Annotated in this window: 193 protein-coding genes, 3 tRNA genes, 1 other RNA gene and 1 pseudogene; 98 read left to right on the top strand and 100 right to left on the bottom strand. The window is 37.7% G+C overall.

Annotated features, from left to right (window positions below):
- Nucleotides 1–11 precede the first annotated feature (11 nt).
- Together HMPREF9456_RS03790 and HMPREF9456_RS03795 are read right to left on the bottom strand one after the other, a co-directional pair.
- Nucleotides 12–323: a helix-turn-helix domain-containing protein gene (locus tag HMPREF9456_RS03790; protein ID WP_006842137.1), complete on the bottom strand. Its 312-nt coding sequence runs from the start codon at nt 321–323 to the stop codon at nt 12–14.
- Nucleotides 313–654 carry a helix-turn-helix domain-containing protein gene (locus HMPREF9456_RS03795; protein WP_006842138.1) on the bottom strand — a complete coding sequence of 114 codons (342 nt, stop codon included), beginning with the start codon at nt 652–654 and terminating at the stop codon, nt 313–315. Before HMPREF9456_RS03795 ends, HMPREF9456_RS03790 begins: the two co-directional genes overlap by 11 nt.
- Before the next feature lie 280 nt (nt 655–934).
- Here HMPREF9456_RS03795 and HMPREF9456_RS03800 point away from each other — a divergent pair, with 280 nt between their 5' ends.
- Genes HMPREF9456_RS03800 through HMPREF9456_RS03815 form a run of 4 tightly spaced genes read left to right on the top strand, consistent with a single transcriptional unit; the run spans nt 935 to nt 8,410 of the window.
- Nucleotides 935–1,792: a DUF4007 family protein gene (locus HMPREF9456_RS03800; protein ID WP_006842140.1), complete on the top strand. Its 858-nt coding sequence runs from the start codon at nt 935–937 to the stop codon at nt 1,790–1,792.
- Complete coding sequence (locus HMPREF9456_RS03805; RefSeq protein WP_006842141.1) at nt 1,793–5,002, top strand: DNA/RNA helicase domain-containing protein; 3,210 nt, start codon at nt 1,793–1,795, stop codon at nt 5,000–5,002. It begins immediately after the preceding gene.
- Nucleotides 4,995–6,098 (top strand): phosphoadenosine phosphosulfate reductase domain-containing protein, encoded by a 1,104-nt coding sequence (locus HMPREF9456_RS03810; protein WP_006842142.1) that lies wholly within the window; start codon nt 4,995–4,997, stop codon nt 6,096–6,098. The genes HMPREF9456_RS03805 and HMPREF9456_RS03810 overlap by 8 nt, the downstream gene beginning before the upstream one ends.
- 14 nt (nt 6,099–6,112) lie before the next feature.
- Nucleotides 6,113–8,410 carry a DUF262 domain-containing protein gene (locus HMPREF9456_RS03815; protein WP_006842143.1) on the top strand — a complete coding sequence of 766 codons (2,298 nt, stop codon included), beginning with the start codon at nt 6,113–6,115 and terminating at the stop codon, nt 8,408–8,410.
- A gap of 614 nt (nt 8,411–9,024) precedes the next feature.
- On the opposite strand, the gene HMPREF9456_RS03820 is transcribed toward HMPREF9456_RS03815, so the two are convergent.
- The 8 genes from HMPREF9456_RS03820 to HMPREF9456_RS03855 form a co-directional block, all read right to left on the bottom strand.
- On the bottom strand, nt 9,025–10,989 hold the full coding sequence (locus tag HMPREF9456_RS03820) for a kojibiose hydrolase (RefSeq protein WP_262485342.1): 1,965 nt from the start codon (nt 10,987–10,989) through the stop codon (nt 9,025–9,027).
- A 181-nt stretch (nt 10,990–11,170) separates the two neighbouring features.
- The gene (locus HMPREF9456_RS03825; RefSeq protein ID WP_006842145.1) at nt 11,171–13,315 is read right to left on the bottom strand and encodes a glycoside hydrolase family 97 protein; all 2,145 of its coding nucleotides are present in this window, start codon (nt 13,313–13,315) and stop codon (nt 11,171–11,173) included.
- A 10-nt stretch (nt 13,316–13,325) separates the two neighbouring features.
- Entirely contained in the window at nt 13,326–15,809 is a 2,484-nt protein-coding gene (locus HMPREF9456_RS03830) for a glycoside hydrolase family 31 protein (protein ID WP_006842146.1), read from the bottom strand.
- A 20-nt stretch (nt 15,810–15,829) separates the two neighbouring features.
- Nucleotides 15,830–17,584: an endo-dextranase gene (locus tag HMPREF9456_RS03835; protein ID WP_018074749.1), complete on the bottom strand. Its 1,755-nt coding sequence runs from the start codon at nt 17,582–17,584 to the stop codon at nt 15,830–15,832.
- A 53-nt stretch (nt 17,585–17,637) separates the two neighbouring features.
- Nucleotides 17,638–19,086, bottom strand: coding sequence for a SusF/SusE family carbohydrate-binding protein (locus HMPREF9456_RS03840; RefSeq protein WP_006842148.1), 1,449 nt, complete (start codon nt 19,084–19,086; stop codon nt 17,638–17,640).
- Nucleotides 19,087–19,105: 19 nt separating this feature from the next.
- A complete protein-coding gene (locus HMPREF9456_RS03845) occupies nt 19,106–20,593 on the bottom strand; it encodes a RagB/SusD family nutrient uptake outer membrane protein (RefSeq protein ID WP_006842149.1) in 1,488 nt (495 codons plus the stop codon).
- 21 nt (nt 20,594–20,614) lie between these two features.
- The gene (locus HMPREF9456_RS03850) at nt 20,615–23,620 is read right to left on the bottom strand and encodes a SusC/RagA family TonB-linked outer membrane protein (protein ID WP_026177021.1); all 3,006 of its coding nucleotides are present in this window, start codon (nt 23,618–23,620) and stop codon (nt 20,615–20,617) included.
- A gap of 227 nt (nt 23,621–23,847) precedes the next feature.
- Entirely contained in the window at nt 23,848–25,515 is a 1,668-nt protein-coding gene (locus tag HMPREF9456_RS03855; protein ID WP_006842151.1) for a DUF6377 domain-containing protein, read from the bottom strand.
- A gap of 650 nt (nt 25,516–26,165) precedes the next feature.
- Between HMPREF9456_RS03855 and HMPREF9456_RS03860 the strand changes: the two genes are divergently transcribed.
- From HMPREF9456_RS03860 to HMPREF9456_RS03885, 6 genes are all read left to right on the top strand, one after another.
- On the top strand, nt 26,166–26,720 hold the full coding sequence (locus HMPREF9456_RS03860; RefSeq protein ID WP_006842152.1) for an RNA polymerase sigma-70 factor: 555 nt from the start codon (nt 26,166–26,168) through the stop codon (nt 26,718–26,720).
- 47 nt (nt 26,721–26,767) lie between these two features.
- The gene (locus tag HMPREF9456_RS03865) at nt 26,768–27,778 is read left to right on the top strand and encodes a FecR family protein (protein WP_006842153.1); all 1,011 of its coding nucleotides are present in this window, start codon (nt 26,768–26,770) and stop codon (nt 27,776–27,778) included.
- A gap of 223 nt (nt 27,779–28,001) precedes the next feature.
- Complete coding sequence (locus HMPREF9456_RS03870) at nt 28,002–31,331, top strand: SusC/RagA family TonB-linked outer membrane protein (RefSeq protein WP_006842154.1); 3,330 nt, start codon at nt 28,002–28,004, stop codon at nt 31,329–31,331.
- 11 nt (nt 31,332–31,342) lie between these two features.
- A complete protein-coding gene (locus HMPREF9456_RS03875; RefSeq protein WP_006842155.1) occupies nt 31,343–32,926 on the top strand; it encodes a RagB/SusD family nutrient uptake outer membrane protein in 1,584 nt (527 codons plus the stop codon).
- A 17-nt stretch (nt 32,927–32,943) separates the two neighbouring features.
- On the top strand, nt 32,944–33,927 hold the full coding sequence (locus tag HMPREF9456_RS03880) for a glycoside hydrolase family 18 (RefSeq protein WP_006842156.1): 984 nt from the start codon (nt 32,944–32,946) through the stop codon (nt 33,925–33,927).
- A gap of 24 nt (nt 33,928–33,951) precedes the next feature.
- Nucleotides 33,952–35,142, top strand: coding sequence for a DUF1735 and LamG domain-containing protein (locus HMPREF9456_RS03885; protein WP_006842157.1), 1,191 nt, complete (start codon nt 33,952–33,954; stop codon nt 35,140–35,142).
- 120 nt (nt 35,143–35,262) lie between these two features.
- Here HMPREF9456_RS03885 and HMPREF9456_RS03890 read toward each other — a convergent pair whose 3' ends face one another.
- The 3 genes from HMPREF9456_RS03890 to HMPREF9456_RS03900 are packed head-to-tail and all read right to left on the bottom strand — an operon-like array spanning nt 35,263 to nt 37,307.
- Entirely contained in the window at nt 35,263–35,829 is a 567-nt protein-coding gene (locus HMPREF9456_RS03890) for a bactofilin family protein (protein ID WP_006842158.1), read from the bottom strand.
- A gap of 31 nt (nt 35,830–35,860) precedes the next feature.
- A complete protein-coding gene (locus HMPREF9456_RS03895) occupies nt 35,861–36,883 on the bottom strand; it encodes a ParM/StbA family protein (RefSeq protein WP_006842159.1) in 1,023 nt (340 codons plus the stop codon).
- Between the two features lie 52 nt (nt 36,884–36,935).
- A complete protein-coding gene (locus HMPREF9456_RS03900; RefSeq protein WP_006842160.1) occupies nt 36,936–37,307 on the bottom strand; it encodes a bactofilin family protein in 372 nt (123 codons plus the stop codon).
- Nucleotides 37,308–37,948: 641 nt separating this feature from the next.
- On the opposite strand from HMPREF9456_RS03900, the gene HMPREF9456_RS03905 reads away from it, so the two are divergent.
- The 7 genes from HMPREF9456_RS03905 to HMPREF9456_RS03935 all read left to right on the top strand — a co-directional run bounded on the left by HMPREF9456_RS03905 (nt 37,949) and on the right by HMPREF9456_RS03935 (nt 46,430).
- Nucleotides 37,949–39,736: an L-fucose isomerase gene (locus HMPREF9456_RS03905; RefSeq protein ID WP_006842161.1), complete on the top strand. Its 1,788-nt coding sequence runs from the start codon at nt 37,949–37,951 to the stop codon at nt 39,734–39,736.
- Between the two features lie 30 nt (nt 39,737–39,766).
- Complete coding sequence (locus HMPREF9456_RS03910; protein ID WP_006842162.1) at nt 39,767–40,411, top strand: class II aldolase/adducin family protein; 645 nt, start codon at nt 39,767–39,769, stop codon at nt 40,409–40,411.
- Nucleotides 40,412–40,415: 4 nt separating this feature from the next.
- Nucleotides 40,416–41,876, top strand: coding sequence for a rhamnulokinase (locus HMPREF9456_RS03915; protein WP_006842163.1), 1,461 nt, complete (start codon nt 40,416–40,418; stop codon nt 41,874–41,876).
- 22 nt (nt 41,877–41,898) lie between these two features.
- Nucleotides 41,899–43,152, top strand: a complete 1,254-nt coding sequence (gene fucP, locus HMPREF9456_RS03920) for an L-fucose:H+ symporter permease (RefSeq protein WP_006842164.1) — start codon at nt 41,899–41,901, stop codon at nt 43,150–43,152.
- A 409-nt stretch (nt 43,153–43,561) separates the two neighbouring features.
- On the top strand, nt 43,562–44,437 hold the full coding sequence (locus tag HMPREF9456_RS03925) for an alpha-1,2-fucosyltransferase (protein WP_006842165.1): 876 nt from the start codon (nt 43,562–43,564) through the stop codon (nt 44,435–44,437).
- A 185-nt stretch (nt 44,438–44,622) separates the two neighbouring features.
- Nucleotides 44,623–45,624, top strand: a complete 1,002-nt coding sequence (locus tag HMPREF9456_RS03930) for a glycosyltransferase family 2 protein (protein ID WP_006842167.1) — start codon at nt 44,623–44,625, stop codon at nt 45,622–45,624.
- Complete coding sequence (locus tag HMPREF9456_RS03935) at nt 45,624–46,430, top strand: LicD family protein (protein ID WP_006842168.1); 807 nt, start codon at nt 45,624–45,626, stop codon at nt 46,428–46,430. The genes HMPREF9456_RS03930 and HMPREF9456_RS03935 overlap by 1 nt, the downstream gene beginning before the upstream one ends.
- Here the strand turns inward: HMPREF9456_RS03935 and HMPREF9456_RS03940 are convergent.
- The 7 genes from HMPREF9456_RS03940 to rpmB form a co-directional block, all read right to left on the bottom strand.
- Entirely contained in the window at nt 46,425–47,762 is a 1,338-nt protein-coding gene (locus tag HMPREF9456_RS03940) for an HU family DNA-binding protein (RefSeq protein ID WP_006842169.1), read from the bottom strand. The two genes, HMPREF9456_RS03935 and HMPREF9456_RS03940, sit on opposite strands and share 6 nt — an antisense overlap.
- The gene (locus HMPREF9456_RS03945) at nt 47,755–48,045 is read right to left on the bottom strand and encodes an HU family DNA-binding protein (protein WP_006842170.1); all 291 of its coding nucleotides are present in this window, start codon (nt 48,043–48,045) and stop codon (nt 47,755–47,757) included. Before HMPREF9456_RS03945 ends, HMPREF9456_RS03940 begins: the two co-directional genes overlap by 8 nt.
- An 18-nt stretch (nt 48,046–48,063) precedes the next feature.
- Nucleotides 48,064–49,359 carry a 30S ribosomal protein S12 methylthiotransferase RimO gene (gene rimO / locus HMPREF9456_RS03950; RefSeq protein WP_006842171.1) on the bottom strand — a complete coding sequence of 432 codons (1,296 nt, stop codon included), beginning with the start codon at nt 49,357–49,359 and terminating at the stop codon, nt 48,064–48,066.
- 3 nt (nt 49,360–49,362) lie between these two features.
- The gene (gene ftsY / locus HMPREF9456_RS03955; protein WP_006842172.1) at nt 49,363–50,316 is read right to left on the bottom strand and encodes a signal recognition particle-docking protein FtsY; all 954 of its coding nucleotides are present in this window, start codon (nt 50,314–50,316) and stop codon (nt 49,363–49,365) included.
- Nucleotides 50,317–50,462: 146 nt separating this feature from the next.
- Nucleotides 50,463–50,624, bottom strand: a complete 162-nt coding sequence (locus tag HMPREF9456_RS17005; RefSeq protein WP_006842173.1) for a DUF4295 domain-containing protein — start codon at nt 50,622–50,624, stop codon at nt 50,463–50,465.
- 14 nt (nt 50,625–50,638) lie between these two features.
- Entirely contained in the window at nt 50,639–50,827 is a 189-nt protein-coding gene (rpmG, locus tag HMPREF9456_RS03960; RefSeq protein ID WP_006842174.1) for a 50S ribosomal protein L33, read from the bottom strand.
- A gap of 17 nt (nt 50,828–50,844) precedes the next feature.
- On the bottom strand, nt 50,845–51,084 hold the full coding sequence (gene rpmB / locus HMPREF9456_RS03965) for a 50S ribosomal protein L28 (protein WP_006842175.1): 240 nt from the start codon (nt 51,082–51,084) through the stop codon (nt 50,845–50,847).
- A 183-nt stretch (nt 51,085–51,267) separates the two neighbouring features.
- Between rpmB and HMPREF9456_RS03970 the strand changes: the two genes are divergently transcribed.
- The 4 genes from HMPREF9456_RS03970 (at nt 51,268) to HMPREF9456_RS03985 (ending at nt 55,290) form a co-directional block, all read left to right on the top strand.
- The gene (locus HMPREF9456_RS03970) at nt 51,268–52,281 is read left to right on the top strand and encodes an NAD-dependent epimerase/dehydratase family protein (RefSeq protein WP_006842176.1); all 1,014 of its coding nucleotides are present in this window, start codon (nt 51,268–51,270) and stop codon (nt 52,279–52,281) included.
- A gap of 242 nt (nt 52,282–52,523) precedes the next feature.
- Nucleotides 52,524–53,393 carry a 23S rRNA pseudouridine(2604) synthase RluF gene (gene rluF / locus HMPREF9456_RS03975; protein ID WP_006842177.1) on the top strand — a complete coding sequence of 290 codons (870 nt, stop codon included), beginning with the start codon at nt 52,524–52,526 and terminating at the stop codon, nt 53,391–53,393.
- Between the two features lie 266 nt (nt 53,394–53,659).
- A complete protein-coding gene (gene gap, locus HMPREF9456_RS03980) occupies nt 53,660–54,664 on the top strand; it encodes a type I glyceraldehyde-3-phosphate dehydrogenase (protein WP_006842178.1) in 1,005 nt (334 codons plus the stop codon).
- Between the two features lie 134 nt (nt 54,665–54,798).
- Nucleotides 54,799–55,290 carry a hypothetical protein gene (locus HMPREF9456_RS03985; protein WP_006842179.1) on the top strand — a complete coding sequence of 164 codons (492 nt, stop codon included), beginning with the start codon at nt 54,799–54,801 and terminating at the stop codon, nt 55,288–55,290.
- A gap of 89 nt (nt 55,291–55,379) precedes the next feature.
- Here the strand turns inward: HMPREF9456_RS03985 and HMPREF9456_RS03990 are convergent, their stop codons facing one another.
- The 8 genes from HMPREF9456_RS03990 to HMPREF9456_RS04025 form a co-directional block, all read right to left on the bottom strand.
- Nucleotides 55,380–55,841 (bottom strand): DUF4252 domain-containing protein, encoded by a 462-nt coding sequence (locus HMPREF9456_RS03990; protein ID WP_006842180.1) that lies wholly within the window; start codon nt 55,839–55,841, stop codon nt 55,380–55,382.
- Nucleotides 55,838–56,398, bottom strand: a complete 561-nt coding sequence (locus HMPREF9456_RS03995; protein ID WP_006842181.1) for a hypothetical protein — start codon at nt 56,396–56,398, stop codon at nt 55,838–55,840. Before HMPREF9456_RS03995 ends, HMPREF9456_RS03990 begins: the two co-directional genes overlap by 4 nt.
- Entirely contained in the window at nt 56,395–56,892 is a 498-nt protein-coding gene (locus HMPREF9456_RS04000; protein ID WP_006842182.1) for an RNA polymerase sigma factor, read from the bottom strand. The genes HMPREF9456_RS03995 and HMPREF9456_RS04000 overlap by 4 nt, the downstream gene beginning before the upstream one ends.
- 1 nt (nt 56,893) lies before the next feature.
- Complete coding sequence (locus HMPREF9456_RS04005; protein ID WP_006842183.1) at nt 56,894–57,397, bottom strand: DUF4252 domain-containing protein; 504 nt, start codon at nt 57,395–57,397, stop codon at nt 56,894–56,896.
- Nucleotides 57,398–57,447: 50 nt separating this feature from the next.
- Nucleotides 57,448–57,918: a DUF4252 domain-containing protein gene (locus HMPREF9456_RS04010; RefSeq protein WP_006842184.1), complete on the bottom strand. Its 471-nt coding sequence runs from the start codon at nt 57,916–57,918 to the stop codon at nt 57,448–57,450.
- A gap of 181 nt (nt 57,919–58,099) precedes the next feature.
- On the bottom strand, nt 58,100–58,921 hold the full coding sequence (locus HMPREF9456_RS04015; RefSeq protein WP_006842185.1) for an META domain-containing protein: 822 nt from the start codon (nt 58,919–58,921) through the stop codon (nt 58,100–58,102).
- A 439-nt stretch (nt 58,922–59,360) separates the two neighbouring features.
- Nucleotides 59,361–59,900: a 1-acyl-sn-glycerol-3-phosphate acyltransferase gene (locus HMPREF9456_RS04020; protein ID WP_006842186.1), complete on the bottom strand. Its 540-nt coding sequence runs from the start codon at nt 59,898–59,900 to the stop codon at nt 59,361–59,363.
- Complete coding sequence (locus tag HMPREF9456_RS04025; RefSeq protein WP_006842187.1) at nt 59,900–60,181, bottom strand: hypothetical protein; 282 nt, start codon at nt 60,179–60,181, stop codon at nt 59,900–59,902. Before HMPREF9456_RS04025 ends, HMPREF9456_RS04020 begins: the two co-directional genes overlap by 1 nt.
- A 151-nt stretch (nt 60,182–60,332) precedes the next feature.
- On the opposite strand from HMPREF9456_RS04025, the gene HMPREF9456_RS04030 reads away from it, so the two are divergent.
- Nucleotides 60,333–61,985 (top strand): glycosyltransferase family protein, encoded by a 1,653-nt coding sequence (locus HMPREF9456_RS04030; protein WP_006842188.1) that lies wholly within the window; start codon nt 60,333–60,335, stop codon nt 61,983–61,985.
- Nucleotides 61,986–62,135: 150 nt separating this feature from the next.
- Nucleotides 62,136–64,721 (top strand): alpha-glucan family phosphorylase, encoded by a 2,586-nt coding sequence (glgP, locus tag HMPREF9456_RS04035; RefSeq protein ID WP_006842189.1) that lies wholly within the window; start codon nt 62,136–62,138, stop codon nt 64,719–64,721.
- 84 nt (nt 64,722–64,805) lie between these two features.
- Here the strand turns inward: glgP and mazG are convergent, their stop codons facing one another.
- The 3 genes from mazG to HMPREF9456_RS04050 form a co-directional block, all read right to left on the bottom strand.
- Nucleotides 64,806–65,588 carry a nucleoside triphosphate pyrophosphohydrolase gene (mazG, locus tag HMPREF9456_RS04040; protein WP_026177022.1) on the bottom strand — a complete coding sequence of 261 codons (783 nt, stop codon included), beginning with the start codon at nt 65,586–65,588 and terminating at the stop codon, nt 64,806–64,808.
- Nucleotides 65,589–65,634: 46 nt separating this feature from the next.
- Nucleotides 65,635–67,671, bottom strand: coding sequence for a protein-disulfide reductase DsbD family protein (locus HMPREF9456_RS04045; RefSeq protein ID WP_006842191.1), 2,037 nt, complete (start codon nt 67,669–67,671; stop codon nt 65,635–65,637).
- 152 nt (nt 67,672–67,823) lie between these two features.
- A complete protein-coding gene (locus HMPREF9456_RS04050) occupies nt 67,824–69,470 on the bottom strand; it encodes a phosphoethanolamine transferase family protein (protein ID WP_006842192.1) in 1,647 nt (548 codons plus the stop codon).
- 147 nt (nt 69,471–69,617) lie between these two features.
- Here HMPREF9456_RS04050 and HMPREF9456_RS04055 point away from each other — a divergent pair, with 147 nt between their 5' ends.
- Nucleotides 69,618–70,811 carry an outer membrane beta-barrel protein gene (locus HMPREF9456_RS04055; protein WP_006842193.1) on the top strand — a complete coding sequence of 398 codons (1,194 nt, stop codon included), beginning with the start codon at nt 69,618–69,620 and terminating at the stop codon, nt 70,809–70,811.
- A 62-nt stretch (nt 70,812–70,873) separates the two neighbouring features.
- On the opposite strand, the pseudogene trpA reads toward HMPREF9456_RS04055, so the two are convergent.
- The 10 genes and pseudogenes from trpA to trpB form a co-directional block, all read right to left on the bottom strand.
- A pseudogene (gene trpA, locus HMPREF9456_RS04060) lies at nt 70,874–71,646 on the bottom strand (tryptophan synthase subunit alpha).
- Nucleotides 71,639–72,262 carry a phosphoribosylanthranilate isomerase gene (locus HMPREF9456_RS04065; protein ID WP_018074757.1) on the bottom strand — a complete coding sequence of 208 codons (624 nt, stop codon included), beginning with the start codon at nt 72,260–72,262 and terminating at the stop codon, nt 71,639–71,641. Before HMPREF9456_RS04065 ends, trpA begins: the two are co-directional and overlap by 8 nt.
- Nucleotides 72,259–73,041 (bottom strand): indole-3-glycerol phosphate synthase TrpC, encoded by a 783-nt coding sequence (gene trpC / locus HMPREF9456_RS04070; RefSeq protein WP_006842196.1) that lies wholly within the window; start codon nt 73,039–73,041, stop codon nt 72,259–72,261. Before trpC ends, HMPREF9456_RS04065 begins: the two co-directional genes overlap by 4 nt.
- 8 nt (nt 73,042–73,049) lie before the next feature.
- Nucleotides 73,050–74,228 (bottom strand): MFS transporter, encoded by a 1,179-nt coding sequence (locus HMPREF9456_RS04075; protein ID WP_006842197.1) that lies wholly within the window; start codon nt 74,226–74,228, stop codon nt 73,050–73,052.
- The gene (locus HMPREF9456_RS04080; protein ID WP_006842198.1) at nt 74,228–74,800 is read right to left on the bottom strand and encodes an NAD(P)H-dependent oxidoreductase; all 573 of its coding nucleotides are present in this window, start codon (nt 74,798–74,800) and stop codon (nt 74,228–74,230) included. Before HMPREF9456_RS04080 ends, HMPREF9456_RS04075 begins: the two co-directional genes overlap by 1 nt.
- 20 nt (nt 74,801–74,820) lie before the next feature.
- Nucleotides 74,821–75,819, bottom strand: coding sequence for an anthranilate phosphoribosyltransferase (gene trpD / locus HMPREF9456_RS04085; protein ID WP_006842199.1), 999 nt, complete (start codon nt 75,817–75,819; stop codon nt 74,821–74,823).
- A gap of 71 nt (nt 75,820–75,890) precedes the next feature.
- A complete protein-coding gene (locus tag HMPREF9456_RS04090; RefSeq protein WP_185091199.1) occupies nt 75,891–77,255 on the bottom strand; it encodes a TrpB-like pyridoxal phosphate-dependent enzyme in 1,365 nt (454 codons plus the stop codon).
- A gap of 11 nt (nt 77,256–77,266) precedes the next feature.
- Entirely contained in the window at nt 77,267–77,833 is a 567-nt protein-coding gene (locus tag HMPREF9456_RS04095) for an anthranilate synthase component II (RefSeq protein ID WP_006842201.1), read from the bottom strand.
- A 14-nt stretch (nt 77,834–77,847) separates the two neighbouring features.
- The gene (locus HMPREF9456_RS04100) at nt 77,848–79,254 is read right to left on the bottom strand and encodes an anthranilate synthase component I family protein (protein ID WP_006842202.1); all 1,407 of its coding nucleotides are present in this window, start codon (nt 79,252–79,254) and stop codon (nt 77,848–77,850) included.
- 34 nt (nt 79,255–79,288) lie between these two features.
- Nucleotides 79,289–80,473 (bottom strand): tryptophan synthase subunit beta, encoded by a 1,185-nt coding sequence (gene trpB / locus HMPREF9456_RS04105; RefSeq protein ID WP_006842203.1) that lies wholly within the window; start codon nt 80,471–80,473, stop codon nt 79,289–79,291.
- A gap of 362 nt (nt 80,474–80,835) precedes the next feature.
- On the opposite strand from trpB, the gene HMPREF9456_RS04110 reads away from it, so the two are divergent.
- Nucleotides 80,836–81,840: a metallophosphoesterase family protein gene (locus HMPREF9456_RS04110; protein WP_006842204.1), complete on the top strand. Its 1,005-nt coding sequence runs from the start codon at nt 80,836–80,838 to the stop codon at nt 81,838–81,840.
- Nucleotides 81,841–81,876: 36 nt separating this feature from the next.
- Here HMPREF9456_RS04110 and HMPREF9456_RS04115 read toward each other — a convergent pair whose 3' ends face one another.
- The 7 genes from HMPREF9456_RS04115 to HMPREF9456_RS04145 all read right to left on the bottom strand — a co-directional run bounded on the left by HMPREF9456_RS04115 (nt 81,877) and on the right by HMPREF9456_RS04145 (nt 89,911).
- Nucleotides 81,877–82,308 carry an acyl-CoA thioesterase gene (locus HMPREF9456_RS04115; RefSeq protein WP_006842205.1) on the bottom strand — a complete coding sequence of 144 codons (432 nt, stop codon included), beginning with the start codon at nt 82,306–82,308 and terminating at the stop codon, nt 81,877–81,879.
- A 5-nt stretch (nt 82,309–82,313) separates the two neighbouring features.
- Entirely contained in the window at nt 82,314–82,607 is a 294-nt protein-coding gene (locus HMPREF9456_RS04120; protein ID WP_006842206.1) for a DciA family protein, read from the bottom strand.
- Complete coding sequence (recF, locus tag HMPREF9456_RS04125) at nt 82,604–83,713, bottom strand: DNA replication/repair protein RecF (RefSeq protein ID WP_006842207.1); 1,110 nt, start codon at nt 83,711–83,713, stop codon at nt 82,604–82,606. Before recF ends, HMPREF9456_RS04120 begins: the two co-directional genes overlap by 4 nt.
- A gap of 164 nt (nt 83,714–83,877) precedes the next feature.
- Nucleotides 83,878–84,591, bottom strand: coding sequence for a terminase small subunit-like protein (locus tag HMPREF9456_RS04130; RefSeq protein WP_006842208.1), 714 nt, complete (start codon nt 84,589–84,591; stop codon nt 83,878–83,880).
- A 248-nt stretch (nt 84,592–84,839) separates the two neighbouring features.
- Nucleotides 84,840–85,577, bottom strand: coding sequence for a NigD1/NigD2 family lipoprotein (locus tag HMPREF9456_RS04135; protein WP_006842209.1), 738 nt, complete (start codon nt 85,575–85,577; stop codon nt 84,840–84,842).
- Between the two features lie 191 nt (nt 85,578–85,768).
- On the bottom strand, nt 85,769–86,380 hold the full coding sequence (locus tag HMPREF9456_RS04140) for a polysaccharide deacetylase family protein (protein WP_018074760.1): 612 nt from the start codon (nt 86,378–86,380) through the stop codon (nt 85,769–85,771).
- Between the two features lie 63 nt (nt 86,381–86,443).
- On the bottom strand, nt 86,444–89,911 hold the full coding sequence (locus HMPREF9456_RS04145) for a protein O-mannosyl-transferase family (protein ID WP_006842211.1): 3,468 nt from the start codon (nt 89,909–89,911) through the stop codon (nt 86,444–86,446).
- 280 nt (nt 89,912–90,191) lie between these two features.
- On the opposite strand from HMPREF9456_RS04145, the gene HMPREF9456_RS04150 reads away from it, so the two are divergent.
- The 5 genes from HMPREF9456_RS04150 to HMPREF9456_RS04170 all read left to right on the top strand — a co-directional run bounded on the left by HMPREF9456_RS04150 (nt 90,192) and on the right by HMPREF9456_RS04170 (nt 94,756).
- Nucleotides 90,192–90,749 carry a hypothetical protein gene (locus HMPREF9456_RS04150; protein ID WP_245530985.1) on the top strand — a complete coding sequence of 186 codons (558 nt, stop codon included), beginning with the start codon at nt 90,192–90,194 and terminating at the stop codon, nt 90,747–90,749.
- 143 nt (nt 90,750–90,892) lie between these two features.
- Entirely contained in the window at nt 90,893–91,456 is a 564-nt protein-coding gene (locus HMPREF9456_RS04155; protein WP_006842213.1) for an RNA polymerase sigma factor, read from the top strand.
- Nucleotides 91,431–92,753 (top strand): porin family protein, encoded by a 1,323-nt coding sequence (locus tag HMPREF9456_RS04160; protein ID WP_006842214.1) that lies wholly within the window; start codon nt 91,431–91,433, stop codon nt 92,751–92,753. The genes HMPREF9456_RS04155 and HMPREF9456_RS04160 overlap by 26 nt, the downstream gene beginning before the upstream one ends.
- Before the next feature lie 172 nt (nt 92,754–92,925).
- The gene (locus tag HMPREF9456_RS04165) at nt 92,926–93,513 is read left to right on the top strand and encodes an acyl carrier protein phosphodiesterase (protein WP_006842215.1); all 588 of its coding nucleotides are present in this window, start codon (nt 92,926–92,928) and stop codon (nt 93,511–93,513) included.
- Nucleotides 93,514–93,661: 148 nt separating this feature from the next.
- Nucleotides 93,662–94,756 carry a glycosyltransferase gene (locus HMPREF9456_RS04170; RefSeq protein ID WP_006842216.1) on the top strand — a complete coding sequence of 365 codons (1,095 nt, stop codon included), beginning with the start codon at nt 93,662–93,664 and terminating at the stop codon, nt 94,754–94,756.
- A 126-nt stretch (nt 94,757–94,882) separates the two neighbouring features.
- On the opposite strand, the gene HMPREF9456_RS04175 is transcribed toward HMPREF9456_RS04170, so the two are convergent.
- Nucleotides 94,883–95,659 carry a splicing factor U2AF large subunit gene (locus HMPREF9456_RS04175; RefSeq protein ID WP_006842217.1) on the bottom strand — a complete coding sequence of 259 codons (777 nt, stop codon included), beginning with the start codon at nt 95,657–95,659 and terminating at the stop codon, nt 94,883–94,885.
- Nucleotides 95,660–95,950: 291 nt separating this feature from the next.
- Here HMPREF9456_RS04175 and HMPREF9456_RS04180 point away from each other — a divergent pair, with 291 nt between their 5' ends.
- The 5 genes from HMPREF9456_RS04180 (at nt 95,951) to HMPREF9456_RS04200 (ending at nt 101,228) form a co-directional block, all read left to right on the top strand.
- On the top strand, nt 95,951–96,226 hold the full coding sequence (locus HMPREF9456_RS04180) for a zinc ribbon domain-containing protein (RefSeq protein WP_006842218.1): 276 nt from the start codon (nt 95,951–95,953) through the stop codon (nt 96,224–96,226).
- Nucleotides 96,227–96,235: 9 nt separating this feature from the next.
- Complete coding sequence (locus HMPREF9456_RS04185) at nt 96,236–97,126, top strand: AraC family transcriptional regulator (RefSeq protein ID WP_006842219.1); 891 nt, start codon at nt 96,236–96,238, stop codon at nt 97,124–97,126.
- Between the two features lie 555 nt (nt 97,127–97,681).
- Nucleotides 97,682–98,443, top strand: a complete 762-nt coding sequence (locus tag HMPREF9456_RS04190; protein ID WP_006842220.1) for a GNAT family N-acetyltransferase — start codon at nt 97,682–97,684, stop codon at nt 98,441–98,443.
- 344 nt (nt 98,444–98,787) lie between these two features.
- A complete protein-coding gene (locus HMPREF9456_RS04195) occupies nt 98,788–100,380 on the top strand; it encodes a hypothetical protein (RefSeq protein ID WP_006842221.1) in 1,593 nt (530 codons plus the stop codon).
- A 305-nt stretch (nt 100,381–100,685) separates the two neighbouring features.
- Nucleotides 100,686–101,228 carry a hypothetical protein gene (locus tag HMPREF9456_RS04200; RefSeq protein ID WP_006842222.1) on the top strand — a complete coding sequence of 181 codons (543 nt, stop codon included), beginning with the start codon at nt 100,686–100,688 and terminating at the stop codon, nt 101,226–101,228.
- 72 nt (nt 101,229–101,300) lie between these two features.
- Here the strand turns inward: HMPREF9456_RS04200 and HMPREF9456_RS04205 are convergent, their stop codons facing one another.
- The 8 genes from HMPREF9456_RS04205 to HMPREF9456_RS04240 all read right to left on the bottom strand — a co-directional run bounded on the left by HMPREF9456_RS04205 (nt 101,301) and on the right by HMPREF9456_RS04240 (nt 108,192).
- Nucleotides 101,301–101,879 (bottom strand): DUF4468 domain-containing protein, encoded by a 579-nt coding sequence (locus HMPREF9456_RS04205; RefSeq protein WP_006842223.1) that lies wholly within the window; start codon nt 101,877–101,879, stop codon nt 101,301–101,303.
- Nucleotides 101,880–101,952: 73 nt separating this feature from the next.
- A complete protein-coding gene (locus HMPREF9456_RS04210) occupies nt 101,953–103,101 on the bottom strand; it encodes a hypothetical protein (protein WP_006842224.1) in 1,149 nt (382 codons plus the stop codon).
- 4 nt (nt 103,102–103,105) lie between these two features.
- Nucleotides 103,106–104,086: a D-alanine--D-alanine ligase gene (locus HMPREF9456_RS04215; RefSeq protein ID WP_006842225.1), complete on the bottom strand. Its 981-nt coding sequence runs from the start codon at nt 104,084–104,086 to the stop codon at nt 103,106–103,108.
- 23 nt (nt 104,087–104,109) lie between these two features.
- On the bottom strand, nt 104,110–105,177 hold the full coding sequence (locus HMPREF9456_RS04220) for an RluA family pseudouridine synthase (RefSeq protein WP_006842226.1): 1,068 nt from the start codon (nt 105,175–105,177) through the stop codon (nt 104,110–104,112).
- On the bottom strand, nt 105,177–105,800 hold the full coding sequence (locus tag HMPREF9456_RS04225) for a PASTA domain-containing protein (RefSeq protein WP_006842227.1): 624 nt from the start codon (nt 105,798–105,800) through the stop codon (nt 105,177–105,179). Before HMPREF9456_RS04225 ends, HMPREF9456_RS04220 begins: the two co-directional genes overlap by 1 nt.
- Before the next feature lie 161 nt (nt 105,801–105,961).
- Nucleotides 105,962–106,426, bottom strand: a complete 465-nt coding sequence (locus tag HMPREF9456_RS04230) for an Lrp/AsnC family transcriptional regulator (RefSeq protein WP_006842228.1) — start codon at nt 106,424–106,426, stop codon at nt 105,962–105,964.
- Between the two features lie 142 nt (nt 106,427–106,568).
- Entirely contained in the window at nt 106,569–107,588 is a 1,020-nt protein-coding gene (locus HMPREF9456_RS04235; protein ID WP_006842229.1) for a BamJ family beta-barrel-assembly machinery protein, read from the bottom strand.
- 16 nt (nt 107,589–107,604) lie between these two features.
- A complete protein-coding gene (locus tag HMPREF9456_RS04240) occupies nt 107,605–108,192 on the bottom strand; it encodes a BamJ family beta-barrel-assembly machinery protein (protein ID WP_006842230.1) in 588 nt (195 codons plus the stop codon).
- A gap of 171 nt (nt 108,193–108,363) precedes the next feature.
- Between HMPREF9456_RS04240 and HMPREF9456_RS04245 the strand changes: the two genes are divergently transcribed.
- From HMPREF9456_RS04245 to HMPREF9456_RS04260, 4 genes are all read left to right on the top strand, one after another.
- On the top strand, nt 108,364–109,059 hold the full coding sequence (locus tag HMPREF9456_RS04245; protein ID WP_006842231.1) for an SIR2 family NAD-dependent protein deacylase: 696 nt from the start codon (nt 108,364–108,366) through the stop codon (nt 109,057–109,059).
- 1 nt (nt 109,060) lies between these two features.
- Nucleotides 109,061–110,158 carry a carbohydrate-binding family 9-like protein gene (locus HMPREF9456_RS04250; protein WP_006842232.1) on the top strand — a complete coding sequence of 366 codons (1,098 nt, stop codon included), beginning with the start codon at nt 109,061–109,063 and terminating at the stop codon, nt 110,156–110,158.
- Nucleotides 110,159–110,171: 13 nt separating this feature from the next.
- Nucleotides 110,172–111,251, top strand: coding sequence for a family 10 glycosylhydrolase (locus HMPREF9456_RS04255; RefSeq protein ID WP_006842233.1), 1,080 nt, complete (start codon nt 110,172–110,174; stop codon nt 111,249–111,251).
- Between the two features lie 169 nt (nt 111,252–111,420).
- Nucleotides 111,421–112,344, top strand: a complete 924-nt coding sequence (locus HMPREF9456_RS04260) for a hypothetical protein (protein ID WP_006842234.1) — start codon at nt 111,421–111,423, stop codon at nt 112,342–112,344.
- Between the two features lie 65 nt (nt 112,345–112,409).
- On the opposite strand, the gene HMPREF9456_RS04265 is transcribed toward HMPREF9456_RS04260, so the two are convergent.
- Both HMPREF9456_RS04265 and HMPREF9456_RS04270 read right to left on the bottom strand, forming a co-directional pair.
- Entirely contained in the window at nt 112,410–113,864 is a 1,455-nt protein-coding gene (locus tag HMPREF9456_RS04265) for an aminoacyl-histidine dipeptidase (protein WP_006842235.1), read from the bottom strand.
- A 303-nt stretch (nt 113,865–114,167) separates the two neighbouring features.
- Nucleotides 114,168–115,181 (bottom strand): lysylphosphatidylglycerol synthase transmembrane domain-containing protein, encoded by a 1,014-nt coding sequence (locus HMPREF9456_RS04270; RefSeq protein ID WP_006842236.1) that lies wholly within the window; start codon nt 115,179–115,181, stop codon nt 114,168–114,170.
- A 107-nt stretch (nt 115,182–115,288) separates the two neighbouring features.
- Between HMPREF9456_RS04270 and rsmA the strand changes: the two genes are divergently transcribed.
- Both rsmA and corA read left to right on the top strand, forming a co-directional pair.
- Entirely contained in the window at nt 115,289–116,086 is a 798-nt protein-coding gene (gene rsmA / locus HMPREF9456_RS04275; protein ID WP_006842237.1) for a 16S rRNA (adenine(1518)-N(6)/adenine(1519)-N(6))-dimethyltransferase RsmA, read from the top strand.
- A gap of 30 nt (nt 116,087–116,116) precedes the next feature.
- Nucleotides 116,117–117,061, top strand: coding sequence for a magnesium/cobalt transporter CorA (gene corA / locus HMPREF9456_RS04280; protein ID WP_006842238.1), 945 nt, complete (start codon nt 116,117–116,119; stop codon nt 117,059–117,061).
- A 66-nt stretch (nt 117,062–117,127) separates the two neighbouring features.
- Here corA and HMPREF9456_RS04285 read toward each other — a convergent pair whose 3' ends face one another.
- From HMPREF9456_RS04285 to HMPREF9456_RS04315, 7 genes are all read right to left on the bottom strand, one after another.
- A complete protein-coding gene (locus HMPREF9456_RS04285; RefSeq protein WP_006842239.1) occupies nt 117,128–118,057 on the bottom strand; it encodes a polyphosphate kinase 2 family protein in 930 nt (309 codons plus the stop codon).
- 22 nt (nt 118,058–118,079) lie between these two features.
- The gene (locus HMPREF9456_RS04290) at nt 118,080–118,376 is read right to left on the bottom strand and encodes a hypothetical protein (protein ID WP_026177024.1); all 297 of its coding nucleotides are present in this window, start codon (nt 118,374–118,376) and stop codon (nt 118,080–118,082) included.
- Nucleotides 118,377–118,495: 119 nt separating this feature from the next.
- On the bottom strand, nt 118,496–119,125 hold the full coding sequence (locus HMPREF9456_RS04295; RefSeq protein WP_006842240.1) for a nitroreductase family protein: 630 nt from the start codon (nt 119,123–119,125) through the stop codon (nt 118,496–118,498).
- Nucleotides 119,126–119,357: 232 nt separating this feature from the next.
- A complete protein-coding gene (locus HMPREF9456_RS04300; protein ID WP_006842241.1) occupies nt 119,358–119,876 on the bottom strand; it encodes a gamma carbonic anhydrase family protein in 519 nt (172 codons plus the stop codon).
- 6 nt (nt 119,877–119,882) lie between these two features.
- On the bottom strand, nt 119,883–121,298 hold the full coding sequence (locus tag HMPREF9456_RS04305) for a TlpA disulfide reductase family protein (protein ID WP_006842242.1): 1,416 nt from the start codon (nt 121,296–121,298) through the stop codon (nt 119,883–119,885).
- Nucleotides 121,288–123,060 carry an aminopeptidase P family protein gene (locus tag HMPREF9456_RS04310; protein WP_006842243.1) on the bottom strand — a complete coding sequence of 591 codons (1,773 nt, stop codon included), beginning with the start codon at nt 123,058–123,060 and terminating at the stop codon, nt 121,288–121,290. The genes HMPREF9456_RS04305 and HMPREF9456_RS04310 overlap by 11 nt, the downstream gene beginning before the upstream one ends.
- A 23-nt stretch (nt 123,061–123,083) precedes the next feature.
- Complete coding sequence (locus HMPREF9456_RS04315; protein WP_245530986.1) at nt 123,084–123,464, bottom strand: bactofilin family protein; 381 nt, start codon at nt 123,462–123,464, stop codon at nt 123,084–123,086.
- A 104-nt stretch (nt 123,465–123,568) separates the two neighbouring features.
- Here HMPREF9456_RS04315 and folB point away from each other — a divergent pair, with 104 nt between their 5' ends.
- The 5 genes from folB to HMPREF9456_RS04340 all read left to right on the top strand — a co-directional run bounded on the left by folB (nt 123,569) and on the right by HMPREF9456_RS04340 (nt 129,223).
- A complete protein-coding gene (gene folB, locus HMPREF9456_RS04320; protein WP_006842245.1) occupies nt 123,569–123,922 on the top strand; it encodes a dihydroneopterin aldolase in 354 nt (117 codons plus the stop codon).
- Between the two features lie 4 nt (nt 123,923–123,926).
- Complete coding sequence (locus HMPREF9456_RS04325) at nt 123,927–124,454, top strand: RNA methyltransferase (protein WP_006842246.1); 528 nt, start codon at nt 123,927–123,929, stop codon at nt 124,452–124,454.
- 54 nt (nt 124,455–124,508) lie between these two features.
- Entirely contained in the window at nt 124,509–126,029 is a 1,521-nt protein-coding gene (locus HMPREF9456_RS04330; protein WP_006842247.1) for a DUF4301 family protein, read from the top strand.
- A gap of 228 nt (nt 126,030–126,257) precedes the next feature.
- Nucleotides 126,258–128,780, top strand: a complete 2,523-nt coding sequence (locus tag HMPREF9456_RS04335; RefSeq protein ID WP_006842248.1) for a T9SS type A sorting domain-containing protein — start codon at nt 126,258–126,260, stop codon at nt 128,778–128,780.
- Between the two features lie 35 nt (nt 128,781–128,815).
- A complete protein-coding gene (locus tag HMPREF9456_RS04340; protein ID WP_006842249.1) occupies nt 128,816–129,223 on the top strand; it encodes a hypothetical protein in 408 nt (135 codons plus the stop codon).
- A gap of 117 nt (nt 129,224–129,340) precedes the next feature.
- Here the strand turns inward: HMPREF9456_RS04340 and HMPREF9456_RS04345 are convergent, their stop codons facing one another.
- Nucleotides 129,341–129,877, bottom strand: coding sequence for a glutathione peroxidase (locus tag HMPREF9456_RS04345; protein WP_006842250.1), 537 nt, complete (start codon nt 129,875–129,877; stop codon nt 129,341–129,343).
- A gap of 173 nt (nt 129,878–130,050) precedes the next feature.
- Here HMPREF9456_RS04345 and HMPREF9456_RS04350 point away from each other — a divergent pair, with 173 nt between their 5' ends.
- The 4 genes from HMPREF9456_RS04350 to HMPREF9456_RS04365 are packed head-to-tail and all read left to right on the top strand — an operon-like array spanning nt 130,051 to nt 133,280.
- Nucleotides 130,051–130,899, top strand: coding sequence for a sulfite exporter TauE/SafE family protein (locus HMPREF9456_RS04350; protein ID WP_006842251.1), 849 nt, complete (start codon nt 130,051–130,053; stop codon nt 130,897–130,899).
- Nucleotides 130,900–130,903: 4 nt separating this feature from the next.
- The gene (locus HMPREF9456_RS04355) at nt 130,904–131,320 is read left to right on the top strand and encodes a DUF1634 domain-containing protein (protein ID WP_006842252.1); all 417 of its coding nucleotides are present in this window, start codon (nt 130,904–130,906) and stop codon (nt 131,318–131,320) included.
- 1 nt (nt 131,321) lies between these two features.
- Nucleotides 131,322–132,323 carry a M28 family metallopeptidase gene (locus tag HMPREF9456_RS04360; protein ID WP_006842253.1) on the top strand — a complete coding sequence of 334 codons (1,002 nt, stop codon included), beginning with the start codon at nt 131,322–131,324 and terminating at the stop codon, nt 132,321–132,323.
- A 3-nt stretch (nt 132,324–132,326) separates the two neighbouring features.
- Complete coding sequence (locus HMPREF9456_RS04365) at nt 132,327–133,280, top strand: M28 family metallopeptidase (RefSeq protein WP_006842254.1); 954 nt, start codon at nt 132,327–132,329, stop codon at nt 133,278–133,280.
- On the opposite strand, the gene dprA is transcribed toward HMPREF9456_RS04365, so the two are convergent.
- From dprA to HMPREF9456_RS04385, 4 genes are all read right to left on the bottom strand, one after another.
- Nucleotides 133,281–134,402 carry a DNA-processing protein DprA gene (gene dprA, locus HMPREF9456_RS04370; RefSeq protein ID WP_006842255.1) on the bottom strand — a complete coding sequence of 374 codons (1,122 nt, stop codon included), beginning with the start codon at nt 134,400–134,402 and terminating at the stop codon, nt 133,281–133,283.
- 3 nt (nt 134,403–134,405) lie between these two features.
- Nucleotides 134,406–135,077: an ABC transporter ATP-binding protein gene (locus HMPREF9456_RS04375; RefSeq protein ID WP_006842256.1), complete on the bottom strand. Its 672-nt coding sequence runs from the start codon at nt 135,075–135,077 to the stop codon at nt 134,406–134,408.
- A gap of 5 nt (nt 135,078–135,082) precedes the next feature.
- Nucleotides 135,083–136,402 (bottom strand): UDP-glucose dehydrogenase family protein, encoded by a 1,320-nt coding sequence (locus tag HMPREF9456_RS04380; protein ID WP_006842257.1) that lies wholly within the window; start codon nt 136,400–136,402, stop codon nt 135,083–135,085.
- A gap of 104 nt (nt 136,403–136,506) precedes the next feature.
- Entirely contained in the window at nt 136,507–137,196 is a 690-nt protein-coding gene (locus HMPREF9456_RS04385) for a hypothetical protein (RefSeq protein ID WP_006842258.1), read from the bottom strand.
- Nucleotides 137,197–137,372: 176 nt separating this feature from the next.
- On the opposite strand from HMPREF9456_RS04385, the gene purL reads away from it, so the two are divergent.
- From purL to HMPREF9456_RS04405, 4 genes are all read left to right on the top strand, one after another.
- Entirely contained in the window at nt 137,373–141,068 is a 3,696-nt protein-coding gene (purL, locus tag HMPREF9456_RS04390) for a phosphoribosylformylglycinamidine synthase (RefSeq protein WP_006842259.1), read from the top strand.
- A gap of 125 nt (nt 141,069–141,193) precedes the next feature.
- Nucleotides 141,194–141,610 carry an acyl-CoA thioesterase gene (locus tag HMPREF9456_RS04395; RefSeq protein WP_006842260.1) on the top strand — a complete coding sequence of 139 codons (417 nt, stop codon included), beginning with the start codon at nt 141,194–141,196 and terminating at the stop codon, nt 141,608–141,610.
- Between the two features lie 26 nt (nt 141,611–141,636).
- Nucleotides 141,637–142,044, top strand: a complete 408-nt coding sequence (locus HMPREF9456_RS04400; protein ID WP_006842261.1) for an acyl-CoA thioesterase — start codon at nt 141,637–141,639, stop codon at nt 142,042–142,044.
- A gap of 6 nt (nt 142,045–142,050) precedes the next feature.
- A complete protein-coding gene (locus tag HMPREF9456_RS04405) occupies nt 142,051–142,764 on the top strand; it encodes a histidine phosphatase family protein (RefSeq protein ID WP_006842262.1) in 714 nt (237 codons plus the stop codon).
- 6 nt (nt 142,765–142,770) lie between these two features.
- On the opposite strand, the gene HMPREF9456_RS04410 is transcribed toward HMPREF9456_RS04405, so the two are convergent.
- The 3 genes from HMPREF9456_RS04410 to epsC all read right to left on the bottom strand — a co-directional run bounded on the left by HMPREF9456_RS04410 (nt 142,771) and on the right by epsC (nt 145,632).
- Nucleotides 142,771–143,223 carry a hypothetical protein gene (locus tag HMPREF9456_RS04410; RefSeq protein WP_006842263.1) on the bottom strand — a complete coding sequence of 151 codons (453 nt, stop codon included), beginning with the start codon at nt 143,221–143,223 and terminating at the stop codon, nt 142,771–142,773.
- 84 nt (nt 143,224–143,307) lie between these two features.
- On the bottom strand, nt 143,308–144,789 hold the full coding sequence (locus tag HMPREF9456_RS04415) for a TlpA family protein disulfide reductase (protein ID WP_006842264.1): 1,482 nt from the start codon (nt 144,787–144,789) through the stop codon (nt 143,308–143,310).
- A 24-nt stretch (nt 144,790–144,813) separates the two neighbouring features.
- Nucleotides 144,814–145,632, bottom strand: coding sequence for a serine O-acetyltransferase EpsC (gene epsC / locus HMPREF9456_RS04420; RefSeq protein ID WP_006842265.1), 819 nt, complete (start codon nt 145,630–145,632; stop codon nt 144,814–144,816).
- A 186-nt stretch (nt 145,633–145,818) separates the two neighbouring features.
- On the opposite strand from epsC, the gene gdhA reads away from it, so the two are divergent.
- Complete coding sequence (gene gdhA, locus HMPREF9456_RS04425) at nt 145,819–147,156, top strand: NADP-specific glutamate dehydrogenase (RefSeq protein ID WP_006842266.1); 1,338 nt, start codon at nt 145,819–145,821, stop codon at nt 147,154–147,156.
- A 252-nt stretch (nt 147,157–147,408) separates the two neighbouring features.
- A complete protein-coding gene (mtgA, locus tag HMPREF9456_RS04430; protein ID WP_006842267.1) occupies nt 147,409–148,140 on the top strand; it encodes a monofunctional biosynthetic peptidoglycan transglycosylase in 732 nt (243 codons plus the stop codon).
- A gap of 239 nt (nt 148,141–148,379) precedes the next feature.
- Here the strand turns inward: mtgA and HMPREF9456_RS04435 are convergent, their stop codons facing one another.
- Nucleotides 148,380–149,525 (bottom strand): aldose epimerase family protein, encoded by a 1,146-nt coding sequence (locus tag HMPREF9456_RS04435; protein ID WP_006842269.1) that lies wholly within the window; start codon nt 149,523–149,525, stop codon nt 148,380–148,382.
- 16 nt (nt 149,526–149,541) lie between these two features.
- On the bottom strand, nt 149,542–150,534 hold the full coding sequence (locus tag HMPREF9456_RS04440; protein WP_006842270.1) for a glycoside hydrolase family 43 protein: 993 nt from the start codon (nt 150,532–150,534) through the stop codon (nt 149,542–149,544).
- A gap of 178 nt (nt 150,535–150,712) precedes the next feature.
- On the opposite strand from HMPREF9456_RS04440, the gene HMPREF9456_RS04445 reads away from it, so the two are divergent.
- From HMPREF9456_RS04445 to HMPREF9456_RS04455, 3 genes are read left to right on the top strand one after another with little or no spacing between them, the layout of a single operon-like run.
- Nucleotides 150,713–151,690, top strand: coding sequence for a polyprenyl synthetase family protein (locus HMPREF9456_RS04445; RefSeq protein WP_006842271.1), 978 nt, complete (start codon nt 150,713–150,715; stop codon nt 151,688–151,690).
- Nucleotides 151,691–151,707: 17 nt separating this feature from the next.
- A complete protein-coding gene (locus tag HMPREF9456_RS04450; protein ID WP_006842272.1) occupies nt 151,708–152,415 on the top strand; it encodes a hypothetical protein in 708 nt (235 codons plus the stop codon).
- A 1-nt stretch (nt 152,416) separates the two neighbouring features.
- A complete protein-coding gene (locus HMPREF9456_RS04455) occupies nt 152,417–153,190 on the top strand; it encodes a TatD family hydrolase (RefSeq protein WP_006842273.1) in 774 nt (257 codons plus the stop codon).
- Nucleotides 153,191–153,285: 95 nt separating this feature from the next.
- Here HMPREF9456_RS04455 and HMPREF9456_RS04460 read toward each other — a convergent pair whose 3' ends face one another.
- On the bottom strand, nt 153,286–154,479 hold the full coding sequence (locus tag HMPREF9456_RS04460; protein ID WP_006842274.1) for a saccharopine dehydrogenase family protein: 1,194 nt from the start codon (nt 154,477–154,479) through the stop codon (nt 153,286–153,288).
- 72 nt (nt 154,480–154,551) lie between these two features.
- On the bottom strand, nt 154,552–154,710 hold the full coding sequence (locus HMPREF9456_RS04465; protein ID WP_245530987.1) for a hypothetical protein: 159 nt from the start codon (nt 154,708–154,710) through the stop codon (nt 154,552–154,554).
- Nucleotides 154,711–155,045: 335 nt separating this feature from the next.
- Between HMPREF9456_RS04465 and atpD the strand changes: the two genes are divergently transcribed.
- From atpD to HMPREF9456_RS04510, 9 genes are all read left to right on the top strand, one after another.
- The gene (gene atpD / locus HMPREF9456_RS04470) at nt 155,046–156,560 is read left to right on the top strand and encodes a F0F1 ATP synthase subunit beta (RefSeq protein ID WP_006842276.1); all 1,515 of its coding nucleotides are present in this window, start codon (nt 155,046–155,048) and stop codon (nt 156,558–156,560) included.
- Nucleotides 156,561–156,571: 11 nt separating this feature from the next.
- The gene (gene atpC, locus HMPREF9456_RS04475) at nt 156,572–156,820 is read left to right on the top strand and encodes an ATP synthase F1 subunit epsilon (RefSeq protein WP_006842277.1); all 249 of its coding nucleotides are present in this window, start codon (nt 156,572–156,574) and stop codon (nt 156,818–156,820) included.
- Nucleotides 156,821–156,824: 4 nt separating this feature from the next.
- Nucleotides 156,825–157,223 carry a hypothetical protein gene (locus HMPREF9456_RS04480; RefSeq protein WP_006842278.1) on the top strand — a complete coding sequence of 133 codons (399 nt, stop codon included), beginning with the start codon at nt 156,825–156,827 and terminating at the stop codon, nt 157,221–157,223.
- 52 nt (nt 157,224–157,275) lie between these two features.
- Nucleotides 157,276–158,325: a F0F1 ATP synthase subunit A gene (gene atpB, locus HMPREF9456_RS04485; protein ID WP_018074767.1), complete on the top strand. Its 1,050-nt coding sequence runs from the start codon at nt 157,276–157,278 to the stop codon at nt 158,323–158,325.
- Nucleotides 158,326–158,370: 45 nt separating this feature from the next.
- A complete protein-coding gene (atpE, locus tag HMPREF9456_RS04490; RefSeq protein WP_006842280.1) occupies nt 158,371–158,622 on the top strand; it encodes an ATP synthase F0 subunit C in 252 nt (83 codons plus the stop codon).
- A 14-nt stretch (nt 158,623–158,636) separates the two neighbouring features.
- A complete protein-coding gene (gene atpF, locus HMPREF9456_RS04495) occupies nt 158,637–159,137 on the top strand; it encodes a F0F1 ATP synthase subunit B (RefSeq protein ID WP_006842281.1) in 501 nt (166 codons plus the stop codon).
- Between the two features lie 9 nt (nt 159,138–159,146).
- Complete coding sequence (locus HMPREF9456_RS04500; RefSeq protein WP_006842282.1) at nt 159,147–159,701, top strand: F0F1 ATP synthase subunit delta; 555 nt, start codon at nt 159,147–159,149, stop codon at nt 159,699–159,701.
- Between the two features lie 70 nt (nt 159,702–159,771).
- A complete protein-coding gene (gene atpA / locus HMPREF9456_RS04505; protein WP_006842283.1) occupies nt 159,772–161,358 on the top strand; it encodes a F0F1 ATP synthase subunit alpha in 1,587 nt (528 codons plus the stop codon).
- Between the two features lie 6 nt (nt 161,359–161,364).
- Nucleotides 161,365–162,249, top strand: a complete 885-nt coding sequence (locus HMPREF9456_RS04510) for a F0F1 ATP synthase subunit gamma (protein WP_006842284.1) — start codon at nt 161,365–161,367, stop codon at nt 162,247–162,249.
- Between the two features lie 169 nt (nt 162,250–162,418).
- Here the strand turns inward: HMPREF9456_RS04510 and HMPREF9456_RS17345 are convergent, their stop codons facing one another.
- Nucleotides 162,419–162,688 carry a hypothetical protein gene (locus HMPREF9456_RS17345; protein WP_157382305.1) on the bottom strand — a complete coding sequence of 90 codons (270 nt, stop codon included), beginning with the start codon at nt 162,686–162,688 and terminating at the stop codon, nt 162,419–162,421.
- 59 nt (nt 162,689–162,747) lie between these two features.
- Between HMPREF9456_RS17345 and pyrB the strand changes: the two genes are divergently transcribed.
- From pyrB to HMPREF9456_RS04525, 3 genes are read left to right on the top strand one after another with little or no spacing between them, the layout of a single operon-like run.
- Nucleotides 162,748–163,665, top strand: a complete 918-nt coding sequence (gene pyrB / locus HMPREF9456_RS04515) for an aspartate carbamoyltransferase (RefSeq protein ID WP_006842285.1) — start codon at nt 162,748–162,750, stop codon at nt 163,663–163,665.
- A gap of 15 nt (nt 163,666–163,680) precedes the next feature.
- Complete coding sequence (locus HMPREF9456_RS04520) at nt 163,681–164,142, top strand: aspartate carbamoyltransferase regulatory subunit (RefSeq protein WP_006842286.1); 462 nt, start codon at nt 163,681–163,683, stop codon at nt 164,140–164,142.
- The gene (locus tag HMPREF9456_RS04525; RefSeq protein WP_006842287.1) at nt 164,139–164,714 is read left to right on the top strand and encodes a flavin reductase family protein; all 576 of its coding nucleotides are present in this window, start codon (nt 164,139–164,141) and stop codon (nt 164,712–164,714) included. Before HMPREF9456_RS04520 ends, HMPREF9456_RS04525 begins: the two co-directional genes overlap by 4 nt.
- Before the next feature lie 2 nt (nt 164,715–164,716).
- Here HMPREF9456_RS04525 and HMPREF9456_RS04530 read toward each other — a convergent pair whose 3' ends face one another.
- A complete protein-coding gene (locus HMPREF9456_RS04530) occupies nt 164,717–165,223 on the bottom strand; it encodes a thermonuclease family protein (protein WP_006842288.1) in 507 nt (168 codons plus the stop codon).
- A gap of 272 nt (nt 165,224–165,495) precedes the next feature.
- Here HMPREF9456_RS04530 and HMPREF9456_RS04535 point away from each other — a divergent pair, with 272 nt between their 5' ends.
- Nucleotides 165,496–165,888 carry a hypothetical protein gene (locus tag HMPREF9456_RS04535; protein ID WP_018074768.1) on the top strand — a complete coding sequence of 131 codons (393 nt, stop codon included), beginning with the start codon at nt 165,496–165,498 and terminating at the stop codon, nt 165,886–165,888.
- A gap of 79 nt (nt 165,889–165,967) precedes the next feature.
- Here HMPREF9456_RS04535 and HMPREF9456_RS04540 read toward each other — a convergent pair.
- Nucleotides 165,968–166,055: transfer RNA gene (locus HMPREF9456_RS04540), tRNA-Ser, on the bottom strand.
- Nucleotides 166,056–166,139: 84 nt separating this feature from the next.
- On the opposite strand from HMPREF9456_RS04540, the gene HMPREF9456_RS17350 reads away from it, so the two are divergent.
- The 4 genes from HMPREF9456_RS17350 to HMPREF9456_RS04555 all read left to right on the top strand — a co-directional run bounded on the left by HMPREF9456_RS17350 (nt 166,140) and on the right by HMPREF9456_RS04555 (nt 170,043).
- A complete protein-coding gene (locus HMPREF9456_RS17350) occupies nt 166,140–166,367 on the top strand; it encodes a hypothetical protein (protein WP_018074769.1) in 228 nt (75 codons plus the stop codon).
- Nucleotides 166,350–166,747, top strand: a transfer-messenger RNA (tmRNA) gene (gene ssrA, locus HMPREF9456_RS17010). The genes HMPREF9456_RS17350 and ssrA overlap by 18 nt, the downstream gene beginning before the upstream one ends.
- A gap of 411 nt (nt 166,748–167,158) precedes the next feature.
- Nucleotides 167,159–168,184: a CHAT domain-containing protein gene (locus HMPREF9456_RS04550; RefSeq protein ID WP_006842291.1), complete on the top strand. Its 1,026-nt coding sequence runs from the start codon at nt 167,159–167,161 to the stop codon at nt 168,182–168,184.
- An 86-nt stretch (nt 168,185–168,270) separates the two neighbouring features.
- Nucleotides 168,271–170,043, top strand: a complete 1,773-nt coding sequence (locus HMPREF9456_RS04555) for a HEPN domain-containing protein (RefSeq protein ID WP_006842292.1) — start codon at nt 168,271–168,273, stop codon at nt 170,041–170,043.
- Nucleotides 170,044–170,248: 205 nt separating this feature from the next.
- On the opposite strand, the gene HMPREF9456_RS04560 is transcribed toward HMPREF9456_RS04555, so the two are convergent.
- The 6 genes from HMPREF9456_RS04560 to gap (HMPREF9456_RS04585) form a co-directional block, all read right to left on the bottom strand.
- Nucleotides 170,249–170,755, bottom strand: a complete 507-nt coding sequence (locus HMPREF9456_RS04560) for a flavodoxin (RefSeq protein WP_006842293.1) — start codon at nt 170,753–170,755, stop codon at nt 170,249–170,251.
- Nucleotides 170,756–170,779: 24 nt separating this feature from the next.
- Complete coding sequence (locus HMPREF9456_RS04565) at nt 170,780–172,810, bottom strand: alpha-ketoacid dehydrogenase subunit alpha/beta (RefSeq protein WP_006842294.1); 2,031 nt, start codon at nt 172,808–172,810, stop codon at nt 170,780–170,782.
- A 25-nt stretch (nt 172,811–172,835) separates the two neighbouring features.
- A complete protein-coding gene (locus HMPREF9456_RS04570; RefSeq protein ID WP_006842295.1) occupies nt 172,836–174,167 on the bottom strand; it encodes a dihydrolipoamide acetyltransferase family protein in 1,332 nt (443 codons plus the stop codon).
- 35 nt (nt 174,168–174,202) lie between these two features.
- Nucleotides 174,203–174,973, bottom strand: a complete 771-nt coding sequence (locus tag HMPREF9456_RS04575) for a lipoate--protein ligase family protein (RefSeq protein ID WP_006842296.1) — start codon at nt 174,971–174,973, stop codon at nt 174,203–174,205.
- Nucleotides 174,974–174,977: 4 nt separating this feature from the next.
- On the bottom strand, nt 174,978–176,327 hold the full coding sequence (lpdA, locus tag HMPREF9456_RS04580) for a dihydrolipoyl dehydrogenase (RefSeq protein WP_006842297.1): 1,350 nt from the start codon (nt 176,325–176,327) through the stop codon (nt 174,978–174,980).
- Nucleotides 176,328–176,706: 379 nt separating this feature from the next.
- Nucleotides 176,707–177,717 (bottom strand): type I glyceraldehyde-3-phosphate dehydrogenase, encoded by a 1,011-nt coding sequence (gene gap / locus HMPREF9456_RS04585; protein ID WP_006842298.1) that lies wholly within the window; start codon nt 177,715–177,717, stop codon nt 176,707–176,709.
- A 162-nt stretch (nt 177,718–177,879) separates the two neighbouring features.
- Between gap (HMPREF9456_RS04585) and HMPREF9456_RS04590 the strand changes: the two genes are divergently transcribed.
- From HMPREF9456_RS04590 to HMPREF9456_RS04610, 5 genes are all read left to right on the top strand, one after another.
- Nucleotides 177,880–178,893 carry a GlxA family transcriptional regulator gene (locus HMPREF9456_RS04590; RefSeq protein ID WP_006842299.1) on the top strand — a complete coding sequence of 338 codons (1,014 nt, stop codon included), beginning with the start codon at nt 177,880–177,882 and terminating at the stop codon, nt 178,891–178,893.
- 351 nt (nt 178,894–179,244) lie between these two features.
- The gene (locus tag HMPREF9456_RS04595; protein WP_006842300.1) at nt 179,245–180,501 is read left to right on the top strand and encodes a Gfo/Idh/MocA family oxidoreductase; all 1,257 of its coding nucleotides are present in this window, start codon (nt 179,245–179,247) and stop codon (nt 180,499–180,501) included.
- 38 nt (nt 180,502–180,539) lie between these two features.
- Nucleotides 180,540–183,965, top strand: coding sequence for a DUF1080 domain-containing protein (locus HMPREF9456_RS04600; RefSeq protein WP_006842301.1), 3,426 nt, complete (start codon nt 180,540–180,542; stop codon nt 183,963–183,965).
- A gap of 401 nt (nt 183,966–184,366) precedes the next feature.
- Nucleotides 184,367–185,488 (top strand): lipid II:glycine glycyltransferase FemX, encoded by a 1,122-nt coding sequence (locus HMPREF9456_RS04605; protein ID WP_006842302.1) that lies wholly within the window; start codon nt 184,367–184,369, stop codon nt 185,486–185,488.
- A gap of 129 nt (nt 185,489–185,617) precedes the next feature.
- Complete coding sequence (locus HMPREF9456_RS04610; RefSeq protein WP_006842303.1) at nt 185,618–186,163, top strand: DUF2179 domain-containing protein; 546 nt, start codon at nt 185,618–185,620, stop codon at nt 186,161–186,163.
- A 72-nt stretch (nt 186,164–186,235) separates the two neighbouring features.
- On the opposite strand, the gene HMPREF9456_RS04615 is transcribed toward HMPREF9456_RS04610, so the two are convergent.
- The 12 genes from HMPREF9456_RS04615 to eco all read right to left on the bottom strand — a co-directional run bounded on the left by HMPREF9456_RS04615 (nt 186,236) and on the right by eco (nt 206,499).
- Complete coding sequence (locus HMPREF9456_RS04615) at nt 186,236–188,584, bottom strand: GH92 family glycosyl hydrolase (RefSeq protein WP_006842304.1); 2,349 nt, start codon at nt 188,582–188,584, stop codon at nt 186,236–186,238.
- A gap of 114 nt (nt 188,585–188,698) precedes the next feature.
- Nucleotides 188,699–191,026, bottom strand: a complete 2,328-nt coding sequence (locus HMPREF9456_RS04620; protein WP_006842305.1) for a GH92 family glycosyl hydrolase — start codon at nt 191,024–191,026, stop codon at nt 188,699–188,701.
- 1 nt (nt 191,027) lies between these two features.
- Nucleotides 191,028–192,149, bottom strand: a complete 1,122-nt coding sequence (locus HMPREF9456_RS04625) for a basic secretory protein-like protein (protein WP_006842306.1) — start codon at nt 192,147–192,149, stop codon at nt 191,028–191,030.
- Nucleotides 192,150–192,304: 155 nt separating this feature from the next.
- A complete protein-coding gene (locus HMPREF9456_RS04630; protein ID WP_006842307.1) occupies nt 192,305–193,930 on the bottom strand; it encodes a RagB/SusD family nutrient uptake outer membrane protein in 1,626 nt (541 codons plus the stop codon).
- Between the two features lie 32 nt (nt 193,931–193,962).
- Entirely contained in the window at nt 193,963–197,187 is a 3,225-nt protein-coding gene (locus tag HMPREF9456_RS04635) for a SusC/RagA family TonB-linked outer membrane protein (RefSeq protein ID WP_006842308.1), read from the bottom strand.
- Between the two features lie 449 nt (nt 197,188–197,636).
- Nucleotides 197,637–200,663 carry a hybrid sensor histidine kinase/response regulator transcription factor gene (locus HMPREF9456_RS04640; RefSeq protein WP_338033519.1) on the bottom strand — a complete coding sequence of 1,009 codons (3,027 nt, stop codon included), beginning with the start codon at nt 200,661–200,663 and terminating at the stop codon, nt 197,637–197,639.
- Between the two features lie 74 nt (nt 200,664–200,737).
- A complete protein-coding gene (locus tag HMPREF9456_RS17640; RefSeq protein ID WP_006842310.1) occupies nt 200,738–201,715 on the bottom strand; it encodes a ligand-binding sensor domain-containing protein in 978 nt (325 codons plus the stop codon).
- A 475-nt stretch (nt 201,716–202,190) separates the two neighbouring features.
- Nucleotides 202,191–202,949: an MBL fold metallo-hydrolase gene (locus HMPREF9456_RS04645; protein WP_006842311.1), complete on the bottom strand. Its 759-nt coding sequence runs from the start codon at nt 202,947–202,949 to the stop codon at nt 202,191–202,193.
- Between the two features lie 24 nt (nt 202,950–202,973).
- Nucleotides 202,974–203,774, bottom strand: coding sequence for a hypothetical protein (locus tag HMPREF9456_RS04650; protein WP_006842312.1), 801 nt, complete (start codon nt 203,772–203,774; stop codon nt 202,974–202,976).
- 167 nt (nt 203,775–203,941) lie between these two features.
- Nucleotides 203,942–204,460, bottom strand: coding sequence for an SPOR domain-containing protein (locus HMPREF9456_RS04655; RefSeq protein WP_006842313.1), 519 nt, complete (start codon nt 204,458–204,460; stop codon nt 203,942–203,944).
- Between the two features lie 99 nt (nt 204,461–204,559).
- Nucleotides 204,560–205,831: a serine--tRNA ligase gene (gene serS / locus HMPREF9456_RS04660; RefSeq protein WP_006842314.1), complete on the bottom strand. Its 1,272-nt coding sequence runs from the start codon at nt 205,829–205,831 to the stop codon at nt 204,560–204,562.
- 173 nt (nt 205,832–206,004) lie between these two features.
- Complete coding sequence (gene eco, locus HMPREF9456_RS04665) at nt 206,005–206,499, bottom strand: serine protease inhibitor ecotin (protein WP_245530988.1); 495 nt, start codon at nt 206,497–206,499, stop codon at nt 206,005–206,007.
- Between the two features lie 280 nt (nt 206,500–206,779).
- Between eco and HMPREF9456_RS04670 the strand changes: the two genes are divergently transcribed.
- The 6 genes from HMPREF9456_RS04670 to HMPREF9456_RS04695 all read left to right on the top strand — a co-directional run bounded on the left by HMPREF9456_RS04670 (nt 206,780) and on the right by HMPREF9456_RS04695 (nt 213,475).
- On the top strand, nt 206,780–207,601 hold the full coding sequence (locus tag HMPREF9456_RS04670; RefSeq protein WP_006842316.1) for a LiaF transmembrane domain-containing protein: 822 nt from the start codon (nt 206,780–206,782) through the stop codon (nt 207,599–207,601).
- Nucleotides 207,602–207,641: 40 nt separating this feature from the next.
- A complete protein-coding gene (locus HMPREF9456_RS04675; protein ID WP_245530989.1) occupies nt 207,642–208,445 on the top strand; it encodes a LytR/AlgR family response regulator transcription factor in 804 nt (267 codons plus the stop codon).
- Between the two features lie 213 nt (nt 208,446–208,658).
- Nucleotides 208,659–210,701, top strand: coding sequence for a methionine--tRNA ligase (metG, locus tag HMPREF9456_RS04680; protein WP_006842318.1), 2,043 nt, complete (start codon nt 208,659–208,661; stop codon nt 210,699–210,701).
- 130 nt (nt 210,702–210,831) lie between these two features.
- Nucleotides 210,832–211,335 carry an RNA polymerase sigma factor gene (locus tag HMPREF9456_RS04685; protein ID WP_006842319.1) on the top strand — a complete coding sequence of 168 codons (504 nt, stop codon included), beginning with the start codon at nt 210,832–210,834 and terminating at the stop codon, nt 211,333–211,335.
- Complete coding sequence (locus HMPREF9456_RS04690) at nt 211,322–211,933, top strand: hypothetical protein (protein WP_006842320.1); 612 nt, start codon at nt 211,322–211,324, stop codon at nt 211,931–211,933. Before HMPREF9456_RS04685 ends, HMPREF9456_RS04690 begins: the two co-directional genes overlap by 14 nt.
- 159 nt (nt 211,934–212,092) lie before the next feature.
- The gene (locus HMPREF9456_RS04695) at nt 212,093–213,475 is read left to right on the top strand and encodes a tyrosine phenol-lyase (RefSeq protein WP_006842321.1); all 1,383 of its coding nucleotides are present in this window, start codon (nt 212,093–212,095) and stop codon (nt 213,473–213,475) included.
- A gap of 84 nt (nt 213,476–213,559) precedes the next feature.
- On the opposite strand, the gene HMPREF9456_RS04700 is transcribed toward HMPREF9456_RS04695, so the two are convergent.
- Complete coding sequence (locus tag HMPREF9456_RS04700; protein WP_006842322.1) at nt 213,560–214,162, bottom strand: nitroreductase family protein; 603 nt, start codon at nt 214,160–214,162, stop codon at nt 213,560–213,562.
- 147 nt (nt 214,163–214,309) lie between these two features.
- On the opposite strand from HMPREF9456_RS04700, the gene HMPREF9456_RS04705 reads away from it, so the two are divergent.
- The 11 genes from HMPREF9456_RS04705 (at nt 214,310) to HMPREF9456_RS04755 (ending at nt 223,928) form a co-directional block, all read left to right on the top strand.
- Nucleotides 214,310–214,996, top strand: coding sequence for an HAD family hydrolase (locus HMPREF9456_RS04705; protein WP_245530990.1), 687 nt, complete (start codon nt 214,310–214,312; stop codon nt 214,994–214,996).
- A gap of 5 nt (nt 214,997–215,001) precedes the next feature.
- On the top strand, nt 215,002–215,925 hold the full coding sequence (locus tag HMPREF9456_RS04710) for a class I SAM-dependent methyltransferase (protein WP_006842324.1): 924 nt from the start codon (nt 215,002–215,004) through the stop codon (nt 215,923–215,925).
- Nucleotide 215,926: 1 nt separating this feature from the next.
- Nucleotides 215,927–218,452: a YfhO family protein gene (locus HMPREF9456_RS04715; RefSeq protein WP_006842325.1), complete on the top strand. Its 2,526-nt coding sequence runs from the start codon at nt 215,927–215,929 to the stop codon at nt 218,450–218,452.
- Between the two features lies 1 nt (nt 218,453).
- Complete coding sequence (locus tag HMPREF9456_RS04720; protein ID WP_006842326.1) at nt 218,454–219,359, top strand: glycosyltransferase; 906 nt, start codon at nt 218,454–218,456, stop codon at nt 219,357–219,359.
- Between the two features lie 192 nt (nt 219,360–219,551).
- Entirely contained in the window at nt 219,552–220,142 is a 591-nt protein-coding gene (locus tag HMPREF9456_RS04725; RefSeq protein ID WP_006842327.1) for a hypothetical protein, read from the top strand.
- Nucleotide 220,143: 1 nt separating this feature from the next.
- Entirely contained in the window at nt 220,144–221,079 is a 936-nt protein-coding gene (gene queG, locus HMPREF9456_RS04730) for a tRNA epoxyqueuosine(34) reductase QueG (protein WP_006842328.1), read from the top strand.
- 30 nt (nt 221,080–221,109) lie between these two features.
- On the top strand, nt 221,110–221,595 hold the full coding sequence (locus tag HMPREF9456_RS04735) for a Rieske (2Fe-2S) protein (protein WP_006842329.1): 486 nt from the start codon (nt 221,110–221,112) through the stop codon (nt 221,593–221,595).
- Between the two features lie 105 nt (nt 221,596–221,700).
- Nucleotides 221,701–221,773, top strand: a tRNA-Gly gene (locus HMPREF9456_RS04740).
- Nucleotides 221,774–221,781: 8 nt separating this feature from the next.
- Nucleotides 221,782–221,865: transfer RNA gene (locus HMPREF9456_RS04745), tRNA-Leu, on the top strand.
- A 329-nt stretch (nt 221,866–222,194) separates the two neighbouring features.
- The gene (locus HMPREF9456_RS04750; protein WP_006842331.1) at nt 222,195–223,064 is read left to right on the top strand and encodes a restriction endonuclease; all 870 of its coding nucleotides are present in this window, start codon (nt 222,195–222,197) and stop codon (nt 223,062–223,064) included.
- Nucleotides 223,065–223,406: 342 nt separating this feature from the next.
- Nucleotides 223,407–223,928, top strand: coding sequence for a lipocalin family protein (locus tag HMPREF9456_RS04755; protein ID WP_006842332.1), 522 nt, complete (start codon nt 223,407–223,409; stop codon nt 223,926–223,928).
- The last annotated feature ends 47 nt before the right edge of the window (nt 223,929–223,975 follow it).

Here is a 223,975-nt window from a genome sequence, read left to right on the forward strand (position 1 = left end):
ATAATTAGTGATTATTCTTCTGAGGTGTTTTCTTCCCTGTCTTTATCTATTTCCTGCATATATTTTCGAAGGAATTCTTCGATATCTGACTTATAGTAATAGGTTTTCTGTTCAATCTGTTTGTATTTGAGCTTACCTTCACTACGGTAGCGTTGGAGGCTTCGTTTGCTTACTTTGAGTTGAAAACAGAGGTCTTGGTTATCAAGCAGTATTTCTCCGCTCAAAACATTCTGACGATTGAGCATCTGATCTATCCGCTTTTCCAAACTTTCAATCTTCGCCCACAGCCTGTTCATCCATTGTTCAAACTCTTCATCTGACATATTCCAGATAGGCTTTTCGGAATTCTTGATAGGACTTGATATGTGTAGGGAATATTTTTTCTTTTACAAGTTGTTCTACATCTTCGAATTTGTAGATGCACTTCCCTTTTTCGATGTAATAGAAAAGCCTTCCTTCTTTACGGATGCGCTGGAGGGTGCGGGAACTGACATCCAGAATATCGCAAATTTCTTCTGATTCCAACCGGATAGCGCTCCAATCGGGGTCTTTGTTGTTGGGCGTAGCTTCAATGTTTGTTACAAACCCGGCAATGCGGTCAATCTTCTTTTCCAGTTGTTTAAAGGCATCACTCTCGAATGTTATTACTTCCATATCTGATTTTTTATTGGTTTGGGGACAAATTTCAGATATGTTAATTCGAAGAATATACCAGTCTTATACGGGGTGGATAAAGAAATTCATATTTAAAACAGATTGTTTAGAATGGAATTGTTCATTAAGATTTTATATCTAAAAAATTACGCTCTAGTCTCTCAATTTTTCATTACATTTGTGTTTGTTTATAGAAAAAATAATAATAAAATAATCTCATTTAACAATCTTGCTTACAGTATATTAAGCAAGGATTGCGCAAAAAGACATTAGTAATAAAATGATTAAATACACTTTTTCAGGACACGATAGCTTCCATTGCAAAGATCTATGGCTGAAAAAAGGCTATGATTTCGTAAATGCAGAAAAAAACTTCAATGACGACGATGCTGTGGTTGATTTGGGAGTCGGAAAAAACATGGTAACTGCAATAAGATATTGGATAAAAGCCTTTGACGTAGTTGATGATAGTATGAAAATTACTGAATGGGCTGATAGAATTTTTGCAAATAATGGTTATGATCCTTATATTGAAAACATTGGTACTTTATGGATTTTACACTATAAACTATTAAAAACAAGATTAGCATCAATTTATCATTTGACATTTTTCGATTTTCAAAAAGAATACAGAGAATTCACATCAGAGCAATTGTTAGGCTTTATTAAAAGAAATTGTTCGGAAACAGACTTACTATATCCATTTAATGAAAATACAGTAAAAAGAGATATTAATGTTTTCTTACATAATTATGTAAGACCAATGAATGATGGAAAATCTATCGAAGATTTTTCTTCTCTATTAATTGATTTAAATTTGATATATGCATCTAGTACGGAAAACCGACGATTTAGGTTTGGTTATAATACTAAAAGTTATCTTGCTCCTGAAATCGCATTATTTATTATTTTAGATATGTTTGAAGAAGATAAAATAATTGATTTCCATTCTCTATCAAATTTATTTTTTTCACTCTGCATTACATCTGATGAATTGATGCAAATACTAGAGGATATCAAAGAAAAATATCCAGAAGTTATATTTTCTGATGATTCTGGCATAAAGCAAATTCAACTTCGAGCTGCATTTGATAAATGGGAACTTCTTCATGATTATTACAATTTAACAAATAATTAAATGAAATTCACAACATCTATAAATATTGAGAGAGATAAAGAAAGTGTATTTCACTATATACCAACAAGTAATGGAGAAAATGTTGTTAGGCAAATAGTCAATGACTTTAATTCAGGTATCCATTCTTTTAATATTATTGGTTCTTTTGGAACTGGTAAATCTAGCCTTTTGCTAGCTCTACAACATGACTTAAATGCTAAGACTAACTTTCTTATTAAAAACAATGGGCAGTTTAATGGATACAAATTATTTGAATTTGTTAATATTGTTGGGGAGTATCAACAATTAAAAGAGTGTCTTAATTCAAAATTAGGACTTGAGAAATATAACAAAAAAAACTTCTTTGAGGCTTTTGAATGCTTTTATCAAGATATTCTGAAAGAGGATAAATTTCTTTTTATTCTAATTGATGAATTTGGCAAAATATTAGAACATGCAGCAAAAAATAATCCTGAATCTGAATTATATTTCTTGCAAGAGTTTGCAGAATATATAAATAATCCCAAAAAGAATATCGTTTTATTGACAACATTGCATCAATCATTTAATGCATATTCTAATAGGTTAAGTCAAATACAGAGAAATGAATGGGAAAAAGTGAAAGGGCGATTTAAAGAAGTTGTATTTAATGAACCTATTGAACAATTATTGTTTTTGGCCGCCTCAGATATAAACGGAGCAGATGTTTCAAAATTAAATGAGAATCATATTGGTGCTTTATATGAAGAAGCTCTTAAAGCGAAATTTATTGATGGCAGAATATTTTCAAAAGAACTTGCTACTCAACTTTATCCTCTTGACATTTTTGCCGCAAAGACTCTTACATTAGCGATACAAAAATATGGACAAAATGAGAGGTCCTTATTTTCATTTTTAGTTTCTTCTGATTTTAAAGACTTTAATACTAGGGGGCAACTATATAGTTTACCTAAAACTTATGACTATATTGTTAATAATTTCCATAGTCATATCTACGAAACACATAGTGGGTCTGCAAATTGGACTGCAATACAAGTTGCATTAGAAAGAATTGAAGCTTTCTTTGAGAATGAGATTCAAACTGTAAGCCAACTAATCAAAACAATAGGTCTTTTAAATATTTTTGCTCCAAAAGGAAGCTCTTTCGATATAAATTTTCTATCTCAATATGCAAAATTATCATTAGGTATATCAAATGCAAGGAAATTAATAGAAAGGCTAGAAAAAACGAAGATCATAAGATATGCAAAATATAAATCACAATATATTCTTTTTGAAGGTACTGACATTGATATTGAAGCTGAACTTATCAAAGCAGGGTCTATTATTCCTAAGTCTGAAGACTTTGTTACAAAATTAAATAAGCATTTTGATTTTAATATTATTCCAGCTAAGTCTTACCAATATGAGACTGGAGCTCCTCGATACTTTCAATTTATCATTAGCGATATTCCATATGAAAAAGAGCCAAAAGGAGATATTGATGGTTATATAAATTTAATTTTTTCCAAAGATTTAAATACCAATGATGTTCAAAATAAATCTCAAGATATTAATTCTGCTATAATTTATGCTTATTTCAATAACACAGACGCGATACTAAATCAAATATTTGAAATTGATAAATATCTATATGTTTTAGAGAGAGTACTTATTGATAGAGAGGATAAGGTTGCTTTTAGAGAATTTGAGAAAGGATTACAACATGAAGAATCTTTATTGAATCAAATAGTTCTAAATGATTTATTCTCTAATGATGGAACTGTAGATTGGTATTTTAGTGGAGAGAAACTTGATATTTCAAATAAGACAGTTTTCAATAAGAAAATATCAGAAATATGCAATATTATCTATGATGCCACACCTGTATTTAAAAATGAATTAGTAAATAAACATAAGGTTAGTGGCGCCATTTCTCTAGCAAGAAATAATTTACTAATTGCTTTGTTAGAAAATAGTGGCCTCAAAGATCTAGATTTTCCTGATAATAAATTTCCTCCTGAAAAATCTATTTATCTTTCGTTAATAAAGAATATTGGAATACACCGTAATGAAAACGAATATTTCTATTTAGCAGCTCCTATAGAACCTTCGTTTATCCGATTATGGCAACTATGTGAATCTTTTTTAGAAAGTGCGATAGAAAAAAAACGTAATTTAAAAGATTTGATCAATCTACTTCAGGATAAACCGTTTAAATTAAAACAAGGGTTAATTGATTTTTGGATCCCAATTTTCTTAATAATCAAAAAGGAAGATTATGCTTTATATAGTAACGAGACTTATATTCCTAATCTTAATAAAGAAGTATTGGATCTGCTACAAAGGAATCCATCTGATTTTCAGATTAGGACATTCGCTGTTGAAGGAATTAGACTAGATTTGTTTAATAAATATAGAGAAGCGATTAATTTAAAAAGGGAAGATAAAATAGAAGGTTCTTCTTTTATTGAAACAATCAAGCCATTTCTTACATTCTATAACCGTTCTCTAAATGAATATGCAAGGAATACGCATAAGTTGCAAAAGCAATCTATAGACTTTAGAGATGTTTTAGCTAATGCTACCGATCCCGAAAAAACATTTTTTGAAGATCTTCCAAGAGTACTTGGCTATAAAGACATAGATCTAATAGACAACCCTGATTATTTACATAACTTTGTAGACTCTCTTCAAAATTCTATTAGAGAATTAAGAACATGTTATTCAGAATTATTAAACAGAATAGAATCATACTTGTTGAAATCCTTAGGCATAAAAGAGAAGGATTTTGAGCTATACAAAAAAAATATCGAAAAGAGATATCAAAACGTAAAAGAATATCTTTTACCTACAAGACAAAAAGCATTTTATTCCAGGGTAATGGCTCCTTTAAAGGATCGTTCAGCATGGCTTAATTCTATATCATATGTAATAATAAATAAATCATTAGAAAATTTACTTGATAATGAGGAAGAGTATTTATTAGAAAGGCTTACATATTCTTTTTCAGAATTATCAGACTTTGTCGACTTACATAAAAACGCAAATACTGTAGACAGCTTAGCACTCAAAGTCGATATTACAACCTTAAATAAAGGAAAAAGTACCAAACAAATAATTTTACCTGATAATAAAAAAGAAGAAAGTCAAGAATTAGAAGAATTATTAAAGAAATATTTATCTGATGATGACAATGTAAATATATATACACTTTGTCAGATACTAAACAATAAATTAAAGAATGAGTAAAGTTAGACATGTATTAGGTATATCAGGGGGGAAGGATAGTGCTGCCCTGGCTATATATATGAAGAATAAACACTCTGATATTCCAATTGAATATTATAATTCAGATACTGGTTGTGAACTAGAAGAAACAATCGAATTTGTTAAACAATTAAAAGGTTTTTTAGGGCATATTGAAATGCTTGTTGCAGCAAAAGATAGTCCTGAGCCTACTCCTTTTGATCATTTTCTTAAAGCTAATGGAGGATATCTTCCTTCTCCCCAAGCAAGATGGTGCACTCAGAAAATGAAATTAGCAGAATTTGAGGATTTTGTTAAGGATGATTATGCAATTTCCTATGTTGGTATTCGAGGAGATGAACAAAGAGAGGGATATGTGTCTACAAAGTCTAATATTCAATCAATCTTTCCTTTTAGGAAGAATATTTGGAGTTTAGATGTCATTACAAAGGTTTTAAATGATGATAATATCGACCAATTTAGCAAATACTATAAAGAGATTGCTAATAAGAAAACTTTTGATGAGGTAAGAAATATATTATTGCAGCCTCTAACGAAATCTTTCTTTTATTCCAAAAAACTTAATTATTTACTGGACACAAATATTGTATATTTTAATAAAGCTGTTTTTGAATGGTTAAAAACTACTGATTATCCTGTAGGTAAATTAGATTCTTTTCCTTTGGTAGAAAATACTGATAATTTAAATGTTGATGACATAAAAAAAATATTAATTGATAGTGGTATTGGAATGCCAGCATATTATGATCCTATAATGTTTGAAGTTGACGGAGAGGTTGGCTATTATAATAGAAGCAGATCTGGATGTTATTTTTGTTTTTACCAACAAAAGATAGAATGGATTTGGTTATATGAGCAACATCCAAAACTATTTGAACAAGCAATGGAATATGAGAAAAGTGGTTATACTTGGATACAAGGGGAACGTTTAAGTGATCTTATTCATCCAGAGAGAATAAGGCAAATAAAATTAGACTTTATTAAACGCTCGAAGCAAATTTCTTCAAAGAAAAAGGATTCACGCCTTGTAAATATGTTCGAGGATGACAACATAAATTGTGCTAATTGTTTTATCTAATACTTAAAGTTATTATGTCCGTTATTAATATTGAAAGTGCCTTTAATACAGAAAATAGGAGTGTAGATGACTTCTTTAATCAAACAGGTCAAGGATTATATATTCCATTTTACCAACGAGAATATAGTTGGGATCAAGATAATATAGAACAATTACTAGAAGATATTTCAAAAGGAGTTCTTCGTGTAATTGATGATAAAAGCAGTAATAACAAAGAGATAAGATTTCTTGGTACAATAATAATACTTCAAGAGGCTAATAAAGAGAAAATATATCCCGTTGATAAGCAAGCTGTCCCTTCAAAGATTGACTTATTAATAGATGGGCAGCAAAGATTATCTACAATTTCTGTTATTGGAACTTTATTAACGAAACATTTGGTGGAAATTCTTTCGAAGATGAAAGAATCAAATATATTATATGGAGACCTGAAGGAAATTTGCGAATATTGGATAACTCAAAAACTATTGCATACATTTAGTTTTGATCTAGGAAGAGGCAAACCTAAAATAAAACCTAAGATTATTAGGGGTGCAATGGACTATTGGGTTCGAGAAGGAAATTTAGAAAAAGCATATAAATCGGATTTAGCTAGTTATCTTGGTAATTTCATTGAAGATTATACTAAATTTGAAAGTACTGGAAATATTTTTGGTTCAATAAAAAGAAATCAATTTGGGAAGATCTTAAGCCAAAATATTATACAGATTGATCGTTGGCTAAAAAATGTAGTTAGAACTGCCCATCTTCAAAAATCTGATGATTTTTCTGTTGCATGGGATATCTTAGATTCCTTCAAACAAGATAGTTTATGGAGTTTTGAAAGAGAACATCTCGCAGACAAAATAAAAACAAAAGATTTTTCAAGTAATAAATCTGATTCATATATTTTGTGTGAATTAGTGCAAGTTCTAACTGTGTGCCATTATCTCTTAGACCGTTGTTGTTTTACAATAATACAACCAACTGATGAAGATTGGGCTTTTGACATGTTTCAGTCTTTAAATGCAACAGGAACTCCATTAACAGCAATAGAAACATTTAAGCCTTTAGTTGTAAATGATACTGTTGAAAACGAGAAAGACTTTAAAGACTCCTCTAATGATTTAAGTTTCAGGGAAATTGATAATTTATTCAAGGATAATAATACAGCCCAACAAAAAAATAAACGGACTAATGAATTTTTGACTTCTTTTTTTGTTGCCTATTCAGGCCAATCCATATCTTCTCATTTCTCATACCAAAGGAAAATTTTGATGGATAGTTATAAGAAATGTAACATTTTCGACAAACGAAGCTCGTTTATTCATTTCTTAGGTGATTATGCTAATTTCTATAAAAATATTTGGATAGACTATAGCAATGATTCAACTGTTTCTATAGATTTTTTGAAAAACCATGAAGAAGGAGAACTGGCTTCTGTTTTATTACTGTTTTTAAGAACAACTGGTCACAAAATGTCTATAACTGTTTTAGGGAGTGCCTTCAAAGATGTTATTAGAAATCACTACTCAGTAGATAGTGTAAACAATTTTGTTAACATAATAAAAGCAATCACTGCATACTATTGTATTTGGAGGTCTTCTTATCCTAACTCAGGTCTAGATTCAACATATCGAGAGTTTTTTAAAGAGAAAAATAAGAATTGGGATTATAATGACACATTATACTCTCAAGAATTAAGAAAACATTTCATTAATTCTTTAAAGAATCGAGGAATAGAAGATTTTAGTACATGGAGTAATCGAGCTATTAATTTTTTTAGATATGATGAAGCCGGTAAGGTTTTGTGTCGATTAGCAATACTAATTGCAGCACATGACACTATTGAGGATGAAAATGAACATGGATTGATGAAAATAGCAAGAGCAAATACAAGTGATTTTTTATCTCTCAAAAAATGGAATAGTTTGGACTCCGTTGAACATATAGCTCCACAAAAAAATACAGACAAGGAATGGGATTCTGAATTATATGATGAACCTTCTTTATTATATCAATCCATTGGAAATTTAACATTACTTCCCCAAAGAATAAACTCTTCCGCAGGCAACAAAAATTGGAAAACCAAACGTCTTTATTTTGAAGCCATCGTTCAAAAAGATCAAAATAAATTAGACCAACTTCTAGCCGAAGAAACTGGATTATCTACTAATTCTATTGAGATAATAAGAGATGCAGAATACAATGAGCATTTGAAACCTCTAACTATGGTTAAAGAGGATGTTGGATGGAATGCAACTCTAATTAAAAAAAGAAATCAACGCATTATCGAAATATTCTGGCAAAGAATTTCTAACTGGCTATACTAATTAGAGTTTTTTACAAAAAATTCATTTTGTAAGATGAAGTAAAACTTGAATTTATGAAAAGAATTTATTATTTTTGAACATATAAAGAATATAGCCAACTCCAAGCCAAAAGTGGTATGCTGAGAGACAAATGATAACATTCCTAAATCATTACTAAAGAATAAATGTTATCATATAATTAATTGACAATATACTGTTTAGAGTAAGAAATAAACGACCCCTCCGGAGTCACGAGAACAATAAAGCTCTTGTAAATGCTTCATTTACAAGAGCTTGTTGTTTACATTTCAAGGGACAGAACCTATCAGGGAATATTTGTTAAATAACTGCAATTCAATACTATAAATTATTTTATTCTCTTTAAAGTAGATTGAACTATCTATAATCCGTTACTAAATCATTACTGAAGACTTTACTGTTTGTCTGTAATATTTTTGATTTCGAATGTCAAGTGAAAAACTATTATTTGGAATATTTTGGGTTTTACTTCTATTTCATAATTTTCATTAATTGAGGTTTTACAGAATATATAAATACCATCTTTGGCGATTCTAAGGGTATTATTTTAATGTTCCTATTGAAAATAAATATAGGACTGTGTGTTTGATTAAAATTTACTGAGTTCGGACAAAGGTCTTTTTATCTATACCAACTCCAGTTATTGTCAGTTTTTTCCAATGCTTAGGTAGTACAGATCTTACTTGATTAATGTTTCCTGCTTCGTCAATATCCAAACCTCCAAACCCCATCATCACAGCTTGTAAGACGCCTCCGGCACCTGTCGCAAAATAAGGATTTGTACCACCTTTACATTCAGCAATCACTCTGAAAGGAGGATTGAGATTGGGTTGATAAGCATCTTTGAACCAGTGATAAGCCTGATCACTATCACCCAGACGACTATACAGCAATGAAAATATTGCTTGCGTCATAGCCGGAGTATCAGAATGAGGTACTTTGGTTTGGTAGAAGTTCAAGTCTCGTGTTATTTGTTCTTTATCAGTAATAATCTTCAGCGGATATGCCAAAAGATTCACATCTGCTTGTTTAATATTCTGATCTGTATAGCTATCATGTTCTCTTGTTACTCCATTATTCATTGTTGAAATTGGGATTTTACTCGCAATCAAATTCCACTCCTCAGGTGCGGCAATTCCAAGCACAGATGCACTTTTAGATGCATATTGCAAATTTCGGATAGCAGTACCATTGGTATAAGCATTATTATTAATATTTTCAGCCCATTCATCTGCTGCAACAACATTCTTAATCTCGTATTCCCCTTTATCATTTTTTTCCACACGGCTAACCCAAAATTCAGCTGTTGCTTTTAATATTGGCCAACCTTTCACTTTTAACCATTCTTTGTCTCCTGTAACAAGATAATATTGCCACGCAGCAATAGCGACATCTCCTGTGATATGATGTTCGAATGCTCCTGTCAGGGCATTAACAGGGGTTTCTTCAAATCCCGAATCGGCACTTTCCCAAGGATACATTGCACCATCGTATCCATACAAAGCCGCCTTTTTACATGCGGCATCCAACCTTTGAAAACGGTATTCAATCATGCTTTTTGCTATTTCGGGATGAAGGAGCAACATCGGAGGATACATCCATATTTCTGTATCCCAGAATACATGACCGTTATATCCCAATCCACTCAATCCCATAGGTGATGGAGATAAAGCAGTATTTTTGCGAGTAAATGAATAAAGATGATAAAGCATGCTTCTCACATCTTGTTGTGCCTGAGCATCTCCTTCTATCTGAATATCACTTTCCCACAATTTCTCCCATTCTTTTAGATGTCTGTCTAAAAGCCTTGACTTTCCTTCCAATGCAGCGTAGATAGTCATTCGTTCCGCTTCGTTGTAAGGGTCTTTTGTCTGATCTGATGATATCAAGCTGCCAATTAATGCAAAAGAATATTTCTGGCCTGCTTTTAGGTTTTTCTCGAAAGACATGGCATGCATATCCGTATCGTTCATTCGGTGCATGAGTTGAGGCTGATCGTTTTTGCCTTCTTCGAAAAGAAATGTATTTGAAACAGCGATCTTTGATTTTTTTGTAGGAGTATAGGCTACCGATGTCAACAAAGGTATATTAACATGCGAGTTTGTTATACTTTGGAAATAATGCTGTTGATTATTGAGTGAGGCCGGTGTTTCTAATAGATTTTCTACATTGATGTTCACATCTTTCTGTGTCTCGATTTCTACAACCATCATTACATAATGAGGAAGATGGCGCAACGCATAGTATGAATAGGTTACAAATACAAAATCTTTATATTGAAATGATCCGCTAAATGCTCCATTGCGCATATTCAACTCTTGCCTGAAATTGTTGATGTTATAAGAAGCTACAGACTCACCATTGAAAGCAAGTCTCATATTTAACATATTGTAATTTGGGATAAAATTGCTGACCCTCCCGCGTTTATATACATCGTACACACCCGCTAATACAACCTCCTTTACCCTCAATGGCTCGGGCGATGATATTATCCCGATAACGCCATTAGCGACAGTTTCTCCATAATAATTGCTCGGATCGGGCTGATCTGCCGAAAGTATCCATGGATTCTAGCTATACAAATTATTACTGATAGATAACATCAAAAGAGAGAGGACGAAATAAAATATATGTATTTTCATTTTACTTAGTTTTATATATTTATGAAAAAGATCGTTGCTATTTAAGCAAATAGTAACGATCTTCAATAAAAATTTAGATACTTAAATCTTTCTTAATTCATTAAAGTTTCTTTAATCCTTTTATCTGGGCCCTGTCAGTTACAGGATAGATGCTTATCGCCATACCTCCTCCCGGAGCACAATATTGTGATAATTTAGAATTACTGTTTACTACAACTTTGCGGATATGATATGCTTGTGGATTTGTCTTGTAATGCGCGTCTTTGTCATCAGCGTAAATAGTGGCAATATATGTTTTGCCATTTTCCAGAAAATCAAAGTTGACAATACTATTTCTTCCCGTTTCGCCATTCGTATTTCCTACAAACCATTTGTCTGTACCTTTAGCTTTACGGGCAACGGTCACATAGTCTCCCGGTTCTGCTTCAAGGTATTTCGACTTATCCCAGTCTAGAGCCACATCTTTTATGAATTGAAACGCATCCATATACTTTTCATAGGTTTCAGGGAAATCACAAGCCATTTGAAGCGGACTAGACATAGTTACATATAAAGACAGCTGGTTTACCAATGTTGTGTTTACCCATGATTTGTTATTCGGGTTATATTTACTAATATCATTTTCAAAAGCCCCCGGAGTATAATCCATCGGGCCACCTATTAAACGAGTAAAAGGAAGTACAGTTGTATGGTTTGGTTTACTTCCGCCAAAGGCTTGGTATTCCGTTCCACGAGCCGATTCGTTTCCTATTAAGTTTGGCCATGTACGGCAAACTCCTGTTGGACGTACAGCCTCATGCGCATTTACCATGATCTTGTATTCAGCAGCTTTCTCAATGGCATACTGATAGTGATTGTTGATCCATTGACTATAGTGATTCTCTCCTCGAGGGATGATATCTCCTACATAACCACTTTTTACGGCAGGATAATCATATTTGTTCATCAATTTATATGCATCATCCATAAAACGTTCATAGTTGCGGATAGATGCAGATGTTTCATGATGCATAATCATTTTGACACCTTTATTCTTCGCATAACGGTGTATATCTTCAATATCAAAATCCGGATATGGAGTTTGAAAGTCAAACACAAAATCTTTGGAATGTCCGAACCAATCTTCCCATCCGATATTCCATCCTTCGACCAAGACCCCGTCAAATCCATGTTGTGCAGCAAAATCAATATATTTCTTCACGTTGCTCGTAGTTGCTCCATGACGTCCGTGTGGTTTAGCTTTGCTATAATCTGTTTTGCCAATCTGTATACTAGGAAAATCGTTGGTATACGACCAATCGCTCTTACCAGTAATCATTTCCCACCATACCCCAACGTATTTCATGGGTTTGATCCATGATGTATCTTTTATTTTACATGGTTCATTCAGATTCAATGTGATATTAGAAGCCAGAATATCGCGAGCATCGTCACTAACAATAATTGTACGCCAAGGTGTAGAACAAGGAGCTTGTAAATGCCCTTTTGTTCCATTTGCATCAGGTGTTAACCAAGATTGGAAGACGAAGTTTTTATCATCCAGATTCAGGTGCATACACGCATAATTGATCAATGCCGCTTCATGTAAATTAATATAAATGCCATCAGATGTTTTCAATTGTAAAGAAGTCTGCACTCCTGTATTGGAAAATCCTGTTTGTGAAAGATTATCCGTTCTTGCAGATTCCTGAAGATGACGAATTTCTGATAACTGGGATTTTGTATAATCATATTCTTGGGTATCATAATCGCCCGGAATCCACCATGCTGTATGATCATCAGTCATAGCAAATTGAGTCAATTCCTCTTTCACCGCAAAATAAGTAAGCTTTTTTTGTTCTGGAAATTCATAACGGAATCCTAATCCATCATCAAATAAACGGAAACGAAGAATCATTATTCGCTCTGTATCTTTTTGTGTCAGGCTAACAATCATTTCGTTATAATGGTTACGGATGTCTTTTGATTCACCCCACACCGGTTGCCATGTTTCGTCAAATGAAGCGTTATTCACATTTACAACACTAAAATTATCGTAGAAAGAGGGTTTATCCCCAAAAGATTCTAATCCTAACTTACTAGGGTTTATTACTTTTTTCCCTTTATAGTTCAGTTCATATGTTGGCTCACCTTTTTCTGTGATAGAAAATTTCATCTCAAAATTTCCTGAAGGAGATTTGAATGTCTGAGCTATAGCTGTTACAGCTATTAAGTAAAAACTTAATAGTGAAAGTATTTTTTTCATCCTTTACTTATTAATTTATTGATATTTTAATTTTGTTACGTTTATCCGGAACTTTTACCCAACATTCTTTAGAATCTTCGTTCCACGACCACTCTATTGATGAAAAGTCTTTCTCTAGCTTATTTGTGAGTTGATTTTCTTCTATTATCGTAGCAGTTTTACCATCTATGACTACATTGTTAGGTTTACATTCCAAATGGTATGTGAGAATGATATTCCGCTTGTTCGATTGCACAAATCCATTGTCATTTGGAGTAATTACAGTTTCATAGCTATTGGTTAATGTTGTAGAGGTAAATTGTGTTTTAGAAGATATATCTTTTAAGTAATCCAGATTTTCACCTTCGTCTTCATAAAGTTCGAAAGAAGTACTTTCATCTTCATAATTCGGGAAGATATGAACAAATAACGGGTAATCTTTTTTCTCGTGTATATATTGCATAACAGGCATCATGGGAATAATAGAACCTTTTTTTACGAAAATAGGAATTGTATTCAACGGTGCACGATAGGTAATGGTTTGCCCACCCAGATAGGCTGTTTTTTTATCATTAAAATCTATCCATTCTCCATCAGGAAGGTATATACGTTTTACACGTTCACCCTTTTTCAGCACAGGAGCGACTAATAATTCCTGTCCGAAAATAAATTGGTTATCAATTTTTATTGCTTCCTCGTCATTCGGATACTCCATAAACAAACCTCTTGTTATAGGCAACCCAGTATCGTGTGCTATGCGTGAATAAGTATACAAATAGGGGAATAGTTGATATTTCAACTCTATAGCCGCTTTTGTATTCTTTTCCACTACATCACCGAACATCCAAGGTTCTACAGCATTGTCTCCCTCATGATGTGCACGGCTCAACGGGCAAAATACTCCGAATTGCATCCATCGGGTATATAGCTCTCCCATAGCATTATAATCGGTAATATCACCACAATATCCCGAGATATCTGTTGTCCAGAAAGGAATACCGCCTAATCCGGCAGAAACTCCTACTGCTACCTGATTTTCAAGTTGCCCCCAACCTTCCAATACATCATTGCCGTTACCACTGTCGTTCGTCCATCCGAAAGTATAACGCTGTAATCCTGCATAAGCAGAGCGTGTCATCTGAAAGATTCGCTTGTTAGGATTTCGTTTTTCAAACTGTTCTTTTACTACTTTATCCCAAGTAAGGCCATACACATTATGTATCTCATCATGCATACCTATGTGGTGTTTCATATTCAGGCGGTCAATATCTTCTTCGTTGCTCCAAGCTGGTTCGCCCATATCTGTCCAGAAACCGCTTATCCCATCGTCGATAGGTTTTTGCTGGTAGGTACCCCACCAGTCAGCTACTTCAGGGATTGTAAAATCTACCACACCACAGTTTCCTCCCCAGGGCCAAGGCATATCGTAGGATTTTCCGTTACGGATATCTTTTACAAAATAACCTGATTTATCGGCTTCTTTCCATTGTTTATCATTCGCCTGTGACACTACAGGATCTTGCGACACAATCATCTTAAAGCCCTGCTCTTTCAATGTTTTCAACATTCCTTTCGGGTCGGTATAGTTTCCCTTACGCCACTCGAAATCCTGTAAATATTGAGTCCATCCTATATCCTGATAGATTATATCGCAAGGAATCTGACGCTTACGAAACTCGGCTGCTACTTCCAATGCCTGAGCCTCTTTGGTGTATAAGCCACGGCTCTGTGCAAAACCTAATGCCCATTTAGGAGGCATGATAGGTTTACCAGTCAGGTCGATGTATTGCTCTTGTATGTCTTTATAATCTTTTCCAAATATGAAATAGTAAATAAAAGCCCCATCCGGTGCTTCAAATGAGTAGTACTCATCAGATTCCGTTCCGAACTTAAATTCGGTTTTATATGTATTATCCAGAAATATTCCATAACGGTAACTACTCATAAAAAATGGAATACTTTTAGCCAACGGATCTTCCATTACGCTGTAACAAGGTCGGTCGCTATTCCACATTTTATAAGAACGTCCGCGACGGTTCAATGGTCCTGTCTTTTCTCCAAGGCCAAAAAACTGCTCATCATTGCGCAAAATTTTATAAGCTTTTACTGCTTTTGAATCGGCTATATGTCCTTTCTCTTTAAAATCGCTAAAAAGCAACTTCTGCCATTTATCGAATATTTGCAACTGCATCGGATTCTTATTAATCCGGATGCGTAGCTTAGATGTGAATATCTCGTAGCAGGAGGGCTCGTCATTAACATTCACCTCTCCAATATCTTCCAGATTTTCATTAACAATGGCAAATGATTCATTACTTCTTATAAATTTTCCAGATTGATCGAACCATACTTTGACTACCGAACTGCTATTGATTGTCAATGATAATTTCGAACCGTCTTTACAGTTAAATATGACCTGATTGCCATTCTTCGTATAGGAGATACATTCTCCGGCAATCAATGTTGCCGAAGAAAATATCAATCCCATGATAAATAACCAAACTTTCTTTATCATAATAGTCTATTCTTAAACCTTTAATATTCGAATACTACCATATCCCAATATTTAAGAGATGGTAAAGTCAATGTAACCTCATTGCCCGACTGAGAAAACTCGATATTCTGAGCGACTCCACCATTTATATCCGGTGAAGCTATCCACACTTTTGAGACAGCCTTACTTGCCGTTATTTTTATTGCAGGGTTTGCAACTAACGTTGGTTCTGCTTGTGTACCATTCGTATCGCGCCATTCCATAGAGTTAGCCTGAGAGAAATTTATCAGATGAATGATTTCCCTGTCATTAAACTTTTTTCCAAGTACGGCTACACTCCCTTGCGATGCTGGCCATGTTTCAAAAGTCAAACCTCCATCAACAGATTGAACATTTACCGAAGAAAAGGTTCCTCCATCACGCAATAAATTCTGATATGCTACAAGAAAATCATAGTAATGCGTCATCGACTTTTTCAGTTCTGTCTTCATCTGCAAATTCGAATTCGGGAAATATTCATTCGCTAAATAGTGTTCTCCCAATTCGAGATGAGCTCCGCCAAAAGAGAAAATCACAGCATTAGTCAGCAAAACTCCAGGTATATTCATATAGCCTCTGTTGTTTGACTTTGCATAATTCATATAGGCTGCAAGAACTGTACTTTTGGTACTATTGCTGAAAGAATAGTTGTCGGTAATTACTTTTGCTAAGGCCTCGAATGTTTTACTTTCGTCCCATACTTCCGTATATAGAAAGTCCACATCGGATTTTGCAATGCTAGTTTGCTGTCCGTATTGAGAAACAGCATTCATTACCAACCTTTTTTCGGGAGAAGCTTGTTTCATGGCTGCAATAAAGGAAGAATAACTGTTTTCCAGATTTACTTTATCTCCGTTGTAATCGTATACATCTCCTCTGTTACCTAGCTGGTCGATATGAAATCCGTCAAAATCAAAAACATTATAAACATCTTTATGCCTTCCAGCGATGTAATTCTGCCATTCAATATTAGCGGGATTAGTCAGATAAATGCTGCTGCGAAAAGGTGGATCAAGATGATGATTATCTTTCTCTGAATGATTTTTATCTTTGAAAATATACCATTCTTCTTTTACTCCGTCAGATGCAGCATTGCTTAACGCTCCAAAGGCCAGATTATAAAACATAGCTTTCATCCCTTTGTTGTGTATCGCATTTATATAACCTTTTACAGTGGATAGGTAATTCGTCCTTCCCATCAGATCGGGCCATGTAGTAGCCGGATCAGCTACTGTTCCTGCTAACGGGCGATGGTGGTCATACATCCAGTCGTAAAACTGGACTCCATTTATGTGATACCTACTTAGGTTATTTATGTTATTATCTATAATTGCCTCCGACATTTTACCATAGGATGAAAGAAATCCGTAACGCGGAAATTTCTTCCAGTCAGAAGATACATCGACTGCAATACTTTGATGTATTTTTTCTTTTCCGTCTACAACTTCATAGATATCTACCATATATCCTTTATAATCTTCTGATGGAGCTGTCCAGTTCCATGAAGTAGATGATAAACTTTCTTCTGAAATAACCATACTTAAATGGGAATAACGAATTTTTACGTTACTGGAAGGCTTTTCTTTCAGTGTGAATTGAACTGTTTCTCCCGGCTTATAACATGCCTTATCCGTACTAAGATCAGCATTGAAATATGTCTCACCGTATATAACCGGATCGCTGTCTGTATCGTAGTAATCTTCACAACTACTGAATAATGCCAGGCACAATACTATGGATAAATATATTTTTTTCATGATATTTCTTTCTAAGGTGGCAATGCTTTCCAACATCACCACCTGTTGTTTTATTATTGTTTTTTGATTTTCACAGTTTGTTGCAATTGATCCAGTTCTATGGTATATGTTCCGGCAGTGGTTATTTTCCATTTATTATCGGGATTAGCACCTTTCGCACTAAATAGCATTTGCTCTATATCACCCGAAGGTTCTATACCATTTTGATTAGCCAGAAACCAATCGCCATTCCAATCGCTTTGTTTATCACAAGTAAATTTCAATTCTCCGGCATTCAGTGTTCCTGTCCATGTAAACTTATTAGGATCGGCTGTAGCCGTTAATGGAGTAGCATTATCTATACTCCATCCGCTTGGAGTAGCATCACCTACCATATAAATCATTGCATAAGGAGTAAATGGAATTATATCTATTTTCATATCACGGGTATCAAGTTTTATCTTATAAACTCCTCCTGTTATATTCCATTTATAATCATCAGCATTTTCATTTTTAGACCATTTAACCACATTCAAATCTGTTCCTGCACCTTGTCCATCCGATTCGGGACGAAGAAAGACAACACTATCATCGAAATCTGCTTTTGTTCCAATTTTAAATTCTCCTCCGGCAGAAAGATCAGCATTGAAATAGAAAATGAATGGATCTGACATATCTGACGTCATTGGTTTGAAACTCCAACCTGTAGGATTACCGACAAACCATAATTCACTATATTCAGGTGCATCGAGTGTCTCAATATGAATTGTCAGATTAATAATATTTACCGAAATCTTATAAATGCCTGTCGCAGGAATATTAAATTTATCATCCGGATCATCATCCGATTCTCTTAACAGCAACTTAGTTTCATCACTACCCTTGCCATATGAAGGGAGAAACTCTCCTAATGTGGTTATAAACTTCAATTCTCCGGCATTTAATTTCCCTTGCCATACGAAACCTCCGGCAGCCCCCGACACAGTATTCATTTTAGTTGCATCGTCTGCACTCCAACCATTAGGCGCAGCACCGCCTATCAGATAAAGAGTCGAAGAAACAGGTTTGTATCCTGTAATTTTTAGCTTGACTATTTCAGAAATTTGAGGTTGGATATTTTCACTATGCACTGTAGCTGTTACACGAGCTTCCAAATCCACTTCATCGCCGGGATTTACATCAAAGTTCTCAAGAAGTATTTTGTTTAATTCTTCAGTTCTATAGGAAACTGAATTTTTCCCCTGATTTAATTCAACTTGTACACTTTTTGTAAAACCACTCAGACCCAATTCAAATATATAAGTTATGGCGGCATTTGTATTGAAATTTGACCCTGGAGTCCATTCGAAAGTCACAGCGTTACTTTGGGGTGCTGTTATGTCCAAAACAATAACTTCGTCACTGGCAGTCAGTATAAGTGGCTGATCCTCTAAATTGGTTTCCGCATAATCATCCGAGCAAGATGAAAGCATAAGCGGTAGCACCAGTGATATTAGTAATAAAATATTATATAGTTTTTTCATTTTAATATCTATTTTCAAATTAATAACCCGGATTTTGCTTAAGATTAGGATTCGAATCTATTTCCTTTTGCGGAATAGGCAATAATAAATGTTTTTTCTGAGCATTTACTTTTCCAATAGAATGAAGAAAATCAAGAGCATATTGTCCATTATCCCATCGTATCAGATCAAACCAGCTATGGCCTTCGAATGCCAGTTCTATGCGACGTTCATGACGGATCTTCTCTCTCATTTGTTCTTGCGTCAAATTTTCCACATCATTTCTGTTTGTTAATCCTGCGCGCTTACGTACATTATACAATGGCTCTTCGGCATCAGTTGTGTTGCCTAATTCGTTCAGAGCTTCAGCTTTCATAAGTAGTATATCAGCATAGCGTAATACAATAATACTTGCCGAATTAGTATTGTAGTCAGGTGAAATAGAAAGCGGTACTAAAAATTTACGCACATTGTATCCAGTAGTTGACATTGAACTCTTATACGGCTTACCATCAAATAATGGCCCTCCCTCATAAAGAATTGTTTTGTCTTTGCGCAAATCTCCCGGTTCATATTGGTCTACGAATTCCTGAGTTGGCTGGTTCCATCCATATCCTCCGCCTACCCAACCAGAATTGCGAGGTCCCATATAGGTGCTTAACCAACAAGCCTGATTCTCATCACTCCAAAAACCAGCTTTTGTCAATCCATAATATTGAATTTCAAATAATGATTCTGGTGTATTTTTATGTTTATCTTCTCCACCAAAACAATCGCTATAGTCGGGATTAAGTACATAACCAAAACTCTCAACCATATTGCACATTTCTATACATTTCTGATATTGCCCTAATGTGAGATAAACTTTAGCTAATATACCTGCGGCTGCACCTTTACTTGCACGTCCGAGGTCTTTGCTGCTATAATTTTCACGGCGAGGAAGTAACTCTATTGCTTCAAGTAAATCCGGAATAATAACTTCATTGTAAATCTTATCCTTGCTTACTCGAACGGGGAAAAGATCGTCTCCCGGCTTAGATGGTGTGAGACTTAAAGGCACATCCCCAAATAATTGTACAAGAGTGAAGTAATAACTTGCCCGAAGAAATTTAGCTTCACCCATACATCGGTTCTTAATCTCTTCTTTTATATTCATTTCTGGTACATTCTTCAATACTGTATTGCAGTAGAGTATACCCGGGTTAGGCCCACGCCATAAGTCGATAGCTGCAAAATTATCGGGCCCGGCAACAAAGTTTGCCAATTGTATTGTTTCTATTCCGTCGTCACCCCCTCCGGCTCCAACTTCACTATTTCCTGCAACAATATCGAGTGCCCATATTCTCATATTATACAATTTTGGGCGTTGCATCGGCTGATAAGCCGCATTAGTCATAGCTATTGCAGATGCTTCATCTTTGATTGTTTCTGCACTTGGATCTTCATAAGGCTCTTTTTCGAGAAAGTCTGAACAAGAGCTCATTATGCAAGCTAATAGAAAAAATCCAGTATATATTATTTTTTTCATGATTGTATTATCTTTTTAGATTTAGAATTTAATATCAACACCAAAACTGATTGTGCGTGTAAGTGGATAGCTACTATTATCAACACCTCCTTGTACTTCAGGATCGAACCCCGAATATTTGGTTAGGGTTAATAAGTTTTGAGCCGACATGTATATCCTTAAGCTACTGAGATATGCTTTCTTTGCCAGAGGAGTAGGCAATTTATAACCTAATGTTAGGTTCTTCAAACGCAAATATTTTCCATCTTCAATAAATCGATCTGAATTTCGTGTATTTTTATTAGGGTCACTATAAATAGCACGAGGTATAGAGTTGCTTGTACCTTCACCAGTCCAGCGATCGAGAACTTTTGTAGTCTGATTTCTAATGGTGTACATTCCTTCAAGAGATACCCTGTTCGCATTATAAATTTTATTTCCGGCAACTCCCTGTAAGAATATCTGTAAATCAAAATTGCGATAAGCAAAATTATTATTCATCGAGAAATTCCATGTAGGAGTAGGATTACCAATGTATGTACGGTCATAATCGTTTACCACACCATTGTTGTCTATATCCAAAAACTTAATATCACCAGGTGCTGTTCCATTAGCCGCATCTGCTCCTTGATACTGGTATGCATAGTTGTTAACCTCATCCCAATTCTGGAATAATCCGTTTGTTACCCATCCATAAAACGAACCAACAGGACGTCCTTCAATATGAGATTGGTAGCCGAAATAGATCGGCGTATTATTATTTAGCTTCACCACCTTATTTTTATTGTATGACACATTGAAGTCTGTATTCCATTCGAATGCTCCTTTCATATTTTGCGAGGAGACAGTCAGTTCCCATCCCGTATTTTTTACTTCTCCTGCATTAATCATTGGTGTATATTCATCCGAATATCCGGTAGTAATAGGAACAACCATACCAACCAACATATCAGTTGTTGTTTTTATATAAGTATCGAATGTGAGGTTGATGCGTTGTTTCAGCAATGTTGCATCGAAACCAATATTTGCTTGTTTTACTGTTTCCCACTTAATATTAGGGTTGGGCATTACTAATGGATATAGTGTAGAAACTGGTGTACCGTTGAATACATATTGTGCTGTTTTCAGACGGGTAACGGCAGCATAATTATCTAACACTGCCTGGTTGCCTGTTACTCCGTATCCCAAGCGTAATTTTATATCACTCAATAGATCATTCTTTTTATAGAAAGATTCTTCCGATAAACGCCATGCAGCAGAGAAAGAAGGAAAAGTACCCCATCGGTTGGACTTCGTTATGCGAGATGTCCCATCGTGGCGAACGGTAGCTGTCAATAAATATTTATTATCGAAAGAATAATTTACACGTCCAAAGAAAGAAAGCAAAGCCCACTCGTTTTTACTACCACCCACTGTCGGGTCTAATAACCCGTTATTCAATTGATTGTAATCATCAGATAAAAATTCTTTAATGCTTGCATTCATATAATTGTATACATTGTTTTGTGCACTTGACCCCAACATAACATTCAGGTTATGTTTTTCATTGAAAGTGTCCATGTATGTAATTGTATTATCCCACAGGTAAGTAAGGCTTTTATTTGAACTTTCACCGCGGTAAGAATTCGGTACAGGAATTGGCTTCCAATCATATTTTGGAGAAAAATTCACATTATCCCAGAATTTGAAATCTATTCCTCCCAACATTTTATAAGTTACTTTGTCAAAAAGAGAAACTTCTCCATAAATATTACCTAATATGTTATAACCTTTCGTTGTACTTTTCTCTAAACGTGCTGTCCCTATCGGATTACGAGCATCTCCGTAGAATTCAGCTTCCGTACCCGGCCCCGAATAGGTTCCGTCTTCGTTAAATATGGGCTGAGTTGGTAAAGAAGACATTGTGTTAAGTACGCTATAAGAACCATTCTTTTTTACATCATGACTTAGTGTAACGTTATTCCCGAATTTCAGCCAAGAACGGACTTTTGATTCACCATTGAATTGGAACGTATAACGGCGATAGGATGTGTTAATAACAATGCCTTCCTGATCCAAGACTCCTCCCGATACATAGTAATTACTCTTATCATTACCCCCGGAGTATGAAGCTGAGTAATTTTGCATCATAGCCGTACGTAATAACGCATCTATCCAGTCTGTCCCTTTTCCCCATGATAATGGGTCTGCAAAGTCAGGACGCTGTCCTCTGCCATTATTAGCCATCATCTCGTTGTGTAATGATGCAAACTGCGATGCATTCAACATCTCAGGCACACTGGTTGCATCTTGTATTCCCCAGTTGGCACTTACTGATATAAGGCCGTCTCCAGATTTACCTTTTTTAGTCGTTATTAACACCACACCATTCGCACCGCGTGAACCATAGATGGCTGTAGCCGAAGCATCTTTTAGTATGTCTATTGTTTCAACATCATTCTGATTGAGAGCATTTAAAGGCATATCAGTTGGTACGCCATCAATAACTAATAGAGGATCAGAATTATTGATAGAACCTAATCCGCGAATCCGAATACTTACATTACTACCTGGTACGCCAGAGTTAATAATTTGTACCCCAGCTGCACGACCTTGGAGTGCTTCGCCGATATTGGAAACTGGCTTATCCTGCATTACTTTGGCTTCTACAGACGATAACGAGCCTGTGAGATCCCTTTTACGTACCACTCCATAGCCTACTACAACGACTTCATCGAGCATCTTTGCTTTTTCTTTTAAGATAATACGAAAATCGGTTCTTCCGGCTACCGAGATTTCTTGAGTCAAGAATCCAAGATAAGAGATTGTTAAAGTAGCATTTTCTTCAACATCCAAGGTAAATGCCCCTTCGATGTCGGTGATTGTACCATTAGTAGTCCCTTTTACCGAAACTGATGCACCTATAATACTTTCTCCTTTTTCATCCAAAACTACTCCCGAAATTGTTTTCCGGTTTTGAGCAGATAATGTAAACGTGAAAGTCAAAGACAACATAAGCAGACATATTCTGCCTAAATAAGCCCATTTCTTTTTTTGATTTTTTTTCATGGTCTGCGTGATTAGAATTTTCTTATTCATTTTTATGGTTAACATTATTCAGCTTATTGTATTTGTGAAGCTAAAAAGAGTATAACCTCTCATATGCAAAAATATGAGGAGGAAGTATTTAAAGAAAATTCACATTGATAAAATATAGAGCCAAATATATTATATATTATTAATATATAGCTGATTAACCGATTTTGATATAGCCAAAAATATAGACGCCGTATGTGTTAGTTTTTCTTAATAACACCTATTTTCATAACCATTGATTCAAATTCTTCGCGGGGGACAGCAGCTTTATTTCGTACTCTGGTACGATAGCTATAAATTGTATTTGCTGAATAGTGCAAGAAGTTAGCAATTTTGGAACTATCTGTTATACCTAATCGAATCAATGCAAATATACGAAGTTCCACATTAAGCAATTCATTAGGTTTTAATACGAACTGTTCTTCTTTTATTAAAAGAGAGTTGAATTCCTCAACAAAATTCGGATACAGATGCAGGAAAATATTGTCAAAGTTCTCGTAGAGTTCTTTCAATTCGTCATCGATCATTTTACTTGATTTCAACATTTTATATAATTCATCAAGTTTCCTTTCGACAGCTTTCTTATTGAGAGAGTTTTGAAAATTTTCCAGTTTATTTATATATGTAGAACATAGATCAAGGAAATGCCCAATATATGCTTCTTTTATTTGGTTTGCATCCGATAATTGATTGTTTACATACGAAAGTTCTTTGTTTACATCGTTAAGTTGGTTGATACTAGATTGTAAATCCTTATTAAGATCGTTTAATTTTACATTAGTATGATAAAGTTCTTTACGTATCCGAGAAACTCTTTTCATCTGCCTATACACATATATTACTGCTATAATAAGGAATACAGATAATATACTGACAAGAATAAGAAACAACTGTAATTCTGATTTTTGTTTATTCACATTTTCCTGATACGCAGAGTCTATAATTGGAAATATTTGTGAAACTTCGTATGTTCTTAAGCGCGCATTACAAAACATGGCATCTTCCATAGACGATTTTATGCAATCGTAGGCCTTTTCTACTTCACCTGTTTCATATAGGATTGAGGCCAATGCCTGCATAGATGCATTTTCCTTGATAGCATTCTTTATATCGCAAATCGCAGATATGGCATAATAATGTTTCTGTAAGTTTATATTTCCTTCTTTTTTGTAAATATTGGCTAGTGCATAAGCGAGAACTGCTTTTTCGTGAGTGTCTGATTTCGTTTGGTCTAAAAGCTTTTGCAATATTTGTTTCGCATCATTTAGACGAGATTCGTCATATAGTTTCTCTGCATATACAATCTTATAATGGCTGGATTCTTTATCCAATACATTCAGTAAAGAATCTCTGTATAGATTACTTTTTTCTAAATAGATCTGAGTATATGGATTATTACTTGAATAGTAGTTGTATAGCTGTTTGTAGCAATCATAGTATTTAATCTGTAGCCAATCGGGAAGGTCTTTAGTTTTTATTGATCCTAATATATCAACAGCTTCAATAAACATACCAGATACAATATATAAGGATACTAAATCTAGTTTAGATTCATTTATCCATGTATTATGATTTTGCTTTTTTGCAATAGCTGTATTCTCTCTGGCATAATAAATTGCAGAATCAGACAAATAAACTTTGTATTCGTTATATAGTTTGAGATTTATATCATAACGCTGATCGTCAGTAATATTAGGCGTTTTAAGCAGTTTTTTTATTTCGGATATTCTCTCCTCCTTCTCTGTTACATAGAGGTCTTTATGTTTAATCAATTCATATAGAGAGTTGAATATAGTATCTTGTGATGTTTTTGGGAAAACATTGCAAGTCGGAAATAATATAATAATGAGAAGGAATAACTTTTTCATACATTACGATTACATATAAACAAAGTTAATAAAAATGAAATATAACACTATCTTATTATAAACTCTAAATAATTAAAAGAGAAAGAAATTTTAATAAAGAAGGAGAAGCTTCAATTAGTAGAGTTAACTGAAAATTCTAATATATAAGTTCTATGAAGAATAAAATGATATTACCTCTTTTATCAAAGCAATAGGAGAAAACACACCTTTTTATATCTATAAATGATCCTAAAAAATAAAGTTGGTCTTTGATTTTCAATTCATTTTCGTACCTTTATTCTCAGTAATTTATATGTAAGAATACGGTCAACCCTAAGCCAAAAGTGGTATTTTGAGAGACAAATGATATTGTTCCTAAATCGTTACTAAAGATTGGATATTATCATATAATTAATTGACTATATACTATTTAGAATAAGAAACAGACGACCCCTCCGGGGTCACATTTTATCTGAGTATAAAGCTTGTAAATGAATTATTTGCAAGCTTTTTTTAACGTAAGATTACCAAGGATAATATTTATGTATTTTCAATTATTTTGGAATGCTTATAAATATTATTAATTTTACCCGCAATCTTTGAATAACCGTACCTTGATGAAAAACTCAGTGCAGAAAACCCTTATATCCTAATGCGCAAATTCTCCAATAATGGATTTATCTAAACAGGTTTATGTAGACTTATTTGATAAGTACTATTTGGCATTGGTGAAATATGCATCCTCTTTTGTAGGTACAGATAATGCCGAAGATATTGTACAGGATGCCTTTGTAGAATTGTGGGAACGACGAAAAGAAATTGAAGTAGGAGAGCACATTTCTTCGCTATTGTACCGATTTGTGTATACAAAATCTATCAATAGGCTGAAACATATTGCTGTCATCAATAAATATTCTTCTGCCAAAATTGAGGTATATAATGAAAAACTGAAATATTTTTCACCTGAAAATATCGATGTTTGGAAGAATATAGAAAATGCAGAATTGAAAGAGAAAATAGATAGCGCAATTGATACTCTGCCGCCCCAGTCGAAGAGTGTGTTTAAACTAAGCTATATCTATGGACTGAAAAATAAAGAAATAGCAGAAACTCTAGCTATCTCTTTACGAACAGTTGAGGCCCATTTGTATCAATCCCGAAAGTTGCTAAAACAGAGACTATCATATTTGTTGAGGCTTCTTCTCGTTTTATGCTTCTTTAACTAAGTATATTGTTATATATAACTGTTTTAAGTATATCATAAAATAAATAAATGAGTACAATTGATAAAAAGATTATATTAGGATACCTTAATAAAACGGCTTCAGATGCAGAGTACGAAGCTATCTTAAAATGGATCGGTGAAGATGAAAATAATAAGAAATATCTTTTTGATCTTGAATCGCTTTACAATTCTATAGAATGGGATGAATCTTTATCTGATGGATATTTGGAAAGCGAAAAAGATCGCCTATTAAAAAGGATATCCGATGTTCCACAAATTGATGTGCCTGTAAAGAAGAAATTCAATTTTTCGTTCGTTAAAATTGCTGCATGTATTGTAGTGCTGTTTTCAGCAATCGGATTTGGATATTTGTATCTTCACGACAATAAGAAAATCGGTAGAAGAGATTTGCTGTCAGTACAAAATGACGGAGTTAAAGCGAAGGAGGTTATCTTGGAAGATGGAACAAAGATTTGGCTAAACCAAAACTCAACAATTAGTTATCCGCCTACATTTGAAGGTGAAGAAGAAAGAAGAGTATACCTTACCGGCGAAGCTTATTTTGAGGTAACAAAAAATAAAAAATCTCCATTTTATGTAGAAAGTGAAGCTTTTAATGTGCGAGTTTTAGGAACTTCATTTAATATAAAGAGTTCCAATATGTCTAATATCTCTTCAGTAACTCTTGTAAATGGTGAGATTGAAGTAAAAGGCAATAATAATGAAGGGCATGTAACATTATCTCCCGGGCAAAAAGCTGAAATAAATCATACCGACCATCGGCTAAAAGTATACGAAACCAATGCCGTTCTTGATGTTTTATGGCATAATGATCTGATAACTTTCGAAAATGCGACGCTTCTTGATATCAGAGAAACTTTAGAGTCTCTATATGAAGTTAAAATATATTTGGATCCTAGCTTAAATATCCGATCTAAATATTCAGGTGTTATAAAGAAACGAGATAGTATAGATTCCGTTTTGAATTCTCTCACAAATACAATACCATTCAAATATGAATATACTGGTAGAAGTATTCGAATATTCCCCAATCAATAGCGTTTTATTGTTAATGAATATTAAAAAAGACACTTGGCCCTAAATTGGACTAAGTGTTTTTTGCTTCAAGCATGTTTTACTATTAAATAGAAAAATATTATTGTAGAACTAAAAATCTAATCATTATGAAATAGAATCAATCGGGGCAGGCTTCCCAACCTATTTTACAAATACAAGACGGTAACGTTAACCTTATTTTTATTAACGAAAAAACAACAACTAAATGAAGAAAAGAAGCAATTCCTATTCTCCAAGGAAATATTTTACTCATTCAATGAGTGTCTTCTTCTTTTTGCTATGTTTTTGTATTGTAGCCAATGCACAAATAAACATAAACCAAAAAGGAGGTAAGTTTTCAGATATAATTAATATAATCAAATCACAATCGGACCATCAGTTTTTTTATGAAGACAAAATTGGGGATATAAAAGTAGGTCCATTAGAATTACATAATGCGAGTATTGAAGAGGTTTTGAACAAATCATTAGCAGGAAAAGGTGTGACATATAAGGTTGAAGATAAAGTTATTTATTTGTCTTCTGCCAACACGAATAACTCGGCAAGGTCGCTCCAGCAAAAAACAGTAACCATCAAAGGCAATGTAAAAGATGAAGCTGGAGAACCTTTGATTGGAGTAGCAGTATCGGTAAAAGGAACTACTATAGGAACCTTGACAGATACCAATGGGAATTATTCCATTACAGCAAACGAAGGTGATGAAATCGAATTTTCTTACATCAGCTACCTCTCTATAAAGCTTATTGCTAAAGGAGACATGACATATAACGTGGTCATGAAAGAGGATAATGTTGCTCTCGATGAGGTTGTGGTTACTGCTCTAGGAATCAAAAGAGAAGCGAAAGTGTTGACATACAATGTTCAGGAACTTAAAGGTACAGAATTGACGGTCGTTAAAGATGCGAACTTTATAAATAGTCTGGCCGGTAAAGTTGCCGGTATGCAGATAAATCAAAGTGCATCGGGTATTGGCGGCTCGGCCAGAGTGGTTATGCGTGGGACAAAGTCAATTATGGGTAACAACAATGCATTGTATGTTGTAGATGGAGTACCATTGTATGATATCAGAGGTGAGCAACCCGAAAATATATTCGAATCACCTGATGGTGGAGATCGCGATGCTTTCGCCAATATAAACCCTGAAGATATTGAAAGCCTATCGGTACTTAGTGGTCCTGCCGCTGCAGCTTTATATGGAAACCAAGGGGCAAATGGTGTAATACTAATTACGACCAAAAAGGGACAAAAGGGATTGAGAATTAATTATGCGAATAACTCGATTTTCTTAAAACCATTTGTTATGCCTGAGTTCCAAGATACATACGGTTCAAGAGACCAAAGCTTTCAAAGCTGGGGAGCTAAGAAGACTCCGGACATGTCTTCGTACGATCCTAAAGATTTCTTTCAGACTGGATATGTGGAAACAAACTCACTGACAGCCTCTTTTGGTGGAGAAACGAATACTACATACGTGTCTTTCGCATCCACAAACTCGAGAGGAATCATACCAAATAATAAGTTGAACCGCTATAACCTTACAGTACGTAACACTGCTGATATTATAAAAGATAAGCTCGAGTTTGACTTTTCCGTATCTTATATAAATGAAGATAACAGAAATATGATGACTCAAGGACAATATCATAACCCACTGCTACCTATTTATCTATTTCCGAGAGGCGATGATATCGATAACTATAAAATATATGAGACATTTAATGATGTCCGCAATTTTAAGACTCAAAATTGGCCTTCAAAATATGGTAATCAGGGCTTAGGAATCGAAAACCCATATTGGACTGTGAACAGAAAACTATTCGAGAACAAAAGAGACCGCTACATCTTATATAGCGCACTAAAATATAAGGCTCTGGATTGGCTGAATCTGTCGGGACGTGCGAGAATGGATAATATGGAAAATAAATTCGAAAGAAAAATTCATGCATCCTCTGATTTGCTCTTTGCATCCGAAACAGGAAACTATATGAACCAGAGAATGACAGACAAACAATTATATCTCGACTTCTTGGCTACAGCTGATAAACGATTTGGCAATTTCAGTCTGACCGCTGCTTTAGGTACAAGTTACTTTCAGTACGACCAAAGACTGAATAGCTATGAAGGGCATTTAGGTCTTGTTCCCAATCGGTTCTCTGAAGAGAACATAAATAAGAATGACCCTCAGACAAAAGTAAACCAAAGTGGGTTCAAAGATAATACACACGCTATTTTTGCTACAGCTCAGTTGGGTTGGAAAAGCTTGGTGTTCTTAGATCTTACAGCTAGAAATGACTGGACTTCTACCTTAAAAGGGACGAGTGGCACAGGGGTGTTTTATCCATCGGTTGGAGTTTCCGGAATTTTAAGCGATATGTTTGATATGCATAAAGCTCAAATCTCTTTTTTCAAACTGAGATTTTCATATTCGGAAGTGGGTAATCCGCCTCCACGTTTCATTACTAAAGCTTCATACGAGTTGAATGATGGTAATTTGAAGACAGAGACGGCGATGCCATTCTCCAATCTGAAAGCTGAACGCACAAAGGCGTATGAAGTTGGTACTAATATGAAATTTTGGGGCAATAGAATTAATCTCGATCTCACATATTATAATACAGACACTTACAATCAATTGTTCCATTTTGAAGCTGCTCCAAGCTCAATATACTCCGACTATTATATCAATGCCGGAAAAGTAAATAACTGGGGTATTGAAGCTTCTTTAGGCTTTAACGACAATTTCGGTCCTGTCAGCTATTCTACCAGTGTGAATTTCACTCTGAATAGAAATAAAATAAAAACGCTTATTCCTAAAGGAACTCTCGACCCAACCACCGGAACGCCTATTCTGGCTGAAGATGGTATAGACATGAGCTCTACAGGAACATATCGTATGCGACTTACAGAAGGCGGAACATTGGGTGATATTTATGTTTCGACGCTAGCAAAAGATTCTAAAGGGAATATAAAAGTAGACCCATCTACAGGAGCGATAAACAGTGATCCTAACAATTGGGTGAAAGCCGGGTCTGTCGCACCCCGATACAATTTTGGGTGGAATAATACAATTTCTTACAAAGGGTTTGATCTGAACTTCCTTGTAGATGCCCGAATCGGTGGAATCGGTGTGTCGGCCACACAAGCCTTATTGGATAGGCATGGAGTTTCTAAAGTTTCGGCTATAGCACGCGATAATGGCGGTGTATTGGTGAACGGAAAACGAATGGATGCCGAGGCATATTATGCTGTTGCAGCCGGAGGAACAACAGGCGTCCTGTCCGAGTATGTATATAGTATGACGAATGTAAGGCTTCGCGAAGCATCTCTTACGTATACACTCCCTTCTAAATGGTTCAATCATAAAATAAGCTCTTTGTCTCTCTCTTTGATTGGACGAAACTTATGGATGATACATAATAAGGCACCATTCGATCCTGAATTGACTGCTTCTACGGGAACTTATTTTCAGGGACTGGATTATTTTATGCAACCAAGTCTCAGAAATATAGGATTTGGAGTTAAGGTTCAATTTTAAAGCAATGAATAATGAAAAATAATATATCTAAAATATTTAAGCTACTCTTTGTGTCTTTCTTTGCAGTGATAATATCTTATTCATTTGTCTCTTGCCTTGAAGACAATGTAAATGAATATGCAGCTACAGAAGATGACATGAGCAAAGATGGTCTTTTTGTAGGAGGGCACTTCAATGCCATGCTTAAAGATGTAATACCTACATCGGACGTCGATGCTAACGACTATCAGCGTGCTCAAAATCTGACCGGTGATATTTTCTCCGGCTATATGGCTCATATCGGCACTTGGAACTCATCAAGTCACAACGGTACATATAATCTATATTTTGATAAATGGAACGATGTCGGGTTTGCGAATGGTTATACCAAAGTGATGGGACCTTATGCGAAGATTTTTGGTAAAACAGAAGACAAAGTCTATTTGGCTATGGCTACCATCGTGAAGATAATGGGGATGCACAGGCTGGCAGACAACTATGGGCCTATTCCTTACACAAAATTCGGAATAGGAGGATTGACAACCCCTTACGATAGTCAGGAAGTTGTATATAAAGAATTTCTGAAAGAGCTAAAGGAAGCCACAAAAGAACTATCCGATTTTGCGGATGTAAATACCAAAGGAGATAAACCGTTGGTGAAATACGATATGATATACGGCGGAGATGCTCTGAAATGGTTGAAGTTCGGAAATACACTTCGATTGCGATTGGCTATACGTATTAGTTATGTGGAGCCGGAATTAGCAAAGCTGCATGCCGAAGAGGCTGCAAATCAGAAGTATGGGTTGTTGTCTGATGTTTCAGATATTGCACAACTGAAATCATACGGCGGTCATGCTGTTTATCATCCGTTGGAAACCGTATGGAACTCTTATGCAGATACAAGAATGGGAGCGTCAATGGACTCTTATCTGAATGGCTTAAAAGATCCTCGCTTGCCTTCTCTTTTCCAACCGGCAGCAATTGACGGAGCTTATCATGGCGTTAGAAACGGATTATATATATTCGATAAGGCTCCGTATGAAAAAATGTCTGCACCTAATGTTAGAAAAAATACACCAGTGTTATGGATGACCGCAGCAGAAGCTTATTTTTTGCGGGCAGAGGGCGCTATAAGAGGTTGGAATATGGGCGGTTCGGCAAAAGATTTCTATGAGCAAGGGGTGCGTGCATCTTTCACTCAATATGGAGTAAGCGGAATTGATGCCTATTTGACAAACTCTACTGATAAGCCGATCAGATTTCAGGATATGGTAGGATATTACAGTATAGCAGCCAGATCAACAATTACAGTAGCATGGAACGAAAGCGATTCCTTTGAAACAAAACTGGAAAGAATCATTACTCAAAAATGGATAGCAATGTTTCCCGAAGGGCAAGAAGCTTGGTCCGAATTCAGGCGTACCGGATACCCAAAGATATTTCCTGTTATATATAATCGCAGCGGTGGTCAGATCAATACCACAGTTCAGATCAGAAGAATCGTGTTTCCTCAAGAGGAATACAACAAAAACAGGGAAGAAGTAGATAAGGCTATCGGCTTACTTAATGGCCCTGATACGGGCGGTACTAAATTGTGGTGGGATGCTAAATAATTAAAAATATCAATGATATGAAAACATTATCAAATATACTGTTAATCTGTTTTTTGTTTTTTTCTCTGTCTTCGTGTTTAGACGAAGTAGATCCGGAAAACAAAATCGTAGGGCAGGTCGAGCCCAAAAGTGAAGAATATTATAAACAGTTGAGAGCTTACAAAGAATCCGACCATGCTGTGGCTTTCGGGTGGTTTGGCGGTTGGAATACAGAAACATCGTCTATGGGCACAAGATTAGTCTCGATACCCGACAGCGTGGACATTGTATCCATATGGGGCAAATATTGGGATATTACAGATGCGCAAAAAGCTGATTTGGCATATGTGCAAAATGTATTAGGTACAAAAGTTACATACACAATATTTGCGCACGAAGTGCCGGAACCATTTGAAGCAACAACAGAGGGTGTCGGAAAATATGCGAAAGCTCTTGCTGATACGATGTATAAATACAATTATGACGGACTAGACCTCGACTATGAACCCGGATTTGGTGGTGTAGGACCTCTTGTAGGGCATAACAATGCTTTGATGAAAGATTTTGTGTTGGCTCTGAGCAAGTATTTTGGACCTAAATCCGGAACAGGTAAACTACTGCTCATAGATGGCGTGCCTTATGCTGTACACCCCGAAATAGTGGAGTGTTTTAATTATGGAATTGTGCAAGCTTATGATTCTTCAGGCGAATGGGACTTACAATATCGCTTCAATAATGCCTTAGCCAAAGGGTGGCCTGCCGATAAATATATTTTTACAGAAGACTTTGAGAAGTGGTGGAGTACAGGGGGAAAACCAAACGCAGTAGTCACAACTCCCGATGGGGAAGAATTAGTTGTGCCTTCTCTTGAGGCCATGGCTCGCTTCAATCCGAAGGTAGATGATAAGTATCAACGAAAAGGTGGTGTGGGTACTTATCATATGGAAAACGAATATAAACATACTCCTGATTATAAATATTTGAGGCAAGCTATTCAGATAATGAATCCGGCAAAGAAATGATTGTTAAACATTAATAGAAAATACATGAAACTAAATAATATTATAATTCTAAGTCTTTGCGCTATCATACTAATGGGATGTAAAGACAATGAAGACTATCGGGATGTTATTTATATGTCAGGTGTAGAAAACTCTGTTTCCAGATTGTTTACTGTAGACCCCGAACTCGCTGCATCTGAAATAGCATTTAATGTCTCGTCTTCAGACAAAATGTCCAAGGATATGATTGTCGATTTGAAGGCAGATTTGTCTTTAATTGATTCATATAACAACCGGTTTATGAAAAATTATAAGCCTCTTCCTGAGGGTAGTTATAAACTGTCAAGACCAGAAATTGATACCAATGATACAAATAAAGAAGGTTTAAACCTGAACAGTAATCAGGTATTGATAAAGTCAGGGTCAAGTGTTTCTACTCCGATGAAGTTGTCTATAAGTGACCTCTCTAAGTTTGAAGAAGGTGTTACTTATGTTTTGCCGGTAAGTATAGTTAGTAATAATTTGGGGATGAGTATTCTGCGTCCATCAGCAACAATTTATTTCGTTATTAATCAAACAATAGTAACGAAGGCGGCTGTTTTGACAAGTAATTATTTGCAAGTAGATTTCTCTAAGAACAAAGATGTAAGCCTAACCGCTTTGTCTGCCGTAACCTATGAGACACGGATATATGTCAATAAATTTCAATCATATAATCCATATATCAGCAGTGTAATGGGGCTAGAAGAAAACTTCCTTCTCCGATTTGGTGATACATCTATCAAGCCGAATCAATTGCAGATAGCCAAACCGGGTATTGCAAGTAAAACCGAGTTTTCGACAGAGAAATGGTTCCATATAGCAGCTGTCTTCGAAGGAGGAAATGTACGAATGTATGTGAACGGAGAGTTGGAGTCGAGCGGAAATATCGCAGGCGTTACAGCTTTAGATCTGACACATGTATATGGTGACCCGATGTTTATGATTGGGCGTTCTGCCAAAGGACGAGGAATTGATGGGGCGGTGAGCGAAATGCGTGTTTGGAAAAAAGCATTATCTCCGGCCGATCTAATAAACAATATGTGTTATGTTGATCCTACCACTCCGGGATTAGTTGCATACTGGAGATTTAATGGTGCTGACGATAAAAAAGTAACCGACCTTACAGGGAATGGTTATGATGCAATGGCAGCTTATACGCTGAAGTTTATGGATCATGTGAGGTGTCCTGAGTAAGTAATTTTATTTTATATAAGTACACAAAAAATCCGGCAAATATATTCTTTTGCCGGATTTCTTTTATCTTCGCCCTTAGTGCTGAAGCCTCTATGATATTTTTCTCATAAATTAGTGTTATTACCACCAATTATCACTTTCGTCTTTTGGCTTTGTATCAATTTTTCTATCTTGAATTATCGGGCTTTTGGGCTCATTGCTTGGTATATCGTTGAAAATCCTTGAATCCTTTTTGGGAATTTCTTCTTCTATTTTCGAGAAAGAATCTACAGAGATCTTTGAGTCTTCTTTTTTAAGATATTCTTTTGCCTCTGCAACCTTTATACTTAATATAGGAACTTCCAGTAGAGGATCCAATACAACTTCACCATTAACAACGCAACCCGCATTTATGACAGCAGCCTTGGCTGTGATTGTACCTTCTATAACCGCTGTTGGGCCAAGTTCTAAACTCTCTGCACAAATTATATTACCTGTCACTTTGCCGTCAATTATGCAATGTGTGGCTGTTATATTACCAACAATGTAAGCATTAGTATCAACGGTTAGCGTATCGTCTACATAGAAATTTTTCTCTTGTCCCTCGATTAGGTAAAGTGAGCCTAAGATGATCACGTCTCGTCCCAATTCTACGATTCTAGCAGGTTCAGGCTCAAGTTCATCAATTTTTCGCTTAAAGAGAAACATTTCTGATATTTATAAAGTAATTTCTATATGATTATTCTCCCGAAAAGTTAGCTACTACAGTAGTTGCATTTCCTATATCGATACCTACCGATGATTTAAATTTGCCATGTCCTACACGCAACGAGTTAATTGCATAGCCTCTACTTGCTAATGTTTCAGGATTGTCTAAAACTGTTATTTCTGTGAATTTGCCGAATTCTTCCTTAAAGCAATCGATAAGCTCTTCATAATACATAGCACCTCCGCACATATATATACGGTTGGCCTTAACCAGGTTAGAGTCATTAATAACACTGCGTAAGTTTGGAGATATTACTTCTTGATAATATGTTTGAATAACGCTTTTGCGTATTTCCCTCAAATCGATATTTTGACGATTCAAGAAAATATATCCACGTTTGAATGCCTCATCAATTTGATGTGTATTTCTAAGTTCCAAATAATATTTGCTCTTCAGTTCATTTATCATCAGATTTACAGCGTATCGAATTCCATGCGTACTGATCATTGTTTGCTCGATAATACCCGAATCTGTACTGAGGATAGACTCAAATGTGCCAAATCCACAACTAAATACAAAGAAATTTCCCGAAACCTGAGGCTCACCTTTGCGTATGCCGATTGTACATCCTACAATTTCAGGAATCACTTCAACCTTCTGTACTTCTAATATTACTCTTTTCTTATTCCCTGCATTGTGTGTTGAAATATCATAATCGAGCATATGAGTGCGTTGGAAAAACTCTATGGCTTTGTCCTTATAGATATAATAAGTAGAATAAGGAAAACCTGTCGTGATTGTTATCGGTTGCTCCACTTGATTTTCTACTAACAACATAGCTGCTTTAGCCAATATCTGATAGTCTATATCATCGGGCGATGAGTTTATTAATTTGTGAGGAGATTGACCTTCATTCAGGGCAAGGTCTCCACAGATATACCATTTGTTGTTATGTTGAATTTTCAAGCCGTGAAGCAAATCCTTCGCTGTCTGTGACAGATTAGTATTATTATTTTCAACTAAGCTGGGAAAAGATTGGATTTCATAAACCATAGTAATAAAATATTAGATTCGTTAATAATTATGGGGATAAATAAATTCTCTTTTATGAAAGAACTGGTTTCATGGCAATAAGTCCTTCGTATGTTGCGCCATGCTCTAATGCGAATATTTGTGCATTAAGTTTGCCCACTATTCTACCTGTACTTTTTATTGATATAGAATCGGTTACGCATATATTACCCTCGATACGACCGAATACAACTAGATTTTTGGCATGAATGTTTCCTCGAACTATACCTGTTGTGCCAATTACAACAGTATGAGCCTGTTTTATATCTCCTACTATAGTCCCTTCCACGCGTATATGATGCGTTTCTTCTACAGATCCATAGAGCACAAAACTTTTACAGATTATTGTAGGCGTTTGAGAGGAAAGATCAAACGAATCTTGCTTAAAATCCTCCTTTTTAGCCATAGCTAATTATGTTAACAATGTTTATATAGTCACATTTGTACAGAAATCCGGGCAATTCCTTAAAAATGAATTGTTGTTTACAAATATATATGAAAAGTAATATTAATCATTAAGAATTGCATATAAAATTTATTTTCATTTACAATTAATTCTATTTGGAAAACATAAAAAATATGATCTTGTTGTTGTAAGTGGTCTGATAATTAGTCAGATGTGCTTGCTGTTTTACATCTATTAATATAATAAGGGTTGGATATAGAGGCTGAAAAATAAGATAAAAACTGCCTGATGTCGAAATAGTACTATTTATTCATCGGAAAAATGAAAGTTTGTTGAGTATCTAGAATGTATATTTGAAACTATAAGTTGTTGTAATAGAGTGTATGCTGGCCAACTAGAAAAGAAGGCTATTCTTATTAACTTTTTATCTGATATTTCTTTAATGTTAGATTCAATGTCTTTGGATCTAGTTGCTTAAAAATTTAATTATAGTACCGTAATCACTATTTGTATAGTAGAGATATGAAGTCGGTGGTAAGCTTGTAACAATTAAAAATCTAATTCAATCAAAGAAAACACAATCTTCTATTTATTGAATATAAAATCAAAATATAATAATTAACCATTAAAATCTAAAATATATGGCTGGGAAAAGATTTCAAGGTGAATGGCCTAAAATCGGTATTCGTCCTACTATCGACGGACGCATGGGAGGAGTGCGAGAGTCTCTTGAGAACCAAACAATGAATATGGCAAAAAGTGTGGTAGACCTGTTAACCTCTACGCTACGATACCCCGATGGTTCGCCTGTTCAGTGTGTTGTTGCAGATTCCACAATTGGTCGTGTAGCAGAGAGTGCAGCCTGTGCCGAGAAGTTTCGTAGAGAGGGAGTGGGGATAACGATTTCAGTTACTCCGTGCTGGTGTTACGGTAGCGAAACGATGGATATGGAGCCGCATACAATCAAAGCTGTTTGGGGATTTAATGGTACGGAACGTCCCGGAGCAGTCTATCTGGCTGCAGTTCTTGCCGGGCATGCGCAGAAAGGATTACCTGCCTTTGGTATCTACGGGCATGATGTTCAGGATGGGGGTACTACTGAAATACCAGTGGATGTAAGAGAGAAGTTGTTGCGTTTTGCTAAAGCTGCATTGGCTGTAGCAACTATGCGAGGTAAATCTTATCTTTCCATCGGTTCGGTGTGTATGGGTATTGCCGGCTCGGTAGTTAATACCGATTTTTTTGAAGATTATTTAGGTATGCGTTGCGAGAGTGTGGACGAGGTAGAAATTATTCGCCGCATGACAGAAGGTATATACGATAAAGAAGAATATGAAAGTGCCTTGGCTTGGGCGAAGACCCACTGTAAAGAAGGCAAAGACACGATAAACCGGGACGATTTGAAAAAAGATCGTGCGGCAAATGATAAGGATTGGAAATTCATTGTAAAAATGACATTGATTGTTCGAGATCTGATGATAGGCAATCCCAAACTGAAAGAAATGGGATTCGGAGAAGAGGCTTTAGGGCATAATGCTCTTGTAGCGGGCTTTCAGGGGCAACGCCAATGGACAGATTTCTATCCTAACGGCGATTTTACAGAGGCTATCCTCAATTCCTCTTTCGATTGGACTGGTATTCGCGCACCATATATATTAGCTACAGAAAATGATTCGTTGAACGGTACGGCAATGTTGTTTGGTTATCTTTTGACAAATACCGCTCAGATCTTTGCAGATGTGCGTACTTATTGGAGTCCTGAGGCTGTAGAACGAGTGACAGGGAAAAAGTTAGAGGGTTTAGCTTCGGGTGGAATGATCCATCTAATCAATTCCGGTGCTGCGTCTCTGGACGGAAGCGGTCGCCAAAGCGATGATGCAGGGAAACCGGTAATGAAACCTTTCTGGGATATTGCACAGGCCGAAGCCGAGTCGTGTTTAGATGCTACTACATGGATGCCTGCCAACCGAGAATATTTTCGAGGAGGAGGCTTTTCTTCTAAATTTCTTACTCGTGGAGGTATGCCATGTACGATGGTTCGCTTAAATCTCATAAAAGGACTAGGCCCGGTATTGCAAATAGCCGAAGGGTGGACTGTCGATCTCGATCCGGATGTGCATAAAATCTTGGACGAGCGTACAGATAAAGGATGGCCTACCACTTGGTTTGTTCCACGTCTGACCGATGATCCAAACTTTAAAGATGTATATTCGGTGATGAACAACTGGGGAGCCAATCATGGTTCTATCAGCAGTGGACATATCGGAGCCGATCTGATAACGTTGGCCTCTATGCTTCGTATCCCTGTTTGTATGCATAATGTACCTTCGGATGACATTTATCGCCCCGCTGCATGGTCTGCTTTCGGAATGGATAAAGAAGGAGCCGATTATCGAGCTTGCCAAGTTTATGGTCCTCTTTATAAATAGTTTTTTGTACCTTCGATAATAAAAAACAGTATGATAAACAGTGAATATATAGAACGGTTTATAGAGGCTGCTCATCGTGTAGGACAAGAACGTCTACAACTTTGTAGCAGTGGTAATTTGTCGTGGAGAGTGAATAAAGATTTAGCTCTGGTTTCGGGTACAGGCTCGTGGTTGCCACGTATTACCAAAGAAAATGTTGCTATCTGTAATATCTCCACAGGTATGCGTGTCGATGGTCCTAAGCCATCGATGGAAAGTGTTTTTCATCTCGGGGTTTTACGTCAGCGTAAGGATATGAATGTGGTGCTACACTTTCAGTCAGAGTTTGCGACAATTGTATCATGTATGAAAAATAAGCCGAAAAGCTTTAATGTAGTTGCCGAAGTTCCTTGCTACTGCGGCAAAGAGATTGCGGTTATACCATATTATCGTCCCGGATCGAAGGAACTGGCTGATGCAGTAACACAAGCCCTGACTCATCATGACTGTGTATTGATGAGCAAACACGGGCAGGCTGTGTGTGGGAAAGACTTTGATGATGCTTTTCAGAAAGCTGTTTTCCTCGAACTGGCATGTCGCATTATTGTGCGGGCAGGTGAAGGGAATTATGATATTTTGAGCGATGATGAAATTCGCGATTTGGAAGTTTATATTTTAGGAAAAACACAAAAATAACAACATGGCATATTTGGCTCTGGATTTAGGGTCAGGAAGTGGACGGGCTATTGTAGGAACAATAGTGGACGGACGTATTTGCCTAGATGAGATTTACCGCTTTGGTAATATTCCTGTAAAATTGGGAAATACATTGTACTGGGACTTCTTGTCGTTATTCCAAAATGTAAAACAGAGCATTTATTTGGCAGTAAAGAACGGGTATGATTTACAGGGGCTTGCTGTTGATACATGGGGTGTTGATTTTGGATTAATAGACAGAGCGGGAAGATTATTATCTAACCCCGTATGTTATAGGGATAGCCGTACGCAAGGTGTTTCTCAAAAAGCGGAGGCTATCATTTCAAGAAGAGAGATGTATGCTATCACAGGAATTCAACAAATGGAGATCAATACCGTTTTCCAGTTGCTGAGTATGAAAGAGCAGAACGCTCAGACACTTGCTATTGGCGACGGTTTATTATTTATTCCTGATCTGATAAATTATTATCTTACAGGAAATGTGTATAATGAATATACAATAGCATCTACATCGCAACTGATAAATGCTAAAACAAAAACATGGGAAAAGTCTCTATTCGATAAGTTGAATCTGCCTTTATATCTTTTCAAAAATATTATTGAGCCTTGTTCTCTAGTCGGAAATCTCACCGATGATATCGCACAAGAAACGAATGCTCAAAATATTAAAGTATTTGCCGTAGGGTCGCATGATACGGCGAGTGCTATTGCTGCTATTCCGTTCGATGGAGAAGAATGGGCTTTTCTTAGTTCGGGTACATGGTCTCTGCTGGGGATACAAACGGACAATCCGATTCTGACGCAGGAGGCTATGGATAACGAATTTACGAACGAAGGCGGAGTTGGAAAGATTTTGTTTATGCGTAATATCTCGGGATTGTGGATACTTCAACAACTAATGGCCGAGTGGGAGAAGAATGATGAAGAATGTTCTTATCAATATCTATTGTCGGAATGTGAAAAGAGTAAACCATTCGGAAGCCTTATCAATACCGACGACCCTGATTTTACCTTTCCCGCATCTATGAAAGATGCCATACAGTCGTATTGCAAGCGAACAGATCAATCTGTACCTCAGACTAAAGGAGAGTTGGTTCGCTGTGTTCTTGAATCACTGGCAGTGAAATATCATTTTGTGATGAAGAAATTGGAGCAGTGTTCCGGCAGAAAGATTAAATATCTTTCGGTAGTAGGAGGGGGAAGCCGCAACGAACAGTTAAATCAATTTATTGCTGATGCTCTGAATGTAGAGGTTGTAACCGGGCTGACAGAGGCTACAGCTATAGGAAATGTTATTCAGCAAGCAGTAACAGATAAAAAAATAAAAAATATAAGGGAGGGACATCAAATTGTAAAAAACAGCTTTAACTTTAAAACCTATTACCCTCAGAATTCGAGAGAGTGGGAGTTGTTTGCTACTAGAATGGAGTATTTGATACTGTAAAAACAACAAATTTAAGACCAATATGAAGACCAAATCAGAAAAGCTTTTATTTATCGGAAAAGATGGACAAAACTATTTGTTCCCTTTTATTCTGATAACCACTTTGTTCTTTTTGTGGGGATTTGCCCATAGTCTGCTGGATGTGTTAAATAAGCACTTTCAAGACTCGTTGCATTTATCAAAAGCGCAGTCGGGAGCAGTTCAGGCTTCGGCTTATGGAGCATATTTTCTGATGGCTATTCCTGCGGGATTAATTGCTCGTAAATTTGGTTATAAAAGCGGAATTATTGTCGGGTTGGCTCTTTTTGCATTGGGTGCTTTCTGGTTTGTTCCTGCCGTAGAGATAAATACTTTTTGGGCTTTTCTTTTAGGATTGCTGATCTTGTTTTGCGGGCTTACTTTCCTTGAGACAGTAGCCAATCCGTATACTATTGTTTTAGGTTCGCCCGAAACTTCAGCAAGCCGTATCAACCTGGCTCAAACGTTTAATGCAATCGGTTGGATTTTAGGTCCGCTTGTAGGCTCTGTTCTTATTTTCAAAAATGAGTCGGATCGGTCGACAATCGAATTATTTGTTGATGCTATTAAAAAAGTTTTTCTTGGTGCTAATGAGGTGGTTGCAACTGTTGTAGAAGCGGTTGGAGATCATACGAGCAATTCCGTTTTGATGTTTCCTTATGTAGGATTGGGCTGTGTGGTAATCATGGTGTTGGTGTTTTTCTTGTTTGCAAAGTTGCCTGAAATAAAATCGGATAATCATAAAGAGACGTCACATCTAAGTAATAATACCATAACAGAGGATCTACCATTGATAAAACAAAGGCATTTTGTGCTGGCGGTCGTTGCTCAATTTTTGTATGTAGCGGCGCAGACGGGTATTGGTAGCTTTTTTATAAATTACGCAATAGAAGTAAAAGAGCTGCAACTAACCGAAATACAGGCTGGCTTGTTACTTGGCCTAGGTGGTATGTCTTTATTTGCGGTCGGAAGATTTTCGGGAAGTATGATTATGAAGAAAATGAAGCCGGGATCTTTGCTTGGCTTGTGTGCTGCTATAAATACATTGCTGATGTTTTTTGTTATCATGAATCACAACCGATTTGGGATAATCGCCCTGATCGGCTGTTATTTATTTATGTCTATAATGTTTCCTTCTATATTTGCACTGGGTTTAAGAAATTTGGGAGATAAAACAAAAACCGCATCGTCCATTTTGGTACTAACAGTTGTGGGGGGGAGCCATCGCTCCATCGTTGATGGGAGTATTAGGTGCTGAAAGTATGAATGTCGGATTTATTATACCGCTGATCTGCTTCTTATATATATCGTTTTTTGGATATGCAGGTAGCCGAATAAAAGCTTAATCGAATAAAACACTCTTTCGTTTTTATATATTACTTTAATTAAATAAGGGACTATCTTCTATGGAGTAGTCCCTTTCTTATTCGTTTAAGGTTTTTCTTTTGGGAATTTAATCAATCTTTTGCTTTATTGTTCTGTATATTTCTATCCATCATATTATGAAAAGCAAGTTTCAGCCTCACCCTATATTACTGAGCGAATATGTAAAGCAAAAAGAATTATCAGAAAAGAGCACAAAATGATTTAACAATAATAAGAATGCGGGCATATTGTCGGAGCATTTTAATACCTTTGCAGATACTTGTAAAACGAATGGAAACTGAATGGTTACAGTATTATTATCAGGTGGATTGGGAAATCAGATGTTTCAGTATGCGGCTGCCAAATCGTTGGCTATTCGTTTAAATACGGCACTATCTGTTGATCTGTATACATTTTCTAAAAAAACGCAAGCTACGGTACGTCCCTACGAACTGGGTATATTCAATATAGAAGATGTAGTAGAAACCTCGTCTCTAAAAGCGAAAGCTGTAATAAAGGCCAGACCGTTTATTCAAAGGCACAGATCTTTTTTTCAGAGATTTGGTGTGTTCACCGATACGTATGCAATCTTATATCAACCGACTTTTGAAGCTCTGACAGGAGGCGTGATAATGTCCGGCTATTTTCAGAATGAATCATACTTCAAGAATATCTCTGAGCTTTTACGGAAGGATTTTTCTTTCAAATATCCATTAATAGGAGAAAATAAAGATGTGGCAGGGCAGATCTCAGAAAATCAGTCTGTTGCCGTTCATATACGTAGGGGGGATTATCTGAATAAGAATTCACAATCGAATTTTGCGATACTTGAAAAAGACTATTACGAAAAGGCCATCAATTATATATCTGCGCATGTAAAGAATCCTGAATTCTATGTTTTCTCAGAGGATTTTGATTGGATAAAGGATAATCTTAACTTTAAAGAATTTCCTGTTACTTTTATAGATTGGAATAAAGGAAAAGACAGCTATATAGACATGCAGCTCATGAGCTTGTGTAAACATAATATTATAGCCAATAGTAGCTTTAGTTGGTGGAGTGCGTGGCTTAACAACAGTGAAGAGAGAAAGATAGTTGCTCCCGAGCGATGGTTTGTGGATGAGCAAAAAAATGAATTATTAGATTGTTTTTATCCTCAAGGGTGGATCAAGATCTGATAATATATTTTAGTGTCAAGATTATCTTATTATATACGGTTGAGCCTTTCAGGAGGGAAAAAGGTAACAGTATAAAAACATACAATAAAGTGTCACTTTTGTCACCTTTTAACATAATTGTAAGATTATGCTGTTTAGAATGAGTGTTTTACAAAAAGTGACAGTTTTTATTAAAATAGCCAATTATGCCAAAAGTATCGATATTAATGCCAGTTTATAATGCCGAGCAATATTTGTCTCAGGCATTAGACAGTATTGTATCGCAGAGCTTCGAAGATTGGGAGTTGATACTTATAAATGACGGGTCTAACGATGGCAGCGAGTCTATTATTATGGACTATGATGACGAACGGATTTTTTATATAAAGAATCCTGTCAATCTGAAATTGATAAAAACCCTGAATAAGGGTATTGACTATTGTGGTGGGCAATATATAGCTCGCATGGATGCCGATGATATTTGTCACCCCGATAGATTGAAGCGTCAAGTTGAGTTTCTCAATTCACATCCTCAAGTACTGATGTGTGGCACTGCCGCTGCGGTGATTGATAATAGTGGGAAGAAGACAGGAAATATTCATAATCTGACTAGTGATGATTATCTTCAAATCAATCTGATGTTTTCCCCTTCTTTTATTCATCCGAGCATAATGATTCGCAGCGAAGTGCTGAAACAGAATAAATACGATGAGGCGTATAAGCATGTTGAAGACTATGACTTGTGGTGCAGAATAGCCAAGCTCGGAAAGGTTGCTAATATTGATGAAGAACTGCTCCGATACAGATGGCACGACAGTAACGTATCGGTTTTGAATAGCAAAGTGCAGAGCGAACTGAAAGATGAACTTATAAAAAGAGAGTTGAGCCGGCTCGATTTAATCCCTACCGAATCGGAGCTATACTGTCATAAAGTAACTTTCCAATTATATGCTCTGGGGAATAAATTGGATGTCCCTGTTGACCGATTTAAGGATATAGCCAATTGGTTTACGAAGCTGATTCGACAAAATGAAATAAAGCATATTTATGTACAGCCGGCACTGGTTGCTTTTCTTTGGTCTCGCTGGGCAGTGTTGTGCATTTCGCAAAAGAAGTATGGGAAAGTATTATTTCCTCCATTTGCGAAATACAATCCCAGTATATTGAGTCGACTAATAAAATTGATCTTTTTCTTAAGAAAAAAATAATGACAGATACAGAAGAACTTAGAGAAATATATAATCCTGATGGTTCTGAGTTAAGAACGCTACAGCTGAAGATGTTGGATATATTATCTATTGTAGCCAATATATGTGACAAGCACAATATCCCATATTGGATAAGCGGTGGTACTTTGCTTGGCGCTATCCGTCATGGCGGGTTTATACCTTGGGATGACGATATTGATATCGAATTGCTTTTTCCCGACTATCAGAAGTTACTGAAAATACTACCTAAGGAGTTGCCGGACAATCTGTATCTGCAAACTCCTAAAGAGAAAAGTTATAGGTTGTTGTTCTCTAAGGTGAGAGACAAGCACTCTATTGTTTATTCCGAAGAGGAGGATATGGCGAGTTATAAGGAGAAAGGTATATTCATCGATATCTTTCCTGAAGAAAGAAGCTATCGGTGGATGAAGAATATTGTTGACTTTTTCTATGGAAGGGCCTTTAGGCGTCTAAAGCGAGGGAAGCCATTCTTCTCACTGACATATTTTTATGAATACGCAACATCTTTGTTGTTATACCCTATAGGGGTGCTGTTGAAATATACAGCCAGAGGGATTTGTTCCATTACAAAACCTAATAATATACTACATAGCTATGGAATCGGAAACTCTACGAATCACAATGCAGGGTATATGTTTCCGGTAGGAAAAGTTATCTTCGAAAGGAAAGAGTTTTCAGCACCGAAAGAGCCTGAAACATATTTGAAAAAGCAATATGGAGATTACATTACCATTCCTCCCAAAGAGAAGCGGGCACCCCACTTTCTTAAAGTCGAATATTTATAGTCCCATTGTCTTGAAGAGCTCTCTTTCTTTCGCTTTCGCTTTGTCTAGAGATGCTTGATCCTGAAGGTTTATTCCGTACTTCGAAGGAGAAGGGATAGTTAGTTTAGTTCCTAATGGTATATTGTTGATATTCTTTATCTTATCTTTGTTTTCCTCGTAAATGTATACACAGAACGATTTGTGTCCATAATACTTTAATGAAATATTACGTAAGGTATTACCCGGCTCTATCGTTATGATTGCCAGTGGTGTATTTCCTTTCGAGGCTGTTGGTTGCTCAGTCTTTTGAGTTTGAGGTTTTATCGGGCTTTCGCTCTGCAAGGTTTTCTCCCCTGAAATGGCAATTGAATCTTGTTCTTTCGCTTTAGCTATAGAGTCGGAGGATATAGCAAGAGTATCCGTTTTTTGTCCGTCAACATTTTGGTTGTCAGCAACTATGGCTGTATTGCCGTTTCCTGTGGGGCCTTCGGTCAGGAATCTGGCAATTTCTTGGAAATACAATCCCCCGATCAGGAATGCTGCAATAATAAGGAATATGAAGAATCCTAAGGAAACGAATTTCTTTCTTCTTTTAGCGGCCTGTCTTGTCTCTTTCACAAGCTTTTCGTATTCGATATCTTTCTCTTTAGCAGCTAATTTAGCCTCTTCAATCCTCTGTTTATATTCTAATATTCTTTCTTCCGAAACTTCATCCACTATCGGTTCAGATATATTTTCAGCTTCACTTGGAGCTATTGTTCCATTATCAGATTGTCGTGTATCTTCTTCCCGGTTATTTATTTCCTCGATTTCTTCTTCCTCTGTATAAGGGGCAGTGTTTTCAGTCTCTATTATAGTGGTGTCTTCACTTCCTAATTCAGGCGTGAAGTCTTCATTCTCTACTTGGTGTGAATCTGCTGTTGGGGTAGGAGAGACTTCATTTGTATCTTCATCTACAGAAACATCTTCTACCTCATCAGCCTCTTCTATATTTACTGTTTCGTCTTTTTCTATATTATCAAAAGAGACACCTTCTTCTAAAACGACACTCTCGAAGTGGGCGAAAGGACGGTTTATAGCTTCCTTTAGTAACTTGTCAGGAGTGAAGCTCAATTTGTAATGAGCCGCTATTTCGATAGCTTCGCCGGTATTTACGTCTACGCTTTTACGTGCATTTACTTTTACCAGTTTAAAAGTCCCAAAGTCTTTTATTTTTACTGACTCGTTGCTTTCTATTGTTTCTGATATAACAGCTATTAACTCCCGCAGAAATACTTCGGCTTCTTTCTTTGTTATCTCCTGTTTCTTAGCCAGAAGATCAATCAAATCCTGTAGACTAAGACGTTCATTCATTTATTTCAAGTTTTTTGAGGTTCTCTTTTATGGTTTGTCCGGGGCGGAAAGATAAAGTGATTTTAGGAGGAACCAGAAACCGCTGTTTCGAAACAGGATTAACAGAAATACGCTCAGCCTTTTTCTTTGTTTCAAACAATCCAAACCCTTGAATATTAACAGAGTTGTTTTCTTCTAGGTTCGAGTTGATAATAGATACCGTGGCTTCCAACACTTCTGAAGTCTGACGCTGTGTCCAGCTCAAACGTTTTGCCAGTGCGGCTATTAACTCCTGGTTCGTCATAGATATTCCTTATTAAGGTTAAATAACTTCTCCGTACAGATCAAACGATTGGGTGTCAGTTATCTTAACATTATAAAATTCCCCAATATTAAGCATTTTATTTTTCTTTATCAAGACCTCGGGATCAACTTCCGGCGAATCGTATTCGGTGCGGCCTATGTAATAGTCGCTCTCCTCTTTATCTACAACCACTTTCAGTGTTTTGCCTATTTTCTCTTCATTCGTCTCAAAAGCTATTTTTTCTTGAGCCGACATCAACAAGTCCATTCGTTCTTGCTTTGTGGCGTCTGATATGCTGTCTTTATAATTATCGTATGCGTATGTGCCATCTTCATGCGAATAAGGGAAAGCTCCCATTCGTTCGAAGCGCATATCGTTTACAAACTGCAATAGTTCTTCAAAGTCCTTCTTTGTTTCGCCCGGATGACCTACCATTAATGTTGTACGCAAATGTATACCCGGTACTTCTTCTCGGATACGCTTCATCAGATCGTATGTTGCTTGCTTGGATATGTTGCGTCGCATTTTTGTAAGCATATTATCGCTAACATGTTGTAGAGCTATATCCAGATATTTGCACACATTATCGTTTTCTCGCATCACCCTTAGCAGATCGTAAGGGAAATTAGCCGGATATGCATAGTGGAGGCGTATCCATTTCACTCCTTCTATTTTTGCAATTCGTTCTATTAGTTCGGGAAGCTTAGCTTGCTTGTAATTGTCGTATCCATAGAATGACAGATCTTGCGCTATCACCTGAAACTCTTTTACTCCCACAGCTACCAGATTCCTTACTTCTTCTTCTATTTCTTCTATCGGACGTGATTGGTGCTTGCCCGTCATTATAGGAATTGAGCAGTAAGAGCAAGTTCTGTTGCATCCTTCCGATATTTTTAAATAAGCATAATGTTTTGGAGTAGTTATGCTTCGCTCCAAGGCTATATCTTGCTTGAATGATTTTCCCAAATCGGAGATAAGCATTTTCCAGTTGAACTTACCATAGAAATTGTCTACCTCAGGAATCTCGGCTTTCAGCTCATCCATGTATCTTTCGGTGAGGCATCCCATCACAAAAAGCTTACTAAGCTTTCTTGCTTTTTTTGCTTCTGCAAATTCAAGAATCATATTTATGGATTCTTCTTTTGCATCTCCTATAAATCCGCAAGTATTGATTACAGCAATCTCTCCTTCCGGTTTGTCGGGGTCGTGCTTTACTGTATATCCATTTGCTAAAAGCTGTTTCATCAACAACTCTGAATCCACCAGGTTTTTAGAACAACCCAGTGTTATAACATCGATTCTGTTTTTTTTCATTCTTTATGCTCCAAAAAGACTGTCGACAAATTCTTTACGTGTAAAAACTTGCAAGTCGTCGATACCTTCTCCTAATCCAATATATTTTACCGGGATTTTAAACTGATCGGAAATACCTATAACAACACCTCCTTTTGCCGTGCCATCCAGTTTTGTGATAGCTAAAGCCGTAACATCGGTAGCGGCTGTAAACTGAGTGGCTTGTTCAAAAGCATTTTGTCCTGTTGAGCCGTCAAGCACAAGCAGTACTTCATGGGGAGCCTCAGGTACGATCTTTTCCATTACCTTTTTGATTTTGGTAAGTTCGTTCATCAGGCCAACCTTGTTGTGCAAGCGTCCGGCAGTATCTATGATTACCACATCCGCATTGTTTGCTTTAGCAGAGCTCAGCGTGTCGAAAGCAACTGATGCCGGATCGGAGCCCATTGCCTGTTTTATTACAGGTACACCAACTCTCTCTCCCCAAATAACCAGTTGTTCTACAGCAGCAGCACGGAATGTATCCGCAGCACCTAAATAAACTGATTTGCCTGCTTTTTTGAACTGATTTGCTAATTTTCCGATCGTAGTTGTTTTTCCAACACCATTTACTCCGACAACCATTATTACATAAGGCTTATGATTTTCGGGTGTAGAGAACCCTTCTGTATCTGTCGTGTTGTTTTCTGTCAGCAGATGAGCAATCTCCTCCCGAAGAATTGAATTTAATTCATCTGTGTTGATATATTTATCCTTTGCAACTCTTTTCTCTATTCTTTCTATGATTTTTAATGTAGTGTTTACTCCTACATCCGAAGTGATAAGCACTTCTTCCAAATCATCTAATACGTCATCGTCTACCTTCGATTTGCCGGCAACAACACGTGATAGTTTAGAAAACATAGATTCTTTGGTTTTCTCCAAACCTTTATCTAGAGTTTCTTTTTTTTGCTTCGAAAAGAAATCGAATAGTCCCATAGTTTACTCTTTATTATCAAGTAATTATCGCGTACTTGTTTAATGTTAAAGCAGGCTTGTATCCTGCTATACAAAGCTACGAAATGGATAATAAAAAACCTCCCCACATGAAGATGAAGGAGGTTATTTAAATATTTTTAACAAGATTATTTTGTGAAATAGTCTTTTACTGATTCGTTCGGAACCATTTCTTCTTTAAATGTGTAAGCTCCTGTTTTAGGAGATTTTACCATTTTGATTACTTTTGCATAGTTACGACCGTCTTTCGATGAAGCGTCGCGGTAACCTGCTACTGCTTTCTTTGCCATGGTTTATATTGTTTTTACTTTATTTCTTTATGTACAGTAACTTTCTTAAGAACAGGATTGTATTTCTTCAATTCTAATCTTTCAGTAGTGTTTTTTCTATTCTTTGTAGTGATGTAACGTGATGTGCCTGGCATACCACTTGCTTTGTGCTCTGTGCACTCAAGTATCACTTGGATTCTATTTCCTTTTGCTTTCTTAGCCATTTCTTGATCCTCCTAATTTATGCGTTCAAAAAACCATCTTCAGCCGCTCTTTTAAGCGCAGCATCCAATCCAATTTTATTGATTGTACGAAGACCGGCAGCAGAAACATTCAGGCTGATCCAACAATCTTCTTCTACCCAGTAGAATTTTTTTCTGAAAAGATTGACATTAAATTTTCTCTTTGTCTTTCTGTTTGAGTGAGAAACATTATTGCCAACCATAGCTTTCTTTCCTGTAATTTGACAAATCTTGGACATTGCTATTGTATTTATTATATGTTTATTTTTTAGTTTTATCGTGCAAAATCGGGTTGCAAATTTAGTTATATTTTTCAAACCTACAAATATTTAAAAGGTTAAAGTTACACTAAACGCAATAAATAAATTAATTGATTTTGAAAATGTAAGGAATACGGAGATTGTTGTAAATTTGTTCTCGATATGAATGCTAAACGTATTTTGATTACAGGAGCCAGTGGCTTTATTGGAAGTTTTCTTGTCGAGAAGGCTTTAAGGGAAGGGTATGAGACTTGGGCAGGCGTGCGTAAAAGCAGCAGTCGTGAGTATCTGAAGGATGATCGCATTCAATTTTTAGACCTGAGCTTTGGGGATAAAAATAAATTGAAAGAACAGCTATCTCACTTTAAAAAGAAATATGGCAAGTTTGATTATGTCGTACACAATGCCGGGGTCACTAAATGTTTAGATGCTAAAGATTTTGATAAAATAAATTTTCGATATACAGCTAACCTTATCGATGCATTGCGAGAAGTAGACGCTGTTCCCGATAAATTTATTCTGATGAGTAGTCTCAGTGCTTTTGGTGTAGGAGACGAAGAGAATTATACTCCTATAAAGATAACTGATACGCCGAATCCTAATACGGCATACGGTAAGAGTAAGCTGAAAGCAGAATGTTATTTGCGCTCGATGGATGATTTTCCTTATGTAATATTACGTCCTACAGGTGTATACGGGCCTCGAGAGAAAGATTATTTTCTGATGATAAAGACTGTGAAATCGGGTCTTGATGTTGGTGCGGGTTTTAAGCCTCAGCATTTGACTTTTATTTATGTGAAGGATTTGGTAGATGCTGTATTTCTTGGGCTGAAAAGTGAATTGAAGAATAAGGCTTATTTTGTAGCCGATGGAGATGTGTATACAGATAAGGAATATACGCAGCTGGTAAAGCAGGTTATAGAAAAGAAACACGTGGTGAGTCTTAAAGTTCCGTTGTGGATATTGAAGGCTGTATCTGTATTGGCAGAAAGTATTTCTAGGATAACAAAAAAGCCTTCGACCTTAAATAGGGATAAGTATATAATAATGAAGCAACGTAATTGGGAATGTGATATAACCCCTCTTGTAAATGATCTGGGATTTACTCCTAAATACAACTTGAAGGATGGTCTTGAAGAGTCTGTGAGCTGGTATAAAGAAAATGGATGGTTGTAGAATTAGCTTTTATCGCTAAAAATATGTAACTTTACATAGAGGTTCGTGTTGATAAAAGATAAGTAGGACTGCGAATATTTAATACATAAAGTGAGTTTACCTACTTTTGTACTGGCACATCTTAGTTTATTTATATCCATAAAAATATTAGTCATTATTTTTTTGATTCTTCTATTGAGTGGCTTATAACATCAAGGAAATATCTCAAATTGTTTCTAACAAAAACATCTTAAATAAAGTAAATGCGTATAAATAAATATATCAGCGATAGCGGTTATTGTTCGCGACGAGAGGCTGATAAACTGATAGAGCAAGGAAGTGTTACAATTAATGGAAAAAGAGCTTCTATCGGAAGCCAGGTGCTGGCCGGGCAGGAAGTGAAAGTATATGGCGAGACTGTAACCTGCAATACACAGCCTGTTTTTATAGCTTACAATAAGCCTGTCGGAATCGTAAGTACGACAGATTTGGATGAGCCAAATAATATTATTGATGCCGTTGGTCATGATGAACGAATATTTCCGATTGGGAGACTTGATAAAGATTCGCAAGGTCTTATAATCCTGACCAATGAAGGAGATATGGTGAATAAGATGCTGCGTGCCGACAATAATCATGAAAAAGAATACCATGTAACAGTGGATAAGCTTATAAATGAGGATTTCGTTAAAAAGATGCAAGGCGGAGTGCCAATACTAGGAGTCGTTACTCGTAAATGTGAAGTGGTTAAAACCGGGACTCATTCGTTTAACATTGTATTGAGGCAGGGACTGAACAGGCAAATACGGCGTATGTGCGAATATCTCGGCTATAATGTAGTGAGACTCGAGCGGATACGAATAATGCATATAAAGTTGGGCAATATAAAAGTTGGTCAATGGCGTAATATTACAAAAGAAGAATTGGAAATACTACGTAAGAAAACAGCATCTTCTGTAAAAACTGAGAGTGCGCCGAAAAAGAAAACAAAACCACAAGAGGCAAAGACTCCTCAACCTAAAGGTAAATCTGCTAATTCGTACAAAGAGAAAAAAACGCCGACAGGATACAAAGAAAGTGGGAGTGGTATGAGAAATGGGAAATCAAGTGTGAAGAAGAAAACCCGCAAATAAAAAGAGGTACTAGAGGGTCTTTTTTTTATCAAAAGAAATGTGTGAAAAAGATAACTCTACTTTACAAAAAGGCTAAAAAGGTGATTGTCACCACAACAAACAGCTTTATGGCCTTTAAAAATAATAAACAAAATTATTTGATAAGGAAAAAAATATTAACTTTGTACAGCTTTTCAGAAAGCATGTTTTATAACATAATTTCACATCTTCTCAAAAGCTTTTAAGTTGGATATACTCGATTTTTTAACTATAAAAATTAAAACAAAATGATTAAAGTAGGTATTAACGGTTTTGGACGTATTGGACGTCTTGTTTTCCGTGCTGCACAAAAAAGAAATGACATTCAGATTGTAGGTATCAACGACCTTATCGACGTAGAATATATGTCTTATATGTTGCGTTACGATACTATGCACGGTAGATTTGACGGAACAGTTGAAGTTAAAGACGGTAAATTGGTTGTTAACGGAAACGCTATCCGTGTAACTGCTGAAAAGAATCCTGCAGACTTGAAATGGAACGAAGTAGGTGCTGAATATGTTGTTGAATCTACTGGTCTTTTCCTTGAAAAGTCAAAAGCTCAAGGTCACATCGACGCTGGTGCAAAATATGTAGTAATGTCAGCTCCTTCAAAAGACGATACCCCTATGTTCGTTTGTGGAGTTAACACAGATAAATATGTAAAAGGAACTCAATTCGTTTCTAATGCTTCTTGTACTACAAACTGTCTTGCTCCTATCGCTAAAGTATTGCACGACAAATTTGGTATCGTTGAAGCTTTGATGACTACAGTACACGCTACTACTGCAACTCAAAAAACAGTAGACGGACCTTCAGCTAAAGACTGGAGAGGTGGACGTGCTGCTGCAGGTAACATCATCCCTTCTTCTACCGGTGCTGCTAAAGCTGTAGGTAAAGTTATTCCTGAACTAAACGGAAAACTTACAGGTATGGCATTCCGTGTTCCTACATTGGATGTTTCTGTAGTTGACCTTACTGCTCGTCTTTCTAAAGAAGTATCTTACGATGATATCTGCAAAGCTATGAAAGATGCATCAGAAGGCGAATTGAAAGGTGTTCTTGGATATACAGACGAAGAAGTAGTTTCTTCAGACTTCCTTGGCGATGCTCGCACTTCAATCTTCGATGCAAAAGCTGGTATCCAATTGAGCCCAACTTTCGTTAAAGTAGTTAGCTGGTATGACAATGAGTGGGGATATTCTAACAAATGTCTTGATCTTATCGCAGCTATGGCTAAAGTAAACGGATAATACAAGTTATCAAATATAGAGAAAGCCTCTTACTTTAATTAGTGAGAGGCTTTTTGTTTGCTTTCAATTTTTTTAATGCAACTTTTTTGTTTGTTTTTGCATCTAATAGTATATAAACTAAATATATCTTTAATATGAAAAACATAACTTTATTCCTGTTCTTTGCTACAATAATACTTTTTTTGCCTGTAGCCGGATGTAGTGATGATAACGATGGTGAAATGGTCTTGGTTGAATATACTAATCCAATCGAGAATAATCCTGTTAACACGCTTAGTTGGCTAAAAGAAAAGAAAGAAACTGTTAAAAAAGAAGTAGATGTACGCTATGCTAGCAATGGTGGGTCAGCTAAAAATCTTGGAGGCTTTATTGAACAGCTTGCTTACAAAGGAGAAAATTACTATGAAATCAGATATGGAGAGTTTATTACGGGAAGTTCTTCCAAGTTAAAAGATTCTATGTTTGATTTTAATAGCAATGTCTATGATTCACACGGAAACCTGTGTGTTTCTATTATTGGAGGGGATGCGATAGCTACCCAGCCGGGGTATGAAAGTTTTTCTGATTTTTGGCAAGTAGCTACATTTAAAACTTTATTGTGGGAATATACAATAAAAGAACAGTGATATGTAAATGATTTTGAAGGATTCTTTATAGATGAACAAAGCCCACTCCATTTGGAGTGGGCTTTATATTTAGTAGTAAGACCCATATTCTATTTATCCATTACTTTTTTAATATCCTCCATCGTGAAACTGCCTACGATACGAATAATGGTACATTCGGTGTTTTCATTTATAACCATTACCAAATCTTTGAATTTGTTGTTTCCGTCTTTTTGAGCATAAAAATTGATCATCTGGTCGCCCTCTCTTACAGACATTAGAGATTCGAATGCCTTATTCTTTTTCAAAGACTCAGCTTCAAGCACCATCTGTTTCACAGAGTTCTTGTTGTCGCTGGTGTATATTTCGAGTTGTTCCAGCTTATTTGCCAGACCTTTTACATTTACACCTCCGGTATCCATATTAGGAACCATAGACAGAAGAGCTTTGGAAATGTATACAGTTGTAATATCCTTGTTGTTAGAGAATCTTTCAAACATTTTATCCTGTGCCTGAACAGCTATAAGGCTACACATAAACACAAATGCTGTTAGTAATCCTTTTAATTTCATGATTCTTTATCTTTTTTTCTGTTGAAAGTTTTATTTAATATTTCGTTTGTCTTATCCAGATTTGTTGATACCAAAGCCAGTTGATCCATGCCTTTATTGAACTTCGACGATAACAGTACCAGCGCTTCCTGTGCTTCCTTTATCTTCTGTTCATCTGCCTTGTCGATAGTCTTATCAATAGTCTGAGCTATAGGTGTCATTGTTGTCTTCTCCTGTTTGTTGAAGTATATGCCTGCTGTGATTAATATGGCTATACCGGCAGCAATGCCTCCTGCCCACCTCAGTATATATTTCTTCTTTGATGCAGGTTTTAGTGTCACCTTTACTTTTTCTTTTGCAGCCAATTCATCTATCAGAGTGTCAAGTTTAGCTTCTAAATGAAGAGGAACGTCAATAGATTCGGATTGATATAAGTTAAGAAATAAATCTTTCTCTTTTAGTAATTCCTCCGCAACATCTTCACCTTGAAAATAACTTAGCAATAGTTTTTCTTCTTCTATTGTAGTCTCTCCATTGTAAAAAGCTTCGACTAATTTTTTTATTTCGCTTGTCTTCATCTTTGTTCTATTTTAGCGTATTGCTCTCTTATCGTTTTCCTTGCTCTGGATAGTATGACCCGTATATTTCCGGGGCTTATTCCGGTAATGTTTTCTATTTCTTCATCGGTATATCCATCCCAGTGCTTCATCATTATCACCTGCCGTTGCTGATCGGGTAGCTTATTTATCAGATCTTTTACATATGCCGCGTCATCCTGTATTTCTAATTCCTTAGACAGAGATGTGCTCTCGGGTATTTCGGTATCATATGACGTATGATAGTCATTCTTTGCTTTTCTCAGATAATCGAGACAAGAGTTGCGAACGATGATAATGGCAAAGCCTTCTGTATTTTCGATCTGTTCCAATTCGTCTTTCTTGTTCCAGAGCTTGATGAACGTTTCTTGCACTATGTCTTCTGCATTGGCTGTATCCTGTACTATTCGGTATGCTATTCGGTATAACTTCTGATGATATGGTAGAAACACTTTTTTAAAAGTTTCTGCATCCATCTCATTTGTTTTTATTTTGTTCTTTAAGTATTTCCGTTAGATCCGATTCGGTAAGGTTGCCTGACATTTTTACAATCACAGCATCTTCGTTATCTAATACCAAAATGTATACACCGGTAAATAAGTCCCCTTCTTTGTGCGAGATAATTTTCACATTGTCGTCAGCTTCATTCACCGATAATAGGGTTGCATATCCATTCCCATCTTTGAAACTTTGAATACCTTCCAAGAATTTAGTTTTTACTTCGGGACTATATTTTTCAATAGCAAGAACTTCTATAGAGTCTATCTTTTGCATGAATGCCGGCATTTTGGAAACCATCTGCCCGGTTGAATCAGCAGTCATGGCTGCCTTCATCGACATGTCGAGCATAGAGCGATCTACTAATTGTCGTTGTACACCTTCTTGTTTCGAAAAATCAGACATAAAACTATTCAGATCTTGAGCATAAGAGAATTGTACTGCAACGAAGGTCAATACTAAAGAAAAAATATACTTTTTCATAATGTTCTGTTTTTTTATTTATAATTGTGTTTACGTAATTTTAACAGGTGCTATTTGTCGTATTTTTGAACCAATTGGGTCAGATCTTCTTCTTTTATTTTTCCCGAAAACTTCACTATAGTCGGGTCGTTTGCACTCATACAAAGGATAACCATGTCGCTTATTGTATTGTTTTTCTTTTTCATCATAATGCGTACATTATCATCTTTGTCTTTAGCCATGAGCAGCGTTTCGTAACCGTCCCCATCTTTTAATTTTTCCATTTGGTCGGTTAGCTTTTGCTTTACAGAAGAGTTGCAGCTTGATAGGTCATATACTTCCATCGAATGTATTCCTCTGGCAACCGGTATATCACCCACTCCTCCGAATGCTTTTCCTAAAGTCATCATAAACGGTCCGATTTTAACGGTTTCAATGTTTTCTACTTTAGATAAGTTATCCATCAACTTGTTTAAACTTTGGCCGTATGCTATCTGGCCCAACGCAATAGTTAATACCAGACAAATTAAATACTTTTTCATAAATGTTTTTATATTTGAGTCGTTATAAATTTGTTAGATGTGCGCTTTCATCCACTTTCTATTACTAAGACGAAACAACCCAAAAATTTGTTACAGTGAAAATGTAAAAAAAGTATTGAATTAAAAAAAGAGCTGTATTCTAGTTAAATACAGCTCCATGTTATCTTGTTTTTCTCGTTTTTTATTTATCGCCTGTGTCTTTTGTAAATTCCAGTACAACTTTGCCTTCACTCAAAAATGTCAGTTTATCTCCTGTTAAAGCTGCTTGTAGAGGTGTAGACAATTTAGAAAGAAATAGAGATTCACCTTTTAAGCTAGGACATGCCATTTTGGTCGACATGGCAGGACCGAATTTAATCGTGTTTTCTTCTAAAGTGAAAGTGCTGCGATAGGTATTACATCCCGCATTACCGAAAACTTTTCCATCTGCTGTTATTTCCATAGAGGCTGGTTTGTCGGGGAATAATGCTGCCATGTCTTCTCCTTCGATAGAAGCCAAAGTCCATTTTCCTGATATATTATCAGCATTAACAGTATTTATTACCTCGGATGTGGCTGTTTTTTGAGACTTTTCGAACTCTAGTAATACATTTTTCCCTTCCGAAAAAGTGAGTTGTCCCTCTTTTGACAGAGAAACCACAAGATTAGGAGTTGATAAAGCTGCTAAAAATTCAGATTCCTTATTCGCATGCATACATGCCATCATGGTAGATGCTAGTTGAGGTGCAGAAAATATGTTTTTTTCACTCAATGTAAAACCTCCTGTATAACGGTTGCAACCGCCACTACCGGATAGCAGATTTTTCGAAAAGTCAAAATTAACATTCGGAATTTCTCCCGAAAATGCTGTTTGTGCAGCTTCTCCTTTGAGCGTTTTCAACACCCAAGGACCGCCCTCTAGTTGTGCTTTTTCGATAGGTTTCACAGAATTACAACTTTGAACAACGAAAGCTAAAGTAAGAAGTGTAACAAAAAAGGTTGCTGATTTTAAAAAGTGTTTCATAATGTTTCTCTTTTAATTTTATCAATATTTATGTAGTTTTTATTTATGATTAATATTCTATCTTGAATTATCCTCCCGAATTATACATACGAAATAATGTATATCCTATATCCATTTCGATTGTAAATTATTTTTTAGACGGAAATAGAGTCAGTTCGTTGCATGCACACCTATTTTATAAATAACAAGATTTTGTTTTTATAATATAAATTTAAGGTCATTTATATAAATAAACAGATATTTAGTGTGTTATGTTCAATGTGCTATTCTGATGTGGTTTTTAATTATACTACTCTCCAGTGTACATTTAAAATGAGATTAAGAAACAAGAATATATTATCTTGCTGATAGCTAACTAAGAATATGCAAAAACTCTCACTTTAATATTGAAGCGAGAGTTTTTAAAAACAACAGATATTTTTGTTTTATATCCTTTTTCTTATATCGAGAAGTGTTCGGGACGGCGAGCTACAACATCTTTGTAGAGAGCTTTTATTTTTGCTATATCACCTTCTACGTCACCTGTAGGCATTATTATTTGCTTGAAGTTAGCCTCCTTCTTTCCATAGTCAAGAGCTGCAATTACAATAGGTACATCGGCTTCCATAGCTATGAAATAAAAGCCTTTTTTCCACTCAGAATTGGCTTTTCTTGTCGCTTCAGGTGTTATGGCCAACTGAAAATTTTCTCTTTTAGAATATATTTCTGCCATCTGTTCTGTTAGTGATGACTTTCTGGAACGGTCGACAGGGATCCCTCCCAACAGTTTAAATAGTAGATTCATAGGGAAGAAGAACCATTCTTTTTTGATCAGGAATGATGCTTTTCGTCCCATCGCTTTATAAACAATCAGTCCCAATGGTAGATCCCAATTACTGGTGTGTGGGGCAACACAAATAACACATTTGTCTGGTAAGTTATTCAGACCTGTAATCTTCCAACCTATAAGGCGGAGGATAAAATTACATATACTTTTCATTAACCTAAAGATTCTATTTCTTTGGCAATAGAGTTGATCTGCTCTTTGAAATCAGCTTTAACTTTTTTGTAATAAGCTTTTACTCTGCCTTTAACTTCTTTTCCTTCGTTTACATTCACTCTGTTCAGAAATTCTTCCTGAGTTTCTACTATTCGGGTTATTACTTTATCTGCAGCTGCCTGGTCAGCATCTATTACAAATACTTTGTAAAATACACAGTCAGTATATAATAAATCTATTGATTCGTTTATACTTTTTTTAAGCTTTCTTCTACTACTCACAGTCAAAATATATTTATATGTTTATTATCTTTGTTACCTTTGCGGTTTGTAAAAGCGACGGCAAAGTTACTAAAAAAAGGAACGATAGCCTTTATTTGCTTTTATTTAATTCTATTTATTTATAAACTTAAGACACGAATTAGCATCATTTATGGCAAAGCGACTCAATAATCCTGATTATATTTTTGAAACAAGCTGGGAGGTATGTAACAAGGTTGGAGGCATTTACACTGTGCTGTCGACTAAAGCAAAAACAATGCAGGAAAAGTATAAAGACAGAGCAATCTTCATCGGTCCTGATATTTGGAAAGAGACTACAAGCCCTTGGTTTCAAGAAGACAACAAATTGTTTGCCGAATGGGTAAAGACAATCTCGATATACGATAGGTTGAAGGTAAGAGTCGGAAGGTGGCTCGTTCCGGGTGAACCGATTGTGATACTCGTTGATTTTGAAAGCCTCTTTGCTCATAAAGATGAGATATATAGCTACATGTGGCACAAGTTTGGAGTAGATTCTCTGCATGCGTATGGCGATTACGACGAAGCGTGTATGTTTGCCTATGCTACAGGTGCCATAATAGAAAGTTTCTACAGATATTATAATCTTGAAAATAAGAAAGTCATAGCACACTTCAACGAGTGGATGCTCGGAATAGGTGCACTTTATGTCAAAGATCGTTTGCCAAAAGTGGGCACTGTGTTTACTACCCATGCTACATCCATCGGTCGCTCCATCGCAGGAAATGGCAAACCGTTATACAACTATTTGTTTGCATACGATAGTGATCAGATGGCTCGTGAATTAAATATGCAAGCAAAGCATTCTGTGGAGAAAACGGCGGCTCAGCAAGTGGATTGTTTTACTACAGTGAGTGATATAACAGCCAAAGAATGTAAGCAATTACTTCACCGTGAACCTTTGGTAACTCCAAATGGTTTCGAGAAAGACTTTATACCTGTTGGCGAAGAACACGAAGCCAAGCGTCTTGCAGCAAGAAAAAAACTAATCAATGTTACCGAAAAGTTATTAGGGTATGACATACAAGAGGATGCCCTTCTGGTGGTAACCAGCGGACGTTATGAATACCGAAACAAGGGGCTTGATGTCTTTATCGATGCAATGAATAGATTGGAACACATTAAGCAACTCGAAAAAGATGTGATTGCATTCATTATGGTGCCGGCGTGGATAGATACTCCCCGTACAGACCTGCAAGAACGATTAAGCAAAAACGAGACCCCCGATACATCATTGACCTTTCCTCATATAACTCACTGGTTGAAAAATATGAATAATGACTCTATATTGAACCAAATTTCGTATTTGAAACTACAAAACAGAAAGGAAGATAGAGTGAAAGTTATCTTCGTGCCTTCATACTTGAATGGGAATGATGGTATTTTTAATATTCCTTACTATGACTTGTTGATAGGAATGGACGTGTCTGTTTTCCCTTCATATTATGAGCCTTGGGGATATACGCCTCACGAAAGTATTGCTTTTTCAGTTCCTACTATTACTACATCTTTAGCCGGATTTGGCTTGTGGATGCGTAAAGAAGGAGATGAAAAAGGAATGGATGACGGAGCAGAGGTAGTGACTAGAGACGATTACAACTTTATAGAAGTGTCAGAAGATATTTGTAACAGAGTGTTTGAAATGACAACCAAAAGTGCAGAGCAAGAACGTATCTTGCGTAAGGCTGCACTCGATAGGGCTGCATTGGCAGATTGGGGGCATTTTTTCAAATATTATGAAGAAGCGTATGATATAGCATTAGCTAAAGCTTCTGAAAGAAAGTAAATTAAACTTTGCAAACGTTTGCAGCTTTTATAAAAGTTATAATTAGGTAATATAACGATAAAGGTTGCTAAATATGTTATATTTGTATTTTTACAATTATACATCGCAACATCTTAAGATAATCAATACAAGTTTAAATATATAACATCTATGAGAATTAAAGCAAGTTATTCGAATAATCCTACATGGAGAAGTGCGCATACACAAGTGAACTTACCAAAAGAATTATTGCCGCTTGAAAAAATTTCACGTAATTTATGGTGGGTATGGAACAATGAAGCTACTGATCTTTTCGCCGAATTTGATCCGGAACTTTGGAAAGAATCAGACAATAATCCGGTTCTATTACTTCATAAATTATCTAATGAAAGAATAGAAGAGATTCTTAAAGACGCTACCTTAATGAATAAAGTAGATAACGTTATTAAGAAGTTCGAAAAATATATGTCTCAAAAATTTGATACATCAAAACCGTCTGTTGCATATTTTAGTATGGAATATGGTTTTACTCATGTATTAAAGATATATTCGGGAGGCTTAGGTGTTTTGGCCGGAGACTATCTAAAAGAGGCAAGTGACAGTCATGTAGATCTTACAGGAGTGGGCTTCCTCTATCGTTACGGATACTTCTCCCAATCTATTTCTCCTGACGGGCAGCAGGTAGCAAACTATGAGCCTCAAAGCTTTGGAGATCTTCCTCTCGAGCCGGTGCTGAATGAGGATGGCAATCAAATGATTTTGGCCGTTCCGTATCCGGATAGAGATATATACGCAAATATATGGAAAGTAAATGTAGGGCGTATAAGCCTATACTTACTCGATACCGATATCGACTTGAATAGCGAGTTCGACAAACCTATTACTCACCAATTATATGGTGGAGATTGGGAAAATCGTCTAAAACAAGAGTATTTGCTTGGTATAGGAGGTATCTTATTGCTTAATAAGTTAGGTATTAAAAAAGAAATTTATCATTGCAACGAAGGTCATGCAGCTCTTATTAATGTACAGCGTTTGCTCGATCTGATCGAAGGTGAAGGTCTAACATTTAATCAAGCGCTAGAGGTTGTACGTGCTTCAGGTTTGTATACAGTGCATACTCCAGTTCCTGCAGGACACGACTATTTTGACGAAGGTCTTCTTGGTAAATATTTAGGTAACTATCCTGCACGTCTAGGCATCTCTTGGCAAGACTTTGTTGATATGGGACGTGAGCATCCGGGCAGTGGAGAGAAATTCAGCATGAGTGTATTTGCGCTCAACACCTGCCTTGAAGCTAACGGTGTTAGTTATCTGCATGGTATTGTTTCTCGTCAGATGTTCCAGCCAGTTTGGCCGGCTTATTTCCCTGAAGAGTTGCACGTAGGGCATGTAACAAACGGGGTGCATATGCCGACTTGGACAGCAAAAGAAATGAAGTTGCTGTATGAAAAAACATTTGATAAGAACTTCTATGAAGATCAGTCCAATCATGAGATTTGGGATAATATATATAGTGTAAAAGACGAAGATCTATGGAATGTTCGTTCTATCTTGAAAAAACGTCTTATCAGCTATGTGCAAGAACAAATGAAAGAAGGCTGGATAAAGAGCCAGAAGGCTCCTTCAGCGATTTTCAACATTGTAGATAAAATCAATCCGGACGCATTACTCGTTGGATTTGGTCGTCGTTTTGCTACTTATAAGCGTGCACACCTGTTATTTACAGACCTTGACCGTTTGGCAAAGCTGGTAAATAATGAAAAATATCCAATCCAGTTCTTATATACAGGCAAAGCTCACCCTGCAGATGGTGCAGGACAAGGTTTGATCAAACAGATTGTAGAAATCTCACGCCGTCCAGAATTCCTTGGTAAGATAATCTTCCTTGAGAACTATGACATGCGTTTAGCGAAACGTTTAATTTCGGGAGTAGATATTTGGTTGAATACACCAACTCGTCCACTTGAGGCTTCGGGTACATCAGGCGAAAAGGCCGAAATGAACGGAGTTCTTAACTTCTCTGTACTTGACGGATGGTGGTACGAAGGTTACAAAAAAGAAGCCGGCTGGTGTCTGACAGATAAACGTACTTATTCTAATCAGGCTTATCAGGATGAATTAGATGCAGCAGAAATCTATTCTACTTTCGAGAATGAGATATTACCTCTTTATTATGCACGTAACTCTAAAGGATATTCGCCAGAGTGGATACAGTTTGTAAAGAACTCAATCGCTAATATCGCACCTGAATATACAACTAAGCGAATGATTGATGACTACATCAAGAACTTCTACAAGCCAGAACGAGAACGTGTCAAACTGGTTACAGCGAATAACTATGCTAAGGCAAAAGAATTGGCCGCATGGAAAGAAGATACCGCTGCTAACTGGGACAAACTTGTAGTAGAGAAGGTTACTTTCAATGGTCAGAATATAAAAGATGGAGCTCCGCTTGCTTCAAATAACTTTACTGAAGGTGAAAAGATTAAAGTGGAAGTTGTTATTGACAAGAGAGATATGAAAGGAGATTTGGGCATAGACTGTGTGCTTACCGAATATGATGCGGATAAGAAAACAGACAAGTTTATCTCTTCTGAAGACTTTAAGTTGGTTAAGACAGAGGGTTCGAAACTATATTTTGAGCTGAATGCAATAGCCAAGATTCCGGGACTATGTAACTTTGCTTATCGTGTATATCCTAAGCATGCAGATATGGCACATCGTCAGGACTTTGCTTTTGTTCGTTGGATCTAATATAAATAATATACTATCAAAAAAGACGCATTTCATAAAATGCGTCTTTTTTTATGCCAGAGAGTTAAGTTCTTTTTATAAGAACTATTCCATCGCTTTAGCCTGATTCCATAATGCATCCATCTCGGCTAAGGTCATATCTTTTAAATTCTTATTTTGCTTTTTTGCTTCTTGTTCTATGTAATTGAAACGGCGTATAAACTTCTGATTGGTGCGTTCAAGAGCATTATCCGGATTGACTTTATATAGACGGGCTGCATTAATAAGGCTAAAAAACATATCTCCAAATTCAGCTTCTGTCTTATCTTGATCCATTTTTGATATTTCGTTTTTCAACTCTTGAAGTTCCTCTGAAACTTTATCCCACACGTCTTCTCTGTTCTCCCAATCGAAGCCGGCATTGCGAGCTTTATCTTGTATTCGGTGAGCCTTTGCTATAGATGGCAATGATGCCGGAACGCCTTCAAGAATAGTTTTGTTTCCTCCCTTTTCTTTTAGTTTTAGTTGTTCCCACGATTTTTCAACCTCTCCGGCTGTCTTCGCAGCATCATCTCCGAATACATGAGGATGGCGATATATTAATTTGTCACACAAAGCATGACATACATCAGCTACATCAAATGTTCCTTTTTCTTCCCCGATCTTTGCATAAAATACAACATGTAGCAAAACATCTCCAAGCTCTTTTTTGATGGCTTCATCACTATTCTGAATAATGGCTTCGCATAGTTCATAAACCTCTTCTATCGTATTGGTACGCAAGCTCTCATTTGTCTGTTTTGCATCCCACGGACACTTTACCCGCAACTCATCCATGATGTCGAGCAAACGTCCAAAGGCTTCCATTTTTTGTTCTCTTGTATGCATCATCGTGTATAAATTTAGAGAAAGCAGGCTGCTGCCTGCTTTCATTTTATTTTACTTCTTCTTTTTTCTTTTTGAAATTATCCAATCCTTTTTTCAGGAATTCGATGTATTTATTTACATCTTCATCGTATGCGTATGATGGACCTATTGGTTTTCCGGCATGGTCTAAAAGAACATAATAGGGCTGAGAGTTTGTCGCAAATTTATGTCGTTGCAGATAACTCCATTTGTCACCAATAGTTCTCAATTTTGTAGTCTTACCGTTTTCCTGAACTTCCATCACCTCACTCAATTTGGTTTTGTCGTCTACCATCAGGGTGATAAGTACATACTCTTCGTCAAGCAATTGTTTTACACGCGGGTCTGTCCAAACAGAAGCTTCCATCTTGCGGCAGTTTACACAGCCATAGCCCGAAAAGTCTATAATAACAGGTTTGTTTTTCTCCTGAGCATATTTCATGCCAGCCTCATAGTCTTCAAACTTGGCATGAACAACTCCATTGTATAGGCTAAAGTCTTGAGTATATAATGGTGGTGCAAATGCACTGATTGCTTTAAGAGGAGCACCCCATAACCCCGGAACCATATACACCGCAAAAGCAAATGAAACAATAGCCATAAGCAAACGTGGAATAGAAACATATTTCAGGTCGCTGTCGTGCGGTAGTTTTAATTTACCTAACAAGTAGACACCAAGCAAAACGAATATCACAATCCATAATACTAGAAATACTTCACGGTCTAATATACCCCATTTGTATGCAAGGTCGGCTACTGATAAGAATTTCAGGGCAAGCGCGAGCTCTAAGAACCCTAATACGACTTTTACAGAGTTCAACCATCCTCCTGATTTTGGCATACTTTCGAGCCAAGAAGGGAATATTGCAAATAAAGAAAATGGAATAGCCAAAGCTACAGCAAAGCCCAACATCCCGATTGCGGGGGCTATTATGCTGCCCGATCCGGCTGCCTGTACCAACAATGTGCCTATGATAGGCCCGGTGCAAGAGAATGAAACGAGTGCTAGTGTAAAAGCCATGAAGAAAATACTGATAATACCTGTAGTAGAATCGGCTTTCTGATCCATTTTGTTCGTCCATGAAGATGGTAAAACGATCTCGAATGCACCGAAGAATGATATTGCAAACACCACTAACAAGGCAAAGAATATCAGGTTGAATATGGCACTTGTGGCTAAATCATTCAGAGCGCTGGCTCCAAATATTCCGGTTATTAATAAACCGAGAGTAACATATATAATGATAATTCCCACTCCGTAGGTAATCGCATCTTTTATTGCTTTTTCTTTGTTTTTCTTATTTCGTTTAAGGAAAAAGCTTACGGTCATAGGTAGCATCGGCCATACACAAGGTGTAAGTAGGGCGATAAGTCCACCGCCAAAGCCCCCTAAGAAAATCCAAAGGAGTGACATGTCAGAGGTATCTCCCGCAGCACCATAAGCTTTCAGATCGCCTATTACAGGAGTCCAAAGTTCTTCGCTGCTTACGTTTGCTGTGGTACTTGATACCGATGAAGATAAGCTGTCGGCTTGAACTTGTTCGGCTAATAATCCTTCCGATGCACTATCGGATTCGCCTGCTTTAGCTGCAACAACTGTAGCCGGTAAATCTTTTGATTTGAAGTCCAGATCAATTTTTATCGGAATACACTGCCCGTCAATCTCGCTACATACCTGTCCACGAAAATCACCTTCGAGAGCGAAAGCTGCTTTGTCGGTTATTTTAAGTGTTTGAACAAAAGTAGCCTGATTTTCATAATAGCCATACTCCATCTGAAATATGTCGTCATATTTTTTCTTCAATTTGGAGTTGACCGCTTTCAGGTTACCGACTTTAGTTGCGCCCTTCAACTTATCGATTGAGATCGTTGTGGGCATCGGTCCATTTTCGGGAATAGTTATGTCAAAGATATGCCATGTAGGATCTATTCGAAAAGTTGTCGTTAATTCAACTTCTCCGTTTCCTTTATCAACAAGCTTGGTTGTCCATGACGCAGGTTGCTGAGCATAAAGCGATACTGACAGAACGATTGACAGGAAAAATAAAAATGATATTTTTTTCATAGAAAGTATCTATACGAATTATTTTAAAATAAGAAGTCCAAAGTTAGCAAAAAGACTCTATATAGATAAACAGCCTGATCGCTTTTATGATTAATTTACTTATTTGTATTTATAGATATTTACTTATCGTAATAGTCTTTATTTTTTATTAATTAATACTTAAACTTGATGTATTCGGGTTCTTCTTTTATTTCAGAATATGGAGAATAGCTTTGGTCGCTATGGCGCACATAGCGTCCGTCCTCAATAGATTTGTCTACGTACTTCTGTGGTATAATATATCCCATCATCTCTGCTAGTATATATATCGTGCTCGAATTGTTGATCAGCTTGGTTACTGGATCAACGTATTTAGTCATTACGGAGTTGATCCTGCTTTCATTCTTCTGTATTGTTATGAGTGGAATGTCATATTGGGCAATACCATTTTTCCAAGGGCCGTGTCCTTTACCTAATATCTCTCCATGATCGGAAAAATGAAAGAATACAGCTGTGGTATCTTGTTGCATCACCTTGTATATTTCACGCATCACCCTGTCGGTATGATGTATAGATCTATCATAGTCTGTTTGCAGAGGTGAGCCCGAGCTTGGTATTGCTTTGGCATCTATTGTATCATACCTGTCCGAGTAATTATTATGACTTCCCACCAAATGTATAATAAAGAATTGTTTTTTATCCGGTTTATGTTCTTCTTTTAGTATCGGGATCAGATCGAAATCATCATTGGCCAGATATCCACCTTTGGTAAATACCGCTTTGTCTGTTCCTGCTGCTAAATATCCCAAATAAGAATCCTGAATACCCGATGCACCTTGATTGGATAACCAATAAGTTTCATATCCTGCATCATTGGCGAGGTTTATAAGTGTTTTCTCTTCATAAAATGGCGTCATATTTGTTGGCGATGCAAACGACAAGGCTATACGTAAAGCGTTCCGTGTAAAAGGTGCTGCTGCAATACCATTATAGTAATTTATAGGGGAGGGTACACTTTGTGCCAAGCTATCCAAAAACGGAGTTGTTTTTATCGGATAACCATACAGAGAAAGGTGTTTGCGATAGGCACTCTCTCCGATTACAAGGTATATTTTTTCGGGTTTTTGTACTGTGTCATTGAGTAGTATTCCTTCGGGAAGCTTTTTGTTGCTCTGATCAGCAAACTTCCGTAGTTGCGCCATCTCTTCTTGGTAAGCCAAAATTGTTGCTATATTGCCATAGAGAATCGGCGCATACATATTTACTTTATCTTGTCCTACCCGAATCGGGAATTCCATAAACAGGTCTTCTTGATATTCGTAAGCGATGCGTTTGTAAGAAACAAACGGTAGGAATAAAAAGATATAAATCAACAATCCTACTAAAGACCATTTTATAGAAAGCCTAGCTTCCTTAAGTTCTTTTTCGGATAACCACAGAAGAAGAGTTGTAGTAGTTAATGCTATCAGACCACCGATCAGTACTCCACCTTTCAGCATACTCGCAGCTTCTGTCGTATGCGTTTCGAATATCGAAGCCATCATATCCAGCGAAATATCGCTCCCTAAGACAAATGCGAAATAGGCATTGAACGTAAGTATAAATGCGAGTATAAATGTAATTACAAATGTGTATTTGGTCTTGGCTAATATATTTAGGACGAATAGGAATGAAGCTACATGTATAGCCATTGGAATACTTGGAGCTAAATTGATAGGCAGAAAGGCTATTAGACCAATATATATTAGAGCCAGTATAGTAAATTTATATCTGTATATAAGTTTTCCTATCCACTTTGTATATTCTTTAATCTTAGTCATTAACTGGGTAAAAAGTTGTGCTTAAGTTGATGAGCAAAGATATTATTTTTTACTATGAATTTTATATTAAAAAATGTTCTTTTTTATTTAATTTTTTAATACATTCGCTTCCTATTTTAACATTTTACACTATGAAAAACTGAATTTATGAAAAAGAAATTATTTTTATGCCCATTTATTTCTTTAGTATTGTTAGCCTCTCTTAATGCCCAAAATAATTATAAAAAAGGCTATGTTATAACCAATGATAACGATACAATATTTGGCTTGATCGATTTTAGGACGGATGCCATAAATGCAACACGATGTACATTCAAATCAGAGCAGGCTGAAAAAACATATTATCCCGGTGATATTGCAGGTTATAGATTCTCAGATGAAGGAAAATATTATGTAACACGTGATGTGACAATAGATAGTGTTCCCCAGAAATTCTTTCTTGAATATCTTGTAGAAGGTGTGATGAACCTTTATTACTATGATACGACTGCTAAAAAATACTTCTTCTTCGAGAAAGATGGTAAGATGATAGAAATATCGAAGGCTCCTGATGTTGAAAGGGATCGACGTATTATTCAGGATAATAAATATAAGAATCTTATTAGCTATTACTTTAATGATTATCCATCTATTGTGAATAATTTGAATAAGATGGATTTTAGTCAAAAGACTTTTATTGAAATAGCAAAAACATATCATGATAAAGTATGTACTACGGGAGAAGAATGCGTTATCTTTGAAAATAAGCATCCGGATGAAAATTCTATCAAAACGGCATTCTCTGTTTATGCAGGAGTACAGCTACAAACTTATTCTTTGAATAGTTATTCGGGAAATAGCTACTGTACTCTTAAAGGGACACAACCTGTTATAGGAGGAAAGATGAATTTGTATAATCCTCGCTGGTCTAAATCATTCTCATTGCAATTGGATATGTCTTTCTCGCGTTTTTCTTTTTCGCAAGCTCTTCCATATTTTCTTGAAGGAGAATCAGAATTCAAATTGAAAGCTATAATTATTACTGGAAAGTTAGGTGCAGAATACAAATTCTCATTAAACAAAATACAGCCAATGATAGGTGCGGGAATATCCTATACACATTTATTGGGCGACGACAGTAAGTTTATGGTTAGTGAATGGTCTAATAGTTGGCAAAAATACGAACTTAGAAGCCCTTTTGTCGGTTGTTATCTTAACATAGGAGCATCTTATATACTGAAAAACAAACATTCGATCTTTGTTCTGGCTTCAATGGAACAATACCTGAAAGAAGATACATCAAAAGAAAACTATAATGATCGATTCAAATCCTATAACATAGTCTTGGGATATACCTTCTAATTGGATATTACAAAATAACCGGAATCCTTTACTTATGGGACTATGTATAAGTAAAGGATTTTTTATTTGCTCAACGCTTCTTTTAGAGCTTTTACTGCCTCTTTTATATTGGCACTTTCTTTTAGTAATGTGATAAATTTACTTCCGATAATTGCTCCACTAGCATTCTCTTGTGCTGCTTCTAACGTAGCTTTGTTAGATATACCGAATCCAATCAAACGGGGATTGCGAAGATTCATTTCGTTTATTTTTCGGAAATAAGCTTGCTTTTTATCATCAAAATTACTCTGTGCACCAGTAGTAGACGCAGACGAAACCATGTAGATAAAGCCATCGGTATGTTCATCTATCAGGCGAATACGCTCATCTGATGTTTCAGGGGTGATGAGCATAACTATTTTTATATCGTATTTGTCTGCTATTGGTTTATATTGAGATATATAGTCATTGAACGGAAGATCGGGAATGATAGCTCCGTCTATACCTGTTTCTTTGCATTGTTTGCAAAAGTTCTCAAAACCATATTGCATAATCGGATTGAGATAACCCATCAAGATGAGAGGTATCGTTACCTCGCTACGGATGTCTTTCAACTGTTCGAATAAGACCTTTAATGTCATGCCATTGCGAAGAGCAATTGTTCCACTTTCCTGAATAGTTGGGCCATCAGCCATCGGATCTGAAAATGGAATACCTATTTCTATCAGGTCGATACCATTTGCTTCTAATTCGCGAATAACATTGAAGGTGTCATTCAATTGCGGAAATCCGGCAGTAAAATAGATGGATAATATATTCTTTTCTTTTTTTCAAACAGTTGCTTTATTCTATTCATTTCTTAGTTGTTTTATAAATTGATCAAGTAGTTGTATGTCTTTTAACCCCGGTTCTATTTCAAATTTGCTATTAAGGTCTACTCCGTATAGCCGAGGGTGCTTTATTGCTTCTATTTGCTGAATGTCTTCAGCTGATATCCCTCCACTAAGGAAAAATGGAGTATCTCCATTATAAGTATCTAGTATTGCCCAATCGAATTTTTTCCCTGAACCGCCATATTGTGGGGTTTTGGTATCGAATAAGAAATATCCCCGAAGCCCCTCGTATGCTTTAGTCTGTTCAAAGTCAGAAGACTCGGAAATACAGAAAGCTTTAATTATAGGCATAAACTTGTTTAACTCGCTACAAAAGTTTGGAGATTCGTTTCCGTGCAATTGGATTAAGTCTAACTTATATTTGTCAATCATTTCAACGATGAAATCTATTCCTGAATTCACAAATACGCCTACTCTTTTGATATTACTAGAGTCTATATTCCCTACGTCTTGCCATAGTTGATAATCGATATAGCGGGGTGATTTCTGATAGAATATCATACCCATATAATCAATAGGTAATTTGTTTAACTCCTGTATATTCTCAGGATATTTCATCCCGCAGACTTTTATCTTCATGCCAATTGGTTTATAAAGTCTTCCAATGCTTTCCCCGGATTACTTGTTTTCATAAAGTTCTCTCCCATCAGGAATCCTTTGTATCCTGCCTGTTGCAGATCGATGACTGTTTGAGGTTCAGATATACCACTTTCGGATATCTTAATAAAGTCGCTCGGTATCTTATCTGCCAAGTCAAAAGAGATTTGTATATCTGTAACAAAGGTTCCCAGATTGCGGTTGTTGACCCCTACAACGTCTACTTTATCATTGATATGATGAAGTTCCTGCTCGTTATGAATTTCCAACAAAACATCAAGGTGTAGTTCCTTTGCTTTCTGTGCCAGTTGTTTAGTTTCATCTATCGTCAGAGCTGAGGCAATCAGTAATATGGCACTGGCTCCCGATATTTTAGCCTGATACAATTGGTATCCATCCACTACGAAATCTTTACGTAATAATGGCATTTTTGTAAGACTTCCGGCTAATTCTAGATCAGCTAATTCCCCTCCAAAGAAATCCATGTCGGTAAGTACAGATATTGCACTAGCTCCGTTTTGGGAGTATAGAGGAATTACATCTTCTATTTTTGCATCTTTAAAGATCCAGTCACGAGAAGGTGAGCGACGCTTAAATTCCGCAATAATTCCTGTTCTTGAATTCTTGATAGCTTCTTTAAAAGAGGCAGGAGTAGTGATTGTCGATAATCTTTTTTCTAATTCGTTGATAGAAGTGTCTTTTTTATGTCTTTCTACTTCCAACCGTTTGTTTGCAATTATCTTATCTAAAATATTAGTCATATCTTATATTATTGTTTTTCTTTCTTCAGAACGTTAATAACAGAAGCCAATGCTACAATGCAAATGCCGAACATACCTATCAGTGCATAAGAATATCGCAAGTTGGTTGCACTTGCAATATACCCGATCAGAGGAGGTCCCATCAAAAAGCCGAGGAAACTCACACTGGATACTAATGTCAGTGCTATACTTGTTGATATTTTTGTTTTCTGTCCGGCAATACTATACACTGTGGGTACAATACCCGCCGTACCCAACCCGATAATCATAAAGGCTATGATAGTAGTTATGAAATGCGGAAAAGCTACAGCAGCGAACAGTCCTGTTGCTATAAGGATACCTCCTACTTGAACAACACGTTGCGAACCCCATTTCTGAGTGGCCTTGTCGATAACAAATCGTCCTGATGCCATCGTTATCATATATGCTGCTAGTCCGATAGGGGCCATATGTACCGGAGTGCCTACTACATCTATCAGATAAAGCCCACTCCAGTCGGCCATAGCACCCTCGGCAGCCATACCACAAAATGCCACAATGCCCAGTAAGAACAGAAACTTCTCCGGTTTATTCTTCTTTCTAGCTGCAACATCCGACGGATCTTTTTGCTTTTTAAGATCAGCCTGAAGATAGCGCATATTGAGATAGACAGCTATAAGAACAAGTGTTCCGATGATGCAAAAATGATAGATAGGTTTGAACTTTAGCGATGCCATTAACAGCCCTACGGATGCACCGGCCAATCCTGCCAAGCTCCACCCTCCATGAAAGGAGGCCATGATCGGTTTATTATAAGTAGCTTCAAGCGTTACAGCCTGAGTATTGACTGATATATTGCAGAAATTGCCGCAAAAGCCGAAAAATATAAGACTCATAATCAAGGCATATTCAGAACCTGAAAGCCCTATAAGTAGCAACGCTAAGACATAGCCTGTAAGAGCTAAGGGTAGAATACGTTTACTTCCCACTCTGGATATGAGTAAGCCTGATATGGTCATCCCGCATATCTGTCCGATAGGGATCATTAACAGGATAGTACCCCATGCTGCATCACCCAGTCCCAAAGAATTCTTTATATCGGGAATTCGGCTAGCCCAGCTGGAAAAGCACATACCCGAACAAAAATACAGACAGAAAATAGCTAGTCGTATACGTTCTTTCGATGTTGTATTGGTCGTTATATCCATTATTTACGAGCTAATAGCTCTATTTTGTTTAACCATTTTTCCCGTTGTTCGGGAGTTGATCCTTTTATTGTTGCCAGATAAGTTGTTCTGATATTTTTAATACCGCAAAATGCACCGATATTTTTTCTTATCATTTTTCCTCCGATATCTTTCACTATCCATTTGTAATAAAAAACAGGTGCATCCATCGTGCTGATGATTTCAGATGTTTTTCCCATCAATAGTTTTTTTGGAAACGGAGACTTTTCCTGATATTCAAAAGTGAATCCCGGAAGGAATAGCCTTTCTATAAATCCTTTCAATAGAGCAGGAGGGGATGCCCACCATGTAGGGTAAATCCAAACAATATGTTCTGCCCATTGCAACTTGTCCCAAGCTTCCAACAGATCGGGCTCGAGTTCCGTTCTTTTGCGATAGCCATACATCAGTATGGGATTGAAATTCATTTCAGCGAGGATGATCTCTTTTACTTCATTTCCTTTTGCCAGAGTACCTTTCTTGTATTGCTGATGCAGCCCAAAGCAAAAGCTTTCTTTGTCGGGATGTCCGTTAATTATTAAAACTTTTTTCATATCAGAATATCGTTGATATATTAAGTGTTTAACTCTAAGAATCTCAAAAATGTATCCTTTAGCCTTCCGCTCTCTATTGTTTCCCGCGCTTGTGCAATGCTATCTTCGAAAGACATATTCGGATCAATTGTCTGAATTGCTGTAGCAGCGTTTGCAATCACCGCATTTTTTTGTGCTTTAGTCGCTGTATTGCAGATGATATTATCAAAAATCTTAGCGGCATCTTCCGGCGTTGCGCCACCGTCCAGGTCGGCTTCTTTGCAACGTTCAAAACCAATTAGTTCGGGGCTGTATATTTTTTCTTCAAATTTATTGATTATTTTGAAATCTCCCGTTAATGATATTTCATCATATCCGTCTAAACTATGTACAATCGAATAATCCACATCCGTTTGTTGATACATATAGAAATACAGACGTGCCATTTTCAGATTGAAAACACCTAACACCGTGCGCTTTGGTTTTATTGGGTTAACCACCGGTCCCAGCATATTAAAGAAGGTGCGAACACCAAGTGCCTTACGTACGGGTGCAACCACCTTAAGTGCGTTGTTGAACAGAGGGGCATGCAAGTAAGTTATATTGGTTTTGTCTAAAGATGCTTCCAGCTTGCTCACATCGGATGTGAATTTCACACCGTGCTGTTCCATTACATTGGATGCTCCACTGACTGAGGTTGCCCCGTAATTACCATGTTTGGCAACCTTATATCCTGATGCGGCAACAACGAAGCAAGACAGCGTTGAAATGTTGAATGTATTCTTATTATCTCCGCCTGTACCTACTATGTCGATAGGGTTGTAAGCTGCCAGCGCATCTACATTGGCTCGCAGATCTAAAAGTGCATCTGCAAATCCGAGAAACTCATCAACGCTGATACTGCGCATAAGAAAGACGCTGATGAATGCTGCAATTTGCGAGTCATTATAGTCTCCGGCAGCCATCTTTGTCAATATTTCCTTTGCTTCACATCTGTTGAGATATTGATGCTCAAAGAGTCTGTTTAATATTTGTTTCATGTCTTTAGCTGTTAACTTATAGCTTTTAGCCGTTATTATATTTGCTAACGGCTATCAGCTAAGAGATTATTTTACGGAACCAGATGTTCTAGTGTATTTGTTGTTTTCGCAATCTCTTCGTCGCCTAGCTCATGGTTCGATAGTTCTCCATCGAAATAACGATCATACGCAGCCATATCGATAAGCCCGTGGCCCGATAGATTAAATAGAATTGTTTTTTGCCTTCCTTCCTCTTTTGCTTTCAATGCTTCCTGAATAGCTGTGTGTATAGCGTGTGATGATTCAGGAGCCGGAATTATACCTTCCGCTTTAGCAAACAATATAGCCGCTTCGAATGTATCGAGTTGCTTTACATCTACAGCTTCTATATATCCGTCTTTTTTCAACTGGCTGACAATGGTTCCTGCACCATGGTACCGAAGGCCACCCGCATGGATATTTGCCGGCGCAAAATTGTGCCCAAGTGTGTACATCGGTAGTAGTGGTGTATATCCGGCTTCGTCACCAAAGTCATATTCGAATTTACCTCGGGTCAGTTTAGGACATGATGCTGGCTCTGCCGCAATCAGGCGTACTTCTTTTCCTTCGGTCAGTTTATGGCGCAGAAAAGGGAATGTGATACCGGAAAAATTCGATCCGCCGCCAAAACAGCCTATTACTATATCGGGATATTCTCCGGCTATTTCCATTTGTTTTTCCGCCTCCAACCCAATGATCGTTTGATGCAGAGATACATGATTCAGAACACTGCCTAATGTATATCTACAATTCGGTGTGTTTAATGCCAGCTCTATGGCCTCCGAGATAGCTGTGCCGAGGCTTCCCTGATAAGTCGGGTTTTCTGTAATTATTTTACGTCCGGCTTTCGTACTCATACTCGGCGAAGCTATAACTTCGGCTCCATATGCCTGCATGATAGATCGGCGGTAAGGTTTCTGGTGGTAACTGATCTTAACCATATATACAGCCAGATTCAGATCGAAATGACTTGCTGCATACGATAAGGCGGCACCCCATTGTCCAGCTCCGGTTTCGGTTGTGATGTTTGTTATACCCTGCTCTTTACAGTAATATGCCTGTGCTATTGCCGAGTTTAGTTTGTGTGAACCTACAGGGCTGACACTCTCATTTTTGAAATAAATATGAGCCGGTGTGTCCAACGCTTTTTCTAGACCGTAGGCTCTTACCAACGGTGTAGGACGGTAATTTTTATATAGTTCCCGTATTGGTTCGGGTATTTCTATCCAACGGTCGGTATCGTTTAGTTCCTGTTTAGCTAGCTCTGTCGCAAATATTGGTTCCAGATCACTTACCTCCAATGGCTTTTTTGTTGCCGGATGAAGCGGTGGTAGAGGTTTGTTTTTCATGTCCGCCACAATGTTATACCAGCTTCTAGGAATGTCGTTCTCGCTTAATAAGATTTTCTTTTTCATTATATTAGTATTAATTATTGGTTCAGAAAGTTTTTTACTATTGTTTCTCCGGCAGGAGTTAAAACAGACTCGGGATGGAATTGTACTCCATGCACATCAAACTCCTTATGCTTTAGCGCCATTATCTGCCCGTTATTGTCCGTTGCTGTTATTTCAATAGAGTCTGGAAGTCCGTTATTGTCTACGATCCAAGAATGATAGCGCCCAACTTCTAATTCGCTCCCTAGCGTATCAAATATATAATCGGGTTGTGTGATATTAATCCGGGTTGCTACTCCATGATACACATCTTCTAGGTTTTTCAACTGAGCACCAAAAGCTTCGCCTATTGCCTGATGTCCAAGGCAAACACCTAATATTGGTTTTTTGCCTGCATATTCTTTTATCAGGGGTAATAGTAATCCGGCTTCGGAAGGGATACCGGGACCTGGAGAAAGAATAATTTTATCATATTTAGCAACATCTTCAAGTGCTATTTTGTCATTCCTGAAAACATCCACATCTGTATAACCTAGCTCCTTTACCAAATGAACAAGATTGTATGTAAATGAATCGTAGTTGTCGAATATCAGAATTTTCATATCGAAAGTTACTTTTAGTTTTTTAATTCTTCTGCAAACCGAATAGCTTTGGCTAAAGCTCCCAGTTTGTTTTTTACCTCCATTACCTCTGTCTCGGGATTAGATTTAGATACGATTCCTCCTCCTGCCTGATAGTATAGTGTGTTATTACGACTCAAGAATGTACGTATTGTAATAGCTTGATTAAGGTCTCCGTTAAAACCTATATAGCCAATGCAGCCGCCATATACACCACGCATTTGTTTTTCGATATCACGTATCAGTTGCATCGCTCGCACTTTGGGCGCACCCGAGAGTGTTCCGGCCGGAAATGTATCGGCAAAAACAGATATACTGTTATTGTCTCTATCTACAGTCCCACTTACACGAGAAACGAGGTGGATCACATGCGAATAGAATTGAACATTTTTGTAAAATTCTACTTGCACGTCGTGACAGTTGCGGCTGAGATCATTCCTTGCCAAATCGACAAGCATGACATGCTCTGCATTTTCTTTTTCATCATTCAGTAAGTTCTCTGAAAGGATGCGGTCTTTCTCATCGTCTCCGGTGCGGAAATACGTTCCGGCAATGGGGTCTATATAAGCTTTGTCTTTTGTTACCTTGCAATGAGTTTCGGGTGATGAACCGAAAATGCGGTACGAACCAAAGTCGAAATAGAAGAGGTATGGCGAAGGGTTGATAGATCGTAAAGAACGATATACTTTAAAATCGTCTCCTGCAAATTTTTGGGTGAAGCAGCGAGAAAGAACAATCTGAAATACATCACCACGTTTGCAATGTGCTATTCCTTTCTTTATCATTTCCTGATGCTCTTCATCTGTGATCATCGATTGCTCGTCTCCGATGGCTTCAAAATTGTAGGATGGGATATTGTTGTTCGTTAGGATAGCTTCAAGTTCAGGTGTCTTTTCCTGAGTGCCTTCCACTATATTTTCTACGATGGTAAGTTCATTCTTCAGGTGATTAATAACTAATATGAAACGGTATAATATGTAGTAAAATTCAGGGACATCAGCATTTCTTAGTTTTGTATTCACCGGATCAACAGCCTCGAAATAGCGAATGGCATCGTAAGAAGTATATCCAAAGAACCCGTTTATATTTGTCTTGTTTTCTCCTTGTACATCAAACTGCTTGATAAAAGCATTGAACTTATCAGTAAGCTTTTCGTGTCCTAGCAAGGTTTCCTGATGGGTTGTATTGTCCGGATAAGTCATGGTTATTTCATCATTGTCTACTCTGAATCTAGCAATAGGACTTATACCTATAAAAGAATAGCTGTTTTCTCCACCGTGATAATCGGAACTTTCCAGTAAGGCAGACTCCGGATACACATCTCTTACCTTTAGATAAATTCCGACAGGAGTCTGTAAATCTGCCAGAAGGTTTTTCGTCTTTACCTGTATATTGTATTTCATACTATTTGTCTGATATTGTTAATCTATTGTTTGTTTAGCGGTTGCGATAGTTTATATAGGTTTCCATGTCTTTGTCGCCACGCCCCGATAGGCAAAGCACAACTACATCGTCAGCATTGAACTGCTTTTTGTTCAGTGCACCCAGAGCATGAGCCGATTCTATGGCAGGTATTATCCCTTCCAGTATGGTGAGTTCAAAAGCAGCCTCCATCGCTTCATCGTCCGTCACGGCAAGTACTTCAGAACGACCTATCTGAGCAAGGTGTGCGTGCATCGGTCCAATCCCCGGATAATCCAGTCCGGCTGATATGGAGTAAGGCTCTTCTATCTGTCCGTCCTCCGATTGCATGAGCAGTGTTTTACACCCATGTATAATCCCTAATCTGCCTAAGTGGATTGTTGCAGCCGACTCACCTGAGTCTATTCCTTTTCCGGCAGCTTCGGCAAGTACGATCTTTGTTTGGGGCTCATCTATAAAGTGATATATTGTTCCGGCGGCATTGCTTCCTCCTCCTACACAAGCGATGAGATAATCAGGAGTCTCACGTCCTTCTTTTTCTAAGAGCTGCTTACGGATCTCTTCGCTTATTACAGATTGCAGGCGTGCTACCATGTCGGGATAAGGATGAGGCCCTATGGTAGAACCTATCACATAATAAGTATCGGACGGATGACTGCACCAGTCACGGATAGCTTCATTTGTCGCATCTTTCAATGTCATGTTTCCACTGGTTACAGGAACTACTGTAGCTCCCAACATTTCCATCTTCTGTACATTGAGTTTTTGGCGGGCAACATCCGTGGCTCCCATATATACAATGCACTCCATATTCATCAGAGCACATACAGTGGCAGTGGCTACACCATGTTGTCCTGCTCCTGTTTCGGCAAGTATGCGTGTCTTCCCCATACGGCGGGCTATGAGGATTTGACCTAAAGCATTGTTTATCTTGTGTGAGCCTGTATGATTGAGGTCTTCACGTTTGAGATATATCTTGCATCCGTATTTTTGGGAAAGCCTGTTTGCTAAATAGAGAGGCGATGGGCGTCCTGCATAATCTCTTAGCAAGTCGTTATATTCTTTCTGAAAACTGGGGTCGTTTATGATGTTCAGATATGAGTTCTTTAATGTTTCCACATTGTCATATAAAATCTCAGGGATATATGCACCCCCAAATTCTCCATAAAAGCCATTTGTATCAACTGCGAATTTTTCCATCTTATATAGTGTTTATTTTATTGTCATAAAAAAAGCCTATCGTGAGTTACGATAGGCTTTGTATTTTAAAAATTTTCTATTTGTAAATACACACCGATTTGGCTCACGACTTTTTGAGTTGAGAGTGCCACCACCAATATGTATTTGTTAATAGAAGATTCATTATACTTTCTTTTTGCTCTTGCAAAGATATAAAAAAAATGAAACGAACAAATGTTTGACATATATTTTTTGATTTGATTAAGAATTGTTTAAATTTTAATCCACCCTTTGCTTATCACTATGAAAGCTTATATCTTTGTTAAGACAGTATCAACCACTAAATTCTATTCGTACATAATAATATTTAAACATAAAAAAACATGCGTAATTTCATTCTCACTCTCCTTATCTTATTTTCTATCTCAGTGAATGCCCAACACAAGTCGCTAAGCTTTAATAACAATGGTAAATTTAAGATTATCCAGTTTACCGATATCCACTATAAGAAGAATGTTCCCGAATCGGCAGTTGCCTTAAAGCTAATCAGTGAAGTACTTGATGCCGAAAAGCCCGACTTAGTTGTATTCACAGGTGATGTCATTTATGCGAAGCCTGTGAAAGAAGGACTTGATGATATCTTCAACCTTGTGATAAAAAGGAAGATACCTTGGGCTTACGTATTCGGAAACCATGATGACGAACACGAAACGTCTCGACAGGAACTCATGGATTTCGTAACCCTCAAACCATACTGTCTTGCTCAGGCAGGAGATAAGTCTTTGAATGGAGTAGGCAACTATATCCTCGAGGTGAAGGGAGCTTCAGAAGATAAGGTAAAGTCGGTTCTTTACTTTTTCGATTCGGGAGCTTATACACCTATCAAAGAGGTTGGTACTTATGACTGGCTTGCATTCAATCAGGTAGAGTGGTACAGAGCTCAAAGTGCTGCATACACCAAACAAAATGCCGGAGTGCCTTACCCTGCTCTTGCCTTTTTCCATATCCCGTTGGTTGAATACTCGATGATGAAAGCTGAGAAATACGACCAGCTGATAGGAAGCCGTGATGAGAAAGAATGCCACGGAAAGATGAACACCGGAATGTTTGCAGCCATGCGCGAAGCCGGAGATGTGATGGGTACTTTTGTAGGGCACGACCACGACAACGATTATATAGGAGAATACTATAACATATATCTCGCTTATGGACGTTATTCGGGAGGCAATACCGAGTACAACAACCTGGGTAAGAACGGATGCCGTGTCATAGAGCTCGAAGAAGGCAAACGAACTTTCTCTACTTATATCCGACTGCTGGGTGGTGACAAGTTATACCCTGTAACTTACCCTGATACATTTGCCAAAAAAGCAGAAGTAAAACAATAGAATAAATGTAGAGAGGCTGTCAAAAAAACAGTCTCTTTACAATTCTACTCCTTCATATTTGGAAATGACTGAACGCCATACGTCGGGTATGCGCATCGACGATTGTGTATCTGCATCATAAGTCACGAAAACGGATTCGCAACGGCATTTTACTTCATCGTTTTTTACACTTCGTATTTGCTGAAGAAATACGCCGCTTTTGTCGCCCAGCTTTGTAATCTTGGTATCAACAACAATCTTTTCTTTGTAATAAATCGGTGAAAAGAAGTCCACGTCGATATGCGCGAGTACAATCATTCCCTCAATCCAACTGACGGAAGCAGGCTTAATTACTTCAAAATAATTGGTCTTTCCTAAATCAAAAAAACTGAAGTATACATTGTTGTTTATATGTCCTAGTGCGTCTATATCGTTGAACCGGATTTGAACAGGGAGTGTAGCTTTAAATGTTTCTGGTTTTATTTCCATTTGTCTTATCTGAATACTATATCGTTTACAACAGGCATGCCTGCATGTTCATTCAATTTTGCTATTAATTTATCTTTAGCCATCATGAGCTCGGAACGTAATACCGATGAGCTGAGTGATACATATAGCACCCCATTCCGCAGGTAAATATTTGTTGTATAAGATGAAATCATAGACCCCAGAAGCTTCGACCAGCCTGTAACAGCCCTGCTCTCTGCAAACTTTCTTTTGAAGAATTGATTCTCTTCAAAAAACTGTCTGAGTACTTCACCTATACTTTCAGTGTTTCGTTTTCTCATAAGGCTTTATTCTTCTTTTGTACGACTTCGCCACCGCTTACCTCGTAGAGGTGATAACTGCTGTTTGTATGCGACAGTATTTCGTCGAGATGTTCACGGTTTGTATCGGTAACGAATATCTGCCCAAAGTCTTTATCCAATACAAGTTTTACTATTTGTTCTACACGTGTTGAGTCCAGTTTGTCGAATATATCGTCGAGTAACAGCACAGGTGTTGTTTCGGTTGCCTTTCGTAGAAAATCGAATTGGGCAAGCTTCAACGCAACAACGTATGTCTTGTTCTGACCTTGCGACCCTACTCGTTTTATCGAATATCCATCCATCTGCATATCCAGGTCATCTTTGTGCACACCGATACTCGTGTATCCTAATATGCGGTCTCGCTCTCGCTTTTGTTTCAGCGAACGTGCAAAGTCTGCATCGTCGAAATGTGATTCGTACCGTAGCTCTACTTTCTCATTTGATAAACAGATAAAATCATAGAAACGTTGAAAGATAGGAATGAATTTCTCGATAAAATCTTTACGTTTCGAATAGATAATCTTTCCTTCTTCTATCAATTGCTCGTCCCAAAGGTCGAACAAGGTCTCGTCGATATACGAATCCGTTTTCAGAAGTGCGTTACGCTGTTGCAAGGCTTTATTGTAGCGGATGAGAGAATGCAGGTATTCCTTGTCGAACTGCGAAAGGAACATATCCATAAATTTTCTTCGCTCGTCACTTCCTCCATTTATCAGTTCGGTGTCGGAGGGAGAAACCATGATAAGAGGCAGAAAACCAATATGATCGGATAGGCGTTCGTATTCTTTTTTGTTCCGCTTGAATTGTTTCTTCTGTTTACGCCTGAGACTGCAAAAGAACTCTTCTTGCTTGTCGCCCAAAACATACCATCCCTGTATAACAGCAAAATCGGCATCGTGCCTTATATTTTGGCTGTCGATAGGGTTGTTGTGGCTTTTGCAGAACGAGAGATAATAGATGGCGTCCAACAGGTTTGTTTTACCCATACCGTTACTACCCAAGAAGCAATTGATCTTGGGAGACAGATTGAGTTCTGCCTGCTCTATATTTTTATAGTTGAGGATGGATAACCGCTCTAATATCATGCTCTGTAGAATTAATAGAATACAAAAATACGATTTTTTGTGAGGGTTACTAAAGTTTTTAATCCAATAGTTACATCTAAACATCAAAGGTAATAAATCGGTATAAGTGTAACGTGTTTGTTCTTATTTGTTTACTCTGAAAAAGGTGACAAAAGTGACACTTTTCAGTATGGTCGTATTATGTCACCTTCTTTTACTTCGCTCCTTTTCACTTTTCGGTACAAATGGGGTGGAGGGAGGCAATAGTCCCTGATAAAAACATATTCCGATTCTTCTTTCTCTTGAGTTACTGTTTCGCCCTCATCTTCAATCTGTACATCCTGCAAGTTATCAGAATGCGATATTTGTTCGGTCGGCTCAGAAACAACCTCTTCCTTTTCTATTTTCTTTTCGAACGGTGCATTATTCATCAGTTTCTCTCGCAGCTCATTCAAACTATCTTTCGTTTTGGGGTCTTGTACGATTATCGTTAAGGGTTGACTGTGCTCTTTGTCCTCTTCTTGCTTTGTTTCGTTGTGCGACAATACCAACCTGATAGCATGTGTGTCGGGGGCATACTCTTTTTGTCTGACTACACGGGTTTTTAGTACTAGTTTGTCGGGATTCTCTTTGTCTGGAACATAAGTTGTTCGCACTTCTGTGAGGGTATAACCTTCCAACTTTTTCCTTAACGATCGGCGGGCAGTGATTGCCAACGTCTCATCCCGGCTTTCAATTGCTGCTTCAATTGCTTTTCTAAACTCGGGTTTCTTATCTCGCCATTCATAGAATGATTTGCGGGTTATTTTCAGGTGTTTGCAAATTTCTGTGATAGAATATGTGTCTTCTTCTATCAGCGAGACAATCTTTTCTGCCAGTCTTTCGGTATACTTTGCCATATCTGTTATAATAATGTTGTTTATAATAGATAATTGTTTAGAAAAGTGATGAATAAGCAGGAGAGAGGTAGGGGCAGTGGCTTGTCCCTGCCCGTTTATATTCGGGCGACCACAAGGGATCACCCCTACAGTTGCCAGAACAATTTGTGGATAAAAAAAGATAAGTTATAAACAAAAAACGGTCGGAAAAAAATCCGACCGTTTATGATGATGAACCCGCTTTTTAGAGTTTTATTTATAGCTAGAAGTTATTTTATGTTCGAAACACTTCTCTGAGCTGTAATTGCCGAGCTCTGAGGTGTTGATTTACGTGTAGTGAAATCAAATTCGGTAGACTTGTTGCCGCTGAATGATTTCCATTTCAATTTTAACTTCACTGTTTTACCTTCCGTATCCGGTAAGTTGTTGATATTAAATGCTACTAATCCATCAGCTTCACGTCCATAGGTATCTCCACTTGCATTATGTCTGAATTCCAGTTCGTAAGGGTTTGAAGGATTTGTGTTTACTAACAGATTTACGTAATGCGTCTTAGTTGCATCACCGAACAAAGTTCTGAATCTGAGAGTAAGATAGCCGTCTTCGGCAATAGTTACCCAGTCGTTCACTATTTCGATAGGATCTGTTCCGTATTTTGCATCGTTTTCAGCACCTAAGTTGGGAACGGTTTGTTTTGTAAGGATGCTGTCTATCCAGTTTATATGTATAGCCTTCGTGTATCCTTGGCTAGGTTTGTCTACTTCGTCGTAGTTGACAAGTGCCCTGACTTCTCTGTTGCCGTAAGGCGAAGTTGTCATATTGGTAGGCAGTAATGTTGTCTTTTCGTCCAGCTGTAGGAAAAAAGAATTTCCGCTAGTCGGCTTTACAGTTACAAGTGCATTTGGATACCTCCAACTTGAGTCATCATCATCATCCAAACACGACTGAAAAAAGATAGTCATGCCGATGATCCCAATAGTCATTAAAAAAAGTTTCAACGCTTTCATAGTTCTAACATCATTAATTATTTGATTCTATATATATGATGAGTTAGATGTCAGAAAAGTTGCAGCATGCTATAATTAAAATATATTAATAAATATCTCATCTATTAACAATACGGGAGATTATAGCCTGTAGTTGATTGGTTGACCCTATCTGATAGCCGGGAATATACTATGAAAATAGGATGTTTTTTTTACAGAAGTTTAAACGTGTACCCTTGTTCTTTTAGCCACTCTATACTTTGGGGTAGAGCATGTTTCATGTTCTTCTCGGCTTTTAGCGAGTCGTGAAAAACGATCACAGAACCATCACGGGTATATCTTTTTACGTTTTCGAACACCTTTTCAGGAGTCATTAGTTTACTGTAATCTCTGGTAACAACATCCCACATCACAATTTTATAATAACGTCTCAGGGTAAAGAACTGAGGTACTCGCATGTGGCCATGTGGCGGACGGAATAGTTCCGAATCGATATATTCCGAAGCCAGTCGGGTATTTTCAAGGTATCTTTTTGAGAGTTTTCGTATACCTTGTACATGGTTGAAAGTATGATTTCCTACACGATGCCCTCTTTCCAATACCATTTTATAGATATCGGGATGTTTGCGAACATTGTCTCCTACACAGAAAAATGTCGCTTTAATTTCATATTTGTCCAAAAGATCTAATACCCACGGGGTAATGTCAGGTATCGGTCCATCATCGAATGTGAGATAGACTGTTTTTTGTCCTTCTACAGGTTTACGCCACAATGCTCCCGGAAACAGCATCCGGTATATCTTAGGGGGTTGTTCTATTAGCATAATCGATATAATAAACAAACAGATAATCGTAAGTATTCACGATTATCTGTTTGTTTATTTATTCTAGTTAGATCTGTATTTTTGCAAAAGACGAGGATTATATTTCTGCATCAGACCGGCGATGTGTTCGGCCATTGCATGTTCTTCTTTTTCCGCTATAGTATCTTCACCCGACAGGTAGAAGCCTCTCATTGTTACCCGCATAAGATAATCGAGAGGGTGTCTGCTTTCACTGAAGCTTACCCCATTGCTAAGGTACAGTTCAGATAGGCTCATCAATTTGTTGAGGAGCACTTTATATTTAGCTCTGTCGTAGCGTTGATAGATATCCAAGATCTGAATTTCGGTATTTATATTATCCCGTATATCAGAACTGCATGTGATCATGTCTGTTTGTTTCATACTGGCGTACCATTCCAAAGAGCCGTTTGATCTGTACATGATTTCGTCTATTATTTTTTGAGCCTTGTCTGCATGTCCGAGTTGGTAATATGCTTCAGCAAACATAACAGATTCTCCACCGCGCGGAACAGTGTTGCCCGGTATTTTTGTTATACATGCATCTAGTGCTTGGAGTGCTTTCTCATTGTCGCCTTTTTCTAACAAGGCAGAGATCAGTTCGCCAAACAATACACGGAACGTGCGGCACATTCTGAGGTTGTTTTCATCCAAATATACTTTCGGATTTTCGATGCCTCCCCATTTATATTTGTTGACCATGTTGTCGAACATCACATCGGTATTTACTCCTGTACTGTCTGCTACACCCGGAATGATGCGGCATATAATACCTTCCTTGATGGATTGTTTCTCCAGTTTCAAAGGTGGTTCGCCGATAGTCATCGCATAATAGATGCCACGTTTCCAGTCGTCGTTGTTGATATTGTTCAGCATTTCCAATATCATCATTTCCTGTCTGTAGATACCTCCCTTGTTGTCTCCAAGATTGAATATAAACTGTGATTGAGGGCTTGCACCCATTTTCTTCCAGTCTACTTTCGATTCGTTCACAGACATTTTCAATACACTACTTGGTATTACAACGCCTTTGTCGATACCGAATGGATTGCGAGGAGCATAGTTATCTTTTGTTTTCAGTATATCCAATACCTCGCTCACTTGCATAGTATCTTTATATGCTGATGTATCATAATAGTCGTTGAAGTTGATTCTTCCCAGCCATGCTCCGTCCTGAGAGTTTTTGAGCTCGCGGGTAATAATGCTTTCAATATCTTTTCGAGACAGAACGTAAGCCGATTGTCCTTTAGACCCTTGATAACGGTCTTCTTCCCAGCTGATAGGCAGTGGCGACGAATCGTATGCCTGACGACGCATTTGGTCTACATACCAGTCTGTTTGCAGGTAGCTGAGGTTACATACACGCACATCGGTGCGGAAACCTTCTACTTCCTGTGCATACCATAATGGGAATGTATCGTTGTCTCCCATCGAGAATAAAATACTATTCGGCTCGCATCCTCTGAGGTAGTTCATACCAAAGTCACGCATTGTATATCTGTTAGAGCGGTCGTGGTCGTCCCAGTTTTGTCCTGCCATTTGTATCGGTATAAACAGAGATAAAGCTGTTGAGATTCCGGCTGCTATAGTGCTTGGCACCCATTTGCTTAATGTTTTCCATATAAAGGCGACACCAAACCCGATCCATATACAGAAGGCATAGAACGATCCGGCATAAGCATAGTCACGCTCACGTGGTTCGAATGGTTGCTGGTTCAGGTATATGATAATAGCGATACCTGTCATAAAGAATAACATAAACGTTACAAGGAATTGTTGCTCTCCTTTACGTCCTTTGGTCAATTGGAAAACAATACCGAGTATACCCAGTATGAGCGGCAACATGTAATATTTATTATGTCCTTTGTTTTCTGCAATATCAGGAGGAAGATTCCCCTGTGGTCCACGTCCGAGTAATTCGTCAATAAAGCTGATACCTGTGATCCAGTTACCGTTGCTTATATTTCCTACCGACTGAATATCATTCTGACGGCCGGAGAAATTCCACATAAAGTAGCGGAAGTACATAAAGTCTAGCTGGTAGCTAAAGAAGAATTTCATGTTCTCAAACATTGTCGGAGGCACAGATGGGTCTTTGATGTTTGCCCAGATCTGATAACCCAGAACATGTCTGTCTTCGGTCGAATACATACGAGGCAACAACATATTGTTGGTGGTAGCGTATGTAGGGATCGTACCTGTTACTACGTATTCGTCTTTTTGGTCAGGTGACTTCTTTACTATCTTATCGTATGTTTTCTTTTCGCTTTCAGGTGCTGCCATTCTGCCTGTAGAAGGGTCTTTCTTCTCGGTTGAAGCATACGTCCTGCCATAGAATAGCGGTCTGTCGCCATACTGTTCACGGTTGAGGTAACTTGCCAGCGTAAATACGTTTTCGGGAGAGTTCTGATCCATCGGAGTATTCGCTATCGAACGGATAGGGATTAAAGCAAACGATGAATAACCTACCAGTATAACAAGTAGACACAGAACGGTTGTATTCAGAAAACGAGCGTTGATTCCTTTATAAAAGAACAAGAAACCAGCGAGTGCAGCAATCAAAACGATCCACAGTACTACACTAGAGCCTATAAATACAACGCCGCTTAGAGCTAAAGCAATAAATGTAGCGATCTTGGCTCTTTTGATGCTTCCCTTCGATGAAAGAGTTTCATATATTGCCCAAATAATAGAAATTACTGTCAGCAGAATATATGATAACGCACCTGTATTATATGAGAATCCGAGGCTATTGACAAACAGCATCTCGAACCATGCTCCTACTTTTGTAAATCCCGGGATAATACCATACATAAGAATTACAATAAGCAACAGTGAGCCTGCCAACGCAAGCAATATGCCTTTTACATCAGCGTGTTTCGCTTTTTTGAAGTAATATACCAAAACAATGGCAGGGATACAAAGTAAGTTAAGCAAGTGGACACCTATAGATAATCCCATTGCATAGGCTATAATTACAAGCCACTTGTCTGCTCCGGGCTGATCGGCTCGGTTTTCCCATTTCAGGATTAACCAGAATACAAGGGCGGTAAACATAGACGAGTATGCATACACTTCACCCTCGACAGCCGAAAACCAGAATGTGTCGGTAAATGTATATGTAAGAGCCCCAACCAATCCGCTTCCGATGATGGCTATAAGTTGTCCCATAGTCATTTCTTTGTCAGTATCGGTATATATGAGCTTTTTAGCAAGATGTGTAATAGTCCAAAACAAAAATAGTATGGTGAGTGCACTTAATAGTGCAGACATACTATTTATCATTGCAGCAACTTGGCTGGGATCGGAAGCAAATAACGAAAAGAACTTCCCTGTGAGCATAAAGAATGGCGCACCCGGGGGATGTCCAACTTCCAGTTTATAGGCTGAAGTAATAAACTCGCCACAATCCCAAAAACTGGCTGTAGGTTCAATTGTCATCAGGTAAACAATAGCGGCTACGGCAAAACTAAACCAACCAAAAATATTGTTTATCAGGTTATATTTCTTCATAATGAACAGTTATTGAATGATATGCTGCTTGATTAAACAGTTGTTTTTTATACATTTGGGTGCAAAGATAGTTAAATCACCGAAAGTATTATTTTTTATTGCTTGGTTTTTAGTTGCTAAATTCAAAAACTTCTTAAAATAGAGGGTTTTCCTTTCTCTTTGAAACAAGGAGTTAGATGATGAGCCACATTTCTTTAAATAATATGCGGGTATGTGTTCTTATTTTTTTCTACATTTGCTAAACAAACTAAGACTCAAAAATGAAACAATAAATAAAACTATGATGAGAAAATATTATTTCCTGTTCTTGGCTTTGGTCGCAAGCCTCTTCATGATGTCGTGTTCAGGTAAATACGACGGAGCTATATCAAGCTACATTCAGTCTACAGAAGGACAAATTTCGAAAATAGAGGTCAACGTGAATGAAGTGAAGGAGTTAAAGAAAGTAACGGTAGGTGACAGCATCAACTTCCTTAATATGAAGGCTGAAAAGGAATTGAAGGCCAGGATTGAACAAGCTGAAAAAGAATTGGCAAGCTATCAGCAAGATCTGGTGAGAATAGGTACATCGTCGAAAGTTGTAACTGATGCATATACTGTGCAATTGACAAAGACACAGCAAACAATTGACTCACTAAAAGCTGTAAAACCCGAGCCTACTCGGTTGTATGAAGGACAAAAGACCGATCAGGTTTTGGCTGTTGTCGTGGAATGCAAGTATACAGTAACCAATGAGGCTAAAGAAAAAACAGATGTAGTGAAAAATTTTGTACTGTCGGTAGATGGCAAAACTTGCTATGGTGTGACAGATAATCCTGATATGAGTGCAGAAAAATAAATTAATAATATATGCGTTTGTAAAAGCCTCACTCTTTATATGGTGAGGCTTTTTTGTTAAATAGATAAATAAAAAAGTTTATTTTTATAGTCGATGCAACTTTTTTAATTTAACCTGCATCATACTAATAGAGAGAAAAGCTAATGGACGAACTGCAATTAATCACCGGATGTAAACGTGGTGAGTCATGGGCTCGTAAAGAACTTTATGAGTTACATGCTCCTGCCATGATGTCTGTTTGCATGCGGTATGTTAATGATAGGGAGACAGCCAAAGATTTGATGCAGGATGGGTTTGTAAAGGTATTTACTAAAATACATACCTACTCCGGAACGGGTTCTTTTAATGGTTGGATGCGTCGGGTTTTTGTAACAACTGCTCTTGAGCATTTGCGCCGCAATGATATACTTCGGGTGACTTCAGATATAAATGAGTATGACGAAGCAATGGAAAGCGGTGATGTTTCGGCATTGGAACAACTCTCTGTGAATGAGATATTGGCTTGTGTGGCTAAATTGCCTAATGGGTATCGCACTGTTTTCAACCTGTTTGTGATCGAGGGATATTCGCATAGCGAGATAGCAGATATGCTTGGTATAAACGAAAGTACATCCCGGTCTCAATTTATAAGAGCCAGGAAAATTTTACAAAAAAATGTGGAATCTTTAATTATGCATGAAAATGCAGCAGAACGAAAAAAAATATAAAGACCAACTTGACGATTTCAGTAAATTGATAAAGCAGCGGCTCGAAGATCACCGTATGCCTGTCGATGAAGATAGCTGGAATGCAATAGAGCAGCGCATCAAACCTGTGAGTAACAGGCGTACAATGTGGTGGACTATTGCCGGGGCTGCTGTTGCCGTCATTTTGTTAGTCTTGTTGATGTTACCATTAAAAGAACAAGACTTTATTACTCAAATAGGCACTGGCGCAACACCTGCTAAAATAACAACCTTTGTAGAAAAAGATAATAATGCCGTAAATGGCAAGGATAATGTCGTAAAAGAAGAAAATAAAATAAGAATAACTAAGAAATCTTCAGGAAGCGTCCGGTTGATTTCGCAACAAGTAAGTGAAGCAGTATCGATAGATGACAGTTCGTCCGGCACAACGAAATCTGTTGAAAATTCTCTGTTAATGATAGATACTGTGCAGCTTGCTCAAATTGGCAATTCTCTCGGAGTTGCGGAGCCTGATAGCGAATCCGATTTACCTGAAGTAAAGAAAGATTCTGTTCCTTCTCGTGTTTATAAAGATGTAAAGAAAAGTAATGAACCAACTAGAATCCTTATTGAAAAATCGAAGAGACAAGACAAATGGTTATTAGCCGCTTCTTTCTCTTCGGGAGGAAGCGCTTCATTTGGAGGAGGGGGACCGGATAAGAATGGTTATTATTCTATGATGAATTCCCTTCCTTCGAGTGAGAGCGGTGCACTTTCTGATGGAGGACATAATTCATACGGAAAGGAGTTTTTGGATTACAACGACTTTACAAATGTAAGTCACTCTGTTCCGTTATCATTTGGTGTTACTGTTCGTAAAGATCTGACTGATAGGATAGGTTTCGAGACCGGGTTGGTATATACTTACTTGTCTTCTAAATTTAGGAGGAGTGGAACATCTTATCACACCGCCAAGCAAGAATTGCATTATTTAGGTATTCCTCTCAATGCTGTTGTGTATCTCTGGAATAACCCGAATTGGAATATATACGTATCTGCCGGAGGAATGGTAGAAAAAGGTTTGCGAATGAATTATTCGCAGAGCGTTATACAGCGAGAAGAGTCTAATTCTTTAAATTATTCTACCCATCAGAGTATTCACGGGCTTCAATGGTCTTTAAATGCTTCTGTGGGTGTAACATATAAATTTTATAGTGATTGGGGAATATATTTCGAACCCCGCTATTCTTATTTCTTTGACAATAATCAGCCGTTTAGCATACGTTCAGAAAACTCTCATGTCTTTGGCGTAAGTGGAGGTTTGAGATATTCATTTTAGAATTATCGCTATAGAAAAGTAAATCAAATTTTTAATTTTGTTGGAGCATCAGTTTTTTATAGCTGGTGCTTTTTTATGGATAGGAATATGCCGAACTGTTTAAGCTAAATAGAGGGAATACTTTCATATAACTAAAAAAGCATATCTTTGTGTCCAGAAAACTAGAGACATAATGAATTTCCTTGCACATGCTTACCTTTCTTTCGGAGATCCTGAAATATTAGTGGGGAATATGATTGCCGATATGGTAAAAGGTAAACAGATAGAACAATATCCCGAAGGGATACAACGTGGTATACATATACACAGGCAGATAGATACTTTTACCGACAGGCATCCCATACCCTTGGATACGATGACTATATTCAAGAAATCGGCTGGCAGATATGCCGGTCCTTTTTTAGATGTCTCTTACGATCATTTCTTAGCTCTCGACGATAGTAGCGAGCCCGAGGAAGGCTGGGAGGCATTTGCCCAAAGATGTTATGCCCAGATAGAGCAAAGTGTAAAGCATCTTCCTTCTAAGTTTTGCTCGATGTATATGTATATGAAAAAAGAAGATTGGCTTTATAATTATCGTCACAGATGGCTGATAGAACGAAGCTTCGAAAGACTAAAAAACAGAGCAAACTATCTTGATGATGATGCGCCTGTGTTTGATGACTTCGAAAAGCATTATAAAGAAATACAGGAGAGCTATAAATTATTTTTCCCCCAATTAAAGGCATACGTAGAGGATATATCGGGTGAAGATATATAATCCCGAGAATATGAATGATTATAGTACGAGGAGGATTCATATTACTGATCAATCTAAATTCTATTATCTTTATACACAAAATACAAACTAAACCAAATTAGGGAGTTAAATCAGATATACGCTTAATATTTTGCAAATACTATAATATATGAAGATACTTTTGATAGGAGAATACAGTCGAGTGCATCTTACTCTTGCCGAAGGTCTGAGAAGTATGGGGCACGAAGTGGTCGTTGCGTCAGACGGAGACGGTTTTAAGAACTATCCGAGGGATATTGACTTGTCTCGTAAGAGTTCTGGCGTAATAGATACTTTGACGAGTCTGATGTCGGTTCTTGGGAAATTTAAAAAGTTCAAAGGGTATGATGTTGTTCAGCTGATAAATCCATGCTTTACTACCCAGAATGTAAAGGTAAATAATTACTTGTATAAGAAGCTGAAGAAGAATAATAAGAAAGTTTTCTTAGGGGCTTTTGGTGACGACTCATATTGGGTAAAGGCATGCCTCGGTAACGAAATATTTGATTATTGCGAGTTCTTTGTTGACGGTAAACCTATAAATGTGGACTTCAACCAACGGTTTATCGACAAATGGATAAACACCCCTCTCGAAGATTCTAATGTAATGATGGCAAATACATCCGATGGGATAGTTGCTTGCCTGTATGAGTATTATGTGGCTTACGAGCCTTTTTTTAAAGATAAAGTAAGATATATCCCTCTGCCCTTAAATACCTCCGAAATAGAATTTCAGCCCATAGCAGACGAACCCGAAAAAGTAAACTTCTTTATTGGTATCAATAAAGTACGCGAGAAGTTTAAAGGAACCGATGTTATGGAATGTGCATTGGCCAGAGTAAAAGACAAATATCCGGATAAGGTGATTGTTACTCGGGTAGAATCGGTAAGCTATGATGTATATCAAAAGTTGATGTCAGAGGCACATGTTGTGCTCGATCAGCTGTATTCGCATACCCCTGCCATGAATGCGTTGCTGGCTATGGCGCAAGGTAAAGTACTGATAGGAGGGGGAGAGCCTTATATTTACGACCTATATGGTGAATATGATAATAGGCCAATAATAAATGTACACCCTACCGAAGATGATGTCTTCGAGAAGCTGGAGTGGGTAGTATTGAATAAAAAACAAATACCCGAAATATCAAGAAAGAGTCGTGAGTTTGTAGAAAAAAATCATGACTTCCTTACTGTTTCAAAAAAGTATCTTGATTTTTGGAAGTAAAAGTATTTATAATTGATCTATTAACTGTAGGTATTAGAAATAAAGCGAGGATAATTCGACCCTGAATTACCCTCGCTCTCTTTATTTACTACTCACTATAAAAACCTATATACCTAATTTATCTTTTTATCTGCTTCTGGTTGCTTTTTCTCTGTTCGATGCCAGCCTGTAGTTTCCTCTTTCTTCAGAAGATGAACGTTTTACATTCGACTCTTTCCTGGTCTCTCTGCTAGAAGACGGTCTGCTGCTGATGTTATTATTAATCCTTTCGGTTTGTCTGTTATCGTATCTTTGTTCTTTATTATTGTTTCTTCCGCTGTTTAAGTTTCTGTCGTTGTTGCGACTTTGTTCACGTCCATTGTAATTATAATCTTTGCGGTTATTGTCTTTTTTGTTATAATTATATCTGTCATTATCTCTTCCGTTGTATTTATATTCGTTTCCTCTATAGTTGTTGTGTTTGTTGCCCGAATACCATGCTACTCTATTCTTACGGCTGTCTCTGTAACGATAATCACGGCTATCACGGATGATCACTTGAGAGTGGTGTCCTTTATAACGACCATAGTCTCTACAGTGTATCTGGTTGTACCTCCAAGGGTTTGCTACATTTACCAAAACTACTTTGTGCATTCCGTATAAGTCGTAATTGCGATAAGCATACGGTAAATAACGAGCCGAAATCCATCTTCCTCTGTCAAAATAGAAGAATAGCCCTGAATTGACATTGAAATAACAGTTAATATCAGGCATGTAGTAATAGTCTACATAATCATACCCCACGGGTCCCCAAGCAGGTTGACGCCCTATATTGATACTAATATTTATATTTTGAGCGTCGGATGTATTGTAGAATGATGCTACACCTATCAATAATGCGAATGCTAATAGAAACTTTTTCATGACTATATGTATTAAAAGGTGAATACTTTTTTTATCTCTTTGTATCTTTGATTCGATTAATATCAGAAAGATTAATCGGCAGAGACTTGTTTAACGTTAATTAACGAGGGGTTTCTTTTGTTGTGCTGTGTAAATGTCTTATTTTTAATTTGTTGTTTGCATTTTGTGGATAAGTGAGCTATCTGCGTTTGTATATTAAAAAACTAAATAAGCAAGATTGGATAACCCTTCATTTTATCATATTTCCGTTATTTGTAGTGCCAATTAATTATTAATAAAATAAGAACTATTATGGATCAGAAATTTTGCCAAAGTTGCGGTATGCCTCTTAATGTGAATGAAGATTTCGGAAATAATGCCGACAACAGTAAGAACGAAGATTATTGTCGCTACTGCTTTGCTGATGGTAAGTTTACGCAAGACTTTACAATGGACGAAATGATTGTGCATTGTGCTCAGTTTGTAGATGAATTTAATAAAGATTCGGAGCAAAAGGTGACAAAAGAACAAGCTATAGAACAAATGAAAATCTATTTCCCAAAGCTGAAGCGTTGGGTGCAAGCATAATCATTCTTAATGAAGGAAACTACCCAAAGCGAATACGATAAAGCGGTAAACAATGTAGTTGATTATATCAATAGTCATCTATTTGAAGTACCTGACATAAAAAGGTTGTCTGAGATAGCTAATATCTCCGAATATCATTTTCATCGTATATTTAAAGCTATAATAGGGGAAAATATAGGTGAGTATATCAATCGCCTTCGCTTAGAATATATTGCAGAACACTTGCAGATGACAAAGCATACGTTGAGCGAAATCGCCGTGAAAACCGGCTATGGAACAAAGTATGCTTTGTCTAAAGCATTCAAGAAGCATTTTGGGATTTCTCCTTCAACTTTTCGTATGCAGGAAGAGGATGCGTCCAATTTTTTCAGAAAAGCTGAGAGAGTGACCATCTCGCTTGCTCCTGAAATAAGAAAAATGCCCTCCAAACAGGTTGTGTATATTCGTATAATAGACAGCTACGGTGCTGCGGAGTCATATACAATCGCATGGAAGAAACTGGGACAGTTTGCAAAAGAGAACAATCTGGTGAATGATAAAACTGAGTTTATAGGACTCAGTTTCGATAACCCAACCATAACACATCCTCAAAGTTGCAGATTCTACGCTTGTTTTACCGTAGATAGAGAAGTGAGACCTCAGGGAGCTTTCGGCGTGCAAAAGATAAGTGGGGGGATGTATGCTATTTTTACACTTAGAGGTTCATATAGCGGATTGCTGGATATGTATTATAATATCTACCTCAGGTGGTTACCGCAAAGTGGCTATAAATTGCGAGGGGGATATGCATTTGAGAAATATCTGAATAGTCCCAACAATGTTTCGGAGGATGATATACTGACCGAAATATACATTCCCATTTCTAAGTTGGAAAATTTTGATCAGCCACTATTTTTGTAATTGCTATTTTAGGGAGGTATAAACTAGCCAAATCAAAATTCAAATACACTCTCATCCCGAACCTCCCCAAGGGGGAGGTACTTGCTCTCAGAATGATGAGTTTTGATTCACTTTACAATTTATAGTTCTTCTGTAGAAGAATCAACGGTCAATGACCGAAGAAAGTTAAGGAAGGAAGTCGAATAAATAAAAAAACAAAAAAATCACTGTTAAAATCCATTGGTAACCGGAAGTCCGCAAGAAGCAGGAATTCCTCTCAGAATGTCGGTACGACTAGTGATTAAAAAATCGAATAATCAACGTCATTCAGACTGCGTTCACCCCAATATCCATTGGACGTATAAAAGTATGAAGAATCGAAAAGTATACTGTTTCATATTTACAAAAAGTACTGTTTCATATTTACAAATTCGGCTACATTTATCGCCTCTTTTATAGTACAGATCAAATAATCGACTAGAAAATAAGATTATAGACAGAAGGCTCGATTGCCAGCTATTTTTATAATTATTACTTTTACAACAAGAGGAGTTAGAACCTTTATTTTTGAAAAATATGAATATAATCAAGCTTACAGAAGAAAATCTATTTACAGAACATATTTGCTGTGCAATGAGTAGTAAGTCTACAGCGAAAGGCATTGAAGCCAAGAAAGAGTGGTTGAGCGAACGCTTTAAAGAAGGCTTACGATTTATGAAGTTCGATGTGCAAGGGAAGGTCTTTATAGAGTATATTCCCGCAAAGAATGCATGGGTTCCTGTTGATGCGGAAGGCTATATTTTTATCAATTGTTTTTGGGTATCTGGCTCGTTTAAGGGAAAAGGCTACGGGAAACGTTTGTTGGCAGAATGTGAAGAGGATGCTCGTTCTCAAGGTTACAAAGGTGTGGTATTGATTGTTGGGAATAAAAAGAAACCTTTCTTGTCGGACAAAGCTTTTATGCTACGTAATGGATATGAGGTATGCGATAGTTGTGATCCTTATTTTGAACTTTTGGTAAAAAACTTCGATCGAAAAACAATAATGCCCTCTTTTAAACAATCGGCTAAGACCGGGATGGGAGATGGCGTGAAGGGAATCGATATTTTTTATACAGAACAGTGTCCTTTTACCGTTCCTTACATAAAATTATTAGAGCCAATTATCCAAACATCAAACTACCCTGTAAGATGTCATCGGATCGACACAAAAGAAACTGCCCGGAATCATTTTTCTCCTGTAACAACTTACAGCCTATTTGTGGATGGTAAATTTTATACTAACGAAATATTGACTGCGGATAAGTTAAATAAGTTGATTGAAACGGTAAGAGGTTGAATCAGATGTTATTAATCTTTCTTTACTTTATATAGGCAATTAAGAGTAATGTTCTATAGAGAAATAAAGTTAAAGAATGTTTCCTGCAAGATTAAATCTTACGAATATAAAGATAACGTTAAGTTATCTTTATGTTAAATTATTTATTCTTTCATAGTTGGATAATTTGTGTTAATGTGTTTATTTGTAGTTTGTTGTGTTAGTTGTGGGAGATTTATAAATATTCAAGTGAAATAAAAAGAGGGATATATTGGAGATTAATTAACTACATTTAACAATGTTGTTGATATATTCTTGTTATATTAGCTAAAGTTTTTTTTTGTTAATTTTATAAAACTACAGATATGAAAAATCTTATTAGTATTTTGTTAATTCTTTTTCTAGTTTCATGTTCTGTTGACGAATATGATGCAGGAACTTTTTCAGCTAACAGAATAGATGAAACGGGATATAATAATTTAGTATTCGCACAAGGTATAGCTAAATCGTTAGTTAATCCAGAAATTAGAGCTTTTTTAAAGGAGGAGGCTTTAAAAGAAGTTGACAATGATTTTGATGTTATTTATGCTCTGGTAAAAGATCGAGAACTGAAAAGCGGAAAGTCATTCAGAGAGACTATAAGTGGCTACATGGGTGGAATAAAGAGATTAGACTCAATTGCTAAGCTAGACCCAACTCTTACGATTGCGATTCCTTACCTAAGTAATAAAACGAATGTAGAGACATGGGATACGAGTACAGAGATTCCTAAATTAGTTTATAGAGATCATTTTACAGATAAAAAGCAGAAGGAGCTTTTAGGATTCGATTGTGAAGGAAATTCTTTCAAAATGCTACGTTATACTAAACCGGATAGACTAACTTTAGTTGTGAAATCAAATGAGAGATTGCTGGCTTCTCCTAAAATGAGGAGTTTAAAGTCCAGTGCTTATAAACCTTTGATTGATGATTCAGGAGATGTTGTTGCATATTTTGTTGATGATGAGTTCTCGCATAATACTTTTTCTAATTTAAAAGCCAATCAAGTTGTTGTGGGATGGGAGAAAGTGACAGAATTTGAGAATAATATATATTTGAAGGCTGTAAGAGAATCTCCTGATTCTCCAAGGGACTATATATACTACGGTATTAGTACTAAAAATAATGTTACATTAGGGCGATTAAATACTACTTATAAAGAGTATATAACTAGTATACAATTCAATTCAACTGAATCCTATACGCATGTTGCAGATTTAGACGATAGATCGCAGGCTGCTGATTGGAGTGATGGAAACTTAGAAATAGTGTTTGATTTTCTTTTTTTAACAAAAGAGGAGGTAATATCTAAGGTTACTAAGATGATAAGTGTGAGAATTAAAGATCTATTTTATTCAGGTAAAACACTCACATATAACTTGCCAAATCCTATTGAAGTTTTTAATTGGGACATGTATAAATATGGAAGTACCTTTAAGATTATTGTTTCGGAATATGATCCAGGAACTGCTACTGAAAGAGTAGAAAGTACATCTACAACAATTAGTCATAATTGGCAAGTTGAAACTTCCGGAGGATTTGGGTCAATTTGGAAAGTTGGAGCAAAGTACAATGGAAGCCATACCGATGTTAAAACTCAATCGACAAAAATTAATTTCACAAATAATAGTGATCCATTAGGTGAGATTTTAGTAGATTTTTTTAATCCAATTAGTCTAAATAAAACTGTAAAAGTTTGGGTTAAATTTTCTACTTCACATTCTTCTACTAATTGGGGTACATGCCATGTTATTAAAGATATTAACGATATTGTGGGTATCAGAAGTTTTATAAATGAATGTCTTGATTGTTGGCCCACATATCCAGCTAAAAAAATTGAATTAGAATATGATTTGATATACCATAAATCAAATACAGGTATGGTTTCTTTAGGTATTAGACCTATAAAAATAGGTTGAATATGATAAGTAAACTTAATTCTTTGATTAAATATATTTATGTAATCTTTTAGAGATAATTCAATATTTGGTATATTATAAGAGATAGTTAGGATGGGTTCAGTTTTGTGCTGAATCCATCTTTCTGTTTTTAATTTTAATAATCAATGTTGTTTACTCGCTAGATTATAAATTGCCAATTTTAATTGTAGTATATTTGTTTTATTATTTTGGAAAAAAGCATTATTTTTATGTCACTATTAACAGGAATTTTCTAAATACACAGTGCCTAAACAAACCAATAAAACTAAAACAACAATCAAATTATGAGAAAATTAGCATTTATTTTATTTACAATAACTACAGTTTTTGCCTTAACATCTTGTGGTAGTGATGAGGAAAAAGAACAGATATTCTTTGAAGGAGAATGTAAGCAAACAGTTGAAATTAAGGGTTATTCAGGACAAGTTGCAGAGACTAATCCTGCAGTAATATCTACATTATCAGATATGCTTAAAGATAATCCCAATTATGGTTCACCTATCTCTACAGGAGAGTTTTATCCGGATCGCACATCTATAAAAATTGTAGGGTTGAAAGAAGGTGTTACTCTTGCTGGCTTTACTCTAACTATAAATGGTAGAAGTCAAGTTTTCGGAGATATAAAATTGCCAAATGGATCAACTGAATATATCTTATATACAGGTTCTTATACTGATTTCTTTAAAAATGCATTTAATCTAATGGTGAATAAAAAGCAATTGGAGACAGTTGTAAAATTTACTCCTTCTGTTGATGTTACTGCTGGTGATAATGTCAAATTAGAAATTGTGTATAGAGGGAAATTCTCTTATTGGGCAAAAAAATAAAATACTGATTTAGTGAATTACAAAAGAGGGCTATTCGACAGAATAGCCCTCTTTGTGTATTGTTACAAATCTTTATTGAGACTTGTATATATTTTCAAAATCTTCGTTAAGCTCGTTCAGAAAATACAAAGTGCTTTTGCTTGTATTCACTTTTAGCTCTTGGAAGCCATCACTTGCTTTTATTGCATCGTTCGTAATAAAATCTTCTGCTCTGATTATACGCGTAAGGAGATTACCTTTTCCTGAATTCTCATACAGATAAGAGATATCTGTAATTTCCAGTACACATTTATCTTGAAATAAGAATCCGTTCACACGGTAACGCATGATCATTTTTTCACGTACTCCTTTCGAGTCGGCAGGTAGTAATAACTCTATCCTCGATTTTGCTATAAATTCGTGGTTCTGATAACCATATCGTATACTGGATATAAAAGGGTCCTTTCCGTATTTTACTCCAGCCCAATCTTTTAGTATCTTATAATTATCTTCTATGGATAAGTTCGGTTTTGCCGGAATTTCCTTTATAAACGTCACTTTCCCCTCAAATACAGGGATAGACGTAAATTTCTGACCTTGCTTTGTTACTTGAGCAAAACATGTGGCAGAAATGAGACTACATACGATATAAATCAAAAACTTTTTCATCATTCTATCTTTTTTGATTTATACAAATATATGAATATATTTTTAACTTAAACCCTTGATCGGAATTATCCTGCAATCAAGACTCTATTGTAGTCAGATAGTTCTTTAATGTATTCGAATACATTTCCAGCATTTTATCCCATACAAAGTCGTAGTCGATATAGTCGAGGTCTATTTTCTTTATTTGTTTATCCAGATAGACTTTAAACTCTTCCAGTTGATCGGATGTATATTTGTCCTCAAACCTTGTTTCTTTATAGAAGAGATCATAGGCTATGTAGTTGCACGGAAATATTTCATAATTGCGGTGTATTTCCTTATCTATTATCTGGGCTGCAATTTCGGGTTGCAATCGTTTGTCGGGTTCGGTAATTTTATCCAACTCATCATTTATGCAGTTGCCAAAGCGGAATACTACATTGCCCTTCTTGCCTAAAATGCCGATTTCCATGTTTAGAAGGTCGTCACGCTGAGTTTTTTTGAAATCAGGATTGTCTCTCTTCTGTTGAAACTCTTTCGCTTTCAGATAATCGCAAGGGTCGTATTCGTATGATATGGATAGCGGAATAAGATTCAGTTCCTTAAGACTTTCGATAAAAGATTTGTCTTCGGGATATAGAGCTAGCATTTTTAATAAACTGTCTTGGGTGCGGTCGTCCGAGTTTTTAGCTCGTCCTTCACGTTGAGCAATCCATACCGATTCTTTTTTCTCAGAAATGGCATAGTGTATATATTCAGACATGTGTTTTGACGCTATCAGTCTTTCTTTTATAGATAGCCCACGTCTTACAATAAAGCTCTTGTTGAGGCGCACAAGCTTGTCTATCCAAGGGTGGATAAGCAGATTGTCGCCTATTGCAATTTCTGTCGTCTCAAAGCCTTTCTCGTGGCGCAGAATGTTTAGCAATCCGGCATCGAGCACAATATCTCTGTGGTTTGATAAGAAAAGATGTTCCACCGATCGGTCGATACTCCCCCAGTTGTCGAGCTTCATGCTCGATGATACTCTCATACCCAATGCTTTTATCACAGGGTATATCATACGGCTTTGAAATTCTTTTTTTGTTGCATATTTAGACATTTCGGCAGAAAACTCAGCCCAATCTATTTCGGGCATAATATATTTTACTGCGTGCTGAAAACCGGGGTCAACCAGTATATCTTGAATGGCTTGCTTCACCTCGTGGTCGTAGAGAGGCGCTATATCGTCAAATTTGCTACTCATGGTATCAATTTACATTAAATTCGTTTTCTATAATCTCTGTTAAGACTTCAGTTATATTTAAGCCCGCAGCAGCTACCTGTTGAGGGATAAAGCTGGTCTGAGTCATGCCCGGAACAGTATTTACTTCTAATAGGTAAGGCTTATTATCTGAAATGATAAAATCAACTCTGATAATGCCTTTCGCTCCTACCAAATCATATATTTTACGAGTTAATCGTTGTATCTCTTCTGTTATTTCCTGTGATATCCTTGCCGGTGTTATTTCTTCAACTTGTCCTTCGTATTTAGCATCATAGTCAAAAAAATCATTCGATGTAACTACTTCTGTCAAAGGAAAAACAACCTCTTTATTTTTTATTTTGTAACAGCCGCATGTCACTTCTGTTCCCTTGATAAAGCTTTCGATAATCACATCCGGTGTTTCGCCGAATGCCACGTCAATTGCTTTTTGTAGTTGATCAACGGACTTTACTTTAGTTGTTGCAAAACTTGAACCACCAGTATTCGGCTTTACAAACATGGGTAAGCCCAATTTTTCGGTGATATTATTTATCTCGTACTTAGAATCCTTATTCAAATATAATGAATCGGCAACTCTTATCCCAAAGTTTCGAAGAAAATTGTTGCACACAAACTTATTCATTGTTAGCGACGATGGCATCATGCCGCATGTAGAGTAGGGGATGTCAAGCATATCGAAGTACGCTTGCAGGTGACCGTCTTCTCCGGGCGTTCCGTGTATGATGATAAACGCAAAGTCTATTTTAATCTTTTCTTTTTCCAGTGTATGGAAGGTAAAGTCATTTTTGTCAACAGGGTGTGTTTCTCCGTCGATTTCAACAGTCCACCCCTCTTTTACGATCTTTACTTTATACAGATTGTATTTTTCCTTGTCCAAGAAAGAATAAACACCAGCCATGCTTTTTGCTGAGACGATAACTTCGGAGGAATAGCCTCCCCATACAATGGCTATATTACGTTTCATTTTATACGAATGATTATATTTTATCAAATGTCTCTATATGCTATATATCCACGCCACTTCTCCACCAACTGAGACATGTCGTCGGGCAATGGAGCCTCGAACATTAATTCTTGACCTGTTCGCGGATGTACAAACCCTAATGTCTGAGCGTGAAGCGCCTGTCTTGGGCAGATATTAAAGCAATTTTGTACAAACTGTTTATATTTAGCAAAATTAGTTCCCTTTAATATTTCATTTCCGCCATACCGTTCATCGTTAAATAAGGTATACCCGATGTGCTTCATGTGTACGCGTATCTGATGTGTACGTCCCGTTTCGAGCCTACACTGAATGAGTGTGACGTAGCCCAGTCGTTCCAATACTTTATAGTGCGTAACGGCATGTTTGCCGTAGTCTGCTTCGGGGAATACAGTCATCAGCATACGATTTTTCAGGCTGCGACCAATATTGGCCTCTATGCGCCCTTCGTCATCACTGATATTGCCCCATACTAAGGCTATATATTGTCTTTTTGTTGTCTTATTGAAGAATTGGGCTGACAGATGCGTTTTTGCATAAGCATTTTTAGCCACAAGTATAAGCCCCGATGTGTCTTTGTCGATCCGATGCACAATTCCCAATCTGGGATCTTTCGAATCGTATTCGGGTGTATCTTTCAATCGGTATGCGATAGCATTTACCATTGTACCCTGATAATTCCCAAATCCCGGATGCACAACAAGACCCGGCGGTTTGTTTATTACCATTAGGTCTTCATCTTCATATACTACATCTAAAGGGATGTCTTCGGGTATAATTTCCAACTCCCGTGGAGGGCGATTCATAACCACCGATATAACGTCGAGCGGCTTGATTCTGTAGTTGGATTTTACCGGAGTATTATTTACTAATATGCAGTCTGCTTCAGCTGCTTGTTGTATGCGGTTACGCGAAACTCCAACTATATGCATAGCCAGATATTTATCAACGCGTATCATACCCTGACCTTTATCGGCTACAAAGCGATAGTGTTCAAATAACTCGGAATTCTGATCTTCTACAAGTTCGTCTTCCGAAAGGTCATCTATTTCATCAAATGAATCGTCGATCATTATTCAAAAAAAGATTTTTCGATATCTTGTGAGTCAGATTGTTCAGATATACTGTCTCCCTCACTAATATCACCTCCGGCTCCTACGGTCATTACCAGCGGAGAGCCTTTTGGTATTTTCTGATTTGGTGTTAGTTGTTTTCCTCTATACGAAATAGATATTACTAACCCTTTATAAGCGGCAGGTACTTCCTGTATGGTTACTTTGTTAAAGCCTAAAGAAGCTAATTGAGCTTCGGCTTGCCTTCTCGAATAGTCTTTCAGTTCGGGCACAGATACCAGTTGTACACCTTTAGCTTTTATAACTAAAAATACGGTACGCCCTTTTTTTACTTTCGATTGCTCTTTCGGTATCTGTTCGATAATAGATCCGGGAGCACCTTCCGCTTGGAAGATGGAATCACTGATCTCGTATCTCAAATCCGACGACTCCAGTATTCCCGCTGCATCTTGTACTTGCAGCCCTTTTACGGTAGGAACAGTGATGGACTCATTATGCTTGGTATAAAAATTGAGAAGAAACAATACGATTATAACCAGTCCTACAAAGACCCCGATCATCATCAGCACATTCTTCACATAAATATTCTTTAATAACCTTAATATGATATTCTCTTTCTTCATGTATGGCTATCCTTATCAAACGACGGTACAAAAATATTAAAAAAATACTTCTTTCATTTGTTTTACCTTACTTATTTAAGTTATAATAAGATAAATGAAAAGGATAATTGATTTCGCTTCAATTATCCTTCTCATCTATAATAGTATATAATAAGTTTCGATTATTCGGATTTAGATATCGGAATCTGGCGTTTTACTCCTTGACTCAAAGAAATCATAGTTTCTGTAGCTACAACTCCCGGAATGTCTTGGATTTTGTTGTTCAGCAAGTCCATCAAGTGCTCGTTATCCTTTGCATACAACTTGATCAGAATGGTGTATGGACCGGTTGTAAAATGAGATTCTACAATTTCAGGAATCTTATCCAATTCAGGAATTACCGTTTTGTACATTGAGCCTCTTTCGAGTTTTACTCCTATATATGTACAAGTGTTGTAACCAAGAACTTTAGGATTAACAAAATATCCGGAACCTACGATTACATCCATCTCGATCATGCGTTGTACACGCTGATGGATTGCGGCACGTGAAACACCACATTCGAGAGCTACATCCTTAAATGGAATTCTTGCATTTTGGGATATAATCTCTAGAATTTTTTTATCAAGTTTGTCAATTTTTTGCATAATATGAGCGTTTTATCGTTATTATATCTCAAATATATGATATTTTTTACAATCTGTATGCTTTTTGCTCAATAATTTACTGAACTTGTGCCAAATTATTATTTAAATCCGTTGTTTTAACTTATTTTCTAACAATGTCAGATTATTGTTTCGGATTGATCTCAAGCAATTCAACTTCGAAAATAAGAGTTGAAAAAGGTTTGATTCTGTCTCCGCTACCTTGTGCACCATAAGCAAGATCGTAAGGGATATAAAGAATCCATTTTGATCCTACAGGCATCAACTGTAAAGCTTCAGTCCATCCTTTGATAACGCGGTTAGCGTTGAATGTGATTGGCTCTTTACCTTCGTTGCTGTCAAATACAGTACCGTCTAGAAGTGTACCTTTGTAGTTCACTTTTACCATATCTGCTGCAGCTGGTTTAGCTCCTGTTCCTTCTTTTACAACTTTGTATTGCAATCCGCTAGGTAGAGCAACAACACCTTCTTTTGTTTTGTTTTCGGCAAGGAATTTTTCTCCTTCAGCAATTACTCCTGCATTTGCTTTCTTCAATTCTTCTTCTTCTCTTGCTTGAGCTTTAGCCTGAGCTTCTTGCATTTTTGCATTGAATACTGTAGATGGATCAGCAACTGCAAATTTACCTTGTTTCATAGCTGTGGCCATGGCTGCAAGGAATGCATCGCTGTTTAGTTTTTCTTTCGAATTAGGACCATATATTTGTTGTATGATACCAGGCATCATTTGTTTTGATATCTGACCACCAACTGATACTCCGGCCATATAAGCAGCTTTTGATTCAGGTGCATTTAACGATTCTTTTAGTCCGTTTAAGAACTCAGAGATGTTTCTTGCGTTTGATTTTACTACAGAATCCATTTTAGCTTTCATCTCTTTTTCCAATGCTGTCTTTTTCTGAGCATCAGTTTCTGCGCTTATTTTGCTAAGATATCCGGCTTTAATGCTTGTAGTATCGCCTATTATACCTAGTTGTTGTAGATGCATAGACAATCCTTGCTCGTAAAGGCTAGCACCAAAAGCGTAAGAAATAGTATCGAGATCGGTCTTTAATGGAACGTTTGTAGAAACATTTCCACCACAAGATGTAAATAATGCTCCGAAAGCTACGATAGCCGAAAGAGCCACAACTTGAATTTTTTTCATTTTTTAAACTGAATTATTATTTGACAATATCTAAAATTTCCACTTCGAAAATTAAAGTTGAATTCGGTTCGATCGATTGCCCTGCTCCTGCTTTGCCATAGGCAAGATCAGAAGGGATAAACAATTTCCATTTCGAACCTACAGGCATTAGTTGAAGGGCTTCTACCCATCCCGGTATTACCTGATTAACACCAAATGTGGCAGGCTGTCCGCGTTTTACAGAACTATCGAACACTGTGCCATCGATAAGCGTACCGTGATAATGACACTTAACCTGATCTGTAAGAGCCGGTTTAGGGCCATCGCCTTTTTTAAGTATTTCGTATTGTAGTCCACTCGGAAGTGTTACTACACCTGCTTTGTTTTTGTTGATAGATAGAAATTCTTCACCTGCTTTCAGGTTAATTTCCAATTTCTCGTCTTGTAATTTGGTGAAATAGTCGTTAATCACTTGTTTAGCTTCTTCATAATCCATGTCAGTGTCTCCTCCGTTGATTACATCCTTCATTCCTTTAAGGAAAGAGTCAAAGTCAACTTTGTTGATACCTGAGCTAAGGAAGTTATTTCCGATGCTTAAACCTAGAGCGTAACTAATTTTATCCATATTCTTTTCGTTTTATATCAGTCTTGTATGTCAAAGAAGTATTATTTCATGATATGACTGAATGTTTATTTAAATTTGCCAACAAAAGTAATTCTTTTCATGGGACTTTAATAAAATTTACCCCTGAAAAAACTATATTTGTATATGCTACTTACATTTTTTTAATAGTTTATGAGACATATTGTTGTATTAACCGGCGCAGGGATGAGTGCAGAGAGTGGTATCGCCACTTTTAGAGACTCCGGAGGTCTGTGGGAGCAATACTCTATCGAAGATGTTGCCACTCCTGAAGGATTCAGCCGAAACCCTCAACTGGTGCTTGATTTTTATAATGCCCGCCGCAAGGCAGCTTTTGAGGCTAAGCCCAATAAAGGACATGTAGGATTAGTGGAGATGGAAAAAGAGTATAAAGTTTCCATTATAACACAAAATGTAGATGAACTGCACGAGAGGGCAGGCAGCACAAATGTTTTGCATCTTCATGGGGAATTGAGTAAAGTGCGTTCTACAGTCGATCCATCGTTGATTTATACCTTGGCTCCTGATAATTGTGAGATTCACCTTGGAGATAAGTGTGAAAAAGGTTCACAGCTTCGTCCTCACATTGTTTGGTTTGGAGAGGCTGTGCCCATGATAGAAAAAGCAATGAAAATTGTACAAACGGCCGATATCTTTGTCGTGATAGGTACTTCTATGAACGTATATCCTGCCGCAGGCTTGCTTAATTATGTGCATGCGGGTGTGCCTGTCTATCTGATCGACCCGAAAGAAGTAAATGTGCATCAGCCTGGAATACACTTTATAAAGAAGGGAGCTTCTGAGGGTGTGGCTGAGCTTCGTGATATCCTTAAATTTCAAAATCAGTAAAATGAATTATATAAAATTATTTTGTTCTATTTCTTTTCTTCTTGTTTTTAATTTTTGTTATGCCCAAAAACATTTTAGTGGATATGAAAACTTATTTACTACTCCGGCAAACTACGTAGTCCTTTATGCATCCAAAGCACCGACAATTGATGGCGATACTAATGATCAAGTGTGGCTGAATACTCCTTGGTCTGATCGTTTTCAAGATATAGAGGGCGATGCCAAGCCTAAACCATATTACGATACTCGTGTGAAAATGCTTTGGGACGAATCATATCTTTATATAGCGGCTGAGTTAAAAGATCCGCATGTATGGGCTACCTTGACCAAGCGTGATGAGATTGTGTTTTTTGACAATGATTTTGAAGTGTTTATAGATCCATTAAACACTGCCCACAACTACTTTGAAATAGAGATCAATGCATATAATAATATTTTTGACTTGTTTATGTATAAGCCTTATCGGAGTGGAGGCGCAGCGCTCTTCAGCTGGGATACTCAGGGGATGCAGCATGCCGTAAAAGTGCAGGGTACTATCAATAAGGCAGACGATACAGATACCAGTTGGACGGTAGAGATGGCGATCCCTTTCAGGGCTCTTACCTTGGGGAATGCTGTAAATGTTCCTAAAGATAAGGATGTCTGGCGCATTAATTTCTCAAGAGTGCAATGGGAAACAGATATTGTAAATAGTAAGTATGTAAAACGAAAAGATAATGCAGGGAAGGTGTTACCTGAAAATAACTGGGTGTGGTCTCCCCAAGGTGTTGTTGATATGCATAGGCCTGAAAGATGGGGCTATCTATTCTTTTCGAAAAACAAAGCAGGGGAAAAACAGCCTCAGTTTGTATTGCCATATACTGAAAAGCAAAAACAATATTTATGGCTGGTGTACTATAAGCAGCAAGACTATAGGCGTGCACATCAGCGTTATGCAACTAACTTTGCGGAGCTGAAAATGGATAAGCAGGAGTTCGATATTGATAATAAAAGAAACAAACTCGAACTGTCTTCTACCGGCAGGAGATTCGAAGTTTCTATCAAAGATGCCTCGGGTAAGAAGATTTATCTTAATGAAGAAGGATTGATAACTAAATAAAAAATAAAAAACTATGCGAAACCATTTTAAAATTTACTGGTTGACCTTATTACTATTGCCTTTTTTGTTCTCGAATTGTACAAGCAATGTAGGTAATAAGCAGGCAGAAAACACTTACAAGCATTGGGTGTGGATTAACCCTCAGGATTCTGATACGGAAGAGGAACTATCCGTGAGGTATAAAAAATATCATGATGCGGGTATTGCAGGCATTTTCTTCGAAGCCGATAGTGAGAAGCATTATAGGGCGGCAAAAGCTCAGGGATTGGAAGCTCACCGTTGGATGTGGATAATGAATAGGGGAGATGCATTGAAGACTCATCCTGAATGGGCAGCTGTAAACAGAAAGGGCGAATCGTGTGCCGATCATCCGCCGTATGTAGATTATTACAGATGGATGTGTCCTTCTCGTCCCGAGGTTGCGGAGTTTCTGACCAAAGAAGTAGAGAATGCATTGTCTAAAGATTATGTTGATGGCATCCACATGGATTATGTTCGCTTCAGTGATGTGATATTGGCGGTTAATCTGTGGGACGTTTATGGTATTGTTCAAACACAAGAATTGCCCGAATATGATTTTTGCTATTGCGATGTATGTAAGGCTAAGTTTAAAGAAAAATACCATAAAGATATAGACAGTATTCAGTATCCTCAGGAAAATCTTTCGTGGAAATCTTTCAGATACGATGCTGTAACGGCAATTGTGAATAAGATTGGAGATGTGGCAAAAGCCCATCATAAGCCGCTTACTGCTGCCGTATTTCCAACTCCTGACGTAGCGAAGCGTTTGGTAAGACAGGATTGGACAAACTGGCCTTTGGATGCTGTTTATCCGATGATCTATCATGGTTTCTATAAAGAAGATGTGCCATGGATTGGTGATGCCGTTAAGCAGGGATTGAGAGGTATAGACGGTCGTTTCCCTCTTTATGCCGGATTGTATATCCCCGATTTTAAAAATAATCAAGAAATCGAAGCCGGAATAAAATATGCTTTGGAAAACGGAGCTTCGGGCGTTTCTATTTTCGGAAATGTTTCTGACGAAATACTGGCTATATTATCTAAGTATAAGCAGAAGCCCGAGAAAAAGTGAAAGGCTTCAAATAACGAAAATATAAAATAAAAGAAAAAAGAGCAAGGCGTATTGTCTTGCTCTTTTTCTTTTATAAATTGCCTATAATGAATTATATTGTATATCTTTATGCGTCATTATTATTGTAATTAATAATGGCGGATATAAACTTAACAAAACTATTAACGTAATGAAAAAACTACTATTTTTTCTATGCGCAACTATTCTGTTTGCGTCTTGTAGCAATGATTCGGAAGAAGTGCCCACAACAAGCAAAACGTATAAGGTTACGTTTGATGTATCTAACTTTAGTGTAAATGTTAAATCATTGAAAGCTGACACCTTTAACAATCAACTCTTTTATGTCATTTACGACAAAGAGAGCGGTAAAGGAGTAAAAGGGTGGACGTTTGAAGGAATGGTTGGACAGGTAACTGAGGAACTCCCTGAAGGAAACTACTATATTGCTTTTATTTCTCATCCTAGAGGAGGCATGAGTTCTCCTCCAACAGAAGGAGCGATTGATGTAAAGGATAATAATTTCTATACCGACTATTTTGAAAATCCTCCTACATGGATAATGGGAAATATGGGTAATAGATATGTATATTACCAAAAGGTTGACTTCTCGGTAGCCGCAAATAACTCGGATGTGCCAATAGAGGTGACTTTACAGCCGATGTGGTCTGAGATAACCGTTGAAGTGACCGATGCCAATACATGCTCTTTGCCCGAAGGTACAACTACAATTGGCTGTGTGATCACTCCTTTTTATTCCGGCATATCCATAGCCGAAGGCATTCCTACTCGTGGTTCAGACGCATCTTGGGGATGGGCTGACCTATGTAATACGAATGTTGATAAATTTAGAGAACACAAAATAATTACAGATAGACATGCAACAGCAGGTAAAGATGTTACTGTGAAACTAGTATTTGTAAAACAGATTGCTACCGGTGATACTGTTCTAGGCGAAAGGGAGATATACAAGGGGAATATCGAAGGTGGTAAGCGTATAACTTTCAGAGGAGCATTAGGCAAGGCCGCAACGTCTGCAACATTTAAAGTGTCATTAGCAGACCTAACGGATGGAGGAATAATTTCTTTCGATTGATGTACAAACGATAGACTAGAAAAGTAAAACGGCGGATATTTTTGAATTTTCCGCCGTTTCTTCTTTTATTTTATGTTCTCTAGGGTTTTAACCAGATAATCATAGAATTTGCTTACTGTATCTATTTCTACAAACTCGTCAGGAGAGTGTGCATTTAAGATGGTAGGACCAAATGATACAATGTCTAATCCCGGTGTGCTACCCAGAATGATACCACATTCTAATCCTGCATGTACCACTACTACATGGGCTTCTTCGTTATACATATCTTTGTATAGTTTAGCCATCATGTTTAGCGTATCCGATTGAGCATTTGGCTGCCATCCCGGATAACCATTTTCGATAGATACTTTTGCACCTGCAAGGGCGAATACACTTTCGAGGCTTGAGCAAATTTCATCTTTGCGTGTTTCGGAAGAGCTGCGAGCCAGCATTTTCGCCGAAATACGACCTGCTTCAGACTTAACAGAGGCTAAGTTTGTAGAAGTTTCTACAATGCCTTCAAAGTCAGTTAGCATGCTGATTACTCCATTTTGGCAACCAATAACAGCATTGATAACGCTGTCTTGTATTTCCTCAGGGATAAGCGTTTTAGGTAATTCAGTTTTTGCTGCTTTGAATGAAAGGTTTGCTTCTACAGCTTTATATTCTTCTTTAAATATCTTTTCGTACTCTTTTACCAGTTTTAGGAAGTCTTTCTCATCTTCTTCGGGTAGAGTAACGATAGCTACAGCCTCACGAGGGATCGCATTTCTGAGTGAGCCGCCATCGATGGCAGACAAACGCACCTCATAGTTGCTTACTGCTTCTTTGAGGAAGTAAAACATAAGCTTGTTGGCATTTGCTCTTCCCATGTGTATTTCAGTTCCCGAGTGACCTCCTCTAAGGCCTGTAAGCGATATTTTATAAGCAACATCACCTGCTGGTACTTCTGCATCTTTAAATTCCCAGTCGGCATTAACGTCTGCACCTCCGGCGCAACCTACGCATAGCTCTCCGATCTCTTCGGTATCCAGATTCAGCAATACGTTTCCTGAAAGAAATCCTTTCTTCAATCCGCTTGCACCAACCATGCCTACCTCTTCGTCTACTGTAAACAAGGCTTCTATTTTTCCATGTTTCAGAGTCGTGTCTTCGAGGACAGCCATCATGGCAGCAACTCCGATTCCGTTGTCTGCACCCAATGTGGTAGACTTGGCCTTTACTCTGTTGCCTTCTATTTGGGTTTCTATAGGGTCTTTTGTGAAGTCATGCTTTACATTCGAGTTCTTTTGAGGAACCATATCCAAGTGCGACTGAAGTATCACTACCGGAGCTTTTTCCATTCCTTTGGTAGCAGGCTTGGTAATAACAATGTTTCCTGTTTTGTCTTGTTTTACTTCTAGTCCCAGTGATTTACCGAAATCGATGACAAATTTTGTCACCTCCTTCATCTGTCCTGTAGGGCGAGGAATCTGGGTCAGGTCGTAGAAGTGTTTCCACAACTGTTGCGGTTTTAGTTTAAGTATTTCTTTAGACATAATATGTTATGTTTTAAAATTACGAATAGTAACAAAGATAAGAATTTTCGATGAAGTCTTTTACATATATAATGAAAAGAGTAGGCGGTAAACTCTTTTTTATAACTTTTTGTTATTCTTATTCTTTTCGTGCTTTTTTATTCAAAAGGTGACAAAAGTGACACTTTTTTACATGTGTTTTATTGTAACCTTTTGTTCTTTAAATTACCGAGGATTGCCTCTCTATCGAACGAAAGTACAAAGCTCTTATGTAATTAGATAAATCTAAAATATAAAAGTGTAGATGTGGAAATGATGGAAGAATTATTTCTTTTGCTTTTTCAAAGCCAGCATTGCAATGCCGAACAGTCCGCAAATAATCACCCAAATAGATTGCACAGCAAACACGCCTGTAGCAAACGCTGTAGCATGTAGTTTGTCTACCCCATAGAGGCTTAACGATGCTATTACCGCTATTTGCCAAGGGCCTAACCCTCCGTTAGATGGTACTCCCATGCTGATGCTACTCAAAGCAAAAGCGATAAGTCCGGCTGTGATTCCCAAGTCGGCTGTAAAATCGAAAGCGAAGAATGTAATGTAGAAATAACAAAAATAAGAACCCCAGATGCCTATCGTATATAAGAATACACGCCCTTTGGTATTCATTTTCCAAATTGCTTTCAAGTCACTTGCGATACTTGATAGGAATCCTTTTATCTTACGTACAATAACATTTTCTTTGAAAAACCTAAAGACAATGTATGTGGTTGTTATTGCAGCGCCGATAGCTAAGTACAATAAAGGGGATTTGAATATACTGGATATCGTATTGAATGTTGTTTGGTTTTGTTCCAGCTGCGTCATAAAGAATTGCATATTGAACAAAAAGGCCACCAAAGATATTATAGCAACGGTAATTGTATCAAATATCCGATCGAGAATCATCGTTCCGAATAATTTGGAGAAAGGGATGTTATCTTCCTTGGCTATTACACCGCATCTCCATATCTCGCCCGCACGTGGCAATGCAAAGTTTACGGCGTAACCGCCATAGATTGCATAATTGAGGTTCGATATTTTGGGAGAGTAACCCAATGGAGTAATAAAGAGAGCCCAACGGTATCCTCTGATGGTATTTCCTAGAAGCCCAAAGAATAGAGAGAATAACAGTATCCCCCAATTGGCATCTTTCAATATTACCCAAAGTTGGCTCGGGTCAATTTTACTAATAAGATAATATATGATCGCAATTCCTAATCCTAGGGGTAATACGACTTTTATAAGATTGTTTAATAAAGAGCTTTTCTTTTGTGTTACAACTTCATCTGTTTCTTCCATTCTCCAAATTTAAATGTAGTGGTTTCAGAATAAAGGTCTTTTAATACGAACGATTTTCAGTAATAAATACTACCTTTGCCGCTGCAAATATAATGATAATTATAAGTATGGGGGCAGTTAAGCCGAAGAAATTCTTAGGACAGCACTTTCTCAAAGATCTGGATATTGCACGTCGGATTGCCGATACATTGGATGATTTTACCGATGTGCCGGTAATTGAGGTTGGTCCGGGAATGGGTGTGCTGACTCAATTTCTTATCGAAAAGGAGAAAGGCTTGACCGTTGTTGAGATCGACCGCGATTCTGTGCCATACCTTAACGACCATTATCCTGCTTTGCATGGGCGTATAGTAGAAGGTGATTTTCTTACCCTTGATTTGTCGGCTATTTATTCGGACAAATTCTGTGTGATAGGAAATTACCCTTATAATATTTCGTCCCAGATATTTTTTAAAGTTCTTGAGTATAAAAACAAAGTGCTTTGTTGCTCAGGAATGCTCCAGAAAGAAGTTGCCGAACGTATAGCCGCTAAGCCGGGAGGCAAAACATACGGTATATTAAGCGTTCTGCTACAGGCATGGTACGATATAGAATATCTATTTACGGTGAGCGAAAAGGTATTCGACCCTCCACCGAAAGTGAAATCCGCAGTGGTTAAGCTGGTTCGCAATAAGAGGGGACATCTGGACTGTGATGAGAAATTGTTTAAAACTGTTGTGAAAACAGGATTTAACCAGCGTCGAAAGACCCTTAGAAACTCTATGAAGCCTCTGTTGGGAAAAGATTGCGAAGCGTATGCCGACCCTATCTTTGACGAACGACCCGAGCGCCTCTCGGTTGCAGATTTCGAAAAGTTGACAAATATAGTCTCAGCTTTTCTGCCCGGGAGAAGTAGTGAGAAGTAAAGGAAGTCCTAACACTTAAAAAAATAGCTCATGTCAGAAGTAAAATTATTCTATCACAAAGACAATGTTATACGAATGAGCCGTAGCATTGAATTTTTGAAAGCCACCCCTATTAAGGATTTTCTATGGATCGACCTTAATAATGTAGATGAGGAGATAGAAAGCGAGTTAGAAGATTATCTAAAAATATATATCCAGGAAGAAGAAGAGATGGTAGAGATCGAGATGTCGTCCCGTTATATGGAGACGGCAGACTCATTGGTTGTGAATTCCAACTTCTTACTTGGAACTTTCGAAAGAGAGCCGGTTTCTTTTATTATAAAGAACAATATCCTTATTACTGTCCGTAGTGAGGATTTATCGTCCTTCCACGAGACAATAAAAAAGATCTCGGCTAACCCCAAGATGTATCCTACCGGCTATCATGTGTTCGTCGCTATTTTGGAGACGCGGGTAGAGCTCGATGCCGATATGATCGAGCGCATGACCCAGCAGATTACGTCATTGTCTAATAGCATCAGTATAAAAGAGGCTGACGAAGAGCTTTTGATGGAAATCAAAGACTTGCAGGAAAAGACCATGATGCTCAGAGAGAATATTATCGACAAGCAACGGGCTGTATCAAGTATGCTCAAGAGTGAACTGATGCCGAGAGAGCTGCATGCCAGAATTACGATTCTGATAAAGGACATAAATTCGCTGCTCGAACATATCCGCTTTAGCTTCGATAGGCTCGACTATCTGCAAGATACATTCCTCGGGTTTGTTAATATCGAGCAAAATAAGATCATCAAAATGTTTACCGTGATCTCAGTCATATTTATGCCACCTACACTCATCGCAAGTATTTATGGGATGAACTTTGGAGAGATGCCCGAACTGGAATGGAAATATGGCTACGAATTTTCTATCGGACTGATGATCGCCGCTGTTGCCGTTATTCTCTTTTATTTCAGACGGAAGAAGTGGCTTTAACTATTTGACTGTAAGTTAATTGATAAAATATAGGCAGCGTTAAGATAATCAGCGCTGCCTTCTTTTTTATTTTTTCTTGTCTTTCTTTTCCTTCTTTATCTTAGGCTTTTCCTCCTGAGGTTTTAACATGGATTTCTTGGCGTTCTCTATCTCTATCTTGGCTTCGTCTGTCAGTTCGGGATAATGAAGATCGAGTTCCTCTATTCTGTCGCTGATGATTTGACCAATGATATAGCGCATAAACCATTTGTTGTCTGCCGGAATAACGTGCCAAGGAGCTTCGTCGGTCGATGTATGAGTGAGCATATCTGAGTATGCCTCCATATAGTTGTCCCAGTATGCTCGCTCTTTAAGATCTGCTGCCGAAAATTTCCAATTCTTAGACTCATCATTCAGTCTGGCAAGAAAGCGTTTCTCCTGCTCATCATGCGAAACATTGAGAAAGAACTTCAATACGATTGTTCCATTTTCTGTCAAATACCTTTCAAAGTCGTTTATCTGCCTGTAACGTTTTTCCCAAAACTTATCATCAATATCTTCCGTCTTTGTGATATTGGGTAATTTTCCGTTTAATACAATCGCCGGATGAACTTTTGCTATGAGTACATCTTCGTAATGAGACCTGTTGAATATACCGATTCGTCCGCGCTCGGGTAAGCATTTGTAGATGCGCCACAGATAGTCATGGTCTAGTTCCTCTGCCGAAGGCTGTTTGAAAGCAAAAACCTGACAACCTTGCGGATTGATACCCGACATAACGTGCTTGATTGTACCATCTTTTCCCGCAGCATCCATTGCCTGAAATATGATCAGGATAGAATAGCGGTCTTGTGCATAAAGCTTGTCTTGCAGTTTCGACAGTTTATCGATACTTTCTTCAAGCAGCTTTTCTCCTTTCTGTTTTGATAATCCGGCGGTATAATCTGTTTTGAAGTCGGATACTTTATGCTTTTCTCCGGGTTTTGCAATTATCCTTTTCAGAATTTCTTTTTTCATAACTATTTAATTTATAGTTCTATTATGCTAGCAAACTTTCAATCAAAATGCAGATGCAGAAAAGCCCGAAGTTGGCGGGTATTACTGTCCATGCGCTTATCTTGTCTTTGATTAGTCTGACTGCAAGTAAAATTCCAATCAGCCCGCAAATGGTGTTTAAAATCAGTATCCATTCCGGTATCTTGTAAAGATAAAGGATGTTGCCAAAGTTGTAATTATATAGTAATCTGAGTTGGAAATATATCCAGCATATATTTAGTATTATCAGTAATATTCCTATGATAACATTAACCAGATTACTATATTTCTTTTCTGTCATTTGCAATAATGTAAAAAGTGACAAAGGTGACAGCTTTTACCCTGTTTCTATTTGTAACCTTATTTCATCGCTTTTTGTTTAGTATCTGTATATAAAAAGATAATTATTCCCACAGAAAGTTATTTGATAACTTCAATCAGGTCGCTGAGGTCTTTTCTTACTTTCGGTTGATTGTGCAGCCAATCAAGGTTTTCGTCTTTGTATCCCAAAGGAAGAATAAATGTCGCAGAAAGGTTCTGTGTTGGTAAGTCGAGGATACGGTTCAATGCATCCCTGTCAAAGCCCTCGATAGGAAGTGTCTCAATGCGCTCGTTCGCTGCAATTGTACACGCCACTCCCAGTGCGATATAAGTTTGTTGAGAAATCCAGTTCTTTAGATTGCTGCCATTTTTCTCAATAAAGAATTCTATTTTTTTTCTATATTTATCGCACCACTCTTTGCTCGGATTCCGTTTTTTGTTTATCAAATCGAAATAGTCGTCAAGGTACTTTTCTGTAATTTGTGTATATGAAGCAAATACCAATAGGTGCGAACATCCGGTAATTGGCTGTTGCTCGCAGGCTTCATTGTATATCTTTTCTTTTAGCTCTTTGTTTTCTATTACAAATACTTTGAATGCCTGCATTCCCAAAGAAGTGGGGGTGAGGTTGATTGCTTCAAGTATTCTTTCTACTACATCTTGTGGAACTTTGGCTCCATTCATGCCTTTGCATGCATGTCGCCATTTAAGATCTTCTATTAAGCTCATATTATTGTTTTAGTTTAAATATATCGGGGAGTCGTGTTCGTTTTTCTCTGTGATCTTAAAGCCAATCTTACCGCACGATTCCTTTTATCTATACTTAGTGAATTTTGTTTGTATCTTATTTTAGGCAGAGGAATTTCATTTTCCGGCTGATCGATTGCTTCATGTAACGTATCTCTCAGGGTGTGAAATTCCTCTACCCATATTTAATTATAAGTATTTTCCCTGATCGCTTTTATTCTTCTTTAAACCAGCCCGAGTACATCAGGTAATTTTTTGCTATTTTCTGGTTCATTTCTTTTGCTTGTTCCGAATCTACTTTTTTTACAAACTTGGCAGGTACACCCGCATAGATACTTCCGGGTTCTACTATTGTGTTACTTAGCACTACCGATCCCGCTGCAATAATAGCACCTTCGCCTATCACTGCATGATCGAGAACAATAGCTCCCATACCTATCAGTGCACCATTTTCTATTTTTGCACCATGCACCACCACGTTATGACCGATGGATACATCGTCGCCTATTTCTACTACAGACTTTTGATACAATGTATGCAACACACTGCCATCTTGTATGTTTACCCTGTTTCCGATGCGTATAGAGTTTACGTCGCCACGCAATACGGTGTTAAACCAAATGCTACAATCTTTACCTATTACCACATCGCCGATAATTGTAGCGTTTTCGGCCATGTATGTATTTTCTCCAATCTCAGGTGTAAACCCTCTGACTTCCTTTATTAATGCCATTATCTTTTATTTTGTATAATAATCGAAGAACTGTTCCAGTCCTTTTGAATCTATTTTCTTTGCAACTATTTTTTTGTTTTTATCCAACACAAACACTGACGGAATGTATGACGTATCATAGTTCAACCAGTATTGTGATATATTATTGGGGTCGGCAGCGTTGATCCAGCCGGTCATCTTATTATTCTTTACAAACTTATCCCATTCTTTTTTGTCGCTTCCCTTTATATCGATAGCTACTACCTGCAATCCTTTGTCTTTGTATTTGGTATATACCTCATTGTATATGCGAGGTGTTTCTTCTATACAGTGATTGCAGTCGTGACCATAGAAATATAATATCAGGTATTCGGCTTTTATATCGTTTGTCTCAATTGTCTTGCCGTCTATTGTTGTCAGCTTTATATTGCGGGCTCTCATGCCTATGCGATTGTTTTTGATATGCTCATACATATACTGTAATCCTGTCACCTGAGCGCTGTCTATCCATGCCAGGTTTTTGCCGAAGACGTAATCTTCGCAAAGCTTTGCCCAGATATTTTCATCGCCCATTCTGTCGCTCGAAGTGGTTGTATTTATCAGATAAGACAACATTTCTTTAAAACACACTTCATTCTCTTTTGTTCTGTTCACAAGCTTACTTGCTGCCACTGCCAAAGAATCGGGTGTAGGATTTACCCACTGAGTCATATATGATTCTATATAGCTGGTCAAATAATTTGTTCGCCACAGACGAGGGTCGGTAAGGTTTATATTATCGAAATAATGTACTTTTCCGTACTTGTTATTTTCTGCAAACTCTTTATCATTCTTAGGGTCGGTATACGGCAACGTGATTGGAGTCATGCCCTTTAGGAAAGTTCCAAACCAGTTGGTCTTATTTTCTTTGATAAGATTGTTTACATAGGTCTGTGCTATTTGCTCTTCGGTTGCTATTTCCTTTTCTATACCGGCTCTTTTTTGCGGAGTAAGATTCGATGCCGATAGCTGATCTTCCAGAGTTTCTCTCAAAGCATCATTCTCTGCTACTTTGTTGAGGTAGCTCCACAGTAGGCGTGTATCATCGTTTCCTGTTATAGTGCTTTTTAAGAAATTATCCTTGTTGATTGTTATCTGCATTTTGCTCTGTTCGCTGCCAAAGAGCATGTCTGTTCTGAAGTCAGGTGCTATATAAAGAAAATATTGCCCTTCGGGATACTTCTCTTTTGCTGTAAATACACCTTTACCTGCCGCAGAAAGGACAACGGAGTCTTTTGCGTATGTAGCTCCTCGCCAATACTGTCCCAGATACAGTTTCTTACCACTCTGTCCCGGATAAGTCACTTCTAAGTTGAATTTATTGTCGGGACTTTTAATAGTTTGAGCCTCCATCTCAAACGTGAAAAGGAGGCTCAATAATATAACAGTTATTTTAAATCTCATAAGTTTTTTCTTTTAACCATTGTTTTTCGTCTTCAGTCAATAGTGGAGAAAGGCGGTCGTATACAAATTTGTGATATTCGTTAAGCCAGATAATTTCCTTCTCTGTCAACATTTCTTTCACTATAGGTGTCGTATCTATAGGGCAAAGAGTCAATGTTTCGAAAGAATAGAAATCTCCGAATTCGGTAGTCATTTCATGTTTCGTACGAATGAGGTTTTCTATACGGATACCGTATTGTCCTGCTCTGTACAGTCCCGGTTCATTGGATGTTACCATTCCCGGTTGCAGAGTTGTAGGGTTTTCATTCATTCTGATATTTTGAGGCCCTTCGTGTACATTGAGGAAATGTCCGATACCATGCCCTGTTCCGTGCAGGTAGTTTAGTCCTTCATCCCACAACGCCTTACGAGCCAAGATATCTAACTGGCTTCCTCTTGTACCTTGAGGATATATTGCTGTTGCCAGATTGATATGTCCTTTCAGTACCATGGTGTAGTCCTTTTTCATTTGGTCGGTAAGCGGGCCTACTGCCAGTGTACGGGTTATATCAGTCGTGCCGTCGAAATACTGAGCACCGGAGTCTACAAGCAGCAAACCTTCGGGTTTGACAGGTAGTGAGCTTTCATTGCTTACATGATAGTGAACGATTGCTCCGTTTGGACCATAGCCCGAGATTGTATCAAAGCTTTCTCCTACAAAGTTTTTCTGTTGACTTCTGTATTCCACCAGTTTTTCGGGTATCATAATTTCCGTCACATTACCACCGGGTACTGCTTTTTCGAGCCACATGAAGAAGCGTACCAATGCAACGCCATCGCGCTCCATCGCATTGCGGATACCCTGAACCTCTGTATCGTTTTTGATACTCTTCATCAGGTCTGCCGGAGATGGCATATCGATGATGCGGCATCCGTCGGGTATCGTATTATATAGCTTGAAGGTTACTTTGTTCGCATCCAAACAAACAGGTGTCTTTAGTTTCGATACATAATCAAATACCTTATCGTATTCGGCAATTGTAACCCCTTCTGCTTTCAGGTAATCGGAAATTTCCGATGTTAATTTTTTAGGATTGATAAACAATACTGTTTCTTCTTTCGAAATATAGGCGTAACTAACCGCTACAGGGTTGCACTTTACGTCGTTACCTCTGATGTTGAAAATCCAGGCAATTGTATCCAATGATGCTACAAGCAAAGATTCTGCTCCATTTTTCTCTACAGCATCGCAAATACGTGCTATTTTTTTATGTGCCGCTTCGCCCGCATATTTTTCAGGCAGAACAAAGATTGCATTCGTAGGTATTTCGGGTCTGTCGTTCCATATTTTGCTGAACGGATCGTAATCACTGATAAGGTGCAATCCTTTCATGTTTAATTTGTGGGTAAGGTTCATGGCTTCTTTAGCTGCATACACAGTGCCATCTATACCAACGTATTCTCCTTTTCCCAGTTCGGTGGTTAGCCACTCTTCTATACTTGGGGTTGAAGGAAGTCCTTCTTTGAATAATTCGATATCAGCTCCTTCCAGTTCTTTTGCTCCTTGCAGAAAATAGCGGGAGTCTGTCCACAGCCCGGCTTTTTCGCGAGTGACTACAACTGTTCCGGCCGACCCTGTGAATCCACTGATCCATTCGCGCGAAGCCCAGTGCGAAGCCGGATATTCACTTAGATGGGAGTCGGTGCTGGGGATGATAAAAGCGTGTAAGCTTTTTTCTCCCATAAATTCGCGTAGTGCGGCAAGTCTTTTATTTATATTCATAACTATATTGTTTTGGTATTTTCTTACTCATCCAAAGAACCGGTTGCGCTATTGTTTAGCATCGAACAAGTTCCTTCAAAATTGGCTCCCGGCTCTATCTCAATCGTACGTGTTTTAATCTCGCCGGTAAGAAGGGAACTCGCTTTCAGAACAATATTTTCGGAACATATAATGTTTCCTTTTACTTTGCCGAATAAGTCTATATTCGAACAATTTATATTGCCGATAACGCAGCCGCTCTGACCTACGATAATTTTACCACGACACTGGATATTCCCTTCTATTGCGCCGTCGATACGGAAATCTTCCTCCGAAGATATATCTCCTTTTAGTTGTGTGCCCGACGCTAAAATGTTGTGTGTGCCGGATGTTGTGTAAGGTGTTGTTTCTCTTGATTTACTCATAATTTTCATTCTCTGTTTTCACAAGGTTTTATATCTTTGTAAACTCAATAACGAACAAATATAGATAAAAAACTTAGCTTTGTGCCGTTTTATTTTGACTCTTTATGAAAAGTTTTATTTTGCTTGAGAATGTTATTTTCTATGCTTATCACGGCGTACAACCTCATGAAACGAAGGTTGGAAACGAATTTGTGATCAATCTGAAATTGGAAGTAAATCTAACAGATGCTGCTCAATCCGACTCGTTGGAAGATACGGTCAGTTATGCCGATATATACAATGATGTGAAGGAGCAAATGCAAATTCCATCCAAGTTATTAGAGCATGTCGCATATCGGATCGTTCAATGCCTGAAGCAGAAATATGCAAAAATAGAACATGTGGAAATTAAGCTCTCGAAACGGAATCCACCGATGGGAGCTCAGTTGGATTGTGCCAGTGTTGTTCTAATAGATTGAGGGGATGAGAGTAAAAAAAATAACAGAGTTGAATAGGCTTTCGGTCGAAGAATTTAAGTCTGAACCTAAAACTCCGCTTATCATTGTGTTGGATAACGTGAGAAGTCTTAATAATATCGGATCTGTGTTCCGCACTTCGGATGCATTCCTTGTTGAGGCTGTTTATCTTTGCGGAATTACGGCAACACCACCCAATGTGGAGATTCATAAAACAGCTTTGGGGGCAGAGAATTCAGTTGCATGGGCATATTACTCTGATACAGATCAGGCTGTAGAAGAACTGAAGAAAAATGGCTACACCCTTTGTGCTGTGGAGCAAGCTCAAAATAGTATAATGCTGGATGAATTGCAACTGGATTCTACAAAGAAATATGCGGTTATTTTAGGAAATGAGGTAAAGGGCGTGCAGCAAGATGTTGTGAGCCGATGCGACTGCTGTGTTGAGATTCCTCAATATGGAACAAAGCATTCCCTCAACGTTTCGGTGGCTGCCGGGATGGTTATATGGGAATTTTCTAAACAATTGAAGTGATTTACCAATATTTTTCCTAGTTTTGCATATAAGACGTATATAACACACTATGCTATGATAACTGAATCAGATAAAAACCATCTTGCAGAAAAAGGTATTACCGAAGACCAACTGAACAAACAATTGGATAACTTTAAAAAGGGGTTCCCTTTCTTGGGTATTGCCGTTGCTGCGTCAGTAGAAAAAGGTATTAAGGTGATATCTCCCGAACAGGAAAAAGAATATCTGTCCGACTGGGATGACTACAAAGCATCATCGGGAAAACAAATTGTTAAATTTGTGCCTGCTTCGGGTGCGGCTAGTCGGATGTTTAAAGACTTGTTCGAGTTTTTGGATGCGCCTTATTCCGTACCGACTTCAGGCTTTGAAAAGAAATTCTTTGAAGAGATAGAGAAGTTTGCGTTTTATAACGATCTGGATGCCATGTGTCTGGAGAATGAAGTGCAAACCCTTGCTGCTTTGCTTTCGGAAGGAAAATATAAGTCGGTTGTTGAAAATCTGCTAAAACCAAAGGGGCTTAACTATGGAAATCTGCCAAAGGGACTCCTTAAGTTTCATAAATATAGTGATACATCCCGTACTCCGGTCGAAGAGCATTTGATGGAAGGGTTTCTTTATGCAAAGAATGATAAAGAAGAGGTGAATATTCACTTTACAGTATCGCCTGAGCATAGAACTTTGTTTGATGATTTGATAAAGTCAAGAAAACAAAAGTTTGAAAACGAACTGCATGTGAAATACGATGTTACGTTTAGCGAACAAAAATCGAGTACAGATACAATTGCGGTGGATGCCGATAATGAGCCGTTTAGAGAAAATGGAAAATTATTGTTTCGTCCGGGAGGACACGGCGCCCTGATAGAAAATCTAAACGATTTGGATGCCGATATCGTTTTTATAAAAAATATAGATAATACTGTCCCCGATAAGTATAAACAGACAGAGACTAAATATAAAAAGATACTGGCCGGCGTATTGGTTGATACACAAAGAAAAATATTTGATTATTTGAAACTTCTCGATAGCGGGAAATATACGCATGACCAACTAATAGAAATTCTTTATTTTCTACAAAAAGAATTAAATATAAAAAATCCGGACACAAAATTGCTCGAAGATGCAGAGCTTGTTCTCTACTTGAAACGGAAACTCGATCGCCCTTGTCGCGTATGTGGTATGGTGAAGAATGTAGGAGAACCGGGAGGTGGACCTTTTTTGGCCGTAAATTCAGATGGTACGATCTCTCCTCAAATTTTGGAAAGCTCGCAAATTGATATGTCCGATCCTGTGAAACAGGAGATGTTCAAAAAAGGAACACACTTCAATCCTGTTGACTTGGTTTGTGGAATTAAAGACTATAGAGGTCGCCATTTCAATCTGAAAGACTACGTAGATTATAATACCGGATTTATATCAATCAAATCAAAAAGCGGGAAGGAGCTTAAAGCCTTAGAACTTCCGGGCTTATGGAATGGTGCTATGTCTGATTGGAACACAATATTTGTTGAAGTTCCGGTCGAAACATTCAATCCTGTAAAAACTGTAAATGATTTGTTAAGAAACTGTCATCTGTGATTTTTTTAGTCTTTTATTATGTTTTTCACAAATGTAAAAGATTGTGTATGTAATTCTTAAAAAAATATAGTCAAAGTTTTTATTTAAAGAAAAAAGAATTATCTTTGCTCGGAATAAATTTTCTTTACATTATTACAATGTGGCTTTCCTTAAGCTAAGCACGAACGTAACTGTTTGACCATTATAGACTTTTGTTAGACTATTACTGACTTTATTAAAACTACAATAATGAGATTTCAATTAGGATTAGTTGTACTACTCTTCTTGCCTTTACTTATAAAAGGGCAATCTACTCCCCCAAGTGTAGTGTTTTACTCGAAGGGTAAAATGTACGTTAAGTACGGAAGTGAGACTGATGGAACGCAGTCTAAGGCAACAACTTTGTATATTAAAGGTTCTGCTGAGTTTGCTGATGGTTCAGGCATAATTCAGAACGGTCGTACAGAGTTGACCGGGGATTTTATTAATGGAAAAGATCCCGGAGTTCAAGGAAATGGTGCTGATGTTGGCGGTGAATATGCGCATCTGTTTAAAGATCCCAATACAAGCAGCGGTGTAGTTGCTTTTGTTGGTAAGGATAATAAACAAACGATTCGAAGATCTACAGGTCTTTTAGCTAACAAAGGTTCTCAAAAAAAATACAATTATATAGCTTTCCCGACGTTGCATGTTGATAAAACAGTAACAGATATTAATGCTGCCGATCCTCGATTGGTAGGGTTTGTCGCTGTTGATACATCTGCTGCAGTTCTTGTGAATAAACTATTATCACCACTCAATGCATCAAATGTCTTGGGAGGTAATAGATTTGTTGTAGAGGGATACTATGATGATACGATTACGCAGAAAATAAATCTGGGGCAGGCGCTTATTGTAAGTGATACAGGCTCAGATCTTCCCGGCTATAGTCAGGTGAATCTGACATACTACAAATATAATGGTACCAGCGACGATGATGGAGCTATTAATCCTTCGACCCATGAGGCTGCTACCGGTCCTAATACACTTCGTAAGGAAGTAAATGGAAAGATTTGGAATTACCTGACCGGATTTACTCCTCCATTTGAAGAAATGGGTACAGACTATTTGTTCTACCACGTATTCATGAAACCAAACAAAAATAGTCTGACTTCGAATCAAGGAACTATCCTCGATCCTCTATACAAAATGAAAGCCGGATACGGATACTTTATGAGTATGGATGTGACGAATTATGGAAGTAAAAATATTGATGATAGATGGGCTGCATTGAAGATTGAGTCAGCGAATAGAGCTAAAGGTGGTTTTGAATTCAATCGTCGATTGATGAGATATCACTTCACCAAAATAAATGGTAATACAATTACCGGCGGAGTATTTAATCTTGGCTCTGTTGATTATTTAATGGGTTTTTCCCGCTTTTCGCCGGATATGGCAGGAACAAAACCTGGAGGTTGGAGGGGCTTAGGTGGCTGGCCTGATTTTGGAAGAGATAGGATCGAATTGCTCGAAACAGAGAAGTTTAAAACAGATGCTGTGACGGTAACGCTAGAGCAGGGGCTTAACTTTTTAGGGAATCCATTTATGGCGCCAATCAGTTTGAATCCATTGCTAGGATATGATATTAAAGGCAACTCACTCGGTACGGATTTAACTGCCGGAGTTTTGGATGTGTCGCAATATTTTGGGCAAGATGTAAATACATCGGCTAAAAATGAAACTACAAAAAATGTACTGAGATCTAAATATTGGATTGTAAATAATGGTTTGATCAGATATGATAACAGTGATAAACTATATCATATGCAGGTTAACTACGATTATATAAGTACAGATGGCACTACTGTAACCGGCGGATCGGCAGATCCGGCAGACCCGGGTAGGAATATTATAGATCCTCTACAATTCTTAATTGCCCCTATGCAAATGTTTATAGTACAGGCAAACAAAAGTTTCGATATTTCTTTAAGCCCTACTTTAAGAACATTCGGAACGACACGATACTTAAAGAGCTCTCCTAGTTCAAACCTCTTGTCAGACTTCTTTGTGGTTGAGGTTGCCAGTTCTGCGGATAAGATTGCAGACAGAACTGCAATTGTACTTCGAGACAATGCAAAAATGACAAGCGATGATAATCTGGATACGCCGAAGAATTTCTCTAAGTCGATTACTGTACCAAGTGAAAGTGATAAAATATATCCTGAAGAAGGTTCTACTTTCATCTACACGAAATCGAGTGACGGTGTAAATATGTTAGGGAATGTAGTTCCTCTAAATATTAAAGAGTTAGCATTGTATGTAACTCCTCCGGCTACGCAACAAACAATGTCTTTGAATTTTTACAATTTAGAGAATCTTGTATCTGTTCAGGATGTTTGGCTGATAGACCGTTACCAGAACAATAAGACAGTGAAACTGACTCCGGGTACATCTTACGAGTATTCATCAGGTCCGTCTGATCTGAAAGCTGTGGACGAAAATCGATTTATATTACGCTTTTTTGAAACGAAAGATATTCTAGAAGAAGAAACTACTGAAATAACCTGTTATTATAATGAACCGGTATTGCATATTTCCGGCTTGAATGAGAAAGATGTGAATAGCGATGTGTTGATTTATGATATGCAAGGGCGATTGATGGGAAAAACCAGAGTTGGTAAAAATGACTATCCATCAATGGAATATTCTAAAACATTAAACTTAGGAACATACATAGTAAAAATAGCAGGAAACAGAACTTTTACAACAAAATTTGTGAACTTACACAACTAGCTTTTTAGAACACAGACGTACGAAAAATATAACAAATGAAAACAAAACTAGTGATATTTGTGTTTTTGATAACATGCTTTGGGCTGTCTATACCAACGGTTTCAATAACTGCTGCAGAGACCGATGCGATGGATGCGCAAGTTATATCCAGCAAGTCTCCTTCTGCTGTAACTTTATCAAAGATTGAAAATTTATCAATTGCAAGCAGGACAGATAATTCTTCGATGGCTACAACATTAAATAAAGTTGGTGGCACAAGAGCCCTTACAGACTGGGGTACAGATCCAACCTTGCCCGGACAAGGTGGAGAAGTAACAGACCCGGGTCAAGTAGGAGAAGCAGCTCCCATAGGAGATATTACACTTCCTATAATTCTATTTGCGTTAGTTATTTATTTCGCTTATAGAGGAGTTTCTACTTCAAAAAGAAGAAATAATTTCTAATACAAGTTTATAATGATAAAATAGGAGAGTGTTAATTAACATTCTCCTATGCCAATAATCATAAAAGTCCCATGTGTCACACGGCAAATGGGACTTTTATATTTATATGAGTAAAAATTACTTTTCTATCCAGTTTATGATTTTATCACAAAAAGGATCTTCTCGTGGAGCTGCAAAATCTACAAGTTGACCATTCTCATCAATCATAAATTTCTGAAAATTCCATTGTACCTCTGCATCCATTTTCCCGTTCTGTGATTTTTCTGTCAGCCATCTATAGAGCGGTGCTTTCTTGTCGCCTACTACGTCTATTTTGCTCATCATAGGGAACGATACATTATATTTGAGTGTACAGAATGTTTTTATTTCTTCATTTGTTCCGGGTTCTTGACCGTTAAAATTATTAGCGGGAAAACCTATTACGACAAAATTCTTGTCTTTGTATTTTTCGTAAAGGTCTTGTAATTTGTCATATTGAGGAGTAAGCCCACATTTGGACGCGACATTTACTACCAAAACTTTTTTACCTTTTAGGCTTGAGAGATCAAAATCGTTACCGTCAATGTCTTTTACTTTAAAATCATATAAGGATACTTGCGCTATCATAACTGTAGAAATTATACTGAATAGAGTTGCTAAAATTAAATGTTTCATATTGTATTATTTATTTAGTGACTATACTTAAAACAACTAGTATATGCAGAATGTTTTGTTAATAAATATAGAATAACCGTGTTACATCTTCGTTATATTTTATAGTATTTGATGCTGTGTTTCCTTGTATCTTTTTTAAAAAGATTACCTTTACGGCGTCAAAACAAAATAATATGGATTTTAATTTAGAGATATTTTCCCTGGTTTTATTTATCGGGGCATGTTTTGCCGGATTTATAGGTTCGCTTACAGGTTTAGGAGGAGGAGTAATTGTAATCCCTATTTTAACCCTTGGATTTGGTGTAGATATCAGATATGCAGTAGGAGCTGCATTGGTTACATCTATTGCCACATCTTCAGGAGCTGCCGCGGCATATATAAAAGAAGGGATAACCAACGTGCGCATTGGTATGTTTCTCGAAATAGCAACAACGACGGGAGCTGTTGCGGGTGCAATTGTAGCTATGTATCTTGATAAGATGTATATCGCTATAATTTTAGGTGTTGTTCTTATTTTTTCTGCGATACGTTCTGTGTCAAAGAAAGAAGATGGCATCGATTATTCTGCTCCGGGCGATAAATTGGGAGATAAGTTGAAACTAAATGGTTCTTACCCAACCAAAGATGGAAGAGTAGAGAAATATAATGTTCATAATGTAATTGGAGGGTATTCACTGATGACAGTTGCTGGTGTTTTATCGGGGCTGCTTGGTATTGGCTCGGGATCATTGAAAGTATTGGCTATGGATACGGCAATGAAGATTCCTTTCAAGGTATCTACAACAACCAGTAACTTTATGGTTGGTGTAACAGCCGCCGCCAGTGCTGTAATCTACTTCCAACGAGGATATATCGATCCGGGATTAGCTATGCCTATTGTTGTGGGAGTCCTTTTGGGTGCATTTTTTGGCTCTAAAATACTACCTAAAGCAAATGTAAGAAATTTAAGACTGCTATTTAGTGTCGTAATTTTCTTCTTAGCTGTTTCTATGATTTATAATGCTTTAACCGGTAAAATGTAATAAGATGAAGAAAGTTTTTTCTAAAGAGTTTTGGGAAGAAAGAGACATGGAGCTTCTTATTGGCAAGTTGCTGCGATATGGAGTTATGTTGGCATGTGGTATTACCGTATTTGGAGGTCTGATCTATTTATTCCAGAATCACGGTTTGCCTATCGAGCATTATAAACCTACACCCGATGATCAGCCCTTTCCGGGAGTTTCTCAATATCTACGTGAGTTGTCAACGATTATTCCCCGAGTATTAGAGTTTGATGGTGCGGCCATCATACAATTAGGCGTTTGTGTACTTATAGCCACGCCTATTTTGCGTGTAGCATTTTCTGTGATAGGCTTTCTTATTGAGAAAGATTATATGTACGTGGCGATAACCATCGTCGTATTATTAATTATTGTAGCCAATATGGTTTTAGGATTACACTGATATGAAGAAGACAATATTTCCTTTTTTATTATTTATATCTATTTCTTTATTTTCTCAGTCGGCGAAAGAGAAAGGTTTTGCAACAATTAATAAAGAAAGCGCAAAAGCATATATTGGCTTTCTGGCAAGCGATGCTGTAGAAGGCAGAGAGGCCGGTAGGCATGGTGGACGTGTTGCCGGAGAATATGTGAAGTCTGTATTACAAGATATGGGACTGAAGCCGCTGAATGAGGATTCTTATTTCCAGCCTTTTGAAGCATATAGTCCCGAGAGACAAAAAAGAGTGCGTTTTTCTGTTCATCCCGATTCTATTCAGAAGTATAGTCAACTTCCGGCTCATCGTAAGTTAGAGTTAAGGAATGTATTGGGATATATTGAAGGTAAAAATAAGAATGAATATGTTGTAATGGGTGCTCATTACGATCACTTAGGTATGGATGAAGTCCTCGATGGGGATAAGATATATAATGGAGCCGATGATAATGCTTCGGGAGTTTCTGCTGTATTGCAAATAACGAAAGCTTTTCTTGCGAGTGGAAAAAAGCCAGAGCGTACAATTATTTTTGCTCTATGGGATGGTGAAGAGCTGGGACTGTTAGGCTCGGAGTATTTTATGCAAACATGCCCTTTCGCATCAGATATTAAAGGATATGTTAATTTTGATATGATTGGACGAAATAATGACGAGCAGAAACCAAAATATGTTGTGTATTTCTATACCGAAGCACACCCTCAGTTTGGTGAATGGCTGAAGAGCGATATTAAGACATACGGGCTAGGCTTGGAACCTAATTATCGCGCTTGGGATAAGCCTATTGGAGGTAGTGACAATGCTTCATTCGCAAAAAGAGATATTCCTGTGATTTGGTATCATACAGATGGACATCCCGATTATCATCAACCGAGCGATCATGCCGATAAAATAAATTGGGATAAACTTGTCGAAATAACGAAAGCTGCTTATCTTAACCTCTGGAATTTAGCAAACTTAAAAACATATTAAACTATGAGGCTGAAACTTATCCTTGTCGTACTCTTTTTTACTCCATTTTCTTTATTTGCACAAACATCTAAAGAAAAAGGTCTGGCAGAAATAACTTTGCAAAAGGCAAAGGAGTATATAGGGGTTTTGGCTAGTGATAGTTTAGAGGGGCGTAAAGCCGGCGAATCGGGCGGATTGAAGGCCTCAGAATATATAAAAAGTACACTTCTGAAAGTAGGAGTTAAGCCTTGGAGAGATACTTATTATCAACCTTTCGAAAGTGATCGCTATCCTTCTCTAAAGATGCGTAACGTACTGGGGTATATTCCGGGAAAGTATCAGGATGAGGTTGTGATAGTTGGCGCACACTACGACCATATAGGTGTAAAAGCAAACAAAACGAATGACAGTATATACAACGGAGCCGATGATAATGCTTCGGGGACATCGGCGATTTTGCAGATAGCAAAAGCCTTTGTGGCTTCCGGCGAAAAACCATTGCGCACTGTAATTTTTGCTTTGTGGGATGGGGAGGAATTGGGCTTGTTGGGTTCATCTTATTTTGTTGAAGATTACTCCAAGAACATAACTTTTCCTTTACTCACAGCTCCTAAAATAAGAGGCTATATCAATTGCGATATGATTGGTAGAAATAAGACGGAGGCTGATTATAATTATGTAGCATGTTTTTTCTCTCCTGAGAAACCTGTGTTTAAAGAATGGTTACAGAACGATATTGCCGCATATAATTTAAATTTGGTTCCCGATTTTCGCTCTATGGATGATTCTCCGGGAGGGAGCGATCATATTCCTTTTTCGATGAGAAAGATACCTGTTATATTTTACAATACCGATTTGCATGAAGACTATCATAAGCCGACCGATCATGCCGATAAAATTAATTATGAGAAAGTGGTAAATATCACTAAAGCCACCTATCTTAATTTGTGGAATATGGCGAATCTGAAGGATTTCTAGTTAGGATATCGTATATAAGTTTCCCGGGAGTGTTCTTATCATTCCTTTCATCTCCATCTCCAGTAATGTCGAAAACAGTGAGTATGCCGGAACACCAAGCTCTCTGGCTAACTGATCGATATGTATAGATTCTTTTTCTGATAATTTATTAACGATGGTTTGCTCATCATCGGTCAATATGGTGAAAAGACTTTGTTGAATAGGTGCTTTCTTCTTTTTGGGTGATTCGTTATCCCAACCCATTTGTTGCAGGAAATATTCTGTTGATCGGAACAAATCGGCTTTGTGTGACGAGATAAGCTTGTTACATCCTTGAGAATATTTATCAGTCATTTTTCCCGGAACGGCAAACACATCTTTACAATATGAATTCGCAATTTCCGCCGTAATCAGCGAACCTCCTTTTACGTCAGACTCAACAACAATAACAGCATCGGCAATGCCTGCTACTATTCGGTTCCTTTTTACAAAATTGTATCGATCGGGGTCTGTATTGCTCTGGAATTCAGAAAGCAACCCTCCTTTAGCGACCATTTCTCTGGCTATTTGCTTGTGTACATGCGGGTATATTCTATCTAAGCCATGAGCCAGTATACCTATTGTAGGTAAATTATATTTCAGAGCGGCTCTATGTGCATTGATATCTATTCCGTAAGCAAGTCCGCTTACAATTAGAGTATTAGGTAGCAGGTGTGCAATTTCTTCCAGAAAAGTATCGCAAAAACTATTGCCATAATTTGTGGAGTTTCTTGTCCCTACTATGCTTATTACCTTCTCGGTGTTGAAATTGATATCTCCCTCAAAATAAAATAAGAGAGGAGCGTCTGCGCACTCTTTTAGTCGTTTAGGGTAGTCCGTCTGATTGATGAAGTAAGTTTTAAGCTTGTTCTTCTCTATAAAAGAGAGTTCTTTTTCTGCTTTTATAAGAACCTCCGGATTAAGTATGCCATCAACCAGCTTATGAGAGATTCCTGTTTTTGAGATAAGAGATTTCCTTTCCGTTCTGAATATAGCTTCCTCATCTCCCATAATCTGTAGGAGATTGCGAGCAGTAATATCACCCACTCCCGGAATGAGGGTGAGGGCAATCTGATAAATACGTTTATCAGAGGAAAGATTCATCTCTTAGATAGATTCTTTTAAAGGGTCAAAAATCTGACCATCTTTCATGTGTACGGTTCTGTCTGTTATAGAAGCCAGATTTTCGTCGTGAGTTACTATAATGAATGTTTGTCCTAATGTATCGCGAAGTTTAAAAAATAATTGATGTAGTTCTTCTTTGTTCTCTGTATCGAGGCTACCCGACGGTTCATCAGCCAAGATGATTGCCGGATTGTTAATCAAGGCACGTGCTACAGCAACACGTTGTTTTTCTCCTCCCGATAGTTCATTTGGTTTATGACCAAGTCTGTCAGCTAAACCCAGCATATCGAGTAATTTTTTTGCCTTTTGCTTTGCCTGAGAATCCTTAACCTTTCCTATCAGAGCAGGTATCATTACATTTTCCAGCGCTGTAAACTCGGGTAAAAGCTGATGGAACTGAAATACAAATCCAATGTTTTTGTTTCTGAAATCAGACAGTTGGCTATCTCTTAGTGAGTTCAGTTTTTGTCCATTAATATGTACTGTACCACTGTCAGCCTTATCCAGTGTCCCTATAATTTGTAGAAGGGTCGTTTTTCCGGCTCCACTAGCACCTACAATCGATATTATCTCCTCTTTTTCTACATGAAGATCTATGCCTTTGAGAACTTTAAGCGAGCCAAAACTTTTAGTTATTCCTTCTACAGTAATCATTTGTTTTATTTTATACCAATACCGAAATAGTCAAATCCTATTTCGTTCATCTCTTGTTTGTTATATATATTTCTTCCGTCAAAAACAACAGGTTTCTTCATGGTTTTCTTTATTACTTCCCATGTAGGCAAGCGAAACTCGTTCCATTCGGTAACCATCAATATCGCATCCGCTTCTAACGTAGCATCATAGATATCTTTTGCGTATGTAATGTTGTCGCCTAGAATTCGTTCAGCCTCTTCCATAGCAACAGGATCATAAGCCTTAACTTTTCCTCCTGCTTCTAAAATCTTATCAATGATAACCAGCGATGGAGCTTCACGCATATCATCTGTTTTTGGTTTAAATGCTAGTCCCCATACGGCTATAGTTTTTCCTTTGATATCGTTATCATAGTATTTCATTAGTTTTTCGAAGAGAATTTTCTTCTGCGACTCATTCACTTCTTCAACGGCCTCAAGGATTTTCATCTCATAGCCCAGATTTTCAGCTGTGTGGATAAGTGCTTTTACATCTTTCGGAAAGCAGCTTCCACCATATCCGCATCCGGCATATAAAAATTTAGAACCGATGCGTACATCTGCTCCGATTCCTTTTCGTACCATATTGATGTCAGCTCCTACAATTTCGCACATATTAGCAATATCGTTCATAAAGCTGATTCGGGTAGCTAGCATGGCGTTAGCTGCATATTTTATCATTTCGGCCGAAGGAATATCGGTATATATAATGCGGTAGTTGTTCAAAGTGAAAGGTTTGTACAATCTTTCCATCAATTGCTTGGCTTCTTCAGACTCAACACCAACCACAACACGGTCGGGTTGCATAAAATCTGTAATGGCTGCACCTTCTTTCAAGAATTCGGGATTTGAAGCCACATCAAACTTCAGATCCGTTAAACCTCTTTTGTCTAATTCGTCCTGAATGGTTTTCTTTATTAGCTTGGCTGTACCTACAGGTACGGTACTTTTGGTTACAATAACCATATATTTGTTTAGTTCCTGTCCAATAGTACGTGCCACATCAAGCACATATTTCAGATCTGCACTTCCATCTTCATCGGGAGGTGTGCCCACTGCGGAGAATACAATATCAACCTCGTTGAGGATAGAGCTAAGGTCGGTCGTGAAATTTAGGCGTCCCGCTTTATGATTGCGTTCTACCATTTCGTCAAGTCCCGGTTCGAAAATAGGAATGATACCATTCTTTAGTTTGTCTATCTTATTATGATCGATATCGATACAAAAAACTTCTGTTCCCATTTCAGCAAAGCAGGTTCCCGTAACGAGACCTACATAACCTGTACCAACAATAGCGATTTTCATGCCTGAATTAAATATTATAAATAACTAAATATTTGTAGTGCTTAATTTTGAAATACAAATATAGTATTAATCTTTTATCTTAAATCTATATTTGGCTCTGTCTGTTAAAAGAAATATGTAACACTCAGCTTTAGGGTTCTGTTGTACAAAGGATATTGGTCATATACAATGTTGTATAAACCGTGATGGTAATTGAGAGCAAACTGATAATTGTTGTGTTCTATTCCGAGCAATATACTGCCACCCCAATCAAAGTATTTATAATTGGCATCATCTGTTTTCAGCTCCTCATCATATACACCTGAGCTAGGTTTTTTATCTTTTCCGTACGAGCGATCAGTCCCTGCTATTAATCCCATAATATCCATACCGACGTATGGACCTAAACCAAATATCAAGCGATAATCGTCTTTAATAGCCCATTTTACGCCGAAGTTGAACGCTAAGTTCGTATAGAATCCCGTTATTCTTTTTATTTTCTCAGACTCTCCTATATAAGCATTCTTTAGACCGGTATTGATATAGGTCACAAGATAATCTACTTGTAGTACAAAGTTGTTTTTTCCTTTTTGAACGCTATAGCCTATATCCCATGTTGGTAATACGCCCGATTGATAAGCTCCTGTTGTAGTAAAATAACTTCCCGGTATAATCCCTGCCGATTCATAAGGCTTCATTCCTCTTAATTGGGATATTCCAATAGCACCTCTGATGCCAAAAGATGTATATGATTCTTGAGAGTATAGATTGAAGGCAATGGTGCATAGTACAATGTAAAGTAATAGTTTTTTCATTTGTCTTTGTTTTAAGGTTCAAACATTAAGACTTCGCTTTGTAGCAAAGGTTTAATATATAATATAAAGTTGTAATAAAAGGCGTTTGCTATTTTTCCTTTTTCTTTCTATATATTGTCACTTTTCATTACCTTTGTATGCCTATTATAAGTCAATCATTAACTTGAAATAAAAATATGGTTTCTTTCTTTCAAACCCCTTCCGGGAACATTATTGCTGTTCAAACAAGCTTCACCCTCAACGATGATTTTATCCAACGCCTGACATGGGCATTCAGTGGTGCAACTATGCTTGATTCTGATGAAGTTTCAGGCTTTTTTGTTGGTCCTCGCCGTGAGATGATAACCCCATGGAGTACAAATGCTGTGGAAATTACCCAGAATATGGGGATAGAGGGAATTGTGCGTATCGAAGAATTTTTTCCTGTCGCAAGTACCGATGCAGAGCATGATTCTATGCTCCAACGTATATACAATGGGCTTAATCAGCGTATTTTTACAATAGATAAGACGCCGGAACCTATTATAGAGATCGATGATATCGAAGCATATAACCAGCAGGAAGGCTTGGCCTTAAGCGAAGATGAGGTTGAATATCTGAATAGTGTAAGCCAACGATTGGGACGTAAGCTGACAGATAGCGAGGTGTTTGGATTCTCTCAGGTGAATTCAGAGCATTGCCGTCACAAAATATTTAATGGAACATTTATCATTGATGGTGAAGAAAAAGAAAGTTCTTTATTTAAACTGATAAAAAAGACATCTCAAACTAATCCGAACAAATTAGTTTCAGCATATAAAGATAATGTAGCCTTCAGTATGGGGCCTCAAATAGAACAGTTTGCACCTACAGAGGGTGATAAACCAAGTTATTTTGAGGTTACGCCGATCAAATCGGTTATCTCTCTGAAAGCTGAGACTCATAACTTCCCTACAACTGTAGAGCCGTTCAATGGTGCTGCTACAGGATCGGGAGGTGAAATTCGTGACCGTCTGGGTGGTGGTAAAGCATCCTTGCCTATTGCCGGAACAGCAGTTTATATGACTTCTTACCCAAGAACCAAAAAAGGAAAAGCATGGGAGGAAGCAATTGAAGAAAGACCTTGGCTATATCAGACTCCGGAGGAGATACTGATAAAAGCATCTAACGGTGCTTCTGATTTCGGAAATAAATTTGGTCAACCGCTCATTTGTGGGTCATTACTTACATTCGAGCATGAAGAAAATAGAAAGAAATTTGCTTTCGATAAAGTAATTATGCTAGCCGGAGGGGTAGGGTATGCCAACAAGCGTGATGCGCTCAAAGGTGAACCTAAACCCGGAGAAAAAGTCGTAATATTAGGAGGTGACAATTACCGTATCGGTATGGGCGGTGGAGCTGTCTCGTCTGTTGATACAGGTCAGTATTCAAGCGGAATAGAACTGAATGCCGTACAGCGTGCAAATCCTGAAATGCAAAAGCGTGCAGCCAATGTTATTCGTGCTTTAGCACAGTCGAAAGATAATCCAATCGTGTCTATTCACGATCATGGAGCAGGAGGTCACTTGAATTGTTTGTCGGAACTGATAGAGGCTACGGGAGGAAAGATAGATGTATCTAAACTGCCTGTGGGAGACCCTACTTTATCTTCGAAAGAGATTGTAGGAAATGAAAGTCAGGAACGTATGGGCTTGCTTATCCCGGAAGAAGCTGTAGACAAAATAGAACGAATTGCTCAGCGTGAGCGTTCACCGATGTACGTAGTAGGTGAGACTACTAACGATATGAAGTTGGTGTTTGAACAGGCTGACGGAAAACGTCCGATAGATTTGAAGCTGGAAGACTTCTTTGGCAAAGCGCCTAAGACAATCATGCGCGATGATACGCTTGAAGAAGAATATACCAATCCGGAATATGATCTCTCAAAACTCGAAGACTATATAAAAAATGTACTGCAATTAGAAGCTGTTGCTTGTAAAGACTGGTTAACAAACAAAGTAGATCGTTCGGTGACAGGTAAAGTTGCCCGCCAGCAAACGCAAGGAGAAATTCAGTTACCACTGAGTGACCTTGGAGCTGTGGCTTTAGATTATAAAGGAAAAGCAGGGATAGCAACATCTATAGGGCATGCGCCTCAGGCTGCGATGGTAGATCCAGCTGCAGGTTCGGTGCTTGCTATTGCCGAATCGCTTACAAATATAATATTTGCACCTATCGAAGATGGCTTGAAGGGCATTTCGTTGAGTGCTAACTGGATGTGGCCTTGTAAAAATCCGGGAGAAGATGCACGCTTGTACAAAGCCGTAGAGGCATGTTCTGAGTTTGCTTGCGAACTGGGGGTAAATATCCCTACAGGTAAGGACTCTCTTTCGATGACTCAGAAATACGGAGACGAAAAAGTGTATTCACCGGGTACTGTGATCATTTCAGCAGCAGGTGAAGTAAAAAATATACGCAAGATTGTTTCTCCTGTATTGGCATATATAAAAGGAACATACCTCTATTATATAGATTTCTCTTTCGATACCTTCAAGCTTGGAGGTTCAGCTTTTGCCCAGACTATGAATAAGCTAGGAGAGGAAGTGCCAACTGTTCAGGATACTGAATATTTCAAAAATGCATTTAATGCTGTTCAGGAGTTAATAGACAGGGGATTGATACTTGCAGGACATGATATTTCAGCCGGAGGTCTTGTTACCACAATGCTTGAAATGTGTTTTGCAAATCCTCAGGGAGGTCTTGAATCTCGCTTAGATAAGCTGCATCATGCAGATATAATAAAAGTATTGTTCTCCGAAAATCCGGGTATTCTTATTCAGGTAAAACATCATCATCTGGTAGAAAAAATTCTTGATGATTATGGTATTGGTTTTGCGATTATTGCCAGACCGATTGAGGAGAGAAAACTTGTGATCCAGAAAGATGCGTTTGTTCAAGAATTTGATATAGACGAGCTGCGTGACGTATGGTTCGAGTCTTCATACTTACTCGATAAAAAGCAAAGCGGAGAGAAACTAGCCGCAGAGCGTTTCCAAAACTATAAAAAACAGCCATTACAATTTAACTATAATCCTTCTTTTACAGGCAAATTTGCTCAGTTTGGTATCGATCCGGACAGAGTAAAACCTACCGGACTAAAAGCGGCTATTATCAGGGAGAAAGGAACGAATGGAGAACGTGAGATGGCATATTCCTTGTATCTTGCAGGGTTTGATGTGAAGGACGTACATATGACAGACTTAGCTTCTGGTAGAGAAACACTTGAAGATATCAATCTGATTGTTTTCTGCGGTGGCTTCTCTAATTCAGACGTACTTGGCTCGGCTAAAGGTTGGGCAGGAAGCTTCATGTTCAATGAAAAAGCGAAGGAAACTCTTCGCAAGTATTACCAACGTGAAGATACATTGAGTCTTGGTGTATGCAACGGCTGTCAGTTGATGATGGAGCTTGGGCTGGTATATCCTGATCACGATGTGAAACCTAAGATGGAACATAATGCTTCTCATAAGTTTGAATCTACTTATGTGAGCGTAGAAGTTCCACAAAACGAATCTGTTATGTTTGGTTCTCTATCAGGTAGCAAGCTTGGTATATGGGTAGCGCATGGTGAAGGACGTTTCTCGATGCCAAAGGCAGAATCGGAATACAATGTTATAGCTAAATATATTTACAGCGAATATCCGGGCAACCCGAATGGTTCTGATTATGATATTGCCGGTGTTGTTTCTAAAGATGGACGTCACTTGGCTATTATGCCTCACCTCGAACGTTCTTTATTTCCTTGGCAATGTGCATATCTGCCATTCGAACATCGTAGAGATGATTTTACTCCTTGGATAGAAGCATTTGTAAATGCAAGAGAGTGGGTGAAAAACGTAATTACTAAAAAATAAAATTATCTGCATTTGGATATCGAATGATATTCATAAGTAAAGGGTAGAAAGGTAACAGCTAAAATATTATAAATAGCTGTTGCCTTTATTCCTTTTTTGAAGTTTTGTAGAGCTAAAATATAAAAATGGAAGAGAAGAGAACGCTATTCGAACAGGCAATGAAGGTGCGCGACTATGAATGTGATGCACAAGGTATTGTCAATAATGCGAATTACCAACATTACTATGAAGTTGTGCGCCATGAATTTTTGGAAAAGCATAATCTTAATTTTTATGAACTGCATCAGCAAGGTATAGATGCGGTAGTAGTGAGTGTATATATCCGCTACAAGCATTCTTTGCGTGGTAGTAATGACTTTGTATGCACTGTTGATTCTATCGAAAGAGAAGGAATACGATATATTTTCAATCAGAAAATAGTTCGTTTAAGGGATAATAAAATTTGTTCTACAGCTCGGTTTGAGATTGCCTGTATGATAAATGGTAAAGTAGGGAAGCCTCAAATTTTTGATGAGATTTTGGGTAAATATATTGTACAATAGATAACAGAATATTAGCAGATACGCTTATGGCACTCACGTTTGAAAATAAAATGAAAGTTCGCGACTACGAATGCGATTCACAAGGGGTGGTTAATAATGCTATATATCTGCATTATTTTGAAGCTACACGTCACGAGTTGATGGAGAAGTGCGGATTGCGTTTGCGTGATCTCACCGAAGCGAATATACTACCTGTGGTGCGTAATGTAAATATTAGCTATCGGAATTCTTTACGGGGATCGGAAGAATTTGTGTGTAGTATTAAGATCATGCGCAAAGGTGTTCGGTATCTGTTTCATCAACAAATTGTCCGTGTGCCCGACAACACTTTGTGTGCCGACGCTGTTATAGAGGTAGTTTGTTTGATTAATAGTAAAGTGGCAAAGCCGGATATATTTGATAAGGCCTTTGCCGATTATATAAATTGGGAATAAGAAAAAATGAATTCAAAAATAACATTATATGTTGCCCGTCACGGCAAAACGTTGATGAATACTCTTGATAGAGTTCAAGGGTGGTGTGATTCTCCTCTTACTGATGAGGGGATTGATGTAGCCCGTTATTTGGGACATGGTCTCAATGATGTGGTATTTAGAACCGCATATTGCAGTGATCTTCGCAGGACAAAACAGACCGTAGAGGTTATTCTGGAAGCCAAAGGGCAAAAAGATATACCTGTATATGAGTTTTCCGGACTACGTGAGGCGTGTTTTGGTGGTTTCGAAGCCGACTTCAACCATACGATGTGGAATAGTGCGGCTCTTTATCTGCATTACACATCTGTAGATGCAATGTATAAAGATATATTAGCGAAGAAAATTAACTACAGGGATGTGTTGAATGCCATACAAAAAATTGATAAGCTGGGAATGGCTGAAAATTTTACTCAGGTAGAACAACGTACTCAGGCGAGCCTGAAAGAGATTGCCGAAAAGGAGATCCGAAAAGGAGATGGTAATATCCTTGTTATATCCCACGGAATGAGTATATTGGCAATGCTTCTTAGCTTAGGAGGCGACAAATTATTTACTAAGCCACTGGATAATGCAGCGGTATGCAAAGTCACTTATCAGAATGGTGAATTTACAGTAGAGTCGATGGCTGATATGAGTTATGTAGAAAAGGGTAAACTGATGATAGGAGTAGAGGTGTAAAAACTTCTACTCATTCAATAATTTATTAAGAAAGTCGTCGAATTCACGATCAAACTTTTCCATCAGGTCGTTGTCTAACTTGATTGTCGAATCTTCGTTTATCAGCAACAACTCTTCTATTACCTCAAGATTGTCGTCGGCATAGTTTACAGAAAAAGGCTTGTATAAATCTAAAGATGAAAACATTTCTTCTTTATCCAAGTCTTCTGTAACTTCTCGTAGAATAGAAATAACCTTATCGTCGCTCAACTCTTCAACTTTATCTACCCAGTCGAAAATAACGATTTCAGCGACTTTGTTCTCTTCATCATCATAGAATGCAACTTCACCACTTTCTTTATCTACAGTAATAAATACATCGGTGAGTGAGCTGCCTTGGTAATCTTTTGATAGGATATCTATTGCCTCTACAAAAGTGCTTCTGATCAGTGATGACGGGCTTTTACGAACTTCTTCCATTGGCTTTTTTTCAGCTACAAAGTTATTTTATACGAAAGTACGAAAAATATTCTATTATCCTATTTCTTTGGATTTCAAAATGTATTACAATAATTCATTTATCCATTCCTTCATTTTGTTTGGCTCCATCGAATTACTCTTATATTTCAGTGTTCCTGACTTATCATAAATGAGATAGGTTGGAACTCCTATTAATTGTAAATCATTTTTGAGATAATCCCATGTTTTTTCGTCCAGATAATAATGTTCACCTCCTATTTGTGAAACTTTTTCTTCCCAAGTCTTTCGTACAGAAGTATCGTTTGTTATATATACAAATACAACATCTTTTCCTGTTAATTCTTTTTTTACAGGTTCTATTTGTTTCATGTTTTTCAAACATGGACCACACCACGTTGCCCAAAAGTCAATGAAAACTACTTTGCCTTCATATTTTTGTAATATTGTGCTTATCAACAGTTCTTTTGAAACTTTGGGTGTTTCATTAATCTTAAAATCTTTCGAAGAGCTATCGGATTGAATGAGTTTTATTACTTTACTGTTCTCCGTAAATAACATCTCAGAGAAAGCTTCTTCTTTATAATAAGATTTTATATCTTCTTTTTGCGATCCACTCAGAGGCTTTAACTCATTTAATTGCTTTGTATATGCATTTAGAATTAACATTTTGTCGAAAAAAGAATGATCATTATCAATAATATATTTTACAATCGAGTCTGTTTTATCTTTCCACACTTCAAGAGAGTACATATCAATAGGAGGTATTCCAATGTTGTTGGTATTTAGTAAGTTTTGTATTAATATTTGATAGGAAGGCGAGTATAGATAATATGGGTTGTTCAACTTTAAGTATTTCAATATAGAATAATACGAAATATCAGGCTTGGTTGGCGTGTAATTACTCTCGTCGTCATGTAACTTATATTTATTCTTTATTGTTTGAGAGTAGTTTAAAATATAAAAATTAGAAAAAAGAGCTTTTAACTCACAGCCCATAATAAGCTTCAAGTTTTCAGATAAGTCACTTCTTTCTTCCAGCTTTTCTAGGATGTTAGATAATGCTTTCTTACTAATTTGTGCATATTCGTTAGGGGTAATATTGTAATCATTTACATCTACACCAAAATCTTTACCCATACATATTTCCAGCAGCTTGTCTCCCATGTTCATATAATTAAACGGAGGACTTAGGCTGTTTTCTATACTGACGTGCTTTTCGCCATTATTATCAAAAGAAATATTAAGCTTTGTATTTTCATTTGGTAACAGATATATAAGCCCACTGTAAATAGGAGATTCTATAACGCACAGGCTAACTGCAAATATGGGTATGTTGAAATTAAATGTGCCGTCGTCTTCAATTGGTATTTCAGAGCCAATATTGTCGAAGCCTATTCTATTTATTCGGATATTAAGTGTTTCAGTTTTTTGTTCTTTTGGTATATTTCCGAGTATCTTTCCTGAAAGAGTTCCTACCCCATATTTAAATTCAGGGATGGGTAGCTGTGCATGAATAATACATGTGTATAAAACCCAAAAAGCAACTAAAACAATAAGCTTTTTCATCGTGTTAATATTGGCTACTTGGAACTATATATTAAAATCCAGAATATGTTCACCTGTTTTTAGTGTATTATGTATTCTGATTTCTGCATTTTGCTGTACTAATGAATATGGTACCACACTCTTTGTCAGCCAAGCGTTACCTCCGATGGTAGAGTCGTGTCCTACAACGGTATTACCTCCCAAAATTGTTGCTCCTGCATATATAACCACATTATTTTCGATGGTGGGATGCCTTTTTTCGTTCGCTAATCCTTTAGTTACAAATAAAGCTCCGAGAGTAACGCCTTGATATATTTTTACATTATCGCCGATGATTGTTGTTTCGCCGATAACGATCCCTGTGCCATGGTCTATATAAAAGGCTTTTCCTATCTCTGCACCGGGGTTAATATCTATCCCCACTTTCGAGTGTGCGTATTCAGAAAATAAACGAGGAATAATAGGCGTTTTCATCTTGTAGAACTCATGCGATATACGGTAAACTACCTGCGCAAAAAAACCGGGATAAGTTAAGATTACCTCTTCTATCGATTTTGCAGCCGGATCGTTTTTGTAATATACTTCCGCTTCGTCATATAGTTGGTCTTGTAGTTCCGGCAGATGAGAAATGAATTTTCCGACAGTTTCTTCTGCTTGAGCCCTATCCAGCAAAGCCGAAATATTCTCCACCATAATGGAGTAAAAATAATACAGCTTTTTCTCTCTCGATTTCTCCTGATCGCAAATTGGAAATAGTACACGGTGTATCAATGTGTTCAAAGCATCTTCCAGTTCTATTCTGTTAATTGGTAAATGTTTTGATTCTGCTCTTAATTTATTCGCTATTTCGTAAATATTAGTCATGATTTTCAGTGTTGTGGAAAACAAAAATAAGAATTAAAACAATATCTCTGGAAATTTGATAATGTTAAATTATTATATGTTATAAATCATGCTATTATAGGTGAATTTTTTAAAAGTAAATTGATATAAATAACTTCTTTATTTATATTTTTGTATAGTAAAGTAACCGACCTAATCCTTTATATTATGAATATTAATGACATTTTATCATCTTTAGAGGCAAGACATCCAGGAGAATCCGAATTCTTGCAAGCAGTAAAAGAGGTGCTTGTATCCATCGAAGATGTTTATAATCAACACCCCGAATTTGAAAAGAACCGGATTATAGAACGTCTGGTAGAGCCGGATCGTATATTCACATTTAAGGTACCTTGGGTAGACGACCGTGGCGATATTCAGGTGAATATCGGCTATCGGGTACAATTCAATAATGCAATTGGCCCTTATAAAGGAGGTCTAAGATTTCACGCTTCGGTAAATCTTTCTTCACTCAAATTCTTAGGGTTTGAGCAGACGTTTAAGAATGCACTTACTACTTTGCCGATGGGTGGAGGTAAAGGAGGATCAGACTTTAGTCCGAGAGGAAAGTCAAATGCCGAAATTATGCGTTTCTGTCAGGCTTTTATACTCGAGCTTTGGCGCAATATTGGCCCTGATACAGATGTCCCTGCTGGAGATATAGGTGTGGGTACTCGCGAGATAGGTTATATGTATGGTATGTACAAAAAGCTGGCTCGTGAAAATACCGGTACTTTTACCGGAAAAGGATTGGAATACGGAGGTTCATTGGTACGTCCTGAGGCTACAGGATTTGGAGCTCTTTATTTTGTGAATGAAATGCTTAAAGCAAAAAATATAGACATTAAAGGTAAGACTGTTGCTGTTTCAGGCTTTGGAAATGTAGCGTGGGGTGCAACACTCAAAGCTACCGAGCTGGGAGCAAAAGTGGTAACTATTTCCGGGCCTGACGGTTATATCTATGATGCAGACGGAGTGAGTGGAGAAAAGATAGAATATATGCTTGAGTTGCGCGACTCGGGTAATGACATTGTAGCACCTTATGCAGAGAAATTCCCGAATGCAGTATTCCATGCAGGCAAAAAACCTTGGGGTGAAAAAGTGGATATTGCTTTACCATGTGCTATACAAAATGAATTAAACCTTCAGGATGCTCAGGCCTTGATAGCTAATGGAGTGACTTGTGTAGCCGAAGTGTCTAATATGGGCTGTACGGCAGAGGCTGTAGACTTTTTCATCGAGCAGCATGCGCTCTTTGCTCCGGGTAAGGCTGTGAATGCAGGTGGTGTTGCTACATCAGGTTTAGAAATGAGTCAGAATGCGATGCATATACAATGGGGTGCCGAAGAGGTTGACCAACGTTTGCATGGTATTATGAAAAATATACATGGACAATGTCTCAAATTTGGAAAAGACAACGGTGAATATATTAATTATGTGAAAGGGGCAAACGTTGCCGGATTTATGAAAGTAGCCCGAGCAATGATAGCGCAAGGAGTAATATAATAACTGATTTTGTAAATCAATCGATTGAAAAGCCTTTTAAATTCATGTAATTTAGAAGGCTTTTTTTTATTTGTAGCAGGCAATTGCATTATTATGATATTATCCATAACTAGGTGGACGGAAATTATTTGTTTCTTTCCGTATGGTAAGTGAGATCAGCATTAAAAAAATATATTCTTAATTACTTCCTCAATTATTGAATTTTTACTTACTTTGCGATTCAAAGTGAGGTGTTTATACTAAATTTCATATATGGTAAAGAAACTGTTGAAATGGGCTAAAAGAATTATCATTTTTCTTTTTCTGTTCAGTATATTTCAAGTCGTTTTATTCAAATTTGTTCCTGTATACTATACTCCGTTGATGGTATGGAACAATATGGGACAATTGTTTTCGGGAGAAGCTGTCGTTTGCCATCACAAATGGGTTTCGATAGATAAGATTTCGGGTTACCTACCACTTGCCGTAGTAGCTTCCGAAGATAACTTATTCCTCGACCACTCAGGATTCGATTTCGATCAGATAGAGAAGGCTTTGAATGAGGCTGAAAAAGGAAAGCGACAGAGGGGCGCAAGTACAATCAGTCAGCAAACAGCTAAGAATGTTTTTCTTTGGTCGGGTCATTCATATATTCGCAAAGGGCTGGAAGTATATTACACATTTCTTATAGAACATATCTGGGGTAAAGAACGTATCATGGAGGTCTATCTCAATTCTATAGAGATGGGCAAAAATATATACGGTGCTGAAGCTGTCGCTCAAGTGAATTTCAGGAAATCGGCAAAAGCTCTTACAGCAGGCGAATCGGCGCTGATAGCGGCAACGCTTCCTAACCCTATCCGATTTAATTCGGCTAAACCATCGGCTTATATACAAAGGCGTCAGGCTAAAATATTAGATCTGATGTGGAAAGTAAAGCCTGTAGAATTTGATAAAGAGGATAAAAAGGAAGTAAAGAAGAATGTGAAGAAAACTAAGAAGTAAACAACCTGCCTTATGAAACTAAACGGAGCTATACAAACAGAAGAGAAGAAATTTTTGTGTGTTCCGATTAATACCGCTATACTTCTTGCATGTATATATAAAGAGGCTTGAAAACTCATAGGCTATGTGCCTGCGAAATATTGATGAGAAATTAATTGTATATTAACAGTAATGAGCTGATTAATATAAAAAAGAGAAAGATTCAATCTTTCTCTTTTTTATTGTTTAAGCTCAATCTCTTATTTCTTTACAGAGAATTTATAGATTGTTTCGCTGGTATATTTTTCACCCGGACGTAAAGTTGCCGAAGGCCAATCCTTTTTGTTCGGTGTATCAGGATATTTTTGAGTTTCTAGACAAACGGCAGCACGGTGTTGATTTGCCTTACCTTTTTTACCTTTGTCCTTACCATCCATAAAGTTGCCGGCATAGAATTGCAGACCCGGTTCGGTAGTATATGTTTCCAATACTATTCCTGTTTTAGTCGATTCTAATGTAGCTGCTATTTTATTGATGTCTCCACCTGTATTTAATACCCAGTTGTGGTCATACCCTTTTCCGTTTTTCAACTGAACAAAGTCATAATTGTCTATTCTTGCACCAATAGCAGTTGGTGTGCGGAAATCCATATCTGTTCCTTCTACAGGAAGTATCTCGCCTGTAGTCATAAATGTAGAGTCTACCGGAGTATAATTGTCAGCATTCAGCATGAGTAGCCAATCCGTATTTTTTGAATCCGGATCTCCATCCATATTGAAGTATGTATGGTTTGTCAGATTTACCACCGTTGGCTTATCTGTTTCAGCTTCGTACTTGATGTCAATAGCGTTGTCATCTTTCAATGTATAAGTGATTTTGGTCTTTAAGTTTCCCGGAAAACCTTCCTCGCCATCTTTCGAAAGATAAGTCAGTTCGATTGTTTTATCATCTATTTGATTGGCATCGAATACTACAGTATGAAAGCCTTTGTCGCCACCATGCAGCGTGTGACCAAAGTTGTTTTTAGGCAAGTCATATTTTACACCGTCAAGTTCGAAAGTTCCGTTTCCGATTCTGTTTCCGTAGCGTCCTATTGCCGCTCCGTAATTATTTCCGGGTACATTAATATAATCTTGTATAGAGTCGAACCCGATTACGACATCTTTCTTATTGCCATCCTTGTCCGGTACAAGTACAGAAACAATGCGTCCCCCGTAATTGGTAACGCATACTTCCATTCCATTTGTGTTTTTCAAGACAAACAGGCCTACTTTTTTTCCATTTACTTCTGTTTCAAAATTCTTTTTGTCGAGTCCCGACTCAGTCAATTGGCTTACGGGAGCTTTTTCTGTACAACTAACAGCCAACAGTAATACTGTTAATACAGCTAAACACGTTTTCTTCATAACTTAGATTTAATTATTATTTAAGAGGATTTGCTTTTACTCCTTCGTTGGTGATAACCACAGGTTTTATATATCCATTTTCGTCGAACTGCATTTCATCGATACAGGTAACTCTATGATTGCCGTCTGTCTCCGTAAGAGGGCGACGATGATATACGATATACCATTTGTCCGACTTCGGTTCATGTATCACAGAGTGGTGTCCTGCTCCTGTAGCTACTTTCGGATCTTGCTGTAGAATCTTGCCTATGCGTTTGAATGGGCCGAACGGACTGTCTGCAATGGCGTAAGCTACGCTATAGTTAGGGCCTGTCCATCCGCCTTCCGACCACATAAAGTAGTATTTATTGTTATGTATAAACATAAATGGACCTTCTACATAGTTTTCGGGTGTTACTTCTTTATAGATTGTTCCATCTTCGAATGGAACTAAGCCTGTGAAGTCATTATTCAATTTGGCAACGTTACAATGTTTCCAACCTCCATAATAGATATAGTAGCTACCATCTTTATCCTTAAACACAAACTGATCGATAGGCTGTGCTCCATTATAGAACTTGTCGATCAGGGGTTTGCCAAGGTAGTCTTTGAATGGACCTTCCGGTTTGTCGGCAACAGCTACACCAATGCCGCCATACTCGTTATCACTTTGTATATCATTCCCTCCAAAGAAAAGAAAATACTTGTTGTCTTTTTTGAGAATTGCCGGAGCCCACATGGCTCGTTTAACCCATTTGACAGATGCTGTGTCGATTATCCGTTCGTGTTTAGTCCAGTTTACGAGGTCTGGCGATGAAAAGGCATCCATAAAGACTTGCTCGTCATATGGTGCAGAATAAGTCGGGTATACCCAATATTTGTCATCAAAGATTATGCCTTCAGGGTCGGCATACCATCCTTCAACGATTGGGTTTCCTGCGGTGACTTTTTGTTCAGGGTTGGCTTGCTTGGGCGTACAAGCCTGCATGATAGAGAGACATGCAAAAATAAGTAAATAATTGTTTTTCATTTAATAATACATTTTTTATTACCGAACCATAAAAATAGGACTTTTTTGATTAGAAAGATTGAGTTTTTATAATATTTTGATTTTTGTAGTTAAAAAGTTATCTTTGTTGAGATCAAGATAAGCAAAATTTATCGTACGAAAAATCACAGTGTCCAACCTCTAAAATCCAGACGAAATCATGGCTTCTTTATATACTTTTGATGAGATATTGAGTATAGTAAATACAGAGATAAAAAAGATAGAATACAGTTCTGCACCTAAGTCTCTTTTCGAGCCAATATCTTATATCCTGTCACTTGGAGGGAAACGTGTTCGTCCGGCATTATCCCTTATGTCTTACAACCTGTATAAAGAAGATGTGGAACGTGTGATCCCAATTGCTCTGGGAATAGAGATATTTCATAATTTCACATTGCTTCACGACGATTTGATGGATAGAGCCGATATGCGTAGGGGAAATCCAACGGTGCACATCAAATGGAATGACAATACTGCTGTATTATCCGGCGATGCTATGTTGATAGAGGCATATAAAGAGATCGCAAAGATAGATTCCCAATATTTAAAGCCTGTTTTAGATTTATTTTCTACTACTGCAACCGAAATATGTTGCGGGCAGCAATACGATATGGAGTTTGAGCAACGTATGGATGTAACTATCGCTGAATATTTGGAGATGATACGTTTGAAGACTGCCGTGCTCTTGGCTTGCTCACTAAAGGAAGGCGCTATTGTTGCCGGAGCCTCGGCTGAGGATGCTGAAAATTTATATAATTATGGCATTCATGTAGGACTCGGTTTTCAGCTTATGGACGATCTGCTTGATGTTTACGGAGATAGCTCCAACTTTGGAAAGAAAATAGGAGGAGATATCCTTTGCAATAAGAAAACCTTCTTGTTTATCAATGCTCTATTGAGCGAAGAAGTGAAAGATGATCTGATTAACTGGGTTAATAAAGAGAATTATGATGCTTCGGAGAAAATAAAGGCTGTGACAGCCATATATAATAAACTGAATTTGAAACAGAAGTCAGAAGATCTTATAAATGATTACTATAAGCAGGCAGTGACATGTCTGGATAAAGTAAGTATAGATGCCTCACGGAAAAAAGAGCTTTACAAATTAGCAGAAAGCCTCATGACAAGAATTTCATAACACAAAACATTACAACTATGCCTTACAGACGCTTACCCAATACCGATAATGCTCGGATAAGGGCTTTGAAAACGGCAATAGAAAAGAGCAATACATTTTTTAGTCAGAATGTAATTACTCTGGATATTTACAAACTACAACATTTACTACGCAACTTTGAAACAGCTCAAGTAAGATATCGTGATAGCCTCGAAGTACAGGCCGCCGCTAACCGTAAATTTCAACGATTAGTAAAAAATGCAAGATTGTATATATCTCATTTTATACAAGTTTTCAACTTCAGTGTTATCCGCAATGAGATAAAAAAAGAAGTGAAACAACTATATGGGATTGATCCGAGCGATTTTACTGTACCCGATCTTACCAGCAACGATTCACTACTCTTTTGGGGTGAGAATATAATAAAAGGAGAACAGACCCGCATCTCGCAAGGAGGAACGCCGATCTACAATCCTACAATTGCTCGGGTGAACGTAGCTTTTTCGCTGTTTAAAGATGCATATTTTGCACAAAAAACATATCAAAATACAACATCCCGCCAGCTGGAAACCTTAAGTCAGCAACGCGAAGATATAGACGCTACCTTGACTTTGGTATGGAATCAAATAGAGAAAGCCTTTGCTAGTTTGCCCCCAAAAGAACGGTTGGAGAGGTGCAAAGAGTACGGAGTTGTATATTATTTGAGAAAAGAAGAAAAAGAAAAATTTGAGAACCAGACAGATTGAAATGAGAATTATTGATACGCACTCACATATTTATTCTGAAGAATTTGACAACGATATAGACGATGTTATTAAACGGGCAAAACAAGCTGGAGTTGAAAAAATATTGTTACCTAACATCGATGCTTCTTCTATAGATCGCTTACATAATATATCTGATAGATATGCAGGATACTGTATATCGATGATGGGGTTACACCCTACCAGTGTAGGCGAAAACTGGGAAGAGGAATTGGATATTATCCGAAAAGAGCTTTCTAAACGCACGTATATTGCAATTGGTGAAATCGGGATTGATCTTTATTGGGATAAAACCTTTGAGGAGCAGCAAAAACAAGTGTTTGAAGAACAACTGCGTTGGAGTATCGAATATGATTTGCCTGTAGCGATACATTCAAGGGATGCAATAGCCGAATGTATATCCTGCATTAAGAATGTAGGCGAACAGCACTTAAGAGGAGTATTTCATAGTTTTGGAGGAACGGTAGAAGAGCTTGACGGGATTCTTTCGTTGAAGAATTTTATGTTGGGTATCAACGGTGTTGTTACATTTAAGAATTCTACATTGCCAACCGTTCTTAAAGAAACGGATTTGTCTAATATAATCATCGAAACAGATTCTCCTTATTTGGCTCCCGTTCCTTACAGAGGAAAAAGGAATGAGTCTTCTTATACGTTGAATGTTGTAACTAAGCTAGCCGAAATATATGGTTTACCAGCCGAAGAGGTTGGACAAATTACAACAGAAAATGCTGAAAAGCTTTTTGTTCTTAAATAACAGACTCTTAATATAAGCCAACTTTTTGGTGTAAAATAAAACAGCCCTACCGAGAAATTAATCTTTGTAGGGCTGTAAGTTTAATATCGTTGTTATTACATTTCCAAGTCTATATCAAACAATTCGTGCCAAGGCAAACCTTGTTTGTTTAGTTGTTCCATAAACGGATCCGGATTAAATTCTTCAACATTGAATACGCCCGGTTTGCGCCACAAGCCTTTCATAAACATGATACCGCCTATGGTAGCCGGAACTCCTGTCGTATAGCTTACTCCCTGTGTGCCTGTTTCTTTGTAAGCATCTTCGTGCGAACAGTTGTTGTACACATAGTAGGTGCGTTCTTTTCCATCTTTGATTCCTTTTATGCGGCATCCGATAGAAGTTTGTCCTTTATAGTTTTCTCCAAGTTCGCCCGGATCAGGCAACACGGCTTTCAGGAATTGGATTGGAACAATCTCAACACCATTGTAAATAATAGGGTCGATGCGTGACATACCGATATTTTGAATTACACGAAGATGAGTAAGATACTCTTGTCCGAATGTCATCCAAAAGCGAGCTCTTTTCAGAGTCGGAAAATTTTTCACCAAAGATTCCAGTTCCTCATGATAGATAACATATGATTCTTTTGGCCCAATTTCAGGATAATTCAATGGCTTGTGTATTTCGTGCGGCTCAGTTTCTACCCATTCTCCGTTTTCCCAGTATTTACCTTTTTGGGTTACTTCACGGATATTGATTTCCGGGTTGAAGTTTGTCGCAAAAGCTTTTCCATGATCTCCGGCATTGCAATCTACAATGTCAAGATAATGTATCTCATCGAAATGATGTTTAGCTGCATAAGCAGTAAATACACTTGTTACACCGGGATCAAAACCACAACCTAATATTGCAGTAAGCCCCGCTTTTTTAAATTTATCCTGATATGCCCATTGCCATTTGTATTCGAATTTGGCTTCTTCCTTCGGCTCGTAATTAGCAGTATCAAGGTAGTTTACCCCACATGCCAGACATGCGTCCATAATGGTAAGATCCTGATAAGGTAACGCCACATTGATCACAAGTTCAGGTTTAAAGGAATTGAATAGTTTTTTCAGATCCTCCACGTTGTCAGCATCTACCTGTGCTGTTTGTATCTTGTTGCCGCCTATGGCCGCAGCAATAGCATCACATTTCGATTTTGTACGGCTGGCAAGCATTATTTCGGTAAACACATCCATGTTTTGTGCGACCTTATGTGCAACTACGGTTCCGACTCCTCCGGCTCCGATAATTAATACTTTTCCCATGTCTCTATTTTTATTTATTGATAATTATTTTGTACAAACTGTAATTTGTCTATTTCAAAGTTCAAAGATATTCTAAAAATAATCATTAGGATATTTCTTTTCTTGAAAACGATCATATTCTTCTTTATAAATGTCAATATTTCTGTTAAGAATATCTATAAACTCTTTCTTTGTTCTAAAACCATCCTGAATATCATGGGCTCTTGATTCTATTGTCTCAATGCTCTGCATATATCGCTGGCATTTGTTCCAGACTTTATTATTTATGGTTAAATTAGGTTTAAAAAAAATAAGTTTACTTATAAAATCTGCCAACAAAAATACTATTAAATATTAATATTGCTTATATTTGTCTTCGGCAATTGATAGAGGGGTCTGGTACCATATTGATTTCGCATAGATACCTCAAGCTTTTATTAATTCACACAAAATCCCTGTAGATAAGGAGGTTTTTGAAATATTTATAGGATTATATCATTATAGTTCTTCCTACCTTATTTAGTTAATAAGGCTTTATTTGTTGAAGCAAAAGAAATTAGAAATAAACAATATAAATACAAAAGCTTATGTCACAATTAGTCGGGCACATATCCCAGGTTATCGGGCCGGTGGTGGATGTATTTTTTGATACAGCCAATCCATCCCTAAACCTGCCGCAGATCAATGATGCCCTTGAAGTTAAAAGACCTGATGGTCGCTCTTTGATTCTCGAAGTAAAGCAACACATAGGCGAAGACACAGTGCGTGCCGTAGCTATGGACAGTACAGACGGATTAAGCCGTGGGCTTGAAGCGGTTCCACTGGGATCGCCTATCAGAATGCCGATCGGTGACCATGTAAAAGGACGTCTGATGAACGTTGTAGGTAACTCTATCGATGGAATGAAGCCTTTGAGCAATCAAGGTGGTGCGCCTATCCATAGAGAGCCGCCTAAGTTTGAAGAACTGCAAACAACGCGCGAGGTGTTATTCACCGGAATCAAAGTAGTGGACTTATTAGCTCCATACGCAAAAGGAGGTAAGGTGGGGCTATTTGGCGGAGCCGGTGTGGGTAAGACAGTATTGATTATGGAACTTATCAACAATATTGCAAAGAAACATAATGGATATTCTGTATTTGCCGGAGTAGGAGAGCGTACCCGTGAAGGTAACGACTTGCTAAGGGAAATGATAGAATCAAACGTTATCCGTTATGGAGAAGAGTTCAAGAAAAGCATGGAAGAAGGTAACTGGGATTTGTCGAAGGTTGACTACGACGAACTTCAGAAGTCACAGATCTCGCTTGTTTTCGGTCAGATGAACGAACCGCCGGGAGCCCGTGCCGATGTAGCCCTTTCGGGGTTGACTATAGCCGAGTCTTTCCGTGACTCGAAAGCTGAAGGTCCTAAAGATATCTTATTCTTTATCGATAATATATTCCGTTTTACTCAGGCAGGATCTGAGGTGTCGGCCTTGTTGGGACGTATGCCGTCTGCCGTAGGGTATCAACCTACATTGGCAACAGAGATGGGTGCCATGCAGGAACGTATTACTTCTACACAAAACGGATCCATCACTTCGGTGCAAGCCGTGTATGTGCCTGCCGACGACTTAACAGACCCGGCTCCGGCAACAACATTCTCTCACTTGGATGCCACAACGGTGCTCGATCGTAAGATTACCGAAATGGGAATTTATCCGGCGGTAGACCCTCTAGGTTCCAGCTCTCGAAGCTTAGACCCGAACGTTGTAGGTCAGGAGCATTACGATACAGCTCAACGTGTGAAGCAAATATTGCAGCGCAACAAAGAGCTTCAGGATATTATTGCAATTCTCGGGATGGAAGAGCTTTCGGATACCGACAAGCAGACTGTAAACCGTGCGAGACGTATTCAACGATTTTTGTCTCAACCGTTTAATGTTGCAGAACAATTTACAGGTGTTCCGGGGGTAATTGTTGATATTCAGGATACAATCAAAGGCTTCCAGAGAATTCTGGACGGTGAAGTTGATCACCTCCCTGAACAAGCATTCTTGAACGTGGGTACAATAGAAGATGCAATAGCTAAAGGCGAGAAGATTCTTGCGCAAGTTGCAGGATAAAGAATTTATATATGAAAAAATCAGAACTTCAACTAAATATTATCTCACCCGAGGCTAAGCTATTCTCCGGAATGGTTGCTTCGGTTGTAATTCCGGGGATTCAAGGCAGCTTCGGGGTTTATCCCGACCATGCTCCTTTGATCTCGGCCTTGCAGAAGGGAGTTATTACCTATACCGAAAACGGTGTGGAAAAATCTCTCGAAGTAGGCGGTGGCATGGTGGAAGTGAATAATGGGGTTGTGACAATCTGTGTATCTTAAAGGGATGGATGTAAAAGTAAAATTAATTCTTTCTATTACCCTGTTTGGGATTGTTACAGGAGCTCTTATACAGGCTTTGCTCAACTATCAGTTTCCTGAGTTTTATCCCAAATGGTACGAAGGTATTCTGGCTTTCTTTATAATACTAGAGTCATTGATTGTCTTGTATGCATACTCATCAAGCCGGAAAGCGACACAAAGGCAAATGCTGAATGTGTACATGCTGACTAAAGTAGTTAAAGTATTCGCCTCGCTTATCTTCATCGCAACCTATGTCGTGGTAATAAAAGAAAATATTAAAAGCTTCGTCCTTATTTTTATGATTTTCTATCTTCTTTTTCTAGCCTTCGAGGCATATTTGTTTCTAAGGATAGAAAAACGGTTAAAGAAAAAACAACAATAGTATGAAACACTATTTAAAATACATTTTAACTTCAGTTCTTTTGCTTACCGTAATGGGCTTTCAACCTCTGGCAGCAGAAAACGCACATGAGGCTCAGCCCGAAAAAGAATTGAACGTTAAAGAACTTATTCTCGATCACCTTGCTGATGCATACGAGTGGCATTTAACTTCGTTTGGCGATACACATATTTCCATACCGTTGCCAATCATCGTGAAAGGGGAGACTTCAGGCTGGCATTTTTTTATGTCATCTAAGTTCCATCATGGGCATGAGGCATACGAAGGATTTTATATTGCACAAGAAGGTAAGTATAAAGGTAAGATTGTAGAAAAAAATGCTTCGGGTGAAGAAATACGTCCTTGGGACTTTTCGTTGACGAAGAATGCAACCAGTTTGATAATCAGCTCTACACTTCTTATAATCATAGTCCTAAGTGTATCTAAATGGTACAGAAGACAAGCTAAGACGGGAGAGAAGAAAGCTCCGAAAGGTTTTGTCGGGTTTATGGAGATGTTTATAATCAGTGTGCAGGACGATATCATTAAGCCGTGTGTAGGGAAAAATTACAGAAAATTTTCTCCCTATCTGCTTACTGTTTTCTTTTTCATCTTGTTCAACAACCTATTGGGATTGATACCCCTCTTTCCGGGAGGTGCAAACGTGACAGGTAATATTGCAGTCACTTTGGTGCTTGCCGTGTTTACATTCTTCACCGTGAATCTTTTCGGATCGAAAGAATACTGGAAAGAAGTATTTTGGCCCGATGTGCCTACCTGGCTCAAGGTGCCGATACCTATCATGCCTGCAATAGAACTGGTGGGGGTATTTACAAAGCCTTTTGCGTTGATGATTCGTCTCTTCGCTAATATACTTGCAGGACACTCTATTGTATTGGGTCTTACCTGCTTGATATTCGTTACGGCAAATCTAGGAGCGGTGATCAATAGCTCGATGACTGTTGTCTCTGTATTGCTGACTATATTTATCAGTCTGGTAGAAATATTAGTCGCATATATTCAGGCTTATGTGTTTACTATGCTGTCGGCCGTATTTATCGGTTTGGCACAAATAGAGCCACATCATCATGCAGAAAAACATTAATATTAAAAGTAAATTAACAATTGAATAATTTTAAACTAAAGAATTATGTTACTATCAACTTTATTACAAGCAGCAGAAGCTGCAACAAGCTTAACAGGTTTTGGTGCTGCACTGGGTGCAGGATTAGCTGTAATCGGAGCAGGTATCGGTATTGGTAAAATCGGTAGTTCTGCTATGGAAGGGATAGCCCGTCAGCCGGATGCAGCAGGAGATATTCGTACGTCTATGATTATCGCCGCAGCTCTAGTAGAAGGGGTAGCTTTGTTTGCTGTTGTAGTTTGCGGATTTATTCTATAAATTAGTAAATAGATATGAATTTACTATTACCTGAATCCGGCCTTCTTTTTTGGATGCTCCTATCTTTTATAGTAGTTTTCTTCGTTCTGGCCAAATTTGGTTTCCCTGTGATAACCAAAATGGTTGAGGAACGCAAAAACTATATACAAGATTCGTTGGATGCAGCCCAGAAAGCCAATGAGCAATTGGCTTCGATAAAAGAAAAAAGTGATGAGATACTTTCATCAGCTAAGGCAGAACAGGTGAAAATCTTGAAAGAGGCGGCTGATACACGCGATCGTATTATAAACGAAGCACGTGAACAAGCCAAGATAGCCGGGGCAAAGGAAATGGAAGAAATAAGAAAGCAGATCCAAATGGAAAAAGATCAGGCTATACGCGACATTCGTCGTCAGGTAGCTGAACTATCTGTGGATGTTGCCGAAAAAGTTCTTCGAGATACCTTGAAAGACCCTAAAGAACAAATGTCAATGATTGATCGCCTAGTGGATGAAGCTATGGTATCTAAATCTTAATCAACTGTTATGAATGAAGGGATGATTTCTAAGCGATATGCTAAAGCTCTGTTGCTATATGCAGTGGATCAGAAAGCGGAGGATGTATTGTTTGCCGAGATGAAAAAGGTAGCATCGTCATTTGTCCGCGAACCCCGTTTGCGTATGGCAATGGATAATCCTACGTTGAATGCCGAAGATAAGCTTGCGCTGGTAAAGGCTGCTGTGGGCGCAAAACCGAGTAACGAGTATATTCGTTTTGCCGAGCTGGTAGTGAAAAAAAGACGTGAAATGTATCTTCGAAATATTGCGCTCAGTTACATCGATTTGTATTGTGAAGCCAAACATATCAATACCGGGAAGCTAGTTACTGCTACCCCTGTGGATGATGCTACAAAACAGAAGATGAAAAGCTTGCTACAGAAAATTAAACCGGGGACGCTTGATTTTGAAACAAGTGTAGATCCGGATATCGAAGGAGGCTTTATTCTCTATATCGACACATACAGGTTGGATGCCAGCGTAAAAAGTCAGTTGAAGCGTATCAAGCAAAAGTTTGTCGCCGAAAACAGTAAGATTGGATAATAGATACTCTACCTATTTGAAAAGAGCTATCCACGTATAGCTTTATAGTAACTTATAATTTGAATAAAATATGTCTGAAAATATAAAAGCAAGCGAAGTCTCCGATGTGCTGAAAATGCAGCTAGAGAGTATCAGTAGCCGCGTACAGTTCGAGGAGGTGGGTACAGTTCTCTATGTAGGAGATGGTGTTGTTCGCATATACGGACTTAAAAATGCAGAGGCAAACGAACTTCTTGAGTTCGACAACGGTATTATGGCTGTTGTGATGAACTTGGAAGAAGATAATGTCGGTGCTGTATTGTTAGGCCCGTCAGACCAGATAAAGGAAGGATTTACCGTAAAACGCACAGGCCGTATTGCATCCATCAATGTGGGTGAAGGCATGTTAGGGCGTGTAATCAATCCTCTGGGTGAGCCTTTGGACGGAAAAGGCCCGATTGCCGGCGAACTGCTGGAAATGCCACTGGAACGTAAAGCTCCGGGGGTAATATACCGTCAGCCTGTAACCCAGCCTCTACAGACCGGATTGAAATCTGTGGATGCTATGATCCCCATCGGACGGGGGCAACGTGAGCTTATCATCGGTGACCGCCAGACAGGTAAAACTGCCATTGCGATAGACACCATTATCAATCAAAGAAGCAATTATGATGCCGGAGACCCTGTATACTGTATTTATGTAGCCATCGGTCAGAAAGCATCTACAGTTGCCAATATAGTAGAAACACTAAAAGAAAAAGGTGCGCTTGACTATACGGTTGTAGTTTCGGCTACAGCAGCCGAGCCGGCAGCAGTTCAGTATTTTGCTGCGTTTGCAGGTGCTGCTATCGGAGAATATTTCCGCGACACAGGACGTCATGCCCTTGTGGTATATGATGACTTGTCGAAACAGGCGGTTGCATATCGTGAAGTATCCTTGATTCTTCGTCGTCCACCGGGACGTGAAGCCTATCCGGGTGATATCTTCTATTTGCACTCCCGTTTGTTGGAGCGTGCGGCCAAAATTATTAACCAGCAGGAAGTTGCCGAACAGATGAACGACCTACCGGCAAGTCTTAAAGGAAAGGTAAAAGCGGGAGGTTCTCTTACTGCCCTTCCTATTATCGAAACTCAGGCCGGTGACGTATCTGCGTATATTCCTACCAACGTTATCTCTATTACCGACGGACAAATATTCCTCGATATAGATCTCTTCAATGCGGGTATGCGTCCTGCCATCGATGTGGGTATATCTGTATCTCGTGTGGGAGGTTCGGCCCAGGTGAAAGCGATGAAAAAAGTCGCCGGAACATTGAAGATTGACCAGGCTCAGTATCGTGAATTGGAAGCATTTACCCAGTTTGGTGGCGATATGGACCCCGTTACGGCAATGACTATCGATAAAGGTAAGAAGAATACAGTATTGCTGGTTCAGCCTCAGTATGCGCCGGTACCTGTTGAAAAACAGATCGCCATACTGTATTGCGGAACAAATGGCTTGCTTCGTCAAGTGCCGGAAGATAAAATACATGAGTTTGAAACCGAATTTCTGAGAACATTGGAAATGCAATATCAAGCTGATGTGCTGGATGTCCTGAAAAAAGGAGTCATCAACGAAGATGTGGAAACTAAAATCAGGAAAGTAGCCGCGGATATTGCTTCTCAGTACAAAAAATAATGAATTATGGCATCTCTTAAGGAAATAAAAAATAGAATTGGCTCTGTAAAAAGTACCAAGAAGATTACTTCTGCAATGAAGATGATAGCTTCATCTAAGTTGCACAAGGCGCAAAATGCAATCAGCAACTTCTTGCCTTATCAGCAGAAGTTGGATGTCATTCTGACTAATCTTCTGTCTTCTGATACAAGCTATGAGTCTCCTTTTATCCAAAAAAGAGAAACAAAGAGAGTCGCTATAGTTGGTTTTGCTTCCAATTCTTCGCTTTGTGGTGCATACAACTCGAATGTAATAAAAGAGTTTAGTACCGTTTACACTAACAAGAAAGAAGAGGTAGGAGCAGGGAATATCTTAGTATATCCTATCGGTAAAAAATTGGCCGAGGCCCTGAAGAAACAGGGAATAGTGGCGCAAGGCGATTACAGGGATATGGCTGATAAGCCTACCTTCTTAGCCGTACAGGATCTTGCCAAAGAACTGATAAAGAAATATATTGATGGAGAAATAGATGAGGTGATCTTAATTTATCATCATTTCATATCTACCGGATCGCAGAAATTAAAGAAGACACAATTCCTTCCTTTCGATTTGGAAAGCGCTAAGCCTGAAAGTCAGCAAGACGAAAATATGTTTGCCGACTATATTCTTGAGCCATCGAAAGAGGAAATTCTCGACTCTTTAATTCCTACCGTGCTTTATTCACGCTTGTATGCTGCTTTACTAGACGCGAGTGCATCGGAACATGCCGCACGTATGATTGCTATGCAAATAGCATCAGACAATGCCGACGAACTGGTGCAGGATCTGACTATTCAATACAACAAGTCGCGTCAACAAGCTGTTACAAACGAATTGTTGGATATTATCGGTGGTGCTTCGGCATTGCAGTGATAGGAGAAAATTCTTTATAAAATATAGCCCCGGACTTTTATAGTTTGGGGTTTATTTTTTTAGTTTTTTTGATTCGTAAAAAATTGTATCTCAAAAAAAGTGACTACCTTTGTTGTAATATATAGAGAATTATGATGGAAAAAATAGCTTATATGCAACAGTATTATTTTCACGACAGTGGTTCCTGTATTTCCAATGAATTATTATTGATATAGATAGTATCCTCGAAGAAGTATTCTTTTTCGGGGATTTTTTTTGAAATAAATTGTCTTATATAGAGATCTTTGCGGTAATTGACAGATAATAGAAAAGTAACAATAAAAAACAGTTGTAAAACTGTCACTTTTACATACGCTTCGCTCCTGTGACCGCTGGTTGTCACCTTTTGGTGTGTATGGTGTTGTTTGTTAGCTGTTTGTGGTTTTGTGGAATGTGTCACTTTTTTACTGCTATCTTTTTGTTGAATATGAATTTTACTCTTACAAAATATAAATAGTTATGTGCAATAAAAGCTTGGTTTCAATTACAGATTATTCGAAGGAAGATATTCTGAGAATACTGAATCTGACTAAAAAATTTGACGAGCAACCTAATCGTAGGTTATTGGAAGGCAAAGTGTGTGCTACACTTTTTTTTGAGCCGTCGACACGGACACGCCTTAGTTTTGAGACTGCAGTAAACCGCTTGGGCGGGCGTATCATAGGCTTTTCTGATGCGGCTACTACCAGTTCATCGAAAGGAGAGACGCTGAAAGATACGATTCTGATGGTAAACAACTATGCCGATATTATAATCATGCGACACCATTTGGAAGGGGCTGCACGTTATGCTTCGGAGATTTCTTCTATACCGATCATTAATGCCGGAGATGGAGCCAATCAGCACCCTACGCAGACAATGCTTGATATCTATTCTATATTTAAGACACAAGGTACTCTCGATAATCTGACAATAACGATTGTTGGTGACCTGAAATATGGTCGTACTGTGCACTCCCTGATCATCGGGATGTCACACTTCAACCCAACTTTTATATTTGTTGCACCCGAAGAACTGCATCTTCCCGATCCGTATAAAGCCTTCTGTGATGAACATGGAATAAAGTATTCGGAACACACGGATTTTGATTCGGAGGTGATAGACAAAGCGGATATCCTGTATATGACACGTGTGCAGAGAGAACGTTTTACCGACCTGATGGAATATGAAAAGGTGAAGAATGTGTATATTCTCAAGAATGATATGTTGGCAGGAGCAAAAGACAATCTGAAAATATTGCATCCCCTGCCTCGTGTAAACGAGATACAACAGGATGTGGATGATAGCCCTAAGGCTTATTACTTCGAACAGGCTAAGAACGGAATGTTTACCCGTGAGGCTGTGATATGTGATGCGTTGGGTATAGAAGTTGAATAAATAAAATATCAAGATATGAATGAACGTAGAAAAGCAATGCAGGTAGCAGCATTATGCAACGGAACAGCCATAGATCATATTCCTCCCAGCGTAGTGTTTAAAGTAGTATCATTGTTGGAGCTCGAAAAGCTGGATAATCCTATTACAATCGGAAATAATCTGGAAAGTAAGAAGATGGCTTCAAAGGGAATTATCAAGATCACAGGTAAATATTTTGAAGAAAGCGTGATCAATAAGATTGCGATCATAGCACCGAATGTAGTTCTTAATATCATTAAAGATTACGAGGTTGTAGAAAAGAAGAGGGTGGTTTTACCTAAAGTAATCAATGGAATTGTAAAGTGCAACAACCCGAAGTGTATTACAAATAATGAGCCTATGACTACACGTTTTGAGGTTATTGATTGTAACAACACAGAGCTGCGTTGTCATTATTGTAATATTAAAATTCAGAAAGACGAGATTATCCTGAAATGAAGCAAGATTGGAAGCCGGGAACACTGATATATCCTTTGCCTGCTGCCATGATAAGTTGTGGAAGCACTCCCGAAGAATATAATATTATTACTCTGAGTTGGCTCGGTACTATCTGTACCAATCCCCCGATGTGCTATATTTCGGTAAGACCCGAAAGGCATTCGTATGAAATTATAAAGCGGGATATGGAGTTTGTAATAAATATAACAACAGAGGATCTTGCTTTTGCAACCGACTGGTGCGGCGTGAGATCGGGTAAGGATTTCAGTAAATTTGACGAAATGAAACTTACTCCGGGGAAGGCATCAATTGTTCGGGTTCCCATCATCGAAGAGTCTCCTTTAAATATCGAGTGTAGAGTACGGGAGATACTGAGTTTAGGTTCGCATGATATGTTTATCGCCGATGTGGTAAATGTGAAAGCTGATGAAAAGTATATTGATCCGGAAACTGGAAAGTTTAGTCTCGAAAGTGCTAAACCGATTGCATATTCTCATGGTCAGTATTATGGCTTAGGGGAAAAGATCGGAGGTTTCGGCTGGACTGTCAGAAAAAAGAAAGAGGAGCTGTAATCTTAGTTCCTCGGTTCTCTTTTTGACTTTTCGGATCTTTGCTTTTTCCTATACTCATAAGGAGGCGTGGGATTCTTCAAACTCCAGATATTCAACTTCTGTTGTCGGGCTGTTTTCTCCAATTCTTCGAGTATCGGGTCTTCAACATAATGGTCGTAGTACCATGCTAAACCTTCTTTGACCATCTCCTGATTTAAATTCAACTCGTCGAGATAAACGATACCTAAAGTTCTATCATATTGATCGATACCCTTTTTCTCAACTTTTACGGTTTTCCCGTAGCATAGGTCGTTTAAGTAGGTTCTGGCTTTGCTGCTGAAGCCTTGTCCTTTTTCGGGAGCATCTATGCCATAGAGTCGCACTTTTATTCGTTCCTTGCTATCTGTCAGGATGGTCATTGTATCACCATCTGCAACACTGACTACCTTTCCTTTTATTGTTTCGGCGGGTTCAGTGGAAGGCTGGTTACAGGAGATAAAGAGTAATAGTATGAATATAAATTTTCTCATTCGTTATAAAAGTTCATTTTTATCTTTAAATAGAATTAGCATATTATGAACTAGAGATCTAAATTAACTAAAAAGAGACAGAAAGAAATAATTATTTCTAATATATTGTCTTTACTGCTTTTATCGATAAGCTAGTAGATAGATAAATGATTGAATGAATAAACCTTATAAAATAAGTTGTCAGAGTTGTTAAAATATATAGGGAGAAATAAACGAAAAATAAAAATGATTTCATAGATTTGTCTAAATCTATCAATATAAAATTACATATTATGAAAAAATTAGTTGTATTCGCATCTGTTGTCTTTTTGTTTTCGTCTTGTGCTACAATATTTACTCCATCTAAGCAAAGTATAACGTTCTCGGGGATTGAAGGTACAAAAATTTATGATGCAAGTAATAATGTGAAATTAGCAGAAATAGGAAGTGACAAAACTGCGACTATCTCCGTTAAAAAGAAAATGAGCGACAAGCAACTGTTGGCTAAAAAAGAAGGATATAAGACATTGCCTTTTATCTTAGAGTCTACTTTCAATACGACCTCTCTATGGAATATCCTATTTTGGCCTGGTTTTATTGTAGATTTAGGAACAGGACAGATGAACAAATGGGATAATACTAGTATCAATCTTGATCTTGAAAAAGATGATTCAGCATCCAAATAAATAGAAATCTATAAAATAGAAAAAAGGACTGAATTTTATTTTAGTCCTTTTTTTTATTCTTGATAATCATTGTTTTAAGCGGAGAGGAAGAGATTCGAACTCTCGATACCCTTTAGGGGTATACACGCTTTCCAGGCGTGCCTCTTCAACCACTCGAGCACCTCTCCTTTGTCCTCTGGTTGTAGCGTGTGCAAAGATAAAGGATATTTTTGAATTGACAAGAAGAGTGAAAGTATTAGTCGTTTAGGGGGATGATTTTAGAAGGCTTTGAAGTGTTTACAACCGGTATAGCTTTATTTACAATACGAGAAATCGGAATAGCTTTGGCTTGGCTTGTTGTATATCCTAAAAAAGAGTTATCTTTGTATCCGATATTGTTTAGACAAATGTTTCGCATAATTTGTTTTTCAATGTCTAAGTCTGATATTAAAGAGTTTGATGTCAGGCGAAAACAAACCAACGGGGCTGACTGGCTTTGACAGCGAGATGAAGTGGTTTGTAAGCATGCAGTGCGTAGTCGGCTGGCACTATAATCTCAGACGTCACAAATTTAACTGGCAATAACAATTACGCTCTTGCTGCTTAATCGAAGTATAGTAGATTCTAGCTTAATCCTTGCACAGGTGTAAGGACAAGACATCACCCGGAAGCTGTGGCTTCGAAGCGTGCCGATCAGGTGGTGCAGACAAATCGGAGATAGGATAGGGGAGGCTTTGGCCCTTATCTGAAATAAAAAAGCTAAGGTTTGAGTTGGTGGCTTCGGTCTTGCTCATTCACGAAAACTTAAGCGAAGATAAGCATGTAGAAAGCAAATTAGTTCCTTGTTTGGACGAGGGTTCAAGTCCCTCCAGCTCCACTATTTTAGTGAAAAATCCAAATCCGTGTAAATTCTGTTTATACGGATTTTTCTTTTTTTAGGCAATACCAGAACATCACCTCAGAGCTACTCTGTAGTCTACAAAAAATAAATATCAGTTTTCAAGTTTCATTCATATAATTAAAAGACAAAAGTTAATCTCAATTTTTACTTTTTTATATATCTTTAAGGTCTAGCACTTTTTCTTTTTTGTAGAAAGGGTTAAATCTAAAATCATATTTACTTCAGTTAATATAAATGGATGTTACAACCCTGATTTTGTAGTCACCAAGAAGGATATTGACGTCCTTATTCCCAAAGTGGAATTGCTGAGGAATATCACAAAAAGGATTTGTGAGGAGAAGATTGGGGAGTATGGGGGGATGGAGTGAATAAATAACTTAACAATAGTATATGAATTCATCTTATTATCAGAATCAAGTATTAAAACTTGAAAAAGAGTTATCCGATCTGCAAAAGAAGATTACGGACGAAACAAAGAAAGAATTTGAAAAACAGCGTCAAATAGAAACAATAAGTAGGTCTATAACTAAAAACACACCTATCTTGATGCAACAAAGTAAACAACGACAAATTACTAATTATCAAAAAACTATTATAGATATAAAGAAAAAGGTTGTTGATTTACAGAAAAAATTAGCATTAAAAAATATTGAGCTTCAAAAGAAGAAAATAGAACTAACAAAATCAGAAAGCCAAGAACAAAAGAAGCGCTTAGCTGAAGATGAAAAATATAGAAAAGAACAGGCTAGAAATATAGAAATGATGAATAGAACCTTAATTCAGCATGATTCTGCTATTACTGAACTACAGTTACTTCCTGAAAAGATAACTGTTTTATTTCTTGCCTCTAATCCAATAGATATTCAGCAGTTAAGTTTAGATGAAGAAGTACGCGATATACGAGAAATGATCTTGAAATCTAAACATCGAGATTCAGTTAAACTCGAATCTTGTTGGGCAGTAAGAACAGGAGACCTTCTCCAAGCAATAAATGAATTTGAACCAACTATTGTGCATTTTAGTGGACATGGATCACCTCAAGACGAGCTTGTGCTAATGAATAATCAACGACAAGCAAAGTTAGTGCCCTTAAAAGCAATAATTCAGGTAATGAGTTTTGCAAATGATAATTTGAGACTAGTTTTCTTTAATACTTGTTTTTCAAAAACTCAAGCTCAAGAGATTGTTAAGTTCATTGATGTTGCTATAGGTATGCGTACTTCTATATCTGATGAAGCGGCAAGAATCTTTTCAGCTCAATTTTATTCTTCATTAAGTTTTGGACTTTCTGTAGGAAAAGCATTTAATCAAGCAAAAGCAGCATTACTAATAGAAGGCATAGAAGAAGAGGATACGCCTGAATTATTTACAAAAGATGAAAAAGACCCCAATGAGATATTTATAATTGCAAATTGATTTTTAAAGGAATCAATTAATTATTTTAGGACAAGATGTTTTATTTATAAGTACTGTTAATTTTGAAATAAAAAATAAACTTAATTATGAAATATATTCGGCCAACTCATTGGGTAGATATAGAAAAGCAAGATGGCTTATTATTTTTTGCTCAGATATTAAATGAAACCCTTTTTGATTATACACTTCCAACATACAAGCCTCAGGCTCTAAATGTACGTTTATTATGTGTAGAGGCTATTCAAACTATTGAAAATATAAATAAAGGGCTTATTAAAAAACCGAATATAGATTCAATAATAGAGGAACTAATATGGAGCCTGAATATTGACTCTGTTTCAAGATATCTGTTAGGAGATAGATTTGAGGAAATTATAAAGAGAATAAATAATGACAAAAATAATTTAATTAAATTAAAGGAGATTATAATTTTATTATATCACTTTTTTGATAATCGAAAATATTTAAAAAATATTGAACAAGTTTTAATTGAACTTATTCCTGAAGGGAAAGAAAAAGATAAAATATATTATTTGACAAAAAATTTAATAACCGAATATATTAATTATGGATATACTACTGGTTTTATTTATCATATGAGTAATCGACATTATTTTAATAACAAAAGACCAGTAACAGAAATAGATCCACAAAGCTTTTTTGACTTATTTTCATTTACAAAAAAATCATTTACGGTTATTTATAAAGTTAGTAAGCTATTTTATGAATTCAAAAAAGTAAGTGATTATTTTAATTTTGAAATATTAGATAATTATCCAGTTGAAAGGTTAGATGAAGAAGCTAAAAGGTTTATAGCAAATAAGAAAGATACTGAAGTATTTATCGTTTTTGAAGATATTGAAGCACTTGATAACAATGTTGCAAGAATAATTACCGAAAAAATATTATCTAATATTGGAAGTCTATTTTCCTTTTATCATCATAAAGAACCATTGTATATTAATGATTTAGCATTGGTGTTTAATAATACAGACTCTTATACTGTTATTATAGAAGAACCGATTAAATCTATAATAAAAAAATCAGATACAAAGCCACGAATTGCATCAAATAAAGTGAAAGAATTATTGACTAACTTAAATTTACCATCTACAACTAGTTATCGGATAATTCGTGCGATTAATTTGCATAGTATCGCATTAACGACAGAAGAATTAGAAAATAAATTAGTAAATATATGGACTGCAATTGAAACTTTAATACCTAAGGATACTGAATATGGTTCAGATAGAATTGTTCATATAATAGATAGTTTATTACCTTTTCAAACTTATAAATATCTCAATCAATTGATAGAACAACTAGGGCGTGATTTTTTATTCTATAATAGAAATATTTCAAATAAGTTATTAAAAAAGATTCATACAATAAACGATCAAGAGAGTGATATTGGCAGATTATCAGCACTAATTATGACAGCTGAAAATGAAGATATACGTACAGAATTGTATGGTTTATTAAAAAACTATCCTCTTTTAAGATGGAGAGTATTTACGCTAAACAAAAAATTATCGAACGGAAAAAATATAAAGAAAATGCTTGATAATCATCAACAAAGGATTAAATGGCAGGTAAGACGAATTTATAGAGTTCGAAATCTTATTGTTCATTCTGGTAGAATGCCATCTTATACTAATATATTGGTTGAAAACTTGCATAATTATTTTGATGATCTACTTAACTATGTTATAGATAATTCGATAGCTGAAAAAAGAATAAAATCAATAAATGAAGCTATTATTGATTGTAATATTTATTCTTCAAGGTTGTTTACAGTCTTGGATAAAATGAAAAATGATGAAATTTCATTAGCTAATTATAAGAATATTATAAATTAAGGTTTTATATAAGCTGTTAGAAATAAAATGTACTTTTAATAAAATAGTTGTATTTGCATAACTACAGATCTGTAGTTTTTGTTATGGTTTAGAACAGTGTAAATCTTATGGATTATTACATTAATCGATTATAATTAAAAAGGAACTTAATCGTTTAGGGAAATCCTCGATTAAGTTCCTTTCTTATAATAAAGCAATTTGCTATTTAATCAAATTCTTTTTTCAGTTGTTCTACCCAGTTTTTTATACGATCATTTGTCAGTTTCGACTGGTTTTCTTTATCTATAGCTAATCCTACAAACTTGTGATCTCTCAGGGCTCGTGACATTTCAAAATCATAACCCTCGATAGATGTAAAGCCAACTATTTTAGCTCCAACAGACTCGAATGTCTCAGCCAAAATACCTATTCCGTCAACAAAGTTTTCTGGATACCTCACCTGATCTCCAAGTCCAAAAATGGCAACTTTCTTGCCCTTTAGATTCAAAGCCTCCAGTTCGGGTCTTACTTCATCCCAATGATTGGGTAGCTCTCCATCGAACCATGTTGCTACTCCTACAATGATATTGTCATAACTTTCAAAATCCTTTTTCCATGCATCTTCAACTGATAGAAGGTCAACTTTATCACTACCAAAAGCCTCTTTGATCTTTTTAGCGATAGAGGCTGTCTTGGTTGTAGTTGTTCCGTAAAACAATCCTATTTTCTTCATTGCATATATAGTGTTTTTTGTTATTTAAAATTCAAGTAATTTTTTAGCAGCTTCGTAGATTTTATCCACATTCGGAAGTACAGCTTTTTCTAGTATCGGATTGAAGCCTACAGGCGTGAAAGTAGAACCTACACGTTGTACCGGCGCATCCAGATACTGGAACATTTCTGAACCAATTATTGCTGCAATTTCTCCTCCAAGACCTGCAAACACCTTGTCTTCATGTACAATGAGTGCTTTACTTGTTTTCTTTACCGATTCGAAGATAGTCTCTTTGTCCAACGGAACCAAAGATCGTAGGTCGATTACTTCTACATCCCAATCTTCTTTAGCTAAACGTTCTGCTACAGAAAGACTGAGCAACGTTGTGTTTCCATACGTGAAAAGGCTTAGATCCTTTCCGGGACGGCGAACACGAGCCTTGCCAAAAGGTACTTCAAAATCGTCAGGAATAACTGTTGCTGCATCTACAGAGTTGTATAAGGCTTTTGGCTCTAAGAACACAGTTAAACCTTCCGAGCGTAAGCTTGTACGCAACAGACCTGCTGCATCGTCTGCAAAAGAAGGATAAACGATTCTGCATCCCGGCAATGTTGCCAATGCTGCTTCAATATTCTGAGAGTGGTACATTCCACCTCCGATATATCCACCCGATGCAAGTCGCAAAGTGATGTTCGGTGAAAATTGACCGTTACTGCGCCAATAATCGTGTGTACATTCTACAAATTGTTCCATAGCCGGCCAGAAATAATCGGCAAACTCAGCACCTTCTATAACAACACGTATCTTCGGGTCGAAACGGCTCATGCCATTTGCTGTTCCCACGATAAAGTCTTCTGCAATAGGAGCGTTGAAAATACGTTTTTCTCCAAACTCTTGTTGCATACCTTTCGACACGTTGAATACTCCCCCTTTGTCTTTGTTTGCAACATCCTGCCCCCACAAGAAAGTGTCGGGATTGCGTCTAAACTCAGCTTTGAGCGTTTCGTTAATAGCTGTTACCAGATTTTTCTTTTCGCCTTCTTCATTATGAGTTCCATCCACATACTTTTCAGGTTTATATGGTTCCGGTATAACGAAATCGAATATAGATTTAGGATCGGGATCGGGTGCAGCTAAAGCTTTTTTGTTAGCGGCACTCACTTCTTTCTTTACTTCGGCTTCTATGGCTTGCAATTCTTCTTCCGTAAAGCGTTTGTAGCGTAACAGCATCCGACGGAATTTATGCAAAGGATCGGCTTCTTTTACATATTTCAATTCGTTTTCATCACGATACAGAGTATGCTTGTCCGAGTTGGAGTGTGAGCCGATGCGTACACAATTGGCATGCATCAATACCGGTTTCTGATTTGCAATAGCATATTCGCGTGCTTCGGCCATTGCATTCATCGAGTCGAAAACATCCTTACCGTTGCAATACATTATTTTCAGGTTTTTTATCCCTGAATAATTATCTACGGCTTTTCTGTTTGCTGTCTGATCCTTTTTAGGGACTGATATACCATAACCGTTATCCTGTATTACAAATATTACAGGCAGTTCTTCTTTCGATGCTCCGTTTATTGCTTCAAAAACATAGCCTTCCGACATGGCGGATTCTCCGTGCGATGTGATGGCTACACCCTTTTTCTCATAATATTTTATGGCACGGGCTACTCCTACGGCATGTAGATCGTGATTACCTGTGGCAGAAGATACGTTCTCTATATTCCATTCAGGTTTGGCAAAGTGGTTCGACATGTGTCGTCCGCCACTTGCCGGATCTGTTGCTTTCGAAATACCGTTCAGTATCAGCTCTTCAGCAGTAAGACCTGCAGAAAGAACAGTTAGCATATCACGGTAATAAGGGAACATGAAGTCTTCTCCTTTAGTAAATACTTGCCCTACTGCAAGCTGAATGCCATCGTGTCCTGCATAAGGAGCATGGTACGACCATCCGAGAGATTGTAGCAAATAGGCCGGGGCTTTTTCGTCGATAGCCCGTCCTAATGTCATCAGGTGATACCACTTTTTTAGAGTTTCTTTATCTGTTGTTTTAATATCATATTTTTTCATATCTGTTTTTCTGTTTTGAGTTACGTTAGGCATTCCAGTTTTCCAAATATTCGGCTATGCGGTACAAGAAGTTCCCTCCTAGCATACCGTCTACCACACGGTGGTCGTACGATAATGAAAGGTACATCTTGTGTCTGATAGCGATAACATCCCCTTCGGGAGTCTCTACTACTACAGGTTTCTTCTCAATGATGCCTACACCAAGTATTGCTACTTCTGGTTGGTTGATAATCGGAGTACCAAACAAGCTCTTGAATGAACCAAAGTTGGTAATAGTGAATGTTCCGCCTTGAATTTCATCCGGCGACAATTTATTGGCACGAGCCTTGTTTGCCATATTATTCACTGCTACAGCCAAGCCACTTAAACTTAATTTATCCGCATCTTTGATAACTGGAACAATCAGATTTCCATCATTTAGAGAAACAGCAACACCAATGTTGATACGTTTTTTCTCTATAATGTTATATCCGTCAACAGAAGAGTTGATACGAGGGAAATCCTTCAATGCTTTTGCTGTTGCTTCAACTATCGGCGACATATATGTGAGGCTTACACCTTCGCGTTTCTTGAAAGTATCCTTGTTTTGTTCACGCCAGTTTACTAGTTTGGTTACGTCTACTTCTATCACATTGGTAACATGCGGAGATATTTTTTTAGAAGCAACCATTCGGTCGGCTATAATACGACGTATGGCATCCATCGGAATCACCTGATCCCCATCTGTAACCTGTACAGGTGCTGTCTTTGGTGCGCTTTCTTGTGATGGTGCCGGAGCTGCAGGTGTAGAGGTTTTTGCAGCCGGTGCCGGTGTTGTTGATACACCTTTTTTCTTATTATCTATGTATAGCTCAATATCACGTTTGCTGAGGCGTCCTTCGTAACCTGTTCCGGGTACAGAGTCGAGTTCACTTTGACTGATTCCCGCGTCTTTCGCTTTCTGTAGAACAACAGGTGAATACCATCTGTCTGCTGTGCCTTTACTTACTTTTTCTTCCGATACTTTCGCAGGTGCGGCCGGAGTTGCTTTTTCTTCAGCTTTAGCAGGAGCAGAAGCCGGTGTCGGTTCTTCTTGTTTTGCAGCTTCAGTACTTGCTTCTTCTTCGCCTTCTTCACCTTCCAGTTCAACGATAGCAACAACAGTACCTACTGATACTGTATCTCCTTCTTTGAATAATATTTCAAGAATTTTACCTGATACAGGAGATGGAATTTCCGCACTGACTTTTGCTGTATTTACTTCAAACAGAATGTCATCTTCATTGATTGTATCCCCAACTTTGATAGACCACGAAATGATAGTCCCTTCGGTTATACTTTCGCCCAACTTGGGCATTTTAATTTCAAATTTTGCCATGGTTTATATTGTATTATATTTTATAGTAATTTCTTTTAAATTATAGATTGAAATGCTTGTTCCGAGACCTTGGGTTTTTTTCCTTCATAATTCCATTCATCTGTTCCATACTTCTCATTCACCAGTTTCCTTATATTTAAAACATCTTCACTCGTGAATTGATAAATAGAATTTCCCTCTTTCTCATTCATGAAATAAGCCATGATATAATCTTTGAAACGATTTATATTTAATGGCTTATCTATATGATTCAGGATGTTCGTAACCGGACTTTTTACCGACTTGACATAAATCCGCTTATCGACTTTGTTTTCCAGTTGTTTCGGATCACTTTCTAGCGTAGTAGTGAGCCTGTTGAGGTCGGATGAAAAAAGTAATGTCGCATGAAACATAACCCTGTCTTTGTGTACACATTGCGCACTGCCCGATATTTTGAGTCCATCAATGTTTATAGCCAAGCGGGTGTCTACCTCAGCTTGGATGCCCAAAGTGGATAAAAGCAGAACTATTCTTTCTGTGAATAGGTGAAAGCCTATGCCTTTATTGTTCTCTATAAAGGTCAGGTTCAGATTACCCAGATCATGGAATACCGTTCCACCTCCCGATGAGCGTCGTGCTACTTTGATATTATTCCTTTGTATAAAGTCGAGATTAACCTCGGCCAATACATTTTGATACTTGCCTATAACCACTGACGGTTCATTCTGGTATAACATGAAAAATTCTTCTGAGAAATTTTTCAGAAGATACTCTTCACTGGCCATATTGAACCATGCGTCGGTATATGTATTGTTAATACAAAGCATTTTGTTAAGAGAATAAAGTCTCGTGTATAATTTCGCCTACAGTAGGATGCGGATATACATGTTTACGGAATTCTTCTACAGTGTTACCGTTTTCTATCGCAATTCCTGCCAGCAGTATTAATTCTGATACAGGATTGCCAAGCATGTGGCATCCTATAATGCGATCGCTATCGTCTACTATTATTTTACAGAGTCCGCTTCCGGTCTCATTTTCTGCAATAAATCGCCCGGAATAGGCCATCGGCAGTTTGAGCACACGGAAAGGTTCACCCTTTGCTGTCAGTTCTTCCTCTGTCTTTCCTACTCCTGCTATCTCGGGATTTGTATAAACTACACTTGGGATAGCCTTATAACTCATTTTGTCATCTTCGCCAAGGATATGGCTGATAGCTACTTCTCCTTCTCTGATAGCGGTATGAGCCAGTAACGAAAAGCCGGTAATATCTCCTGCGGCATACACACGAGGATGGCTGGTTTGCATATACTCATTAACCTTCACTCCGTTTTTGAGAAGCTCAATATTTAACGACTCCAGCCCAAATCCCGTGGTAATAGCTCTACGACCCACACTTACCAGTATTTTTTCGGATTCAATTGTTTGAGTCTTTCCATTTTTCTCTACAACTACACCTTTCTTGGTAACTTCTGTAACTTTGGTATTCAGATGGAATTTAATTCCTCTCTTTGCATAATCGCTGCGAAGCATGGCTGATGTTTCTTTATCCATTACTCCGAGTATTTCAGGCATCATTTCTATAACATTGACTTCTACGCCCATGCTATTAAAGAAAGATGCAAATTCGATACCAATAACACCTCCACCAATGATTGCGAGTGATTTTGGTAAGTCTCCAAACTCTAAGGCTTCTTTTGATGTCCAATAATCTACTTCAGACAAGCCTTTTATTGGAGGTATAACCGTTTCGGAACCTGTGCATAATAGCAAGTATTTTACTGAATAGGTTTCCTTCCCACTCGAAATGTTGATCTTATTATCCTTCTCCCCGGTGATGGTTGCTGTGTCTTTGACTACAGTAACACCGTATGATGATAATTTAAAGCTGACTCCCGCCGTTAACTTTTTCACGACTTTATCCTTTCTGTCAATTATTTTTGATACATCGAAAGAAGGGGCATTGTCTAATGTAATTCCGTATTTGCTTGCATTTTTTATGCTATCCAGTGTTTTAGCCGAATATAAAAGTGTCTTTGTGGGGATACATCCTTCGTTGAGACATACACCTCCGATGTATTTCTTCTCAAAAAGGACAGTTTTTAATCCGTTCGATGCAGCTATTTCGGCTGCATTATACCCTGCCGGACCTCCACCGATAATTGCGATATCAAATTCCATAGTCTATCTATTGATTGTTAGTTGTCAAAAAAGTTCGTTTTGTAATGTGTATATTACACATCACCCTATAAACAAATGAGGAGAAGATAAGTTTTATCGATTTTGACTATTACTCTTATAGATAATCAATATGAGGTGTTTTTATGAGAAAAAAATGGCTTCTGCACTTAGTTCTAGGATTGTAGGAGTATGGATTAAATGTGTTTAATTCTATCTTTTTAATGTTTTTTTACTTTTCTCGAATAAAAGAATAAATATGCGAAACTGTATTTTTTGAGAATATTCTTATGAGTTTTATAAAATCAACCTAAAATGATAAAATAAAAAGAGGCTATTCCAATCGGAATAGCCTCATATTATCTGTCTGCTGTATGTACTCTTATCCGTTTACTTTTTTCATTGCAGCGATAGAATCCAATACTTTGCAAGAGAATCCCCATTCGTTATCGTACCAGGCTACTACTTTTACAAAAGTAGGACTAAGCATAATCCCTGCTTTTTCGTCAAAAATAGCAGTGTTCGGATTACCTATCATATCAGATGATACAACTTCGTCGGCGGTATATGCCAAATAACCCTTTAATGATCCTTCCGAAGCCTCTTTCATTTCTTTACAAATTTCTTCGTAAGAAGTCGGCTTAGACAGACGTGCAGTTAGGTCGACAACAGACACATCAAGAGTTGGCACACGGAAAGACATACCGGTTAGTTTTCCGTTGAGTTCAGGAATCACTTTTCCTACTGCCTTTGCCGCTCCTGTAGTTGAAGGTATAATATTACCTGAAGCAGCACGTCCTCCTCTCCAGTCTTTTAGCGATGGTCCGTCTACTGTTTTTTGAGTGGCAGTGGTTGAGTGTATAGTACTCATCAACGCTTCTTCTATGCCGAACTTATCGTTCAATACCTTGGCTACCAATGCCAGACAGTTAGTGGTACATGATGCATTGGATATAAACTGAGTACCTTTTACATACTTGTCGTCATTTACTCCCGGAACAAACATTGGAGTATCATCTTTGGATGGGCCCGACATAATTACATATTTTGCACCTGCTGCAATATGTGCTTGCGCTTTCTCCTTCGTAAGGAATAACCCTGTAGATTCTACTATATATTCGGCCTCAACCTCATTCCATTTTAGGTTAGCAGGATCTTTTTCTGCTGAGATGCGGATTGTATTTCCATTGACAATAAGTTTGCCGTCTTTTGTCTCAATTGATCCATCAAATTGTCCGTGAATGCTATCATATTTGAGCATATAAGCTATATATTCAACATCCATCAAATCGTTGATACCAACTATCTGTATATCACTTCTGCTTTGAGCAGCTCTAAACACCAAACGTCCGATACGTCCAAAACCATTAATACCTACTTTAATTGCTTTCATAATGAATTGGTTTTTAAATGATAAAATATCTTGTTCTTTTTAGTACTACAAAGATACATTATAATATCTTTGTCTGAAATGACAAAAAATATGCAAATCCTGCCAAGTCGGATTGGTTTTGATAAATAATACTTATTTTTAGATTCTAAAATATAGAAACAGATGAGTAAACAGTTAAAAATAAGGCATATTGTGTTTCTGGTTCCTCCCAATTCTACTCTGCTGACTATGGTTGGCCCATTGGAGGTATTTACCAAAGCAATCGAACAGTTTGATCTGGTAGATAAGAATATTGATTTCACGTATCAGACGCATGTCGTAGCTATGGGTAAGGAGAGGCAGATCGATACATCTTCGGGCTTATCGATATTAAGTGAAGGATGCTATACCGAGATAGATTATCCGATTGACACGCTGATTGTAACAGGGCTGGCTCGCCATCTTGAAGATAACCTGAAGGATGAGATGATAGAATGGGTAAGAGATCAGGCAAAAACGACCCGCCGGATGTGTTCGGTCTGTTCGGGTGCTTTTATTCTTGCCGAAGCAGGATTGCTGGATGGGAAAAAAGCAACTGCCCATTGGTCGAGAAATGAAGCGTTGGAACAGATGTATCCTTTAGTAAATGTGCAGATAGCACGTATTTTTATTAAGGATGGAAATATTTATACAGCGGCAGGTATTACCTCCGGTATGGATTTAGCTTTGGCTCTCATCGAAGAAGATCTGGGACAGTCGTTTGCTCTGCATATCGCTCGCTGGTTGGTCTTGTATCTCAAACGCCCCGGCAATCAGGCACAATTCAGCTCATACTTAGATTCTAAATTGATCGGAAACCCAACTATCCGAAGGGTTTGCGAATGGATACTTGAACACCTGAGAGAAGACATTACGGTAGAGAAAATGGCAGAATATGCGGCAATGAGCCCTCGTAATTTTGCTCGTGTCTTTGTGCGTGAACTACGGGTAACCCCAGCGAAATTTATCAACAAACTGCGTGTAGAAAATGCCAGTCAACATCTTATCGAAACACAATTATCTCTTGACGAAATAGCCGATAACTGCGGACTAAAGACAGGTGAAAATCTTCGCCGTCAGTTTATAAGCTTTATGGAGATTACTCCGGCTCAATATCGGAAAAGCTTCCGATCTTCTTGGGCAGACGTTGCTGTGTAATAGATATTGAAGATTTATTGAATCCCTATGGACAGAAGGTTTATAGGGATTTTTATTTTTAGAAAGGATAGTCCATTGCATTAATTGTCGAATCCTGTTTTAGTCCTTAGTATGTTGTTTTAGAGAATTGGCAAATGAAGAAAATGTACTATTCTTTTGCACAAACTTTCGGTTGTGAATTTTGCCTATATAATTCTGATTTTAATTATTATTTTTGCTATACTTCGTTATCTTTGTAATACATATGGTGAATTCCATCTATTTTTTTGTGCCTGTCATCGGGTGAATATGACATAATGATATTTAGCCCAGGTATTCTTAAATCGAAATATTATCAATTTATTTTATATCATGAAAACAAATAGGAGAGACTTTTTTAAAATTTTAGGAAGCGCAGCTGCTCTTACTATTATTCCTCGTCATGTGATGGGTAGAGGCTATATTGCTCCCAGCGATCAGTTGACTAAGGGAATTATAGGAACAGGCAGCATGGGGCGTGGTCATGTGAATTATGCAGGCACAAGGTTGGTTGCCGTATGTGATGTGGATAAGAAACATCTGGAGCTGGGAAAACACCTTGTAACTGATAATATTGCAGCATATCACGATTTCCGCGATTTGATATTAGACAAAAATGTTGACATTGTTCATATAGCAACACCTCCCCATTGGCATGGTATAATGTCTGTAGAGGCGGCCAAGGCCGGAAAAGATATTTGGTGCGAGAAACCCATGACCCGTACCATAGGAGAAGGAAAACGTGTGATGGAGGCCGTTAAGCAATACGGTTCAAAGTTTCGTTTGAATACATGGTTTCGTTTCGCTGATAATTTTTATGGATTGGGAACACCTGTTCGCCCGCTAAAGAAGTTGGTGCAGAGCGGTATGCTGGGTTGGCCATTAAAGGTTACGATCAGCAGGCATACAGGTTTCGACTGGAAATTCTACTGGGTAGGAAAAGAAAACCTTCAGCCGGAGGCTATTCCTGCCGAGCTTGATTACGATATGTGGCTTGGCCCTGCGCCGTACAAACCTTATAATAGCCATCGTGTGCACCAAACATTCCGTGGGTATTGGGATTACGACGGAGGCGGTTTGGGAGATATGGGACAGCACTATATCGATCCTGTACAATATTTCCTTGGTAAAGATCATACCAGCCCGGTGAAAGTGGAAGTAGATGCACCACAACAACATCCCGATGCAGTAGGTACGTGGCGCTCTATCACATATACTTACGATGATGGTTGCCAGATCGTACTGTGGGGTGATGATTATGGAGATCCTAATACGCCGTATATATCAGGGCCAAACGGTAATGTTTATAAAAATTTTGTTTGTGATATACCCTATTGGGAAAAGAAACTAGCTGCCTATCCGGAGCCCGAAGAACAGGTTACAGATTTCATAGAAAGCGTGAAAACCCGCAAGCAGTTTGCCCTTAACGAGCAGAATGGCTTTCGCTCGTCTACAATAGTAAATATGGGAACTGTGGCGTTGAGGCTAAACCGTACGCTGCATTTTGATCCCGTAAAACTTGAGTTTGTGAATGATGATGCGGCTAACCGTTTGCTTGACCAACCAATGCGTGCCCCTTGGAATATTTAACCTGTACTATCAAAAACAAACAAGATAACAATATAATCATGAAAAAAATATACTCTTTATTAGGCGTATTTCTGTTTTGTTCAGTGATGATATTTGCACAATATCCGACAAACAGAACGGCTAAAACTATTGTTGCTGATGTTTTGGCACAAATGCCGGCTCAGCAAACCGAACAATATTATACCCAGATAAAAGACTTGGCTTCTACAGGAGAAGAAGGTGTCTTGCTGTTGGTAAAGATGATGAATCCTTTGGGCAAAGGTGCTAACTCGCAAGTAGAATTTGCATTAAGCGGACTTTCTCACTATGTTTCTGCCGAAGGAATGGGCGATAAAAGACAAGTGGTGGCTGATGCTTATATCAAGGCCCTTGATATGGTAAGTGATCGTGAGATCAAAGCTTTTATTATCAGACAACTTGAGTTGATAGGCAAGGATGAGGCTGTTGCTAAACTGGCTACATACCTCAACGATGATTCTCTCTGTGGCCCTGCCGCCGCAGCTCTATCAGAGATTAACACGCCGTTGTCGCAAAAAGCGTTGTTGAATGCTTTAAGTGCTTCTGTCGACGATAAGTCTTCGGAAAGTATTATTCTGGCATTAGCTAAGTTGAAAGTAACCGATGCAGAAAATCCACTGAGGCGATTGTTAGATACCAACGATACTAACAAAAAGAAAACTGTATTGTATGCATTAAGTCAACTCGGATCAAAGGCTTCTTTACAGGATTTAGCCCTAGCAGCCGAGAAAGATAATTATACGATGGGTAAAAGTGGTGCTAACGAAGCCTATATTGCCCTCATCAAACGTGTACTGACTCAAGGGGATAAAAAAGAGGCAGAAAAAGCAGCCGCGGACCTGATGAAAAAAGCAGAAAAAGCAGGGCAAACACAGACCCGTGCAGCAGCATTGCAAATATTGATGGAAGCGAAACCTGCAAATGCCTTGCAGCAACTGCAAAGTGCACTGAAAGACGACAGTCGTAATTACAGATATGCTGCATTGACATACGCATCTGACTATGCAGATAGCAAAATGTATGCGGAGTTGATCAAATCATTGAAAAAAGCAAAATCTGATGCACAGTTGGATATTCTCAACTGGCTCGGGCAGGAATGCGAATCGCAAAATAAGCGAAACGAAATAAATCCTTTGATCATAGAACCTGCAATTGGATTTTTGACGGCAGGTAGCGTTGATATGAAAAAATCGGCAGCAAATATACTGGCTAAGACTGCAGACCCGAAGGCGATAGCAGCTCTTGCTTATTTATTGAACGATGCCGATCCTAAAACGGTAGCAATAGCCAAAAACGCATTATCTGTTACAAATGGAGATATTGCTTCTGCCGTTGTTCCTGTGATATCAGGAGCAAACGCAGCCGGCAAAGTTGCCGGATTGCAATTGTTGGCTGAGCGCAAATCTTCGGCTAATATAGCTACAGTACTCGAACAGATAAATTCGACATCGCCGGATGTGCAGACTGCTGCATATACAGCTCTCAAAGATGTGGTTTCGGCTGAAAACCTAAACCAATTGTATGCTCTTCTAGAGGCGGCTTCTTCAGAAAATGTTCCTTTTGTTCAGCAGGCGATTGCAAGTGCTCTCCAGTCCTATCCAAAGGAAAAACAATATGATGTCATCATGGCTCGTATGGGGCAGGTAGGCAGCGATAAACAGTATTTATATTATCCTGTGCTATCAAAGACGGGTGATGAAAAAGCATTGAGCTTTATTGTAGATCGTTTCAACAAAGAAAGTGGAGTGGCAAAGGATGCCGCTTTTCAGGCATTATCAGATTCGAAAGATACTGGTGCTGCGGCTGAGTTACTTGCTATTTGCAAAAACAGAGCGGATATCCTGTATTTCGACAGGGCAATTAACCGATATATACAATTAGTGGCTAATCCTAAGCTTACAGGAGAAAACAGGCGTTTGCTTCTTACCGATGCTTTGGAAATAGCACGCACTGATGTGCAAAAGAATAGTATTTTGTCTCAATTAGGTAATACAGGTTCTTATCTGGCTTTGCTATGTGCAGGACAATATCTGGACAGTAAGCCTTTGCAACAGGCTGCAGCAGATGCTGTGGCTAAAATAGCTTTAGGCAATAAAAATTATACAGGCAAAGTGGTAGAGGAACTGTTGAACAAGGTAATAGATGTATTGAGCAATGCTGATGCAGATTACCAAAAACAGGCTATCCGCAAGCATCTGAATGAAATGCCGAAAGAAGAAGGCTTTGTTTCTATTTTCAACGGGAAAGACTTAGATGGATGGAAAGGCATTGTAGAAAATCCGATAGCCCGTGCAAAAATGAAACCTGCTGTGTTGGCTAAAAAACAACAAGCAGCCGATAAGGTAGCAGCAGAACATTGGAAAGCTGAAAATGGAATTCTTGCCTTCGACGGAAAAGGAGGAGATAACCTTTGCACTGTGAAGCAGTATGGCGACTTTGAAATGTATGTTGACTGGAATCTCGATCCTGCGGGGCCTGAGGCAGATGCCGGAATTTATTTGAGGGGAGTTCCTCAAGTGCAGATATGGGATGTGTCGCGTGTAAATGTAGGAGCACAAGTAGGATCGGGCGGATTGTATAATAATGAGAAAAATCTGAAAGACCCATTGACTCTCGCTGATAATAAATTGGGAGAATGGAATACGTTTTATATTAAAATGGTAGGAGACCGTGTTACTGTAAAATTGAATGGAGTGCTGGTCGTAGATAATGTGATTCTTGAGAACTACTGGGATCGTAGCCAGCCGATTTCGCCTATCGAGCAGATAGAACTGCAAGCTCATGGTAGCAAAGTATATTATCGTAATATATATGTCAAAGAATTGGAAAGGGCTAAGCCTTTTGAGCTATCGGCAGACGAGAAAAAGGAAGGATTCAAGATTCTGTTTGATGGTACAAATATCCACCAGTGGACAGGTAATACAACCGATTACCAATTGCAGGACGGTTGTATTGCCCTCGATCCGAAAGGTGGTCATGGTGGAAATCTTTACACTAAAGATGAGTTTGCAAACTTTATATACCGTTTCGAGTTTCAACTTACTCCTGCCGCTAACAACGGGGTAGGTATCCGTACACCGATGGGGGTAGATGCAGCGTACGACGGCATGGAAATCCAGATATTAGATCATGATAATCCTGTTTATAAAGATATCACTCCATTGCAAGTGCATGGCTCGGTGTATGGCATAATAGGAGCAAAACGTGCTAAGTTCAGACCGATGGGTGAATGGAACGAGGAAGAGATAATCGCAAATGGTAATCATATAAAGGTAACGCTCAACGGAGAGGTTATTCTGGATGGAGATATCAAGGAAGCAACCAAGAATGGAACAGCAGACGGACACCAGCATCCGGGGTTATTCAATCCGAAGGGACATATAGGCTTCTTGGGACATGGTTCGCCGGTTAAGTTTAGAAATATAAGGATTAAAGAACTGAAATAAGCTTTTTGATAGCGTCAAAGTAAGAGGCTGCCGGAGGAATGTTTTTCATCATCTCTCTGTCATGTTGAACGAAGTGAAACATCTCGTATCTGAATAGTCGAGATTCTTCATTTCATTCAGAATGACAAAGAGGGTAATTCAATTGAGAAAAACATTCCTCCGGCAGTCTCTTTTGTATTTAAGTTTTTCAAAATTATCTTATATATAGGCTTTTAGCCCTGAAAGAGGGTAGGGGAAAGTGACAGGTTAAAAGAGCTGCTAAAAGTGTCACTTTTGTCACCTTTTAGGGGTTAAGTAGCTGTGATGTAGTGTAATGTAGTTTTGTGAAATAGTCACCTTTTGTATCTTGGTTGGTTTTACATATTTATTATGTCTATCTTTGCAGCTATTTTGTAAAAATCATGGTAATTGAAGTATTTGAAAAAGAAATAAGAGACATAAACGATACACCGATTGTACAACAAACAGCCTTTTGGTCTGAGGTGAAGAGTCATCAGGGGTTGGGAACCAAAGCTTTCGACTTTAAGGTAAAGAATAGAGATATATACACAAATGTAGGAGGACACTCATATACCAATGCTGATGTACTAGTACTACAAAAGCCTTTAAACTCGGAATATAGCATGGCCTATGTGCCTTATGGCCCCGAGATAGAGCCGTCTGAGGAATTTCAAGGGCGATTTTTGGAGGAGTTGTCTGAAATAATACGTTCTCATTTGCCTAAGAGTTGTATAGCTATCCGCTACGATCTCAACTGGCAATCGCACTGGTGCGACGAGAGCAACTATGATGACCAGGGAGTATGGATTGGGCCTCCTGAAAAAAAATATCAGGAGTTTCAGCTAAACTATGGTACTGTAGAGTGGAATCTGAGGAAGAGCAATTCCGATATTTTACCATCTACTACTATATATCTTGATCTGAGCCTCTCGGAAGATGAGATTCTGATGCAAATGAAACCAAAGACACGTTACAATATACGTCTGGCCGAGAAAAAAGGTATCCGTGTCAATCGTGTGGGGTTGGATAAGATATCTATTTGGTACGATCTGTATAAAGAGACTGCTTTACGAAACGGGCTATATATAAATGATATAGAGTATTTCACTTCGGTATTGACTGCAAAAGCAGATGATACCGCATCTCCGGCTCGGGTCGAACTCCTATTAGCAGAGCACGAAGGAGAGCCTTTGGCTGCTATATTCCTGGTAATGTCGGGGCATAGAGGGACATATCTATATGGGGCATCATCTTCTCGCAAGAGAAACTATATGCCGACTTACGCACTCCAGTTGGAAGCTATAAAAATAGCGAAGGAATATGGTTGTACCGAGTACGATATGTTTGGTGTTTCGCCGGGACCTGATCATTCACACCCCATGTATGGACTCTATCAGTTCAAGACCGGATTTGGAGGAGAGCTGTTTCATCATCTGGGCTGCTGGGACTATCTGCTGGATGAAGAAAACTACCGCTATCTTTTGATCAGCGAGATGAATGCACAAGGCTACTATTTGTCTTGACATTCTGTAATTATTCCTATTTAAGGGTAAAGATATCTAATATAGATTAGTTTCTTCTCGTATTGTTTCAGATGTGAGGAGTGTTATTTTGTATCTTTATATTTATTCAAAAAATAAAAAAGGATTACTATGTTTACCATTTTTGAGGCTTATCCTTGGCTATTGCCTGTGATGATTTTCTTTGGCCGTATATGTGATGTGACACTGGGTACATTGCGTATCATCTTTGTATCGAAAGGTGAAAAATATAAAGCACCGATTGTCGGCTTTTTTGAGGTGTTTATCTGGGTTGTTATTATTTCTCAGATATTCTCCCAAGCCAATAGCCTGATCGCTTATATTGCTTATGCTGCCGGTTATGCCGCCGGTAATTATGTTGGTATCTTGGTTGAGAACAGGATTGCCTTTGGGTATCAGTTATTGCGTGTATACACAAAAAAAGAAGCATTGGAACTTATAAAAGTGCTGAACAGCAAGGATATCGGTGCTACCTTTGTGAAAGGAGAAGGAGCTGTATCTCAGGTTCATATTGTGGAGATCGTCATAGGACGAAAATCGTTGAATGAAGTTATTGGTATAATCTCTGATTTTGATTCGAAGGTTTTCTATCTGGTTGAAGATATCAGATATAAGAAAGAGGGGATATTTACATTGAAAAACTTTGTGAGGAAGTAAAATAAAAAAGCCTGCCGATAAGATAATCGACAGGCTTAGTAATGTAGTGAAAACTAAGACTCCATTACAAGTCTAATTCTTTATATAGCGAAGTGTCTCCTTCGGCTTGGATAACGACGGTGCTACAGATTCATCCGCAGTTCCCCATGATTTGTTCGGGTTGCTACCCAATACAAACTTAATGTCGGCTCCGTTCTTTATATCGTCGTAAGTAATATATGTCTTGTTATACTCCTTTCCATTGAGGAACATAGCCTGTATATAGACGTTTTGCTTACTGTAATTTTCGGTGGTCATGGATATCTTCTTTCCATTTGCCAATGTAAGCTCTACAGCTTCCAGTCCCGGAGAACCTATAGCATAGATGTTGCTTGAGGGGCATGTAGGATAGAATCCCATACAGTTGAAGATATACCATGCCGACATTTGTCCGCAATCATCATTTCCACTTAGAGCATCAGGCTTATTGCCGTAGAAAGTATCGAGTACATAGCGTATCTTTTCCTGTGCTTTCCACGGTTGTTTGATATAGTTGTAGAGGTATATTATCTGGTGACAAGGTTCATTGCCATGCCAGTATGCACCAATTCGTCCTTGAATGTCATGCGCTCCCGGGATATCATCAGGCAGTTCCATTGTGAACATAGAGTCGAGACGTTGTTCAAATACATCACTACCCATCTCGTTTATATATCCTTGTACATCCTGAGGTACATACCATGTATATTGATAGGTAAAACCTTCGGTAATGTCTCCCCAGCCATGAACAGAACCCGGACCTGTATAGGCTACAGCATCAAATGGTGTTCGCCAGTTGCCATGAGAGTCGCGTCCTCTCATAAACTTGCTTTCCGGATCTATCAGGTTTTGATAAGATAGAGAACGATTGAGGAAATATTTATAGTCTTCTTCCTTTCCTAGTTTCTTGGCAGCTATAGCGACGCAATAGTCGTCATAGGCATATTCCAATGTCTTAGAAACAGACTCACGCTCTTTGTCGAAAGGTACCCAACCCATAGCTGTATATTCGGGTAAACAATCGTAATGAGGGTTCATCGCTGTGGTTTTCATCGCTTCATACGCACGCTCGTAATCAAAGCCCTTGATGTCTTTTACTATAGCATCGGCAATAACCGACACCCCATGATAGCCTATCATACACCATGTTTCATTTCCGTAGAAAGACCAGATAGGTAACATGTGCTCTACACTCTGGTCGTAATGAGCCAGCATAGAGTTGATCATGTTTGCATTTCTGTCAGGGTTCGTCAGGTTCAACAGAGGGTGCTGAGCTCGGTATGTATCCCATAATGAGAACACGGTATAGTTTGTAAACTTGCTATCGGTATTACGAATATTCGAATCGTGTGCCCTGTATTTTCCATCTATATCTTCATATACAAAAGGATGTAGCGAGGCATGATATACAGAGGTATAGAATGTTTCCAGTTGCTCTTTGGTTCCTTTTACTTTGTACTTGTTTAGTTCTTTAGCCCAAAGTATTTCTCCCTTCTTTCTGAGGCTGTCAAAGTTCTGATTATCCAGTTCTTCCAGATTGGCATACGCTCCTGATGTGCCGGTAGAAGAGATAGCAACTTTTACTTCTATCTCAGCTCCTTGCGCAGCATCAAAATCAAGCCATCCCATAATCTTAGTTCCATAGGCTACTTTATCGCTACGGAAACGTTTTGTATCATAGATTACAGGTTTACCGTCTTGCATGATCCCTGAGCGTTTGAATGGCTTGGAGAACTGTGCTACAAAATAAACATAGCGTTCGGGTCCCCATCCATTAACCAGCTTAAATCCGCAGATGGTTGAGTCATTTTCTATTCTAAATTGAGACCATGCTGTTTTAAACCATTGTACATGATCCATATCTATCATCACAAAAGCACTATCTGTTTTTGGATATGTGAATTTGAATATTCCGGATCGGATGCCGGAAGTCATTTCAGCTTTCACGTCATAGTCTAATAGGTCTACAGCATAATAATTGGGTGATGCCCATTCTTTATCATGGCTGTATCGTGATCGGTATCCTTCATCGGGGTTCTCGTGTGTTCCCGCAGTATATTTCTTTGTGCCTGTGCCAGGGATAAATAAGAAGTCACCCAGATCGGGGATTCCTGTACCACTAAGATGTGTAAGGCTGAATCCCATTATTGTCATATGGTTATATTTATAGCCCGCTGCAGCATCGTAATAGTCACAATCGGTATCGGGACTTATTTGTATTCCTCCAAATGGAATCTGAGCTCCCGGGTATACGTTACCAAATCCGGATGTACCAACAAAAGGGTTGACATAGGTATTTAATGTCATATTAATAGCCATGTCCTCCGTTGGTGTCTTCTGACTACATGATAAGACTGTGAAATGTATAATAAGAATGGCAGCGGCCCGAAACAGTTTATTCATAATCTTTGTAATAAAATTGAGAGTTTGTTTGCTATGGAGTTTAGGTAAGTATTGTCCCAAACTCCAGACCTAGCAAACGGAATAAATAGATGACTCTTATCTTAGTGTAACAAGTTATTTAGAAAGAGAATATGGCTTTTCGTCTTCATTGAACAGCCTTTTTTTGTTTGGTGTTGACGACATCTCGAATGTAAGCTCAGCTCCATTTTTGATATCATCATAATTGATATAAGCTTTTGTATACGGTTTACCGTTCAGCTTTACCGATTTTACATAGCGCATTTTATCGCTTACTTTATCTGCTTTTATTTCCAGATATCGTCCTTCTCCTAAGTTTACTTTCATATAAGGAAAATAAGGAGCTCCCAGAATATATTGGTTTGTACCCGGACAAACAGGGTAGAAGCCCATCGCTGAGAATATATACCAAGCTGACATCTGTCCGCAATCGTCATTGCCACAGAGACCATCGATACTATTGCGATACATACGATTCATAATTTCCCGTACCCAATACTGTGTTTTCCAAGGCTGCGAAGTCCAAGCATACAAATATGCTATGTGGTGGCTTGGTTCATTCCCATGTACATAATTACCCATAACGCCTTCGCGGGTAACATCTTCTGTTTCTGCGAAAAACTCATCAGGTAAGTGCATGGTGAAAAGTGAGTCGAGGCGTTGTACAAACTGTTTGTCGCCACCCATTTCTTTGATAAGCCCTTTTACATCATGCGGAACAAAAAATGAATAGTTCCATGAATTGCCTTCAATAAAACCTTCTCCATGTGTGCTTAGCAGGTTGTATGGTGTTTTCCACTCACCGTTGCTTAAACGAGCACGTACAAAACCTATTTGATGATCGAATACGTTTCTGTAGCTCAAAGCCCTTTTCTGATAAGCATCTGCTACTGTTTGGTTTCCTATCTTTTTAGCGGTATTGTATATTGTCCAATCGTCGTACGAATATTCAAGGGTGATGGATGAGCCACTTCCATTTTTGTCAACAGGGACATAGCCAAGCTTTTTGTAATATCCTGTACCATCATAGTAATCGAGGTTAGAACTGCTTATCATCGCTTCCAACGCTTTGTCTTTGTCTATGTTCAAACCCTTATCCAAAGCATCGGCTAAAACGGACACAGAGTGATAACCGATCATGCACCAGTTTTCGTTGCCCATGTGAGACCAAACAGGTAATGCCTTGTGAACGCTTTGTTCGTAGTGAGCGATCATCGATTTTACAATGTCGGTACTTCGCTCTCTATTGATGAGATTGAATAATGGGTGGAGGGCCCTAAAGGTATCCCATACAGAAAAGATAGTATAATTAGTAAAGCCTTCAACCTGATGTATGTTATGGTCTATACCTCTATACTGCCCGTCCACGTCCATATATACCGAAGGGTTGATCATCGTGTGATATAATGATGTATAGAACATTGTTTTCTTATCAATGTCTCCTGTTATATCTACTACGTTCAATTCTTTGTTCCATTTTGCTGTTGCTTCTGCGGCTATCTGGTCGAAAGATTTTCCTTTCGTTTCAGCCTCAAGGTTTTTTATTGCTCCTTGCGTACTCACTGCCGACAAAGCTACTTTTATAACAAGAGGAGCTGACGCATTATTATCGAATTCGAGATGAGTAACAATTTTTCGACCGGCTATTTCAGGAAAATTATTCTGTAAGTCAAACTTTCTCCAAAATCCCGAGTATTTAGGCTTTTCTTTATCTACATACCCATATTTTTTTATTGGCTTCGATAAAGAGATGGCAAAGTAAGTATAGTTTTCTCTTGCCCAACCATTCGTGATACGATAGCCTGTTATCAGGGTGTCGTTTTCAACTCTCAGGCTTGCCCAAAGTACTTTCCCGTCATAATTATAGATTCCGTGTGTAAGATCCAATAATATTTTCTGAACCTCACCTTCGGGATATGTGTATTTATGTACGCCAACACGCTCTGTTGCTGTTAGCTGTGCTTTTACTTTATAGTCGTCGAGGACAACCTCATAGTATCCGGGACGTGCCTTTTCTGTATCATGCGAATAGCGTGAGCGATAGCCAGAATCCGGTTTGTCGGCAGTGCCGGGATTAAACTTGAGTGATCCTGTTACGGGGACGATTAAAATATCTCCTAAGTCGGAGTGTCCTGTCCCACTCAGGTGTGTATGACTAAACCCTACAATGGTTTTGTCGTCGTGCTGGTATCCGGCACAATATTTATATGTGTCTTTCTGATATACACCGTTTATACTATGAGGTATAGTATCCGTGTCCGGGCTTAACTGTACAATGCCATGAGGAACGCAGGCTCCCGGGAACGTATGTCCCATTTTTACAGTGCCAATCATGGGGTTGACATAGGATGTCTTCTCTTGTCCGGATACCATACCACACAAAATGTATAAAGAAAAAGTGAGGACAATTTTGTTGAATTGCATATTATTTTTTAGCGTTATTTATTAAATATTCCTGATATTCATTCCACATGCCTTCGATGCTCGCTTCGGGTCCGAAAACTTTTTTGATAGCGCCATCAAAGCTCCATACATCCATATCTCTTACTGTAAGGTGAAATTTACGGATTGCATCCGGGTCTTTAGTTGTGAGCCACTGTATAAAAAATCCTGTGGTGCGGTAACCATCCATCCAGTTGCCTCCGGGTTTGCGTGTACTCATATCAAACAGTCCAGCTTGGGCTCTCACTGCATCGGCGATACCTTCTATACATGCCCAGAACGTTTTATTATTGCCGTAATTTCCAATGCCTTTTGGTTCAAATTGATAACCATGTGTCAATTCGTGATAAAGAACGCCACGTGTTTCGAAATCTAATTTATGTAATGATTCTTTAGCCGATTTTTCTATGTGCTGTGTGCTATACACTATATTTATATTAGGAGAACTGCCTCCTTTAGCCGAAACTCCGTTGTAATTTTTCAATGTATAGTCTATTTCTTGTACATCTACCATTGGATCATTAGCTGTATAGTACAATATTTCGGCTACCTTTTGGGTATGGTATTTTACATACTCGTCAGGATTCTGCACTAGCTGATGATATATCTTATTACCCTCAGTATCGGGATCGAGAGACTCAAATACTACTTTGGGATATTTAAAGTTTTCCCAACCAGCTTTTAAGTTTTTATTTGATAATACAACTTCTGCAATCTTCAGCGTGTCATTGTTGGACGTTTTGGCCTCCAGCATATAATATTTGTATGTTGCAGGCTTTTGTACTACACATAATATTTCCTGAAAACGTGAACAAAAAATCTGATCTTTTCTCTCATCTACTATTGTCCATTTTTTTCTATCGTTCGATCCTTTTATAGTCCAGTTAGTAGGATCATAAGCAGGGAGCTCCCCTGTAGAGTATATTTTATAGCTTAACACAGGTGTGGTATATTCTGTATCAAATACAATTTGATTCAGTTTCCTTTTTCCTGTGTAAGATGTTGTAATATCATTATCTAACAGTTCTTTCGGATTCGTTGATAATGATTGGCTTTGACAAGCTAAAAAAGGAACAAGTAGAACAGATAATATTAGCTTTTTCATTATATTCTGTCAATTGTTTTTGAGAAATAAAAGAGATACTTGTTTTCGTAATTTATAGTTAAACAACCTGCAATTCCTTTATTGCAATGGGAATTGCAGGTTATTAATTTTATATAGGTTTCAAATAAGATTCACTTTTAGTGAGGATCTTTATTTTAATTCCATCCTGGATTCTGATGTCCTTGCAGAGAAGGGTTAGCTTGCATTTCACTCAATGGAATAGGCCATAATAGAGCATATTCAGGAATAGCGCCAACTTTAATACTTCCATCAGGTTTGTTTTGAATTTTTGCAGTTGCAAGTGGAACCCATTTTAGTTTACCTGATTGGTTTCCATCAGCTTCCGGATACAAACGAGTACGACGGATATCGTCCCAGATCTTGAACTCTAATGGGAATTCGTGGAAACGCTCAGTTAAGATAGACTGTATCAACGCATCGCCTGCAGCAGTTTCATCTGCTAGTCCGGCACGTTTACGTACTTGGTTAAGATAAGTTCTAGCATCACCTTCTTTTCCTGTACGTGCAAGACCTTCAGCAGCAATTAACAATACTTCTGCATAGCGGAATGTAGGCATGTTGTAGTCACCATCTTTACCTGTTTTTAGAGCATTTTCATCAAGCCAAGCCCAGTTTCCAACATTGTTTAATGTGCTTGTTATAGTATTTTCACCTATCTTGTAAGTATATTCTCTGAAGAAGAATTGTTTTTCATGTCCGCGGATATCACCAGGGGCATAACTATTGATCAACATATCGCAAGGCAAGTATGCATTATACAAAACGTCTCCACCCGGTTTGAAAATACCCCATTGGAAAGCATCTGTTCCAATTGAACGACAAGCATAAGAGTTACCTACATTGTAACTGGTTTGGTTGTATTCTTTAGCGAAGATGATTTCATTCGACGATTTTGTTGTTTTAATGACGTTGTAAGCAGAGTTAAGATCATCGCTACTTCCTTCTGGTTGTATAAGGGCGTGTTGTCCACCTTTTACTACTTCAAGAGCCATGTTAGCTGCTTTAGTATAATACTCGTTTCCGCCATTGAGAGGAGCACCTGCCCATTGTAAATATACTTGAGCTAAAAGCGTTTGAGCCATAGGTTTAGTTACATAGCAACCATTCGCATAAAATGCTTTGTTAGCTAACACATCTCCGGAGATGATGCTAAGCAAATCCTCTTCGATGTGTTTGTATACATCTACAGACGGTGTACGTTCTACATATATACCATCCAAAGATGTATAAGGCTTGTCTACATAAGGAACATCACCAAATTCTTTTACCAAATAATAATAAGCGTATGCTCTGAAGAACTTACCTTGTGCAACAAAATTGTTTATTTGTGCTTCACTTAATACGTTAGTCATTGTTGGAATGTTAGCAATAACGAAGTTTGCACGTGAAATACCGATATAGAATTCAGACCAAAGCTTTCTTGCTGTAGCATCGAATGCTTCAATATTAAAGTTACCTCCTTCGGATGCAGTCGTAAACGTTCTATCTTTACGTTTGTCAACAAACAAGCCCGACATAATACCTCCCCACATGGTGGCTTTAGGTGTCCAACCACCATCAACATCAATGTTATTCAAATATGGAACTCCACCGAAGTAAAGTGCATTTACAGCTGTTTTAGCATCAGATTCTGTTTTCCAGAACTGACCTGCAGTTTTTTCATCCAGCGGCTCTTCTTTCAAGAAGCCATCACATGAACTCATTACTAATGATAATGTAATCATGCAAAAGATGGATTTGTATATTTTATGCAATTTCATATGATTATGAATTTATTGTTTATTACTATTAATTAGAATGCTACATTAAGACCAAACGTGAATGTTCTTGGACGTGGATATGTAAAGAACTGGCGGTTGGTACCCCACTTGTTGTCACCCAAACGAGATGAGTTGTCAGGGTCATATCCTAAATAGTCAGATGATGTAAGTAGGAAAGCGTTGTTCACACTAGCATATAAGCGTAATGAAGAAAGGCCTACTTTGTTGATAATTTTAGGATTGAATGTATAACCAAATTGGATCAGGTTTACGCGTAGGTAAGAACCATCGGCAACCCAAGTGTCGTCAGCTTGGTTGTTTGCTCCCTGACCAAAGTTGTTCAAGCGAATAGCTTGTGCTGTACCTGTAGGGTTTAATGTTGGGTGCCATGCGTCTTTGTAAAGACGAGTAAGACCACTAGTTAAGAAACGAGCCTCTGTAGAGTGGAAGAACTCTTGCATAACATCTACACCCCATTGGAATTGTAGATCTAATGTTAGATCAAAACCTTTATATCTGAAAGTATTGATGAATGATCCGGTCCAATCAGGTAAACCATTACCAAGAATCTGACGTTGCTTATATGTAACTTTTTCACCAATAGTTGAAGGTATATTCATTGTTTCAGCATCCCAGTTAGAAGGAACTCCATCATAGATACCGGCACGTTTGTAACCGTAGAAAGTAGAAAGTTCCTCACCTTCGCGTATTAACATCTCATAACCAACAAAGCCATCAAGTAGGATTTGGCGTTTGCCTGTAATTTGATCAACAGACGAACTTGGATCCAGCTTTTCTACACGGTTTTTATTGTAGTTTACATTTAGAGTTGTATTCCATTGGAAGTCACGAGTGTCAATCGGATATGCATTAATCAATAAGTCCAAACCACGGTTAGAAACTTCTCCTACGTTTGTTGTAATAGAAGAGTATCCTGTTGATAGAGGTATAGGGCGGCTAAGCAATAGGTCGGTAGTGTACTTGTGGTAATATGATGCTTCTAAGTTCAATCTGTTGTTGAACAAACCAAGGTCAATACCAAAATCTAATTGACTTGTTTTTTCCCATTTCAGATCCGGATTAGGCATTCTGCTCATATAAGACACTGTTTGTAAACCATTTCCGATAATAGTAGTTGATTGACCGATAGTAGCTAATGATGCATAAGTTCCTATTTCAGAGTTACCTGTTACACCAAATGAAGCATGTGGTTTCAGTTTGCTTATAACCTGATTGTCTTTCAAGAAGTTTTCATTAGAAGCCATCCATCCCAAACCGATTGAAGGGAAGAAAGCATATTTGTTGTTTTCTCCAAATTTAGAAGCTCCATCGTAACGCCCTGTAACTGTAGCCATATACTTATTGTCATAAGAATATGCACCACGTACGAAATAAGAGTTCATTGTCCATTTATCGTGATCGTTACCTACCGAAGGACGATCTTCACCTTTACCTAAATTGTAGTAACCATAGAAGTCATCAGAGAATTTGCTTCCTGAAGCACTGAAGTATGTATAGTTACGTTCTTGCCACGACATACCCGCCATAGCATTGATATAATGCTTTCCTAATGTCTTATTGTAAGTCAGGTATGTTTCTTCTTGCCAATATAATGTATTAGAGTTGTTTGCAGAAGCTGAACCTGTAGAGCTTTGATTGATTAATGGACGTGGTGTGAACGGCGTGTAATTGGTATTACGATTGTTCTGATAGTCAACACCAATCTGTGTCTTTAAATCAAGACCTTTTGCAAGATGGAAAGTCAAAGCTGCATTACCAAATATTTGCGTTTTGTATTGCATAGCTTGGATGCGCTCAAGCAACTCAACTGGGTTACCAACACCTTCGGGGCTGAATCCTTGCTTTCCGCTGTCCGGATTGTCCTTATTGTTGAGAATAGAGTTTGTTTTAATGATATTTGTTTGAGTATATACTCCATCCAGTTCAACAGGCAAGAATGGCAACTGTTCGATCATTGTACGTAAAGCACCTTGACCGTATGGGTTGTCCGAAGTTCTGTTACCCCAAGTATGGTTCACTAATAAATTGATACCTGTTGACAACCATGTAGTTGGTTTGTCATCATAAGCTATTTTTGCATTCAAACGTTTGAAATAAGAATTACGGAGAATACCTTGTTGGTCGGTATAGTTTAAGAATGCTCCTACAGAAGAGTTTTCGTCACCACGTTGAATACTTAACTGATGATTGTGCGAGAAAGCTGTTCTGCTTGCTTCTTTTTGCCAATCGGTATCATATATAGGTGTACCATCTGAATTAAACAAACGTGTGTCTGTGAAAATCTGAGATAGATCTGTAGTAAAGTTTTTACCTTGCCAAGCATTGGCATTTTCCAAACCTTGCTTAAATGCAGCCATCCATTCGCTAGAATTCATAACATCCATATATCTGGACATTGTGCTAACGGATAGTGAACCGTCGTAGGAAATACGAGCACGTTTTCCTGTATTGCCACCACGCTTAGTAGTTACAAGGATAACACCATTTGCTCCACGTGCACCATAGATAGCAGCTGAAGATGCATCTTTCAATACTTCGATAGACTCAATGTCATTTGGATTAAGATATTGGAAGTTTGACATAACCACTCCATCAACTACGTATAATGGGCTTGCAGAAGCATTGATTGTGGATATACCGCGGATGATAACGCGAACTTCTCCTCCGGGTTGTCCTGTATTAGAGAAGATATTTACACCGGCAGCTTTACCTTTTAGTCCTTCAAGGGCATTAAATGATTGGTTCTTAATGATGTCACTACCTTTTGCGGTTGATATAGATCCGGTTACATCTGATTTACGCATTGTACCGTAACCTACTACTACAACTTCTTCCAAGGCTTTAGCATCTTCTACTAATACCACGTCGATGCTGGTTTTTGCACCTACAACTATTTGTTGTGTATGGAATCCTATAAAAGAAAATACAAGTGTTGAATTGGAATTTGGTGCAGTAATAGTATATGCACCGTCTAGATCTGATATTGTTCCTGTTGTAGTACCTTTGACAACAACGCTTACGCCGCTTAATGGCTCGCCGGTTGCATCTTTTATTGTGCCTTTCACAGTGATGTTATTCTGTTCAATGCTTTTGCTTTCATTTGCATCCTTTACGGCTGCAGGAGCTGAAGCAGATGAGTACTGAAAGATCATGAGAGAAAGAAATAGAAAAAGTGCCTTTCTGACATAATCCTTGTAGTAACTTTTAGAAGTATTACTTGCAGATTTTTTTCTCATAATATGATTTTTATTAAGTTAACTTGTAATTAGTTATTTGAGACGTTCGTCTCTGTTTTGGATTTAAAATGAGTTGGTTTTAATGAATGTTACATAAATTCTAGGTTTTAGAGGTTAATATTATAGGGAGTGTAATGTATTTTCCTTTGTCTTGCTATACCTGAAAGTTGTTTTATAAACCTTTTACCTATCTGTAAGTCTTTAAATTTCTAGGTTGATAATCGATGTTTTATGCCTTTCTGTTTTCCCTGGGCAATTCTTATATTGTATATAATATCTTTAAGAATTCCTCTGAGCTATTTTAATGTTTATTCCAATAAGGAACATGCAATGTTAATATTTCTGTATGTTTATTTCTTTATCTTAAAAGCTGAAAAAGGTATCCTTATTTACATGATGTAAACGAGGATACCTTTTTGGTTTTTTAGGATACTATTCGGTCTGTCTAGTTATTTTTGCTGCCTGTATTCCTTAGGGGTCATATTGTATTTTTTTGAGAACTCTCTATAGAAGTAAGATTTGTTATTTATCCCCACCTTATATATAATCTCTTGAATGGTGAGGTTTGTTGTGATTAATAATTTTGCAGCACAAGTAAATCTGTAATCTTTTATAAAATCACTTGGTGTAAGTGATGTTATTTTCTTAAATCTTCTGTACAGATTCCGTGTATTTGTGCCAAGCTTTTCTGCTATTAATTCGGGTCTAAGATTCTCCTCTTCGATATTACTGTCTATTATCGAAATAACGGACTCCATAAACTCTTTATCTTCCTGATGTATTACTTGCCCATCCGAATATTCAAGTGCACTTTCGGGTGAATAGTAATAGTCTTTTAGTTTCTTCTTCGTATTTAGAAGACGATTTATCACAGAGCGCAAAAAGAGTGGGGAAAATGGTTTTGTAAGATATGCATCTGCCCCAACATCGAGACCTTCAGATTGATCTGCATCACTAATCTTTGCTGAGATAATAACTAAAGGAATATGTCTGGTTATTTTGTCTGATTTTATTTGGTTTATAAGTTCTAGTCCGCTCACCTCAGGCATCATAATATCAGTGATGATCAGTTCCGGCATTTGGTTTTCTATTTGTTTAAGCGCATCGTTTGCATTGTTGGCTCCTTTGATAATATATTCATCTGATAAAATATCATTAATGAGCCATATTATATCCTCATTGTCATCTACAACGAGTATTATTGGTTTAGAACTCTTGCCTGAGTTGTCATCCGGTACAACGTTTACCGACTCTTGAAGAGTAGCAACAGGTACTTCTTTTATTTCCAGTTGAGGCAGCTCTACAATAAACTCTGCATATTTATTTACTTCACTTTCTACTTTTATGCTTCCTTGTAATAACTCAACAAGGCTTTGGCAAATAGACAGCCCGATTCCATTCCGTGAAGATGTACGGGAATATTGATTGTCACTCCCTATTTCTTCGAGGATACTATAGCGGTCAAATATGATCGGAATTTTAGAAGCCTCAATTCCTTTCCCTGTGTTGTATACTTTTAGAGTTAAGGTATCGTTGTCAGCCTTTAAGGTAACTCTTACCTCTCCACCTTCTTTTGTGTATTTAAATGCATTGGATACAAGGTTGGTGTATATTCTATTAAAACATATTATATCTGTATTCCAAAGTAGTTTATCCGAAACTTGCAGGTTAAACCGTATTTTATTTTGCTCGGCAATAGAAAAGAATGATTCAGATTGTTTCCTTATTTGTTCAGCAACAGGAGCGTTCTTTATTATATGTAGGTTATACTTGGATTCTTCTAATTTTCTGAAATCGAGTATCTCTTGGATCAGTTCATTCAGATTATCAACATTGTTGCGCAAGATCTCGATATACTTATGGAAGTTGTTATCCATATTTGGAGTTTTCTCTATACGATCGGTTACCCCATTTATTAGAGTTAGCGGAGTGCAAAACTCATGAGTGACATTTGTGAAGAAGTCTAGTTTAGCTTCTATCAACTTCTCTTTTTGTTCTTCTTCTATTTTATTCGCTAGTTGTATTTGCTTGTTTATTATTTTTTTGCGAATCATATAAATGATGTATGCGCAAACAAGCAAGAATAAGCATGCATATCCAACTATTGCCCATGTGGTGAAATACCAAGGAGGTAGTTTTTTTATATGGAGGGTGTAGAATCTTTCATCGGAATTGAATACGTCATTCTTATATCTAACTTTCAAAACGTAGTCTCCCGAAGGCAGATTGGTGAATGTTATCTCATTTGATTTTTGTAAATCTGTCCATTCATTATTGTAATCTTCCAGCATGTACGAATATTCATAATTTTCTCCATCGATATAGTCTACAGCTATAAAAGAGAGGGAAAAAGCTGCAATATTGGCAGGGATTTCGAGATATTTAGTGTCCTTGTTGATATAATTTGATAATGGACGATCTTCTCCTGATATTTTTAATCCAAAGAAATAAAGATCGGGTCTATAGCTATTCTCAAAACTATATCCGGGCTCTAGCCATGTGAGTCCGTTTATGCCACCAAAGAAAAGTCGTCCCGTATATGGACAATGCCAGTAGGCATCATCAGAGAATTCAAAGACTTTTAGATCAGGAAATGTATAGTTGTGGAAAAAATCGTTATGCGGATTATACTTAGCCAGTCCTTTATTTGTACTTAGCCAGATGCAGCCTTCTTTATCTTCCAGTATCCCGTGTATCATATCATTTATAATACCACTTTTTCTGTCAAATTGCTTGATTGTATGATTTCCGTTTTTGAAAAACTGCATTTGAGTTAGGCCTGAGCTGGCTCCAAAATAAAATACAGAGTCTTTACTCTGATAAACGCTTAAGACATCACCAATAGCAGTACTTTCGGCTTTATTGATCGGGATAAATTCGTATTGTTTGTTCGTGATGTTAAATCGTGTTACTCCATAACCACCTCTATTCCCTATAAATAATGTTGATTTTCCGTCATAAGTCATAGAGTGGAACTCGTTGCATGTCTTATCGTTTTTCTTCGGGAAGAAGGCGTTTATAGATTTTACTTCAACTGTTGGAGCCTGATTGTCAACAACAACTTCCAATAAGCCATTTCCGGCTGTGGCCATCCATAAGGTAGAATCATTTACCTCGCATATTGAATGAACTTTACCTATTGTGTTCGGAGTCTTATTTATTGCCGTCTTTATTTTATTGTCTTTGTATGAATAATAAGAAAGTCCCGGCCCTTCTGTTCCTAACCAGATTATGTCTTTCTTTTTGCTACGTAAAAAACAAAATACAAGGTTGCTCACCAGCCCTTCGGTTGTTGTGTAATGGATTATTTCAGATGATGGAATTTTTACATTATTCAACTTATCGTAATTTTTAATCAAAAAAATACCGTCACCTTTTGTGCCGACCCAAAGATTGTTATGCTCGTCGGTATATATCGAACGAACAGGTTTTTGACTGTCGAATGGTAAATGCTCGAGTAGGATGTTCCCAAACATATCGTGATTTTGATAGAACATTTCTACACCTTTGCCGTCTGTTCCAAGCCATAGTATATCTTGTTTATTGTCTTTTAATAAGCAAAAACGCCGATCCCGCTGGTTATAACTTCCGGCCGATAGTGGTCTTCTATATTCAATTTTACTACGCCATTGTTTTTGAACGCAATATACACGTCATATTTGAAAGATGTTATTTTTGCTATACCTCCATTTTTGGTTGTGAGTTGCGATATATCTGATAGTAATATTTTCTTTGAAGCAATTATGTCATATAGGTACAGCTTTTGATCTTTATCAACGAAGTAAATCTTATTGTTCTCATAAGATGCATAATCTATATTTTTATCATGCATTGTTATTTCATGAGTTTTTAGCTTTATATCCAAATCTTGTTTCTTAGAATATTCTATATTAAGAAGCTTTCCATTGTTTGTTATCAGATAAAGTTTATCATTTTTGGTAAAGAAGATATCTTTTATACTTTCTGTGTCAGCCTCAGGGAGATGGATATCTTGGAATCTTTTCAAGTCGGAAGATGATGAATAATATGAAATGTATCCTCGTTTACATATAACCCATGTATTACCCTTACTGTCTGCGGCTAACAGTTTTGCTTCGGGGCATTCGGGGTGCGACTCCGTTACTCGCCTATCTTTTAAGGAGAATTTGTTAAGCCCAAGGAATGTGGATATCCACAAATGGTCAGTACCTGCTTGCGAAATTTTATGTATGATATTGCTACAAAGTGAATATTCGTTGTCTAGTTCGAAGCGATAGACATACATGTTTTTCCCATTATATAGATTGAGGCCATCATATGTACCAAACCACATATATCCATTTTGATCTTGGTACATGCATAATACAGCATTATTCGACAGGTCAAGATTCCCAACTCTATGAGTCCCATATGCAGCAGATGAACTTAGAATAGAAAATACAGATAACCAATAAATTATAAATAAGATGGTTGATTGTTTCATTCTCGAATTGTATGGTGGTTTTAGCGTCTCACGAATAACAATGTATCCATGAATATGTTTCTTCATGAGTTAGAGGAACTAAATTATTTTATAATATATAGCCTAACATAGTATTTGAAGAACAAAGAATTTAGAGCATTTAATTTTACAAAAATAAGAGATAATATTGTAAAAATATAGTTAAATCGTTCGAGAATTAAATTTTTATAATATTGTGAATGCTGAAAACGGTTGACATAAAACTCTTTAATTGTATTGCAGTAATATTAACTCGGTATTCATTTGATTGTATATGGGTTACTGATATATAAATAATTCCAAAGTTTTCCTTCAGTATTTATTTTACACGTTAAGCTAAAATATTTTCTAAATATAATAAAATATTTAAAATAGATGGCTGTTAAATGAAAAAGTTCTTAAATATATGCTTCGATATACGTTTATATGTTTTTAATGTCCTCGTTAAGTAATATCCTGTTCAAGAATAAGAATAAATCTAACGGAGTCTATTATACTATTAATCTCCGTTGTATACCTTGCATTATATGTTGATTTCAAGCCCGTCGTACGATAAGTATACATTTGGCGGCAATACTGCTTGTATCTTATCATGTAATCCCATTTGGTGAGACATGTGTGTCAGATAAGCTTTTTTAGGAGATATTTTCTTTATCTCTTCCAAAGCTTCTACTAGATTTAGATGAGAGATATGCTTTTCGATACGTAGAGAACTAATAACTAAGGTGTCCAAGTCTTTTAATTTATTGTATTCTTCTTCAGGGATATGCTTTACATCAGTGAGGTAAGCGAAGTTGTTGATTCGGTAACCTAAAATAGGCAGCATGTGGTGCATGATTTTTATAGGTTGTATTTCAATATCCCCTATACTAAAAGATGCTTCATGGCTAACTTCGTGAAGCCTGAACGTGGGAACTCCGGGGTAGCGATGCTCCCTGAAAGAGTAGGGGATTCTTATTTTTAGCGCATCTAAGGTAATAGCGTTCGAGTATATATCTACATCGTCGAATCTACAGAAAGGACGTAAATCGTCTAATCCGCCCACATGGTCATAATGTTCGTGGGTGAGCAATACTCCATGAATGTGCGCAAACTCTTCATACATAATTTGCTCCCGGAAATCAGGACCACAATCGATAAGAATTCTCTTATCTCCTATATTCAATAAAACAGACGCTCGCAGGCGTCTGTCTTTTATATTATTAGAGGTGCATACCTCACATTTGCAGCCAATCTCAGGGACTCCTGTGGATGTTCCTGTTCCTAAGAACTTTATTTTCATCCTTATCAAATATCTTAGTTTACACTATTTTCGTAGAATCCACAGATCCGTTAATGGAATTCCGTATGTTTTCAATAATTGTGCAGAAGATTTTCGAGCATTATACTGTTCTTCCACGGTCTTTATTTTATTCATAGCTTCCTGTTCGGAATCATACGTTCCAATAATAACATAATATATACCGGAAGTGTTTTTTACTACAATTAAAGATTCTTTCACCCCTAATGTTTTTTTTAGGTGTTCTGATCCGTTGTATTTATTCGTCAATGAAGCTATTACTACACTGTATTTTTTTAGTTTTGCTTTATCTTCTTTATTTAAGTAAGATAATCCTTCTGTTTTGAGCGTTTTCTTCTCACTATCGAGTAAATGCGCAAAAAAGTCTGAACTTTCGGGTTCTCCAACCAATGTTTCGCTTGTTTGTCCTGCTTGTGCTTGAGCATTAGACGGTGATGCTACCGGCACTACAACAGATGTCTTCTTCGGACAATCGGGACATTGATCTATAAGAGCCTGTCTGCGTTTTGCAGCTTCCAAATATACATCTCCATTTGCATACTCCGAATCATCATAATTTACTTTATAATGTTCATAGGTAGCTTTTACCTGAGCCATATAAGCCGATTCGGCCGTATAGTTTATTGATTCGCTATTACTTTTTGTCTCTTTATTCGAAGTGTTTTTGCCTTCTTCGATTAAGAAACTTTCTCCTTTCATCTGACTGTTTGCCTCCCGATAAAATTTGGCAATAGATTTTTCCTGTGATCCACAGGAGGATACAAGTATAATAACCGATAGTAGTAAAGTTGTGCAAATTATCTTCATTCTTATGTGTTCGTTTAGTAAATATTATCTATATCACTATACAAAGATATAAAAAAAGACGTTCAATTAATACTCTAAAGGTTAAAAGTAAGGGTGTTCAAATGGCATTGGCTTTAGTTATAAACATGAAAAAAGGAGAGCTGTTAAGGCTCTCCTCTTATATTCGTTTAGTATTCTCTCTGTAATATCCACCAATCGTTGAATGGAATTCCGTATTTGCTTTTTAGAGTAGATACATCTCCCATTGCATGGTATTTTTCGAGGATTTCATTCTTTTTAGCTACAGCTTGTTCCTTCGAGTCGTAACTTGCTATAATTACACGGTACATTCCCTGATCGTTGCGAACCAATATTATATTGTAACCGTCGTTTCCAAATCTTTCTTTCAAAGATTCAGCTCCGGGTTTCATTGCCATTGCGGCAACAACTACACTGTAAGCTTTCAACCCATTCGCATCACTTTCGTATACCGGGGTAACTTTTTCTTTTCTAACGGTTTCGCTACTGTAGCTAGGAGTCGTAGTCGCTGGTTTCGAAACAGGAGTCGAAGACACTGTGTTTTCTTCCATTTCTCTTTCTTTCGCAGCTTCATATACCGACTTATATGCACTTTGTTTAGGTTTACAAGATCCAAATGCAATAAGGAAAGCCAGAGCTAATCCAATTCCAATTAATTTTTTATTCATATCCTTTATTTTAATATGTTAGATTCAGCATTTGACGCAAAAATAATACATTACCATTTAGTATAACGCTTTTTTGTGGCAAATAGTATGATTTTCACTTTAATTAATAAATTCAAAACCAGTATATGGCACCAATACTTTCGGTATGCGAATGCCTGCATCGGTCTGATTGTTTTCTAACAATGCTGCAACAATGCGGGGTAAAGCTAATGCACTGCCGTTCAGTGTATGAGCCAGCTGTATCTTTTTGTCTGCATCCCGATAGCGGCATTTCAGACGGTTTGCCTGATAGCTTTCGAAATTGGATACCGAGCTTACTTCGAGCCAACGTTTTTGTGCTGCCGAGAATACCTCAAAGTCAAATGTAAGGGCAGAAGTGAAACTCATATCCCCTCCACATAGACGAAGTATGCGCCAAGGTAGCTCAAGCTCATCAACGAGTGACTGAACATGCGCAACCATTTCCTTCAAAGATTCGTAAGAGTGCTCAGGCTTGTCGATACGAACAATTTCAACCTTGTCGAACTGGTGTAAACGATTCAATCCACGAACATCTTTTCCATAAGAACCGGCTTCACGACGGAAACAAGCAGAATATGCCGTATTCATAATCGGAAGGTCTTTTTCTTCGAGAATAACGTCACGATATATATTTGTTACAGGAACTTCGGCTGTAGGTATCAGATACAAATCATCCAGTGTAGCATGATACATCTGTCCTTCCTTATCCGGCAACTGACCTGTACCATAACCCGAAGCAGCATTTACTACATAAGGTGGTTGTACTTCCAGATATCCGGATTCACGAGCTTTGTCAAGGAAATAGTTTATTAAAGCACGTTGCAGGCGTGCTCCTTTTCCTTTATATACCGGAAATCCCGCCCCTGTAATCTTTACGCCAAGTTCGAAATCGATAAGATCATATTTTTTAGCTAAGTCCCAATGTGGAAGCGCATCTTCTCCCAGTTCAGGTATGATGCCTCCGGTCTTTTCTACAACATTGTCTTCGGCTACTCTTCCTTCAGGAACTTCGTCCGATGGAAGGTTTGGTATAAGAACAAGCAATTCTTGTAGATCTTGTTCTGCTTGGCGAAGTGTTTCTTCGAGAACTTTACTTTGTCCTTTTATTTCAGCTACTCTGTTTTTTGCAATCTCAGCTTCGGCCTTATTGCCTTCTTTCATTAGTTGTCCTATGTGTTTCGATAGATTATTGGATTCTGACAAACAAGCATCCAAAGAAGTTTGTGTTTTCTTTCTTGTCTGGTCTATTTCCAATACCTTTTCGATTATTTCTTTTGCATCGAAATGTTTTTTAGCCAGCTTTTTAATCACTAGCTCAGGATTCTCACTAATTGTTTTCAGCGTTAACATAAGTCTGATTTTTGTTTATGTTGCAAAGTTATAAATATTTTAAGAAAATGTTATTTATATACCTATACAAGTTTTATTTGTTTTAGGAAGTAACAAAAGACGATAACAACCTTTATAAAAAAGAGACAGGTCGAAATCGACTTGTCTCTCTGTTTTGACGATTATCAACAATCTTATTTTATTTCAGAGTTTTGGTCTTTGCCGGCTTTCCAAACTCGGTATTTAATCTCATAACCTTGCGGAGCGTATACCACTATAGGTAGTTTGCTGTTGTATCTTACAATAAGAGACTGACTTGATACAAATCTGTTTTCGTTTGGTTTATTACATGCCATCATTGTAGAGGCTGTTTTTCCATCAGATGTAAATTTGTAATAAGTATATCCCCATCCCTGTAAATCCTTTTCTTCCAATTTACCCATCAGCGTATGCACATTGCAATCTACGCTCATTACTTTTCCGGGAACTATTTCTATCTTGAATTTAGATTCATCCGACTTTTTACTTAGATAAATCACATGTCTCTCCATTCCGTCTTTTGCTGCCGGATAGGGTTCTAGTATTTTGGCTCTTTCTTGTTTGCTTTGTGCATTTGCTACCGAAGCAAAAGATAAGCACAGGCTCATCATAAGTAGTGTTAACGCTGCGAATGTAGTTCGTTTCATCATGTTATTGTTTTAGTTGTTTATATTTAATTTGTTTCTAATATTGTTTTGCAATTATTATGACTAAGCAAAAAGATAAAGGTTTAAGATACTTGTTTGGTGTTAAATCTCTACTTTTATATTCGAATATAACAAGTGCCTGTACTAAAGGTTCATATCCGATTCTTTTATTTGCAAGTTTTTATCTTTCGTTTGTCGGGAAATAGAATTCGTTCATCGATTATTCCTTGTTTATATATGGCGGTCGGATTAATTTTACATCATAACATTAAATAAGTTTATTATGAGACGAAATTTAGAAGATAGACATTTTTTTAAAAGAGCCAGAAGAGATAAATCAAATAAAGACGGTATCGGTTTTGCCGTTTTACTAATTCTAGTCGGAGGCTTTTTCTTAATCTTTAATATGGGAATTCTTCCCGATGTTTTAAGACCGATATTTATATCGTGGCAGATGTTGTTGATCGGAGTTGGGGTATGGTCTCTTGTTGTAAAACGAAAATTAGGGCAGGGGCTTTTGGCAATTGGTTTTGGATTATTTTTTATTTATCCCAAATTGAGTTCTGCATTTCCGGCTATTTTCATGGATCTTGATATCGATTTCAGAACATACTGGCCAATAATCCCGATAACAGTGGGTACAGTTTTAGTGTTAAACTGGTTGAGATCTTCTGATAATAAAAAAAGGGAGCGATGGAATAAAGTATATAATGCAGAGACTGATGAGTGGCACGAGTCTGCTCAGGCAATACATAATAAGTCCGACTTTTTCGAAAAGAATATGATTTTCGGAGGTTCTGAGCAGATCATATTATCTCAGAATTTTAAAGGAGGAGAGGCAAATGTGATTTTCGGAGAGTTGATCTTAGATTTGCGTAAGGCTCAGCTGGGTGAAAATATAGCATACTTAGAATTGAATGCGATATTTGGCAGCTTGGTTGTATATATCCCGTCAGAATGGACATTAAAGGTGGATAGTTCTACTGTCTTAGGTGCTTTCCAAGACAGACGTTTATATAAAGATGAAGCTTTAGAGAATGAAAAAGGCGCACGGGTTATAATGGAGGCAAATAGTATATTTGGCAATATAGAAATCCGAAATTAAACAGATAGCCTTTAGGATGAAGAGTCGCTTGATAATTATAATGTACATTTTTATAGCATTGCTGACTACTGCTATTATATACGGCTGTATGAAGCCTTTGGCGATGGTCTCCTTGCCTGTATTGTGGGCTGACGCTTGTGTATCGGGGATTGTTTTGTCTATTCTTTTGTTCTTATTGTATGAGATTGTAAAATATACTCGCTTTGCTACTTTGCCTTTTAAGCAACAGGTGGTTAATTATACGGCATTGGGTATATTATTTGTGTTTTTCTGGTTGGGAGCAGATCTTTTGGCTCTGTATACACTTTTCGCTCAAGAGGAATGGATTGGCTTGTTGCCGATCTCTACAACTCGGATTGTTTTAAGCTTGCTGGTATATGTGTCTGCAATACTTTTTTATAATAATATATATAAGTCTAATGTACAGAGTTCAGACGAAAATACGGATGAGTTTTCCATTGCAGAAGATGATAATGTAGAGAATCACGTGACTGAAGAAATAAAACCAAATGAAGAATTGGAGCGTGTGGCTGTAAAAAATGGGCAAAGAATAGAGGTAATCCCCGTCTCCAATATAATTTATATACAGGCAGAGGGAGATTATGTAATGATATACTCGGATAAAGGTAAATTCCTGAAAGAGCAAACGATGAAGTCCTTCGAAAGCCTATTGCCTTCCACTAAATTTGTGCGTGTACATCGCTCCAGTATCGTGAATGTTGATTTTATAGCGCAAATAGAATTATATAATAAACAAAGCCAACTGCTAAAGCTCAAAGATGGTTCGCAGGTGAGGATTAGTATGAATGGGTATAGGCTCTTAAAGCAAACGCTGGGTTTGTAAGGTTGTTAATAAGGTTAAGGGTTTCAATTTTAATGAAAGTAATCTCCGCTTCTTTTTTTACCACAGAGTAAAATGAGTAAAGCGGAGTTTTTGATCATAAAACAAAACCCCAAACAAAAATCATAAAGGACTGTATTTTTTGTCCCTAAGTTCCTATCTTTGCACCACGAAAATGCATCTTACGGGAACTAAATATAAAATAACTTACTATATATGACCAAGAAATACAACAGAACCCTTGTTACATCGGCCCTTCCTTATGCCAATGGTCCTGTACATATCGGACATCTTGCCGGAGTTTATATTCCTGCCGATATTTACGTGCGCTACCTTAGGCTTAAAGGTGAAGATGTAATACACATAGGTGGTTCTGATGAGCATGGTGTGCCTATCACCATCCGAGCAAAGAAAGAGGGAGTTACACCTCAGGATATTGTTGATAAGTATCATGGAATTATCAAGAAGTCTTTTGAAGATTTCGGAATAGCTTTCGATATTTATTCCCGTACAAGCTCTGATATTCATAAAAAAACAGCTTCTGACTTTTTCCTTACGTTGCATAATAAGGGAGCGTTTGAAGAAAAAACAAGTGAGCAATATTATGATGCAGAAGCTCAGATGTTTCTCGCCGACCGTTATATTATGGGCGAATGCCCTCACTGTGGCAATCCGAATGCTTACGGAGACCAGTGTGAGTCGTGCGGAACATCGCTTAGCCCTACTGATCTGAAAAATCCCCGCTCTACAATATCAGGTTCTACCCCTGTGATGCGTGAAACAAAACACTGGTATCTGCCTCTTGACAAGCACGAGTCGTGGCTTCGTCAGTGGATACTCGAAGATCATAAAGAATGGAAATCGAATGTCTACGGACAGTGTAAGTCATGGCTGGATATGGGGTTACAGCCTCGTGCCGTAAGCCGCGACCTCGATTGGGGTGTGCCCATTCCACTGCCCGACGCAAAAGGGAAAGTGCTTTATGTGTGGTTCGATGCGCCTATCGGATATATTTCTAACACAATAGAATTGCTGCCGGATAGCTGGGAGAAATGGTGGAAATCGGAAGATACGAAATTGGTACACTTTATCGGAAAAGATAATATTGTTTTCCACTGTATCGTTTTTCCTGCCATGTTGAAGGCTGAGGGTTCTTTTATTTTACCTGAAAATGTTCCTGCAAATGAATTCCTGAATCTGGAGGGAGATAAAATATCTACTTCTCGAAACTGGGCTGTGTGGTTGCACGAATATCTCGAAGATTTTCCGGGACAACAAGATATACTTCGTTATGTACTCACGGCTAATGCTCCCGAAACGAAGGATAATGATTTTATGTGGAAAGATTTTCAGGCTCGTAACAACAATGAGCTTGTAGCTATTCTGGGGAACTTTATCAATCGTGCATTAGTACTTACCCAAAAATATTTTGAGAATAAAGTACCGCAGCTGAATGAACTGACAGACTATGACAAGGAAACCCTTAAAGAGTTTGCAGATGTAAAGGCTGTAGTCGAATCTTATCTCGATACATACCGTTTCCGCGATGCACTTAAAGAAGCCATGAACTTGGCACGTATCGGTAACAAATATCTGGCAGATACAGAGCCTTGGAAAGTCGTTAAAACGGATATGGCACGTGTAGAAACAATATTGAATATATCTCTACAGATTACAGCCAATCTCGCAATCGCTTTCGAGCCGTTCTTGCCATTCAGCGTGAAAAAGATACGCCGGTTTATAAATGTTGATAACCTGACATGGGATCAACTAGGACGCATTGATCTGCTGCCTGTAGGGCATCCGTTGAATGAGTCGGAATTACTGTTCTCTAAAATAGAAGATGAAACGATAGAAAAACAAATCCAGAAACTTTTGGATACTAAAAAAGCAAATGAACAGGCCGTGGAAGTAAAAGTTGCTCCGCAGAAACCAAACGTTGCTTTTGACGATTTCTCGAAGCTCGACCTTCGTGTAGGAACAGTTTTGGAGTGTATAAAAGTACCTAAAGCTGATAAATTGCTACAATTCTTAATTGATGATGGCATGGGCAAACGCACCATTATTTCGGGAATAGCAGCTTGGTACAAGCCTGAAGATCTAGTAGGCAAGCAGGTGTGTTTTATTGCAAATCTCGAACCACGGAAACTAAAAGGAATAGAGTCGCAAGGGATGATTCTTTCTGTAGAAGATGGGGGCGGTAATTTATCGCTTATCACACCTTCTAAAGATGTAGAACCGGGTTGTCAGATAGGATAAAGAAATAGTATATTCTATATAGACCGATATACCTTAATAGGTGTGTCGGTTTTTTTATTTATACAAAAAATAATTTTCTTGTAATAAAATTCAAGTAACTTCTACTATATAGTAAAAGGACAATAATGATATGGATGATCTGAGAGAGAACTTTCTACAAATGCTGGAAAAATATCAATCCATTCTGCATAAGGTGAGTCTTATCTACTTTAGGCATGAAGATGAGCGGAAAGATAATTTTCAGGAAATTGTTTATCAGATGTGGAAAGCATACGCATCTTTACGAAATAGAGAGACCGTTGTGTCGTGGATATACTCAATATCTATCAACACTTCTATATCACGAATTAGAAAAGATTCCCGGATGCAATACCGGGAAGAATTGCCCGATGAGGCTTGTGTAGATATGGCTAAGCAATGGGCTGTGGATGAAGATATGGGTATGCTGTTGACGGCTATTTATAATTTGAATGATATCGACAAATCTATTATACTGCTTTATTTGGAGGAGAAAAGCTATGAAGAAATTTCAGAAATCATAGGTATAAGTAAATCCAATGTAGGGACTAGGATAAACCGAGCGAAAAATGTTTTGAAGCACAATTTAATCAAGATGGGTTATGAAAAGGGATGAATTACAAAATATATGGCATAAAGGAAGTACTAATATAGAGACTCAGTCTGTTGAAGACCTCAAAAACCTGCTTGAGAAGAAGGTTGCCAAAGCGATGAGAAAACATTCTTTTATCAATTATATTTCCATATTGGTAGGGGTTACCCTTTTTGTGTTATTGATATATAGCGGAATAAAGAGAGCGAATGATACCTACTACCTAATAAACAATATGGTGCTATGCTTTGTCGTTGGTGTCTTTGTTGTATCGGGCATCCGATCGCATTATAAGATGAATTATAATACGATGAGTCTTCCTCTAAGAGATTGGTTAAGGTATCGGATAAATGAGATGTCCAAATCGCAGAAGATGTATCCGGTTCGTTACTTTCTTGCGATCTTGATGATTCTACCATGCTATCTGTCTTTTTTCGTATATTCAATAAACAGGTCTTTTCTTGATGTTGTTACGAATGAAGCGTTCTTTCCTGGTTTTCTTATTGTTTTTATTAGTGGTTCTTTCTCTTCTTTCTTGGCTATGAGGAATGTAAGCCTATATAAAAAGAAAATATTGAAGAGCCTTCAAGAGATGTATGCTCAACTTTGTGAACAAGATTAATGTCTGTTATTTTGTAAGTAAATAAGGTCTGATTCTGTTTTCTTTTCGATGTTTTTATTTTATATTTGTAGTGTAGTGCTGTTTGATTTGTCAAATAGTTAGTTAACCTTGCTTTATTCTTTTTTCGATAAATAATTTTTTAACCAAAAATCTACGAATATGGCATTCTCAAAAAAACCATGGGCAGAACCCTATCGCATCAAAGTAGTAGAACCCCTGAAAACCACAACAAGGGAGCATCGTTTGAAATGTATGAAAGAAGCCGGATGGAATACTTTTTTACTCCATGCCGATGATGTCTATATCGATTTGTTGACGGATAGCGGTACAAATGCGATGAGTGATATGCAATGGTCGAGAATGATGATCGGAGATGAGGCTTATGCCGGTAGTCGCAGTTTCTACTATTTGGAAGAAGTATGTAAAAAATATTACGGTTACAAATATATTCTGCCTACTCATCAAGGTCGTGGAGCCGAAAACTTACTAAGCAAATGTATGATTACTCCGGGACAATATGTAGCCGGTAATATGTATTTTACGACTACACGTCAGCATCAGGAGATTGCAGGAGGAACATTTGTGGATGTGATTATCGATGAGGCGCACAAAAGTCAGTCTACACATCTTTTCAAGGGAAATATAGATCTCGAAAAATATGAAAGGCTGATTAACGAAAAAGGCGCAAAAAATATAGCTTATATCACTGTTGGTGCCCCTGTGAATATGGCGGGAGGACAGCCTGTAAGTATGGCGAACATGAAAGCTGTATCGGAATTGTCTCACAAGCATGGTATCAAGGTTGTATTGGATGCTACACGCAATATAGAGAATGCGTATTTTATCCAACAGCGCGAGGAGGGTTACAAAAATCGCAGTGTAGAGGATATAAATCGTGAATTTTGCTCTTATAGCGATGCTGCAACAGTCAGTGCCAAAAAAGATTTGTATGTAAATATCGGCGGATTAGTTATGTGTAACGATCCTGATCTTTACGATGATTTACGAAGCCTGATCGTTGTATACGAAGGAATGCCAACATACGGAGGTCTTGCCGGAAGAGATATGGAAGCGATGGCTCAGGGGCTGATCGAAGCCGTACAGGATGATATGATAGCCTCACGTGTTCGTCAGGTTGAATATTTCGGTAATCTTCTGCATGATGCAGGTATACCAATTGTGTTGCCTATCGGAGGACACGGTGTATTTATTGATGCGAAGAAATTTTACTCACATATACCACAAGATCAATTTCCTGCGCAGAAACTAGCTGCAGATATTTATATCGAATCAGGAGTGAGAGGCATGGAGCGAGGAATTGTATCGGCAGGAAGGAATAAGCAGACGGGTGATCACTATTATCCGGAGCTGGAGTTGGTGAGATTGACTGTTCCTCGTCGGGTATATACACAGGCTCATTTCGATGTGGCAGCTTGGAGTATCATAGAGATGTTTAAAGATCGGGATAAAGCCCGGGGCTTGAAGATGGTGTACGAACCTAAATTCCTCCGTTTCTTCCAAGGGCGATTTGAGGAATTATAATAAACCGATTTCGATCTTAAGTCATAAACAAAGGGAGCGGTTTTTGCCGCTCCCTCTGTTCGATAAAGAATGAATTTATTCTTTTTATTTAAATACTACTACTCTGCTTTCTAGTGGTTGGAACTCTTTTGGACCTGCTTCGCTTGTTGGTGTGCCAAATGGCATTTGAGCTATCAGTTTCCATTTAGGGCTGATGTTGAATGCTTTTGCTACTTCTTCATCAATTATCGGATTGTAATGTTGCAGCGATGCGCCTAATCCAGCTTCTTCGAGCATTGTCCAGATTGCAAACTGGTGCATTGCCGATGTATGCTGAGACCACACTGGGAAGTTTTCGCTGTATGCAGGAAATGCGTCTTGCAAGCCTTTTACAACATCTGTATCTTCATAAAAAAGTATTGTTCCGTGTCCTGAAGCAAAGGCACCGTCTATCTTCGCTTCTGTAGCAGGAAAAGCTTCAGGCGAAACAAGCTTCTTTAATACTGATTTTACGATATCCCATAGTTTCTTGTGATTGTCATTCAATAATAGAACTACTCTTGTCGATTGTGAGTTGAATGATGATGGAACATGCAAAACTGCGAAGTCTATAATTTCTTTTATCTGATCATCTGAAATAGGGCTCTTGTCATTGATAGCGTAATATGTTCTACGACCTTCTATTGCTTCTTTAAGATTCTTTTTCATTGTTTACTTTATTTAATTCGTGTCTAAATACTATAGTTAGCTTTGTTACTCTAACGTCAAAGTTAAAGCAAATGTTTTAGTGATTTGTATAAAAATAATAATAGTTATCTCTTCAAATATCTATATATCTAAGTATTTCGTACATTTGTGGCTGAATTCTTAACAAATGGTATGATGCTTTTTTCGGGAGTAATATTTGATTTTAACGGAACATTATTTTGGGATACTAAGCTGCATAATAAAGCATGGGATATATTTCTGACTAAACATGGTTTGTTTTTATCCGATAAGGACAAGTTTAAGAAGATGCACGGTAAAAATAATAAGGATTTACTTGTAGAATTATTTAATAAGCCTTTGTCTGACGTTGAAATTCAAAAGTATGTTCTTGAAAAAGAGGGCCTGTATCAGGATCTATGTTTGCAAACCGATATGCAATTAGCACCCGGAGTTGCTGACTTCCTGGATTTCTTGAAAGAGAATAAAATACCATTTACTATTGCCACTGCCTCAGGGAAAGAGAATCTCGATTTTTATTTCGAGCATCTTCCTATTACCCGATGGTTCGAATACGATAAGGTTGTTTATAACAACGGAAAGATAAAAGGAAAGCCCGATCCTCAGATATATCAGAATGCTTTGGCTATTATAGGCAAGCAACCTGAGGATGTCATTATATTTGAAGATGCTGTAGCCGGATTGCAGTCTGCACGAAATGCAAAAGCCGGAAAAATAATTGTCGTAAACTCAAATGATGACGATTATACAGACTGGTCGGATTGCCAGATAATTAAAAATTTTGACGAAGTAGATAGAACGCAATTTGTATTATAAATAAAATGGAGAGCTCTATAAAGAAAGTTCATACTGTAATTTGTCCTGTCTGCGGAAGTCGTGGAATTGACCCTTTTCTATCCTGTAAAGATTATCTTACAACACAGGAAGTCTTTGAAATCAATAAATGTAATGTATGTGGTTTTGCTTTTACTCAGGATTTTCCTGTCGAAAATGAAATCGGAAAATACTACGAAGCACCTGAATATATTTCACACTCGGATACAAATCGGGGAATAATAAACAGTCTGTACCATCTGGCTCGTAAGATAGCTTTGAAATCGAAGTCGAAGCTAATTACCAAGTATGCGGGCAGTAAAAAAGGGATGCTGCTTGATATAGGTTCAGGAACCGGTTACTTCCTAAATCGGATGAAAGAACTGAAATGGATTGTAACAGGCATAGAGAAATCAGCATCAGCCAGAAAGTATGCAAAACAAAAATTTGGGATAGATTGTCAGGATTCCGAATATCTTTATGAGATTCCGTGCCAGACAAAAGATGTGATTACGATGTGGCATGTATTGGAGCATCTCGAGCATCTAAACAGTGTGCTGGACTATCTCCAAAAAATATTGAAAGATGACGGAACTCTCGTTATAGCCTTGCCCAATAAAGAATCGTTTGATGCAAGATACTATAAAGAATATTGGGCTGCCTACGATGTGCCCCGCCATCTATGGCATTTCTCTTCCTCCGATTTTCAGCGCATTGCAAACAGGCATCAGTTCGAAATTATAGAAGTGAAACCGATGTATTTCGATGCTTTCTATATATCTATGCTGAGTGAGAAAAATATGGGACACTCGTTTGCCAGTTTGCGAGGATTGATTCGGGGCGGAGTTTATTTCTTACGTACTTTGAGGAATAAAAATGGCAGTAGTTCGTTGATTTATATATTAAAGAAGAAAATAACAAACACAAAATAAGATGATAAAAAAAGAGCAGTCTTTGGTGAAGATGTTGTTGCCACATATAATTGCGGTGGTTGCATTTTTATTTATAACAATGGCATATTTTAGCCCTATGTTGCAAGGTAAAGTGTTGTCGCAGCACGATGTAACACAATATCAGGGTTCAGCAAAGGAAATTAGTGACTATTACTATAATGAGGGTAAGACTTCGGCATGGACAGGCTCGATGTTTTCTGGTATGCCTGCGTATCAGATAGGTGTGCATGGAGGCAGTCCAAATTTTCTTGACTATCTCGAAGCTCCTGTGAAAGCATTGGGTAACACCACAGCGGGACCTGTTTTTGTAGGTATGCTCATGGCTTATATCTTGTTTTGCTTGATGGGATTCAGTCCGGCAGTTGCTATTTTGGGAGCTGTTGCTTATTCGCTGTCATCTTACAATGTTGTTATACTCAACGCCGGGCACGTGACTAAAGCATGGGCGCTGGCATACATGCCGCTGATAGTGGCAGGCTTTATGTCGTTGTTCAAGAATAAAATTCTGCTTGGTAGTGTGTTGGTCGGTTTGGGGCTGGCTTTACAAATAAAAAGTAATCACTTGCAGGTAACTTATTATACAGGTTTACTCAGTGTTATACTCTTCATTACATATGCGGTTGAGGTTCTCTCAAAAAAGAATTATAAAACATTCCTTATGTCGTGCGGTGCGATGATTATCGCTGTGGCTTTGGCTGTGTTGGCTAATTTGGGGAATATATACGGCAATATGGAAATGGCACGAGAAAGTACCCGTGGAAAGTCTGAGCTGACTTCGCCTAAGTCCGAGTCGGAAAAACAATCGTCAGGACTTGACAAAGATTATGCTTTTGGATGGAGCTATGGGAAAGCCGAAACATTCACATTCCTTGTTCCTAATCTGTACGGGGGAGAATCGAAACCTTATGACAAAGATGCTCAAAGTATTAAAGTGTTGACTCAGAAAGTGCAATCGGGAGAAATTCCTGCCGAATTTGCCAATCAGGTGTCACGCATTCCTCAGTATTGGGGCGACCAGCCGTTTACTCAGGGAACTGTATATCTGGGAGCAATCGTTTGTTTCTTGTTCCTGTTGGGTATGATCATTATCAGAAGCAATGTAAAATGGGGTTTGCTTGTGGCTACTATCTTTTTCATATTGCTGGCGTGGGGTAAAAATCTGGAATGGTTCAACGACTGGTTTTTCTATCACTTCCCGCTCTATAGTAAATTCAGGGCGGTGTCTACGGCTTTGGTAGTACCGGCACTCACTATTGTTATGGTTGCCGTGTGGGGGATAAAAGAATTTTTCTCGGGAGAAATAGATAAAAAGAAACTAAAAAAAGCACTTTATATATCGTTAGGCGTAGTTGGTGGTATCTGCCTTATCCTTTGGATAGCGCCGGGAGCATTCTTCAATTTCACTTCGGGAGCAGATGCGCAATGGAAAGCGCAGGTTCCTGAATGGTATTATAATGCGTTGCTAGCCGATCGTCAAGACCTGATGTCGTCCGATGCTTTACGCTCTTTGGTGTTTGTTTTATTGGGCGCAGCAATCTTATATTTCTCTCTTCGGACGAAGGTTGCCGCAAAGAAAATGACAATTTATGGTTCGCTGGGACTTGCCGTTTTAGTCTTGATCGATTTGTGGGGGATTGATAAACGCTATTTGAATGAGAATAATTTTGTGGCTAAAAGTACCTACAAAACAGAAACGTTTTCTCCGTCGGTAGCCGATCAGACTATCTTGAAAGATCAACATCCTTCCTACAGGGTTTTGAATCTGAATAACCCGTTTGCCGAAACAACGACTTCTTATTATCATAAATCTATTGGAGGCTATCATGCAGCCAAACTAAAACGTTATCAGGAATTGATCGATAATCGTCTGGATGGTGAAGTTAATCAGATCATCGGCACATTCAGTTCTCAAAATATAGATACAATCATGGCATCGTTTAACAAAACGAAAGCACTGAATATGTTGAATGCAAAATACGTAATATATCACCCTGAGCAACCACCATTGGTAAATCCGAATGCGATGGGTAATGCTTGGTTTGTAAATGAATATAAGTTGGTAAATAATGCTGACGAAGAAATAGCAGCAATCAATGCTTTAGATCCGCACACAACAGCCGTTGTGGATAAGCGTTTCGAAAGTGAACTGTCGGGATTGAAAATTACCCCCGACTCTACAGCTACAATAGAACTTGTATCATATAAACCGGATGTACTGACTTATAAAACCAAAGCTGCGTCAGAGCAATTAGCCGTGCTTTCTGAGATTTATTTCTCGAACGGTTGGCAGGCTTATGTTGATGGAAAGGAAGTGCCTCATTTCCGTGCCGACTGGACATTGCGGGCAATGCGTGTGCCGGCAGGAGAGCATGAAATTGTTTTCAAGTTTGAGCCTCAAGGATATTACAATAGCCGCCATGTGGCAACAGCCTCTTCGGCAATACTAGTCTTGCTGTTGATCGGCATAGTTATAAGACCTTTTGTTTTGAAGAGAAAGGAAAAATAAAATGAAACTATCTGTTATTTTCTGTACATACAATAGAGAGAAATATCTGTACAATGCGTTGAAAAGTATTTCGCAGCAGAATATTCCATATCACGACTATGAAATAGTTATGGTAAATAATAACAGTACAGATTCTACAGAAAGTATTTGTAAGCAGTTTCGATACGATTATCCGGGAGTTAATTTTCGATATTTTCTTGAAACGCAACAGGGACTTTCGTATGCACGCAACAGAGGTGTGCAGGAGAGTAGGGGCGATGTCCTTGTTTTTGTAGATGATGATGCTACTGCGTTTGATTTCTATCTTTCGTCCATAAAATCATTCTTCGAATCCCATCCCACCGTGTCGGCATGTGGCGGGCCTATTGTGCCTGTATATGAGATTGAAAAGCCGAAGTGGCTCTCTCATTATACCGAGCAGCTTATCGGTGGAGCCCTGTACGAAGGAGATAAGATAAAACCTTTCAACAACGGTAAATATCCCGGAGGTGGAAATTCAGCTTTCAGAAAACAAGTATTTGATAAATACGGACTGTTTAATGTAGAATTGGGTCGCAAGGGAACAGGGCTGATCGGTGCTGAAGAGAAAGACCTTTATGACAGACTGACAAGAGGTGGTGAGAAATTTTATTACCTCCCACAAATGGGTATTCATCATTATATACCCGAAAAAAAACTTACAGAATCTCACTTCAGAGAACTAACTTATTCTATCGGAAAAAGCGAACGTATTCGTACTAAATCGATATCACCCAAGACCTACCAAAACAGAATCTTCGCCGAATGTAAAAAATGGGCGGGCTCTATTGTCTTGTTTTTTACCTATACGTTGAGGCTATCTCCCGACAAGGGTTGGAAGCTGATACAATTCAGATGGTATGTAAGTAAAGGGCTGCTGGGGAAGTAGATTTTTCTGTATAGACCTCATATATAATAAAATAATTGTACTTTTATCTATTAAAGAGGATGATGCATGACAAAAAAAGGTAACAAATAAAAATGATCTGAAAAGTGTCACTTTTGTCACCTTCTGCTTGTAATGTGTTGTTCTTTAGGTTCTTAATTTTATGTGACATTGTCACTTTTTAGTGATTAAAATATGAAAAAGAAGACTAATAGTAATTTATTGAAAGTTGTTGCCGCTATTGCGGTTGTTGTCGTGTTACTCTTTTTGTTTAGAGGAAACATCTATCGCATGGCTGTAAAATATGAAGATGGCGGAAGCCGTAAATCTTATGATATAAAAGAAGGAGATCTGGTTACATTCATCAATCAGAGTCTACCCAACGATGAGGCTTTAGATGCTACTATAAGCATTGAGCAGATTATCGATTTATCTCAGGAGATAACTACAAAAGTATTGGATTTTTCTTCCGATGCTCAGGAGAGTGATCCGCAGAAGCTATTTGTTGCCACAGAGGCGAATTATACCGGCTATGCTGCTTTTACATCTGCTGTAGGAGCTTACCTTATAAAGAGGTTTGGAATGGATAAGGAGTGGGAGGCTAAGCCTAAGAAAGGGAAGCTGTACCTCTTTGGAAACAACATGACTAAAGATGCTAAGAGCGGGTGGTTTAAAGATCATGACTTTGTTGTATTCAGAAATAAGAATACAAAAGAGGAAATATACGTAGATCCTACTGTGGATGAATATCTTGGGCTGAAGCGAGTTGATAGATATCAGAAGTAAAATGTTGGCAACTCAAGATATTTCCCGACAAATAAAAGATTATGCATATAGTCTGGGGTTTGATGCTTGCGGGATTTGTAAGGCTGAACCGATAGAGGTAGAGGAACAACAGCATTTTAAAGATTGGATTAGTGATTCATATCATGCCGATATGGATTATATGGCAAGAAATACAGAGAAACGATGCGACCCTACTTTATTGGTTGAAGGTTCCCGTTCGGTTATCAGTGTTGCATTAAACTATTATCCCGAGACAAAGCAACCGCAAGAAAATCCTCAATTTGCTTATTACGCCTATGGCAAAGACTATCACGATGTGGTGAAGAGTAAGCTACAAACATTGCTAGACTACATTAAGAGCTTAGAGCCAACGACCGAAGGGCGGGCTTTTGTTGATACAGCACCAATCTTAGAACGTTATTGGGCAGCCAAAGCCGGGTTGGGATTTATCGGAAAAAATTCATTGCTGATCATCCCGAAGAAGGGTTCTTATTTCTTTCTGGGCGAATTGATTATCAATCTTGAGCTGACGTATGACACTCCATTGGATTTATCGTGTGGAAACTGTACTCGCTGCCTCGATGCATGTCCTACAGCGGCCATTGTAAAGCCGAGAGTGGTGAATGCGAGTAAGTGTATTTCGTATCAGACGATAGAAAATCGTGGCGAGATTGATGAACAGGTAATCCCGAAAATGAATAATCGTTTTTATGGCTGTGATATTTGCCAGCAGGTTTGTCCTTGGAACAGATATTCGCAGCCGCATCAGACGGAGGAGTTTAACCCCTCTCAGGCTTTTCTAGACCTGTCTTTTGACCGCCTCGATAAGCTGTCGGTTGAAGACTACCAGAAGATATTTAAGGGTTCGGCGGTGAAGCGTGCTAAATTCACCGGGCTGAAAAGAAATCTGGAAGCATTGAGGCAGAATATGAAATAATATTAAGTCGTTGAAAACGTTCTATAAAAGATGAAAAAGATAAAATATATAGTGTTGATAGCTGTGTTGGTGTTTGTAACTTTCTCTTGCGGAAGTGATGAAAGTTTAAATACTATTCCTATTGAACCCGTAAGATTTGAAGTCAACTTGATAAAATCTCCGGACAAGAACCTGCGAACACCCGGCAATATTGTGACATTTACTCAACCAAGGCTGGCTACGGATATGATTGGATACTCAGGACTGCTTATTGTTTGTAGTGCTGTACCTATAACTAGCAGTGTATATCAATTGTATGCATACGATCTTTGTTGCCCCTACGAAAAACAACGACCGATAAAAGTTGTGCCACAGAGTGATGGAACTGTAAAGTGTTCTCATTGCGGTAGTGTCTTTGAGATATTTAATGGTTTGGGAAATGTAAAGTCGGGACCGGCTAAAGATAATCTTCAGACCTACTATGCTCGATTTTCTAATACAGGAGATGGAATTTTTCAAATTACACGTAGAAATTAATCCTGATAAACTTTGTAGAAAGGAAAACATTTTTTACATTTGCACTCGCTAAACGGAAAAGGCTTCCAAAATGTTGGAATTATAGCCTTGAATATAGCAGTAATTGCGAAAGTAGCTCAGTTGGTAGAGCACGACCTTGCCAAGGTCGGGGTCGCGGGTTCGAATCCCGTCTTTCGCTCATAGGCTGCTCGGATGGTGGAATGGTAGACACGCAAGACTTAAAATCTTGTGACCATTACGGTTGTGCGGGTTCAAGTCCCGCTCCGAGTACAGTAAGCCCCTATTAATCGTTTGATTATTAGGGGTTTTTGTTTTATTTGGGGTGTACTAAAGATGTACTTAGATGTTTTGTTGTTTTGAGATCTAGATTATTAATCATAAAGGAAAAATAGTTAAATGTGTATTCCTCATTTTAAGTATACTTTTTATTCTACTTAGTATTATTTCTATTATTATGACAGATAATCTTTCACGGTCATCTTTCAATTTCATATCCATCTAAATCTTATTTACTTAAATACAAAATTAACATTTTTGCTCTATCTACAAGGTCAAATTAAAAATATTCACTTCCTTTGAATATTATTGCAATTTAAGATATGGCTCGAAAAAGAAAAAATACCAATTTACCATCTTTTGATGAATTGATTATACCAACTGTAAAAGCTCTTGTTGAATTAGGTGGCTCAGGATCTATTGACGAAATTAATAATAAGGTTTATGAAATAGCAAACCTCTCAGATGATATTCTACAAATATCTCATGGTGAGGATGGAAGAAGTGAAGTTGATTATAGGCTTGCATGGAGTAGAACATATCTGAAAAAATTCGGATTAATAGAGAATTCTGCTCATGGAGTATGGGCTTTATCAAAATCAGATATAGATATAAAGAATCTCAATTATACTGAAATTGTTAGAAAAGTAAGAGAGCAAGAAAAATCAATATCTAAAGATATACAAAATCAAGAAGTAGAACAAGAGGTCACATTAGAGGTTAATAGTTCAGAAAGATGGAAAGATAAATTATTAACAGTTCTATATAATATTACTCCATCTGCATTTGAGCGACTTACTCAAAGATTACTTCGTGAAAGTGGATTTGTTCAAGTGGAAGTGACGGGAAAATCAGGAGATGGAGGGATTGATGGGAAAGGTATTCTTAGAATGAGTGGTTTACTAAGTTTTCATGTTATTTTCCAATGTAAAAGATATAAAGGATCTGTTTCTCCAAGTCAGATAAGGGATTTCAGAGGTGCAATGCAAGGGCGTGCAGACAAAGGACTTTTTATTACTACCGGACATTTTACAAGAGAAGCTATCAAAGAAGCTACAAGAGATGGCGCTCCTCCAATTGATTTAATTGATGGCGAGCTTCTTTGTGATAAGTTGAAGGAGTTAAAATTAGGCGTAGATATTCAGCTCATTGAAGCTGTTGAGATAAAAGAAGAATGGTTTTTGAAAATCTAATTTCAAAAAAAATCAATAAATTATAAGTTTCTATTAGTTCTTCTTTTCGCAAGCCAAGATACCTTATTGTTGTTCTAACATCACTCTGATTGAAAACCACTGATAGCTTAACAACCGCTAATTCACCGTTAGAGCCTACATTGTACTAAATCTGACAAGTAAAGCTTTTGTGTATAAATATGAATTATTTATATCTTTATCAATGATATATAATAGAAGCACTACATATAAAAAGTACAATATTAACTTGTATCATCTAAATATACTACGGATTAACATTTCTCTTTAAAAAACAATTATTGTATATCGGTTGTTTTTATAGATAGGTTATAAGTATGAATTATGAATCTCAAATTTCCGTTTATTGCAATCATTATGATTAGTTTATTTGCATCGTGTACAGGTATTCCTAAAAACGCAACAGCTGTCAAAAATTTTGAAGTTGAAAAGTATATGGGACGGTGGTATGAAATAGCCCGGTTCGATTTTCGCTTTGAACGAAATTTAGATAACACTACTGCTGAATACACCTTGAATGAAAACCAAACAGTAGGGGTGCTAAATCAAGGGCATGATTACATCAAGGATACTTGGAAATCGGCAAAAGGAATAGCTAAATTTGTTGGTCCCAAAGATGAAGGCAGGCTTAAGGTTTCTTTCTTCCGTCCGTTTTATGGTTCGTATAATATAATTGCTTTGGATAAGGATTATAAATATGCGCTTGTTGTGGGCAAAAACAAAAAATATATGTGGATTCTTTCACGAACTAAAACGATTCCCGATGATGTGAAAAATAACTATCTTGATTTGGCTAAAAAACTAGATTTTGATATTGATAAGTTGGTTTGGGTAAATCACGATTGAGCATAGAAAACATTATATAAAAAAGAAGCGATGGATCTTGATCCATC

The organism is Dysgonomonas mossii DSM 22836 (genome assembly GCF_000213575.1).
Lineage (GTDB): Bacteria > Bacteroidota > Bacteroidia > Bacteroidales > Dysgonomonadaceae > Dysgonomonas > Dysgonomonas mossii.

Excerpts from the sequence above, each read along its gene's own strand:
- HMPREF9456_RS04010 (WP_006842184.1), bottom strand. The coding sequence starts at position 57,918 with ATGAAAAAGTATTTAATTTGTCTGGTATTAACTATTGCGTTGGGCCAG.
- HMPREF9456_RS04260 (WP_006842234.1), top strand. The coding sequence starts at position 111,421 with ATGAAAAAACTACTATTTTTTCTATGCGCAACTATTCTGTTTGCGTCT.
- HMPREF9456_RS03940 (WP_006842169.1), bottom strand. The coding sequence starts at position 47,762 with ATGAATGAACGTCTTAGTCTACAGGATTTGATTGATCTTCTGGCTAAG.
- HMPREF9456_RS04750 (WP_006842331.1), top strand. The coding sequence starts at position 222,195 with ATGGCTCGAAAAAGAAAAAATACCAATTTACCATCTTTTGATGAATTG.
- HMPREF9456_RS04620 (WP_006842305.1), bottom strand. The coding sequence starts at position 191,026 with ATGCAATTCAACAAAATTGTCCTCACTTTTTCTTTATACATTTTGTGT.
- HMPREF9456_RS04395 (WP_006842260.1), top strand. The coding sequence starts at position 141,194 with ATGGAAGAGAAGAGAACGCTATTCGAACAGGCAATGAAGGTGCGCGAC.
- HMPREF9456_RS04150 (WP_245530985.1), top strand. The coding sequence starts at position 90,192 with ATGATGAGAAAATATTATTTCCTGTTCTTGGCTTTGGTCGCAAGCCTC.
- HMPREF9456_RS04335 (WP_006842248.1), top strand. The coding sequence starts at position 126,258 with ATGAGATTTCAATTAGGATTAGTTGTACTACTCTTCTTGCCTTTACTT.
- rsmA (WP_006842237.1), top strand. The coding sequence starts at position 115,289 with ATGGGGGCAGTTAAGCCGAAGAAATTCTTAGGACAGCACTTTCTCAAA.
- fucP (WP_006842164.1), top strand. The coding sequence starts at position 41,899 with ATGAAGACCAAATCAGAAAAGCTTTTATTTATCGGAAAAGATGGACAA.
- HMPREF9456_RS04710 (WP_006842324.1), top strand. The coding sequence starts at position 215,002 with ATGGAGAGCTCTATAAAGAAAGTTCATACTGTAATTTGTCCTGTCTGC.
- atpB (WP_018074767.1), top strand. The coding sequence starts at position 157,276 with ATGGGCTTTCAACCTCTGGCAGCAGAAAACGCACATGAGGCTCAGCCC.
- gap (WP_006842178.1), top strand. The coding sequence starts at position 53,660 with ATGATTAAAGTAGGTATTAACGGTTTTGGACGTATTGGACGTCTTGTT.
- HMPREF9456_RS04380 (WP_006842257.1), bottom strand. The coding sequence starts at position 136,402 with ATGAAAATCGCTATTGTTGGTACAGGTTATGTAGGTCTCGTTACGGGA.
- HMPREF9456_RS04675 (WP_245530989.1), top strand. The coding sequence starts at position 207,642 with ATGTACATTTTTATAGCATTGCTGACTACTGCTATTATATACGGCTGT.
- HMPREF9456_RS04300 (WP_006842241.1), bottom strand. The coding sequence starts at position 119,876 with ATGGCATTAATAAAGGAAGTCAGAGGGTTTACACCTGAGATTGGAGAA.
- HMPREF9456_RS04310 (WP_006842243.1), bottom strand. The coding sequence starts at position 123,060 with ATGAATATAAATAAAAGACTTGCCGCACTACGCGAATTTATGGGAGAA.
- gdhA (WP_006842266.1), top strand. The coding sequence starts at position 145,819 with ATGAATATTAATGACATTTTATCATCTTTAGAGGCAAGACATCCAGGA.
- HMPREF9456_RS04080 (WP_006842198.1), bottom strand. The coding sequence starts at position 74,800 with ATGAAAAAAGTTTTAATAATTAACGGACATCCCGACAAAGAAAGCTTT.
- HMPREF9456_RS03825 (WP_006842145.1), bottom strand. The coding sequence starts at position 13,315 with ATGAAAAAAATACTTTCACTATTAAGTTTTTACTTAATAGCTGTAACA.
- glgP (WP_006842189.1), top strand. The coding sequence starts at position 62,136 with ATGAGAATTAAAGCAAGTTATTCGAATAATCCTACATGGAGAAGTGCG.
- HMPREF9456_RS03930 (WP_006842167.1), top strand. The coding sequence starts at position 44,623 with ATGCCAAAAGTATCGATATTAATGCCAGTTTATAATGCCGAGCAATAT.
- dprA (WP_006842255.1), bottom strand. The coding sequence starts at position 134,402 with ATGAATCTTTCCTCTGATAAACGTATTTATCAGATTGCCCTCACCCTC.
- HMPREF9456_RS04190 (WP_006842220.1), top strand. The coding sequence starts at position 97,682 with ATGAATATAATCAAGCTTACAGAAGAAAATCTATTTACAGAACATATT.
- HMPREF9456_RS04015 (WP_006842185.1), bottom strand. The coding sequence starts at position 58,921 with ATGAAACACTTTTTAAAATCAGCAACCTTTTTTGTTACACTTCTTACT.
- HMPREF9456_RS04360 (WP_006842253.1), top strand. The coding sequence starts at position 131,322 with ATGAAGAAGACAATATTTCCTTTTTTATTATTTATATCTATTTCTTTA.
- HMPREF9456_RS03870 (WP_006842154.1), top strand. The coding sequence starts at position 28,002 with ATGAAGAAAAGAAGCAATTCCTATTCTCCAAGGAAATATTTTACTCAT.
- HMPREF9456_RS04325 (WP_006842246.1), top strand. The coding sequence starts at position 123,927 with ATGAGAGTAAAAAAAATAACAGAGTTGAATAGGCTTTCGGTCGAAGAA.
- HMPREF9456_RS03840 (WP_006842148.1), bottom strand. The coding sequence starts at position 19,086 with ATGAAAAAACTATATAATATTTTATTACTAATATCACTGGTGCTACCG.
- rpmB (WP_006842175.1), bottom strand. The coding sequence starts at position 51,084 with ATGTCCAAGATTTGTCAAATTACAGGAAAGAAAGCTATGGTTGGCAAT.
- HMPREF9456_RS04240 (WP_006842230.1), bottom strand. The coding sequence starts at position 108,192 with ATGGATAAAATTAGTTACGCTCTAGGTTTAAGCATCGGAAATAACTTC.
- HMPREF9456_RS04525 (WP_006842287.1), top strand. The coding sequence starts at position 164,139 with ATGAAGCAAGATTGGAAGCCGGGAACACTGATATATCCTTTGCCTGCT.
- HMPREF9456_RS04460 (WP_006842274.1), bottom strand. The coding sequence starts at position 154,479 with ATGGGAAAAGTATTAATTATCGGAGCCGGAGGAGTCGGAACCGTAGTT.
- HMPREF9456_RS04020 (WP_006842186.1), bottom strand. The coding sequence starts at position 59,900 with ATGAAAAGTATATGTAATTTTATCCTCCGCCTTATAGGTTGGAAGATT.
- purL (WP_006842259.1), top strand. The coding sequence starts at position 137,373 with ATGGTTTCTTTCTTTCAAACCCCTTCCGGGAACATTATTGCTGTTCAA.
- atpE (WP_006842280.1), top strand. The coding sequence starts at position 158,371 with ATGTTACTATCAACTTTATTACAAGCAGCAGAAGCTGCAACAAGCTTA.
- HMPREF9456_RS04610 (WP_006842303.1), top strand. The coding sequence starts at position 185,618 with ATGTTTACCATTTTTGAGGCTTATCCTTGGCTATTGCCTGTGATGATT.
- HMPREF9456_RS04205 (WP_006842223.1), bottom strand. The coding sequence starts at position 101,879 with ATGATGAAAAAGTTTTTGATTTATATCGTATGTAGTCTCATTTCTGCC.
- queG (WP_006842328.1), top strand. The coding sequence starts at position 220,144 with ATGTTGGCAACTCAAGATATTTCCCGACAAATAAAAGATTATGCATAT.
- HMPREF9456_RS04235 (WP_006842229.1), bottom strand. The coding sequence starts at position 107,588 with ATGAAAAAAATTCAAGTTGTGGCTCTTTCGGCTATCGTAGCTTTCGGA.
- HMPREF9456_RS04210 (WP_006842224.1), bottom strand. The coding sequence starts at position 103,101 with ATGAGTAGCAAATTTGACGATATAGCGCCTCTCTACGACCACGAGGTG.
- corA (WP_006842238.1), top strand. The coding sequence starts at position 116,117 with ATGTCAGAAGTAAAATTATTCTATCACAAAGACAATGTTATACGAATG.
- HMPREF9456_RS04595 (WP_006842300.1), top strand. The coding sequence starts at position 179,245 with ATGAAAACAAATAGGAGAGACTTTTTTAAAATTTTAGGAAGCGCAGCT.
- HMPREF9456_RS04400 (WP_006842261.1), top strand. The coding sequence starts at position 141,637 with ATGGCACTCACGTTTGAAAATAAAATGAAAGTTCGCGACTACGAATGC.
- atpF (WP_006842281.1), top strand. The coding sequence starts at position 158,637 with ATGAATTTACTATTACCTGAATCCGGCCTTCTTTTTTGGATGCTCCTA.
- HMPREF9456_RS04220 (WP_006842226.1), bottom strand. The coding sequence starts at position 105,177 with ATGATCGACGATTCATTTGATGAAATAGATGACCTTTCGGAAGACGAA.
- HMPREF9456_RS04050 (WP_006842192.1), bottom strand. The coding sequence starts at position 69,470 with ATGACTAAGATTAAAGAATATACAAAGTGGATAGGAAAACTTATATAC.
- HMPREF9456_RS04000 (WP_006842182.1), bottom strand. The coding sequence starts at position 56,892 with ATGGATGCAGAAACTTTTAAAAAAGTGTTTCTACCATATCATCAGAAG.
- HMPREF9456_RS04265 (WP_006842235.1), bottom strand. The coding sequence starts at position 113,864 with ATGTCTAAAGAAATACTTAAACTAAAACCGCAACAGTTGTGGAAACAC.
- HMPREF9456_RS04725 (WP_006842327.1), top strand. The coding sequence starts at position 219,552 with ATGAAAAAGAAGACTAATAGTAATTTATTGAAAGTTGTTGCCGCTATT.
- HMPREF9456_RS04570 (WP_006842295.1), bottom strand. The coding sequence starts at position 174,167 with ATGGCAAAATTTGAAATTAAAATGCCCAAGTTGGGCGAAAGTATAACC.
- HMPREF9456_RS03830 (WP_006842146.1), bottom strand. The coding sequence starts at position 15,809 with ATGATAAAGAAAGTTTGGTTATTTATCATGGGATTGATATTTTCTTCG.
- HMPREF9456_RS17350 (WP_018074769.1), top strand. The coding sequence starts at position 166,140 with ATGATTTTAGAAGGCTTTGAAGTGTTTACAACCGGTATAGCTTTATTT.
- HMPREF9456_RS03990 (WP_006842180.1), bottom strand. The coding sequence starts at position 55,841 with ATGAAATTAAAAGGATTACTAACAGCATTTGTGTTTATGTGTAGCCTT.
- HMPREF9456_RS04480 (WP_006842278.1), top strand. The coding sequence starts at position 156,825 with ATGGATGTAAAAGTAAAATTAATTCTTTCTATTACCCTGTTTGGGATT.
- HMPREF9456_RS04735 (WP_006842329.1), top strand. The coding sequence starts at position 221,110 with ATGAAAAAGATAAAATATATAGTGTTGATAGCTGTGTTGGTGTTTGTA.
- pyrB (WP_006842285.1), top strand. The coding sequence starts at position 162,748 with ATGTGCAATAAAAGCTTGGTTTCAATTACAGATTATTCGAAGGAAGAT.
- HMPREF9456_RS04215 (WP_006842225.1), bottom strand. The coding sequence starts at position 104,086 with ATGAAACGTAATATAGCCATTGTATGGGGAGGCTATTCCTCCGAAGTT.
- HMPREF9456_RS03885 (WP_006842157.1), top strand. The coding sequence starts at position 33,952 with ATGAAACTAAATAATATTATAATTCTAAGTCTTTGCGCTATCATACTA.
- HMPREF9456_RS03970 (WP_006842176.1), top strand. The coding sequence starts at position 51,268 with ATGAATGCTAAACGTATTTTGATTACAGGAGCCAGTGGCTTTATTGGA.
- HMPREF9456_RS03810 (WP_006842142.1), top strand. The coding sequence starts at position 4,995 with ATGAGTAAAGTTAGACATGTATTAGGTATATCAGGGGGGAAGGATAGT.
- HMPREF9456_RS03790 (WP_006842137.1), bottom strand. The coding sequence starts at position 323 with ATGTCAGATGAAGAGTTTGAACAATGGATGAACAGGCTGTGGGCGAAG.
- HMPREF9456_RS04120 (WP_006842206.1), bottom strand. The coding sequence starts at position 82,607 with ATGAGAAAACGAAACACTGAAAGTATAGGTGAAGTACTCAGACAGTTT.
- HMPREF9456_RS04755 (WP_006842332.1), top strand. The coding sequence starts at position 223,407 with ATGAATCTCAAATTTCCGTTTATTGCAATCATTATGATTAGTTTATTT.
- HMPREF9456_RS04690 (WP_006842320.1), top strand. The coding sequence starts at position 211,322 with ATGAAAAGGGATGAATTACAAAATATATGGCATAAAGGAAGTACTAAT.
- HMPREF9456_RS04410 (WP_006842263.1), bottom strand. The coding sequence starts at position 143,223 with ATGGAAGAAGTTCGTAAAAGCCCGTCATCACTGATCAGAAGCACTTTT.
- HMPREF9456_RS04355 (WP_006842252.1), top strand. The coding sequence starts at position 130,904 with ATGAAGAAAGTTTTTTCTAAAGAGTTTTGGGAAGAAAGAGACATGGAG.
- HMPREF9456_RS04375 (WP_006842256.1), bottom strand. The coding sequence starts at position 135,077 with ATGATTACTGTAGAAGGAATAACTAAAAGTTTTGGCTCGCTTAAAGTT.
- HMPREF9456_RS04575 (WP_006842296.1), bottom strand. The coding sequence starts at position 174,973 with ATGCTTTGTATTAACAATACATATACCGACGCATGGTTCAATATGGCC.
- HMPREF9456_RS04465 (WP_245530987.1), bottom strand. The coding sequence starts at position 154,710 with ATGCAGAGCATTGAGACAATAGAATCAAGAGCCCATGATATTCAGGAT.
- HMPREF9456_RS04095 (WP_006842201.1), bottom strand. The coding sequence starts at position 77,833 with ATGAAAATTCTGATATTCGACAACTACGATTCATTTACATACAATCTT.
- HMPREF9456_RS04290 (WP_026177024.1), bottom strand. The coding sequence starts at position 118,376 with ATGACAGAAAAGAAATATAGTAATCTGGTTAATGTTATCATAGGAATA.
- HMPREF9456_RS04045 (WP_006842191.1), bottom strand. The coding sequence starts at position 67,671 with ATGAAAAAAATATCATTTTTATTTTTCCTGTCAATCGTTCTGTCAGTA.
- HMPREF9456_RS04270 (WP_006842236.1), bottom strand. The coding sequence starts at position 115,181 with ATGGAAGAAACAGATGAAGTTGTAACACAAAAGAAAAGCTCTTTATTA.
- HMPREF9456_RS04365 (WP_006842254.1), top strand. The coding sequence starts at position 132,327 with ATGAGGCTGAAACTTATCCTTGTCGTACTCTTTTTTACTCCATTTTCT.
- HMPREF9456_RS04115 (WP_006842205.1), bottom strand. The coding sequence starts at position 82,308 with ATGGAAATAAAACCAGAAACATTTAAAGCTACACTCCCTGTTCAAATC.
- mazG (WP_026177022.1), bottom strand. The coding sequence starts at position 65,588 with ATGCATACAAGAGAACAAAAAATGGAAGCCTTTGGACGTTTGCTCGAC.
- HMPREF9456_RS04650 (WP_006842312.1), bottom strand. The coding sequence starts at position 203,774 with ATGAAGATAATTTGCACAACTTTACTACTATCGGTTATTATACTTGTA.
- HMPREF9456_RS03905 (WP_006842161.1), top strand. The coding sequence starts at position 37,949 with ATGGCTGGGAAAAGATTTCAAGGTGAATGGCCTAAAATCGGTATTCGT.
- HMPREF9456_RS04005 (WP_006842183.1), bottom strand. The coding sequence starts at position 57,397 with ATGAAAAAGTATATTTTTTCTTTAGTATTGACCTTCGTTGCAGTACAA.
- HMPREF9456_RS04055 (WP_006842193.1), top strand. The coding sequence starts at position 69,618 with ATGAAAAAGAAATTATTTTTATGCCCATTTATTTCTTTAGTATTGTTA.
- HMPREF9456_RS04645 (WP_006842311.1), bottom strand. The coding sequence starts at position 202,949 with ATGAAAATAAAGTTCTTAGGAACAGGAACATCCACAGGAGTCCCTGAG.
- HMPREF9456_RS03795 (WP_006842138.1), bottom strand. The coding sequence starts at position 654 with ATGGAAGTAATAACATTCGAGAGTGATGCCTTTAAACAACTGGAAAAG.
- HMPREF9456_RS04560 (WP_006842293.1), bottom strand. The coding sequence starts at position 170,755 with ATGAAGAAAATAGGATTGTTTTACGGAACAACTACAACCAAGACAGCC.
- HMPREF9456_RS03900 (WP_006842160.1), bottom strand. The coding sequence starts at position 37,307 with ATGGCTAAAAAGGAGGATTTTAAGCAAGATTCGTTTGATCTTTCCTCT.
- HMPREF9456_RS04305 (WP_006842242.1), bottom strand. The coding sequence starts at position 121,298 with ATGAGATTTAAAATAACTGTTATATTATTGAGCCTCCTTTTCACGTTT.
- HMPREF9456_RS03935 (WP_006842168.1), top strand. The coding sequence starts at position 45,624 with ATGACAGATACAGAAGAACTTAGAGAAATATATAATCCTGATGGTTCT.
- HMPREF9456_RS04140 (WP_018074760.1), bottom strand. The coding sequence starts at position 86,380 with ATGCTAATAGAACAACCCCCTAAGATATACCGGATGCTGTTTCCGGGA.
- HMPREF9456_RS03845 (WP_006842149.1), bottom strand. The coding sequence starts at position 20,593 with ATGAAAAAAATAATATATACTGGATTTTTTCTATTAGCTTGCATAATG.
- HMPREF9456_RS03815 (WP_006842143.1), top strand. The coding sequence starts at position 6,113 with ATGTCCGTTATTAATATTGAAAGTGCCTTTAATACAGAAAATAGGAGT.
- HMPREF9456_RS04065 (WP_018074757.1), bottom strand. The coding sequence starts at position 72,262 with ATGAAGATAAAAGTCTGCGGGATGAAATATCCTGAGAATATACAGGAG.
- HMPREF9456_RS04255 (WP_006842233.1), top strand. The coding sequence starts at position 110,172 with ATGCGAAACCATTTTAAAATTTACTGGTTGACCTTATTACTATTGCCT.
- ftsY (WP_006842172.1), bottom strand. The coding sequence starts at position 50,316 with ATGGGACTATTCGATTTCTTTTCGAAGCAAAAAAAAGAAACTCTAGAT.
- metG (WP_006842318.1), top strand. The coding sequence starts at position 208,659 with ATGACCAAGAAATACAACAGAACCCTTGTTACATCGGCCCTTCCTTAT.
- HMPREF9456_RS04500 (WP_006842282.1), top strand. The coding sequence starts at position 159,147 with ATGAATGAAGGGATGATTTCTAAGCGATATGCTAAAGCTCTGTTGCTA.
- rimO (WP_006842171.1), bottom strand. The coding sequence starts at position 49,359 with ATGAAAAAAAACAGAATCGATGTTATAACACTGGGTTGTTCTAAAAAC.
- HMPREF9456_RS03910 (WP_006842162.1), top strand. The coding sequence starts at position 39,767 with ATGATAAACAGTGAATATATAGAACGGTTTATAGAGGCTGCTCATCGT.
- HMPREF9456_RS04715 (WP_006842325.1), top strand. The coding sequence starts at position 215,927 with ATGATAAAAAAAGAGCAGTCTTTGGTGAAGATGTTGTTGCCACATATA.
- HMPREF9456_RS04405 (WP_006842262.1), top strand. The coding sequence starts at position 142,051 with ATGAATTCAAAAATAACATTATATGTTGCCCGTCACGGCAAAACGTTG.
- HMPREF9456_RS04630 (WP_006842307.1), bottom strand. The coding sequence starts at position 193,930 with ATGAAATTGCATAAAATATACAAATCCATCTTTTGCATGATTACATTA.
- HMPREF9456_RS03855 (WP_006842151.1), bottom strand. The coding sequence starts at position 25,515 with ATGAAAAAGTTATTCCTTCTCATTATTATATTATTTCCGACTTGCAAT.
- HMPREF9456_RS04175 (WP_006842217.1), bottom strand. The coding sequence starts at position 95,659 with ATGAAAAAGTTTCTATTAGCATTCGCATTATTGATAGGTGTAGCATCA.
- HMPREF9456_RS03925 (WP_006842165.1), top strand. The coding sequence starts at position 43,562 with ATGGTTACAGTATTATTATCAGGTGGATTGGGAAATCAGATGTTTCAG.
- atpD (WP_006842276.1), top strand. The coding sequence starts at position 155,046 with ATGTCACAATTAGTCGGGCACATATCCCAGGTTATCGGGCCGGTGGTG.
- HMPREF9456_RS04285 (WP_006842239.1), bottom strand. The coding sequence starts at position 118,057 with ATGAAAAAAGAAATTCTGAAAAGGATAATTGCAAAACCCGGAGAAAAG.
- HMPREF9456_RS03995 (WP_006842181.1), bottom strand. The coding sequence starts at position 56,398 with ATGAAGACAAGCGAAATAAAAAAATTAGTCGAAGCTTTTTACAATGGA.
- HMPREF9456_RS04670 (WP_006842316.1), top strand. The coding sequence starts at position 206,780 with ATGAGACGAAATTTAGAAGATAGACATTTTTTTAAAAGAGCCAGAAGA.
- HMPREF9456_RS04510 (WP_006842284.1), top strand. The coding sequence starts at position 161,365 with ATGGCATCTCTTAAGGAAATAAAAAATAGAATTGGCTCTGTAAAAAGT.
- HMPREF9456_RS04455 (WP_006842273.1), top strand. The coding sequence starts at position 152,417 with ATGAGAATTATTGATACGCACTCACATATTTATTCTGAAGAATTTGAC.
- HMPREF9456_RS04180 (WP_006842218.1), top strand. The coding sequence starts at position 95,951 with ATGGATCAGAAATTTTGCCAAAGTTGCGGTATGCCTCTTAATGTGAAT.
- HMPREF9456_RS04385 (WP_006842258.1), bottom strand. The coding sequence starts at position 137,196 with ATGAAAAAACTATTACTTTACATTGTACTATGCACCATTGCCTTCAAT.
- HMPREF9456_RS04600 (WP_006842301.1), top strand. The coding sequence starts at position 180,540 with ATGAAAAAAATATACTCTTTATTAGGCGTATTTCTGTTTTGTTCAGTG.
- HMPREF9456_RS04135 (WP_006842209.1), bottom strand. The coding sequence starts at position 85,577 with ATGAAAGCGTTGAAACTTTTTTTAATGACTATTGGGATCATCGGCATG.
- HMPREF9456_RS03880 (WP_006842156.1), top strand. The coding sequence starts at position 32,944 with ATGAAAACATTATCAAATATACTGTTAATCTGTTTTTTGTTTTTTTCT.
- gap (WP_006842298.1), bottom strand. The coding sequence starts at position 177,717 with ATGAAAGCAATTAAAGTAGGTATTAATGGTTTTGGACGTATCGGACGT.
- HMPREF9456_RS04100 (WP_006842202.1), bottom strand. The coding sequence starts at position 79,254 with ATGAAATACAATATACAGGTAAAGACGAAAAACCTTCTGGCAGATTTA.
- HMPREF9456_RS04250 (WP_006842232.1), top strand. The coding sequence starts at position 109,061 with ATGAATTATATAAAATTATTTTGTTCTATTTCTTTTCTTCTTGTTTTT.
- recF (WP_006842207.1), bottom strand. The coding sequence starts at position 83,713 with ATGATATTAGAGCGGTTATCCATCCTCAACTATAAAAATATAGAGCAG.
- trpB (WP_006842203.1), bottom strand. The coding sequence starts at position 80,473 with ATGGAAAAATTCGCAGTTGATACAAATGGCTTTTATGGAGAATTTGGG.
- rluF (WP_006842177.1), top strand. The coding sequence starts at position 52,524 with ATGCGTATAAATAAATATATCAGCGATAGCGGTTATTGTTCGCGACGA.
- HMPREF9456_RS04155 (WP_006842213.1), top strand. The coding sequence starts at position 90,893 with ATGGACGAACTGCAATTAATCACCGGATGTAAACGTGGTGAGTCATGG.
- HMPREF9456_RS17640 (WP_006842310.1), bottom strand. The coding sequence starts at position 201,715 with ATGAAGAAACATATTCATGGATACATTGTTATTCGTGAGACGCTAAAA.
- trpC (WP_006842196.1), bottom strand. The coding sequence starts at position 73,041 with ATGACTAATATTTTAGATAAGATAATTGCAAACAAACGGTTGGAAGTA.
- HMPREF9456_RS04535 (WP_018074768.1), top strand. The coding sequence starts at position 165,496 with ATGAAAAAATTAGTTGTATTCGCATCTGTTGTCTTTTTGTTTTCGTCT.
- HMPREF9456_RS04450 (WP_006842272.1), top strand. The coding sequence starts at position 151,708 with ATGCCTTACAGACGCTTACCCAATACCGATAATGCTCGGATAAGGGCT.
- epsC (WP_006842265.1), bottom strand. The coding sequence starts at position 145,632 with ATGACTAATATTTACGAAATAGCGAATAAATTAAGAGCAGAATCAAAA.
- HMPREF9456_RS03895 (WP_006842159.1), bottom strand. The coding sequence starts at position 36,883 with ATGGTTTATGAAATCCAATCTTTTCCCAGCTTAGTTGAAAATAATAAT.
- HMPREF9456_RS03860 (WP_006842152.1), top strand. The coding sequence starts at position 26,166 with ATGGATTTATCTAAACAGGTTTATGTAGACTTATTTGATAAGTACTAT.
- lpdA (WP_006842297.1), bottom strand. The coding sequence starts at position 176,327 with ATGGAATTTGATATCGCAATTATCGGTGGAGGTCCGGCAGGGTATAAT.
- HMPREF9456_RS03945 (WP_006842170.1), bottom strand. The coding sequence starts at position 48,045 with ATGACGAACCAGGAGTTAATAGCCGCACTGGCAAAACGTTTGAGCTGG.
- folB (WP_006842245.1), top strand. The coding sequence starts at position 123,569 with ATGAAAAGTTTTATTTTGCTTGAGAATGTTATTTTCTATGCTTATCAC.
- HMPREF9456_RS04695 (WP_006842321.1), top strand. The coding sequence starts at position 212,093 with ATGGCATTCTCAAAAAAACCATGGGCAGAACCCTATCGCATCAAAGTA.
- HMPREF9456_RS04415 (WP_006842264.1), bottom strand. The coding sequence starts at position 144,789 with ATGAAAAAGCTTATTGTTTTAGTTGCTTTTTGGGTTTTATACACATGT.
- HMPREF9456_RS04635 (WP_006842308.1), bottom strand. The coding sequence starts at position 197,187 with ATGAGAAAAAAATCTGCAAGTAATACTTCTAAAAGTTACTACAAGGAT.
- HMPREF9456_RS04590 (WP_006842299.1), top strand. The coding sequence starts at position 177,880 with ATGAGTAAACAGTTAAAAATAAGGCATATTGTGTTTCTGGTTCCTCCC.
- mtgA (WP_006842267.1), top strand. The coding sequence starts at position 147,409 with ATGGTAAAGAAACTGTTGAAATGGGCTAAAAGAATTATCATTTTTCTT.
- HMPREF9456_RS03915 (WP_006842163.1), top strand. The coding sequence starts at position 40,416 with ATGGCATATTTGGCTCTGGATTTAGGGTCAGGAAGTGGACGGGCTATT.
- HMPREF9456_RS04075 (WP_006842197.1), bottom strand. The coding sequence starts at position 74,228 with ATGGATATAACGACCAATACAACATCGAAAGAACGTATACGACTAGCT.
- HMPREF9456_RS04185 (WP_006842219.1), top strand. The coding sequence starts at position 96,236 with ATGAAGGAAACTACCCAAAGCGAATACGATAAAGCGGTAAACAATGTA.
- HMPREF9456_RS04110 (WP_006842204.1), top strand. The coding sequence starts at position 80,836 with ATGCGTAATTTCATTCTCACTCTCCTTATCTTATTTTCTATCTCAGTG.
- HMPREF9456_RS03890 (WP_006842158.1), bottom strand. The coding sequence starts at position 35,829 with ATGTTTCTCTTTAAGCGAAAAATTGATGAACTTGAGCCTGAACCTGCT.
- HMPREF9456_RS04230 (WP_006842228.1), bottom strand. The coding sequence starts at position 106,426 with ATGCAAAAAATTGACAAACTTGATAAAAAAATTCTAGAGATTATATCC.
- HMPREF9456_RS04225 (WP_006842227.1), bottom strand. The coding sequence starts at position 105,800 with ATGAAGAAAGAGAATATCATATTAAGGTTATTAAAGAATATTTATGTG.
- HMPREF9456_RS04440 (WP_006842270.1), bottom strand. The coding sequence starts at position 150,534 with ATGAAAAACAATTATTTACTTATTTTTGCATGTCTCTCTATCATGCAG.
- HMPREF9456_RS03850 (WP_026177021.1), bottom strand. The coding sequence starts at position 23,620 with ATGAAAAAAAATCAAAAAAAGAAATGGGCTTATTTAGGCAGAATATGT.
- HMPREF9456_RS04625 (WP_006842306.1), bottom strand. The coding sequence starts at position 192,149 with ATGAAAAAGCTAATATTATCTGTTCTACTTGTTCCTTTTTTAGCTTGT.
- HMPREF9456_RS04165 (WP_006842215.1), top strand. The coding sequence starts at position 92,926 with ATGAATTTCCTTGCACATGCTTACCTTTCTTTCGGAGATCCTGAAATA.
- HMPREF9456_RS04200 (WP_006842222.1), top strand. The coding sequence starts at position 100,686 with ATGAGAAAATTAGCATTTATTTTATTTACAATAACTACAGTTTTTGCC.
- trpD (WP_006842199.1), bottom strand. The coding sequence starts at position 75,819 with ATGAAACAAATATTAAACAGACTCTTTGAGCATCAATATCTCAACAGA.
- HMPREF9456_RS04700 (WP_006842322.1), bottom strand. The coding sequence starts at position 214,162 with ATGAAAAAGAATCTTAAAGAAGCAATAGAAGGTCGTAGAACATATTAC.
- atpC (WP_006842277.1), top strand. The coding sequence starts at position 156,572 with ATGAAAAAATCAGAACTTCAACTAAATATTATCTCACCCGAGGCTAAG.
- HMPREF9456_RS04615 (WP_006842304.1), bottom strand. The coding sequence starts at position 188,584 with ATGAATAAACTGTTTCGGGCCGCTGCCATTCTTATTATACATTTCACA.
- HMPREF9456_RS03800 (WP_006842140.1), top strand. The coding sequence starts at position 935 with ATGATTAAATACACTTTTTCAGGACACGATAGCTTCCATTGCAAAGAT.
- HMPREF9456_RS04555 (WP_006842292.1), top strand. The coding sequence starts at position 168,271 with ATGAAATATATTCGGCCAACTCATTGGGTAGATATAGAAAAGCAAGAT.
- HMPREF9456_RS04685 (WP_006842319.1), top strand. The coding sequence starts at position 210,832 with ATGGATGATCTGAGAGAGAACTTTCTACAAATGCTGGAAAAATATCAA.
- HMPREF9456_RS04295 (WP_006842240.1), bottom strand. The coding sequence starts at position 119,125 with ATGAGCTTAATAGAAGATCTTAAATGGCGACATGCATGCAAAGGCATG.
- atpA (WP_006842283.1), top strand. The coding sequence starts at position 159,772 with ATGTCTGAAAATATAAAAGCAAGCGAAGTCTCCGATGTGCTGAAAATG.
- HMPREF9456_RS03985 (WP_006842179.1), top strand. The coding sequence starts at position 54,799 with ATGAAAAACATAACTTTATTCCTGTTCTTTGCTACAATAATACTTTTT.
- HMPREF9456_RS04655 (WP_006842313.1), bottom strand. The coding sequence starts at position 204,460 with ATGAATAAAAAATTAATTGGAATTGGATTAGCTCTGGCTTTCCTTATT.
- HMPREF9456_RS04605 (WP_006842302.1), top strand. The coding sequence starts at position 184,367 with ATGGTAATTGAAGTATTTGAAAAAGAAATAAGAGACATAAACGATACA.
- HMPREF9456_RS04245 (WP_006842231.1), top strand. The coding sequence starts at position 108,364 with ATGAGACATATTGTTGTATTAACCGGCGCAGGGATGAGTGCAGAGAGT.
- HMPREF9456_RS04350 (WP_006842251.1), top strand. The coding sequence starts at position 130,051 with ATGGATTTTAATTTAGAGATATTTTCCCTGGTTTTATTTATCGGGGCA.
- HMPREF9456_RS04435 (WP_006842269.1), bottom strand. The coding sequence starts at position 149,525 with ATGAAGAAAACGTGTTTAGCTGTATTAACAGTATTACTGTTGGCTGTT.
- HMPREF9456_RS04550 (WP_006842291.1), top strand. The coding sequence starts at position 167,159 with ATGAATTCATCTTATTATCAGAATCAAGTATTAAAACTTGAAAAAGAG.
- HMPREF9456_RS17005 (WP_006842173.1), bottom strand. The coding sequence starts at position 50,624 with ATGGCAAAGAAAGCAGTAGCAGGTTACCGCGACGCTTCATCGAAAGAC.
- HMPREF9456_RS04445 (WP_006842271.1), top strand. The coding sequence starts at position 150,713 with ATGGCTTCTTTATATACTTTTGATGAGATATTGAGTATAGTAAATACA.
- HMPREF9456_RS04170 (WP_006842216.1), top strand. The coding sequence starts at position 93,662 with ATGAAGATACTTTTGATAGGAGAATACAGTCGAGTGCATCTTACTCTT.
- rpmG (WP_006842174.1), bottom strand. The coding sequence starts at position 50,827 with ATGGCTAAGAAAGCAAAAGGAAATAGAATCCAAGTGATACTTGAGTGC.
- serS (WP_006842314.1), bottom strand. The coding sequence starts at position 205,831 with ATGTTAACGCTGAAAACAATTAGTGAGAATCCTGAGCTAGTGATTAAA.
- HMPREF9456_RS04640 (WP_338033519.1), bottom strand. The coding sequence starts at position 200,663 with ATGTTTGGGAACATCCTACTCGAGCATTTACCATTCGACAGTCAAAAA.
- HMPREF9456_RS04130 (WP_006842208.1), bottom strand. The coding sequence starts at position 84,591 with ATGGCAAAGTATACCGAAAGACTGGCAGAAAAGATTGTCTCGCTGATA.
- HMPREF9456_RS03875 (WP_006842155.1), top strand. The coding sequence starts at position 31,343 with ATGAAAAATAATATATCTAAAATATTTAAGCTACTCTTTGTGTCTTTC.
- HMPREF9456_RS04530 (WP_006842288.1), bottom strand. The coding sequence starts at position 165,223 with ATGAGAAAATTTATATTCATACTATTACTCTTTATCTCCTGTAACCAG.
- HMPREF9456_RS04315 (WP_245530986.1), bottom strand. The coding sequence starts at position 123,464 with ATGAGTAAATCAAGAGAAACAACACCTTACACAACATCCGGCACACAC.
- HMPREF9456_RS04345 (WP_006842250.1), bottom strand. The coding sequence starts at position 129,877 with ATGAAACATTTAATTTTAGCAACTCTATTCAGTATAATTTCTACAGTT.
- HMPREF9456_RS04720 (WP_006842326.1), top strand. The coding sequence starts at position 218,454 with ATGAAACTATCTGTTATTTTCTGTACATACAATAGAGAGAAATATCTG.
- HMPREF9456_RS03865 (WP_006842153.1), top strand. The coding sequence starts at position 26,768 with ATGAGTACAATTGATAAAAAGATTATATTAGGATACCTTAATAAAACG.
- HMPREF9456_RS03835 (WP_018074749.1), bottom strand. The coding sequence starts at position 17,584 with ATGAAAAAAATATATTTATCCATAGTATTGTGCCTGGCATTATTCAGT.
- HMPREF9456_RS04195 (WP_006842221.1), top strand. The coding sequence starts at position 98,788 with ATGAAAAATCTTATTAGTATTTTGTTAATTCTTTTTCTAGTTTCATGT.
- HMPREF9456_RS04330 (WP_006842247.1), top strand. The coding sequence starts at position 124,509 with ATGATAACTGAATCAGATAAAAACCATCTTGCAGAAAAAGGTATTACC.
- HMPREF9456_RS04145 (WP_006842211.1), bottom strand. The coding sequence starts at position 89,911 with ATGAAGAAATATAACCTGATAAACAATATTTTTGGTTGGTTTAGTTTT.
- HMPREF9456_RS04030 (WP_006842188.1), top strand. The coding sequence starts at position 60,333 with ATGGCAAAGCGACTCAATAATCCTGATTATATTTTTGAAACAAGCTGG.
- HMPREF9456_RS03805 (WP_006842141.1), top strand. The coding sequence starts at position 1,793 with ATGAAATTCACAACATCTATAAATATTGAGAGAGATAAAGAAAGTGTA.
- eco (WP_245530988.1), bottom strand. The coding sequence starts at position 206,499 with ATGATGAAACGAACTACATTCGCAGCGTTAACACTACTTATGATGAGC.
- HMPREF9456_RS04340 (WP_006842249.1), top strand. The coding sequence starts at position 128,816 with ATGAAAACAAAACTAGTGATATTTGTGTTTTTGATAACATGCTTTGGG.
- HMPREF9456_RS04520 (WP_006842286.1), top strand. The coding sequence starts at position 163,681 with ATGAATGAACGTAGAAAAGCAATGCAGGTAGCAGCATTATGCAACGGA.
- HMPREF9456_RS04565 (WP_006842294.1), bottom strand. The coding sequence starts at position 172,810 with ATGAAAAAATATGATATTAAAACAACAGATAAAGAAACTCTAAAAAAG.
- HMPREF9456_RS04160 (WP_006842214.1), top strand. The coding sequence starts at position 91,431 with ATGCAGCAGAACGAAAAAAAATATAAAGACCAACTTGACGATTTCAGT.